Here is a 223542-nt window from a genome sequence, read left to right on the forward strand (position 1 = left end):
GCGGCCCGCCCGCAGGATCTCCCGGTAGTGCTCGACCGCCCCCTGGTCGCGCCGGCCGGGCGACGGCTCGATCCGGGCCCAGTCGAGCGACATCCGGTACTCGCCGAACCCCCAGTCGGCCAGGAGCCGGAAGTCGGAGGCGTACAGCTCGTCGAAGCCGTTCCCGCAGCCGCTTGCCCGCCTCCTCCCAGGCCCACCAGTTGTCCGCCGGTAGGCGCTGCTCCTGATCGGGTGCGGGCTGATGATCGAAAACGTATCACCGGCCCACGCGCCGCCCTTCCCGCTGGGGCGGGTTCAGGACTCGTCGGTCACGCCGCCCACGGAGGGCAGCGCCGCCGCCCTCCTCCTGCGGTACAGCACCGCCGCGCAGAGCGCGAGGAGGAGGACGGCCACACCGGACACCCCGAGGGCCGTCCGTTCGGCGAAGAGCCTGCCCAGCACTTCGAGCACGCCGATCCCCGCGGTCGCGTAGATCAGCGCCCAGGCCGCTCCGCCGACGAACAGGGCGGGCAGGTAGCGCGGCAGCGGCATGCGCATGCTGCCGGCGAGGAAGTTGGCGGCGGTCTGGAAGCCGACGGTCAGGAAGGAGACGGCCACCACGGGCGCGCCCCACCGCTGGATCGCCCGCTCGGCGCGCCGGAACCTCGCCGAGGAGGTCCGGGCGGCGAACCTGCCGCGGCGGACCCCGGCGCCGGCGAGCCATCCGACGGCGAAGGTCCCTCCGGCACGGAGCAGGACGATGGCGTACAGGGCCCCGGCCGTGAGCGCGATCCTATCCACGACGCCTCATCCCGGCTCCCGTTCCACTTCGCTTCACTTCGCTTCGTAAGGAAGGTAAGCCTAACCGAACGCGGATGCGGAGGTACAGGGCGCCCGTGTCCGGTGCCGCCGGGCCTACCCGGCCAGGACCGGGAGCGAGGCCAGGCCGCGCACGAGACGGGTGCGCCGCCACCGCAGCTCTTCGGCCGGTACCGCGAGGCGGACCCCGGGGAAGCGGGTCAGCACCGCGCGCAGGGCGATCTCGGCCTCCGCCAGGGCCAGGGGGGCGCCGACACAGCGGTGGATGCCGTGGCCGAAGGCGAGATGGGCCGCCGCGTCCCGGTCCGGGTCCAGGCGGTCCGGCGTCGGGAACCGGGCCGGGTCGCGGTTGGCCGCCCCCAGCGCGACCAGGACCGGGACCCCCGCCGGGATCGCGGTGCCGCCGAGGGTGACGGGCCGCGTGGTGAAGCGGAAGGTGGCGGTGCTCACCGGGGAGTCGAAGCGCAGCAGTTCGTCCAGGGCGGCGGGGATCCCGTCCGGGTCCTCCCGGAGGCGGGCCAGCGCGGCCGGGTTCCGCAGCAGGGCCAGGAGGGCGTTGCCGAGGGCGTTGGCGGTGGTCTCGTGCCCGGCCACGAGCAGCAGCACGGCCAGGGAGACCAGTTCCTCCTCGCTCAGCCGGTCCTGCCCGTCGCGGGCCGCGATCAGCCGGTCCAGGAGCGAGCCGCCGGGGGCCCGGCGTCTGGCGGCGATGAGGTCCGTCATGTAGCCGGCCAGCGCGTGCGAGGCCTCGTCGGCGGCCTCGGGCTCTCCGTCGCCGAACAGCCCCGCCGACCAGCTCCGGACCGCGGAGCGGTCGGCCTGCGGTACGCCGAGGAGCTCGCAGATCACGATGACCGGCAGCGGCACGGCCAGACCGGCCACGAAGTCGAACGGTTCGCCGGGGTTCCACCGTGCCAGGAGTTCGTCGGTGATCCGGGCGATGAAGGGACGCAGCTCCCTGACGGCCCCGGTGGTGAAGGCCCCCGTGACCAGCTTGCGCAGCCGGGTGTGCCCGGGCGGGTCGGTGGCCAGCATGGAGCGGGCCACGGCCGGGTGCAGGCGGCGCCGGGACTCCTTGCCCGCGAAGAAGGCCCCCGTGTCCTTGGAGAGCCGGGGGTCACCGAGGGCCTCCCGGGCCTCCGCGTAGCCGGTGACCAGGTAGGCCGGGCGCCCTGCGGAGCCGGCGGGGAGCAACCGCACCGGGCCGGCGCCCCTGGTGGCCTCGTACACCGCGTAGGGGTCCTGGGGCTGAGGCCCCGGGGTCACCGTCCCCGCCCCGCTTCGGCGTATCGGGGCCGCGGCTGCGGCCATGGCCCCGCCCTGTCGACGGTGCAGGACCCGACCCGGGCCACGGAGCACCGGAGGCGGCGGGCGGCCGCCGGCAGGACGGAGAAGTGGTGCGTGGACACGTGAGAGACCCCCGGCGACGAGCGGGCCGCACCGGCCCGCCCGAACTGTAGCCGCACCCGGCCCCGGCGCCGTGCACGGAGGGCCGTGGTACGAGCCGTCAGTTGTCCGCGAGGGCCAGTTTGATGCCGAAGCCGACGAGTACCGTGCCGGTGACGGCGTCGATGGCGCGGCGGACCGGGGCGCGGTCCAGCCGGCGGCGGACCAGTTGGGTGCCGAAGATCAGCGCGCTGAACCAGACGAGTCCCTCAAGGTCGTGGACGGCCGCCAGGACGACCCCCATGAGGAGGTGCGGGGCTCCGGCGGGGATGAACTGGGGCAGCATCGCCATGTAGAAGACGCCGTTCTTGGGGTTGAGCAGGCTGGTGCCCAGGCCGCGCGCCCAGGACCGGGCCCAGGTCTCCTCCGCGGCCGGCGGGCCGTCCGCCTCCGGCGCGTCCTGCGACGCGGGGCGGCGGCGCTCCGCGAGGGTGCGGCGGAGCATGCCGATGCCCAGCCAGGCCAGGTATGCGGCGCCGGCCACGCGCAGCGCGTCGTAGAGGAGGTGGGACGCCGTGAGCACCGCCGAGGCGCCGACCGCGGCGGCCATGCCCCACACGAGCACCCCGCACAGGATCCCCAGGGCCGTCGCGAAGGCTCGGCGCCGGCCCTGGGTGATGGCGGAGCGCAGCACCAGGGCGGTGTCCAGTCCCGGCATGATGGTCAGCATCCCCGCCACCACGGCGAAGGAGGCGAGAGCAGAGGAAACGGTCATGCGGCCATCCTGGTGCGACGGCCGCGATCACGTCCAACGCCTTCTGCTTCACCGCGCATCAGCGGGACTGGTGCCGGTGGCGCGACCGGGCCAGCTGATGCGGGTGGCGCACAGGGTGACCAGGAGGGCCGAGGCGGCGACCGCCGCCATGCCCCAGACCAGGTTGCCGGCGCTCGCGATGAAGCCGATCAGGGCCGGGCCGGCCAGCAGGCCGGTGGTTCCCATCGCGGCGACCAGGGCGAGGGCGTCCGGACCCTTGCGGGCGGCGGCCACGTACACGCACGGGGTCACCGCGGCCGCCCCGAGGCCGACGCAGGCGAAGCCGAGCAGGGTGGGCACGACGCCGCCCGCCGGCAGCGCGAGCGCCAGGCCGGTGCCCGCGAGGGCGCTGCCGGCCCGGACGACGCGGCCGTCGCCCCAGCGGCTGCGCAGGCCGTCCGCGAAGAGGCGGGCGGTCACCATCGTCACGGAGACGACGGCGATGCCCAGCGGCGCGACCTGCTCGGAGGCCCCGGCCACCGTGTCCAGGTAGAGCGCCGACCAGTCGTTCATGGCGCCCTCGGTCACGGTGGCGAAGGCCATCGCCGCTCCCATCCACAGGGCGGCGGCGGAGAACGCGGCCCGGGACCTGCCGCTCTTCTCCCCCTCGCCTCGGGACGCGGCCGGCAGCAGCCGGGGCCGGGCCCAGGCCAGTACCGCCAGCAGGAGCAGGCAGGCCAGTGCGAAGTGGACCGACAGGTCGGAGGTGAAGGCGGTGACGGCGGAGGCGAGGAGCGCCGCGCCGAGGCCGCCGCCGCTGAACGCGGCGTGCAGCCGTGCCATGGCCGTGCGGCCGTGGGCCTCCTCCAGGGCGGCTCCCTGCGCGTTCATGGCGACGTTGAGACAGCCCACCGCGACGCCGTCGCCGCACAGGACCACCAGGGCGGCCGGATAGTTCGGGGCCAGCGCCAGGGCGGGCAGGAGCAGCGCCAGGACGGTGGCCGACAGGAGCACCAGGCGCCGGGAGCCGAGCCGTGCCATCAGGGCGGTCACGAGCGGGAAGGAGGCCGCCGCGCTCGCACCGCAGGCCATGAGCAGCAGGCCGAGGCGCGCCTCGGACAGGTCCAGGCGCGCGGCGAGGGCGGGCAGCCTGGAGGCCCAGGTGGCGTACTGGAAGCCGAGGAGGGCGAACACCGCCGCGATGCCGAGCTGGGCGCGGTGGAAGGGGATGGGGTCAGCGGTGGCTGTCATGCGGGGCTCTCGGATTCTTCGCACCGTGGGGCCGGCCTTCCCGGATCGTCTTGGACATGTAGACGGCGCTGCCGCCGTAGTGCGGTGGTGGTGTGACCCCGTCCTGGGCGCGGTAGCCGAGGGCGGCCCAGAAGGTGTCCATGCCGGAGACGGCGACCAGGGAGACGCTCCGGTATCCCGCCGAGCGCGCGGCGCCCGAGAGGTGGTTCAGGAGGGTCCGGCCGTGTCCCCTGCCGCGGAGTTCCTCGGCGACGACGATGTCGTGCAGGTGCAGGTTGTGCGAGCGGTGGGCGGTGCGTTCGGGCCGCAGGAGGTCCGGGCAGCGGTTGGCGGGGTAGGGGAAGGCGAGGAGGTACCCGGCCAGGCCGCGTGCGTGGTGGAGGGCGAAGCAGGTGGACGGCGAGGCCTTGCCCCTCGATTCGAGGGCGGCCCGCCCTTCGGAGAGTCCCAGGGGCCCGTACACCGCCGCCTCCAGGGCGGCGACGGCGTCCCAGTCGGCGGCGGAGATGCCCCGTATCCGGATGCCGGTGCCCGTGCCGGTCTCGGGGTCCGCCGTCATCGCCGCTCCGTCCCGTGGAGCGGTGTGGTGCGGGCGGCGTCGACCAGGGCGGGCCAGTCGTCGACGAGGCGGGCGAAGTCCTCCATGTCGGTGCGCGCCCGCGCCAGGAGCTGCGGGGCCTGGCGGCGCAGGTGCTCGGCCGTCTGCGCGTAGGCGCCGCCCAGGGTGCGGTAGGAGCGGGTGAGGGTCTCCAGGCGGTGGACGTTCTCCGTGTCGTCGAGGGCGGTGCTCTCCCGGACCAGCTCGGACACCGCCTCCGTGCGCAGCCGTCCGCCGTCGTCCAGGAGGGAGGCGCCCTCCTTCGCCATGCGTGCGTGGAGGAAGCGGAAGTGGAGCATGGACAGCAGGAACTTGGCGTACCGGGTCTGGTAGGCCGTGAAGCCCGCCCCGGTCTTGCGCTCGTCGGTGTGGAAGTTGACGATGTGCCGGTTGTGCAGGACGCCGGGCAGGCCGGCGTGGTAGAGCAGGTGGAAGAGGAAGTAGTCGCTGCCGATGGTGTCGGTGGCCGGGGGCAGCGGGACCCGCTCGTGGACCTCGTGGTGGAAGGCGATGTTGCACATGTCGACCCGCATCGGGTCGACGGGCCCGAGCACCGTGTGGTCGCGGGTGAACGGTTCGGTGCCGGCGCCCTTGAACGACTCCTCCACCAGCCGGTCCCGTTCCTGTTCGGACCAGGCGGCGGGCGCCCACAGTCCGACGACCTCGCGGTGCACGTCCGGGGCCCGCAGCTGGAGGTCGGTGAGGTCGACGGACGGCACGCCCACGAAGGAGGCCCCGACCATGGCCACCGGCGTGCCGGCGTGCCCCGCCACGAGCGGGTCCGCCGTCACCTCGGAGACGGAGGCGGTCACCTCGGCCGCCTTCCGTCCCAGGAAGGCCAGTTCGTGGGCGATGGGGAAGACGGGCTCCCCGTCCAGCTCCTGGTAGCGGCTGTCGGAGTCCCGGCGGTGCACCGAACGGCAGCCGAGCGCCGCGGCGATGAGGAACGCGCGGTTGGTGCAGGCGCCGTAGGAGACCGCGGACGGCAGCATGAGGTCGAGGGTCCGCCCGGGCTCGGCGGGGCCGGCCCGGTCGATCACCGCGCGCAGGAAGGCCCGTTGCCCGTCCTCGTCCAGGTGGTGTGCGACGACGCCCGGTGCGCTTCCGGCCGCGTGGACGGCCCGGGCGTGCTGGGCGAACGAGGGCCGGTCGGCGGAGTCGAGGACCAGCAGGTGGACCTCGACCCCGAAGTGGCGGGCGGCGTAGGCGGCTTCGCGCCCCAGGGCCGCGATCGTGCCGGCGCAGGCCCGGTTCGTGGGGAGGGTCAGGCAGATCTTGTCCATGTCGTCTCTCCTGTTCACCGCGGCACCGCCGGGGTGTCGCCCCAGGACCGCAGGCCCAGCAGCCTGCTGCCGAGGTCGTCCAGCGCGGCCCGGCCGTAGCGCAGCGATTCGTGCCGGGTGGCGTCGCCGACCAGGGTCTTGTTCCAGTCGGGCGTGGTCAGCCGCCGCCAGGACTCGACGCGGGAGGCGCGCAGCCGGGTGTGCTCCTCGAGCGCGGGCATCATGGACAGGTACTGGACGGCCCTGACGCGGTCGGCGGAGGTGTTGGGGGCGACGCCGTGGGCCAGGTGCCCGTTGAAGATCAGCAGGTCGCCGGCGGCGAGTTCGGGCCGGATCACGGGGAACTCGGCGCGGTCGATCGCGGGCCTGATCGGATCGCGGTCGGCGGGCTGGGCCGCCCGCCACTGGTCGAACCGGCGGAACAGTTCCGGCGCGCACTGGAAGCCTCCGGTCAGCGGGTGCGTGTCGGTGAGCGCGATGATCCCCTGGACCCGCTGGGGCGGCACGCCGAGCGTGCTGTCCACGTCCCAGTGGAGGTCGATGTCGAAGCCCCGGTCGGTCGGTTCGATGAGGGCGCGGTCGCGGTTCCCCACGTTGGGCGGGTTGAGGTTGAGGCGGTCGAGGGTCACCCACAGCTCCTCGCAGTCCCAGACGTCGACGAACGCGTCGTAGACGCGGCGGGTCTGGCGGCTGTCCCAGATGAGCTGGTGGTGGTAGGCCTCCACGAATCCGTAGATGTGCAGGTGGCGGTCCAGTTCGGAACGGAACTCCCGCTCCGCGTACCAGCCTTCAGGCCGGGCGGGGTCCAGGCCCTGGAACTCCCAGGCGAAGTCCAGGAGACGCCCGGCGGCGTCGGCGGATATCGCGTTCCTGACGATGACGTAGCCGTCGCTCTGCCAGGCGGCGAAGTCCTGCTCGGACAGGACGCGTAGCGGGCGGGTCTTGCGCAGGTCCCGCAGCCGGACCGGCGAGAGGTAGGTCTCGCCGTCCGCGCTGAAGTAGGGGCGCTCCGAGGCGGCCCGGTAGAGGTGGCCGGGCCGTTCGGCGGGGACGGAGTGTTCGAGGGTGTCGGGGGTCGGCATACCGTGCTCCAGGCTCCGCACGGTTCCGGGGTGGGCCGACGGCCGCTCCCCCGGAGTCCCGTGTCGTGGTTCGGTCGCTTCTCGGGGGAAGGGTTCAGACGGCGCCGAGCAGCACCTCGGCCGCGGCGATGCCGCAGACCCGGGTGGCTCCGTGGGTGTTCAGGTGCACGGCCGCCGGGGCGGCCTCGGAGGGGACGCCCATCTCGACGACCACCGCGTCGGGGCGGCTGCGCACCAGGCCGTCCAGGGCCCGCTCCATCCAGGCGTGCCGGGCCGCGTCGCGCACGACGACGACCAGGGCGCGTCCCTCGGCGGGGGCCAGTGCCGCCCGGTCGAGGGCGCCCTGGTGTGCCAGGTCGGATTCCCCGAGGCGGACGGAGGTGGTGTCGGGGCGCAGGGCGCGCAGCGGGTCGGCCACGCCCCAGGGGGTGCCGCCGTCGATGGCGAGGTGGGTCGCGGGCGCGAGCTCCACGACATGGGGTGCGCCCCTCAGCGGCAGGGCGCCGCGGAGGTCCGGCCGGTGGTGCACCCGCACGGCCCGCCGGGCGGCCGCCAGGCCGGTGTCGGGGCCGGTGGCGCGCTCCGGTGCGCTCTGCGGGAGCCGGCTGGACCAGCGGGCGAACTCGGCGACGCGCCCGGAGGCCTCGGCCAGCCGTTCCTGCGGCAGTTCGCCGTCCCGCACGGCGCGGGCGAGGGCTTCGGCGAGGGCGACGGTGGTGGCCTCGTCGGCGCTCTCGCCGCCGACGCACACCGCGTCCGCGCCGGCGGCGACGGCCTTGACGGTCGCGCCGGTGATCCCGTACAGCTCGGAGACGGCGCCCATCTCGATGGCGTCGGTGATCACCAGGCCGGTGAAGCCGAGTTCCCCGCGCAGGAGGCCGCCGACGATCCGGGGGCTGAGGGTGGCCGGGAGCGTGTCGTCGTAGGCCGGGATGAGCATGTGGGCGGTCATGACGCTGCGCACGCCCGCTTCGACGGCCGCCCGGAACGGGGGCAGGGCGACGCGTGCGATGGTCTCGGCGTCGGCGTCGATGCGGGGCAGGCCGTGGTGGGAGTCGACGGTGGTGTCGCCGTGGCCGGGGAAGTGCTTGGCGCAGGCGGCGACTCCGGCGGACTGGAGGCCCTGGATCCAGGCGGCGGTGTGGCGGGCCACGGTCTCGGTGCGGGCGCCGAAGGAGCGGACGCCGATGACCGGGTTGAGCGGGTTGGAGTTGACGTCGGCGCTCGGGGCGTAGTTCAGGGAGACGCCGGCCGCGCGCAGTTCGCGTCCGAGGCCGTGGGCGACCTGGAAGGTGAGGTCGGGGTCGTCGACGGTGCCCAGGGCGAGGTTGCCGGGGCGGGAGGATCCGGTGTGCCGCTCCAGCCGGGTGACGTCGCCGGCCTCTTCGTCGACGGCGATGACGAGGTCCGGGTTCTCGGCGCGCAACTGTGTGGTGAGGGCGGCGAGTTGTTCGGGGTTCTGGATGTTGCGGCCGAACAGGACGACGGAGTTCAGTCCGTCGGCGATCCTGCGGAGCACCCAGTCGGGTGCGGTGGTGCCCACGAAGCCCGGCTGGAGCACGGAGTTGGCGAGGCGGGTCAGTTCGCGGTGGCGCTGGTCGGGCATGGGGGTCCTTGGAGGGAGGAAGGTGCGGAGGGGGCGGTGCGGGCAGGGGTTCGTGCGGGCAGGGGTGGCGGGGTGGGGGGGGGGCCGGGGGGGCGGGCCCGCCCCCCCCCCCCGGGGGGGGCGGGGGGGGGGGGGTGGGGGGGGGGGCCGGGGGGGGCGGCCCCCCCCCCCACCGCCGTGCGGGTCCGCCGGATGGGGGTTACGGGCGGGCGCCTTGCGGGGCCGGGGTGGCGGACGGGGCCCGGGCGGCGTTGAGGCGTTCTTCCAGCACGGTGTCGGCACGGCGGCCGGCCGCGCGGGGCGAGCCGCCCGTCAGTACGTCGGTGAGCAGGGTCTTGAGCGGGTTGGGCGCGGCCTCGACGGTGGGCCAGCGCGGGTCGACGGGGGTGGTGTGGCCACTCGCGGCGGCCCGTGCCTGGACCTGGACCCCGGGGTCGTCGATGGCCTGGGCGAGGGCGAGGCGGTTGGGGAGGACCCCGTTCGCGGTCGCCAGGCGCTGCTGGGCGGCGGGGCCGGTCAGCAGGGCGACCCAGTCGGCCGCGAGGCCGGGCTGGCGGGCCCGCCCGGCGACGGCCAGGTGGGATCCGCCGAGGAAGACGCCGCCGGGCCGGTCCGCCGAGGTGCCCGGGACGGGGAACATGCCGAGCTTGCCGCGCAGTTCGGGGTTGATGCGCTCGGCGTCGGCGAGCTCCCAGGGCAGCCCGACCATCTGGGCGACCTGCCCCTTGGCGAGCACCTCGTACTGGAAGGGGTGGGCTTCGTCCTGGTCCTTGGGGGCCTGGGAGAACGACTGGAGGGCGCGGTAGTACTCCAGGGCGTCGGCGGCGGGCCGCGTGCTCAGGCCGCCGCGCCAGCGTGTGCCGTCGTACCGTGCGATGCTGCCGCCGCGGTCGTGGAGGAATCCGGAGAGCACGTACCAGTTCTGGCCGGGGAGGTAGACGGGCTGGAAGCCGGGCTCGGTGCGGTGGGCCCGGGCGAGGGCCCGGGTGGTGCGCAGCCATTCCCGCTGGTCGCGCGGGGGCGTGAGGCCGGCGTCCGCGAAGAGGTCCTTGCGGTAGATCACCACGCGTGAGGCGGCGTACAGGGGCGCGCCGTACTGGCGGCCCTGCCAGTTCCCCGACTCGCGCAGGGAGGGGATCCATTCCGCCGCTCCGAGCCGGCCGGCCTGGTCGGAGAGGTCCTCCAGCAGTCCCTTGGCGGCGAAGTACGGGGTCGTGGTGGTTCCGGTCTCCACGACGTCCGGGGCCTCGTCGGAGTTCAGGGCCGCTTCCAGCCGTTCGTCGATGCCCGGCCATCCCTGCATCCGCACGTTCACGGTGACTCCCGGGTGGGCCTGCTCGAACTCGCCGGTGAGCCGCTCCAGTTCGGGCTGTGGAACGGAGCCCCACATCAGCCAGACGGTGAGTTCGCGAGCCGGTTCGGCGGGGGTGGCCGCGGCGTTCGCCGCCGCCGCCGGGCTCAGCAGGAGGAGGCAGGCGAGGAGGGCCGCGGCGTGTCGCAGACGTCGTGGCATGTCGTTCCTCTCTTGGGGGGTGTCAGTGGGAGACGGGGTGGACGTGGCCGTCGTAGGAGCCGGCGAGGAAGCGGCCCGACCGCGTGTCGTAGGTGAGGGAGGAGATGCCGGCGGTGGTCGGCCGCGTGGTGGTCCAGGTGCCGAGGGCCACGTCGTACACGGCGACCAGGCCGTGGTAGGAGCCGGTGGCGACGAACCGTCCGTCGGGGGTCGCGGCGACGGACTTGATCGAGTGGTCGTGCGGGGTGGTGACGACGGTGGGTTCGAAGCCGCGCCACAGCCGCAGCTTGTAGTCGCGGCTGACGCTGGCGAAGTCGCCGTCGGGCAGGGCCGCGCAGCCGTTGGCGATGCGGTCGTGGGCGCCGTCGAGGTGGTGCACTTCGGTGAGGGTCTCCACCGAGAACCAGGTGGCGCTGCCGTCGGCGCAGACGGAGAAGATCCGGTCGCCCGACACGGCGATGCCCTTGACGGCGTTGGCGTGCAGCCGCAGGGTCGTCTCGTGCCGGAGGGTGCCGTCGTCGGAGACGGAGAAGACGAGGCCCTCGCCCGTGTAGGCGCCGACGATCACGTGCGGGACGCCGTCGCGTGCGAAGGCGGCGCCGCAGTTGAGCGGCGAGCGGTGCTGGTGGAGGACCTCGCCGGTGAGGGCGTCGAAGACCTTGCCCATCTGGCCGCCGGTGACGACGCGGCCGCCGACGGGGGTGAGGAAGTTGCACAGGCTGCCGGTCTCGCCGTGCGGGGCGCCGTCCACCCACAGCACTCCGGCGTCGCCGATGGTCAGGGTGCGGCCCGCGTCGTCCACGAGCACGGCGTTGACGCACGGGGTGCCTTCGATGCCGTCGAGGTTCCACTCCTCGGCCGCGATGCGGTAGGTGGCGTAGGAGGAGCCGAAGGTGGCGAAGGCCAGGGTGTCGCTGTCGAGGAAGGCGCAGGAGCGCGGCCAGACCTCGGGCGGGAGGGAGGAGGTGGCCACGGGGGCGAGCGCGCCGGAGGTGTCCCATACGCGCAGGGTGCGGTCGTAGCTGAGGCTGACCAGCAGCTCCCGGCCGGCGTTGTAGACGAGCCGCTTGATGCCCGCCTCGTGGGCCGGGTGGGTGACGGTGGTGCCGTCGGCGATGACGATGATCTCGCCCTCGTCGTTGCCCGCGTAGATGGAGCCGGAGCGGGTGATGGCGACCGTGTCGGTCTCCACGCCGTCGAGGTCGATCTCGGCGAGCATGCCGCCGGTCTCCAGGGACCAGCGCTTGATGGTGCCGTCGTCGCTGGAGGAGACCAGCTCGTCGGTGCCGCCCACCCACTCCACGGATATGACGTCCGCCGTGTGGCCGGTGAAGGTGGCCCGGAGCGTGCCGGTGAAGTCGAACACGCGCACGTGGTGGTCGCGCGAGGCGGTGGCGATGAGCTCCTTGGTGGGGTGGAAGACGGACATCTCGACGTCGTCCTTGTGGTCGGCGAGCACGGCGGCCAGCCGCAGGTCGGGGACCGTCCACAGGCGGGCCGAGTAGTCGCTGGAGGAGCTGACCAGGTGGCGGCCGTCGGGGCTGAACGCCGTCTGGTTGCTCAGGTGGTCGTGGGTGGCGCGGGCGAGGGCCTGCTTGGAGGCGGCGTCCCAGAGGATCAGCTGGTTGTCGTAGCCGGCGGTGGCGACGTACCGGGTGCCGTGGGCGGCGACGCCGCTGATGGGGCCGTAGTGACGGATCACGTGAGTGTCTCCCTCGGGATGTCGTACGGAGTGCGGAAGCGGAAGCGGAAGCGGAAGCGGAAAGGGGTGCGTTCGATGTGTGTCAGGCGTCGGCGGGGGTGGCGCGCGGGCTGCCGAGCCGGTGGGGGGCCAGGCCGCCGGTGAACCGGTAGCCGAGGCCGCCCAGGGCCACGAGGCAGGCGAGCACCACCCACAGGAGGGCCGCCTGCCGTTCGACGAGCGCGCCGACGAGTGCGGGACCGGTCGTCGCGGACACCGTCCAGGTGAGGTTGAACAGGGACAGGAAGCGGCCGCGCGCCCCGGCCGGGGCGAGGGTCGCGGAGAGCGCCACGACCGCCGGGGTGGCGGTCATCTGCCCGCAGGTGAACAGCAGCACGGCGCCCAGTACGAGGGCGATCGAGACCGCTCCGCCGGTGAGCGGGAGCAGGGCGAGCAGCCCCACGGCGGCCAGGATCAGCACGGCCGCCCAGGAGATCACCCGGCTGCGGGCGACGGCGCCGAGCCGGGCCGTGAGGGTGGACTGCGCGGCGACGATGAGGAGGGCGTTGACGGTGAGGGCGGTGGACGGCAGCCAGGCGGGCAGGTCCCGCACCTTGACGAGGTAGACCGGGAGGATCAGGGTCGGGATCAGCCAGCCGAAGGCGAGCGCGGTCTGGGAGGCGAGGACGCAGAGCAGGATCCGGTCGGCGAAGACGGCCCGCCAGCCGGACCGGGCCGCGGCCGGGCCCGGCTCCGGTGCCCGGGAGGCGTCCGCCGCCGCTCCGGGAGCCGGCGTGGGCTCCTCGTCCGGCCGCGCCGGGCCGGCCTGCTCCGCAGGGCGGACGGGGCGTACGGGCTTCCAGAACAGCAGGGCGGTGACCACGCTGGTGGAGGCGTTGACGACGACGATCAGCACCGCCGCGCCGGACCAGCCGCCGGCCAGCAGCAGTCCGCCCACGACCCCGCCGACGGCCACGCTGGCGTTCTTGCCGGCCGCCGTGAAGGCGTACCACCGGTCGAGCTCGGCGCCCTCGGCCAGGTCGGCGACGAAGGCCGGCCAGGCGGCCCAGTACATGCGGTCCGCGCCCAGCACCACGAGCATGCTCGCCACGAGGGCGGGCAGCGAGTCGACCAGGAGGTAGCAGAGGTACCCCGTGGCGGCGAGCAGGTTGTTGGAGATCAGCGACACCCGGGGGCCCCACCGGTCGACGGCCATGCCCGCGATCGGGGTCAGCGGGATGGACAGCAGCGTGGCCACGCTGGTCCCCAGTCCGACCTGGGCCACCGTCAGGTCGGTGGTCATCAGGAAGAACAGGAAGGACAGCGGGGTGAACATGCCCGCGCCGAAGGTGTCCAGCGCCGTGGCGGCCACGATCCTGCCCTGGCCCGACAGATCGGGAACCCCCAGGGCGCGGCGCCACCGCGCGGGCGCGGCGGGTGCTTGGGGCGCCGGCCGGTTCACGCCGGTGCCGCCCCGGTCAGGACGATGCGGTGGCCGGCGTGCGCGACCTTGGCCTCGATGTAGCGGCGGTTGCCGGCGCCGAGGAACACCCCGGTGCTCACCGAGTCGTGCACCTCGATGCCGGAGGCGGCCAACTGGGCGGCCTTGTCGGGGTTGTTGCTGAGCAGGCGGATGCCGTGGACACCGAGCGCCCGGAGCATCTGCGCGGCGACGCGGTAGTCCCGCAGGTCGTCGGCGAAGCTCAGCCGGCGGTTCGCCTCGAAGGTGTCGAGCCCCTGGTCCTGGAGCACGTAGGCGTCCAGCTTGTTGTAGAGGCCGATGCCCCGCCCCTCCTGACGCAGGTACAGCAGGACGCCGCCTTCGGCCAGGCGGTCGGTGGCCTCGCGCAGTTGGGGACCGCAGTCGCAGCGGGCGGAGCCGAACACGTCGCCGGTGAGGCACTCCGAGTGCAGGCGCACCAGGGGGACGGGGGCGATCTCGTCGCCGAAGACGAGGGCGAGGTGTTCGCGGCCGTCGATCAGTCCGGAGAAGGTGACCATGCGGGCGGTGAGCGTGCGTCCGCTCGCCTCGATGGGAACGGGGACCTCCGCGCGGATCGCGCAGCGGGGGACTTCGGATTCAGGGCTCTCGTCTACGGGAAAGGCCGTGGCCATCGGTATTCAACACCCTTCGTGCGTTCGTGCTGTGTGGTTCCGTGGGGGTATGCGGCGTCGGGCGGGCCGCGTCCGGGCAGGCGGATGCCGCCGGGGGCTCGGTCCGGGGTCGGCGCGGGTCGGCGCGGTGGGAGCGGGTCGGGGTCGTCGGGGGCCGGGGCGGCGGGCTCGGGTCGGCCCGGTGGGTTCAGGTGGACAGGGCGAGTTGGGGATGGCGCCAGATGTGCCGGGCGGCGGGCAGTGCGGCCAGCCGCTCTCGCGGAAGGTCGGGTACCGGCCCGTGGGTGCGCCGGTCGTCCCGTCCGGCGGCGAAGGCCTCTTCGGCCAGGCCGGTCAGGCGTGTCACCCGCTGTTCGATCCACAGCCGGTGGTCGGGGTCGCCGGCCGAGCCGCCGAGGATCCAGCTGCGCAGGGCGACGCGGACCAGGGCGGGGGACGGCGGGTGTGCGGTGGGCGGGGTGTGCAGGCCGAGAAGGTGGCCGCCGTGCCAGATCTCCTCGCACAGCCACATCAGTGCGTCCGGGACGCGCAGGCCCGCCAGTGCGGCCCGGGCCTCCTGCCACCGCTTCCCGGCGCGCTCGGCGACGGGTGTGCCGCGCAGGTAGGCCTCGCGGGAGAGGAACAGCGGCTCGCCGTCCGCGCCGCCGGGGGCGGTGAGGACCACGTGGGCGTGGCCGTGCGGACGGTGGACGAGCACCGGCGGGGGCTGCGGCAGGGTGCCGGCGGAGCCGGGCCGTCCGGCCTCCGGGGCCGTGACGTCGTCGGCGAAGCAGGCCGAATGCCGGGGCCCGAAGCGGTCGTTGCCGATGATGCTGGCCGATCCGACGTGCTCCACCAGGTGCGGGACCGAGATCAGCACGCCGCGTCCGCGGGCGGCCAGCTCGCGGGCCAGCACCACGTCGTCGGGTTCGGGCTCGGCGCCCGCCTCGGGCACCGCCGACAGCAGCGCCGTCACGTCACGGCGGGGCAGCAGCAGCGCCAGGGTGGGGACCCACTCCCCCGGCACGGCGGGCACCCAGGAGGCGCCCTGGAGGGCGGCGGCCCGGGTCGCGGCGCCGTTCCACGAGTTCCAGTTGGCGTAGAAGGCGAGCGGGGTGTCCGGATGCTCCGAGACGGCCGCCTCCACGCGCCGCAGGAAGTCCCGGCACGGCTCGACGTCGTCCTGGAGCACCAGGTGGTGGGTGGCGCCGGGACGGATCCGGGACCAGGCCGCGCGGGCGGTGCGCAAGGTGGTGGGCGGGCCGTCCGGGTCGGGGTCGACCGCGACCACGGCCTGCCAGGGCCGCAGCGCCTCGGCGAGCCGGGCGGCCTCCGCCAGGCGCCGGGGATGGGCCATGACGGCGGCGCTGATCACGGGCGCGCACCCGGTGGTGGGGCTCAACGCGGCTTCCTTTCCCCGGAGTTCGCGGCGTCCGGCCCGGCGTCGGCCGTCTCCCGGACGCTGTGCCAGCCCCGGTCGCCGCGCGCCAGCTCCCAACCGGCGCGGTAGACGGCCAGGGCTCCGACGAGGTGCCAGGGCACGACCAGGGCCCAGGCCAGGCCGTCGACCCGGTCGCGGTACTCGGGACTGCGCCGGGCGCCCAGGACGCAGGCCGCGTCGGCCAGCACCACGACGGCCGCCGCCCTGCGCGCCCGGGGCGAGACGACCGCAGCGGCGAGGAGGGCCGGCAGTGCGGCCCTGGCCGCCATGCTGACCACCGTGACGGCGCCCAGCAGGCGCCCGCGCGGGGAGAGTTCGGGCCAGGCGACCGCCACGGCCCGCAGCTGCCCCCGGGCCCAGCGGGCGCGCTGGCGCAGGGCGGCGCCCGTGCGGTCGGTCGAGCTGACCCGCGACGGCCGGCGCAGGAAGCCGGTGGCGGCGCCCTCGCTCATCAGCTTCAGGGACCAGTGGTAGGACTCCTCGACGTCGTCCGAGCGGATCGGGCGCACCGTGTCCCAGGTGGCGCTCCACGCGTAGACGGAGCTGCCCGCGACGACGTGGACGCCGGCGGCCCGGGCCAGTCCGCGCACCGAGGCGTGCCACACGGTGTCCTCTGCGGTCTTCACGCGTGAGGTCAGCCGCGGGCCGGGCTCTCCGACCTCCTCGGCCTGGACCAGCGCGTAACCCTGTTCCAGGGCCCACACCGCTTCCGCGGGTTGGCCGGGGTCGGGTACGACGTCGGCGTCGACGACGGCCACGACCTCGCCGTCCGCGTGCGGGAAGGCGTGGTTGAGGGCGGCGCCCTTGGGGCTCATGCTCGGCAGGCGCAGGATCCGCCAGTCCAGGTCGGGGCGGCCCGCGGCGGCCCGGGCGGCCTCGGCGCGCTCCGCCTCCGGTGCGTGTTCGGGGCCGTCGGCGACGAGCCAGAGCACCTGGAGCAGTTCGGCCGGGTAGTCCAGTGCGGCCACCGCCCGCGCCGAGCGGGCGAACGTGGCCCCGGTCTCGCGGTGGAAGGGCATCAGGAGCGTGAGGCGGCGGGCGGGCTGCCAGCCCGGGGGCGGCGGGGCCGCCGCGTAGGGGCGTAGCGGCCAGGTGGGGACCAGGATGTCGGTCATCGGTACCTCGACACCGACAGCGGCGAGGGTAAACGTTTGCGCTCGTGCGTGGTGGACCGGTACAAGGTGAATCCTCCGTGAATGTCTGTCAGGTTCCCGCTGTAGGTTGGTCCGACGAGGCACCGGATCCGATCCGGTGGAGGTTCCGCGGAGGGCGGACGCGCAGGTCGATTCGGCCGTCGAAACCGGTGGGCTCCAAGATCGATGGCACGCATTGGACTGTACCAATGGCCCGACGTCTGGCCAACCCTGTTCTTCGGCCGTTGCATTCGCGGTACAGCCGCGGTGCGGTCGCGCTCTCCCCCGCCTCGAGGAGCCTTCGCATGCCCCGTCCCTACGTCCTGCTCTCGGCCGCCGTCTCCCTGGACGGCTGCCTCGACACCCCGCCCGGGCAGCCGCGGCTGCTGCTCTCCAACGAGGAGGACTTCGACCGCGTCGACTCCGTGCGCGCCTCCTGTGACGCCGTCCTCATCGGCGCCGGCACCCTGCGGGCCGACGACCCGCGGGTCCGGGTGGCCTCCGCCGGCCGGCGCGCGGCCCGGATCGGCGCGGGCCTGCCCGCGCACCCGGTGAAGGCCACCGTCACGCGCGGCGGCGACCTCGACCCGGACCGGCGGTTCTGGCACCACGGGGGCGCCAAGGTGGTCTACGCGGTGGGCCGCGCCGCCCGGGACCGGGCCGTGGCGGCCGTCGGCGCTCTGGCCACGGTCCACGAGGTAGCGCAGGACGACGTGTGGCCGCAGGTCCTCGAGCACCTGCACGGCCTCGGCGTGCGCCGGCTGATGGTCGAGGGCGGCGGCTCGGTCCACACCCAGTTCCTGCGGCAGGGGCTGGCGGACGAACTCCAGCTGGTCGTCGCCCCGGTCATCGTGGGCGGGGTGGACGCGCCCCGGATGTTCGGACCGGGCGGCTACCCGGGCGGCCCGGAGCACCGGCTGGCGCTCGTCGAGTCGCGGCGGATCGGTGACGTGACCCTGCTGCGCTACGCCACCCACCTCCGCCCGGGAACCGGCGCGCCGGCCACCGCCGCCGACGCGGCCTGGCTCGCGCAGGCCTGCGCGCTGGCGGCGCACTGCCCGCCCTCCACCACGGCCTTCTCCGTCGGGGCGGTCGTCGTCTCCGCCGACGGCCGCGAGCTCGCCCGGGGCCACTCCCGCGAAGGGGGCGACGCGCGCGTCCACGCCGAGCAGGCCGCGCTCGCCAAGGTGCCCGGCGATCCCGCCCTGGCCGGGGCCACCGTCTACAGCAGTCTGGAGCCCTGCGGGCACCGCGCCTCGTACCCGCACCCCTGCGCGGAGCTGATCGCCGCGGCCGGGATCCGGCGCGTGGTCACGGCCTGGCGGGAGCCCGACACCTTCGTACCGGGCGCGAACGGCACCGAGAGGCTGCGGGAGCGGGGCGTCACGGTGGTGGAGCTCCCCGAGTACGCGCGGGCGGGCCGCGCGCCCAACGCCCACCTGACGCCCGGGGAGTAGCGGGGGGGGCCGCCGGCCCGTGCGTACCGAGCCGTCACCGAAACCGGTGCCGGTCGTCCGGGACGAGGGCCGGCCCCGGCGAGGAGCGGGGCCGTGCCCGGCGAGCGCCCCCGAGGCCGCCGCCCGGGGGCGCGGGCCGGTGGCCGCCAGGGCCTGCCCCACCCTGATGCGCCGGGCAGGCCCTGGGAGCCGTCAGCCGTCGGCCGGGGTGACCGCCGGGGCGAAGCCGACGGGGTGGGACACCGCGTGAGGGCCGCGGACGCGGGTGCCGAAGACGACCACCTCGCAGCCCGGGGCGACCCGGCAGTCGACGGTGCGTCCGTCGACGGTGGTGAAGGACGCCGAGAGGGCGACCGTCTCGTCCAGCCGCCCCTGGTCGGTGGTGGCGGGCGGGCGGGACCGGGGGCGGCAGCCGGTGGCCTCGGTGGAGCCGGCCGCGCATTCCATGACCAGGGAGTGGTACTGCGGTTCGTACCCCCGCCCGGTGACGTGGACGGACTGGCCGTCCGCCAGCGCCTGGGACGGGTCCACCCGTACGGTGGGAGCCGCTTCGAGCGCCCCGTGGGGCCGGAAGCCCAGCGGGACGGTGGTGAGGACGGCGCCCGTGTTGTCCGTCAGGGCCAGCCGGCACGGGTGCGCCGCGGTGGCGGTGCGGCAGTCGAAGGTGCCCGCGCCGGTGGCGAGTTGCGCGTAGAGCTTCTTGGGCGACTTCTCCAGGGTGCCGTCCGGCAGCACGCGGAACTGCCGTCCGGTGTCCTCGTCACAGGCCCCCGCCACCGTGTCCGGGGCGCACAGCTCCACCCACACGTACGCCTTGGGCGGCCCGCCCTTGACGGAGAAGCCGACGATGTCCCCGTCCAGCAGCCCGCCGGTGCGCTCCACCACCAGCCGCGGGGCGGCGGGCCGTGCCTGCGCCGCCGCCCCGCCCGCGGCCGTTCCCGTCCCGGCCAGGGCCAGCACCAGGCCGGCCCTGCCGAGAACCCCCCATAACCCCATCGTGGATCCCTTCTGCTACGCCTGTCGGGTCGAGGGGATCCTCCTGCCGCCGGGACGCCCGCCACAAGGACGCGAACAGGCCGTCGCCCGGCGGCCCGGAGCGTCAGCCGCGGCGGCCTTCGCGGGCCAGGGCGGGCACGAAGCGGGCCGCGTCCAGGGTGCCGACGCCGGTGGCCATGTCGTAGCCGTTCACCGCCTGGTAGCCGGTGACGCCCTGGTAGCTGTTGTCCGTACCGTCGTTGACGTCGACGATGCCGGTGGAGCGGTCATACGCGGAGCGCCCGTACAGGCGGTACAGCGCCTCGTGGATGTCGCCCAGGCGCTCGCCCGCGGCCTGGTCGGCCAGGGCGACGATGCCGGCGAACAGGGGGCTGGACTCACTGGTGCCGCCGGAGACGTCCCAGCCGGTGCCCGCCGGGTCGTAGCTGGAGTACAGCCACGCTCCGCCGTCGACCGCGGCGGCCATGGAGATGTCCGGGGTGCCGCGGCGCCCGCCGACCACGTTCTTGACGCCGTTCTGGAAGGAGGGGCGGGTGAAGACGTGGGACTGGCCGCCGCCGCCCGCGCCGTAGTCGTTGTAGACGCTCTCGGGGGCGGTGCGCCGGCCCGTGTCGTCCAGGTGGAGCTGGGTTCCGCCGACGGAGGTGACCAGGGGGTCGGAGGAGGGCCAGGAGTTGACGCGCTCGTGGTAGTAGCCCGTGCCGTCGGCGGTGTTGTCGGTGGCGCCGCCGTCGCCGGAGGAGGCGAGGACGGTGACGTGGTTGCGGGCGGCGGCCTCGAAGGCGTAGCGCAGCTTCCGGATGCTGGAGAAGTCGCCCTGGTCGAAGCCGGGGAAGGTGTTCTCCGTGGCGCCGAAGCTCTGGGTGATCACGTCGCCGATGCCGTGGTCGATCAGGGCCTTCTCGGCGTCCATCATCTCCGGCAGTCCGGTGGTGCCCTCGGTCTCGGCGACCGCGGTCTCCACCAGGACGATCTTCGCGTCGGGGGCCACCGCGTGCGCCATCTCCACGTCGAGGGTGGTCTCCCCGGCCCAGCCCAGCATGTCGGCGTTCTTCGGGTCCCACGCGGGGACCTTGCCCCACTTGACCACCTGCACCCGGGTGCTGGGTATCCCGAACTGCCTGCTGTAGACGTCGAGGTCGTGCTGGACGGTGGGCGAGCCGAAGGAGTCCACGATGACGATCGTGCGGCCCTTGCCGGTGACGCCCGCCCGGTACAGCGGGTTGAGGTCGTAGGCCTCGCGGTACTGGAGCGGGGTGTAGCAGGCGATCTTCCACTTGGCCCGGCACTCCTCGACGGAGAGCGGGCTCCCCACGGCGCGGACCAGCTGGTGCCCGGCGACGGCCGGTCGGGCCGCGGTGCGCGGGACGGCCGTGCCGTGCCCGGCGGCGCCGGCGGTCCCTGCGGCGGTGACGGTCCCGGCGACCGGGGCGGCCGCCACGGCGGTGAGCGCGAGGCCGGCGGCGGCTGCCGTGGTGACCGCGAGGCGCGGCCACGTACGACGGACTGGATGCATGGGGACTCCCTTGGGGGGTGGCGCCGCCCGGGGGGCGGCTCCCGCGATCACACCCGCCAAGTCATGAGCGGAACAAGGCTGTTTGACGCTTGATATCGAACGCTTTACCTGAATGCGGCAGACGGCGCCGAGTCCCAAGACTGGACCAAGTCCCGCCCTGGATCGGCCGAGTTGAGGAGATGTCGCCCCATTCGCGCCGCACCGTGGTGTCCGCTCAGCGGACGCGCACCGGCGAAATCCGGACGGCTTTCGGCCAATACCTGACGTGTCCATGGCGATCATGGAGATCGCTGGCAACCTCTCCCCATCCCCAGCTGGAGTTGATCGACACGCTCCACCCGGCCGGCCCATCCGGCCGCCGGCTCTCCACCCCCCACCACTCCCAAGGAGTCCGCGTGAAATCCACGCACCGGCGGAACGCCACCGCCACCGGCGCTCTGCTCGCCGCCGCAGCCCTGCTCACCGTCGGGGTCCAGGCGGGAAGCGCCAGCGCGCAGCCCGGCGGTTCCGCGAACGCGGCCGCCGCCAAGGGCCAGCCCCGCAACCCGGGCGCGCTGCCCGCGCAGCTCACCCCGTCCCAGCGCGCCGAGCTCATCGCGAAGGCGCAGAGCACGACGGCCGCCACGGCCAAGGAACTGGGCCTGGGCGCCCAGGAGAAGCTCGTCGTCCGCGACGTGGTCAAGGACCAGGACGGTACCACCCACACCCGCTACGAGCGCACCTACGAGGGCCTTCCCGTCCTCGGCGGCGACCTGGTCGTCAACCGCACCTCGGCCGACCGCACGCAGAGCGTGAGCAAGGCGTCCGAGGCCCAGCTCCAGGGCGTCTCCACCGCCGCCCCGGCCGACGCCCCGGCCGCCGCCTCCGCCAAGGCCCTGGACGCCGCGAAGGCCGTCGGCTCCAAGGCCGACAAGGCCGACATCGCGCCCCGCAAGATCATATGGATGGCGAAGGGCGTGCCGACCCTGGCCTACGAGACCGTCATCGGCGGCCTCCAGGACGACGGCACCCCCAACCAGCTCCACGTCGTCACCGACGCCAAGACCGGCGAGAAGCTGCACCAGTGGCAGGGCATCGAGACCGGTGTCGGCAACACCCACTACAGCGGCCAGGTCACCCTCGGCTCGTCGCAGTCCGGCTCGAACTTCACGCTGAACGACACGGGCCGCGGCGGCCACAAGACGTACAACCTCAACCACGGCACCTCGGGCACGGGCTCGCTCTTCACCCAGTCCACCGACACGTGGGGCAACGGGGCCAACTCCAACGCCGCCACCGCGGGCGCCGACGCCGCCTACGGCGCCGGGGTCACCTGGGACTTCTACAAGAACGTCTTCGGCCGCTCCGGGATCCGCGGCGACGGCGTCGCCGCCTACTCCCGCGTCCACTACGGCAACGCGTACGTCAACGCGTTCTGGGACGACAGCTGCTTCTGCATGACCTACGGCGACGGCACCGCCAACAACGACCCGCTGACCTCGCTGGACGTCGCCGGCCACGAGATGTCGCACGGCGTCACCGCCGCCACCGCGGGCCTGGAGTACAGCAACGAGTCGGGCGGCCTGAACGAGGCCACCTCCGACATCATGGGCACGTCGGTCGAGTTCTACGCGAACAACCCGAGCGACCCGGGCGACTACCTCATCGGCGAGAAGATCGACATCAACGGCGACGGCACCCCGCTGCGCTACATGGACAAGCCCAGCAAGGACGGCGGGTCCGCCGACGCCTGGTACTCCGGCGTCGGCAACCTCGACGTCCACTACTCCTCGGGCCCGGCCAACCACTGGTTCTACCTGGCCTCCGAGGGCTCCGGCGCCAAGGTCGTCAACGGCGTGAGCTACAACTCGCCCACCTCCGACGGCCTGCCCGTCACCGGCATCGGCCGGGACAAGGCGCAGCTCATCTGGTACAAGGCGCTCACCACCAAGTTCAACTCCACCACGGACTACGCCGGTGCCCGCGCCGGCACGATCGCGGCGGCGACCGAGCTGTACGGCGCCGGCAGCGCCGAGGTCAACGCGGTGACCGACGCCTGGGCGGCCGTCAACGTCGGCGCCCGATCCGGCGGCACCCCGACCCCGGGCAAGGTCTTCGAGAGCACGACCCGCGTGGCCATCCCGGACTACCCGGGCCCGGCCGTCACCTCGTCGGTCGCCGTCACCGGGATCACCGGCAACGCCCCCAGCACCCTCAAGGTCGGTGTGAAGATCACCCACACCTACATCGGTGACCTGCAGATCGACCTCGTGGCCCCGAACGGGACCTCGTTCCGCCTGCAGAACTCCTCGTCGGACTCCACGGCGAACCTGGACAAGACGTACACGGTGAACGCCTCGGCCGTGGCGGCCAACGGCACCTGGAAGCTGAAGGTCCAGGACAAGGGCGCCGCCGACACCGGCACGATCACCGACTTCAAGCTCACCTTCTGACCCACTGCCGACCGGCCGTGAACGGAACACGGGTGCCCGGAGCCTTCGAGGCTCCGGGCACCCGTGCGTGCAGCGGTCCGGACCGGCGGGTCAGGAGCGCGGGGAGACCTGGACGATGGCCTCGATCTCCACGAGCTGCTCGGGGACGGACATCTCGCTGACCCCGACGATGGTGTCGGTCGTACGGTGGTTGCCCACGTACTCCTTGTGCAGCCGCGCGGCCGTGTCGAAGTTCTGGCGCAGGTCCTTGGTGAAGATCTTCATGCTGATGATCTGGCTGCGCGGGACCCGGTAGTGCGCGAGCACCTTGTCCAGGTTGGCGAACGCCGTGCGCACCTGCAGCTCGAAGTCGCCGGCGCCCACGAAGTTCCCGGCCGCGTCGTGGGAGACCTGCCCCGAGATGTAGACGGTGTCCCCGGCCCGGATGCCCTGCGAGTACCCGTAGGACTCCTCCCACGGCACCCCGAACCCGAAGTGGTCCCAGCCCCGGCGGGCCTGGTCCTGCGCGCTGGCACCCTGCGGTCCCGTGAAGGTGATCGTCGCGGCCACGATCGCGGCCGCCACGGCACCGATGCCGAACCTGCGCCCTGCCTTGGTCATTCCCTCTGTCCCCTCGTCCCGGTGGAGTCTGGAGCGACGACGCTGTCACGGCCCGGAGGAGAACCCCTCGTACGGGAATCGAGCGCGGCTGATCGTCGACGGTCAGCCGGACGGGGCGTCCTCGGGCTCCCAGCGCAGGAGGTCGCCCGGCTGGCATTCGAGGGCTTCGCAGAGGGCGGCGAGGGTGGCGAAGCGGACGGCCTTGGCGCGGCCGTTCTTCAGTACCGCCAGGTTGGCGGGGGTGATGCCCACGCGTTCGGCCAGCTCGCCCACGGACATCTTCCGCCGGGCCAGCATCACGTCGATGTCGACGCCGATCGGCATCAGATCACCTCGTCCAGCTCGGCCCGCATCTGATCCGCTTCGGCGTACCGGGCCACCGCCTGGGCGAGCAGCATCCGCAGGACGAGGACGATGAGCGCGACCCCCAGGATGGCCACGCCCACCCCGGCCATGATGACGGTGACGCCCGGGTCCTCCCGCTGGCCCGGTGCGTTGAGGGCCGTGACGGTGAACCACACGAGGGCGGCCGCCACGATCGCGCCGATCACCCCGTCGACGGAGCGGAAGGCGGCATGGGAGAACACGGTTCCGCGCCGCACCATGCTCACCAGCCGCCACACGCAGACCAGGGCGACCTGGGCGGCCACCATGCCCAGGATCGTGACCAGGCGCAGCGGGGTCAGCGGGAGCGACCCGTCCTCGGGGTCGGTGGCCAACGCCCACACCATCCCCGCCTGTACGCACACGGTGCCGGCGAGCACGAGCCCGAGCACGACGCGGAGCGCGCCCACGGTCAGCTTTCCCATGACGACTCATCCTTCCATCGATTCACGATGGGAATCTATCGAAATTCGATAGACGGGGCAAGGGGCCGCCACCAGGTTCAGTGGCCGCCCCGCGGGGGTTCGCAGCCGGTGCCGTCGGGGTAGCCGCCGAAGGCGTCCACCGTGGTGGACGCGCCGGTCAGCGTGCCCTCCACGCACCAGGGCGAGGCGCCGACGACGATGAGGAAGCCGACCGCGCCGGGCCCGTTCTGGTAGGTCCGCACCGCGGCCGGCGGGTAGCCGAGGCCGGTGAGCACGCTCTGGACGTGGGCCGGGGTGAAGCCGCCGCTCCGGCGCAGCGGTTCGAGGGCGTCCCTGACGCGCCCTCCGGCCGCGAGACCGTCGCAGCGGGCCTGGCCCTGCAGGCGCAGCGGGATCCGGAAGGCGTGGTTCTCGGCGTAGCGGTCGGGCGGCGTCGCGTCCGGCCCGGATCCGTCAGCCGCCGTCGGCGCGGAACTCTCGCCCGGGCAGGGGAAGTCCGCCGGCGCGCTCGGGGCCGCCACCGCCGTACCGGAGGGTGCGGGGCCCGAGGACGGGCCCGTACCGGCGGCCGCTCCCGCCCGCTGCGTCCCACACCCCGCCGCCAGCAGCAGCAGCACCGCGCACGGCAGCACCCAGAGCCCGGCCGCCCTCTTCCGATGAGTAGTCATCCCCCGATCCTGCCCTGCGCCCCCCTGGCCGTCACGACCCGCCCCGCCCGTCTGGCCGGGATACCTGGTGACGGGCCGTCCACCGTGCGGAGTTCGGCATCGTGCCCGACCGGCCCCCGGCGGGGCGGTGGCGTAACCGGGAGACGGCCGCGGCGTTGGGTCCCGTGTGACACTTGACGATCTCTACACCGACATCGTGGCCGAGGAAGTCGACGCGGACGCCGACGCCGGGCCCGAGCGGCTGCCGATGCTCACCTACCGCGAGGCGGTGCTCGCGCTCGCCGTGCTCGGCGCCGTGGCCGAGGGCGAGACCGGCGAGGAGGTGCGCACCACCGCTCGCGCCCTGGGCACCCGCCTCGGCATGCGCCTGCCCGCCGGCTGACCGGACGGGCGCGCCGCGGGCCGTCGGCCGCGAGCCCCTATGCTGCGGGAATGATCAAGCCCATCGAACTCGTCATATTCGACTGCGACGGCGTGCTGGTCGACAGCGAACGCATCGCCGCACGCGTGCAGATCGCCCTCGGAGCCGAGCTGGGCTGGCCGCTGACCGAGGAAGAGGTCGTGGACCGGTTCCTCGGCCGCACGCACGCCGCCATCGGGGAGCAGATCGCCGAGCGGCTCGGCCAGGACGTGGCCGCGGTCTGGTCGCGGCGGTTCGAGGAGCTGCACCGCGAGGCCGTCGACGCCGGGCTCGCCCCGGTCGACGGGCTGCCCGAGGCACTGGACGCACTGGACCTGCTCGCCCTGCCGTCGTGCGTCGCCTCCAGCGGCTCCCACGACAAGATGCGGCACACCCTCGGCCGGACCGGCCTGCACGCACGCTTCGCCGGGCGCATCTACAGCGCGAGCGAGGTCTCCCGCGGCAAGCCGGCCCCCGACCTGTTCCTGCACGCGGCCCGGAGCATGGGCGTGGATCCGGCGGCCTGTGTCGTGGTCGAGGACAGCCGGCCCGGAGTCGACGCCGCCCGGGCCGCCGGGATGCGCTCCCTCGGCTACGCCGGCGGTCTGACCCCCGCCGCGCGCCTGGCGGGCCCGGACACCACCGTCTTCCACGACATGCGCCGGCTGCCCGAGCTCATCGCCGCTCTGTAACCGGGCGTCAGTAGCCCTGCCAGGGCTGGGGCTGCGCCGGCAGCGGCTGCGGGGGCCGGGGAGCCGTTCCGGCGCCGCGCAGCAGGGCGTCGAAGCGGGCGTACAGGTCGCGGGCCCGGTCCGGCGGGGCGGCGTACGCGGTGACCGACCCGTCGGCGAGGCGGACCGTGACCACGTCGCCGCCCCGGGGATCGGCCTGGTACCAGACTCCGGAGAGGGCCGTGGCGGGCACCCAGCCGCGACCGGTCTCGGGGCCCGCGCCGCCCAGCCGGCGCCGCAGCGCCCGCCGGTAGCCCGGGAACAGCAGCCCCGGGAGCGTCAGCACGGCGAGCACCACGATCAGGGCGTCCACGACCACTCCGCTCGCCCACTGCACGAGCGCGATCAGGGCCCCGTAACAGAGCGCGACGAGGAACAGCACGATGCACGCCGTGAGGGCGGCCTGCGGCGCGTCGGCCTTGCGGAGCAGGCTGTAGACGCCGATCAGGGCGAGCAGCACCAGCGCGGTGACGCACCCGGCCCCCTCCCCGAGGAAGGTGTCGGCGACGGCGCCGGCCCGCCGGTCGGGAGTGACGGCGTAGCCGTGGTCGTGGAACCGGACGGTGCGCCGTCCGCCCGGTGTGGCGCTGACGCCCTTGATCTCGTACATGGTGATCACGCTAACCTCCGCGTCCCGGCCGACGGGGGCCGCCCCCGGCGCGGGGCGGCCTGCCGTTCCGCGTGAGAACGGGCACATTTTTGTCCTTTTTGACCCAGATGACTGGATCCTTGTCTGCGGCCGTACCCCTCGATCACCACCCGCGCCCCCCGAGGCCCCGGGCCCCCGCCGACAGGAGAGACATGCGACGCGCACACCGCCTGACCGACCACCGGCGGTTCGGACTGCCCGCCCTGGCGGGGGCCGCCGCACTCGGCCTCACCCTGCTGATCCCGGCCGGTCACGCCGCCGGCGCCGAGGTGCGGCCCGTGGCCGGGCAGGTGGGAACCGCGCAGGGCCGTCAGGTGGTGTCCTCGTTCACGGTGGACTTCCCCGCCGCCCCGTACCGGACCACGAACATCGGCCGGGCCGTCCAGCTGATCGACGGTTCGGTGGTCGCCCCGGGCCAGACCTGGAGCTTCAACGGGACGGTCGGCGAGCGCACCGCGGCCAACGGCTTCACCGACGGCGTCATGATCAACGACGGCCGCTACGTGAAGGCGCCGGGCGGCGGTGTCTCCAGTGTGGCGACGGCCGTCTACAACGCCGTGTTCTTCTCGGGCGCCCCCTTCGTGGAGCACGGGGCCCACTCCTTCTACATCGAGCGCTACCCGGAGGGCCGCGAGGCCACCGTCGCCTGGGGCACCCTCGACCTGCGCTGGAGGAACGACTCCGGCCACCCCCTGACCATCCGGGCCGCGTCCACCGACACCTCGGTGACCATCACCCTGGTCGGCACACCGCGGTACGACGCGATACGCGCCACCCAGGGCCCCCGCACGAACGTCGTCCCGCCCGCCAAGCGCGAGGCCACCGGCCCGGACTGCGAGGCGCAGACCCCGCTGGAGGGGTTCGACGTGGCCGTCGACCGCGTGTTCGTCCGGCAGGGCCGCGAGGTCAAGCGGGAGACGTTCCGCACCCACTACACCCCGCGTGACGAGGTCGTCTGCGCCGCCGCCCCCTCGCAGAGCCCGGCCCCGTCGGCCGGCACGACCTCGCCCGCGCCGCAGCCGTCCCGCTGACGCCCCCAGGTTTGGCCGAAACGCGGACTCCCTGGCGCCCGCCGCCCTGACCTAGCCTGCGGTCCGAGCCAGGACCGAAACCGGGGGGACGCACGTGACGCGGGAGACACAGGCGCACGGGCACGACAGGGCCGACCCAGACCTCGACGCGGTGCTCTGGGGGTGCTGCCGCGCCGGGGCCGGATGGTTCTGGATGGCCCGCCACACGGCGTGGGACGGCACCGTACGGCGAACCGCGCACGGCTGGCGCGAGACGTGGGACGACGCGACGCGGGACGGGGCGGCCGCGGCGCGGCACCTGGCGGCCGGAACCCGCGCCCAGGTGTTCCTGCGGCACCGGGCCGCCGAGTACGCCCTGCGGGTCCTGCTGGAGGAGAGCGGGGCCCTGGTCGCGCGCCGGTGACACCCCGCGGCGCGCACCACCCCGCCCCCGCACCACCGCCCGGTCAGGCGCCCGACGGGGCCCCGGCCCGGGCGATGACCTGGTCGAGCAGGGCCAGCAGGCAGTCGCGCGCGTCCGCGCGGGAGCGGGCGTCCAGCAGGAGCACCGGGGTGGCGGGGTCCCTCAGGTGCAGGGCGGCGGCGATCTCCTCGGCCGTGTAGGGCTGTTCGCCGTGGAAGCAGTTGGCCCCGACCACGAACGGCAGCCCCCGGCTCTCGAAGAAGTCGATCGCCGGGAAACCCCGGTCCAGCCGTCGGGTGTCGACGAGCACGAGGGCGCCCAGGGCCCCGCTGAGCAGGTCGTCCCACATGAACCAGAACCGTTCCTGGCCGGGCGTGCCGAACAGGTAGAGGACGACCCCGGCGTCGGTGAGCGTGATCCTGCCGAAGTCCATCGCGACGGTGGTGAGGGTCTTGGACTCGATGCCGTCGAGGTCGTCGACACCGACCCCGGCGCTCGTCAGCCGCTCCTCCGTGCGCAGCGGTTCGATCTCGGAGACCGCCTCGACCAGGGTGGTCTTGCCGACTCCGAACCCGCCGGCGATGAGGATCTTGACCGGGGACGCCTCCCGGGCTGCGGGGGCGGCGGGGGTGTCATATCCGGGCAAGGTTGTCCCTGATTTTCATGAGCAGGTGGACATTGGTGGTCTCGGCGCCCTCCAGGGGCGGCCGGTGGTCGATCAGCCCTCGGTCGGCGAGCTCGCCCAGCAGGAGCGTCATCGGGGTGAGGCGCATGTGCATGCGGGCGGCGATCTCCGCGACCGCCATCCCCGCGGGCGTCGCGCACAGGGCCAGGACGGCCCGCCACTCGGTGGACAGGCCCGGGTCCTCGTCGTCCGCGGGGACCGCCGCCACGATGGTGGTGTCCATCGTGAGGACGGTCTGCGGGGCGGCGGACGTGCGGCCGTCGGTGAGCGCGTACAGCCGGGTCCGGCGGGGGCTTCGGCGCTGCGGCTCGTCGGGCATTACGCGGTCGGCGCGGTGGTGCGCTCGGGGGTTCCCAGCCACTCGCCGAGCGCCTGGGCGGTCCGGACGGCCTCGCCGCCCAGCTCGCCGAGGCGCGCCTTGCGGGAGGTGACCACGATGAGCGTGCTGCCCTCCCCGCAGCCGACGACGCACAGGTAGCGGTCGTCCATCTCGACCAGCTGGCGGATGACCCGTCCGCCGTCGATCTCCCGGGATATCGCCTTCATGGTGGCGGCGATGCCGGAGGAGGCTGCCGCGATGCGCTCGGCCTGGTCCCGCTCCAGCAGGTAGGCGCTGAGTTTGATGCCGTCGTTGGACAGGAGCACGGCTCCCTGGATGCCGGCGATGCGGCTCAGGTTGTTGTCCAGGATGCCGTAGATCATGTCGCTGGATGTCGTCGTCATGGCTGGTCCGCTCCGAGCTCTGCTTCCACTTTCTTGGTCCCCTCTTCGTAGTCCGCCCAGGCGTCGGCCACCTCTTCGGGTGTCGCCGCGTCCGGGCCGGCTTGCGGCTCCGGGGCGCGGGGGCCGCGCAGTTGCCGGGTGAGATGGGTCTGCGGGACGCGCTCGGGCAGGGCCGGCCGCGGGTCGGCGGGGGCCTTGGCGGCGCGCGTGGGCAGCGCCGGGGCCGGCTGCGGCGGCAGCGCCGCGGGAGCGGCGGCCGGCGGGCCGCCGGGCAGGGCGCCGGGCCGCCTGGCCTCCGCCTCGGGCGCGCGGTCCCGTACGGGCAGGCGCACGGGGTCGGGCACGGGGGCGGGCCGGGGCGGCTGGGCGGGCCGTCGCCCGGGCTCCGTGTCCCCCTCGGCGGGCGCGAGCAGCGCGCCCGGCAGGATGACCACGGCCGCCGTCCCGCCGTAGACCGAGCGGCGCAGGGTGACGCGGGCCTGGAGCTGGTCGGCGAGGTGGCCCACCACGAACAGGCCCAGGCGGTGGGCGTTCTCGGCGAGGACGGAGTACGGCGGCGCCGAGTGCAGGCGCTCGTTCATGGCCGCGTACCCGGCGGGCGAGACGCGCGGTCCGCGGTCCTCGATCTCCACGGACAGTCCGTCCGCCACGAGTTCGGCGCGGACCACCACCTTGGAGCGGGGCGGTGAGAACCGGGTCGCGTTGTCGAGGAGTTCCGCCAGCAGGTGGCTGATCTGGCTGATGGCGTGCGGCTGCACGCTGGCCTCGTCCAGGGCCTGCCGTTCGATGCGGCGGAAGTCCTCGACCTCGGCGGCGGCCTCGCGCAGCAGGTCCGCGACGCGCATGGGGTCGGTGTGGGGGTCGGGGATCTCACCGCCGGCGAGGATGAGCAGGTTCTCGATCTGGCGCCGCATGCCCACCGTCAGCTGGTCGGAGCGCATCAGCTGGGCCAGCAGTGCCTCGTCGTGGCCGAAGGTGTCCTGGAGGTCCTCGGTCAGGCTCAGCTGGCGGCTGACGAGGTTTCCGGTGCGCGAGGCGATGCCCGAGGCGAACAGGCCGAAGCCGTGCCGCTCCGCCGCCAGTTGCCGGTGGCCGTCGACGGACGCCGCGACCACCCGGGCGAACGCGTCGGCGATCTGCCCGACCTCGTCCTGGCGGCCGCGCACGGCCGGCAGGGCGTCCTCGTCCACGGACTCGCCGCGCTGGAGGCGGGCCACCACGTCGGGCAGGGTCTGCTCGGCGATGGCGACGGTGCGGGTGTGCAGCCGGTTCAGGCGGCGCAGCACCGACCGCGTGGTGAGCACCACGACGGCGGAGACCAGCAGCAGGGCGCCGCCGCTGGCCGCGATCAGCCAGGAGACCTCGGCCTCCAGTTCGGCGGCCTTCGCCTCGGCGTCGTCGAACACGCTGCGGGCGCGGGCGGTGTTGAGGGCGGCGAGGTCCGGTGCGAACGCGTGGTAGGCGGCGGGCCAGTCGGCGACGTCGGCCGGCAGTTTCACGCCGGTGGCGGTGTCCTTGTGGTTGGCGACGACCGCGTTCTCGATGCGGAGCTTGGCCAGCCAGGCCTGCGAGGCGATGAGCTTGTCGTACGAGGCCCGTTCGGCCGGCGGCAGGTACGGCACGATCCAGGTGTCGTACAGGTACCGGTGGGTGCCGACGGCGTCGAGGAACTGGGAGAAGCCGGTGGCCGCGAGCTCGCGGGAGGGGCCGGCCAGGGCGAGGGCGGTGTCCTCGCGGGCGACCATCTCGGTGGCCGAGAACAGGGAGACGGCCGGGCGGCTCTCCTGGGCGAGGTCGGCGTCCAGCGAGTGGCTGAATTCGTCCTGGTAGGCGCGTATGATGTCGTCGATGACGCCGGTGTAGTAGCCGACCGCCTGCTCGGCGCTGCCGGTGTGGGCGTCCACGCGCTTGCGGTACGAGGCCAGCAGGTCGAGCCGTCCGCTCACGGTGTCCAGGCGTTCCCCGCCGGGGCCTTCGGGGCCGTGTTCCGAGCCCTGCGCGGGATCGCTGCCGGTGCCCGATGTGCGGCGGAACTCCGCGGCCGCCCGGTCGGTGTCGGCCCGTTTGTCGCGCAGGGCCTCGTCGGTGACGGGCGAGCCCGCCCACCGGGCCGCCGCCATCGCCCGCTCGGCCTGCAACTCGTTCATCAACTTGACCAGCGGTACCCCGATCCGCTCGCCGGCCTCCACGTCGGCGCGCAGGTGCTCCGACTGGGCCAGCAGGCGCTGGGCGGTGAGGGCGGTCTGGGTGCCCATCGCCACGGTGGGGACGACGGCCAGGCAGACCAGCAGCGTACGCAGGCGTACGGTGCGGCGGCGCCGGGCGGGCGGCGGGCTCGGCGGGCCTTCGGGTGCCATCGCAGACATCGGTCCTCGGGAGCGGCGGAGAGGGGCCGGGAGACGGGCATGGGGGAACTGCCGACACGGCCCTGTGGGGTGGGGATGCCGATCATATCCAGCCAGTCCGAATAAACGGAGACCCTACTTCCACACCGCTGCGGGGCGGCCCGCCGGTGGGTCAGCGCAGGGACTCCTTCGGGGGGCGCTCGCGGAGGGCTCCGTACCCGATGAAGTAGGCGGGGACGCGATTGAGCCAGCGCGATTCCGTGACCAGCTCCGTCATCCGCTGGGCGCGCCGGGGGTTGCCGAAGGCGGTCCGGCCCGCCAGCAGCGGTTCGACGACCTGGGCGTGGGCCAGGCGCTGGAGGCCCTGTGTCGCCACCGTGGTGGGCCAGCGGCGCAGTTGGACCCGGCGCACGTCGTGGAGGCCGACCGTGCCCGCGCGCAGCGGGCGCACCAGGTGGCGGGCCGCGGCCACGGCGTCCTGGACGGCCAGGTTGATGCCGATGCCGAAGACGGGCGACATCGCGTGGGCGGCGTCGCCGATGCACAGCAGCCCCGGCCGGTGCCAGCGGCGCAGCCGGTCGAGCCGGACGTCGAGGAGTTTGACCTCGTCCCAGGAGGTGACGGAGCCGGCCCGGTCCGCGAGCCACGGCGCGGCCTGGGTGAAGCGGGTCATGAAGCGTTCCAGCCCCTCGGCGCGGCGCTCGGCGTCCGTGCCCTTGGGGATGAGGGCGGCGCACTGCCAGTAGTCGCCCCGGTCGATGAGGGCGGTGAAGAAGCGGTCGCCGAGCCCGCCGACGAGCCCGCTGGGGTCGCTCTCGCGCCGCGGCAGGCGGAACCACCAGGCGTCCATGGGGCAGGCGAAGCCCTCCAGGCCGAGTTCCGGCAGGGCCCGGGCGAGCGAGCCGCGGCCGTCGCAGGCCACGGTGAGGGTGGCCCGCAGCTCGCCGGTGCGTCCGTCGGCGGTGCGGTAGCGCACGCCCGTGACCCGGCCGCGTTCCTTCAGGAACGAGGTCGCGCCGGTGTCCATGCGCAGCCGGAAGGTCGGTTCCTTGCCGGCTTCGTCGGCGAGGAGGTCGAGGAGGTCCCACTGGGGCACCATCGCGATGTAGTTGTACTCGCCGTGCAGGGCCGCGAGGTTCCCGACGGTCACGAGGGACCGGTCGGGGCCGATGGGCAGCTGCACGGAGGACACCCGGCGCTGCGGCAGCCGGGCGAAGCGTTCGGCCAGGCCGATGTCGTCGAGCAGCGAGAGGGTCGACGGGTGCACGGTGTCGCCGCGGAAGTCCCGCAGGAAGTCCCCGTGTTTCTCCAGGACCGTCACCTCGACCCCGGCCCGGGCCAGCAGCAGCCCGAGCACCATGCCGGCCGGCCCTCCCCCCACCACGCAGCACGTCGTGCGTTCCTGTTCCACGGCGGCACACCCCTCTCGGGAATCCGGGCACTCGCTTGCGGGCCGCCCGAGGTGACGACTCACAGGTAGGTGACTAGCATGGGCAGAGTACGGCCGCCACCGCGCAAACGGGTGATTCACCTGCGGTGATGAGAACGGCCGGGTGAAATGAGCGATCCAGCCCATGGGTCCGTGGCCCGATCGGCCACGTTGACGGCGGATGCGCCCCCGCACGTTTATCGGGTAAAGGCAGAAATTCCGTGCTGTTGGCGAAAGGAGGAGGAAACCGCTCCGCGCCGGCAACGGCGCAGTACGAGAAGGGTTCTGAAACCATGCAAGCACTGAGAGTGAAGCGGCTCTTCGCGGCCTCCGCGATCGGAGTCCTCCTGGCCGGCGGCGCCGCGCTCGGCGCGGCGGGCACGGCCTCCGCGGCAGCGCCCACCCACGCGGTCACCTACAGCAGCCACGGCGGCGGCTGGGACGACGACGGGTACGGCCACGGCCACGGCTGGTACGACGACGATGACGACTGGGGCGGAGGGTACGACGACTGCGGCTGAACGGCCGCGCGTCAGCGAGCTGTACGGGCTGCCGATCCCGGCGGTCCGTACAGCGACGCGTCCGCACGGGTGACGCTTTCCGTACGGTGGCGCGTCCGCAGGACGCCTGCGCTCGTCGCGGCCGGGGCGCCGGCGGGGAGGTGTGCGGGGCGGGGCCGCGCGGAGGGGGAAGCCGCGCGGCCCCGCCCAGGGGCGCGGGGCCGTCGGGCGGCAGGCGGCGCGGGGGCCGTAGCGGTCGTAGTAGTCCTGGAGCAGTCCGGACTCCTCCAGGACGGCGTCGGCCCAGGACCGGTCCAGCCCGGGCGGTGCGGGGCGGGTGGCGACCGCGCAGGCTCCGGTGAGCATGCCCGCGTAGACGAGGTCGGAGTGGAGGTTGCTGATGCTGTCCGTCTCGTGGAAGTTGACGGGTCGGCCGCCGGCCAGCACGGTGACGTCGACGCCGCCGGGCAGGACGTGGGTGCGTGAGCAGGGGCGGATGACGGGGTCCCCGTCGGCCAGGGCTTCGAGGGCGGGGAGGTCGAACTCGATGTCCCGGCTGCTGACGCTGGCCAGGTAGGCGGGGCGGGCGAGGGAGCGGAACTCCCGGGTGGACATGCTGGTGCGGCCGGTGACGCCGAAGACGAGCAGCGGCTGGTGGCGTTCCAGCAGGGCGGGCAGGTCCCGGTCGGTGACGTAGCCGCTCTCGTGGGCGTCGATGAGCTGGAGGATGTCGGCGTCGTGGACGGCGACCCGCATACGGCGCTGGGTGAGCAGGGCGGCGATGTGGGCGCCGACGTTGCCGTAGCCGACGACCAGGGCGGGCTGGCCCTCTATCTTCACGGCGGGCAGCAGGTCCAGGGCCGTGGTGACGGCCTTCTCGGCGATCCAGTACGACTCGATGCGCCCCTTCAGGCGGGACTGGGCCACGGAGAACACCGGGAAGGGCAGCTCCGCCTCGCGGCCCTGGAGCTTGTAGATCCCGGACATGGTCTGCTCCACCACCCCCGCCCACCGTCCCGCCCCGGCCGGTGCGCCCTCCCCGGCGCGGGCCCGGTCCAGCAGGGCGGGGGCGACGTAGCCGCCGTCGTCCAGGGCCAGGCAGCGCAGACCCCTGCGGCGGGCCCGTTCGGTGTGCTCGTGCACGGCGGCCGGGTCCCCGGCGTCGACGACGCGCACGCCCTGTTCGAGGAGGTGGCCGTGGACGCGGTGGCGCCACTGGTAGGCGTAGTCCTTGCGCAGGACCGTCATCGCGTCCAGCGGGGCGCCCAGTTCGGCGAGGCAGCCGACCAGGTGCACGAGGTCGGTGAGGAAGTGGCCGGTGACCAGGACCGCGAACCCTTCGAGGGGTCTGCCGGGGCGCAGGCGTTCGACGGCGGCGCTCATCAGCGGCAGCTCGCCCGCGACGCGCACCACCTCGTGCGCGGAGAGGGCCTGGCGGTGCCAGATCTCGGCCCAGTGCTCCAGCGAGGCCGGGGAGGGGGTCCTGCCGTGGCCCGAGAGGCGCAGGTTCAGCCGCAGCAGGGGGGATCCGGCGCCGTCGCGGCGCATCTCGGTGGAGACGTACATCGCCGCGTGCAGGCCGGGTTCGAGGCGGGCGGTGAGTTCCCCGCCGGCGTGGGTGAGGACGGCGTCGGGACCCGCGGCCTCGCACAGCCGCCGGGCGGCGCGGTACAGGAGGTGCGGGCCGTCCTCGGGGTCGCCGGCCACCTCGACCGCCGTCGCCGCGAAGGGCAGCGGGCCCTCGGCGGGCCACCCGGTGCGGTGGTCCGGGCGCGGGGCGGTCAGGGTATTCGATTCTCGGTCCACAGGAATTCCCATCCGTTCCACCCGCTCAATTCAATGAGTTTCCGACACGGAACTGAGATTACGGTCGTTCCGGAAATGTCCACCGCATTCCGGGTGGAACCCCTCTCGAATCCCCCTGGAACCACGGGGCGTCCGGGAGCGGGCGTCCGATACTCGAGCGACCTGGTCCCCACCCGAGGAGGAAACCGTGCCCACGGCACACGACTGGATCGACGCCCTCGCCCTGGAGCCGCACGTGGAGGGCGGCTATTTCCGTCGGACCTTCCAGGCGGACCACCGTCCCCCGATCGCCACCCCCGCGGGCGACCGGTTCACCCTGACGTCGATCCACTACCTGCTCACCCACTGGTCCCCGGTGGGGCACTGGCACCTGAACCGCTCCGACATCCTGCACTTCCACCACCACGGCGATCCGGTCACCTACCACCTGCTGCACCCGGACGGCCGGCACGAGAGCGCCGTGCTCGGCCAGGACCCGGGGCGGGGCGAGGTGCTCACGCTGGCCGTGCCGGGCGGTGTGTGGAAGGCCTCGCACCTCACCGCCGGCGACCACGGCCTGATCAGCGAGGCGGTGGCGCCGGGGTTCGACTTCGCCGACATGACGCTGGGGCGGCCGGACGAGCTGGCGGCGCTGTTCCCGCAGCACGCGGAGCTGGCGCGGCGCTACTGCCGGCCGGCCGGCGGGGCGGGCGGCGCGGGACCCATGGGGTGAGCTCGCGCACGGCGGGGGACAGTGGGGTGCACAGTCGTTTACCCTGGGGGTGAACAATCGTGCACCCCTCGGTGTCCCGCTCTCCCCCGGCCCGTCTGGAGCAGCATGCCCTCCGCGATACCCGCCTCCGGCCGCCCCGCCGCCCACGCCCGGCTCGTCGTCCCCGTCCTCGCCTTCTGCGGCATGGTCGTCGCCGTGATGCAGACCCTCGTGGTCCCGCTGCTGCCGCACGTGCCCGCGCTGACGGGCGCGAGCCCGGGGGCGGCCGGCTGGCTGGTGACCATCACCCTCCTCACCGGGGCGGTCTTCACCCCGGTCCTCGGGCGCGTCGGGGACATGTACGGCAAGCGGCGGGTCCTGCTGGCCTCGCTCGGCGTGCTGACCCTCGGCTCGGTGCTGTGCGCGGTCAGCTCCCAGATCGGGGTGCTGATCACCGGCCGGGCGCTGCAGGGCGCGGCCCTCGCCGTGATCCCGCTGGGCATCAGCATCATCCGCGACGAGCTGCCCGCCGAGCGGATCCTGCCCTCGATCGCCCTGATGAGCTCGACCCTCGGCATCGGGGCGGCGATCGGCCTGCCGGTGGCCGCGGTGGTCATGGAGAACTTCGACTGGCACACGATGTTCTGGGCCTCGGCCGCGCTCGGCCTGACCGACCTGTTCCTGGTGCTGCGGATCGTCCCGGAGTCCCCCGTGCGTTCCCCGGGCCGCTTCGATCTGTGGGGGACCCTCGGCCTGACCGGCTTCCTCGTCGGGCTGCTGCTGGCCATCACCCAGGGCGCCGACTGGGGCTGGGCCTCCGCGCGGACCCTGGGCCTGCTCGGCGCGTCCGTGGCCGTGGGCCTGCTGTGGGGCCGCTACGAGCTGCGCACCCGCTCCCCCATGGTGGACCTGCGGGTCTCGGCGCGGCCCGCCGTGCTGCTGACCAACGTGGCGGCCCTGCTGATCGGTTTCGCGTTCTACGCCAACTCCCTCGTCACCGGCCAGATGGTCCAGGAGCCCACCAGCACGGGGTACGGGCTCGGGGCGTCCCTCGTGGTCAGCGGCCTGTGCCTGCTGCCCGGCGGCCTGGCGATGGTCGCCCTGTCCCCCGTCTCCGCACGGATCTCCGCCGCGTACGGGCCGCGCACGGCCCTGGCGCTGGCCGCCGTCGTCATGGCCGTCGGCTACGTGGTCCGCTTCTACACCAGCCACAGCCTGTGGCTGATCGTCGCCGGCGCCACCGTCGTCTCCTCCGGCACGGCGATCGCGTACTCGGCGCTCCCCGCCCTGGTCATGCGGGCGGTGCCGGTGGGCGAGACGGCCGCGGCCAACGGCCTGAACACTCTGATGCGGTCCGTCGGACAGGCCTGCTGCAGCGCGGTGGTCGCCGCCGTGCTGGCCCATCTGACGTTCACGGCGGGCGGCCGCACCGCCCCGACCCTCCACGCGTACCTGCTGATCTTCCTGATCGCCGCCGGGGCGGCGCTCGCCGCGCTGGTCGCCACGCTCTTCCTGCCCTCGGACCGCCCGCGCGGCCGGGGCGCGCGGGGCGGTACCGTCTCGGTGTCAGCGTCCGTGACCGCCGCCCGGGAGAGCGCATGAGCACCACCGACGGATCCGCCACCGCCACCGCGACCGCCGCCGGCGCCGGGGGCGAGGCGGAGGGCGGCAGCGGGCGGGACGCCATCGTGCGGGCCGCGCGCCGGGCGTTCACGCTACGGCCGTACGCCGAGGTGACCATGCGCGGCATCGCCGCCGCCGCCGGGGTGAGCCCTTCGCTGATCGTGAAGCGGTTCGGCACCAAGGAGGCCCTGTTCAACACGGTCGCCGACTTCGGGGCGGCCGCCGACGCCCTGTTCGCCGCCCCCCTGCCGGAGCTCGGGCGCCACCTGGTCCTGACCATGGTCGACCTCCGCGAGCGCTTCGGCGGGGATCCGCTGCTGCGGGTGGTGTTCTCCCTCGGCATCGAGGACGAACGCACCCTGCTGCGGGCGCGTTTCCGCGAGCAGGTCACCGACCGGCTGGCCGGACGCCTGGCGGGGCCGGACGCGGCGCTGCGGGCCGAGCTGATCGCCGGCCAGCTGCTGGGGCTCGGCGCCACCCTGAGCCTGCACCGCCCGGACGGGGCGGGCGCGCACGCGAGCGCCGAGCGCCTGGCCGACCTGTACGCCCCGGGCCTCCAGCGCCTGGTCGACACCGCCTGACGCCCGGCGCCCACGGCCCCGCCCCGGACGGCCACGCCGGAAACCCCCACCGGAAGTCCCCCCGGACGGCCTCGGCGGGCCGTCCGGCGTGCGGTCTCTCAGGCCGCTTCGAAGCCGGTGACCAGGGCGCGCGGGAGGTACTCCGTGTCGGTCGCCGGCAGCCAGCCGTGCGTCCGGTAGGCGAGCGCGGCCAGGGCGAGCGGCAGCAGCGGCAGGAGGGTGCGCGGCCGGGTGACGGGGCCGGGCTGGGCGCTGTGGTGCAGCAGCAGCGCGGCCAGCTCGGCCTCGAAGGCCTCGCGGTCGCCCGCGGCCACGGCGCGCAGCACCCGCAGCCCCACGGCGTCGGGCCGCCCCAGGAGCCCCTCGGCGCTTTCCCCGCCCGCGCGGACGCGTATCCGCTCCAGTCCGGCGTCGATGGCGGCGAGCCTCGCCCGGTCGCTCGGGGGGTACGCGTCGTCCTCGTCCCCGGTGTCCCCGACGACCTGGGCCAGGAAGCCCTTGACCAGTTCCGTCGTGGGGTCGCCCGGGGCGTTCCCGTCCCACTCCTGGCGGGCGAAGTGGAAGGCCTCCCCGTGCGACGGGACGGTGTCGGCGAGGACCGCGAGGCAGAACGCGTCGTTCCACTCCCAGGCGCTGACCCCGTCCAGGGCGTCGCGCTCGCCGCCGGGCCGGTAGCTCATCCCGAAGTTCACGTGGTCGAGGAAGACGCTGAAGGAGTCGTACGTGTGGTAGGCGGCGTACGAGACCGCGCCGGCGGCGGCCGCGGCCGCGTCCTTCAGGTAGGCCTCGGCCTGCGGGGTGTCGAGGGCCGGCGTCCCGAGGGAGAGCGCCCCCAGGTGGTCGAGGAGGTCCTCGGCGAGCCGCTGCCACTCGTACGTGGCCATCGGGCCGCCCCGCGACATCGTGCGGACCTGTGCCCCGAACCGGTTGTCGAAATCCTCCAGGGCCGCCGCGACAGCCGCTCCGTCCACCTGATGACGCTCTATCCGCACCGCACCGCTCCTTGATCACCGACTGTCCCCCCAGCCTAGGGCCCGGGTCTGACAGCGGCGGACGGGCCGTCAGGTGCCGTGCGGCGGGGGCGGCAGCGGCGGGAGGGCCGGCTCGTCCAGCCAGGCGGCGCAGAGGCCGTCGGTCGGCCGGGACGCGTAGCGGGCGGCGTGGGCGGTGAAGGCGGCCGTGGTCACCACGCCGTGGCGGTGCTCGACGGCCCAGTCGCGCAGCATCCGGAAGAAGGCCTGGTCGCCCAGGGCGCAGCGGAGCGCGTGGACGGTCAGGCCGCCGCGCTCGTAGAGGCGGTCGTCGAACATCAGCTTGCGGCCCGGGTCGGACAGGCGCAGGTCCTGCGGCCGGGAGGCGAGGAGGCGGTGCGCGGCGGCGGCCCGTTCGTGGGCGGTGCGGCCGCCGGAGCGTTCCGACCAGAGCCATTCCGCGTACTTGGCGAAGCCCTCGTTGAGCCAGATGTGGCGCCAGTCGGCGATGGTCACGCTGTTGCCGAACCACTGGTGCGCGAGTTCGTGGGCGATGAGCCGCTCCGAACCCCGGGCGCCGTCCACGTGGTTGGCGCCGAAGGTGGACAGCCCCTGGGCCTCCACCGGGACGTCCAGTTCCTCGTCGGTGACGACCACCGTGTACTCGCCGAAGGGGTAGGGCCCGAACAGCTCCTCGAACAGCCGCATCATGGCGGGCTGGCGGGCGAAGTCGTGGCTGAAGCGCGGCAGCAGGTGCGCGGGGACGTGGGCGTGCTGGGGGACGGCGCCGGGCCCGGCGCCGTCCAGTGCCACGGTCCGGTACAGGCCGACGGACAGGCCCACCAGGTAGCTGGAGGTGGGCGCGGGCTGCTCGTACACCCAGGTGGTGGTGCTGGCCCCGGTGGTGCGCGTGAGCAGCCGGCCGCCGGCCGCGACGGTGTACGCGGAGGGCGTGTTGAGGGAGAGGTGGTAGGAGGCCTTGTCGGCGGGCCGGTCGTTGCACGGGTACCAGGAGGGCGCGCCGACCGGCTGGCTGGCGACCAGCGCGCCGTCGGCCAGCTCCTCCCAGCCGATGCCGCCCCAGGGGCTGCGCACCGGCTTGGGGTTGCCCGACCAGTGCACCTCGACGGTGAACGCGGCGCCGGCGGGCAGCGGCCGGGCGGGCCGGATCCGCAGCCGGCCCGCCCGGTGGGTGTGGTGCGGGGCGCGGCCGTCGAGCAGGACCCGTCCCAGCCGGAACCCGGCCGCCAGGTCGAGCTGGAACTCGGCCAGGGCGGCCGGGCCGGCGATGGCGTTGATCCGGGCCCGGCCGGTGAGCCGGTTGGGGCCGGGGCGGTAGTCCAGGGCGAGTTCGTAGCGGTGCGCGTGGTAGCGCGGGTCGCCGTTCCCGGGGAAGTACGGGTCCGGTGCCGGTGTCTGCTGGCCGCTCACTGCCCTGTCCGCTCCCTGTCCGTGCTCGTCCGGGGTGCCGCCGTGCCGTCCTGGCGCCGGCCGGGGAGGGCGGGTTCAGGAACGCCACGCCTCGATCGGGTTGCCCAGCCAGCGGGTGCCGTCGGGGACGGATTCCCCGGCCATCACGAGGGAGGCGGGGCCCACCGCGGCGCGGGCCCCGATCGTGCTCCCGGGCAGGACGATCCCGCCCGGGCCCAGGGTGGCGCCCTCGCGCAGCACCACAGTATCCGTCCGCAGGATCCGGTCGTGGAAGAGATGCGTCTGCAACACGCAGCCCCGGTTCACGCTGACGCCGTCGCCGAGGGACACCAGGTCCGTTTCGGGCAGCCAGTGGCTCTCGCACCACACCCCGCGTCCGATCCGGGCGCCGAGCCCGCGCAGCCACAGGGTCAGCAGCGGGGTGCCGGGCACGGATCCGGCCAGCCAGGGCACGGCCAGGACCTCGACGAAGGTGTCGGCGAGCTCGTTGCGCCAGACGAACGCGCTCCACAGCGGGTGCTGCCCCACCCGGTGGCGGCCCACCAGCAGCCACTTGGCGGCCACGGTGAGCACGCAGGCGGCCGCCCCGGCGGCGAGCAGGACCGCTCCCGACAGCAGCGCGGCGCCCCCGGCACCCAGCCGGGCGGCCAGGGCGCAGAGCGCCGCCCCGCTCAGCACGGCCAGCGCGGCCGAGCAGAACACCGGGACGATGCGGCAGAGTTCGACCAGGCCGCGCGCCCACAGCAGCCGCGCCGGCGGCTCGTAGGTGCGGCCGTGGTCGGCGGCCGCCGCGGAACGGGGCAGCCGGACCGGCGGCAGGCCCAGGTAGGAGCCGCCCTTCTTGGCCTTCTTGGGCGTGGCGGACAGCACCCCGACGAGGCCGTCGTCGGGCACCCTGCGGCCGGGCGCCGTCATGCCGGAGTTGCCGAGGAAGGCCCGGCGGCCGATCCGCGAGGGCCCGATCCGCACCCAGCCGCCGCCGAGTTCGCAGGGGGCGGTCAGGGTGTCGTCGGCGAGGAACGCGCCGTCGCCGACGGTGGTGAGGCTGGGCAGCCCGAGGACGGTGGAGACCTCCGCGCGGCGGCCGACGCGCATGCCGAGCAGCCGCAGCCACACGGGGGTGGCCAGTGCGGCGTACAGCGGAAAGAGCGTGTCCCGGGCCAGGTCCATCAGCTGGGTGACCGCCCAGGCCTGCCAGCCGGTCCGGCTGTGCGTGGGATGGTGGCCGCTGCGCAGCCCGAGGCTGAGCAGGCGTACGCAGACCAGCACGAGCAGGGCGTAGGCGAGCCCGTAGACGAGGGCCCCGGGCACCACGGCGAGCAGCGCCCCGCGCAGGGCCGGGCCCCGGCCCGCGCCGGCCGGCACGAACCGGCCCGCCACCAGCAGGGCGGGCACGGCGGCGGCCAGGGGCAGGGCCGTGAGGCCGACGCCCGTCGCCCCGTACATGGCCCGCCACCGCAGCGGGCGCGGCGGGCGCTGGCGGGGCCAGTCGTGCTTGGCCCGCCCGAGCTTCACGGCGGGGGCGCCGGCCCACCGCTGGCCGGTCGGGACCTGCCCGACGACGGCGGAACCGGGGGCCACCTCGGCCCGCTTGCCGACCCGCGCCCCGGGGAAGAGCAGGCTGCGGGTGCCGACGACCGCTCCGGCGCCGACCCGGACCGGGCCGATCACGAGCTGGTCGCCGTCCAGCCAGTGCCCGCGCAGGTCCACCTCCGCCTCGACGGCGCAGCCGCGGCCGAGCCTGAGCAGGCCCGTGACCGGGGGCAGGGAGTGCAGGTCCACCTCGGGCCCGACCCGGGCGCCGAGGGCCCGCGCGTAGCGTTCCAGCCAGGCCCCGGTGAGGGAGGTCGCCCCGGCGCACTCGGCGAGCCGCTCGGCGGTCCACAGCCTCAGGTGCACGCTCCCGCCCCGCGGGTGGCGTCCGGCCCGCACCCCGCGCAGCAGCAGGCGCGCCCCGCCGGCGGCGATCGCGAGGCGGCCGGGCGGGCTGAGCAGCGCTACCGCTCCGGCGGCGACGAGCCACCAGGAGGCGGTGGGCGCCCACGGGTAGGGGCCGAGCCGGTGCAGGACGTTGCCCAGGGCGAACAGCACCACCGTCCAGCGCAGGCCGGCCAGGGTGAACAGCGGGAGCAGCAGCAGCGACTGGACGATCCGGGTGCGGCGCGGGACCGGGGCGACGGTGCGGGGCGCCTCGTCCTCGCGTACCGATTTCTCCAGCCGCCGGGCCAGTTTGCGCAGCACGGGCTGCTGGTAGACGTCGAGGACGGCGGCGCCCGGGTAGCGGGTGCGCAGCAGGCCGGCGAGCCGGGCGGCGGCGAGGCTGCCGCCGCCGATGGCGAAGAAGTCGTCGTCGGCGCCGGTCACGGGCACGCCCAGGGCCTCGGCCCACTGTTCGGCGAGCCAGGCCTCCGTGCCGTGGAGTTCCCCGGCGGGAGCGGTGTCCGCGGCGCCGGGCAGCGGCCAGGGCAGGGCGTCGCGGTCCACCTTCCCGGAGGTACGGGTGGGCAGGGCGTCGACGGGGGCGAGCAACGGGACGAGCGCGGCGGGCAGTTCGGTGCGCAGCCGGGCGAGGGCCGCCGCGTGGTCCCAGCCGTCCTGGGTGACGAGGTAGCCGACGAGGAGCTGGTTGCCGCCGCGCGCGGTGCGGACGGCGGCGGCCGCGCCGGCGACCGCGGGCAGGGCCTGGAGCGCGGCGTCGACCTCGCCGAGTTCGATGCGGCGGCCGCCGAGCTTGACCTGTTCGTCGCCGCGCCCGAGGAAGACCAGCCCTTCCGGTTCCGCCCGCACGAGGTCGCCGCTGCGGTAGGCGCGCGGCCAGCCGAGGGAGGGCAGCGGCGCGTACTTCTCGGCGTCCTTGGCGGGGTCGAGGTAGCGGGCCAGTCCGACGCCGCCGATCACCAGCTCTCCGCTGCCGCCCATCGGCACCGGCTCACCGGCCCCGTCGACGACGGCGAGTTCCCAGCCGGCCAGCGGCAGGCCGATCCGCACCGGCTCCTCGTCGGTCAGGAGGCAGGCGCAGGCGACGACGGTGGCTTCGGTGGGCCCGTAGGTGTTCCAGACCTCGCGGCCTTCGGTGACCAGGCGCCGGCTCAGCTCGGGCGGGCAGGCCTCGCCGCCGAAGACCAGCAGCCGGACCTCGTCCAGGTGTTCCGGTTCCCAGAGGGCGGCCAGGGTGGGGACGGTGGAGACGGCGGTGATCTCCTGGTCCACCAGCCAGGGGCCGAGGTCGGCGCCGCCGCGGACCTGTGAGCGCGGGACGGGTACGAGGCAGGCACCGTGGCGCCAGGCCAGCCACATCTCCTCGCAGGAGGCGTCGAAGGCGACGGACAGGCCGGCCATCACCCGGTCGCCGGGGCCGAGCGGCTCGTCGGCGAGGAAGAGGGCGGCTTCGGCGTCGACGAAGGCGGCGGCGCTGCGGTGGGTGACGGCGACGCCCTTGGGCTTGCCGGTCGAGCCGGAGGTGAAGATGATCCACGCGTCGTCGCCGGGCGCGGGCGGGGCGTTGCGGACCCGCCCCTGCGCGCGGGGGCCGGTGACCTCGATGCCGGGGCCGGCGCCCAGGACGGCCCGGACCCCGGCCTCGGCGAAGACCAGCCGGGCCCGTTCGTCGGGGTCCTCGGCGTCGACGGGTACGTAGGCGGCTCCGGCCGCGAGGACCGCGAGGACGGACACGTACAGGTCGTTGGTCCCGGAGGGCACCCGTACGCCGACCCGGTCGCCGGGTCCGATACCGCAGGCGGCCAGGACCCGGCGCCGGCGCTCGACCTCGGCGGCCAGGGCCCGGTAGGTCAGCCGGGCGCTGCCGTCGTCGAGGGCGGGCTCGTCGGGGTGGGCGCGTACGGAGGCGGCGAACACGTCGATGAGGGTGCGGGGCGGGGCGGGCGGCCCGGCGGAGAAGCGGGCGGACTTGGCGGCCGCGCCCGCTTCCCGTGCCGTTTCCGGCTCCGTTTCCGTTTCCGCGTCCGGTTCCGCTTGCGCGTCCGGTTCCGTTCCCGGTTCCCGCGCTCCGTCCCGCTCCTCCCCGTCCTCGTCGAGCAGATCGAGTTCACCGTGCCCTGGTGTGATTGCCATCGGCCCTCGCGTCTCGTTCCGGAAGCGTCCGGAGCGCGGAGGCTCGCGTTCCGGCGCCGGACAGCCCATCAGCGTAGTGCGGCGACGGGGCGATTCCGGTCGAAGCGCCGGGTGTGGCCGGATCACACCGCCCTTCGGGTGGTGGCCGGACGTGTCGGCCGCCCGGCACCGGCGGCCGTTCGCGATGCTGGGCCGGGCGCGGCAGCAGGGCGACGGCCGGCCTCCCGCACGGCGACAAGGAGAACGGCATGCCGACGGACTCGGTCGGACGGTTCCTGACGGCCCTGGACCCCGGGCACCGGGAGGCCGTCGAGGCCAGGCCGCGCGAGGAGCAGGAGCGGCTCGCGGCGGCCTGGGAGGAGGAGCTGGGGGTGGACGACGAGCTCGACACCCTGGACGAGCTGTCCCCGCCCGCGGCCGAGGCGGAGGCGGCCCGGCGGGTCATGGAGCGCGAGTCCTGACTCCCCGGGCCGCGCCGCCACGGCGCCTTGGCCCTCAGCAGCCGAGGGTGACCTCGTGGACGACGGGCCTGGCCGCCCAGGGGAACGAGGCGACGCCGAAGGTGGCGCGCACGGTCGATCCGCAGGGGGCGGAGGCGGCCTCCCCGGGTATCGCGAGGGTCGAGGAGGTGAAGACGACCGGCGCTCGCCGGGTGACGGGGGCGCCGCCGCCGGCCACCTCGACGGACAGGGTCGTCAGCAGTTCCTTGGGAGCCGGGGCCGGGCTGCCGGGAGAGGGCGGGCCGGCGAGCGCGACCGTGCCGTAGAACTCGACGGTGGTGCCCGTGACTTCGGCGCACACCCGGGTGGAGAGGCCGGCCTGGAGGCCGGAGGGTCCGCAGGAGGTGACCGTCGTCGTCGGGGTCTCGGGGGTGTCGGCGAAGGCGGGGGCGGCCGTCAGGGCGGTGAGGCCGGCGGCGCCGGCGGCCAGGAGGGCTAAGCGGTTCATCGGAATCTCTCCAGGGGTGGTGGTCATGGGTCGCCGTCCGGGGGCGGCGTTCGGCTCACCGGACGGACGCGTCTTATGTCATGTGATATTTCACATGACATAAGAATGCAAGGTGATCACGAGTTGAACCGGACACACCCGTTCCATGACGACTCCTCCGTGCACCGTACGCTTCCGGCCAGTGCAAACGGATCGAACGGAGAACAAGGTGCGCAGGCCAGGGCGGGGATTGGGGATCACTGCACTCGTGCTGCTGATGGCCGGATTGCTGATGGTGGCGGGGGGTGCGCTGGTCCCCAGGCTGCTGTACCGGGCGGCGACGTACGCCGCATCGGCCATGGAACCGACGTACGCCAGGGGCGACCTGCTGCTGTTCCGCAAGGACCCGGGCGAGGTGCGGCGCGGGGACGTGGTGCTGGTGACGGTGGGCCCCGTGGACGGCGAAGAGGACCCCGGGGGGCCGGTGGTCGAGCGGGTCGTGGCCGTGGGCGGCGACACCATCGCGTACGAGCAGGGCGCGTCCCGCCTCACGCTCAACGGCCGACCCCTGGACGAGCCGTACGTGAAGGACGCCGACCCCACGGCGGGTACGGCGGGCCCGTTCTCGGTGACCGTCCCGCCGGGACGCGTCTTCCTGCTCGGCGACAACCGCGTCAACTCGGCTGATTCCCGCTACCGCCTGGGGACGCAGCCCGGCGGCACCGTCCCGGTCGGCCAGGTGCTCGGGGTGGCCCTCCCGGAGGAGGAGACCCTGCGGACCGGCGTCCTCTTCGGCTGGCTGATCATCGCCGGCGTGCTGGCCCTGCTGGCGTTCGTCGTCCTGGGCGTCCTGTGGCTGGTGGCCCGCCGACGGCGGCCGGCCGTGCAGGGGCCGGTCTGGGGGACGACGGCGGTGGAACCGCCCGGCCCGCCGCTGCGGTAAGCGGCGCCGGGCGCGTCCTGGCCGCCGTCAGGGCGTCATGGCGTCACGGGGTCCAGCCCGGGTCGCGGCCGCTGAGCCCGAGCGTGCGGGCCAGCAGCGGCGCCCCGTCCGGCACCGGCACGACGGGGCCGAAGACGCCCGCGCCGCCGCCGGCCTCCTGCGCGGCCGCCCACAGGAAGGCGTGGGAGGCGTGCAGCGCGGCGGCGTCCGGGGCGTAGTCCTGGCCGGTGGCCCGGGCCAGGTCCCAGCCGTGCACCACCAGCTCGTCCGCCGCCACCGCGGCGGCGACGGCGCCGGGCAGGTCCACACCGCCCGCGCGGGTGGTCCCGGTCCAGGCGGCCGGATCCTCCCAGGCCGCGGCCAGCTCGGCGAGGGCCCGCGGGATCCGCTCGCGCCAGTCGGCGGGCAGCCGGGGCGGGGCCGCGTCGGGGGGCGTGCCGGTCGTGGGGCCGAGTTCCTTGCGGGCGGCGTCGCGGAAGGCGACGGCCAGGCCCGCGAGATGGCCCAGCAGGTCGCCGACCGCGTACGCGGGGCAGGGCGTGGGCCCGGCGAGCACGTCGTCGGGTACGCCGGAGACGAGGCGGGCCACGAGGGCCGCCTGCGGTCCGAGGTCGAAAGCCGTCGTACTGCTGGTCACCGGGAGCTCCTTCCGTGGCGCACGGGTCTGCAGGGTAGACCGGCGGCGTGGCCGGAACTCATCGGACATGCCCGGGGCGGCTGCGCCCGGCCCTGGGAGGCGGCCACGCGCGGGGCGGCATAGGATGCGGGCCGGGCGGGCCGTAGCGCAGAGGTCGTCGCGCGCGGTCTCCAAAACCGCGAGGACGCCGGTTCGAATCCGGTCGGCTCCGCCCGCACTCCGCACTCCGCGCACCCCGCCTCCGTTCCCCCGCCAGGGCCCGGCTCATCCCGTCTGCGCCCCCGTCCGCGAGGGCAACGGCGCGCCGAGTTCCGCGAGTTCCGCCTCGGTCAGCTCCAGGCGGACGGCCCCGGCCGAGTCGGTGATCGAGGCCGGGCGGCTGGCGCCCGGAAGGGGGATCACCGCCGGGGAACGGGCGAGGAGCCAGGCCAGCGCGACCCGCTGGGGGCTGACCCCGTGTCCGGCGGCGACGCGGTGGAAGGCGGTACCGGCGGAGGCCGGGCCCGAGGGGCCGTCGAGGGAGCTGCGCGAGATGCCGCCGAGCGGGCTCCAGGGCAGAAACACCAGGCCGAGTTCGGTGCAGATCCGCAGCTGGGGCTCGCTGTCGCGGACGGCGGGCGAGTACTGGTTCTGCACCGAGACGAGGCCGTCGCCGAGGATCGCGTACGCCTCGCGGATCTGGCCGGTGGTGACGTTGGAGATGCCGGCGGCGCGGATCGTCCCGGCGTCGAGGAGCTCGCGCAGCGCGCCCACGGACTCCGCCCAGGGGACGTCCGGGTCGGGCTTGTGCAGCTGGTACAGGCCGATCGCGTCCAGGCCCAGCCGGCCGGCGGACGCCTGCGCGGCCCGTTTGAGGTGCTCCGGGGTGGCGGTGACGGTCCAGCTGCCGTCGCCGGGGCGGCCGCGGCCGCCCTTGGTGGCGATCAGGACGCCGGAGGTGTCGCCCCCGTACCGGGCCAGGGCGCGGGCGACCAGCCGTTCGTTGTGGCCCTCTTCGCCGGCGTGCCAGTGGTAGCTGTCGGCGGTGTCGATGAGCGTGACACCGGCGTCGAGGGCGGCGTGGACGGTGGCGACGGCCCGCCTCTCGTCCGGGCGGTGCTCGATCGACAGGGGCATGGCGCCCAGGCCGATGGCGCCGACGGTGGTGCCGGCGAGGGGGCGCTGCGGGTTCGTCATGGCGGTGGGTGTTCCTCAGGCGGTGGGGACGGCGGCTTCGGCGAGGGCGTCGGCGAGGGCTTCGGAGACGGCGCCCGGCAGCCAGTCGGCGGTGTGGGAGAAGGCGAAACCCAGTCCCTTCGCACGGGCGTTGCTCATGGCGTAGTGGCGCTCGAAGGAGAACGGGGACGCGGGCGCGGCGGCGGTGGTCGGCTGATAGCGGGGTTCGCGCCCGGTCTGCGCGGCGACGGCCGCGGTGAGGGCGTGGACGTCGAGCGGGCCGTCGGAGCAGGCGTTGAGGGGGCCGCCGAAGTCGGCCTCGGTGGCGGCCCAGTGCAGCAGCTCCGCCAGTTCCGCGAAGTGGATGAACACCGTCGGCAGGGGGCGGGCGTGTACGGCGACCGGTTCACCGGCGTTGACCCGGCGGGTGTAGTGGGCGAGGCGGCCGGTGAACTCCCGTGCTCCGCCGCCCAGTACGTGCGCGCTGCGTACGGAGGCGAACGTGAAACTGCCGGCGCCGGTACCGCCGGCGCGGGTGAGGACGGCCTCCGCCTGGCGCTTGCCCTCGGCGTAGTGGGACTCCAGGTACGCGGCGTCGTGCCAGGGCAGGCCGAGGTCCACCGTCCAGGTCGTCGGGTCGACGGTCTCCTCCGGCACCGGGGTGTCCGCCGGTACGGGCACCAGCGCGGCCGTCGCCGGGTCGTAGACCTCGATGGTGGAGGTCATCACGTACCGGCGGGTGCGGCCGGCGAAGACCCGGGCGGCGATCGCGGCCTGCACGGGCGTGTAGCAGACCTGGTCCACGACCACGTCGAAGGTGCGGGGGCCCAGGGCGGCGAGGAGGGCTGCCTCGTCGTCGCGGTCGACGACGAGGTGCTCGACTCCGGCGGGCGGGCGGCCGGAGCCGCGGTTGATCACCGTGACCTGGTGGCCGGCCGCCCGCAGCCGCTGGACCAGGAGCTTTCCGAAGTACCGGCTTCCGCCGATGACGCAGATCCTTTGCATGCCCTCACTCTGCCGATCCGTCGTGATCAGCAGAAGTGGCGGGTTGGTGGACGCGTGTTAAGCAGAACTGATGACCGGCGACCCACACGGACGGTCAGGCGCGCACGGGCGGTCAGGCGCGCACGGGCGGTCAGGCGCGCACGGCCTCCGGGACGCGGACCCTGCGGGCGTGGAGGACGTGGGCGCCCAGGGGCAGCGGGGTCCGGCCGTGCAGGCTCAGGCCCGCGTCGGCCAGCAGGCGGGCGTAGTGGTCCTCGCGGCGTTCGCGGCCTCCGGTGTTGCAGAGCATGTGCAGGTCCCAGGCGGTCGCCGCCGAGGGGGAACCGTCGGCGGGCAGCAGGCGTTCCACGATCAGCAGGTCGGCGTGGGCGGGCATCGCGCGGGCGCAGTGGCCGAGGATCTCCCGGCAGCGGTCGTCGTCCCAGTCGTGCAGGACCCGGGCCAGGACGTACACGTCGCCTCCGGCGGGGACGTCGGCGAAGTCGCCGGTGCGGTACGCGCAGCGCGCTCCGCAGCCCGCGGCGTCGAGCAGGCGGCGGGCCGTGGCGACGGCGTGCGGGCGTTCGAGGAGGACGCCGCGCAGGCCCGGGTGGGCGGTGAGGACTTGGCGGAGCAGTTCCCCGTTGCCTCCGGCGACGTCCACGACGGTGGCGGAGGCGGGCGCGTGGGCCGCCGCGGTGAGCACCGGGTGCGCGGGCAGCGGCTGGAACATGCGCGAACTCGCGGCCATCGAACGGTCGAAGAGGTCGGCGAGTTCGGGATCGCGGGCGAAGTGGTCGAAGTGGTTCTCGCCGTGGAGGTGGTCGAAGCCGGGCTGCCCGGTCCGTACGGCGTGGTCGAGTTCGCCGAAGGAACGGTAGAAGGGCCCGCCGTACATCAGGGCCAGAGGGCGCATGGACGCGGGCGCGTCCGCGCGCAGCAGGGCGCCGAGTGCGGTGAGGCGGAAACCTTCCTCCGGGCGGCCCCCGTGGCGCTCCCCGTGGCGGTCCTCGGGATGCCCCTCGGGGTGGTCCTCGCGGGTCACGGCGCCCAGCATCTCCAGGTAGCGCAGGAGGGTGGCGAGGCCGCGGGGGTGGGTGCCGGTCAGCCGGGCGAGGTCGGCGGCGGGGCGGGCGGTGCGGGTGTCCATGGCCTCGGGCAGACCCAGCCGGGCGAAGGAGGCGAGGGCTTGGGTGGTCCAGGCTCCGGTGAGCAGCTGAAGGAGCGTTTCGGCGGGCGGGCGTTCGGCCGACCCGGGGTGCGGGCGGCCCTCGGGGTGGTCCAGGTGGGCCGCGAGGGAGTCGCGGTGGTCGCCGTGGGCGTAGAGCTCCAGCCGCCGGTAGCCGCTGACCCCCTCGGCGGGGGTGGTGAAGTACAGGACGGTGCCGTTCTCGTGCGGGTTGTAGCCGCCTCCGTCGGGGCGGGCTCCGTGGCGGGCGAGGATGGCGCACAGGCCGCGCAGGACCAGCGGGTCGGGGTGGTCGACCTCGAAGCCGAGGTGTGCCTCGTGGCCGCCGGTCCGTTCGGCGGCGGCGACCGGCTCCAGGCGGGAGTGCGGGGGCACGGTCAGGGCGAAGACCTCCACCGCGCGGCGTTCACCGTCGGCTCCGCGCACCTGGGGGCGCAGGATCCGCACGTCGAGGTCGGCTGCGGCCAGGCGGTGGCGGCGGGCGAGGCGTTCACGGACGACGACGCTGGGGTGGGAGGGGCTGTCCGCCGTCAGACCGCAGTCCGTGAGGCGGGCCCGCAGGGTCGCCTCGTCCGGCGGGAAGACGAGGATCCCGGCATGGGCGAAGTGGCAGTGGCCGGCCAGCGCCCGCAGGTCCGGACCCTCGATGCCGGGCAGGAGGAGCGGGAGGAGGGAGGCGCTGTCGTGCTCGCGGACGAATGCCGCCGCGGCGCACAGGCGGGCCGTGTCGTCCCGCAGCACCGTTTCGTCGTGGAGCGTCATCGTCGTCATCGTGGGTGTGTCCTCAGGGGCTGGGGGAGTCAGATCAAGGCAGGGCGCATCGGGGCACGACCCATCGGGGCGAGGCATGCCGGAGCCGGGCGGAGCGGGGCAGGGCGAGACGGGGAGAGAGCGGCGGGGTCAGACGCCGACGTAGTTCTCGGCGAACCAGTCCTGGTGCACGCGTGAGGTGCGCAGCGAGGCGATACGGGAGCGGCGCAGACCGGCTTGGAAGAACGATCCGCCGCCACCCTCGGCTTCGGCGTCCGAGTGCAGCAGGCGGGTCATCCAGCCGGTGAACTCCTGCGCTCTCCAAATGTGTTCGAGGCAGCGGTCCGAGTAGGCGTCGAGTCCCGTGGTGTCGCCCCGGGTGAGGGCGTCCAGGAGTGCTCCGCCCAGGATCTCGGCTTCCAGGACGGCGAGGTTGGCGCCCTTCGCGGCGGCCGGGGCGAGCAGGCTCGCCGCGTCGCCCGCCAGGAAGAGCGAGCCGTGGCTCAGCGGCTCGATCACGTCGCAGGCCAGGTCGAAGAGGCCGCGTTCCAGCAGCGGGCCCCGGTGCAGGGGCCCGTGGTCGGCGGCGCCCATCCGCAGGTCGAGCTCGTCCCAGATCCGCTGCTCGGACCAGGCGTCGGCGGCAGCGCCGCGCCGCCACTGGAGGTAGTAGCGGGTCACCTGCGGGGTGCGGGCCATGTGTCCGGCGAACCCGCGGTCGTGGAGGGCGTAGCCGACGGCGTCGAGGCTCGGCGGGGCCTCGGCGAGGAGGCCGAGCCAGGTCACGCCGTGGTCGTGGTGGTGGCGGACGGTGCCCGGGGGCAGGGAGCGGCGGGCCGCGCCGTGTCGGCCGTCGCAGCCGGCGACGTAGCGGGCGGTCCACCGGGCGGGACGGCCGTCGGGGTCGCGGATGGTGACGGACGGCCGGGTGCCGTCGACGTCGTGCACGGCGAGCGCCTCGGTGTCGAAGCGGATGCGCCCGCCGCGGCGCAGGTAGTGCTCCAGGAGGTCGGTGACGAGGTTCTGCTGCGGGTAGACGTGGTGCGCGCCGCCGCTGCCGAGCGCACCGTAGTCGAGCCGGAACGGGCCTTCGGGGGTGCGGAACTCGCAGGTGCCGTGCCGGGCGCCGGAGCGGTGCAGGCCGTCGGCGAGGCCGTGGCGTTCCAGGATGCGGGCGGTGTTCGGGGCGAGGAACCCGGCGCGGGGCCGGGTTCGGACGTGGGAGCGCGAGGCCCGTTCCAGGATGAGGCAGTCGATCCCTGCGGTGAGCAGGAGGTTCCCGAGGACGAGCCCGGCCGGGCCGGCACCGAGCACGAGCACGTCGACTGGGGCGCGTAAGGCGCGCGGTGTCTGGCTTTGCGTCATAGCGGGTGAAGCATAAGCACGCGAAGATCCACGAACCTACGCCGTCCATCCCTTAGCGGGAATAGAGTGACAATCACCCCACCCGCGCCGGGCCCACGACAAGCGGGCCGACACCGCTCTCCCAGGCCACCCGGTAGCGCGCGCCGGGCGTGCGAACACAGGCACGCGCTCCCGCACACGCGCGGGCCTCCCAGGGGGCGGCCAGCCCGCCGGAGCCCCCTCGGGCGGCGCAGGTACCCTCCCCAGGCCGGCCCGGCACCGGAAGGCGTTTGCGAACCGCCCCCCGGCCGCAGGGGCTCCGGCGTAGGCCCGGGCTGCCGGATGAACTCCGCGCACGGCGCCCGGACCGCCGGGCAGGACGAGGAAGTGGCCGCACGCGCCGAGCCCGAGGCGTTCGTCCCTGACAGACGCCGCCACGGAGGCACCCGGGCGCAACCCCGGACCCCGAAGGCGCGCTCGCCGAAGCCGCACCAGGCCAGGCGGCTGCGCAACGGGCGGCGGCCCCGAAGCCCTGCGAGGTGGCGGTGGCCGCAGAGAGCGACGACGGGCGGCCACACCGAACCGGGCGGCATCGAGGACGCGGACGGCGCGGTTGCGGCCGCCGCCCCCCCCAACGAAAACAAGAGGAGCTCACCAAGTTCAGCCGACACAACCTCTCGTGACGGCCCCTCAGCCAGCTACATCCGGAATCCGGACGCCTACGACCTTCCCGGACGGCACCCGGAACACCGCGAGCCAACCACCCACCTCGCCCACCAGGCAGTCAACGATCAACAGCCCGCGGCCCCCCTCCGCCTCCACGCCGACGTCCGGACCGACACACGGAAGAAACGGGGCATTGGACAGCAGCTCCGTGGCGGCGAGCAGGAGGGTCTCGGCCCGATCGGGTGCGACCCGGCGACATGGGGCTGGACATGGAAACTCCCGAGCGGGACAGGCGACGCAGCGAGAAACAGCTGTCTCGTGTAACCCCAGTGCTCACAGATTCGAGCCATCTATTCGACTGGGGTTCACTCCGCCACCCAAGCCGTGTTACACGTGTAACAGCACTAAAACGACCCTTCGAATCCCCGCACCGCTCCCCCACACAAGGAGGGGAAATGACCCAAGCACCTCCCGGAACCCCTACCGGACGGCCCGCCGTCGACCTCGACCTCGCGACTTGGCCGCCGCCCGCCTTCCGCGCCCCGGTCCCGCCGAAGGCCGGACAGAACGGCACCCGCCACTTCGACGGCCTGACCTACGCGGCCACCCTCGGCTACCGCCCGTGCCTGCTCGACGTGCAGGTCCCCGCGGCCACCGCCCCGGTGCCGGCCGTCGTGTGGATCCACGGCGGCGGCTGGCTGGAGGGCGACCGCCGCTATCCGCCGCCGACCGTCTCGGCCGAGCTGCTGCACGGCACCGTCCTGGGTGCGGGGCTCGCACTGGTGAGCGTCGACTACCGGCACAGCCTGGAGGCACCGTTTCCCGCCCAGCTGCACGACGTGAAGGCCGCCATCCGCTACATCCGCCACCACGCCACCGAGCTCGGCATCGACCCTGAACGGATCGGCGTCATGGGCGAGTCGGCGGGCGGTCACCTCGCCGCCCTCGCCGGTCTCGTCCAGCCGGACGGCGGGAACGCGGCCGCCGCGCTGGAAGGCAGTGTGGGTGTCCAGGGCGAAGACAGCGGCGTGCGGGCCGCGGTCTGCTGGTACCCGGCCACGGACCTCGCCGCGCTGCTCGAGCAACCGATGCCGATGCCTCCCGCACCAGACGGCACCGCGTTCCCCGACCCGTTCGCCTCGCTGTTGGGCGGCAGCCGGGACCAGTGGCCGGAGCTCGCCCACACCGCCAGCCCGCTCACTTACGCCGGTGGCGCCACCCCGCCGCCGTTCCTCCTGCTCCACGGAACGCAAGACCACCTGCTGCCGTACCGCCAGAGCGAAACCCTCGCGGAGGCTCTCGAGCAGGCAGGCGGCGAGGTCACCCTGGTGCCGGTGGACGGCGCCGAACACATCTTCCTCGGCAGTCCCGACGTGACACCGCTCGTCACCGAGAGCGTCGCCTTCCTAGCCCGCCACCTGGCCGCCTGACCCGCCCGGCGCCCGCCCAGCGACGCACAACGGGCGCGGGGCCCCGCGTAACGATGCCCCGCGCCCAGCACACCCGCGAGCCACACCCCACGACCCCTCCCGCCGGGCGCTGGCTTCCAGATCCTGCTGACTGCCACAAGCTCGCCCACCCCGGGCACCCGGTGCTCCGGCCCTCAACGACCCGCGACTGTGGTGCAGGGGCGGCCCGCCAGGGGCCCGTACGCGGTGGCCACCACCGCACTCAACGGCCCTGATCCTGTGGCGGGCCTTCAGCTGCCTGATCGTCCGAAGCGCAGATTACACGTGTAGCCCTCGGCGGATAGGGCGGCCGTTCATGACGAACGGCGGTGCACGAGGACGGGCTGCACGCCCCGCACCTGCGGGGGTACACCGCGTTCCACCAGGTCGTGTAGCGCGTCGGCCACCTCGGCGGGAGTCGGAAGGTCAAGCCGTACGGAGGTCAGCGGGGGCTCCTGCAACGCCGACAGCACCAGGTCGTCACAACCGACGACCGCAACGTCCCCCGGTACGGCGACTCCGGCGGCGCGCAGGGCATGCATCAGCAGCGCGGCGTACTCGTCGTTGTAGGCGAACACCCCGTCCAAGCCGACTTCGCGCCAGTTCCCGGCGAGTTCGGCGGCGGACTCGTGGGTGAAGGACAGCTCCAGCGCGCTGACGGTGGCCGTGCTACGGGCGGCGACACCTTCGGCCCCGGCGAGCCGCGGCCTGGCGAAGGTGGCCAGCCCGCGCTCACGCGGCATGACCACACCGAGGCTGCGGCACCCCCGGGAGAGCAGGTGCATCGCCGCCATGGCGCCGATGCGTTCCTGATCGAGATCGATGATGTGGGCGCCCGTCACCTCTCGGGAGGCGAAGGCCATCACCCCACGGACGCCGGCGCGGCTCAGCACGTCCACCGCCTGGCCCGACAGCCCGTCTCCGTCCAGGGCGACGACCGCCGCGGGCCGGAGTTCGGCCCAGGCACGGGCGGCGCTCACCGGATCCGGGAACCGTCCGGCGTGCAGCACGAGGACGTAACCATGGCGCTCCAGCTCGCTCTCCAGGTCGTCGACCCAGGTGGCGACCAGTCGCCCTGCCGCCGAGACGGACGCCGGCATCAGCACGAGATTGCTACGGCCTGCGCGAAGCGAGCGCGCGGCGGCATGCGGCACATAGCCGAGCTGCTGGGCGGCCTCCAGGACCCGGGCGCGCGTGGTGTCGCTGACACGGTGGGCCTGGGTGTTGTTGAGGACGAAGGACACGGTCGCTCGCGACACCCCCGCCAAACGCGCGACGTCCGCGCTCGTGACGACAGCTGGCGCGGTCGGCTCCTGGCCCATGACGTTCCCTGCCCCACTCTCTCGCCTCGCACCCCGGCTCGCCAGGGCCCACTGACAGTTTCCTCCCAGGTTACACGCGTTACCCGAAGCGACCGGACGGATCGAGGAGCCCTTTCAGCCGCGCAGCGGCCTGGAACGTCCATACCGTTGGAGGCTGTCCAGCGGCCCAAAAAGGCGAACGCGCACCATGATCATGGCCTGGCAGGCGCGGGCCGGCCCCGAGCCGTCAGGAGCTCGGGGCCGGCCACGGGCCGCCGTGCCCTCGCGCGCGGCCTCTAGGAGGTTACACGTGTAATTGAGGTAGGGGGGTCTGATCGGGTGCAAAGTTTCGGTAGCGGTCGAAGGTGAAAGGGTGTTCGAGTCGGGCCGACTGCTGTTGCCTCCCTGGCGCCCGGGCCGGCCGCCGGCGGGGGGTCAGGCACAGGTGTCCGTATAGCCTCCGTCGTCGGGGGCGGGGCCCAGTTCGGCCCGGATGCGGACGAGTACCTCGTCCCCGCCGCGCGTGGGTCGGAGCGGCGCCGGGACGGTGGTGGAGAACAGGGCGGAGATCTGTTCGGCCGCTTCGACTGCCGCGGATTCCAGGCCCCGGATCTCGATGGTGATCTCATTCGCGTTCATGTCTCAGGGGAGCGGGCGGCGGCCCGGGTGGTTCCGTCCGCGGCCGCCGGTCACCCGAAGGGACGCGCCGTCGGGGGTTTTCACCCGGTCGGGCCCGGTCGTCGCGGGTCCGGTCCCGCGAATGGCGCAGGATCGGGGCACCGGGCGGGCCGGGAGGCGCGGGAATGTCTAGCGTCGCTGTCACACACATCGGTTCCCGAGGCTTGTGGAGACGACCATGTCCCGTAGAAGGCGGTGGGTGGCCGGCGCCTGCGCGAGTGTGGCCGTGGTCGGGCTGCTCGCCGGCGGAGGGGGCGCCCGCGAGAGCGGGGGTGGTGCTCCGGTGCCGCGGGGGGCGTCCGGGGGCGATGGGTCCGGGGTCGCGGTGGGTGCCTACCTCCACTACGACACGCCCGGCGTGGACCGGATGCAGGGGCTTTCGCGGTGGCTCGGGGGTGCGGAGGTGCGGGCCGGGCACACGTATCTGCCGGGTGACAGCTGGGAGAACATCGAGGGCGCGCCGGAGTCCCTGCGCAGTTGGGCGCGGTGGCGCGGTGAGCGGCGCGACCGGCTGTTCGTGCTGAACGTGCCCATGTTCGAGGGCAACGAGGCGGATGTGCCGGACGAGCGGGTGGCCGAGCTGCTCCGTTCGGGGGCGGAGGGCGAGTTCGACGAGCATTTCCGGCGGCTGGGCCGGCGTCTGGTGGGGCTGGGGTTGCCGGACACGGTGATCGTGCTGGGCTGGGAGATGAACGGCTTCAACTACACGCACCGGTGCCGGCCCGACCCCGAGAGCTGGAAGCGGTACTGGCGGCGGATCGTGGCCGCGATGCGGTCGGCGCACGGCCAGCGGTTCCGTTTCGACTTCGCGCCGAACCGCGGGCCGGACGCGATCGAGTGGACCAGGTGCTATCCGGGGGACGATGTGGTGGACATCGTCGGCATGGACTCCTACGACCAGCCTGCGGGTGATTCGTTCGACGAGATGGTGCGGCAGCCGTACGGGCTGCGGCAGCACGTGGAGTTCGCGAAGGCGCACCACAAGCGGATCTCGTACCCGGAGTGGGGGCTGTTCCGCAACGGTGACAACCCGGAGTACATGCGGCGGATGCTGGCGTGGATCGCCGATCACCGGCCGCTGTACCACAGCATCACGGACTACTGCCCGCACGGTGTGTGGCAGTGCGGTGAGAACCCGCGCTCGGCGCGGGTGTTCCGGGAGTTCCTGTCGCCCCGCCGGAAGGGGCACCCGGCTCCGCCCTTCGCCCCGTAGGGGCTCTGGGGGGCGGGGGGTGTAGGGCCTGGGGGCGGGGGGGCAGTGGGGGCGGGCTCACCTGGGGGGCCGTCCGGGGTGGTTCGGGGGCTTTTCTGCGCGTCGGCCGGGCCCTGTCCGGTGTGGGCGCCCGGGTGATTTTGCGGCCGGGGCGCCCGTCGGCGTGCTCGCGTTCGCGTACCGGTCCGGCGCGATGGTCGGACAAGGTGAAGGAATATCATCTCGGATTGCTTTGCCCAACCGAGATATTTCCCGCCGTGTCCGACACCTCACGCATGGACATTTCGTGCACAATTGGCCGTCGTCGGGAGCCGTAACGCAGTCACCGAGAACACTCGCCATCACGGTTTGTTCCTGTATCTGAATGCGGAGGTATCACGATTGCCGAAACCCCCGAAACGCCGGGAGAGCCATCGCTCTCCGGCCCTCTTCCTCGTCATGTCCGTGACCGCCGCCCTGTTCAGTCCGGCCGCCCCCGCGCAGGCCGCCTCCCTCTATGGCATAAAGGCCGTCGCCGTCGCCGCGTCCAAGAAGGGCGCCCCTTACGTCTACGGCGCCACCGGGCCCGCTGAATTCGACTGTTCGGGCCTCACTCTCTACGCCTTCCGCGTGGCCGGCCTGGTCCTTCCCCGCACGGCGGAGGCCCAGTACGAGAGCACCGACCACATCTCGCGCACCCAGCGCGCCCCAGGAGATCTGGTCTTCTTCCCCACCGGGGGAACCATGAGCCACGTCGGCATCTACGCGGGCCACGACGAGATCTGGCACGCTCCCCGACCCGGAACCCGCGTGCGGCTCGAACGCATCTGGACCGCCACCGCCCGCTACGGCCGGGCCAATTAAGGCGACCGGAAAGAGACTCGCGGAAAATCCCGAGATTCACGACCGTGCCGAAAGAATGAGCTGGTGCTGCGACGCTCCCGCCTTCTCGCACACCCTCCGGCCCGGACGTCGATTCCGCCTGCGCAAGTGCGTGAATAAACACGAGAAAGGGAGTGGGAATGAATGCTGCCCGAATGGAATTGCCGAGGGGGATCTACGAAAATGGCCCCGCCCCGCCGCCCTGCCGTCCGGCCGTCCCGTCGCCCTGTCGAACGGCCGTTTCCGCGCAGGAGTGTGCGGGCCGGCGGCGGGGTTTCACGAGTTCGCCGTGACACGCCGGTGGTCAGGTGAATGCGGGGCGGAAGGGCCGCGTAGGCGGTGTGATCCTGGTTCGACGTCCGTCATCGACTTTGGAGTGACATGCGTATTCGCACTGCGTTCGCCGCCACCGTGCTGGCTGCTGTCGGCATCCTCGGCGCCACGGGTTCCGCCGTCGCCGACGCCAACGCCAGTGGTGTCGCCATCGGCTCCCCGGGTGTCCTGTCCGGGAACGTCGTCCAGGTGCCGATCCACATCCCGATCAACGTGTGCGGCAACACGATCAACGTGATCGGCCTGCTCAACCCGGCGGCGGCCAACACCTGCATCAACGCCTGATCCACGCGGCCCCGCGGCCGCCCAGACGGCCCCGCCCGGCGAGCACCACGTCCGGTCGGGGCCGTCCCGTGCGTCCGGCACGTGCCCCGTGTCCGGCACGTCCGCCGCCCCCGGGGCGCTGTCGGTGCCGCTGGCTAGCCTGGACGGATGACCGAGATGGAGATCGTCGCCGAACAGGGCGAGTGGCGGGGCGGGTTCGAGGAGCGGCTGCTGGCCGGCTACCGGGGTGCGGGGTGCTCGGAGCGCCTGGCCCGGGCGCTGCTGGAACGGGCCGTGGAGGGCATCGAGGACTGGACGCTGGCCACGGACGGCACGGGGTGGGTCGCCGTCGGGGTGGCCGACGAGGGCGGGGTCCGCGTGGGGCGGATCCACGACCTGACGGTGCCGCGGGGCCGCGCGTGGGCCGAGCGGTGGTGTGCGGAGCAGGGGGCCGAGCGGGTGGTCGTCCGTCTCACGGGCGGACCGGGGGCCTTCGCCGACTATCCGGTACGGGGGCAGAACCGGATACGGGCCGTGGCCGAACGGCCGGAGCTGCCCGCGGGTCTGACGGTGCGGCGGCTGCGCGAGGACGAGTACCCCGGCTGGTACGCGCGCGAGGAGGCCGCGTACATCGCGGACATCGTCCGGGCCGGGGCGCTGACGCCGCGGCAGGCCAAGGAGAAGTCCGACCGGGACTTCGCCGAGCAGCTCCCGCAGGGCTACCTGACGCCGGGGCACGCGTTCTACGTGCTGGAGGCGGGCGGCGAGGCGGTCGGCAGCGGCTGGGTCAAGCACGGTTTCCTGCCGGGCGTCACCTTCGGTTTCTCCCTGGAGGTGCATGAGGAGCACCGTGGCAAAGGGTACGGCCGTGCGGCGATGGCGGTGGGCGAGTGGGCGGCGCGGCAGGGCGGTGACGAGGCGTTGATGTTCAACGTCTTCGGTGGCAACGAGGTCGCGATGGGCCTGTACGACAGCACCGGTTTCACCGTGCTGGAGGAGTTCCGCTCCATCGGCCTCTGACGCCGCCGGCGGCTGATGGAGCGGAACGGGGAGGGGTCCTGGCCCTATTCGGGGAGACCCCCGCTCCCGGGGGTGCCCGTGGGCCGGGCCATGAGGGAGTTGCGGTAGGAGTAGCCGAAGTAGATGACCAGGCCGACGAGGAACCAGACCACGAAGCGGATCCATGTCTCGACGCGCAGGTAGGTGATGAGCCAGATCGAGGCGATGACGCCGACGGCGGGCAGGACGGGCATCAGCGGGGTGCGGAAGGAGCGGGGCAGGTCGGGGCGCTTGTAGCGGAGCACGATGACCGAGGTGCACACGACGGCGAAGGCGAGCAGGATGCCGATGTTGGTGAGTTCGGCCGCCTCGCCGATCGGTACGAAGCCCGCGATGGCGGCCGAGGCCACGCCGACGATCCAGGTGACCCGGGTGGGGACGTGGCGGATGGGGTGGGTCTTGGCGAACCAGCGCGGCAGCAGTCCGTCGCGGCTCATCGAGAACCACACGCGGGTCACGCCGAGCATGAAGGTGAACATCACGGTGAGGATGCCGATGATGGCGCCGACGGCGATGATGTCGGCGACGACGGGCAGCCCGGCGGCTTTGAAGGCGGTGGAGAAGCCGCTTTCCGGGTCGATGTCGGTGTACTTCTGCATGCCCGTCAGGACCAGGCAGGCGAGGACGTACAGCACCATGGCGATGGCGAGGGAGTAGAGGATCGCCCGGGGCATGTGCCGTTGTGCGTCCTTGGATTCCTCCGCGGCGGTGCTCATCGCGTCGTAGCCGAAGACGGCGAAGAAGACGGTGGCCGCGCCGGTGAAGGCGCCGCCCACGCCGAAGGGGAAGAAGGGGCTGTAGTTGCCGGTCTTGATGTGGAAGAAGCCGACGACGATCACGAGCAGCACCACCAGCACCTTCAGGCCGACCACGATCGTCTCGAAGCGGGCCGCGTTCTTGATGCCGAGGGTGAGCAGGTAGGCCGTGAAGAGGCACAGGACGGCGGCGATGAGGTCGAAGCGGTGTCCTGGTCCGGTGCCCGGGGCTCCGAGCATCCAGGTGGGGAGGGAGGCGCCGGTCTCCTCCAGGAGGAAGTTGAAGTAGCCGGAGATGCCGATCGCGACGACGGCGACGATGGCCGTGTACTCCAGGAGCAGGTCCCAGCCGATGAACCAGCCGGCCAGTTCGCCGAGGACGGCGTACCCGTAGGTGTAGGCGGAGCCGGCTTTGGGGATCAGGCCGGCGAACTCGGCGTAGGAGAACGCGGCGGCGGCACTGGCGATGCCGGCGATGAGGAAGGAGACCAGTACGGCCGGGCCGGCGACGCCGTTGGCGACCGTTCCGGCGAGGGTGAAGATGCCCGCGCCGATGATGCCGCCGACGCCGATGGCGGTGAGCTGCCACAGGCCGAGGGTGCGGGTGAGGCGTTCGCTGGGGGCCCCTTCGGGCTCGTCGATGTGCTCGATCGGCTTGCGACGGAACGCGCCCCGCGTTGACCACACGGCGGTCATGTGCCTTCCTTTCCGCCGGGGATGACGAGCACACATCATCCCGAAACCGTCGCCGTTGCGGAACTAGGCGCTCCGGGCTGCCGCCCGCGCCTGTGGCCCGGGACGGCCGCCGCCCCCGGCCGCGCGGGCGGCCGGGGGCGGGACACGGAAGGGGGCGGGCACCTCAAAGGGGAGGCCTCAAGGGGGCGGGCACCTCAAGGGGCGGTAGGGGTCAGGCGTTCAGGACGCCGGTGCCCAGGAGGCCGAAGAGGAGCAGGCCGACGACGATGCGGTAGGCGACGAAGGCGTTGAAGGAGTGCTTGGCGACGAACTTCAGCAGCCAGGCGATGGAGGCGTAGGCGACGACGAAGGACACGACGGTGCCGACGACGAGCGGGAGGGTGTCCACGCCGGCCCCGAGGGCGTCCTTCAGCTCGTAGAGGCCCGCGCCGGTCAGGGCCGGGATGCCGAGGAAGAAGGACAGCCGGGTGGCGGCGACGCGCTCCAGGTCCAGCATCAGGCCGGTGGACATGGTGGCGCCGGAGCGGGAGAAGCCGGGGAAGAGGAGGGCGAGGATCTGCGAGGAGCCGACCAGCATGGCGTCCTTGAGGGAGGTGTCGTCCTCGCCGCGCTTGTGGCGGCCCATCTGGTCGGCCGCCCACATCAGGCCGCTGCCGACGATGAGTGAGCCGGCGACCACCCACAGAGAGGCCAGCGGCCCCTCGATGAGGGGTTTGGCGGCGAGGCCGACGACGACGATCGGTAGGGTGGCGTAGATGACCCACCAGGCGAACTTGTAGTCGTGGTGGTAGCGCTCCTCGCGGTTGGCCAGCCCGCGTCCCCAGGCGGTGACGATCCGCGCGATGTCCTTGGAGAAGTAGGTCAGGACGGCCGCGATGGCGCCGACCTGGATCACGGCGGTGAAGGCGACGACGGCCTTGTCGTCGACGGGGATGCCCATCAGCCCTTCGGTGATCTTGAGGTGGCCGGTGGAGGAGACCGGCAGGAACTCCGTCACCCCCTCCACGACGCCCAGGACTACGGCCTGACCCACACTGATCGCGCTCACGTGCCTTCACCTTCGGTTGGGTCCAACGGGGCATCGGGCATCCTGGCCGGACGCACGCGACGGACAGAGTAACTTCTATTCGCGAATAGAAGTTACTCTGGACCACGGAGAACGGACGGCGGAGAGCGGACGGCGGAGGCGAGGAGGCGACGTGGGCGCGCGCGAAGGTCTCGCGGGCCGGGGCGGCAGCGCACGGCGGGCGAACGGGGCCCTGGAGAACGAGGTCATCGCCGTCCTGCACGGCGCAGGCCGGGCCCTCACCCCGGGCGAGGTGGCCGGACGGCTCACCGCCGCCCCCGCCCACACGACGGTGGCCACCACCCTGGCCCGGCTGCACACGCGCGGCGTCCTGGAGCGCACCCCGCACGGGCGCAGCTACGCCTACGCGCCGGTCACCGACGAGCCCGGGCTGACCGCGCGGCAGATGCACCGGGTCATGGAGGGCGGCAGCGACCGCGCCTCGGTCCTGACCCGCTTCGTCGACGAGCTGTCGGACGACGACGAGGACCTGCTGCGCCGTCTGCTGGGTCCCGAGGGATAGGGAGCCGTCCTCCGCCATGCACCTGGCCGTCTACCTCCCGCTGCTCTTCCCCGCCCTGGCGGGGCTGAGCGCCGAACCGCTGGCCCGCCGCCTGGAGCCGCGGCTGGCGACCTGGCTGCTGACCGCGGCCGGGCTGCTGCTGGCCGCCTCCAGCACGCTGGTGCTGGGCCTGCTGGCCCTGGCCGGGCTGGTGCGCATTCCGCTGGTCGACGCCCTGAAGGGGTATTCGCCCGAGGTGATCGCCCGGCACGATCCCGCCGCGTGGCCCGCCGCGCTCGCCGGCGCCGTCCTGCTGGCCCTCGCCGTCCTGGCCGCCGTCAGGCTGGCCGCGCGGCGGGCGGGCGCGCTGTGGGCCGCCGCGCTGGAAGCCGCCTGCCTGCCCGGCCGCGGAGCGGTGGTCGTCACCGACGACCCCGGCGCCGACGCGTACGCGATGCCCGGCCTGCCCGGCCGGATCGTCATCTCCCACGGCATGCTCGACGCCCTCGACCCGGCCGGGCACGAGATCCTCCTCAGCCACGAGCGGGCCCACCTGCGCCACCACCACTACGCGTTCGTCTCCCTCACCCAGCTGGCCGCGGCCGCCAACCCGGTGCTGCGCCCCCTGGCCCGCGCCGTCGCCTACACGGTCGAGCGCTGGGCGGACGAACACGCCGCCCGGCACACCGGGGACCGCCGCGCCGTCGCCGAGACGGTCGCCCGGGCGGCGATCGCCGCCAAGCACGGCGGCGGCCGGCGGTTCAGTCCCGCCGCCGCCCTCGGTTTCCTCGGCCGCCGTCCCCGGCCCGGCATGGTCCCCCGCCGCGTCGCCGCGCTCCTGGCTCCCCCGCCGAGGAGCCGGCCCCTTCTCCTGGCCGCCGCCTGCGCGCTGCTGGCGGCCACCAGCCTGTGCGCGCTCGAAGCGGCGGAGGACCTGCACCGCTTCCTGGAGCTCGCGCACGTCCGCTGAGCGGGCGGACCGCCTACGGTGGCCCCATGAAGATCATCGACCTGGAGCCCGGGGACCCCCGGCTCGTCACCGACCTGCTGCCCGTCCTGCGCGAACTGCGGCCGCATCTGACACCCGCGCTCTTCGGGGAGGTCTACGCCGAGGGGCACCCCCAGGGGCTGCGGTTCAGCGCCGCGTACGACTCCGACGGCAGGTGCGTGGGGGCAGCCGGGTGGCGGATCGTCGCCGGCACGTGCGACATCCGCAAGCTGTACGTGGACGACCTCGTCACCGCCGGGGACAGCCGCTCCGCCGGCGTCGGGCGGGGCCTGCTCGCCTACCTCGAGGACCGTGCCCGCGAGGCCGGCTGCCGGCTGCTGGACCTCGACTCGGGCACCCAGCGCACGTCGGCGCACCGTTTCTACTTCCGGGAGCGCATGGGCGTCATGGCCTTCCACTTCGGCAAGGAGCTCGACGCGGGGCCGGCCTGAGGTCCGTGGCGGGTCAGTCCGGGGTGCCCGGGCGCAGGGTGACCGCGACGAAGCCGGTGTACGGCTCGTCGAGGGCGCCGTCGGGGAAGCGCCGCAGGAGGTGTTCCCGTTCCGCCGCGAGGAAGGCGTCGCGGCCGGCGGCGTCGAGGAGGATGAACGCCGAGTGGGTGGCCAGCTTGGCCAGGTGGGCGTCGACGGGGATCCGGCGCGACCAGCGCAGCTGCCGGGTGCGCCAGGCCGGGCCGGGCGGCAGGGTGCGGTCGGAGATGTAGCAGCCGTCGCCGAAGCGTTCGGCGACGCGTTCCTGCTGCTCGGCCACCCAGGGCACGGACGGGTCGGGGTCGTTCCACCAGAGCGCGAGGGCGCCGCCGGGCCTCAGGGCGCGCAGCGCCGCGGGTACGGCGCGTGCGGGGTCGGTCCAGTGCCAGGACTGGGCGTAGCCGACGAGGTCCATCGAGCCGTCCGCCAGCGGGAGGCGGTTGCCGTCGCCGCGGACCAGCGGCACGCCGGGCAGGTCGCGGCGGAACTGGGCGGCCGTGCCGGCGCCGGGCTCGACTCCGATGACCCGGGCCCCGCGCTCGTGCAGGGCGCGGGCGGCCAGTCCGGTCCCGGTGCCCACGTCGGCCACCCGGGCCCCGGCCAGCCGGAGCCCGGCCAGTTCCTCCAGCGCCTCGAAGACGGCCGCCGGGTACCGCGGCCGGTAGGCGGCGTAGGCGCGTGCGGCCCGGCCGAAGGCCAGGGCCCGTTCGGGGGCGGGGGCGGGGCCGGGGCCGGGGGTCTCGTGGGTCATGCACCGACTATGGCCCGGGGCGGCCCCGCGGAACAGGGCGCGCCCCGGGCCGCGGGGTCAGAACGCGAAGACGGCGTTGCCGTTCAGGGTCGCGGACATGGCGCAGCTGTTGGAGAAGGTGTGCTTCCAGGAGACGCGGCTGCCCTGCCAGACGCCGTCGGCGGTGACCGTCACGGGGGCGTAGAGCATGGGGCAGGCGCGGTTGGTGTCGGGGGCGGCGAGGAGGCGGTCGAGGGTGCCGCCGGTGGAGTTCAGGGCGGTACAGGCGGCCTTCGGGTCGGGGTGGGTGCCCTGCGCCGTCGGCATGCAGCTGAGGGTGGCGGCGCGCAGGACCGTGGCGCCGGCGACGTCGTCACCCTGGGAGACGGAGAAGACCAGGGCGGAGGGGGCGTACAGGCTGGTCGGCTTTGCCTCCGCCATGCCGGTGGCGCCGGCCAGGCACAGGAGGGCGGCGGCGGGGACAGCAGCGAAGCGGTAGCGCACGACAAGACTCACTTTCGATACGAAGGTTTAGCGCGGCATTTTCTTGCGTTGTCGCGCTCCGATGCGGCCGAGTCTGACCGATGTGAAGGCGCCCCGCATATCGATGACCTGTTTACGGACAAGCTGTTCGAATATCGGTGAACGAATGGTCGTTCGGGCAGCTCAGGCGGGGTGCGCTCGCTCCGTATCCGGACCGGAACAGGGGGTGATCAGCGCGGCGGCGGCCCGGGCCGGGCCGCTGACCTGGGCCTGCGCACCCCGCGTCCACCTGAACGTCATTCACCTTGTCCGGATTGATGCGGTTGCTGCCCCGCGGTCGTCCTCGGGACCCCAGCGGTCCTGCCTGAGCTGGACGGTCTGGGACGCGGCCGCCCCGAGGACGCCGAGCACGATCAGGAGCACGACCAGCGCCTTGGCCGGCGTGCCGAGGAGCAGGGGGCGGGTCGCGGAGGGCACGGCCGCCGGCGCGGGGGTGAGGGGCGGCCCGGCGGGCGGCCCGTCGCCGAAGAGGCGCTTGGGGTAGGCGGAGGTCAGCATCATCACGTACGCCTGGTAGCGCATGCGGAAGCGCACCACCGCGGCGACGGCGCCGAAGACGGGTACGGGCATGCGCCCCAGCACCAGGGTGATCAGCCAGAACACCCAGCAGACGGCTCCCAGGCCGTACTGCAGCAGGCTGGTCACGATGGCCGCCGGGATCATCAGGACGATGCGGAACAGCACGGCCAGCCGGTTGAGCTCGCCGGGGCGCAGTTCGATCCGTGCGGGGTGGTCCCGGCCGTCGAAGGAGAAGGGCGGGTAGTGGTCGACCAGCAGCGTCGCGCTCGCGGTCACCCGTGTCTCGTAGGCCAGGTAGCCGCCGAGGAAGCCCGCGACGCCGGCCGGGAGCCGGCCGGTGAACAGGGCGGCGAACCAGCCGACGACCGTCACGAAGAAGGCGGCGATGCCGAGGACGGCCGTGACGATGAACTGGGGCAGGAGCAGGAGGAAGCGCAGCAGGACCGTCCAGCGCCGCTGGCGGGCGGGCGGGGGGACGTCGAGTTCCGGGAGGTGCTCGGCCTCGGGGTGTCCGGCCTGGGGCGGGTGGGGGTTCCAGCCTGTGGTCATGGGGCGCTCCTGCCGTGGGTGGGCGCACGGGGCCCCGCCGGCTCCGGCCGGGGCCTGGGGGTGCGCGCGTACGCCCTGCCAGGGGTACCGCGCGCAGCCGTTCATTCCAAGGATCCGGGCTGTACGGGGACGCCCGTTGCCCTGAAGGGCCCTCCCCCGGGCCGTCCGCCCGGTACGCCGGAGCGCCGGCCCGCCGTCCCTCGACGGCGGTCCGGCGCTCCGGTACGTGGGCGCGGCGGGTGGCTCAGGCCGTGGCCGACTCCGCGGTGGCGGGAGCGGCCGGGGTGCCGGTCTCCGTCTCCGGCCGGGGGATGCGGTGCAGGCCCCGGCGGTCGTAGAAGGCGGTGACGGCGAAGCCGAAGGCCAGGGCGGCGGCGAGGGCGACGCCCAGGGAGGTCCAGGCCCGGGTCAGGCCCGCGTCGGCCTGGGCGCCGTAGTAGAGCAGGGAGCGCATGCCCTCGGTGATCTGGCGCAGCGGCTCGAACTCGGAGAGGCCGCGGAAGAAGCCCGGCAGTGCCTGGAGGGGGACGGTGGCGCCTGAGGAGGGGACGGCCATCGCGACGAAGACGACGGTGGCCAGCAGCATGCCGGGGGTGCCGAAGGCGGCGAAGAGGGCGAGGCTGCCGATGCCGACGACGGCGATGGTGGCGACCGAGTAGAGCCACAGGTGGCCCAGGTGGGAGGCGTCCATGTCGAGGATGCCGACGGTGGCGGCCTCGACGAGGGAGCCCATCACCAGGGACAGGCCCAGCATCAGCGTCATGCCGATGGCCAGGGTGCGGACGCGGCTGGTGTGCTGGACGGGCTCGCGCTTGCGGAAGGGTCCGAAGTCGGTGTGCAGGTAGCCGAGGGCGGTGTCGACCTGGGAGTTGACCAGGTTGGCGCCGAGCATGCCGCAGACGACCAGGACGAGGGCGTAGTAGAAGGCGCTCAGGCCCATGGCGCTGCGGGCGCCGAGCGGGTGGCCGTCGGCGACGGTGACGGTGACCGGGTCGGCGAGCTTGAGCTGGGCGGCCGGCGGCAGCTGGGCCTTCTGGGCGGCGGCCTGCTTGAGGAGTTCCTGGCCGATCTGGGCGGAGGCTGCGTGGGCGGCCTTCTGGGCGGCCTGGGAGGACATCGAGGAGCCGATGCTGCCGGCGGACTGGTTGGTCAGCACGCTCAGCGTCGGCGGGGCGGGCTGCTTGCCCTGGGGCGGCTGCGGGGCGCCGAGGGCGGTCACCGTGGCGCTGAAGTCCTGCGGGATGACCAGGGCGCCGAAGACCTTGCCGCTGCCGAGGCGCTTGTCGGCCTCCTCGCGGCTGACCACCTGCCAGTCGATGCTCTTGTCGTTCTCGGCGGCCTTGCGTATGCCGGCGACGACCTGCTCGCCCAGCGCGACGTGGCGGCCGCCCGCGTCGGCGCCGGCGTCGGCGTTGACCAGGGCCACGGGCAGGTCGCGCAGGTTGCCTCTGGGATTGACGTTGCCGCCCACGTAGAGCAGGGCGAACAGCATCGAGACCACTGCGGCGATGAGCCCCGTTCCGATCCACAGCTGGGGTCGGCGGAGCACGGAACGGGACGGGGGGTGGGGCATCGACTCTCCGGGATCTTCCGGTGCGGCTGCGGCGGGCTGCTTCGGCCGCGTTCCTCAACTGGATACTTCTGGTATCCAGCTACTGGATACTGGCAGTATCTTGTTGTGGTGTCCAATCGCCGCGATCGCCGGTGAGGGAAACCGGACCGGATGACCGGCAGGGAGGCCGTATGAAGATCTCGGAGCTCAGCCGGCGGACCGGCGTGCCGGTCGCCAGCATCAAGTACTTCCGGCGGCAGGGCCTGCTGCCCGCGGGCCGCGCCACCGCCGCGACGCTGGCCGAGTACGGGGAGGAGCACGCGGAGCGGCTGCGGCTGATCAAGGCGCTGACCACGCTCGGCGGGCTGTCCATCGCCGCCACCCGCGAGGTGCTCGGCGCGGTGGACCAGGCACACACCACCGAGGGCGCGCTCGGGGCGATCAGCTACGCCCTCCCGGTGCCGGTGGCCTCCTCCGCGGCCGGCGCGGACCAGGACGGGGACGCGCAGGCCGAGGAGGCGGCCGGGGCCGAGGTGGCCCAGCTGCTGGCGGCCCTCGACTGGCGGGCGCCCGCCGCCTCCCCGCACGTGCAGGGGCTGACGACGGCCCTGAAGGAACTGCGCAGGCTGGACGCCCAGTACGCGCCCGGCGAGCTGGCCGCCTACGCCCGGCTGGCGGAGTCGGTGGCCCGGCTGGACCTGGAACGGGCGGAGTGCCTGGACGACCCGGTGGCGCTGGCCGAGCGGGCGGTCATCGTCTTCGCGATCTGCGCCCCGGTCTTCGAGCTGCTGCGGCGCCTGGCCCAGGAGGACCAGGTGCGGCGGCGGATGGCGGACGAGGACGCCGCCGGGGCGCCGTCGGGGTGCGGGCCGCACTGAGGGAGGCGTGCGTGACCGGCGCGTACGGGTGCGGCGGTCAGGGTGGTCAGGGTGGGGGCGTTCAGGACCCGGTGCCGGGCTGTGGTGGGGCCGGGTGGGGGGTGAGGGCGGTCCAGGGGTGGAGTTTGAGCGGGTTGCGGACCGCCCAGATGTGGGTGATGCGGCCCTCCGTGAGCTGGAAGGCCGCCACCGTGACCGTGGCGCCGTCGCGTTGGGCCACCAGGCCGGGGCGGCCGTTGACCGTGCGTTCGAGCAGGGTGAGGCCGGGGGACAGGGCAGCGATGTGCGTCAGGTAGGCGGCGATGGCCGCGCCGCCCTCGACGGGTCGCCGGACGGCTCCGACCAGGCCGCCGCCGTCGGCGACCATCGTGGCCCCGGGATCCAGGAGACCGACCAGGGTCTCGATGTCGGACGACTGCCAGGCCTCCTTGAACTCGCGCAGGACGGACGCCTGCCGGGGGCCCGGGGTGGCCGGGGCGGAGGCCTTCGCGACGCGGCGGCGGGCCGATGCGGCGAGCTGGCGGCAGGCCGCCGGGGTACGGCCGACGATCCGGGCGATCTCCGGGAACGGGTAGCGGAAGACGTCGTGCAGGATGAACGCCACCCGCTCGGCCGGTGTCATCGCCTCCAGGACCACGAGGAAGGCCATGTGCACCGAATCGTCGAGGGTGACCCGGTCCGCCGGGTCCGCCGCCGGTCCCGGGCTCCCCGGCCACTCGGCGCGGTCGGGCAGCGGCTCGGGGATCCACTGGCCCACGTACCGTTCGCGGCGCACCCGCGCCGAGCCCAGCACGTCCAGGCAGACGCGGCTGACGACCGTCGTCAGCCAGGCGCCCGGGGACTCCACGGCCGCCCGCCGCGGCCCGGGCAGCGCGTACCAGCGGGCGTAGCCCTCCTGGACCGCGTCCTCCGCCTCGGTCAGTGAACCGAGCAGCCGGTAGGCGAGGTTGGTCAGGTGGCGCCGCTCACCGGCGATCACGCTCGGCTCCGGCTCGGACGGGCTGCTCATGGACGCGTCGGCTCCTCGGGGCTGGTCGTCTCGGTCCGCCGGCATCCCACGCCTCACACTTCGGGGCGCCGCGTCGTCGGATCAGCGAGACAGTACCGACCAGCGCCGTGAGGCAGACGAGGGGCCCTTCCATGACGACCATCGAGACCGCGGCCAACGGGCGGTCAGCCGCCTTCGTACGGGCGGCGACGGCCGTGCAGACCCTGGCGATCCTCTTCCAGGCCGTCACCGCCGGGCTGTTGCTGTCCACCTCCTACGGGGAGGTGCTGCACGGCGTCGGCGCGCGGGTGATGTACGGCGCGTCGATGCTGTACGTGCTGGCCGCGGTCCTGGCGTGGCGGCCGGGCGGCGGATCGCCCCGGCCCGTGCTGTACGCGTCCGGGTTCCTCGTGCTCGCCTCGGCGCAGGTGGTGCTGGGCATCGCGCACGTGCCCGCCGTCCACGTCCCCCTGGGGGTCCTGATGTTCGGGCTGAGCCTGCTGGACCTGGGGCGGGCCTTCAGCGCGGGAGGCGGAAGCCGTTGAAGAGGTCGTCCAGGCCCCGCAGGGCCAGGCGGGCCGGGGTCGCGCGGACGGCGAGGTCGCGGACCGCCGTCGCGACGGGGTTGCGGAGGGCGCCCAGGCGGCCGACGCGGCGCGCACGGACGCGGACGGCGTCGGTGCGGTGGAGGCGGGCCGCCGTGTACGCGGCGAGGGCGGCCCCGATCGGGTCGGGGGCGGCGCCGCTGCGGTCGGGGGCGGCCCCCGGCGGCCCGTCCCGGTGCTCGGGGTCGTCGCCGGGCGGGAGCAGGTGCGCGAGGACCGCCGCGTCCTCGATGGCCTGGCAGCCGCCCTGGCCCAGGGTGGGGGCCATGGCGTGGGCGGCGTCGCCGAGCCAGGCGATCCGGCCGTGGTGCAGGGCCGGGAGCGGGGCGGCCAGGTCGTGGAGGTCGTGCCGCAGGACATCGGCGGGGTCGAGCCGGCCGACGCGTTCCAGCAGGGCCGGGATGGGATCGTGCCAGGTCCCGAACCGGCGCAGGAGCTCCGCCCGCGGGTCGGCCGAGCGGGTTCCGGCGGCCAGGACGGCGGTGGCGTAGAGGTAGAACCGGCCGTCGGACGGCGGGGTCACCCCGAACCGCGCACCCCTGCCCCAGGTCTCGCTCGAAGTACGCACGGCGCAGCGGGCTGTGGATCCCGTCGGCGGCGACCACCAGGTCGGCGGGCAGGTCCGGCCCGGCCCCGGTGCGCACGACGGGCCGGGCGCCGGTGTGGTCCACGCCGGTCACGGCGGTGCCGTAGCGGACCGCGCCCGCCGGCAGCCCCGCCGCGAGGGCGGCGGTGAAGGCCGGGCGCGGGACGGCGATCGGGGGGACGCCGTAGCGGGACGCCAGGCAGGCCGTCGAGGTGCGGGTCAGCCACCGTCCTTGGCCGCTGCGCACGCCCATCCAGGCGGGCACCGCGCTGCCGGCGGCGCGGGCGGCGTCGACGCCGATGGCGTCCAGGGCGCGCAGGGCGTTGGGGGCGAGGCCGATGCCGGCTCCGGTCACCGGGGGCTCGGGGGCGCGTTCGCAGACGGTGACCTCCCAGCCGCGGTGGTGCAGGGCGAGGGCGGCGCTCAGGCCGCCGATGCCGGCCCCGGCCACCACCGCGTGTCGTTCCCTGAGCACCGCGAGGAGGCCCGCCCTGCCGGACCGGCTGCCGCCGGTCGTGCCGACGGTCCTGGTCCGCAGGACGGAGGTGCTGCGGCAGGGGGCCGCACCGTAGGACGGAAAAGGGGCGGGTATCCGCGCATACACCTGGTTCAGGGGGGAAAGCGGCGATAGAGAAGCTCTGTCCAGGAGGTGAGCACGCATGGCAGCGGGCAAGAAGGCGAAGAACATCGGCAAGGACGCCAAGGGCAAGGTCAAGGAGACCACCGGCAAGGCCCTCGGCAACGAGAGCCTCGAAGCCAAGGGGCGGGCCGAGCAGGCTGCGGCCGACGCGAAGCAGGCCGGCCAGAAGGCCAAGGACGCCCTGAAGCATTAGCCGGAGCCGATCCGGCAACCGGTCCACAGGGTGAGGCCGCCATCCTCGGGGATGGCGGCCTCACCCTGTGGAACAAGGGCCGAGGGCGCGGTCAGCGACGGCGTGCCCGGCGCGGGCGCCGTGGCTCCTCTTCCTCGTCCTCCTCGTCCTCATCTGCCTCATCGTCGGGCTCATCCGCCTCGTCCTCGTATTCCGGTTCTTCCTCGTCTTCCTCATCCGCCTCGTCCTCTTCCCCTGCCTCCGTCTCGTCCGGCGCCTCGTCTTCGTCGTACTCCTCGTCGTACTCCTCGCCCTCGCCGCCTTCCGCGTCCTCGCCGCCCTCCGCGTCCTCCGCCTCCTCCTGCTCGACGGCCTCCTCGTGCGTGGTCACGACCTCGCCGTCACGGATCTCGCCGCGCCATCCCTCGGGGTCCTCGTCGCCGGAGAGGGTCACGTGGCGCAGGAAGTGTTTCAGGTCCAGGCGCATCCGGCGGCCCTGGGCCCGCCAGAGGTTGCCGGTCCTCTCGAACAGGCCGGAGGGGTAGTACTCGACGACCAGCAGGATGCGGGTGAGGGAAGGCGCCAGTTCGTGGAAGCTGACGCATCCGCGCGTGGTCCCCTTGGGTCCGTCCGAGGTCCACACGATCCGGTCGTCCGGGACCTGCTCCTGGACCGTCGCCTTCCAACTGCGGGTGGAGGGGCCCACCTTGACCTTCCAGGCGGAGGTGGTGTCGTCGTCCTGGGAGACGCTGCGGACGCCCTTGGCGAAACCGCTGAAGTCCTCGAACCGGGTCCAGTGGTCATAGGCGGTGCGCAACGGGACTCCGATGTCGACGGACTCGGCGATGTGGGTCGGTTTGGAGCCACCCTTGCGGCTCTTGCCCTTCCCTCCCCCGCCCAGCAGCCCGCTGCCGACCTCCTTGGCCTTGTCGACGAGGTTGCCGACCGTGCCGCCCACGGCGGCTTTGAGGGGCGAGTCGCCCTGGAGCAGCCGGCCGCCGATGGCTCCGAGGGAGCCTCCGTTGTCCGCCACGTCGTAGAGCTGGTCGGTGACGTCGTCGATCTTGTCGGCGGCCTTGTCGGCGAGGTTCCCGGCCTGCGCCGTGAGGTAGTCGCCGAGTTCTCCGAGCAGGTGGTCCATGGGGGACGTCTTGCTCCCGGAGCGGGAGCGTTCCCACGGCCTGGCGGGGGTGCGCGTGGAGGTGACGGGGCCCTGGGCGCCCTACTCCTTCGCCGCCCCGCCGGCCCCGCCCTCGGGGCCGTGAACGCCATGGAGGACCTGAACGCAGTGAAGGGCATCGAGGGCGTGGAGGGCGCGCACGGCGTGGAGGGCGCGCACGCCGTGGACGGCGCGACCTCCGCCGGCCGTCGCGAGGCCGGGCTGCCCGGGCGGCAGGTGGCCCTCGTCGACCTCCTCGACCGGCTCCTGGCGGGCGGGGTCGTCATCGCGGGCGACCTCGTGCTGTCGATCGCCGACATCGACCTCGTACGGATCTCCCTGCGCGCCCTGGTCTGCTCCGTCGCCACCGCCGACTCCCCCCGGCCCCCGGACGGTGGGCACGATGACCGCTGACGCCCCCTCGCCCCGGCCTCCCGGCGCGCCCGCCGCGCCTGGCCCTCCCGGCCTGCGCGGGGTCGGTGACGCGATGGCCGAGGCCCTGCGCCTGCTGCCCGCCACCCCGGCCGAGACGGCCGGCCCGCACGCCCCCGGCGGACGGCTGCGCACCGGCCCCGACAGCGCGGCCGAGGACCTCGTCCGGCTCGTCCTGACCGTGGTGGAGCTGCTGCGCCAGCTCATCGAACGCCAGGCGCTGCGCCGCGTCGAGGCCGGCGGGCTCAGCGAGGCGCAGGAGGAGGAGCTCGGGGCCACCCTGCTGGCCCTCCACGACGCGATGGGCGAGCTGTGCGACCGGCACGGCTACCGCCTCGCCGACCTCAACCTGGACCTGGGGCCCCTCGGCCCGTTGCTGCCGCCCCCGGACTGACGTGTGGGGCGACGACCCCGCGGTTCCGGCAGCGCCGGGCGCACGGCCGGACTACGCTCCGCAGGATGGAGCGCGCAGAGATACTCAAGCGGGTGATCGGGATCCTCACCGAGGCCCAGGACGTCCGCCGGGCCGTGGAGAGCGGGCCGGACGACGAGGACGCCGGTCCGCAGGAGGCGCCCGGCGTGGCCACGCTGCTGCTGAACGAGATGCTGCCGTCGATCCGGGTCCCCGCCGATGCCACGCCCCAGCAGGTCGCGTCCCTGGTCGCCGAGGCCCTGGGCCCGGCGCTGCACACGATGGTGTCCGGGTTCAGCCTGGCGTTCACCAGCCTGGCGATCGCGCACGACAGCGGGCGTACGGACGTGTCCTCCATCGAGGTGCTGCAGGAACTCGCCCTGGAGGTCGAGGCGGGTACGTACGACGAGGGTGCGTAGGACCGCGTAGGGAAGAGTTGGATCCAGTCGCCCTCGCCGTCCGCCGCCTCACCTACCGCGGCCCTCTCATGCTCAGCGGGCGGGGGCCGCCAGGGTTCGTGGAGCACCCTCGGCACCGCGTCGGCGTGACCGGCGCCGGGTGCCGTGGTGACGGCCGCGCACGGGGAGGCCGGCGGGCTCGGGTCGGGTTTGCCGGCGAGGTCCCGGGTGAAGACGCGGGGTGGGTGCCCGGCGGTGGGTGCCGGGACGGTTCGGAGGTGAGCGCTGTGGTTCGGCAGGCGCGGGAACCGACCGCGAGCGGCGCGCGCTACGACGCCCGGCCCTACGTCCCGGACACCGGTGACCTCGCCGAGCTGGGCCGCGCGGCGGCCTCCTGCCGCGGCTGCCCGCTGCACGCGGCCGCGACGCAGACCGTGTTCGGCGCGGGCCCGCGCCGGGCCCGCCTGGTCCTGGTGGGCGAACAGCCCGGGGACCGCGAGGACCGGGAGGGGGAGCCGTTCGTCGGTCCCGCCGGCACGCTGCTGCGCCGGGCCCTGGCCGAGGCCGGTCTCGACGAGTCCGCCGTCTACTTCACCAATGCGGTGAAGCACTTCAAGTTCACCGTGCCGGAGGGGGGCAAGCGGCGGATCCACAAGGCTCCGGACCTGCGCGAGATGACGGCCTGCCGGCCGTGGCTGGTGGCGGAGCTGGCGGCCGTGCGGCCCCGGCTCGTGGTGGCGCTGGGGGCGACGGCGGGGCGGATGCTGCTGGGCGGACCGCTCCGGGTCGGTGACCACCGCGGCCTGCTGGAGGCGCTGCCCGTGGAGGAGGGCGCGGACGGCGGGCCGGGCCTGCCCGAGGCCCGGGTGCTGGTGACGGTGCACCCGTCGGCGGTGCTGCGCGCACGCGACCGGGACGGGGCGTACCGGGGGCTGGTGGCCGACCTGGAGGTGGCGGCCCGCGCCCTCGCGGACTGAGCCCCCGCCTGCGGCCGGCCGCCCGCGTGCCGGGACCCAGCGGGCGGCGGCCCGCGGCCCGGGGCGGGACGGGGGCACGTCCGCCGAGCGAAGGCCGGCCCGGGCTCACGCGTGTGGCGTGCGGCCGGGGTCCGGGTTCAGGGGCGTTCGGCGGCCTCGGTGACGGTGAAGGGGGTGCCGGCCCAGTCGCTCAGGGTCACCCGGCGCTCGGTGGCCGAGGTGGTGACGGGGCAGGCGATCGCGCCGCCGCCCCGGACGGCCCGGTCGGCGGCCTCGTCCAGGTCGGGGACGGCGAAGTGGACCTCCCAACGCGGCCGGGCCCGGGGGTCGGGGGCGGCCTCGACGGCGCCGGCGTCGATCCTGGCCACGGTGCGGTTGTGGCGGCGGACCACCACGTGGTCCTGCTCGTAGGCGACGTCGAGGGCGCCGGGCAGCTCGGCGGCCCAGCCGAGGACCTCGCCGTAGAAGACGGCGGCGGCGAACGCGTCGCGCGCCTTCAGCTCGACCCATACGGGGCCGTCGCGCTCCGGCCACCGCTCGGGGCCGACCTCGCCCTCCCAGAACCCGAAGACCGCGCCGTCCCGGTCGGCGGCGAGCGCGGCCCGTCCGGTGGCGAAGGCCAGCGGGCCGACGGCGGTGGTGGCGCCGCGCTCGCGGATGCGGGACGCCGTCTCGTCGGCATCGGCGACGGCGAAGTACGGGGTCCAGGCCATGGGCACGCCCAGGCGGGGCACGACGGCGGCGATCCCGGCCACCGGGACGCCGTCGGCGCAGGCCACCCGGAACTCCTCCCCGAGCCGGCTGCGGCGGAACCGCCAGCCCAGGACGTCCCCGTAGAACGCCTCGGCCGCGTCGAGGTCGTGGGTGGCCAGGCTCACGCAGACCGGCGCCCCGAACACCTCACCACTGGACCTGGACATCGCGCCGCCTCCCTTCCTGCCGGTCCTCCCGGTCGTCCCGGTCGTCGTCTACCCCGGACCTCCACCGTCCACCGTCGGCGCGGATTCGGCTCGTTTGCGCCGGTCGGATGGGGGCAGCCGCTCCGGCGAACGGGCCCGGTCCGACGTGCCCGGGCAAGGGAAGGAGACCCCCATGACACGGAATAACGCGGCGGGCGAGGGGGACCGGCCTCCGGACGGTCCGGCTCCCGGAGCGAAGACCCCGGACCTCCCGGTGCCGGCCCCCGGGGAGACGGAACGCGATCGGGCCGAGCGGGCCGCGGACGCCGAGCGGTCGGAAGGCGGAGGCGGGCCCGAGGGCGGGGCCGGGCAGGAACCTGCTGACGGCGCCGAGGGCGGCGCCGGGGCCACTCCCCCGCCGGTCGAGCCCCCGGACTGAGGACCCCGGACACGGGCCCCACCCGCACGCCCGTACACCCGTACGCCCGGCATGGAAGGGCATGCCGGGGGCAGGCGCGCAGGGACCCGAACAAGACGATCCTACGAACGGAAGGACGCCGAGCCATGGGACACGGCGGCGATGTGGTGGCGGAACTGACGACGGACCACGACGAGGTCAAGGACTACTTCCGGCGGCTGGGCCGGACCACTTCGGCGGAGGAACGGCGCAACCTCGCCGACCTCCTCACGATCGAACTGGTACGCCACTCGGTCGCCGAGGAGCAGTACCTGTACCCGGCGGTGCGCGAACACCTCCAGGACGGCGACCTGATCGCGGACAAGGAGATCGCCGACCACGGGCGGGCGGAGCGGATGATGAAGCAGCTCCAGGAGGAGGACGCGGCCGGGACCCGGTTCACCGCGGTGCTGCGGGAACTGGAGACGGACGTCCTGGCCCACATCCACGACGAGGAGCAGAACCTCTTCCCGGCGCTGCGGCACGCCTGCGGCCAGGAGGTCCTGGACGAGCTGGGCGTCAAGGTTCGCCGCGCCAAGAAGACGGCCCCGACCCGTCCGCATCCGGGCTCTCCGTCCACGCCGCCGGCGAACAAGCTGCTGGGGCCGGGGCTGGGGCTGGTCGACCGGGCCCGTGACCTGCTCAGCGGGCGCGGCAAGGACGACCGGGCGGCCTGAGCCGTGAAGGTCGTCGTCACCGGGGCCACCGGCAACGCCGGCACCAGTGTGGTGTGCCGCCTGGCCGCCGATCCGCACGTGACGGAAGTCCTGGGGCTGGCCCGGCGGGTGCCCCGGTGGCGGCAGCCGGGCGTCCGGTGGGCCGCGGCCGACGTCGACCCGGGCGGCACCCCCCTGGGCCCGCTGTTCGCGGGCGCGGGGGCGGTCGTCCACCTGGCGTGGAAGTTCCAGCCGACGCACGATCCGGTGGAGACCTGGCGGACGAACGTGCTGGGCTCGCTGCGGGTCTTCGAGGAGGCCGCGGCGGCGGGGGTGCCGGCCCTGGTGTACGCCTCGTCGGTGGGCGCGTACGCGCCGGGGCCGCCGTACGACCGTCCGGTGGACGAGTCCTGGCCCACCCACGGCTGGCCCGCGGCCGCCTACACCCGTGAGAAGGCCTACCTGGAGCGGTGTCTGGACGGGTTCGAGGCCGCGCATCCGGACATGCGGGTGGTGCGGATGCGGCCCGCGTTCCTCTTCAAGGAGGTCTCGGCGTCCGAGCAGCGGCGGATCTTCGCCGGTCCGCTGCTGCCGGGGCGGCTGGTGCGGCCCGGTCTGCTGCCGGTCCTGCCCGACCTGCCGGGTCTGCGGTTCCAGGCGCTGCACACCGACGACGCGGCGCAGGCGTACGCCGCCGCGGTACGGCTGCCGGTGCGCGGGGCGTTCAACCTGGCGGCGGAGCCCGTGCTGGACGTGGCCGCGCTGGCCCGGCTGCTGGAGAGCCGGGTGGTGCGGCTGCCGCTGGGGCCGGCGCGGGCGGCGCTGTCGGCGGCCTGGCGGCTGCACCTGGTGCCGGCTCCGCCCGGGCTGCTGGACGCCCTGCTGCGGCTGCCGCTGCTGAGCTCGGCGCGGGCGCGCCGGGACCTGGGGTGGGAGCCGCGCTATACGGCGGGGGAAGCCATGACGGCCTTCCTGCGGGGGCTGCGCGAGGGGGCCGGGCTGCCGACCCCGCCGCTGGTCGGGGACCGCGCCCCGCGCGCGGCTGGGGCGGAGCGCCGGGCCGGCTGACTCATCCCGCGGTCTCGGGCCGGCCCCCTCCCCCGTTCCCCGTCGTCCGCGGGGCCTTCCTCGCCAGGGGGCTGGAGTCGAGGGAGCGCAGCAGTTCCGGCGGGCCGGGGTAGACGGTCACCGGGCCCGCGGCGGTGAGTTCGGCCTCGGAGATGCCGCCGGTGAGGAGGCCGATGCAGGGGACGCCGGCGCGGGCGGCGGCCTGGACGTCCCAGACGGTGTCGCCGACGAAGACGGCGTCGGCGGGTTCGGCTTCGCTGAGGGCGAGGGCCTGGTGGACCAGGTCGGGGGCGGGTTTGGAACGGTCGACGTCGTCCGCGGAGGTGGCTCCGTGGATCACCTCGTCCACGTCGAGGGCGGCGCGGATGGCGGCGACCTCGTCGGCGGAGGCGGAGCTCGCCAGGACGATGCGCAGCCCGCGCGCGGCGATGGCGCGCAGCAGGTCGGCGGCCCGGTCCAGGACGGGGAGGGAGTCGAACCAGGCGGCGTAGAGGGCGTGGTGGGCGTCCCTCAGCCGCTGGTCCTCGCGGTGGTCGTGGGCGCTGCCCAGGAGGTGTTCCAGGATCCGGTCGCCGCCAATGCCGATGGCCCGGTGGATGCGGGCCATCGGGATGTCGTGGCCGTTCTGGTGCAGGGCCTGCCACCAGGTCAGGGAGTGCAGGTAATTCGTGTCGACGAGGGTGCCGTCGAGGTCGAAGAGGGCCGCGCGCGGCCGGTGGTCGGTACTGGTGGTCATGGTGGGCCCGGTCCTTTGCGCTCTTGTGCGCGCGGCTGTGCCGCCGTCGTTGTGGGCGGCCGCCGGCGCGCGAACGTCGTCCGCGCGCCTTCCCCGGGGCCCGTCGGCCAAACGGCGTGGCGGGGCGGGCTCGGGGGCCGCGTTTCGGGGGTGTGGGCCCGGGCAGGCGCAGCCAGAGGCCGGCCGGCCCGGCGCATCCGCACCGCCGCTGAGGGAGTCATCGTGGAGGCCGTCGTCTACCAGGGCACGTTCGACGTCGCCGTGCGGGACGTGCCGGCCCTCCGGCCTTCTGCTCCCGCCCGGCACCGAGCACGGGCGGGACTTCGCCCTCCTGCGGCCCCAGGCGGGCTGAGCCCCCGGCACGGCGCGTCCCCGCCGCCCCCGTGGACCGGCAACGGCAACGAGCAGGAGGGAACAGGACGATGAAGGTAGCCGACTACGTGTTGCAGCGCCTGCGGGAGTGGGGTGTCGAGCACGTCTTCGCCTATCCCGGTGACGGGATCAACGGGCTGCTCGCCGCCTGGGGGCGGGCGAAGGACGTGCCCCGGTTCATCCAGGCCCGGCACGAGGAGATGGCCGCCTTCGAGGCCGTCGGCTACGCGAAGTTCTCCGGCCGGACCGGGGTCTGCGCGGCGACGTCCGGTCCCGGGGCGATCCACCTGCTCAACGGGCTGTACGACGCGAAACTCGACCACGTTCCGGTGGTGGCGATCGTCGGGCAGACCGACCGCAGCGCGATGGGCGGCTCGTACCAGCAGGAGGTGGACCTGCTGTCCCTCTACAAGGACGTGGCCTCCGAGTACTGCCAGATGGTCACGGTCCCCGCGCAGCTGCCGAACGTGCTGGACCGGGCCCTGCGCATCGCCGCGACCCGCCGCACCGTGACGGCCGTGATCATCCCGGCCGACGTGCAGGAGCTCGACCACGTGCCGCCGGCCCACGAGTTCAAGCAGGTCCCCTCCAGTCTGGGGGTGTCCCGGTACGCGCCCGTTCCGGCCGACGAGGAGCTGCGGCGGGCCGCGCAGATCCTCAACTCCGGTGAGAGGCCGGCCATTCTGGTCGGGCAGGGGGCCCGGCACGCCCGTGCGGAGGTCGAGCAGGTCGCCGAACTCCTGGGCGCCGGAGTGGCCAAGGCCCTCCTCGGCAAGGACGTGCTGCCCGACACGCTGCCGTACGTCACCGGTTCGATCGGGCTGCTGGGGACGCGCCCCTCGTACGAGATGATGCGGGACTGCGACACCCTGCTCGTGGTGGGTTCCAGCTTCCCCTACACGCAGTTCCTGCCGGAGTTCGGGCAGGCTCGGGCGGTGCAGATCGACATCGAGCCGACGATGGTCGGGCTGCGCTACCCGTTCGAGCTCAACATCGTGGGCGACGCCGCCGAGACGCTGCGTCGGCTGCTGCCGCTGCTGGAACCGCACCGGGACGGGTCCTGGCGCGACGGCATCGAGGCGGGGACCGAGCGCTGGTGGGAGGTGATGGAGCGGCGGGCCGCCGTGCCCGCGCACCCCGTCAACCCCGAGTACGTGGCCCACCAGTTGGACGGGCTGCTGCCCGAGAACGCGATCGTCACGGCGGATTCCGGTTCGGCGGCCAACTGGTACGCCCGGCACCTGCGGATGCGTGACGGCATGCGCGGTTCGCTCTCGGGCACCCTGGCGACGATGGGGCCAGGGGTCCCGTACCTGATCGGGGCGAAGTTCGCGCACCCCGACCGGCCCGGCGTCGCGCTCGTCGGTGACGGCGCGATGCAGATGAACGGGATGGCGGAGCTGATCACGGCCGCGAAGTACTACCACGAGTGGTCGGACCCGCGGCTGGTGGTGGCGGTGCTGAACAACCAGGACCTCAACCAGGTGACCTGGGAGATGCGCGCCATGCAGGGCGCCCCGCAGTTCGAGGAATCGCAGGCCATCCCGGACGTCCGGTACGCCGACGTGGCCGCCCTGTTCGGACTCGGCGGGGTGCGGGTGGAGCGGCCCGAGGACGTGGGGCCGGCCTGGCGCCAGGCCCTGGGGGCGGACCGGCCGTTCGTCATCGACTTCCGGACGGACCCGGCGGTGCCGCCGATCCCGCCGCACGCCACGTGGGAGCAGATCAAGGACTCCGCGTCGGCGCTGCTGCACGGGGACAGCGACCGCGGCAACGTGGTGCGCCAGGGGCTGAAGGCGAAGGTCCAGGACTTCCTGCCCGGCGGGGCGGACTGATGGCGGCCGGCCCCGCCCCGGTGGACCTGGCCGGACTGGAGGGGGCGCTGCGGGCCGAGGTGGAGGGGGAGGTCCGCTTCGACGCGGGCAGCCGTGGCGCGTACTCCACCGACGGCTCCAACTACCGACAGGTGCCGCTCGGGGTGGTCGTGCCCCGGACGGTGGAGGCGGGCGCGCGGGCGGTGGCCGTCTGCGCGCGTTTCTCCGCGCCCGTCCTGTCGCGGGGCGGCGGGACGAGCCTGGGCGGGCAGTGCACGAACACGGCCGTGGTGATCGACTGGACGAAGTACTGCAACCGGCTGGTCTCGGTGGATCCGGCGGCGCGCTCCTGCGTGGTGGAGCCGGGCATCGCCCTGGACGAACTCAACCGGCAACTGGAGCCGTACGGGCTGAAGTTCGGCCCGAAGCCGGCCACGCACAGCCACTGCACGCTGGGCGGGATGATCGGCAACAACAGCTGCGGGGCCTCGGCGCAGGCGTACGGCAAGACCGTCGACAACGTGCGCCGCCTGGAGGTCCTCAGCTACGGCGGGGACCGGTTCTGGGCCGGTCCCACGGACCCGGACGAGTACGAGCGGATCGTCGCGGCGGGCGGTGGCCGGGCCCGCCTCCACCGGGGGCTCAAGGACATCGCCGCCCGCCACCTCGCCGAGATCCGCCGCGGCTACCCCAAGATCCCCCGGCGGGTGTCGGGCTACAACCTGGACTCCCTGCTGCCGGAGAACGGCTTCGACGTGGCCCGGGCCCTGGTGGGCAGCGAGGGCACGCTGGTGACGGTGCTGCGGGCGGAGCTCGCCCTGGTCGAGGTCCCGGCGGCCGAGGCCCTGCTGGTGCTGGGCTACGAGGACGTGTACGCGGCGGCGGACGCCGTTCCCGGCCTGCTGGAGCACTGCCGGCCGGCCCAACTGGAGGCCGTCGACGGGCGGATGGCGCAGCTGATGCGGGAGGAGGGGGTCCACCTGCACTCCCTGGAGCTGCTGCCCGAGGGCGAGGCGTGGCTCCTCGCCCAGTTCACCGGGGACGACCAGGAGGAGGCGGACCGGCAGGCGTACGAGCTGCTGCGGGCCATCGGGCGGGGCGAGGACGACGCGTCGGTGGCGTTCTCCGACGACCCGCCGCGGGAGCAGGAGTTCCTGAAGGCCCGCGAGGCCGGGCTGGGGGTGACCGCGCGGCCGCCGGACGGGTCGGAGACCTGGGAGGGCTGGGAGGACTCCGCGGTGCCCCCGGAGCGGCTGGGCGACTACCTGCGCGACCTGGAGCGGCTGTACCGGCGGTACGGCTACCAGCAGGCCTCCCTGTACGGGCACTTCGGGCAGGGCTGTGTGCACACCCGGATCCCGTTCGGGCTGCGCGACGCCCAGGGTGTGGCGGCGTTCCGGGCGTTCCTGGAGGACGCGGCGGACCTGGTGTCCTCGTACGGGGGTTCGCTGTCGGGCGAGCACGGCGACGGGCAGGCGCGCGGCGAGCTGCTCCCCCGTATGTTCGGTACGGCCCTGGTGGGGGCGATGGGCGAGGTCAAGGCGCTGTTCGACCCGGGGAACCGGATGAATCCCGGCAAGGTGGTCGAGCCGCACCCGGTGGACGCGGATCTGCGGCTGGGGCCGGGATGGCGGCCGCGGCCGGAGCGCCGGACGTTCTTCGCGTACTCGCGGGACGGCCACGACTTCAAGCAGGCCGTGCAGCGGTGCGTGGGCATCGGCAACTGCCGTACGCACGAGGGCGGGGTGATGTGCCCCTCGTACCGGGCCACCCTGGAGGAGGAGCACTCCACCCGGGGCCGGGCGCGGCTGCTGTTCGAGATGCTGGACGGGCACGGGGACTCCCCCGTCACCGGCGGCTGGCGCTCCCCCGAGGTGCGGGACGCGCTCGACCTGTGCCTGTCGTGCAAGGGCTGCAAGTCGGACTGTCCGGTGGGGGTGGACATGGCCACGTACAAGGCCGAGTTCCTCGCCCAGCACTACCGGTGGCGGCCGAGGCCGCCCGCGCACTACTCGCTGGGCTGGCTCCCGTTGTGGGCGCGGCTGGCGCGCACCGCTCCGGGGGTGGCGAACGCCGCGCTGCGGGCGCCGGTGCTGGGGCGGGTGGGGAAGCTGGCGGCGGGCGTGGATCCGCGGCGGGCGGCTCCGCCGTTCGCGTCCGTGACCTTCCAGGAGGCGTGGCGGCGCTCGCGCCGTCCCGAGCCCCGGCCGGACGACCCGCGCACGGTGCTGTTGTGGCCGGACACGTTCACCAACCACTTCCATCCGCACATCGCCGGCGCGGCGGTGCGGGTCCTGGAGGACGCCGGGTTCCGGGTGGCGGTGCCGGCGGCGGCGGTGTGCTGCGGGCTGACCTGGGTGTCCACGGGGCAGCTGGGCATCGCGCGCCGGGTGCTGGAGCGGACCGTGCGCACGCTGCGCCCGTGGCTGGAGGCGGGTACGCCGGTCGTCGCGCTGGAGCCGTCCTGCGCGGCCGTGCTGCGCTCCGACGCGACCGAGCTGCTGGCCGGGGACGAGGACGCGCGGCGGCTGGCCGCGCAGACGCGGACGTTCGCCGAGCAGGGCGTCCTGCCCGCCGTCCGCGCCACCGCGGCCGACGCCTTCGTGCTGGCGGACGGGTTCAGCTGCCGGACGCAGATCGAGCAGGCGGGCACGGGCCGCCGGGCCCTGCACCTGGCGGAGGCCCTGGCCCTCGCCCTGGACGGCGGCGCGCCGTCCGACGGGGGCCACCCTGAGCGGGCGGCTCCGAGCGCCGTGCGCGGGGGCGCGCGGCGGCGCCGCCGGGAGGCGGGGGCCGGGGCGTAGGGCGCCGCCGGGTGCCCGGGGAGGATGGCGGTGCCGCCTCAGCGGTGGGCGGTCCGGTGGTGGCGCAGGGCCGCCACCACGAGGGTCGCCGCCGTGGCCGCGCCGCCGGTCCACAGCAGGCGCGGGCGGCGGGCCACCCAGGCCTCGGGGGAATGCGGGTGGGCGCGGTCGTCGAAGGTGCCGTGGGCGCCGAAGTCCCGGCCGCCGTCGCCGTCGAGGGGGTTCCACAGGTTGTGCGGGCGCGGTCCGCGGTCGGGTTCGGAGGTCTGCTGGGAAGAGAACCCGGTGCGGGCGAGGTAGCGGTCCAGCAGGCCCGGGACCAGCCGGTTGGCGATGATGGTGGCCAGGGCCCGGCCGCCCACGCAGTACACGCGCCGGCGGGGGTGGTCGGCCGCGTGGACGATGGCCCGGGCGGCGACCTCCGGCTGGTAGATCGGCGGTACGGGCTGCGGGCGGTGCGGCAGCCGCGACAGTCCCCAGGCGAACTGCGGGGTGTTGACGGCCGGCAGCTGGACCACGGTCACCTTCACCCGGCTGCGGCGGTGCATCAGCTCGGTGCGGACGGCGGAGGTGAAGCCCCGGACGGCGTGCTTGGCGCCGCAGTAGGCCGACTGGAGCGGGACGGAGCGTTCAGCGAGGACGGAACCGACCTGGACGATCGTGCCGGCGTCGCGGGGCAGCATCCGGTCCAGCGCCGCCCGCGTGCCGTGGACGTACCCGAGGTAGGTGACCTCGGTGACCCGGCGGAACTCCTCGGGCCGGATCTCCTCGAAGGGGGCGAAGACGGTGGTGAAGGCGGCGTTGACCCAGACGTCGACGGGCCCGAAGACGGCTTCCACCCGGTCGGCGGCCGCCGCGACCTGCGCGGCGTCGGAGACGTCGGCGGGCAGCACCAGGGGGGTGCCGCCGGCCTGCGCCACCTCGTTCGCCGCCGCTTCGAGTCCGGCGCGGCCGCGGGCGATCAGCGCCACCCGGGCGCCGCGCGCGGCGAACTCCCGGGCTGTGGCGCGGCCGACTCCGGCGCTGGCCCCGGTGACGACCACGGTCTGGCGGTGGGGGTGGCGGGAGTGGCGGGGGTGCTCACTGCGGGTCGTTTCCATGGCTTCGGGCTCCCTGTGGGCCGCCGTCGGGCGGCGTGCGGTGAGCGGCGGGGCGCCGGGCGGTGTGCGCCGGGCGGCGTCGACTCGTTTCTCGTCGTTTCCCGTCATTCCTCGTCACTTCTCGTCGGTGTGCCGCTCGCGTGCCCACAGGGGCAGCGCGAACCAGCACAGCAGGTACCAGGCCACCACCCCGCCGACGAGGCACGGGACGAGCGGCCCGTGGGTCACCACCCGCAGGACGAGGAAAAGGGCGGAGGTGAAGGTGACGAGCAGCAGCACGATGCCGGCGAAGGTCAGACGCGAGGCCCAGACCACCGCTTCGGGTTTGATGCGGCGGCCCGAGACGATGCGGTGGAAGGACACGGGCCCGATGAGCGCGCCCGCGGCCAGCGAGCCGGCCACGACCGTGGCGACGTAGACCGCCTTGTCGGTCGCCGAGATCCCCTGGAAGTGGGGGGTGAAGGCGACCGTGAGCAGGAAGCCGAAGAGGATCTGCACGCCCGTCTGGGCGACCCTGATCTCCTGCAGCAGCTCCTGCCACTGCCGGTCGGCCCGTTCTTCCTTGCTTTCGTGCCGGCCTCGGTCGGCCGGTTCACCGCCGTCCGGCCGCGCGGCAGTCCGCTGCTCGGTCCGCTGCTCCTTCATGTTCTGCCGGTTCCTCCCGTTCGGCGTGGTCCTGGTCCTTTGCGCGCCTACCCGCCCGGCCCGTCGGCACACGCGCCGGTGGGAGGACTGCGGGCGGGCGGTGGGGGTAGGCGCGCGGTACGCCCCTGTCTGAGGAGGGCTCGGATGCGTGCGCGGAAGGACGGCGGGGACACGCCGGTGCAGCGGATCGGAGTCGGTGCGTACACCGTGCCGACCGATGCCCCGGAGGGGGACGGCACCCTGGCCTGGGACTCCACGACCGCGGTGGTGGTGGAGGCCGACGCGGGCGGGGTGCGCGGGTTGGGGTGGACGTACGCTCCGGCGGCGGCCGCGGAGGTGGTGCGGGAGCTGCTGGCGGGGGTGGTCGAGGGGGGTGACGCCTTCGGGGTGCCCGGGTTACACGAGTTGATGTGCCGGGCGGTGCGCAACGCGGGGCGGCCCGGGATCGCCTCGTGCGCGATCTCGGCGGTGGACATCGCCCTGTGGGACCTCAAGGCCCGCCTGCTGGGGCTGCCGCTGTCCGACCTGCTGGGGGTGGTGTGCGCGGAGGTGCCGGTGTACGGCAGCGGCGGGTTCACCACGGCGCCGGACGAGCGGCTGCGGGCGCAGCTGGAGAGCTGGGTCCACGGCCTGCACATCCCGCGTGTGAAGATCAAGATCGGGCAGGACCGGGGGCGGGCCGTCGGCCGCGACCTCTCGCGGGTGGCGCTGGCCCGGGAGGTGATCGGGCCCGAGGCCGAGCTGTACGTGGACGCCAACGGCGCCTACGCGCGGGGGCAGGCGCTGCGGGTGGGCCGTGAGCTTTCCGCGTACGGGGTGAGCTGGTTCGAGGAGCCGGTCTCCTCGGACGACCTGGCGGGGCTGCGGCTGCTGCGCGACCGCCTGGACTGCGACGTGGCGGCCGGGGAGTACGGCTACGACCTGCCGTATTTCGCGCGGATGACGGCGGCCGGGGCGGTGGACTGCCTGCAGGCGGACGCCACCCGCTGCGGCGGGATCACCGAGTGGCTGCGGGTGGCCGCGCTCGCCCGGGCGCAGGGGCTGGCGCTGTCGGCGCACTGCGCCCCGCACGTCCACGCCCATCCGGCGGCGGCCGTCCCGGACTTCCGGCACATCGAGTGGTTCCACGACCACGCCCGGCTGGAGCCGCTGCTGTTCGAGGGCGAGGGGTTGCTGGACCCGTCCGGGGGCTCGGTGCGGCCGGGGGCGTCGGGGGCGCCGGGGCTCGGGCTGGCGCTGCGCCGGGCCGGGGTGGAGCGGTACCGGGTGCTGTGAGCCGCGGGCCCGTCGGACGGAGCGGCCCCTGGTTGGGGCCGCTCCGTCCGGGTAGCCGCCGGTACAGCGGAAGGGGGTGAGCGCCACGGATCGGCGTCGCACCGGACCACGCCCCGGACTGCGGCACGTGCCGCGGCCGTTGCGGGACTACGCGCTGCTGGCCGACGGGGAGCGGGGGGCGCTGACCGGGCCGGACGGCGACGTGGTGTGGCTGTGCGTGCCCGGCTGGGACGATCCCGCGGTGTTCAGCGAACTGATCGGGGGCGCGGGCGCGTTCACCGTGCGGCCGGAGTGCTCCTGGAACGTGTCGGGCGGGGCGTATGACGAGGGCTCGCTGATCTGGACCGCCCGCTGGACGATGCCGGACGCGGTGGTGGAGTGCCGGGAGGCCCTGGCGGCCCCGGCCGAGCCGCACCGGGTGGTGCTGCTGCGCCGGATCCGGGCCGTGGCGGGGGCCGCGCGGATGACCGTCCGGCTGGCGGTGCGCGGGGAGTACGGGAGTGCGCCCGCGCCGGTGCTGCGACGGGCCGGGGAGGGGCTGTGGGAGGGGGCGCGCGGGTCGCTGCGGGTGCGGTTGCGGGGTCCGGACGGGGCGTGGGTGGCGCCGGACGGGGAGTGGGGCGCGCTCGTGGACGTGGCGCCGGGCGGCGTCCACGACCTGGTGCTGGAGGTGGGCGAGGGGCCGCTGGGCGAGCCGGTCGACGCGGAGTCGGCGTGGCGGCGCACCGAGGGGTTCTGGGCCGGCGCCGTGCCGTCGTGCTCCGGGCTGACGGCGGCCCGGGACGTGCGCCAGGCGTACGCGGTCCTCACCGGCCTGACCAGTCCGCGGTCCGGTGCGATGGTGGCGGCGGCGACCACCTCGCTGCCGGAACGGGCGGAGGGGGACCGGGACTACGACTACCGCTACGCCTGGCTGCGCGACCAGTGCTACGCGGGGCAGGCGGTGTTCGCGCACGGCCCGCACCCGCTGGCGGACGCGGCGGTGCGCGTGGTCACCGAGCGGGTGCTCGCGGACGGGCCCGGGCTGCGGCCGGCGTACCGGACCGACGGCTCGCGGGTGCCGGCCGAGCGGCGGCTTCCGCTGTGCGGCTACCCGGGGGCGACGGACCGGATCGGCAACCACGCCGGGGAGCAGTTCCAGCTCGACACCTTCGGCGAGGTGCTGCAACTGCTCGCGGCGGCGGCCCGCGACGGCCGTCTGCCGGGGGACGGGGTCCGGGCGGCGGTGGTGGCGGGGAAGGCCCTGGAGGAGTTCTGGGACCGGCCGGACGCGGGCCTGTGGGAGCTGGAGCCGGCCTGGTGGACCCATTCGCGGCTGGCCGCGGTCACCGGGCTGCGCGCGGCCGCGCGGGAGATCGGCGGGGCGGAGGCGGACCGGTGGAACGCGCTGGCGGAGACGGTCCTGCGGGAGACGCGGCGCCGCTGCCTGCACTCGTCGGGCCGCTGGCAGCGGTCCGCCACGGACACCGGCCCCGACGCGGCGCTGCTGCGGCCGCTGGCCTCGCCGTACTGGCCGGGCCCGCGGCCGGTCGCGGTGGCCACCCGGGAGGCGGTGGCGCGGGAGCTGGCGGTGGACGGGTTCGTGTACCGGTTCCGGCAGGGCGACGGGCCGCTGGGCGAGCTGGAGGGCGCGTTCCTGCTGGGCGGCTTCCAGATGGCCTCGACCTGCCTGGCGCACGGCCGGACGGCGGAGGCGGGCCGCTGGTTCGAGCGGACCCGCGCGGCCGCGGGGCGGGCCGGGCTGTTCGCCGAGGAGTACGACGTGCGCGGCCGGCAGCTGCGGGGCAACCTGCCGCAGGCGTTCGTGCACGCCCTGCTGCTGGAGAGCGCGGTACGGCTGGACGGCGCGGCGGGCTGAGCCGGCGCCTGCGGACCGGGAGCCGGGGCGGCAGAGGGGCTCGGGAGCCCGGGGACGTTACACGTGTATGGCTGAATGTGACAGAAGCTGGTCATTGCGGCCATCAGGCAGCAGCGGAATGATCGGGGCATGCTCCCACCCCACAAGATCGTCATCGTCGCCTTCCCTGGCGCCGAACTGCTCGACGTCACCGGCCCGGCCGAGGTGTTCTCCGTCGCCACGCGTGTCGCCGGCCCCGGGCGGCCCGGCTACACCGTCCGGGTGGCCACGGCCGGCGGAGGGCCGGTGGCGACCTCCAGCGGGCTGCGGGTCATGGCCGACCTGGCGCTGGAGGAGGTGGACGGGGACGTGGACACCCTGCTCGTGTCAGGGGCGGTGGAGGTCGGGGGGAGCGGCGTGGAGCCCGTGCTCGACGGGGCGGTCGTCGACTGGTTGCGGGAGGCCGCGCCCCGGGCCGGACGGGTGGGGTCGGTCTGCGCGGGCGCGCACCTGCTGGCCGCGGCCGGCCTGTTGGACGGGCTGCCCGCCACGACCCACTGGCTCACGGCCGCCCGGCTGGCCGCCGACCACCCGCGCGTCGCCGTCGACCCGGACCCCCTGTTCATCCGGGCCGGACGGCTGTGGACCTGCGCGGGGATCACCTCGGGGATGGACATGGCCCTCGCGATGGTCACCGAGGACCACGGTCCCGAACTCGCCCTAGCGACCGCCCGGATGATGGTCATGTACGTCAAACGCGCGGGCGGTCAAAGCCAGTTCAGCGTGCCGCTCGCGGTGGCGGACGCGCCCGGCGGGGACCGGATCGACGAGCTGCGGGTCTGGATCGGCGAGCACCTGACCGAGGACCTGTCCGCGGAGGCACTGGCCGCGCGACTGCACCTCAGCGTGCGCCACTTCTCCCGCCTCTTCCGCCGCCGGACCGCCACCACGGCCGCCGTGTACGTCGAGTCCGCGCGGGTCGAGGCCGCGCGCAGGCTGCTCCAGGACAGTGAGCACGGCCTGCCGGAGGTGGCCGCGCTGAGCGGGCTCGGCTCGGTGGAGAGCCTCCACCGCTCCTTCCGGCGCCGTCTGGGCACCACCCCGGCGGAATACCGCCGCCGCTTCCGCTGACGCCCGTCATCCCCGTTTCGTTCGCTCTCGCCCTCATCCCGTATGGAGAACGCATCGTGTCCACCGCCACCCGTGTCGTCCCGATCCCGGTCCTCGGCCGGCACAACATCAACGCCTACCTGCTGCTGGGCCGTCGGCCCGTGGTCATCGACGCCGGCACCCCCGGCAGCGGCCGGAAGATCCACGACGCGATCGCCGCGCACGGGGTGGACCCGGCCGACCTGTCGCTCATCGTCCTCACCCACGGGCACATCGACCACTTCGGCTCCGCGGCCGAACTGAGCCGACTGACCGGCGCACCCGTCGCCGGTCACGTGGCGGACCTGGGGCCGTTCCGCACCGGCCGGGTCCGTGAACCGTACCTGCCCACGGGCCCGATGGGCCGCCTGATGGCCCGTAACGCGAAGCTGCACGCGCGGGCCGAACCGGTCGAGCCGGAGGTGCTGTTGCGGGGCGAGACGGACCTGTCCGAGTTCGGGATCGAGGCCCGTGTCATGCCGACTCCGGGACACACCGCCGGATCGGTCTCGGTGCTCACCGGGCGGGGCGACCTCGTCGCGGGCGACCTGATCGCCGGCTCCTTCATGGGGCTCGTCCCGGGCAGACCGGCCAACCCCCCTTTCCACGACGACCCCGTGGGCAACCTCGCCAGCCTGAGGCGGATGCTCGACCTGGGGCCGGCCCGGCTCCATGTCGGCCACGGCGGTCCGTTGGAGCCCGGCCGGGTGCGCCAATGGGCCGCCCGGGAGGAGCGGCGCCTCGCCCGGCGCCGGGCCGCCGGCCGGCTCCTGGCCCGGGGCGCGGAGGACTGACGACACCTCTATGACATCTGTCATCCCGCACGGGTGATCGCGGGCCCTGCCGGCCGCCCCCTCCCCCTGACGAGAATGAGGTCACCGCAACGACCACGGGGGACCGAAATGAACATCCTGAAGAAGACGGACACGAAGACGGCGACAGCGACGGCGACGGCCGGCGGACCGGGCGCGGAGGGCGACGCCGGGAACCTGGCTCCGGCCGACTACCGGCTGCCGGTCTGGTTCTTCGGTTTCGAAGGCGTCCTCGCGGCGGCCTTCGACATCATCAAGGCCTTCCCCTCGGCGTGGCCGGTCCTCTTGGGGCTGCTGGTCGTCAACATCGCCGTCTCGCTGACCATGATGCGCCCGCGCCTGAAGCTGGCGAAGGCGCTGTGGCGGGGCAAGGAGACGCGCAGGGTCGCGATCGCCCTCGTCGTCCTGCGGGTCGGCAGCCACTTCGCCCTCAACGCGCTCGGGTTCGCGGTCACTTCGACCTTCGGTCACGCCGTTTTCGCCGTGGTCATGGCAACGGTCACGATCGGCCTGCTGGCCTACTCGCAGGAGACGGCCATCCGCGCCCTCACCCGCACTCCGGCCGGCCGCTGACCCCGCCCGCGCTACACGGGCGCCCCGGGGCGCCCCTCCGAGGTCCACAGGACGCGGAAGCGGCCGGGGTTGAGGGGATCCCGATCGGCCACCTGGACCGGCGGCCACGCCCACTGCCGCACGCCGATGCCCGGCACGCGGGAGAACCGGATCTCGCCCCGGGTCCCTTCGACCGCCACCCCCGCCCAGGGGTCGTCCCGCCGGGGGGAGCGCAGCACTTCGGCGAGGACGGTGAGCGTGTCGTAGCCCTCGAAGGCCACGAAGGAGGGCGCCTCGCCCAACCGGGTGCGCAGGGCCGTCTCCACCCGGGCGCCCAGGGGTCCGAGGCGTTCGGGCAGGTAGCGCAGGAACGGGACGGCCGCGCCGTCCTCGCCCAGCAGCGCCGCCCACTCGGTGAACTCCGGCTGTCCGGCGGGCGCGCCGATCAGGATCCCGCCGAGCCGGGGGTCGCGGCGGACGGCCCTGACGACCGGCACCGCCGGATCCGGGTGGCCCACCAGGAGGAGGAGGGCGGTCGCGCGTTGTGCGAGGAGTTCCTCGCATACGGCCTCCGGGGTGAGCGTGCTCATGTCGAGCTCGGACAGGGTCGCGCCGCGCGGGGTGAGGTGTTCGCGCAGGATGCGGGTGCCGGCGGCCCAGTAGACGCTCGGTTCGGCCGCGACGGCGATCCGGGCGTGACCGGCGCCGAGGAGGAAGTCGGCGTAGGTCCGCCAGCCGTGGGACTGGGCCGGGGCCAGGCGGGCCACGGCGTCGGCCGGGTGTTCGGTGAGCGCGTCGATGACCGCGGAGGAACAGAGGAACGGCAGGTCGAGGGCGGCGGCGCGGGCGGCCGCGGCGCGGGCGGACACGCTGTGGTACTCCCCCGCCAAGGCCGCCACGCCCAGTTCCGCGAGTTCGTCCACGGCCGCCGCCGCGCGTCGCGGGTCGGCGGCCGTGTCGCGGACGACCAGTTCCAGTGGCCGTCCGGCGATTCCGCCGGCCTCGTTGACCTCGTCGGCGGCCAGTCGGAGCCCGGCGACCAGGTGCCGGCCCGCTTCGGTCCAGCCGGGGCGGGTCAGCGGGGCGAGGGCGCCGATCCGGACGGGCGCCACGTCAACTCCCCCTGGTTGCCGCGCCTCTGGGTGGTTACTCGTGTTACTGCGTCCCGCTTCTCCCATGCGGTCATTGCATCCCCGGCCCCTGTCCCCCGGCAAGCGAATATCCGGGCCCCGGGTCGCCCGGGCCGGGATGCCCCCCGGGGCGGCCCTTGCCGTGTCGGCATGGATCACAACGAGCGGGCCGTACACGCCTCGTCGTTCGGGGCCGCGGCCGTCGCCCACGCCGAACACCGACCCGACTACGCGCGGGCCGCCGTGGCCTGGGCACTGGAAGCCGCCCCGGCCCGCGGCTGCTGGACCTGGGCGCCGGGACCGGCAAGCTGACCGGCACCCTGCTCGCCTCGGGCGCCGAGGCCGTCGCGGTCGAGCCGGATCCGGCGATGCTCGCCGAACTGCGGCGCGGCCTGCGGGGTGTCCGCGCCCTCGCGGGGAGCGCGGAGGCGATCCCGCTGCCGGACGGTTCGGTGGACGCGGTGCTCGCCGGCAACGCCATGCACTGGTTCGACATGTCCGTCGCGGGCCCCGGTGGATGGGATCGCGCAGGTGAGCGACAGCGCCGCGACCGGCCCGCGCGACACCCTGGCGAGTTGGCGCGCCGTGACCGCGGAGACGCACCGTCCGCGCAGCGGCGCCCACCGGTTCGGCTCGCCGGAGCAGTCCGCGTTCCCGCACGGGCAGCGCCGCACCGCCGACTCCCTCGTGGCGACGCTCGCGACGCGCGCGGGGATGCTCGTCATGCCGGAGGAGGAACGGGAGACCGCCCTCGGCCGGATCCGCGGCTACCTCGCCGGCCGCCCCGAGACCGCGGACGGCGAGTTCACGCTGCCGATGCTGACCGGCGTCCTGCGCGTCGGCGGTTCTGAGGGACGGACGGACGGCCCGGCGCTACGGCTGCCTGGGCACGGCCGCCGGGGCCCGCTGGGTCGGGATGGCGCCGTCACGGTCGTTCTGGAGGGCGAGGAGCTCGCGGAACAGGCCTGGCGACGTGGCCAGTTGACCGTACGTACCCTCCTGGACTACCCGGCCGCGGTCGAGGACGACGATGCGGTCGGCCACGGCCACGTTGGTGAGGCGGTGCGTGACCAGGACGACGGCGCGGTCCCGGGCGGCCTGCCGCAGGTGGGCGAAGATGCGGTGCTCGGCGCGCGGGTCGAGGGCCGAGGTGGGCTCGTCCAGGACGAGGAGGCCGGCGGGGCGGTAGAAGGCGCGGGCCAGGGCGATGCGCTGCCACTGGCCGCCCGAGAGGTCGGTGCCGCCGAGCCATTCGCGGGCCAGGAGGGTGCCGAGGCCGGAACGGAGTTCGGCCACGACCTCGTCGGCGCCGGTGGCCCGGCAGGCCTCCCAGACACCGGCATCGTCACCGCCCCCGCTACCGCCCGCAGCACGACCGTCGCCACCGCCACCACCTCGACCGTCGCCGCGGGCGTCGCCGCCCACCGGCTGGCCGAGGGTGATGTTGTCGCGGGCGGTCAGGGGCCAGCAGGCGTAGCGCTGCGGGACCATGGCGACCTGCTTCCACGCGGCGTGCGGGTCGAGGGCGGTGGTGGGGTGGCCGTCCCAGGTGACCGTGCCGGCGGTGGGCAGGTGGAGCCGGGTGAGGAGGTTGGACAGGGTGGTCTTGCCGGAGCCGTTCTCGCCGACCAGGGCGACGATCTCGCCGCGGCGGACGCGGAAGTCGACGCCGTCGAGGGCGTTGCGCTCGCTGCCCTCGTACCGGTAGACGAGCTTCTCGGCGCGGACCTCGGCGGGGGCGCCGGGGACGATCTCGCCCGCCTTGAGCCGGTAGCCGCCGGTCTCCTCCAGGAACCGTGACCAGTCGTCCATGTACATGCCGGTGCGGAAGATGACGGCGGACATCCGGACGACGCCCTGGACGGAGCCGGTGACCGTGCGCAGGGCGAGGACGGCGGTGCCGGCCGCCGCCACCGACAGGTGGCCGGTGGCCAGGAGGGCGACGAGCACGCCCCAGACGAGTGCGGAGGCCGCGCCGCCGCCGAGGGCGCCGAGGAAGGCCATGCGGGCGCCGTCGGTGACGGCCCGCCGGTGGACCTCGGTGACGCGCCCGGTGATGCGCCGGTAGGTGCCGAGGAGGAACGGGGCCATCGTCCCGGCGCGGATCTGGTCGGCGGCGTGGCTGTCGGACAGGTGCCAGCGCAGGACGCCGAGCATGCGGCTGTGTCCCGTCATCCGCACGCCGGCGGTGTAGGTGACGCGGGCGCTGTGGATCTGGGCGATGCCCTGCGGGATGCCGGCGAGGACGAGGAAGGGGATGAGGACGGGGTGGAGGGCGCCGAGGACGAAGGCGCCGGCGAGGAGGGAGGCGAGGGCGGCGATCAGTTCCTGGCCCTCTTCGATGATGTCCTTGGCGACGACGGCGCCGCGTTCGGCGTTGTCCCAGCGGTCCTTGAACCCGGGGCTGTCGTAGGCGGCGAGCTCGGAGGTGGTCGCCGCGTCCAGCAGCATCAGCTCGCACTCCTGCTGCATCAGGGGTGCGAGCCGGGAGGAGAGCCAGGTCACGGCGATGTACAGGCCGGCGCGCAGTCCCGCCGCGGCGGCGAGGACCGCGACCGAGGGCCAGGCGTCCCACAGCCGGTCGGTGATGTCCCCGGAGGAGATGAGGGCGGTGATGGTCGAGGTGGTGGCGAGCAGGCCGGTGGCGGCGGCGACGCCGGAGACCGCCTGGCAGGCCATCAGGACCACGACCGAACGGCGGTCGACGCGCCAGGCGACGTTCAGCGAGCGCTTGAGGAGGTGCGGGAGCCTTCGTGCCATGTGACGTAGCGTGATGAGCTTGGTCGCCTCCCATCTGCTGTCCCGCTCGAACGCGAAGGCGAGTTCTTCCTGGACCCGTTCCTGTCCGTCGCTGTCGTTGCTGGTCACCGGCTGCGCCTCCGAGGGTGCGGGAAGCGCCAAGTCTTCGCCATGATCGGGGTGTCGGGAAGCCCTGGGCGGGACCGGTCACCCGAAGGTGTCCCGGGGCGGCCGCCGCGCTCAGGGCGCGGTGTCCCCTCCCCCGCTCTCCTGCCGGAGGTCGATCGCGGGCCGCCGCATGAACCGCTGCCAGCCTTCGGCGGCGCGGGCGCGCAGGGCGCGGCCCGGAGCCGCGGGGTCGGGCTCCTGCGTCTCGACGGTGCGTCCGCTGGCACCGGGCTTGCGGCGGGGCAGTGAGGGGGTGGTGGACATGCTCCTTGCTCCTCTCGGACGGGGACGCGGCGGGTCGGGGGCCGGGGCCGTGGTCCCGCCGCGGGGGGTGCACGTCCGGGGCGGCTGGGGCTGGGCGGCTCCGGGGTGCGGTGACCACCTTGGCGGCCGGAGGGGCGATCGATCAATGGGCGCGTCGTTGCGGTTTGGGCACGAGGTCACGGCCGGGGCCGGCCGTGCGCGCCGGCGTCCGCGCCGGCGTCCGCGCCGGCGGCGGGAGCGTACCGCGGCAGGGCGATGTCCCCGGCCTTGGCGAACTGCGCGCCGAGCACGGCGCGCATGGGCCACCGGGTCATCGACCGCATCGAGAGGTCGCGCAGCCGGATGCCGAGGCGCCGCGACGGCGCGTACCCGGCGGCCCCGCCGGGCGGAAGTTCCTGCGCGCGGGTCACGTACGGGCGCATGACCGCGTCGTAGCGCCGCAGCGCGCGGGTGTGGTCTCCCCCGGCGGCGGCAAGTTCGCTGGCCAGGACGTACGCGCCGACCAGGGCGAGACTGGTCCCGAGACCGGTCAGCGGGGTGGCGCAGTAGCCGGCGTCGCCGAGCAGCACCACACGGCCGCGCGACCAGCTGTCGAGGCGGACCTGGCCCATGGAGTCGAGGAAGAAGTCCGGGGCGGTGCGCAGGGCCCGCAGCAGGCGCGGGGCTTCCCAGCCGACGTGGGCGAAGCGGCGGGCGACGAGTTCCCGCTGGGCGGCGAGGTCACGCCGGTCGTAGGCGAGCGGGGGCGAGCGGAAGCTGAAGCCGGCCTTGATCTCGCCGGGGAGCCGGCCGGGCCGCGCGGAGGCGACCAGGCCGCCGGGAGCGTTGTGCATCAGGTACCAGCCGTCGAGGTCCAGGTCGTGGTCGGTGGCGGTGAACCAGGAGGTGTAGAGGCCGAGCGGGCGGACGAAGTCCCGTTCGGGGCCGAAGGCGAGCGTGCGCACCACGGAGTGCGGGCCGTCCGCGCCGACGACGAGCGCGAAGCGGCGGGGTGCGGCCTTCTCGAAGGTGACGGCGACCGGGCCGCCGCCGTCCGGGCCGGCGCCGGGGGCCTGTTCGATGCCGGTGATGGTGTCGTCGAAGAGGTATTCGGTGTCGGGCAGGGTGGCCTCGTGGAGGAGGCGGGCGAGGTCGCCGCGCAGGATCTCGACGTCGGAGACGATCCCTTCGCCGCCGAAGGCATCGGCGGGCAGCCGGGCGGTGGTCCGGCCGGAGGAGTCGACGAGGGCGAAGCCCCGCTGGTCGACGGCGTGCGCCCGGACCCGTTCCATCAGGCCCATCCGTTCGATCACGGTACGGCCCGCCCCGCGCAGGTCCACCGTCTGCCCGCCCGGCCGGGGCGCGGGCGCCCGCTCCACGACGGTGACCTCGAAGCCCGCCGTGCGTAGCCAGTACGCCAGCGCCGGTCCGGCGATGCCGGCTCCGCTGATGAGGATCTCGTTGTTCGCCATGCTGCGAATGTACGCCGTACGCACAGAGCCTACAACCATCAGATCCCAACGAGACAAGACCTGTAGACACCGACCGCACTAGTGCGGTGACCTCTCGGGGATGGCTGCGTACGGTCCTTCGCGCTGGGGGGGCGCCTAAGATGGCAGACACCAGGTGCACTAGTGCGGAGGGGGTATGCGGTGGGCGAACGCGCGGTACCGCGCTACAGCCGGATCGTCGCGGAGCTGCGGCGGCGGATCGAGACGGGGGAACTGGCGGCGGGCGCGCGCGTCCCGTCCACCCGTGAGATCACCCGGCAGTGGGGCGTCGCCATGGCGACCGCGAGCAAGGTGCTGGCGGAGCTGCGCCGCGAGGGGCTGGTCCGGGCCGTCCCGGGCGTCGGTACGGTCGTGGCGGCCCCGGCGCGCCCGGCGCGCACCGCCCGGCCGGCTCCCGCCGCACGCCCCGCCGGCGCGCCCGAGGGTCCGGGGGCGCTCACCCTCGGGCGGATCGTCGACGCCGCCGTCGCGGTCGCCGACGCGGAGGGGCTGGCCGCGGTCTCGATGCGCCGGGTGGCCGCCGACCTGGGGGTGGCCACCATGTCGCTGTACCGGCACGTCGCCGACAAAGAGGACCTGCTCACCCGGATGATGGACGGCGTCATGGGGCGGCACCCGCTGCCCGCCGATCCCCCGCCGGACTGGCGGGAGGCGGTCGAGCTGGCGGCCCACCGCCTCTGGGACCTCTTCCGCCGCCACCCGTGGCTGGCCCCGGCCCTGTCGATGACCCGCCCCCAGCTCATCGCCTCGGCGCTGCCGTACACGGAGTGGATGCTGGCCGCCCTCCTCAGGCACGGCCTGGACCTGCAGTCCGCCTTCACCGCGCACCTGACGCTGCTGAACTACGCGCGCGGCATCGCCGTCAACCTGGAGGCCGAGCGGGAGGCGGAGGCCGACAGCGGCCTGGACAGCGAGGAGTGGATGGACCACCAGGAGCCGGACCTCCTGGCGGTCCTGGGCACGGGCCGCTTCCCGGCCCTCGACCACCTGGCGCAGACCGGCTACGACCTGGACCTGGACGCCCTCTTCGAATTCGGCCTCCAACGCCTCCTCGACGGCCTGGCGGCCCTGCCCGACCCGGGTCCGGACCGAGAGGGTTGATCCCGCCGGACGGGGGACACCGTGGTGGCGGTGAGGGGTGGGGCGGTGGGGGGTGGTGAGGATCGGGGGTATGGGCGTTGTCGTGCCGGTCGTCTTCGCGTTGTTCGCGGCGTTCAGCAACGCCCTCGCGACGGTCCTCCAGCGGCGGGCCTCGCTCACCGTGCCGCAGAGCGGGGGCTTCCGGTTCGGGTTGGTCCTCGACCTGGTGCGGCGGCCGTTGTGGCTCGGGGGGATCCTGGCGGTGATCGCGGCCGGGGTGGGGCAGGCCGTGGCGTTGGCCACGGGCGCGCTGTCGCTCGTGCAGCCCCTGTTCGTGCTGGAGCTGCCGCTCGCCCTGCTGATCGCCTCCCTGATGGCGCGGAGCCGGCTGCCGGGGGCGGTGTGGCTCGCCGTGGCGGCGGTGGTGGCCGGGCTGGGGGTGGTGCTCGTGGCCGCCTCGCCGGCGGGCAACCGTACGCACGTGCCGCTCGACCGGTGGGTGCTGACGCTGCCGGCGTGCGCGGGGGCGGTGGCGGCGCTGGCCGTGGCGGGGCTGCGGCGGCCGCCCGGGCGGATGCGGGCGGGGTGCCTGGGCGCGGCCACCGCCATCTGTTACGCGCTGACCGCCGCCCTGATGAAGTCGGCCGTGCACGTCCTGGGCGCGGGCGGGGTCGGGGCGTTCGTGACGGCCTGGGAGACGTACGCCTTCGCCGCCGCCGGGATCTGCGCCGTCCTGCTCCTGGAACACGCGATGCAGGGCGGCCCGCTCGTCGCCTCCCAGCCGGCGCTGACGCTGGGCGACGCCGGGGTCAGCATCGCCCTGGGGGTACTGCTCTACGAGGAGCACCTGCGCACGCACTGGTGGCTGCTCCCCCAACTGCTCGGCCTGGCCCTGATCTGCGCCGGGGTGCTGGCCCTGGCCAGGTCGGGAGGGGAAGAGGGGGCGGAGGCGACGTAGGCGGGGGGCGGGTGTCACAGGGCGACGAGGATGACCGCTGCCGCCTTCGCGTCACGGACGAGGGTGCTCCACTTGCCGTCGGCCGCCAGGGCGGGGCGCGGGGGCACGACGGTGTTCCCGGAGCCGGGCATTCTCGAGGCCGCGAACACGCCGGGGGCCACGCGGACGGCGCCCGCTTCCATGGCGGCGGCGAGGAGGGAGACGCGGTGGATCCGGGTGGTCCGGCTGGTCTGGGTGGTTTGGAGGGTCTGGGTGGTTTGGAGGGTCTGGGGGCTGCGGGTGATGTGGGGGGCGGTCTGGCTCATGGGGGGCTCCTGCCGGGTGGTGACGGGTGCCGTGGGGGTCGGCCTCCTGTCCTCCATTGGGCCGCGATCCGGGTGTCCCGTCACGTCCCTGCAGTTCGGGGCTTGACGGCCGTCCGGGTGACGTGCGGGGGGGGTGGCGGGTGGCCAGCTGGGCGCAGCCGCCGGAGTCCGGCCGAGGCCGGCAGCCGCGGCGAACGGAGCGCGCTGTGGGACTCCACTGCGGCGGCGCGTGGGGGCTGGGTGCGCCGCGCTGCTGCCGGCGGTGTTCGGGGCGGCTCCCGGTCCCCCGCCGTCCCTCTCGTCGTCTGGGCCGGGGGACGCGGGGCGGCTGCCCCTGCGGATCACGGAGATCGTAGGCAAGCCCGGGTACCGGCATGCCCAGTGGGGCTGCTGCGGACCGGGCCGGATGGCGGACCGGTGGTCCGCGCCGTGTTCCCGGACCAGTTCTTCATCCCGGATCCACACGGACCACCGGAACGACAACCTCGTGGGCGGCCGCAGGTCGTCCCGTACGAGGTGACGTCGACGGTGAGGACGGTGGCGGCGGGCGAGCCCACGGCGGTGACCGTGACGGCCGCGGCACCGTCGCCGCCGGCTCCGCCCCACGGCCGCCGCTACGGGGGCCAACCGGGCCGGGCGGCTGCCGCGCGGCCACGAAGGGGACCTGCGGGTGGCGTCGTACACCTGACTCTTTCGTGAGTAGTACGCCAGGCTGATCCTCCAGGTCAGCCGCAACCTGGGCGCCAGCTTGGGCATCTGCCTGATGGTCGTCGTCACCGGCAGCCGGCGGTGCGGCCCTGCGGGCGCCCTCTCCAGCGGCAGCGGCCTCGCCCTCGTCGGCGCCGCCCTGCGGGAGGCACCCGAAGGGGCCCGGGCTCGGGCGGTCAGGCGGTCAGGCGGTCAGGCGGTCACCTTGGAGAGGAACGCGGCGAGGTTGGCCACGGTGCGTTCGATCTTCTCCTCCAGTTCGAGCGTCTCGTGGAGCCGCGCGCCCGCGCCCGCCTCCTTCATCCCGCGCACGTACAGCGAGCAGGCGAGGTCGTCGCACATGTACACGCCGACCGAGTTGCCCTGCTGCCCGGCCTTGCCGGCCTTCGGGGCCACCATCAGGGACACGCCGCCGTCGTGGCCGGTCATGCAGATCCTGCACATGCTGCGCCGCGTCTGCCCGGCGGCCGCCACGGGGCGGCGCAGGGCGAGGGCGCTGACCCGGCCCGCGGTCTCGGTGACCAGGTAGGCGCGGCCCGGGGACTGGGGGTCGCGCCAGCCGAGGTAGTCCAAGTGCTCCCAGGGGCGGTCGGCGAGGTCGTGCGGGACGGCCAGGCGCTTGGCCTCGCCCTTGGTGCAGTTGACGAAGGCCGCGCGGATCTCTTGTTCGGTCAGTGGCTTCATGCGGAGCACGCTAATTTGCCTAATAGTTTTAGGCAAACGCATAATCAGCGTAGGCGGCCGGTGGGTGGTCCACCGGCCGGGCGGGAACGGTGAGGACGGCCATGGGGCGCATCGGGTTGACCACGGACCGCCTGGTGCGGGCCGGGGCGGAGCTCGCAGACGAGGTCGGCTTCGAGCACGTGACCCCCTCGGCGCTCGCCCGGCGGTTCGACGTCAAGGTCGCGAGCCTCTACTCCCACGTGCGCGGCTCCCGCGACCTCAAGGCGCGGATCGCCCTGCTCGCCCTGGAGGAGCTCGCCGGGCGCGCCGCCTCCGCTCTCGCCGGCCGCGCGGGCAAGGACGCCCTGACCGCCCTGGCGGACGTCTACCGCGACTACGCCCGTGAACACCCCGGCCGCTACGACGCGTCCCGGTTCCGCCTCACCGCCGAGGAGGCCGCCGCGAGCGCCGGCCAGCGCCACTCGGAGATGATGCGGGCGGTCCTGCGGGGCTACGACCTGGCGGTCCCGGACCAGACGCACGCCGTCCGGCTCCTGGGCAGCGTCATCCACGGCTACGTGAGCCTGGAGCTGGCCGGCGGCTTCAGCCACAGCACCCCCGACTCCCAGGAGAGCTGGTCATGGACCCTCGACGCCCTCGACACCCTGCTGCGCACCCGGGCGGCGAGGTGACCTCCCCCGCCACGGCGCCCCAGACCGCCGCGCCCCAGACCGCCGCGCCCCTGGCCGCCGCGCCCGTCACCGCGGACCTCCTGCGCGGGGCCCTCGACACCGAGGACACCGGCCGCGGCCTGCTGCCGCACCGGCTGCCCGCCCGGGCCCGGGCCCAGAACACCGACGGGCAGCTGGCCATGGCCGAGTCCCAGCCCTCCGGGGTACGGCTGGCCCTGCGCACCGCGGCGACCGTCGTCGAACTGGACGTCCTGCCCGTCAAACGGGTCTACGCGGGCGCCCCGCCGCGGCCCGACGGGGTCTACGAGCTCCTCGTCGACGGCCGCCCTGCCGGGCGGGCGACCGCGGCGGGCGGGGACACCCTCACCGTCTACCTCGCGACGGGCGGCCTCGAACACCGCAGGGGCCGGCCCGCCACGCTCCGCTTCGCCGGCCTGCCGGCCCGGATGAAGGACGTGGAGATCTGGCTGCCGCACGACGAGACGACCGAGCTCGTCGCCCTGCGCGCCGACGCCCCCGTCTCCCCCGCGCCCGCCCGCGGCCGCAGGGTGTGGGCGCACCACGGCAGTTCGATCAGCCAGGGCTCCGGCGCCACGGCCCCCACCGGCACCTGGCCGGCGCTCGCCGCCGCCCTCGGCGGGGTGGAGCTGGTCAACCTGGGCCTGGGCGGCAGCGCGCTGCTCGACCCGTTCACGGCCCGCGCCCTGCGCGACACCCCGGCCGACCTGATCAGCCTCAAGCTGGGCATCAACCTGGTCAACACCGACCTGATGCGGCTGCGCGCCTTCACCCCGGCCGTCCACGGTTTCCTCGACACCGTCCGCGAGGGCCACCCGGAGACCCCGCTGCTGGTGGTCTCGCCGCTGCTGTGCCCCATGCACGAGGACACCCCCGGTCCGACGGCCCTCGACATGGCCGCGCTCGGGGCGGGGCGGCTGCGCTTCCGGGCGACGGGCGATCCCGCCGAGCGCGCCGCCGGGAAGCTGACGCTCACCGTCATCCGCGAGGAGCTGGCGCGGATCGTGGCGCAGCGGTCGGCCGAGGACCCGCACCTGTACCACCTCGACGGCCGCGCGCTCTACGGGGAGGCCGACGCCGCCGAGCTGCCGCTGCCCGACGCCCTGCACCCGGACGCGGCCACCCACCGCCGGATCGGCGAGCGCTTCGCCGCCCTCGCCTTCGGGGAGGGGGGCTTCTTCGGCGGTTCCGGGCCGGCCGCGCCCGGCGGGAGGCCGGGCGGCGTCCGGAGGCGCTGAGCGCGCCGGGTGGTCAGCGGCGGCAGGTGTAGTGGGTCAGCCGGGAGCGGGCCTCCTTCTCGGAGATGCCGAGTGCGGTCCCGATGGACTCCCAGGACAGGTCGTCGGCCTCGGCGATGTAGGAGGCGTCACGGGCCACGCTCCGGGTGATGCGCTCCAGCGCCGCCACGGCCTTGAGGGCGGCCACCGGGGCCTGTCCGGCCAGGTTGTTGAGCCGGTCCTCGACGCGTTCGAGGAGGTCGGCCAGTTCGGCGGGGAGCGGCACGGTGCGGGCCTCGACCTCGCCGAGGTGGCGTTCCCAGTCGTCGCGCGGCCCTTCGATCACCTGCTCGTAGAGGCCCGACGGTGCCTCGGCGCCGGGGTCGATCGGATAGTGCGCGGCGCCGCGCCAGCCGCAGGCGCAGGCGGCGCGGGCGGCGGCGGCCCGGGGCCGGTCCGGGAGGCCGCTGTAGGCCCACCACTCCCGTGTCTGGCGCAGGCCCGATCCCGCGCCCGGGTCCAGGGGGACCGGGCCCGGCTCGGTGCCGTCCGCCAGGAGCGCACCGGCCCAGCCTTCGTGCGAGGCCCCGAACTCCTCCGCCGTCCACCCCATGCCCACTCCCCGTCAGCCGTCCCGCGCGGCCGCGCCGCCGGGGCGGCGGCCGCGTGCTCTCGCCCCACCCTGCCCACATCCGCGAGGGGCCAAGCGGCGTCCGCGGGCCGGTTCGCGGCGCGCGGGGCGCGCGCCGCGAACCGTGCGCCCCGGTCAGCGGGTGCGCGGCACGTGCTGGGTGACGCAGTGGACCCCGCCGCCGCCCCAGGCGAGGATCCGGGCGGGTGTGCCGACGACCTCCCGGCCGGGGAAGAGGGGGCGGAGCCGGTCGAGGGCCGCGGTGTCGGCGGCCGCCTCCCCGGACAGGGGGACGATCACCTGGCCGGCGGTCTGGTAGTAGTTGGTGTAGCTGAAGGTCTCCACCAGCAGGCCGTTCTGGCGGAAGTGCGGCTGCTGTTCCATCTCCACCAGGTCGAAGGGGCGCCCGCAGGCGTCGGTGGCGGCTTGCAGGACCGCCTTGTTGGCGGCCATCCGGGCGTGGTTGGGGCTGGTGGTGTCGGGCTGGGCGTGCAGCAGGATCCGGGCGGGGCCGAGGTAGGCGGCGACGAGGTCGACGTGCCCGTTGGTGATGGTGTCGCCGGCGAGTCCGTAGGGGAGCCAGATGAGCTTGGTGGCTCCGTAGGCGGCGAGCAGGGTGGCCTCGATCTGCGCCCGGGTCATCGTGGGGTTGCGGTTGGGGTTGAGCAGGCATTCCTCCGTGGTGACGAGGGTGCCCTGGCCGTCGGTGATGACGGAGCCGCCTTCCAGGACCATCGGGACGTCGCGGCGCTCCACGCCCAGTTGTGCGCAGACGCCGACCGGCAGGAGGTCGTCCTTGTCGTAGGGGTACTTGCCGCCCCAGCCGTTGAAGGCGAAGTCGAGTCCGATCCGGCGGGACTTGGCCGCGTCGAGGGCGAAGATCGGGCCGGTGTCGCGGGTCCAGCAGTCGTTGACGGGGTATTCGACGACGGTGACGGTGGGGCCGCACTGTGCGCGGGCCTCGTCGGTGCGTCCGGGGCCTGCGAACATCAGGACCGGCTCGGTGCGGGCGATGGCGCGGGCGATGCCGGCGATCTCGGCCTGGACCTCGGGCAGCAGGGAGCCCCAGCCGTCGGTGCGGTCCCAGGGCCAGGACATGACGCAGCAGGAGTGGTCCTCCCACTCGGCGGGCGCCGTGTACTTCTGCGCCGAAGCGGTGGTCGTGTCGGCGGCCAGGGCGCGGCCGCCGAGCAGGGTGGCGGCGGTGGCGGTGAGCGCGGCGGCTCCGAAGCCCCTGCGGGACATCGGCGCACGCATGTATGGCAGGTCCATGACATACCTCCTGGAGGGTGTGGGCGGGGTTGGGGTGGGGTGGTGCGGTGTGCGGTCCGGGGGCCGGCGCGGCGGGCGGGCGGCCCCCGGAGGGGTGGTCAGGAGAGCCCGGCCGCCGGTTCGGCGGAGCGGTCCGCGTCCGGCTCCGCGTCCGGGCGGGCCGCCTGGGGCTCCAGGGCGCGGAGCTTCTCCTGGGGGCGCCGGACCAGCAGGTAGAGCAGTCCGGCCGTGAGGACCACGCCGGTGCCCAGCAGTCCGGCCCAGATCTGGTACCAGGGGGCGCCGGGCGGGGCCAGGATCGCCCGCGGCCAGCAGACGTCGGCCACCTCGAAGGCCGTCCAGAGCACCGCGAGCACGTTCAGGAAGGTGCCCTTGCGGCCCAGCCGGATGTGGCCGGACGGCACCCAGGTGCCGCGCAGCCGGGCGATGAGCGCGGCCAGCGAGACCAGGAAGAACGGCAGGAAGGTGGCGGCCGTGCCGAAGGCGATCAGGCTGCCGATGGCGGTGGCGTTCAGGCCCAGGAGCAGGGCGGAGCAGCTGACGGCGGTGGAGGCCACCAGTCCGCCGATGGGCGCCCGGCGCCGGTTGACCCGGCGGACCCGGGCGGAGAAGGGGAAGACGCCGTCGCGGGCGAGGGAGTAGACGCCTCGGGCCGCTCCGCCCTGGGAGGCCATGGCGCAGGCGAGGAAGCCGATGAGCACGACGAGGACGAAGGGCTTGTCGGACCAGGAGCCGAAGGAGGTGACCACGGCGGTGGTCACCGGGTCGAGGTCCCGGCCGGCCACGACGGCCGCCGGGTCGGGGTGGGCCAGGGCCACCGCCATGGCGTTGAGGATCACCACGGTGCCGACGCTCAGCAGGGCCCACCACATGGCGCGCGGTACCTGCCGCCCGGCGTCCTTGGTCTCCTCGGCCGTCGAGACGCAGGCGTCGAAGCCGATGAAGCCCCAGCCCGCGACCGCCAGGACGGCGAGGAAGGCCGAGACCGTGGAGCCGCCCGACAGTTGCTCGGCGCCGAGGGTCTCGGTGAAGAGGGAGAAGCCGTGCTTGCGGAAGAACAGCAGCAGGCTGAAGCCCACCAGCACCGAGGCCACGGCTTCGGCGGCGATGCCCAGGGAGACGAAGAGGCTGAGGATCCTGATGCCGAAGGCGTTGACCAGCATGCAGCCCAGCAGGATGGCGGCGGCCACCGCGACCATCGCCGCGGGCGTGGGCGTGACCCCGGCGAGGGCGAAGACCCAGGGGGCGGCCAGGTAGGCGACGGTGGTGTTGCCGAACATGACGGCGAACTGCCACACCCAGCCGCTCATCCAGCCGAACGAGGGCCCGAGCAGCCGGCGCCCCCACTGGTAGGGGCCGCCGGCGAGCGGCCATTGGGAGGCCAGTTCGGAGTAGACGTTGACCACCAGGCACTGGCCGAGCAGGACGACCGGCAGCGCCCACACCCAGGCCGGGCCGGCGATGGTCGTCCCGACCATCGAGACGGCGTAGAGGGCGACCACGGGCGAGACCACGGCGAAGCCCATGGCGATGTTGCCCAGGACGCCGAGACTGCGGCGCAGCTCCTGCTCGTAGCCGAGGGCGCTCAGCCGGGCGGCGTCGCCGTCCTGCGGGGTGGCGGTGGCGGGTCTGCCGCCGGTGGAGGGTTCTGGCACGTGACACCTCGGAGGGCAGGGGGAGCCGCCCGGGGCCCCGGCGCGCTCCCCGAACTTAAATCTAACCTTGTTAGGTAACGGGGTTGCGGGGACGTTAACGCGCCCTCGGCCCCTTGGGAAGACCTGCCGACGGGTAACCTGGCGCCGGAAGAGGGGGAGTGCCGCCGTGGGCCGACCGAGCCAGCCGCTGCTGAGCCGCGCGATCATCGCGCGCGCCGCACTGGAACTGCTCGACGAGGAGGGCGCGGACGCCCTCAAGATGCGGTCGCTGGCCGGCCGGCTCGGGGTGCGGGGAGCTTCGCTCTACCACCATGTCGCGTCGAAGGAGGACCTGCTCGACGCGGCGTCGGAGCTGCTGAACGAGGAGATCGACCTCGGCCCGCTCCAGGACCCCGAGTGGCGCCGGGGCATCGCCGAGTACGCCCGCGGGTACCGCCGGGTGTACCTGCGGCACCCCCACATGATCGCGCTGGTCGCGCGCCGCCGGGTCGAGGCCGACCGCGCGCTCCTCGGCTACGACGCGCTGCTGGGCGCGCTCGTCCGGGCGGGCTGCACGCCGGCGGGGGCGGCCGAGGCCGCGGCGGCCCTGGACTACCTGGTCCTCGGCTCCGCCCTGGAGACCTTCACGGCGGGCTTCACCCGCGCCCCGGCCGACTACCGCCCCGGGTATCCGGCCCTCGCCGACTCCCTCGAAGCGACCGGCTCCGGCCCCGGCGGCCTGGACGGCCTGGACGACCGCGGCTTCGAGCTGGGCCTGCGCCTCGTCCTGGACGGCCTGGCCGCCCAGTTGGCGGACGCGGGCTGACGGGGGCGGGACACGCGGGCGCCGCGGCCCCGGGCCGCGGCGGTCGACGCCTCCCCCTGCCGCCGTCGCCGTCACGGCGTGCGGCCGGGCTCAGGCGGGCCGGACCGTGCGGGGGCCCGCGCAGGTGACGCCGTACGCGCCTACCCGCGCGCGCAGCTCGCGGTCCGCGGTGACGACCGTGCAGGGCCGGTCGGCGTGGGCGGCGGCGAGTTCCACGATGAGGTCGTCCCCGCTGCCGGACGCGGACTCCACGCGCACGCCGGGTACGGACTCGACCCCGCGGGCGGCTCCCTCGACGACGAGGATGACCTCCTCACCGGCGTCGCGCGCCGCGAGCCGGTCCCGCAGCCGCTCGGCCGCCCCCTTCCGGTCGCGCCACCACCCGTCGGGCACCGACCCGACCACGTTGGCGGCGTCGACGATCAGTACCGGCGTCTCTTGCTCGATCACGGTCGGTGATTCTGCCACGCCGCCGCCCTGGAACCGACGGTCCAGTGGTGCGGGGGTCCGGGGGTCAGAGCCAGGAAACGGTCAGGGAGAAGGACGTGCCCGCCGCGGCTCCCGTGGAGTCGGTCGCGGTGGCGGTGATCCGGGTGGTGCCGACGCTCCAGGGTTTGCCGGTGACCCGGCCCGAGGCGGGGTCGAGCACCAGGCCCCAGGGGAGGGCGGTCGTGGCGTAGCGGACGGGGGGCGTGCCGCCGGTGGTGGTGAGCTGGATGGCGCAGGGCTGGTTGAACTTGCAGGTCTGCGGGCCGGGGTCGGGGAAGCCGAGGGGGCCGGGGGTGGGGGTGGGGGTCGGCGTGGGGGTGGGGGTCGAGGTGCAGGCGGGGGTGGCTTCCGGGGGGAGGGGGACCTGCCAGATCTGGGGGTCGTTCTCCGAGCCGACCAGGAGGTGGGCGCAGTCCGCGTAAGTGATCGTCTCGCCCTGGGCCTGGGACGGGAGGGGGACGTCCGCGAGCTTGGTGCCCGCCGTGTCGTAGACGGTGGCCGTGTTGGCGCCCAGGGGGCCGCCGCTGCGCAGGGCGTACGAGGCGCCGGTCGGGGAGAAGGCGCCGTCGGTGGCGAACGCCGGGGCGGGGCCCACCGGGGTGAGGGTGTTGACCTGGCCGGTGAGCGGCGGGAGCGGGGCCTGGTACAGGCGGCCGGGGGCGCCGATGAGCTTGCTGGCGATGTGGATCCGGCCGGTGGCCGGGTCGGCGAGGAGGGACTCCGCGTCGTGCCGGCCGTCGGCGTAGGCGAAGCGGTAGGTGGTGGGGGTGACGGTGGCGTTCGTGAGCTGTTCGGGTTCCGGGAAGCTGTGGACCGTGATCTCCGAGCGGCCGGCGAAGTTGTCGCCGATGTCTCCCACGAGGACGGCCGGACCGCCGGTGACGGCGTCCTTGGCGAGGGTCAGGCCTTCCCAGTCGGTGTTGGTGACGCCGGCGAGCGTGAAGGTGGCCTTGAGGGTGCCGGTGGGGCCGGTGCAGTCGATCGCGAAGACCTGGTTGGTGTTGCCGCTGTCGTTGACGGCGTAGAAGACGCCCGGGTGCCGGCGGCTCGTCGCGAGCCCGCTGAACTCGGTCAGGCCCGGGGGGAGGGTGCACTTCTTCTCGGCCGCCGCGGTACCGGCGGCCGGTGCGGGGGTCTGGGCGGGCGCCGCGGCGGCGTCCGCGCCGGCCGCCCAGGCCAGGGCGGGCAGGAGCGTGGCGAGGGCCGCGGTCGCGAGGGCGGCCGCCCGCGGGGGTGTCAGGAGTCGGGGCATGCGGACCATGGGAGTGGGGGACGGCGGACATCGCCAGGGGCCGGCGCCGCCCGTTCGAGCATCGTTCAATGCCGGGCGGGCATGGCGCCGTCCGGCATGCCCGGCGCGCCCGTTCAACGCGCCGGTTCGCGGACCGGGGCCTTGCGGCCGGCGTGCGCGATGAAGGCGCGGGCCGTGCGGCTCAGCGGGCGGCGGGGGTGGGCGATGCCCACCGGACGCAGCAGGGGCGGGGAGAAGGAGCGGATCTCCGCCCGGGTGCCGAAGGCCCGCGCGACGACGTCCCGGTACCAGATGAGGGAGCCGCGCCCGTCCGTCACCCCCGTGACCCAGGCGAGCCGTTCGTCGACCTCCAGGGAGGGAACGGGCCGCACGCCCATGCAGCTGAACATGGCCTCCATCTCGGTGCGGCGGCCCGTCCCCGGGGTCGGCAGCACCATGGGGAGGCCGTCGAGCATGCGCAGGGGCACCGGGTCGGGCAGGCGGGTGCCGATCGGGGAGATCAGGACCACCTCGCGTTCCTGGATGAAGTGCGAGGTCAGCTCGGTGTCCACCGGCAGGTCCACGAGCGCCAACTCGGCGCGCCCCTGGTTGAGTTCCTGGACCAGAGCCTCCCTGCTGTCGTGCTGCCGCACCTTGACCTCGGCACCGGGCCGTCCGGTGGTGAAGGCCGTGACGAGGTCGGTGGCGAGGTCCAGGGCGAGCGTGGGGGTGGTGACCAGGGTGAGGGCGGCCTGCGGCCCGCGGCCCTGGGGGCTCCCGATGTCGTCGATGGCCTCCACCGCGTTGAGCACGGTGCGGGCCAGCCGGACGACCCGGGCCCCCTCCGGCGTGAGGTCCACCCCCCTTCCCCGCCGGGCCAGCAGTTCGACGCCGAGGTCGCGTTCCATGGCCTGAACGGCTCTTGACAGGGCGGACTGGGCGACGAAGACGGAGGCGGCCGCGCCCGTGATGGACCGGCAGTCGGCGACGGCGACGAGGTAGCGGAGTTGCGCGAGGGTGGGGGTCATGAGCGGACGGTAACGGCGTCAGCATGCCGCCGTAAGGGCCACCGGATGAACAACTGCACGATTTCCGGAGCCCGTTCATACCGGATGGGCGGCGACGCATGCCGGTGCGGCATGAGCCGGTGGCGCCACCGTGCGCCCGCGCGTGCTCCGGCGTACGAACCCCCGGCGGCCGATGCCGCTGGTCAGACGGAGAGGACCGCCGGGCGGCCGGCACCGACGGGCCGCACGAGGACCCCTGAGTGCTCCGGGGGCGCGAAGCGGGGTATTCCGCATGGCTGTTGACAGTGCGCGACGCCGCTCGCACGATGCATCGCGGCGCCGGGAGCTTTGACCCTCGTTCAATCCGGTTCACATCCGTGCTCCCGCCGCCCGTGTGTGCTCCCCGCGGCCCCCGTGATCCCAGCCGCCGCCTCACCGCGCCACCGCACGCCTCACCGCACGTCTCACCCCGCTCTCCCCCGTTCTTCCGCCCTGTATTGCGCCATGTCACACAGCACTGGAAGAGGAGCGTCCGTGACCCCTCCCCCGCAGTCCGCCGCCATCCGGGATCTGGTCGTCGTGGCCAGCCCGTTCGAGGAGCCGCATGCCCGGGTCGTGAGCGCCGCCGCGCGTGCCGGTGCGCTGGGGCTGCTCGACCTCGGCCGGGACCCGGACGCCGCGCGACAGGCCTTCGACGAGCTGGCGCGGTGGCTCGGCCGCGGTGCCGGTGCGAGCGGTGGCGGTGGCGGTGGTCTTGTCGGCAGCGGTGGCAGTGGCAGCGGCCGGTACGGCGTGCGGGTGCCCGCGGGCTGCCCGATCGGGCCGGACGGGCTGCCGCCCCAGGTGGACACCGTACTGCTGGCCGACCCGGCCCGGCACACCCCGGACCAGGTGGCCGCCTGGGCCCGGGCGGCGGGGCGGCCCCGGATCTGGGCCGAGGTCACCAGCCCGCAGGAGGCGGCCGCCGCGGTGGCCGCAGGAGCGGAGGCGCTCGTCGCCAGGGGGCACGAGGCCGGCGGCCGGGTCGGCGGGACCACCTCCTTCGTACTCCTGCAGCAGCTGCTCGGGGACTCCGGGCCCGGGGTGCCCGTGCGGGTCTGCGGGGGGATCGGGCCGCACACCGCGGCCGCCGCGGTGGCGGGCGGCGCCGCCGGAGTGCTGCTCGACGCACAACTCGCCCTGACGGCCGAGGTGGAGGAGGCGTTACCCGCCGAAGTGGCGGCGGTGCTCCGGGCCATGGACGGGTCCGAGACCCGACTGGCCGACGGGCACCGTGTGTTCACGCGGCCCGACCTGTCCCCGCCAGAGGGACCCGTACCCGCTCTGCTCGGCGCCCGCTCCCTGCGGGCGCAGCTGCTGCCGGTCGGGCAGGACGGGGCCTCGGCGGCCCGGCTGGCCGCCCGCCACCGGACCACCGGCGGGGTGGTCCAGGCCGTACGGGCGGCCGTCACCGGGCACCTTGAGGCCGCCGTACGGGCCCGGCCGCTGGAGCGTCCGTACCCCGTGGCGCAGGGTCCGATGACCCGGGTGAGCGATCAGGCGGCCTTCGCCGAGGCCGTCGCCGCCGCGGGCGGGCTGCCGTACCTGGCGCTCGCGGTGATGGAGGGCCCCGACGTGCGCGCCCTGCTGGCCGGGACCGCCGCACGGCTGGGGGACCGCCCCTGGGGCGTCGGCCTGCTCGGCTTCGCCCCGGAGGCGTTGCGGCGGGAGCAGCTCGCGGCGGTGGCCGCCGCCCGCCCCCCGTACGCGATCATCGCGGGCGGTACCCCGGCGCAGGCGGCGCCCCTGGAGGCGGCCGGAATCCGGACCCACCTCCACGTGCCGTCGCCGGGGCTGCTGGAGCGGTATCTCGCCGAGGGGGCGCGGCGGTTCGTCTTCGAGGGGCTGGAGTGCGGCGGGCACGTGGGGCCGCGGGCCTCGTTCCCGCTGTGGGAGGAGCAGATCGAACTCCTGCTGTCCTGCCCCGAACCACGGGAACTGGACGTGCTGTTCGCGGGCGGCATCCACGACGAGCGCTCCGCCGCCATGGCGGTCGCGGCCGCGGCGCCGCTGGCCGCGCGGGGCGCGAGGGTCGGCGTTCTGATGGGCACCGCCTACCTGTTCACCCGCGAGGCCGTGGACTGCGGGGCGGTGCTGCCCGTCTTCCAGCGGACGGCGGTGGAGTGCGCGGAGACCGTCCTGCTGCACACCGCCCCCGGCCACGCCACCCGCTGCGCCCCGACCCCGTACACCGGCGCCTTCGAGGCCGTGCGGCAACGGCTCACGGCCGACGGCACCGAACCGCGCACGGTGTGGGAGGAGCTCGAACGACTCAACCTGGGCCGCCTGCGCCTCGCGGCGAAGGGCCTCCGGCGGCGGACCGGGGAGCCGGGCGGCGCGGGGCCCGAGGAGGCCCGGCCCGAGAGCGCAGGGGCCGAGGACGCCCGGCCCGAAAGCGCAGGGGCCGAGGACGCCCGGCCCGAGAGCGCCGGGTCCGGATCGGCGGGCGTCGCGGGGCCTGGGGGCATCGGCGGAGCGGAGGGTGCGGGGGCGGAGGCAGGCGCTGGGCCGGGAGGCGCCAGGCCGGGCAGCGGCTCCGGCCGGCTTCCCGTGGCCGGCCCGGGCGGCGGGGCCCTCCCGGCCGGCGTGACGGGCCCTGCCGGGGCGGACCGTCGGCTGGAGGCCGTGGACGAGGAACAGCAGTACGCCGAGGGGCTGTTCATGCTGGGGCAGGCCGCCGCACTGCGGTCCGCCACCACCACCGTCGCGGAGCTGCACGCCCAGGTGACCGAGGGCGCGACGCGCTTCCTGGAGCGGCGGGCCCGGGAGCTCCTCGGCCCGCAGGAGCGGGAGGCGGCCGGGGCCGCCGCCGGGCCGTTGGAGGTCGCGATCGTCGGCATGGCCTGCGCCTACCCCGGCTCCCCCGACCTCGCCGCCTACTGGGCGCGGATCCTGGACGGCACGGACGCCGTCACCGAGGTGCCGGCCGAGCGCTGGGACCCGGCCCTCTACTACGATCCCGACCCCGCGCGGGCGGGCGAGCGCACCCCTTCGCGGTGGGGCGGCTTCCTCGGCCCGGTGCCCTTCGACGCCCTCGCGCACGGCATCCCGCCCGCCTCCCTGGCCGGGATCGAACCCGTCCAGCTGCTGGCCCTGGAGATCTCCGCGCGGGCCCTCGCCGACGCCGGCTACGACAAGGCACGGGAGTTCGACCGCTCCCGAACGGCGGTGGTCTTCGGCGCGGAGGCCGGTACCGAGCTGGCGGGCGCGTACGGGCTGCGCGCCCTGCTGCCGTCCTACCTGGGCGCGGTCCCCGCCGGGCTGGACGGGCAGCTCCCCCGCCTCACCGAGGACTCCTTCCCCGGCGTCCTCGCCAACGTCATCGCGGGCCGCGTCGCCAACCGGCTCGACCTGGGCGGCGCCAACTGCACGGTCGACGCGGCCTGCGCGTCCTCACTGGCCGCCCTGGACCTCGCCTGCCGCCAACTGCGCGACGGTGACGCCGACATGGTGCTGTGCGGCGGCGCCGACCTGCACAACGGCATCAACGACTACCTGATGTTCTCCTCGGTCCGCGCCCTCTCCCCCGGAGGCCGCTGCCGGCCCTTCGACACCGCGGCCGACGGGATCGCACTCGGCGAGGGGGTCGGCGTCCTCGTGCTCAAGCGCCTCGCGGACGCCGAGCGGGCCGGCGACCGGGTGTACGCCGTGGTCAAGGCCGTCGGCTCGGCCAGCGACGGGCGCTCGCTCGGCCTGACGGCGCCCCGGCCGGAAGGGCAGCGCCGGGCGCTGGAACGGGCCTACGCGCGGGCCGGGATCAGTCCGGGGGAGGTGGGGCTGGTGGAGGCGCACGGAACTGGCACGGTCGTCGGCGACAGTACCGAACTGACGGTCCTCACCGAGCTGTTCACCGAGGCCGGGGCCGCGCCCGGCTCGTGCGCGCTGGGCTCGGTGAAGTCGCAGATCGGGCACACCAAGTGCGCGGCCGGGCTGGCCGGGCTGATCAAGGCGGCGCGGGCGGTCCACGCGGGCGTACGGCCGCCCACGCTGCACGTCGAGGCACCGAACCCGGCCTGGCGGGAGGCGGACAGCCCCTTCTTCTTCGACGCGCAGGCCCGGCCGTGGGCGGTGCCCGCGGGGAGGCGGATCGCCGGGGTGAGCGCCTTCGGTTTCGGCGGCACCAACTACCACGCGGTGCTGGCCGGTTACGAGGGCGCGCCGGAACCGGCGCACGGGCTGGAGGAGTGGCCGGCCGAGCTGTTCTGCTTCCGGGGCGAGGACCGGCGGGCGGCGGGCCGGGTGATGGCGCGGCTCGCCGCCCGGCTGGAGGAGAACGACGCGGCCGGACGGCCGTGGGCCCTGCGGGACCTCGCGGCGGAGGCGGCCGCCTCGGGCACGGGCCCGGTCCGGGTCGCGGTCGTAGCCGGGGACCTGACGGAGCTCGCCGCCCGGCTGGAGCGGGCCCGGGCCTTCGCTCCGGGCGCGGGGGTCCACGTGCGGGAGGAGGGGGCGGCGGCGGAGGCTGCGGAGCCGGGCGGGGTGGCCTTCCTCTTCCCCGGGCAGGGCAGCCAACGCCCGGGGATGCTAGGTGAGTTGTTTACGGCCTTCCCGGCGTTGCGCGGGCTGCTGGACGAGGCTCCGGCGGACGTCGTCCGGGCGGTGTTCCCACCGGCGTCCTTCGGCGCCGAGGGGCGGGCGGCGCGGCGTGCGGCGGTCACCGACACCCGGGTGGCCCAGCCGGCCCTGGGCCTGGCGGGGGCCGCCGCGCACCTGCTGCTCGGCCGGCTCGGCGTGCGGCCGGACGCCGTGGCGGGGCACTCGTACGGGGAGCTGACCGCGCTGTGGGCGGCCGGGGTGTACGGCATGCCGGAGCTGCTGCGGCTGAGCGTGCGCCGGGCGGAGGCGATCCTGGCGGCCGCCGGAGCGGATCCGGGGACGATGGCGGCGGTGTCGGCGGCCCCGGAGGAGGTGCGGGGGATCGCGGAGCGGGCCGGGTGCGTGGTCGCGAACCACAACGCGCCCCGCCAGTGCGTGGTTTCTGGCCCGGCGGCGGCGGTGGAGCGGGTGGTCTCCGCGCTGCGGGAGGCCGGGCTGTCGGCGCAGCCGATCCCGGTGGCCTGCGCCTTCCACAGCGAGGTGGTGGCGGGGGCCGCCGGGGCGCTCGCCGCCGAGCTGGCCGGTACGGAGCTGGGCGGGGCCGTGGTGCCGGTGTGGTCGAACACCACGGCCGCGCCGTACCCGGCCGACGCCGACGGCGTACGGGCCCTGCTGGCGCGGCAGGTGGCGGAGCCGGTCCGGTTCGTGGAGCAGGTGGAGGCCATGTACGCGGCCGGGGTGCGGACGTTCGTGGAGGCGGGCCCGGGGCGGGTCCTCTGCGGGCTGGTCGGCCGGATCCTCGAGGGCCGGCCGCACACGGTGGTCCCGCTGGACGTGCCGGGTGAGCACGGCCTGGTGCGGCTGGTGACGGCCCTGGCGGAACTCGTGGCGGCGGGTGTACCGGTGGACCCGGAGGCCCTGTTCCGGGGCCGGACCCGGCGGCTGCCGGAGCGTGCGCCGAACCGGCCGGGCTGGCTGGTCGACGGCCACCTGGTCCGCACCGCCGCCGGCGCTCCCGTCCCCGGCGGCCTGCACCCGGCCCGCCGACTCCCGCTGCCGACGCCGGTTCCCGCGACGGCGCCCGGCGGGCCGTCCCCGCACCCGCCCGGACCCTGGACGGCACCCGGCGGCACGGCGACCCGCCCGGCCGAACCCTGGACCGCGCCGGGCGGGACAGCGGCGTACCCGTCCAATCCTTGGACCGTGCCTGACGGTTCGACGGACCACCCGGCCCCACCCTGGGCCACACCCGGCGGAACAGCATCCCACCCATCCGCCCCTTGGACCGCGCCCGGCGGCACGACGGACCATCCGGCCCCACCTTGGGCCACGCCGGGTGGGACAACAGCCCACCCCTCCGACCCCTGGGCCACACCCGGCGGCACGACGGACCGCCCGGCCGATCCTTCGAACACACCTGGCGGGACGATGGACCACCCGACCCAGCCCCGGCCCACACCCGGCGGGGAAGCAGCCCACCCCTCCGACCCCTGGAACACACCCGGCGGCACAACGGACCGCCCGGCCGAACCCTGGACCACACCCGGCGTCACGGCGCGCCGCCCGGCCGAACCCTGGACCACGCCTGGCGGGCCGGTGCCCCACCCATCCGCTCCTTGGACCACGCCCGGCGGCACGACGGACCACCCGACCCAACCCTGGACCACACCCGGCGGGACAGCAGCCCACCCCTCCAACCCCTGGGCCACGCCCGGCCGGACGGCGGCCCACCCAGCCGAGTCCGGGATGACGCCGGACGGGGCGGCGGCCTACCCGGCCGGTCCTTGGACGGCCCCGCCCGGGGCGGACTCGGCCGGCCACTGGACGACCGTGAACGGGTCGGGTGTTCCGGTGGCCGACCGCCGGGCGGCCGCGGAGGGGGTGGAGGGCCACTCCCCCGACCCGCGAACACCCCTGCCCGCGACGGGTGTTCCGGCCATGGGTGAACGGATGGCGCCGCACGGGGTGACGGGGTACCCGCCCGACTTCGGGAAAGCGCTGAACGGGGCCGCGCTCCTGTTCGCCGGCTCCCCCAGCGCGCCGGCCTGGGCGGAGCCCCAGCCGCCCGGGGTCCGGGACGCCCCCGCGTGGGCGGCGGTCGACCCTTCCGGACTCCCGACGGCTCCGCACTGGGCTGGTGGGCCGTCGGCCGGCCCCCGGGACGCGGCCGTACTGGAGTACCTGCGCGGGGCCCGCGAACTGATCGCCGCGCAGCGGGAGGTGCTGGTGGGGTACCTGGGGGCGGGGGCCTTCCCTGCCGGGCAGGCCGGTGCGGCCTGGAGGGGTGAACCGCCGGTGGCCGCGTCCGGTACGGCCCGTGCGCCGTCGGCGGCGGACCAAACCGCCTGGGCGCAGGCCGCTTCCGCGGCGGCACCGCCGGACGCCGGGGGCATGCGGATGCCCGTGCCCGTCACGGAGGCCGGCGCCCAGGCGGCGGCCGGGCCGTGGGCGGCAGCGGCGGAGCCCGCCGCGGGGTGGGGTCCGGACGGGGGTACCCCGACCGGCCCCCTGCCCTGGACGCCACCGGCGGGCTCGGGCACCGGCTGGATCCCCGTGCCCGCAGTGGAAGCCGGGGCCTGGTCGGCGGTCGCGGACCCCGCCGTCGGCTGGACGCCGACGGGCCCGGGGGACGGGTGGACGCCCGCGGCCGGCGCCGGTGGTGCCGCGGCGCCCGCACCTTGGGCGGCGCCGGCGGCCTCCGCCGACGGGGCCGGACCGGACCTGCCGCCCGGAGGGGCGGGCTCCGGCGGCGCGGGACCTCGTACGGCCGAGGAGGTCATGGAGGTGGTGCTGGAGATCGTCCAGACGCGGACCGGCTATCCCCCGGACATGCTCGACCCCGGGCTGGACCTGGAGGCGGACCTGTCCATCGACTCCATCAAGCGGGTCGAGATCATCGGCGCCCTCGCCGACCGCATCGGTCTCCCCCGGGACACCGGAGGGTCCGAGGGGACGGCGGTCGAGGCGCTGTCCAGGATCAAGACCTTGCGCGGAATCGTGGACTGGGTCGTCGCCCACGCGGGCGGCACGGAACCCGGCCGCTCACCGGAGCCGGGCGCAGCCGCCTTCCCGCTCCCCACCCCGACCCCGACCCCGACCCCGTCGCCGGACCCGTGGTACGCCCCGGCCGCAGACCCCGGCCCCGGTCCCGGCCCCGCCGGGACCGCCCCGCCCCCGGACGGGACACAGCCTCCGGCCCCCGCCGGAGTGAGCGTCGCCGGCACGGATTCACCCACAGCCGGGGATTCCGCCGGAGGTACGGCGGCCGTCCCGGCCCAGGCCCCCGCAGCGGGTCAGGGCGCGGCCGCCTGGGACGGCGGTCCCCCGGGCGGCGCCGTGAGGCCCGGTCCGGTGCGGGGGGTCGAGGGTGTCCCGGACCCTGGGGTTCGACGCGGTCCGGGGGCGGTCGTGCGGCTTCGGGTGGATCTCGTTCCCGTGGAGGCGGCCGACGGGGATCCCGGGCGGCTGCGCGGGCTGCGCGTCGGGGTCGTCGGGGACGGGCAGGGCGTGGCCGATGCCCTCGCCGGGGTGCTGCGGGAGCACGGGGCCGAGGCGGGGGTGCTCGGGGCCGCAGAGGGCGGGTGGGACGGGATCGTCGACCTGTCCGGGCTGCGCGGCGGCACGGAGCCTGTGCTGCCCGGGGCCTTCGCCGGGCTGCGGCGGGCCCTGGTCGGCGGCGCCGGGCGGCTGGTGCTCGCCGGTGTGCCCGGTGCGGCCGGGGCCGGCCTGCACGGGTTCGCCCGCAGCGCCGCCCTGGAGTTCCCCGGCACGCTGGTCCGTGCCGTGGAGGTCCACCCCAAGGAGGAGCCCGGGCGGATCGCCGCCCACCTGCTCGCGGAACTCGGCGGCGTGCCCGGCGACGGCGGGCCCGTCTCCGTCGGGTACGCCCTCGACGGGACCCGGTTCGTCCGCCGCCCGGTGCCCGCTCCGCTGTACGCGGCCGGTGAGCCCGCGGCGCCCCTCGGCCCGGACTCGGTGGTGCTGCTCACCGGCGGGGCCCGCGGCATCACCGCCCGGACCGCCCTGGCGCTGGCCCGGGCCACCGGGTGCCACGTCGAGCTGCTCGGCCGCACCCCCCAACCCCCGCCCGTACCCGAGGAGTTCGGGCAGGCCCGGGACCGGGTGGCGCTGCGTGCCGCGCTGATCGCCTCGGGGCTGCGGACCCCCGCCGAGATCGAGGCGGCGGCCTCGCGGATCCTCGCCGAGCGGGAGGTGCGCGCCACCCTGGCCGCCCTCGCCGGTGTGGCGGCGTCGGTCCGCTACCACCGCGCCGACGTCACGGACGAGGACGCGGTACGGGCCGTCGTGGCGGACGTACGGGCCCGGCACGGACGCCTCGACGGGCTGGTGCACGGCGCGGGCCTGCTGCGGGACGGGCTGCTGCGCGACAAGCGGCCGGAGGACTTCGCGGGGGTGTTCGCCGCCAAGGTGGCCGGCGCCCGGCACCTGGCCGCAGCGGCCGCCGACCACGGGGACGGCCCCGCGCCCCGGTTCCTGGCCCTGTTCGGCAGCGTCGCCGGGGTGTACGGCAACCGCGGGCAGAGCGACTACGGCGCCGCCAACGACGCCCTGGACTGCCTCGCGCACACCTGGGCGCGGTCCTTCCCGGGCCGGGTGCTGGCCGTGGACTGGGGTCCGTGGGCGGCGGAGTCGGGCGGCATGGTGACGCCCGAGCTGGCGCGCGCGTACGCCGGGCGCGGGATCCCGCTCATCGATCCGGACGCCGGGACCGCCGCGTTCCTCGCCGAACTCGCCCACGGGAGCGACGTACAGGTGGTCCTGATGGCGGCGGCACCGGTTCCGGCGGCGGGGGGCGGCGATGAGTGAGCGGCGGCGGCCCGGCCCGCGGCCGTCCGACGCGGCGATCGTCGGGATGGGCGCGGTGTTCCCGGGTGCCGGAGACCTGGCCGCGTACCGGCGCAACCTGTTCTCCGGCGCGGACTGCGTCGGAGACGTGCCGCCGGAGCGGTGGGACCCGCAGGTGTACTACGAGCCGGAGGGTCCGGGCGCGGGGCGGCCGGTGGCCGGTGACCGGTTCTACTGCCGGCGCGGCGGGTTCGTGGACGGCCTTGCACGGTTCGACCCGACCCGGTTCGGGATCATGCCGGCCGCCGTGGAGGGGGCGGAGCCGGACCAGCTGCTGGCCCTGCACGCGACGGCCGAGGCGATCGCGGACGCGGGCGGTGAGGTGCGACTGCCCGCCGACCGCTCCCGCATCGGTGTGGTGCTGGGGCGCGGCGGGTTCATGGGCGTGGCCACCGCACGGCTGGACCAACGGGTGCGTACGGCACACCAGTTGGCTCAGACGCTGCGTGAGCTGGCGCCGGAGCTCGGGGAGCGGCGGATCGCGGAGGTGCGGTCGGCGTTCCAGGCGGCGCTGGGTCCGGAGCGGCCCGACGCGTCGATCGGCCTGGTGCCGAGCTTCACCGCCGCGCGGACCGCGAACCGGCTGGACTTCCGCGGTCCCGCCTACACGCTGGACGCGGCCTGCGCCTCCTCGCTGCTGGCCGTGGACCAGGCGGTGGGTCTGCTGGCGGCCGGGCGCTGCGACGTGGTGGTCGCGGGCGCGGTGCACCACTGCCACATCGCCACCCTGTGGAGCGTGTTCACGCAGCTGCGGGCGCTGAGCCCCAGCGAGCGGATCCGCCCGTTCGACCGGCGGGCGGACGGGACGCTGCTGTCCGAGGGGACCGGGGTGGTGCTGCTGAAGCGGCTGGCGGACGCGCGGCGGGACGGCGACCGGGTCTACGCCGTGGTCCGCGGGACGGGGGTGGACGGGGACGGCCGGGCGGCGAGCCTGATGAGCCCGCTGGTCGCGGGTCAGGTGAGGGCGCTGGAACGGGCCTGGCGGGAGGCCGGGCTGGATCCGCGGGAGCCGGGCGCGCTGGGGCTGCTGGAGGCCCACGGCACGGGTACCCCGGTGGGCGACACGGCCGAACTGGACACGCTGACCCGGGTGTTCGGGCCGCGCGGGCGGGGTGAGGGGCCGGGTATCGGTCTCGGGTCGGTCAAGTCGATGCTCGGGCACACCATGCAGGCGTCCGGCATGGCGGGGCTGATCAAGGCGGCGCTGGCGGTGCACGAGGGGGTGCTGCCGCCGACGCTGCACCTGGAGGACCCGCACCCGGACCTGGCCCGGACCCGGATGCGGCCGGTGACGGCCGCCGAGCCGTGGGAGCGGGGGGCCGGGCCGCGCCGGGCCGGGGTCAACGCCTTCGGTTTCGGCGGGATCAACGCGCACGTGGTGCTGGAGGAGGTGCCGGCCGCCGGCCGCCCGGTGGCGTTGCCGGTGCGCAGGTTCCTGCCCCCGGCGGGACCGGCCGCACCGGTGGGGACTCCGGGCGCGCCCGGCGACGTGCTGCTGCTGGCGGCGGACGATCCGGCCGGGCTGGCGGCCCTGCTGGCGGCGGACGCTCCGGTGTCCGGCGGGGAGGGGCCCTGCCGGCTCACGGTGCTCGGGCCGACTCCGCAGCGGCTCGCGCTGGCCGCGAAGGCGGTGGCGCGCGGGCGGGCCTGGCGGGGGCGCGGGGACGTGTGGTTCGCCCCGGAGCCGCTGGGCGGGCGCACCGCGTTCCTGTTCCCCGGCCTGGAGCCGGAGTTCGCCCCGGTGGTGGACGACGTGGCGGAGCTCCTCGCCCTGCCCCGGCCTCGGCTCGGGCGGGGTGACGGGCTGGTGGAGCGGGCCCTGGACGCCCTCGCGACGGGCCGCTTCTTCGCCCGGGTGCTGCCGGAGCTCGGCATCGGGGCCGATGTGCTGGCCGGACACAGCCTCGGGGAGTGGGCGGCGATGGTCGCCGCCGGCCTCTACCCGCAGGAGGCGGCGGACGCCTTCCTCGACTCGCTGCGGCCGGGCTCGCTGAAGGTGCCGGACCTGGTGTACGCGGCGCTGGGCTGCGGTGCGGGGCGGGCGCGCGCGGCGCTGCACGGCCTGGACCGGGTGGTGGTCAGCCACGACAACTGCCCGCACCAGTCGGTGGTCTGCGGTGAGCCGGACCAAGTGGCGGCGGTGGTCGCGCGGTTGCGGGGGGAGGGGGTGCTGGGCCAGGAACTGCCGTTCCGTTCGGGGTTCCACACGCCGATGTGGGAGCCCTACCTCGGGCAGGTCCGCGCCGCCTTCGCCCGGCTGCCGCTGCGGCCGGGCGGGGTGCCGGTCTGGTCGGCCACGACCTGCGCGCCGTTCCCGTCCGGGGAGGCGGAGGTGCGGGAGCTGGTGGTGCGCCATCTCCTGGAGCCGGTCCGCTTCCGCGAGTTGACGTTGCGGCTGTACGAGGAGGAGGGCGTGCGCAGCTTCGTCACGCTGGGGCCGGGCAGCCTGCCGGGGTTCGTCGAGGACACGCTGCGCGACCGCCCCCACGTCTCGGTGGCCGCCTCCTCGCCCCGCCTGACGGGACGCGCGTCCCTGAACCGTCTCTGTGCGGCCCTCTGGGCGGAGGGCCGCTCCCCCGACTGGGCCCGCCTGGCGGTCTCGTCCTCGCAGGCCGCGCCGGGGTGCGGGCCGTCCCGGGGCGGGCCGGGAGGGCCGGCCGCCCCGGCAACACGGTCGCCGGCGCACACCGCGCCCGCGCCCGGGCCCGGCCCGGGCTCCCCGGCGAGCGCGGGCGACACCGGGCCGGCCGTGCGGGCCGGCGCCCCAGGGCGCGCCGTGCCCCTGGACCTCGGATCACCGCTGGTCCGCCTGGGCGATGCAGCCCGGACCGCCCTCGGTGGCCTGCTGACCGCGCCGACGGCGGGCCCGGCCGGCCCGGCGGCCCGGGCGGCCGCGCGGGGCGTTCCGGCCGGGCCCCGGCCGGTCCCGTCCTCGCCCGTTCCCGCGCCCGCCGGGATCCCTCCCGTGCCCGGCACGGGAACGGGCGGGCGGCCGCCGGGATCGGGCCCCGCCCCGGCAGCCGGCGCCGCACCAGCACAGCCCCGCAGTGCCGGACGGGTACTGGGCAGGCTCGGCCTGCGGGTCTCGCTCGCCTCGCTGCCCTACGTGCGCGACCACTGCGTGTACCTCCAGCCCGACGGCTGGCCCGAGGACTCCGACCGGTTCCCGGTCGTGCCCATGACCACGATGCTGGAGCTGGCGGCCGACGCCGCCCGCCGGTACGCCCCCCGCGGCCTCGTCGTCACCGGGTTCGACGACGTACGGGCCCTGCGCTGGCTGCCCGTCGAGCCGGCCCTGGACGTCGTGGCCGAGGTCCGCGACGAGGGGCCCGGGCGGCTCCGGGTGGCGATCGGGGAGTACGCCTCCGTCGTCGTCCTCTTCGGCGCGCGGTACGAGCGGCCGCCCGCCCCCGACACCACGCCCCTGCGCGACCCGGGGCCCGCTCCGGTCGGCGCGGCGGCGCTCTACCGTGACCGGTGGATGTTCCACGGTCCGCGCTTCGCCGCCGTGCACGAGGTGCGCACGGTGGCCGCGGACGGCATCGAGGGGATCATACGGGCGCTGCCCGACCCGGGTGCCCTCCTCGACGCCGCCGGCCAGCTGTTCGGGCACTGGATGCAGCTGCGGCTGCCGGTGGACCGGCTGGTTTTCCCGGCCACCGTCGACCGGATCCGCTTCCACGGGGCGCCCCCGGCCCCCGGGGAACTCCTGCGGGTCACCGCCCGGGTCCGCGGGGTGCGGGAGGTCTCCGTGCGCGGGGACCTCGAACTCGTCCGGGCCGACGGCGGGGTGTGGGCCCGGATCGAGGGGTGGACGTACCGCAGGTTCGGCGCCGACGAACGGGTCTGGCCGATGAAGTTCACCCCCGAGGTGTGCGGCATCGGCGAGCCCCAGCCGGGCGGTTGGTGCCTGGCCCGGCGGCGCTGGAGCGATCCCGCCTCACAGGAACTGGTGATGCGCCGCTACCTGGGCGCGGCCGAACGGGAGGCGTACGGGCGGCTGTCGCCGCGGGCCCGGGCGCCCTGGCTGCTGGGGCGGATCGCGGCCAAGGACGCCCTGCGGCAGGTGCTGTGGGACGGGGGCGCCGGGCCGGTGTTCCCGGTGGAGGTGCCCGTGGGCAACGATTCCGCGGGCCGTCCGCTGGCGTTGGGCCCGCTCACCCGGGGGCTCGGGCTGACGATCGCGCACAAGGACCGGGTCGCGGTCGCCCTCGCCGGGCCCGGGCCGGCGCCGGGGATCGACGTGGAGGCGGTGACCGCGGACCCGGACGCGCTGGTCCGGATCGCGCTGGGTCCGGGTGAACTCCCGCTGGCCGAGGCCCTGGCCGCCGCCCGGGGCACGGGGCTGCCCGCCGCGCTCACCGCCCTGTGGTGCGCCAAGGAGGCCGCCGCCAAGGCGGAGGGGCGCGGGCTGGGCGGCCGGCCGCGGGACTGGCGGGTCCGCGCGGACCCGGACGGCGGCCCGGACGGGGGCGGACTGCTGGTGCGCTCCCCCGACGGGCACCCGTACCCGGTCCGCACCACCCTGCTGTCCGCCACCCCGCCCCCCACCGTCCCGCCCGGCGCCGCCGCTCTCACCACCGCGCCGCCCGACCACGTCGTCGCCTGGACCGCCCACGGCCGGGCGACCGGCGTCCCCTTCGACCTCAGGGAGACACACCATGGCATCTGACGTCCTCGCCGAGATCACCGGCATGCTGGTGGAGATCGTCGGCGACGAGTACCTCCTCGCGGACGAGGTGACGATGAAGACGACCTTCAACGAGGACCTCGCCCTGGAGAGCGTCGAGTTCGTCGCCCTGGCCGAGGCGCTGCACCACCGCTACGGGGCGGAGGTGGACCTGATGGGCTTCCTGGCGGAGAAGGACATGGAGGCGATCCTGGCGATGTCCGTGGGTGAACTCGTCACCCACATCGGGCGGATCACCCACCGCTCGCTCGCCCGCACCGCGTCCGCTCCCCCATCCGGCCCCACGTCGCCGACCGGCCCCGCATCCTCGTCCGGCCCGGCGTCGTCCTCGTCCGGCCCCGCGTCCTCTCCCGTCGCGGCCGGCTGAGCCCGCCGTGTCCTTCGTCCGCGCGGGCTCCCTGCGCTTCCACGTGCAACAGCTGCCGGCCGCCGCGCCGGCCGGCCCCGACGAGCCGCTGGTGGTGTTCCTCCACGGGCTCGTCGTCGACAACCTGTCCTCCTTCTACTGCCCCCTGGCCCTGCCGGCCGCCCGGGCCGGGCACGAGGTGCTCCTGTACGACCTGCGCGGCCACGGCCTGACCGACCGCCCGGCCTCCGGCTACGACGGACGCACCGCCGTACGCGACCTCCTCGGGCTGCTCGGCGCGCTCGGTCTCGGACGGCGCCCGCTCCACCTGGTCGGCAACAGCTACGGCGGCACCCTCGCCCTCCACGCCGCCCTCGCCCGGCCCGACCTCGTCACGGGGCTCACCCTCCTCGAACCCCCGCTCAGCGGGCCCTGGGTGGAGAACATGCTGGACACCCTGTCCGCCGCCGCCCTCAGCCTGGAGGACAGCCCCGTGCCGCAGGAGCTGCTCGGGCTGCGGCTGCGCAAGGCCGCCCGGCTCACGGCCATCGCCGAGGAGCTCCTCAACCGCACCTCGCTGATCGACGACATCGCCCGCAGCCGCACCTTCACCCCGGCGGACTACGCCCGGCTGCGCTGCCCGGTCCTGGTCGTCTGCGGGGAGCACTCCGAACTGGTGCCGGGGGCGAGGGAGTTGGTGCGCAGCGCGGCGCGCTCCGAGCTGCGGATCCTGCCGGGGCTGGGGCACGACGTGCTCAAGGAGAGCAGCGGGGTGCTCCGGGGTGCCGTACTGGCCCATCTCGGCGCGACGGCGGCCCGGCGGCCGCGGGCGGGGGCTCTGGCGCCATGAGGGTGCTGTTCACCGTGCCGCCGCTGGCGGGGCACGTCAATCCGACCGTCGCCGTCGGGGCCGAACTGGCCTCCCGGGGCCACGAGGTGGCGTGGACGGGGCCCGCGTCGGCGCTGGCCCGGCTGCTGCCCGCCCGGGCCCGGATCCTGCCGGCCGGGGAGGAGACCCCGGCCGGCGGAGACGCGGCGGGCGGTTACGCGGCGCTGCACGAGCGGTGGCGCGATCTGCGCGGGGTCGGGGCGCTGCGGTTCCTGTGGGAGGAGGCGCTGGTGCCGCTGGCCCGGGCGATGCTGCCGGGGGTGGAACGGGCCGCCGCCGGGTTCGCGCCGGACGTGATGGTCTGCGACCAGCAGGCCCTGGCGGGGCCGCTCGTGGCGCGGCGGCTCGGGATCCCGTGGGCGACCTCGGCGACCACGTCGGCCGAGCTCACCCGTCCCTTCGCCGGTTTCCCCAAGGTCGGGGAGTGGGTGGACGAGCGGATCGCGGTACTGCTGGCCGAGTCCGGTGACCCCGGAGGGGGTTGGGACCCGCGCTTCTCCGACCGCCTGGTGCTGGTCTTCTCGACGCCCGGACTCGTGGGCGCCGAGGAGGACTTCGCGGATCACTACGCCTTCGTCGGGCCGGCCTTCGGGGCCCGCCCGGCCGTTCCCGGGTTCCCCTGGCAGCGGCTGGACCCGGACCGGCTGCGGGTACTGGTGTCGCTGGGCACGCTCAACCAGGAGGCCGGCGCCCGGTTCTACCGGGCCGTGCTGGGCGCGGCCGGACACCTCGCGGCGCGGGTGCAGCTGGTGCTGGCGGCCCCGGCCGCGCTGGTGGGGGACGTCCCCGGGCACGTGATCCTCCAGGAGCGGGTCCCCCAGCTGGAGTTGCTGCCGCACCTGGACGCGGTGGTCTGCCACGGCGGCCACAACACCGTCTGCGAGGCGCTCGCGTTCGGGCTGCCGCTGGTGGTGGCGCCGATCCGGGACGACCAGCCGATCGTGGCCCGGCAGGTCGCCCTCGCGGGGGCCGGGGTCCGGCTGCGGTTCGCCCGGACCGGGGCCGCGGAACTGCGGGACGCGCTCACGGCCGTGCTGGACCGTCCCGGCCCGCGCCGGGCCGCCCGGCGGATCCAGGCCTCCTTCTCCGCGGCGGGCGGAGCCGCCGCCGCGGCCGACCGGTTGGAGAAGCTGACATGACGAGTGCCCCGCTCCCCCGGGTCCGCTGGACCTCGGCGCTCGTGCTGGCCGCGCTCGGCGCGGGTACCGTCCGGGCCGGGCGGCGGCTGCGGGCGGTCCCGGTCCTGCCCGCCGCCCCGCCGGACGCGGCCGGGCTGCCCCGGGCCGCCGGGTGGCGGCTGCTCACTGCGCCCGGGGTGGAGCCGGACGCGGCCACCTTCCTGGCCGCCCGCGCGTACGCGGACCGGGAGGGGCTGCGGGTGCTGGACCTGCTGCCCGCCGACCTCGACACCGAACGGGTCCTGGGGCTGCTGCGCCTGGTGGATCCCGCGGGGTACCGGCAGGACCGCCTCGGGGAAGGGCGTGGCGCCGGGTTCGCGGTGCTGGTCGCCGAGGAGGTGCTGGCCCGGGCCGGGGTGGAGCCGGGCGGGCCGCGGCCGGAGCCCGCGGAACTGATGGCGCTGGTCCGGCGTTTGAAGGAGTACGCGGCGGGGGCCACCGGACTGGCCGTCGCCCCGGACCTGAGCCGCGGCCGGACGGCCGGCCCGCCCGGGTCCGGCGCCGTGGCGGCCCGGGCGCGCGTGGCCGAGCTGCGGGCGCAAGGGCTGCCGCCCGGGGTGGTGTCCGCCGCCCAGCTGGCCGGGCTGGCACTGCTCGCCGGGGTCGCCGTGCGCCAGGGCCGGTGGGGCGCGGCGGCGGCCGGGCTGTACTGGCTCCAGCCCTGCCTCGCGCTGGGCGGACCCGGCTCCCCCCTGCGCCCCGCCGACCTGGCCCGGGCCACCGCCGCCCGGCCGGTGCGCTCGCTGCGCGGCGCCGTGCGTACGGGGCTCGCGGCGGCCGGGCAGGCGGGGACGGAGGGACCGGACACCGCCGCGGTGGCGGCCTCCTACCGGGCAGGCCTGGCCGGCGGGACGGACCGGTTCTTCGAACCGCGCCGGTCCGACTGCCCCTGGTGCGGCTCGGAGCGGCTCGCGGTCCGCGTCCGGGTGCCGGACCTGCTCCAGGGCAAGCCCGGCCGGTTCACGCTGGAGCGGTGCGGTGACTGCGGGCACGTGTTCCAGAACCCGCGGCTGACGCCGGAGGGGCTGGAGTTCTACTACCGGGACTTCTACGACGGGCGCGGCGGCGAGGGGGCCGGCCGGGTCTTCGGGCGGCTCGGCGGCGCGTACCAGCAGCGGGCCGAGATGCTCCTCCCGTACGCCGATCCCGCGTCCTGGCTGGACGTCGGCACCGGGCACGGGCACTTCTGCAACGCGGCCCGGTCGGTGTGGCCCCGGACCCGGTTCGACGGGCTCGACATGGGGGGCGGGGTGCTGGAGGCGGAGCGGCGCGGCTGGGTGGAGGCCGGGTTCCGGGGCCAGTTCCCGGAGTACGCGGAGAAGCTGGCCGGCCGGTACGAGGTCGTCAGCATGTACCACTACCTGGAGCACACGCGTGATCCGCTCGCCGAACTGGACGCGGCGGCCACCGCCTTGACGCCGGGGGGCTTCCTGGCGATCGAGCTGCCCGACCCGCAGTCGCGGATGGCGGGGCTGCTGGGCCCGGCCTGGCTGCCCTGGTTCCAGCCGCAGCACCAGCACCTGATCCCGGCCGCGAACCTGCGGGAGGCGCTTGCCGACCGGGGGTTCACGGTGGTCGCGGAGGAGCACGGCCGCGCCCACCAGGGCAACGACTTCTTCGGCGCGGTGGCCCTGACCGCGACCCGGCTGGGCCCGGATCCGGACCGGCCCTGGGGTCCCCCGGCCACCGCCGGCGCCCGGGTCCGCGCGGGGGCCGTCCGCGTGGCGGCCGTACCGTGCTTCGCCGCCGCGGCGGTCCTGGACACCCTCCGCACGGCGGCGGCCCGGGCCACGGACGGCGGGAACGCCTACCGCATGCTGGCCCGCAAGGACACCCGATGACGCCCCCGGGCCGACGCCCCGCCGCCGGAGCCCGCACCGGCCCGGCCACACCCGCGGCCGCTCCGGCCACCCGGCCCTCCGCCACCGGCCCGACCGGCTCCGGGGCACCGGCCGCGCCCGGCGCCCCCGCCGAGGGCGGCGCCCCTGCCCTCCGAGCGGCCCCGACCGGTTCCGCCGTCCCGCCCCGCCTCCCGCACCCGGCCCGCCGGAGCGGCCCGGCCCACCCCGCCGAACCGGCCGCCGACGCCACCCCGGACGCCCCCCTCCGCCCCGCCGACGCCCCCGCCGACGCCCCCGCCGACGCCTCCGCCGGGGCGGGCCCGGGCCCGGGGTCGGGCCCGGGCCCGGGGTCGGGGTCGGGGTCGGGGTCGGGGTCGGGGTCGGGGTCCGGGCCTGCCGCCCGGCCGGGCTCCGGCGGGGACCTCGCCCGGCGGGCCGGGGCCGATCCGCTGTTCCGGCTCGTCGCCCATGCCCTCGAAGCGGCGCACGGGCGGCCGCCCGCCGCCGTCTGGAGTGCGCCGCACGCCTTCCACCTGGGCTCTCCCGGGCTCGTCGCGGCGGCCGGCTGGCCGGTGGCCGCCGCGGCGGCCGCGCGCGACGACGGGATGGTGCGGCTCAGCTCGCTGGGCCACCCCGCCGACAGCTGCGACCTGCCGCTGACCCTCTCGGGGCCGGCGCCCGCCGCCCCCGCCTGGGCCGTCCGCCCGTACACGGTGCTGCGCGCGCTGGCCCGGGCCGGCCACGGCCTCGGCGGGACCGACCTGCACGTGCAGGGTTCCCTCACGGACGCCGCCGGGCTGGCCACGGCCGAACCGGCCGACTGCGCGGTGGCGCTCGCGGTGGCCGACGTGCACGCGCCGCCCGGGACGGAGCCCGACCGGGCCCGGCTGGCCCGGCTGCTGGCGGCGGCGCTCCCGGACGGGGACGACGCCCTGCGCCGGGCCGTGCTGTTCGGGCTGCCCGGCAGGGCGCTGCTGCTCGGTACCGGGGAACGGCCCCACCGGTACAGCTCCTTCGACCCGCCCGCTTCGGACGCGCGGCTCGTGCTCGTGGCCGTGCGCGGGGAGCCGGCCGAGCGGGCGGCGGAGCTGGCCCGGGCCGTGGAACTGGCCCGCCGGGCGGGGGCCCTGAGCGCCTGGCCGCCCGGGCCCGGGCCGGGGCGGAGCGCGCTGGTGCTGCTGCCCGCCTCCCGGCCGGCGGCGGTACGGGCGGCGGTCACCGAGGACTTCCGCGCCCGGGACCGGCCCGTTCCGCGCTTCCTGAACATCGCCGTGGCCGGGGCGGCCCGGCGCGAGGACTGACGACACCGGCAAAGGCACCAAACGACACCGACACCGACACCGACACCGACACCGAGCCCCAGGAGGAATCCCCATGCCCACTCATTCGCCCCGCGCCGGACACCGGCCCCGCCGGCGGTCCGCCGTCACGGCCGCCGCCGGGACCCTGGGCGCGCTCGGCCTGCTGGGCGCCCTCACGGTCGCCACCTCGCAGGCGGCCGACAGCAGACCCGCCCAGGCGGCGACGGCGGCCGCGCTCCCGGCGTACGACCACGTGGTGGTCGCCGTGTTCGAGAACAAGCAGTACGGAGAGGTCATCGGCAGCGCGAGCGCCCCCTACATCAACCAACTGGCCTCCGGCGGCGCGAGCCTGACCGGGATGAAGGCCCTGACCCACCCCAGCCAACCCAACTACTTCAACCTCTACTCGGGCGCCACCCAGGGCATCACCGGGGACGGCTGCTACACCCCGCAGTCCATGACCGCGCCGAACCTGGGCCAGGAGGTGATCGCGGCCGGAAAGACCTTCGCGACGTACAACGAGGACCTCCCCGCCGAAGGTTCCACCGCCTGTACGAGCGGCCAGTACGCGCAGAAGCACAACCCGTGGTTCGCCTTCAAGAACGTGCCGCTGAACACCGGCAAGACCTGGGCCCAGTTCCCGCGTGACGACTTCTCCTCGCTGCCCGGCCTGTCGTTCGTGATCCCCAACCTCTGCAACGACATGCACTCCTGCGCGGTCGGCACCGGGGACACCTGGACCAAGAACAACCTCGACGCGTACGCGCAGTGGGCGAAGTCCCACAACAGCCTGCTGGTGCTGACCTGGGACGAGGACAACTACCTGGGCTCGAACCAGATCGCCACGGTCTTCTACGGGGCGAACGTCAAGACGGGCACGTACTCCACGGCCTACAGCCACCACCACCTGCTGCGCACCCTGGAGGACCTCTTCGGCACGGCGACGCACGCGGGCAACGCGGCGGGCGTCCAGCCGATCACGGAGGTCTTCACCGGCTCCCCGACCCCCACTCCCACCCCGACGCCGACCCCCACTCCCACCCCGACCCCCACGCCCACACCCACCCCGACCCCCACCCCGGGCGGTCTGCAGCTCGCCAACCCCGGCCCGCAGACCTGCAGGTTCAACCAGTCCTGCACCGTCCAGCTCAACTCCACCGGCGGCAAGGCCCCGGTCCGCTACGCGGCCACCGGCCTGCCCTTCGGCCTCGCCGTCGACGCGGGCACCGGGCGGATCACCGGGAAGCCGTGGGCCACCGGAACCGCGCAGGTCACCGCGACCGCCACGGACTCCGCCGGCACCACCGTCACCGCCGCCTTCCCCCTGACCGTCAACTGGTTCTGACGGCCCCCGACACGGTACGAAGTCCCATGTGAAACATCAGACCCACAGCACGACCGTCCGCGTGTTCATCGCCCTCGCCCCGCCCGACGACGCGAAGGAGGAGCTGGAGCGGGAGCTGCTGCCCGCCTACGAGGCGTACCCGCGCCTGCGGTGGAACCGGATCGAGGACTGGCACATCACCCTGGCCTTCCTCGGCGAGCTCCCGGTCGCGTCCGTCCCCCGCCTGCGCGAGCCCCTCGCGGACCTCGCGGCGATACGCCGGCCCCTGCGGCTGGCGCTGCGCGGCGGGGGGCACTTCGACGGGCGGGTGCTGTGGACCGGGATCGACGGGGACCTCGACGGGCTGCACCTGCTGGCCTCCGAGGTCCGCTCCCTCGTCAAGGAGTGCGGCATCCCCTACGAGGGCCGGCCGCTGCGCCCCCACCTGACGCTGGCCCGCGCCCGCCGCGGCGACACCGCCGGCGTCCCGGAGGCCGCCGCCGGGCTCACCGGCTTCCGCGGCCGCCCCTGGCACACCGCCCGACTGCACCTGGTGGGCAGCAACACCGGGCGCGGCCCGGGCCCGATCCACTACCGCGACATCGTCTCCTGGGCCTTCGGCGGCGGCGACTGAGCGGCCGCCCGGGGGACAGGGCCGTCAGAGCGGACGGCCCTGCGGTGGCCGCCGGGGCGCGCGCGGGCCGCGCAGCGGCAGGGTCCGGCTGAAGGCTGGGGCGGGTGGTGTTCGCGCTCTCCGGCGCGCAGCTCCCCCGGCGACCGGCCGCGGGCTACGGCGCGTTCGTGAACGACCTGCGGTAGGAGCGGGGCGGGATACCCCGGCGGCGGACGAACTGTTCGCGCAGGACGGCCGCGCTGCCGTAGCCGACCCGCCGGGCGACCTCCTCGACGGGCAGGTCGGTGGTCTCCAGGAGTTCTTCGGCGCTGCTGAGCCGCAGGCCGCGCAGCCAGGCGTGCGGGGTCGTGCCGGTGGCGGCGGCGAAACGGCGGGCGAAGGAGCGCTTGCTCATCAGCGCGCGCCGGGCCAGCTCCTCGACGGGGAGCGGTTCGTGGAGGTGGGCGCGAGCCCAGGCGAGCACCTCGGAGAGCCGTTCGTCCTGGCAGTTCGCCGGTACGGGCGCGGCCAGGTACTGGGCCTGGCCGCCGTCGCGGTGGGAGGGCAGCACCATGTCCCGGGCGACGGCGTTGGCCGTGGCGGCGCCGTGCTCCCGGCGGATCAGGTGCACGCAGAGGTCGAATCCGGCGGCGGCTCCAGCGCCGGTGGCGATGGTGCCCTCGTCGATGTAGAGGGAGTCGGGTTCGACGGTGACGTCGGGGTGGCGCTCGGCGAGCAGGCCGGTGAACCGCCAGTGGGTGGTGGCCCGGCGGCCGTCGAGGAGTCCGGCGGCGGCGAGGGCGAAGGTGCCGACGCAGTGGGCGGCGACGAGCGCGCCGCGCCGGTGCGCGGCGGCCAGGGCTTCGAGGACGGGCGGCGCCGGGGGCGTCCGGAATCCGGTCCAGGGCAGGGCGATGACGAGGTCCGCCGCCGCGAGCCGGTCGAGGCCGTGCGTGAGGGAGAGGGGCACTCCGAGATCGGTGGGCACGGCGCCGGGCCGGTCGGAGCAGAGGGCGAAGTCGAACGCGGGCATGCCCTGCCCCCTCGGTCCGAACACCTCGGTGACGATGCCGACGGCGAGCATGCCGACGCCGGGCGGGGCGTAGGCGGCGACGGTGAGGAAGGGCTGCTGCACGGAGGCAGTCTGCCAGGTGTGGCACGAATCCTGCGATCGGTGTCGTCCCTGCCACTCGTGGCGCCCCGGGCCCGGCGCAAAGAATGGGGTCATGACCGAGGCACTGATCGAAACGAAGAACGAAGCCCCCCACGACGCACGGACCGGCGTCCGGGCCGACGCACCGGCCGGCCGCAGCGCCGTCTACGCGGTCCTGAACACCGGTTACGTCGGCTCCACCGGCCCCGGCGTGGCCGCCACCGTCTCCTACGTCGGTGACGGCGACCGGCACGTGATCTTCGATCCGGGCATGGTGGCGAGCCCGGGCCACATCCTGGATCCGCTGGCCGAACTGGGCCTCGGCGCCGACGACATCACCGACGTGGTGCTGAGCCACCACCACCCGGACAACATCATGAACGCGGGTCTGTTCCCCCGGGCCAGGATCCACGACCACAAGGCGGAGTACCTGGGCCACACGTGGACCGCCCGCGACGCCGAGGGTCACGAACTCACCCCCTCGCTGCGCCTGATCCACACCCCCGGCCACAGCCTGGAGGACATCACCCTGCTGGCGGGCACGGCTTCCGGTGTGGTGGCCTTCGCCGGGGACCTGTGGTGGCACGCCCAGGGCCCGGCGGACGACCCGGTCGCCCCGGACCGTGAGGCGCTGCGCGCCGCCCGCCTGCGCGTCATGGCCGCGGCGGACCTGATCGTCCCGGGCCACGGCGCCCCGTTCGAGCCGGGCGACGGCGTTCCGCTGTAGGCCGTGGCGCGTGCCGGCCGGCGCCGCCCGGTCGGCCGTGTGTCGGTCGCGGGGCGCGGCGGCGGGGTACGGCACGGTGGGCTGCGGTGGGTGGCCGTCCCGGTCGGCGGCCCCGGGCGTAGGCGGGAGAGGTCCCATGACCGACCACGGCGGCTTCCCGAGCAGTCGTCGCACCCTGCTGCTGGCGGTGGGATCGGCCTCCGTCGCCGCGCTCGCCGGCTGCGCCCGCCCGGCTGCCGCACCGGCGGCGGGGACGGCGCCCGGGTGCGTTCTGGCCGTCACGGCGGGGGCGGGGCCGAACTACTCGGGGCGGGGCCGGGCCCGTTCGGACGTCACGGACGGGCGTGCGGGCCTGCCCCTGCGGCTGGAGCTGACGGTGGTGCGGGCCTCGGCGGGGTGCCGTCCGCTCGCCGGGGCCGCGGTGGACATCTGGCAGGCCGATGCCGCCGGGGTCTACTCGGAGGGGCGGGAGGGCTTCCTGCGCGGGGTCCAGACGACCGACGCCTCCGGGCGGTGCGTGTTCCGCACGATCGTGCCCGGCTGGTACGCGGGGCTGGCCCCGCACATCCACTTCAAGGTGCGGCCCGACGCGCACACCGAGACGACCTCGCAGTTCTTCCTCCCCGAGGACTTCCTGCGGACGGTCTACGCCCGGCAGCCGTACGCCCGCCGCAAGGCGCCGCGCAGCCCCAACGCGCACGACGACCGCTTCCGGGCGGCGGGCGGGACCATGACGCTGGCGCCGGTGGCCGAGGGCGGCGGGTACCGGGCCGCCTACACCGTCGGAATCGCCTGACCGGCGGGGGCCACCCGGCCCCACCCACCGCTTTTGAAGTTTCAACCTTCTTGCGGCGTAGGCGAGTTGGCCGGAAGCCGAGATGACCGCACGGGTCCGATCATGTCATGATCAACCCTCACGTTACTTCTCGGTAACGCGTTCAATTCCCCCCATTTACCGAATGGTTCTTCCTACGTGCGCACGTTCGCCCAACGCCTCCTGCTCCCCGGTCTGACCACGCTGGCGCTCACCACCGCCGGCTGCGCCTCCCCGGCGCACACCGGTTCCGCCGGCCCGGGGGCCACCCCCGGCGCCCCGGCCGCAGGCGGCTCCCAGCAGCTCGAAGTGGCCGCCGCGCCCCAGGGTTCGGCCGACCCGACGCCGCTGGCCCGCACCGCGACCGGCGAGGGCCGGCCGGAGAAGTCCGCGCTGCGGGTCGCCTCCTACGACAAGGACAGCCGGCGGGCCGTCATAGCCGCGGCCCCGGCCCCCAAGCCCTCCAAGGGCGGCCAGAACTCCCCCTCCGACGGCTCCCCCGCCCCCGCCAAGCCGGTGGCGGTCGGCGACGTCATCGCCAGCGCCCCGGCGCCCGGGGCCCCCGACGGGCTCCTCGCCAAGGTTACGGAGGTCGTCGGGAAGACCGACCGCGGCACCGAGGTGAAGACCGCCCCCACGACGCTGTCCGCCGCCCTCGGCGAGGCCAAGGCCGACGGCAAGGTCAAGGTCGACCCCTCCGCCATGGTCGTCGAACCCCTGATGAAGGGGGTCACCTTCTCCTGGGCCAAGGGCGACGGCGCCCGCTTCGGCGCCGAGGGCGGCAAGCTGCCCCTGGGCAGCCTCCGGCTCGACGTGAACGCCGCCGTCGACACCGCCAAGGACGCCCCCGCGTCGGCCGGCGCCTCGGTGTCCGGCTTCGTCCAGCTCGCCCCGCAGGTGGAGTTCTCGTACACCGGCACGAAGATCGGCTCCGCCCCCAGCGCGGCCTTCCTCGGCATGAGCGGCGACTGGTCCTCGCAGTGGTCGCTCAAGGGCCGCGCGGCGGCGAGCACCGGCGCGCCGCAGCGCATCCCGTTCGCCAAACTGCACAGCGCCCCGGTCATCCAGGTGGGCCCGGTGCCGGTCGTGGTCGACCTCGACCTGACGGCGTACATCCAGGTGGAGGCCGACGGCCAGGTCACCCTCGACGTCCGGCAGGACGTCGAGGGCGACTTCCGCGTCGGCGGCAGCTACGCCACGGGCAAGGGCTGGACCCCGGTCAGCACCTCGGCCGTCCACAGCACCCCGGTGAAGGCCACCGTCGCCGCCTCGGGCCGGGTCAAGGCCGCCCTGGGCGCCGAGGCCTCCGTCGGCCTGTACGGCGCCGTCGGCGTCGGCGCGGACTTCGCCCCGTACCTGCGCGGCGAGGCCGACGTGAAGGCGTCCGCGTCCACGGACGGCAAGGCCTCGGCGAGCGGCGCCTGGGCCCTGTACGGCGGCATCGACCTGAACGGCCAACTCCACCTCCAGCTCTCCCTGTTCGGCACGCCCCTCTTGGAACGCCGCATCCCCCTGGGCGCCCTCCACCGCGAATGGCCCCTCGCGAGCGGCGCCGCCGGCCACTGACACGGTCCTCCCCACCGGCGGGGGAAGGCTCCCCCGGCAGCCTTCCCCCGCCGCGTCACGCCCCCGTGCTTGACCAACGGCCGCTACGTGCCGGTAACTTGAGGGTCGTCCAGAGGTCCGACGGAAGGGGAGGCCGTGGCCGACCACGACCTGACCGGGTTCGCGAAGAGCACGTTCACCCACGACGGCGTCACCCGCAGGGTGCTGCGCCGGGGCACCGGCCCGGCGGTGATCGTCATCGCCGAGATCCCCGGGATCACCCCCAAGGTGCTCGAGTTCGCCGCCCGCGTGGCCGACGCCGGCTGCACGGCCGTGCTCCCGGTGCTGTTCGGGACGCCCGGGCGGGACGCGAGCCCCTCGACCGCGGGCTGGGCCGGCGCCGCCCGCGCCCTGGCCCCGGCCATGGGGCAGGTGTGCGTCAGCCGGGAGTTCACGGTCCTGGCCACGGGCCGCAGTTCGCGCGTGGTGGACTGGCTGCGCGCGCTGGCCGCCGCCGAGCACGAGCGCTGCGGCGGTCCCGGGGTCGGGGCCGTCGGCATGTGCCTGACCGGCGGTTTCGCACTCGCCATGGCCACCGACGAGCGGATGCTCGCCCCCGTGCTGTCCCAGCCGTCCCTCCCGCTGCCCTGGACGCCGGGCCGCGCCGGCTCGATCGACATCAGCCCGCGGGACCTGGCCGTCGTCCGCGGGCGCTGCGAGCGCGAGGGGCTCCAGGTGCTGGGGCTGCGGTTCAAGAGCGACCGGCTGGTGCCCGCGGAGCGGTTCGCGTTCCTGCGCCGGGCGCTCGGCGACGCGTTCGTGGCCGTCGAGCTGGAGGACGACGCGGCCAACCCCGAGAGCCCGCTGCCCCCGCACTCCGTCCTCACGGAGCACCTCGTCGACGAGCCCGGGCAGCCGACACGGCAGGCACTGGACACCGTACTGGACCTGTTCCGCGAGAAGCTCCTGGGCACGGCGTCCGGCGAAAGGCCCGGGAAGGGGTCCGTCACCGCCGTATGAGGTAGGTCAGTACACGAGCTTGTAGGTGAAGTCCTTGTTGTGCACGGGCTCTGGCGCGGTGTCCGTGTACAGCAGCCGGACCACGGTGAACCGCTGGACACCGGGGTGCGTCGGCCAGGGCCGGGGCTTGCTCAGGGTGACCCGCACCGGGTAGGGGCGGAACGTGCCCTGCACGCAGTCAGGACGGCAGTCGTTCACCATGTCGGTGCCGGTGGCGGTCGCCGTGCTCGCGCCCCAGGTGTCCCAGCGCAGCCCGACGAGGCGGTTGTTGCCGTCACCGCAGGCCAGGATGTACTCCTCGGGCCGCACCTGGGCCGCGGAGAAGCAGTCCACGACCACCACCGGGTACGGGTCCGCGGGGGCCTGCGCCGCCGCGGGCGCGGACACCGCCGCCAGGGCGGCCGCCGCGCACAGCAGCCCGGCCCTGCGCCCACGCGCCCGGGCCGGGCGGCCGCGCCGCCCGTCTCCTGAAGCGTCCACGAGCCCCTCCTCGGCTGTCGGCTCCGCCACACGTCCAGCTTTGCCCATCCGGGCGGCCCGCGCACCCGCTGGGCGCGGGCCGGTCACCGCACGCCGTCACTGCTGGCAGCGTCCGAAGGTCACCACGTACGTACCGGCTCCGCTCGCCCCGGCTCCGGCCCGGTCGGCCGATCCCGCCTGGGCCCAGCTGCCGTACTCGGTCAGCGAGCCGTCCAGGATGATCTTGCGGTGGCCCGGGCTGTTCATCCACCACGTGACGGCGGCCTTGGGGGTGCCCGACGTGCCCCAGCCGGTGTACGCGATCTCGGCGACGGCCCAGGAGCGGGGGTTCGGACAGTAGCCGGCCGCCTTGATCCGGCTCTGCGGGGTGGAGCCGGTCTGCGGGTTGGTGTGCGCGTCCTGCCCGGGCCCCCACCACTTCAGCTGCACGGCCGCGGCCGTGTGCTGCTGGGCCGCCGCCGTCAGGGACGGGTTGCCGGTCAGGGGCTGCAGTCCGCGCTGCGTGCGCTCGGCGTTGATCAGGCACGCGACGGCGAGCCGCGCGGCCTCGGCGCCGCCGCCCGGGGAACGGGCGGACGCGGCGGGGTCGCAGTACGCGGCCGACGCGGGCGCGGCCGTCACCGGTACGAGCGTGACGGCGAGGCACCCGGCCGTCGCCAGGCTCAGGGCGATCCGGGTCGGTGAAGCGAGTCTTCTTCTCACGGGGTCCCACCTCCTGCGAACACGAGGGGCCCCAGCGCTGTGGCTTCCCGTCCCAGCCTGCCACGGGGCTCCGCTGATCGCCACGCGGCTCCCCCACCGAGGCGGGCCTGCCGGGGCACAGGGGTGAAGACGTATCCATCATGACAGGTCAGAGGCGGTTTTCGTAGGACCCAAAGCACAGCCCGTTGCCCTTGTTTGGGAGTGTCTGCGCCTTTGAGAATCTCCCTCATGAATCCCACGGCGCACATCGATCACCATGCTGTCCTGCGAGCCCGCGTGTCCCTCCTCGGCTCCGGAACCCTCCCCCTGCGAGAGGAGGTCGCCGCCTACCGGGTGCTGGTGCAGGTGAGCCCGCTGGCCTATCTGCCGCGGCTGGCCGGGGCGTTGTACGAGTACAGCCGGTTGGAGTTCGCCCACCTGCCGGAGACGGCCCTGGCCCTGCGGGCCGAGGCGGTGGCGGCCGCACGCCGGATGCACGCGCTGGAACACGGGCGGGAGCGGCTGCTGTTCGCCGCGTTGGTGGGCTACCGGTGGCAGCTGGAGCTCATGGACCGGCCGGAGGAACTCGCCGCGGTGGACGCGGAGATCGGCCGCCTCCCGTACCCGCTGCCGCAGAGCCTGCCGGGCACGCGCTGGGACGCGCTGTTTTCTTAGCGGAACGTTAGATCTGCGTGCCGGGCCTTGTCCGGGTGCGGTGGCGGATCCAGTCTGGGCACTCCCCCGCATCCGGGGGTGCCACCCCTGCCCATCAGGGACTTCCCTCTGGAGCCGCCATGTCCTCGCCCTCCGTCACGCTCGGTCCGCCGCCGCCCGCGGAGGAGCGCCGCAGGCGCCGGCTCGCGCTGGTCGGCGGGTCCCTGGGGAACCTGGTGGAGTGGTACGACTGGTTCGTCTACGCCAGTTTCGCCATCTACTTCGCCGACTCCTTCTTCCCCGGGGACAACCCGACCACGCAGCTGATGAACACGGCCGGCATCTTCGCGGTCGGGTTCCTGATGCGTCCGGTCGGCGGCTGGATCCTCGGGCGGGCCGCCGACCGTCACGGGCGCAAGAGCGCGCTCACGCTGACCGTCACCATGATGTCGGTGGCCGCCCTGCTGATCGCCGTCGCCCCGACCTACGGCCAGGCCGGCTACTTCGGGGCCGTCGTGCTGCTGCTGGCCCGGCTGCTCCAGGGGTTGAGCATCGGCGGGGAGTACGCCGCCAGCGCCACCTACCTGACGGAGGCCTCGGCCCGCGACCGGCGCGGGCTGGGGTCCTCCTTCCAGTACGTGTCCATGACGTGCGGTCAACTCCTCGGCCTGGGAATCCTGATCACGATGCAGCACACCCTGACCAAGGAGCAGCTGGGCAGCTGGGGCTGGCGGATCCCGTTCGTCGTCGGGGCGGTGTTCGCGCTCGTGGTGTTCTGGCTGCGGCGCCGCCTGCAGGAGACCGACGCGTTCACGGAGGACGGCGGCGCGCACGACGACAGTGCGCGCGGCTCGCTCAAGGCCCTGTGGGAGCACCGGCGGCAGGCCGGGCTGGTCATGGCGCTCACCCTCGGCGGCACCGTCGCCTACTACACCTACACCACCTACCTCACCAAGTACCTGGTCGGCAGCGCGGGCATGGCCAAGAACACGGCCACGCTGGTGAGTTTCACCGCCCTCGCCCTCTTCGCGGTGCTCCAGCCCTTCGCCGGGATGCTCTCCGACCGGATCGGCCGCCGGCCCCTGCTGATCACCTTCGCGGTGGGCTGCACGGTCGGCACCTACCCGATCATGACGGCGCTCGGTTCGGCGTCCTCGTACTGGTCCGCCCTCGGCCTGTCCCTGCTGGCCCTGGTGATCGTCACCGGCTACACCTCGATCAACGCGGCGGTCAAGGCCGAGCTGTTCCCCACCCGGGTGCGGGCGCTGGGCGTGGCCCTGCCGTACGCGATCGCCAACGCCCTGTTCGGCGGCACCGCCGAGTACGTGGCGCTGTGGTTCAAGAACGGCGGCCACGAGAAGATGTTCTTCTGGTACGTGTCCGGTTGCGCCCTCGTCTCGCTCGTGACCTACGTGCTGATGCCCGACACCCGTGACGCGGCGCTCAGCCGCGCCGAGGAGGAGGCACGGGCAGGGGCGCAGGCGGCGCCGGCCGGTACGGGGGCGGCGCGGTAGGCTGCCGGCCGGTGCGGGGGTACGGGACGCGGGGAGGTGGCGGTGCACGCGTTGCTGGTGGAGGACGACGACCGCATGGCCCGGGCCCTGGGCACCGCCCTCGCCCGGCGGGGGCACACCGTGCGCCGGGTCAGCCGGGCGCTGGACGCCCTGCGGTACGTCCACGAGGCCGGGTTCGTCCTGCTCGACCTGGGCCTGCCCGACCTCGACGGGCTGGAACTGCTGCGGCGGCTGCGCACCGTCTGTGACGCGCCGCTGATCGTGGTGACCGCGCGCTGCGAGGAGCGGGACGTGGTCCAGGCGCTGCGGGCGGGCGCCGACGACTACGTGGTCAAGCCGTTCCGGATGGCGGAGCTGATCGCCCGCATCGACACCGTACGCCGCCGGACAGGCGCCCATGGGGAGCCGCCGGGCGGCTCCCCGGCCGGCGCCGGCGGCCGGACCGTGCGCGCCGGGGACGTGGAGGTCGACCCGGCCGGCCGGACCGTCACCGTGGCCGGGAGCGAAGTCCGGTTGACCCGCCGGGAGTTCGACGTGCTGGCGCTGCTGGCCGGCCGCCCGGACGAGGTGTGCTCCCGGGAGGAGATCCTGGACCGGATCTGGGGTGACGCCTTCCTCGCGGCCTCCCGCTCCCTGGACGTGCACGTGGCGGGCATCCGCGCCAAGACGGGCCGTCCGGGCCTGGTGCGCACGGTGCGCGGGTTCGGTTACCGGCTCGGCGCGGACCCGGCCGGGCGCGGGGAGCGGGACGCGGCCCGGTGAGGCGCAGGCTGCTCGTGGTGCTGATGGTGCTGATGGGTGTGGCCGCGCTGCTGCTGTGCGTGCCCCTGGCCGAGGCCTACGCCCGGGGGCGGACCGAGCACCTGCTGCTCCAGCGGCGTTCGGAGGCCGTCCGGTTCGCCGACCTCGCCGACCGGGCGGGCAGCGCGGCCGACCGGGCGGAGCTGTCCGCCGAGATCGGCCGGTACGCGCAGCTGTACGGGGCGTCGGTGACGGTGGTCGACGCGGCGGGGGCGACGGTGGCGCGGGCCTCCGGCGCGGGGCCGGCCGGGGGCACCGCGCCGGAGGCGGCCTCGGAGCCCCGGCGGCGGGCCCTCACCGGGCGGTCCACCGACCGGCTGCCGACGGTCCGCCCCTGGGGTCCGGACCGGGTGGTGCTGGCCGAGCCGGTGGGGCGGGACGAACGGGTCAGCGGGGCGGTGCTGATGGCCGTGCCCACCGCGGCGGCCCGCCGGGACGTGACCCTGCGCTGGTCGCTGATCGCCGCCGGGGCGGTCGCCGCGTTCGCCGCGGCGGCCCTGGTCGCGGCGGGGATCACCCGCTGGCTGCTGCGCCCGGTCCTCGACCTGGACCGGGCGGTGGCAGGGCTGGCGGCCGGAAGCCTGCGCGCCCGGGCGGTCTCCGACACCGGCCCGCCGGAACTGCGGCGGCTGCGGCGGCACTTCAACGGCATGGCGGAGGCCGTCGCCGACTCCCTGGGCCGTCAGCGGGCGTTCGTCGCCGACGCCTCCCACCAGCTGCGCAACCCGCTGGCCACGCTGGTGCTCCAGCTGGAGAACGTGGAACCGCACATCGCCCCCGGGCCGGGTCTGGCCGAGCACGCCCGGGCCCTGGACGAGGCGGAGCGGCTGGAGGAGCTGCTGGACGGGCTGCTGGCGCTGGCGCGGCTCGAGTCCGGGACGGCGCGGCCCGTTGACCAGGACCTGGCGGGGGCGGTGCGGGGGCGGGTGGAGGCCTGGGAGCCGGTCTTCCGGGCCGCGGGCCTGGTGCTGGCGGCCGGGGGCCTGCCGCGGGAGCTGCGCGTACGGGCCCTGCCGGACGCGGCGGGGCGGATCCTGGACGCGCTGCTGGACAACGCGGTGAAGTTCGTGCCGCCCGGCGGCCGGGTGGAGGTCGCCGTCTCGGGCTCGCCGGGCGGGGAGGCCCTCGTACGGGTCGCCGACGACGGGCCGGGGGTGCCGGCCGGGCGGCGGGAGCTGCTGCTGGGGCGGTTCGCCCGCGCGCCCGAGCACCAGAACCTGCCCGGCAGCGGGCTGGGGCTGGCCATCGCCGAGGAGATCGCCCGGCTGAGCGGGGGCGGGCTGGAGGTCCGCGGGAACGAAACACGCGGCCTGGTCTTCGCGTTCCGGCTGCCGTGCCCCGCAGGCGGCTCGACGGACACGGGGCGGCGCCGGTCGTGCACCGGGAACGGTCAGCCGTACGCCGAGCGGTAGTAGGAGACCGCGCCCGGGTGGAGCGGCACCGCGCCGGTGGAGATCGCGAAGCGGGGCTCCAGCCGTACGCCCGCCGTCACCTCGCGCAGCAGTTCGCGCCAGCGGTCGAAGAGCACCCGGAGCAGGTCGCCCGCGGCGGACGCGGCGACGTCCTCGCGCGCGAGGAGGTAGTTGCCGACGCCGACCGTGCCGACGGGGGCGGTGAGTCCGTAGGCCCCGGCGGGCAGGGTGACCGCCGTGTAGACGGGGCCGTACCGGTCGCGCAGGGCTGCCGCGTAGCCGTCCAACGGGAGGAAGCGCAGGGGCAGTTCGCGGGCCAGGCCGGTCAGGGCCGGGGTGGGGACACCGCCGGACCAGAACACGGCGTCGACGGTGCCCGCGCGCAGCGCCGCCGCCGACTCGGCGAGGCCCAGCTGCCGTTCGTCCGCCGGTGACGGGCCCGCGGTCAGCCCGGCGGCGCTCAGCAGGCGGCCGGCCAGGACCTGGACCCCCGACCCGGCGGCGCCGGCCGCGAGCGGGCGTCCGGCGAGGTCCGTCACGGAACGGGCCGGGCCCGCGGCCGGGACGAGGAGGTGGGTGTAGTTGACGTAGACGCGGGCCAGTGCGGTCACCGGGGCCGGGCGGGCGAAGGGCGCGCTCCCCAGGACGGCGTCCTCGGCCACGTCGGCCATGGACAGGGCGAGGTCGACGGAGCCCTCGTCCAGCCGGCGCAGGTTGTCCACGCTGGCGGCGGTGGCGACGGGCACGATCCGCAGCCGGCTCCCGCTGTCGGCGAGGGCCCGGGCGAGGGCCTGCCCGAAGGCGTTGTACGGGCCCCCGGCGGCCCGGTGGCCAGCCGGAGCCGGGACGCGGGGCCGGAGTTCCCGGCGCATCCGGCCAGGGCCGCCGCGAGCGCGCCGAGGCCGGCACCGATCAGGTGCCGGCGTCGGGTCCGCGCGCTGCTCACGGCGGCAGCCTAGGCGGTGCCCCGGGGGCCGGGCCAGGGCCGGGGCAGGGCCGGGTCAGGGCCCGGTCAGGCGCCGAGGTCGTCCGCGGTGGGGACGACGACGCCGAACATGTCGGTGATCGTCGTCAGGGCGGCGCTCTGGAGGACCGCGGCGGGCAGGACGCCGCCGTCGGGGGTGGCGAGGGCGCGGGTGGCGGTGGCCTCGGCGACGACGGTGGGCCGGTAGCCGAGGTTGAAGGCCTGCTGCGCGGTGAAGGTGATGCACATGTGCGTCATGAACCCGGCGAGGACGAGGTCCTTGCCGCTGCCTGCGGCGAAGCCGAGGCCGGCCAGGGTCTTTTCCAGCTCGGTGGCGTGGAAGGCGTTGGGGAAGTTCTTGACGACGACGGGTTCGCCGTCGGCCGGGGCCACCTCCTCGCCGAGGGCGCCGATGTGCTCGCGGACGTCGTACGGGCTGCCCTCGCCGCCGTCGTGGACGACGTGGACGACGGGGGTTCCGGCGGCGCGGGCCCGCTCCAGCAGGCGGGCGCCGGCCGCGACGGCCTCCTCGGCGCCCTCCAGGGCCATCACGCCGGTGCGGTAGGTGTTCTGGAAGTCGATCATGATCAGGACGGACTCGGCCAGCCGGGCCGGCCGGTTCTCCAGCCCGCTCAGGTCGCGCAGGGTCGTGGACGGGGTCGTGGTGCTCACAGGGTGCCTCTCATCGGTTCGCATCGGTTCTCATCGGTTCTCATGGGCTCTTGTGGGGATACGGGTCGGCGGGAGCGGGCAGGGCGGAGCGCTCCGCCCGGCGTGCGTCCGCCGGGGGAAATCAGGGGAGTCCGGGTGTCCGGGTGTCGCGGGCCGTCAGGCCGACTGGGTGCGGAAGCGGCGCCGGTAGGCCGCCGGGGTGGTGGCGAGCTGGCGCCGGAAGGCCCGGTGCAGGGTCTCCGCGGAGCCGAGTCCGGAGCCGGCCGCCACCTGGTCGAGCGGGCAGTCGGTGGTCTCCAGCAGGCGCCGCGCCAGTTCGACGCGGACCGCTTCGACGTACGCGGCGGGGCTGGTGCCCGTCTCCTGTTTGAAGACGCGGGCGAAGTGCCGTTCGCTCAGGCACATCCGGGCCGCCAGGGCCGGCGCCGACAGGTCGGCGTCGGGGTGTTCGGCGATCCACAGCCGCAGCTCGTCGATCTCCCGCCGCCCGGCGGCCGGGCGGCTGAGCGGCACCGAGAACTGGCTCTGGCCGCCCTGCCGCTTGAGGTACATCACCAGCTGCCGGGCCACGGCGAGCGCGGTCTGCTCGCCCAGGTCCTCGGCGACCAGGGCCAGCGCGAGGTCCAGGCAGGCGCTGATCCCGGCCCCGGTCCACAGCCGGCCGCGGTCGGTCCGGACGAAGATGGGGTCCGGGTCGACCGTGACCCCGGGGTGTTCGGCGGCGAGCTGGGCGGCCGTCGACCAGTGGGTGGTGGCCGTGCGCCCGTCGAGCAGGCCGGCCGCGGCCAGCAGATGGGCTCCGACGCACACGGAGGCGACGCGCCGGGCGTGGGGGGCGGTCTCCCGTACCCAGGCGACGACCTCCTCGTCGAGCCGGGCCACCGGCCCGCCCTCGGCCATGTCGACCGCGCCCGGCACGAGGAGGGTGTCCACCTCGGCGCCGACGTCGGCGAAGGCCACGTCGGTCAGCAGCCGCACGCCGGCCGACGTGCGCACCGCGCCGGCGGCGGACCCGGCGAGGCGGACCTCGTACCCGGCCCGGCCCGCGGTCTCGCGGTTGGCGAGCGCGAAGACCTCTGCGGGGCCGGTGACGTCGAGGAGGTCGACGTCGGGGAAGACCGCGATGACGACACGGTGTGCGGTGGGCATGCGCCCATCCTCCCCGCGGCCGCCGCATGGCCGCAATGACGCTTCCCCGTCACATTCGGACACAGATCCGAAGGGGGGTCCCGGCGCCCGGCGCGGGCCCCGACCGGCGATCGGGTGACGTTGCGCCACCCGATCGGGCCCACCGCCGTTACCGGGACGACCTCCCCGTCCGGGCCGGGTCCTCCGCCAGACAAGGAACCTTTCGCGCATGCTGAAGAAGATGATGGTCACCGCCGTAGCCACCGCCGCCGCGATCGGTGCGGGCGCTGCCGCTGCCGCCCCGGCCATGGCCATCGGCAACGACAACGGGATCAACACCGTCAACGGCAACGGAGCCGCCCAGATCTACGGCAACCAGAAGACCGAGGGTGACATGAGCCCGCAGGCCGCTCTGATCCAGGGCTCCGCGAACAAGCCCTGCATCGGCCTGCCCGTCAAGGTGAACGCCCAGTCGCTGGTGGCGATCCTGGCCAACGTGGGCGTCCAGGACGTCAACGTCCTGTCCAACCCGCAGAACCAGCAGTGCACCGAGGACTCCACCCAGGCGAAGGGCGACGAGTCCCTGTCGCACATCCTGTCCAACATCCCGGTCCTCTCCGGCAACGCGTCCGCCGGCAGCTGAACGGCACAGGCCCCCCACCCCGCGTCCTTCCGGGGTGGGGGGCCTCTTCGTGCCGTCAGCGGGACCGGCCGGCGGCTACCACATCACCGGCAGGCGCTCGGGGAGGCGCTTCATGAAGCCGGTGCGCCACACCAGCTGCTCGACGGGGACGGCCAGCCGCAGCCGGGGCATCGCCGCGAGGACGGCGCGCAGGCCGATCTCGGCGTGCTTCTTGCCGAGGGCCGTGGCGGGGCAGTAGTGGGAGCCGCCGCCGAAGGAGAAGTGGGCCGAGGAGTTGGCCCGCGTGAAGTCGAGGCGGTGCGGGTCCGGGAAGACGGCGGGGTCGAAGTTGGCGCCCTCGGGCAGGACGAGGACCAGCTCGCCCTTCTTCACCTCGACGTCGCCGAGGGTCATGTCCTCCATGGCGAGCCGGGGCAGGCCGTCCCCGATGGACAGGTTGATGCGCAGCAGCTCGTCCACGGCCTGCGGCATCAGCTCCGGGTGGTCGGCGAGGTGGTCGGCCTCCTCCGGGTGGGTGAGCAGGGTGACCAGCGCCATGGCGAGGAAGCCGGCGGTGGAGATGACGCCCGCGCCGAACAGGGTGACGCCGACGGTCGCGAACATCTCGTCGCTGACGTGCTCGTAGCCCTCGGTGCCGCGCAGCTTGGCGAGGTCGCCGATCAGGCCCTCCTCGGTGTCGTCGAGGCGGGCGGTCATGTACGCGATGTCACGGTCCCAGTTCAGCCGGGCCGCGGGGATCTCGCGGGGGCTGTTCATGAACGCGATCGGCAGCGACTCGGAGAGCAGCGGGGCCGCGTCCTGCGGTATGCCGAGGATCTTGCAGTGCATCGCCTCCGAGAAGGGGTCGGTGAACATGGACCGGATGTCGACGGGGGCGCCGTGCTTGAGCATGCGCTCGACCAGCTCGGCGGCGTGTCCCTCCATCCACTCCTGGAGGCCGGGCGCCTTGGGGTTGATCGCCTTCATCACGGCCTTGCGCAGACCGGCTCCGGTGATGTTGCCCATGTTGTTGACGACCTCGGGCGGGATCGTCAGCGCGTACTGGCGGGGCACCCCCGGGTCGGAGGTGTTCTTGAGGCTGAACCGGTCGTCCTCGAGGACCTGCTTGACGAGCTCGTACGAGGAGACCAGCCAGGCCTCGGCGCCGGCGATGGTGCGCACCTTCACCACCGGGGCGAGTTCGCCGATCTGGGCGGGCAGGTGGGTGCCGTCCCACGTGAACGGGAAGTCGAGGATCGGCTCCGCGTGGGTGGTCACAGCTGGTCTCCTTCGGGGGCGGGGGTGACGACGGCGTGGCCCTGGTTGCGGGAGGCCCGCAGTCCGGCGCCGCGCGAGTAGAGCAGGTCCGCCATGGGCAGCGCCTGGTGGTAGCAGTTCAGCGACGAGGGGACGCCGAGGATCGCGGGGGTGTCGAGGAACAGGGGCGCCTCGGCGCACACGTAGTCCAGGCACACCTTCCGCTGCTGCTCGGTGGCCGGCTGGCCGCCGAGCACCTTGGAGGAGAGGAAGATGTCCACGAGCTCGTTCGCGGTCTGGGCGAACGCCGGATCGGTGCCGAGCCGTTCCAGCAGGTCCGCGTGCATGCGGTCGTAGGCGGGAATGCCCTGGAGCGAGGACATGGGCCTCCCGCGCAGGCGGGTTCCCGATGGGTCGATGTCGGCCACCGCGTTGGTGACCTTGGCGCGAACACCGCGGAGGTTCTTGACCGTTTTACGACGGGCCTCGTCCTCCGGATAGCCCATCGCCACATACATTTCGGCCACGTGCAGGTCCGTGTAGATGAGGTCGGCCTGTCGGAAGTTGTCGAGGGCCCATTCGGCGAGCGCGTGCACGCGCTGGGCGGAGAAGTAGGAGTTGCCGGGTGAGATTCCGATGACGGCGTGGTCGCCCTCGCCCGCGATGACCTGGCAGTGCGGGGTGTAGGGGTCAACGCGGAAGGCGCTGGTCCGGATTGCTGTAGTCATGGGAGTGGTCACGTCCCTGTCGCCGCGATTCCCCGATCGGACCCCGTGTCCCGGGTGCGGCGGCGACGTTCAGAACCTATCCGCAAAGCGCGGCTCCGGTTGGATTACCGCACAGTTCGTCTCGGCTTCTGGACTCAGATGTTGCCCCAGTCAACAGGCGGGAGCTGCGAGGTCGTTGATCTGCCCTGCAAAGGTGGCGATCAGGCGGTTCACTGGCTCAATGCCGCCTTTCCCCTACAAGATCGCCGGATGGGACACATGTTCCGGTTGGCCGGAAGCGGAGGCCGAAAAGCCGCCCTGCACGCGGGGACGCGCCGCGGAGGGCGGTGCCATGTATGTCCAGGTCATGTCACGGATCCGCCACAGCGGCGCGCCCGCGCAACCCCGGCGGGGGTCCGGCGCGTATCCCTGGACGCGAGTGCCGGCGCGGGACCGGTCGTGAGAACAACGGGAGCACCCCATGCAGTACGCAGCAGGCCTTCGGCGCACCGCGGCGGCACTGGCGGCGGCCTCGGCGGCCACCGCCCTGATGACGGGCTGCGGCCCTGCCGGGGACCCGGGCGCGGCCGGCGTGCCCTCCGCCCCGCCCGCGGCCTCGGGACCGGCCCGGGCGACGCCGGCCGGCAGCGGCACGAGCGACACCGGGGGTGCGGGCGGGACCGGCGGCTCGGGGGCCTCCGGGGGCTCCTCGTCCACCGGCGGGGGCACGGGCGGCGGGGGCAGCGCGAAGCCGACGGCCTCGGCGCCGGGTTCGGGCGGCAAGGCGAAGGCCTGCACCGGCGACGACCTCCTGGTCTCCCCCGCCCACCTGGCCGACGTCCGCCCGCCCGGTACCGGGACGGGTGCGGTGGTCGTCTCGGTGAGCAGTCACTCGACCTGCACCCTGAACGGCTTCCCGCAGGTGGCGGGCGCGGGCAACGGCGCTCCCGACAAGAACCTCCCGCTGGCCACCACCAACAGCGGTACGGCCGCTCCCGTGACGCTCACCCCGGGGGCCCGCGCCTGGACCAAGCTGACCTTCGTCAACGTCCAGGGCGAGGCGGACGGCTACTGCGTGTCCGGCTCCACGCCCGTCGTGTTCCCCACGCTCGTCCTGCGCGTCCCGGGCGCGGGCGCGCACCAGATCGCCATGGACGACGGGCAGTTCGCCGAGTGCGACAACAAGGTGACCGTCACCGCCTTCTCGCTGACCAAGCCCTCCTGACCGGGCCCTGCCGGGCCGGCCGGCGGCCCGTGGTGCGGGTCAGGAGATCCCGTACCACTGGCTGCCCCAGCCGGTGTTGATCGTCCCGGTGGACTGCTCGGCGAGGTTGAGGGCGGGCGGCAGCGAGGTCTGGCCGGTCAGGACGGTGCTGTAGCGCAGGGCCGGGGGTGCCAGGCCCGCGTTGACGGAGATGCCGGCGCCGGTGGCCTTCAGGGTGAGGGCGTTGGTGGCCCAGTTCCCGTTCAGCAGCAGGGCGATGAAGTAGGTCCCGGGGCCCGCGGTGAACGGCTTGGTCAGGGGCAGCGGCTTGGCCACCGCGTCGATCATCAGCTGGGGCGAGATGTCGGCGGTGGACGCCACGAGCTTGCCGGTGGCGTCGTACACGCCGAGGTAGCAGTTGGAGAGCTGGGCGTTCGGGTCGATGCCGGCCAGGCCCAGCCAGATGTTCGACCAGGTGATCCGCTCGCGCAGGCCGACCCGCACCAGGGTGATCCGGCCCCCGACCCCGGCCGCCGACTGGGCGGTGACGTGCCCGGCGTCGCCCGGGTCTCCCGTCCAGGCCAGCAGGTTCTGGTCCTGGGGGCGGGGGCCCTCGTACCCGGAGCCGCCGCCCTGCACGGGCGCGGGCGCGGCCGCCGGGGTGCTCGCGGCCGCGTGCTCGCCGCCGTCCGAGGAGCTGCACCCGGACAGGGCGAGGAGCGCCGCGAGGGTGGCGGCGAGGCCGGCGGTGGTGGTTCGGGTGCGCATGGTCCCCCCATGTGGTGCGGATGTGCCGGGGCCATCGTCACATGTGCCCCCGGGGGCGGCCCCGGGGGGAGGGTTCCGGCCTGTCCGCGGGCGGAGTTGGCCCGGGAACCGGTCGCCGGGGAGGCCGCGCGGGCCGATACTGCACGGGGCGCAGGGCCCATGGCCGGGGAGGGGTGCCGATGGGGTGGAACGCACGCGGGGTCACGGCGTTGGCGGCGCTGGGGGTGCTGGCGGCCGGGGTCCTCGTACCCGCCGCGCCGGCCGGGGCGGCGCCGCGCTGCGGGTCCTCGGGGGCGGGCGGGCCGGTGCAGGTGGCGCACGTCCCGGACTGGACCGAGTCCATCGCGGTGGACCGGCGCGGGCGGATGTTCGCCACCGCGTACTTCAGCGGCCGCGTCTACCGCATCGACGCGCCGGGCGCCGCTCCCGTCGCGCTCACGGGGGACGTCGGCGCCAACGGCGGGATCGTCGTGCGCGAGGACGGCAAGCTGCTCGTGGGCACGGGCAACGACCTCGCGCACTCGCTGACCGGCGACCTGCTGCCGGTCTCGAAGCTGCTGGAGGTGGACCCGGAGACCGGTGCCGTCGGCGTGTACGCCTCGGGGCTCGGCGGGATCGACGGGGTGGCCCTGGCCTCCGACGGAACGGTGTACACGACGACCCTGGGCGGTACGGCCATCGGACGGGTCACCCCGGACCGGCGGGTGGATCCCGCGTGGGCGCGGGTGCCGCAGCCCAACGGGATCGCGGTGTCCCCGGACGGGACGGAGGTGTACGTCGTCCAGACCACCCTCGCACCCGGGGTGTACCGCATCCCCGTCGGGGACCCGGGGCATCCGAGGCGCTGGGTCTCGACCACGGGCACGGACACGGTGGGCGTGCCGGACGGCCTCACCCTCGACGGCCGCGGCCGGCCGGTGATCGCCACCCACGCGGCGGGCGAGGTCTGGCGGGTCGAGGACGGCGCGCTGTGCGCCGTCGCGTCCTCCCCGGAGCTGCGGCTGTCGACGCAGCTCGTGTACGGCCGCGGCGCGCAGGGCTTCTCGACGGGCCGGCTGTACCGCGCGGGGGTCGACGGCCGCGTCTACGAGGTGCCGGGCGGGGCGCAATAGCAGCGGACGGTCACGACCTGCTCCGGACTCCACCGCTGTTCGACGGTGCCGAGCAGCTCCCAGCCCAGCCGTTCGTACAGGGCCGTCGCCGCCGTGTCGGAGGCGAGGACGTCGAGCACCGGATGCAGGCCGCGCAGGCGTGCCTCGCGCACGGCCCGGGCCATCAGCAGGGCGCCGATCCCGTGGCCGCGCGCCGCCGGGGCGACGAACAGGCGGCTGATCACCGCGGGCGTGTCGCTGCCGGCACCCTCACGGGTGCTCCACAGGCCCGGTGCGGCGTCGCCGGCGTCGCTCCGGGCCAGGGCGACGTGGCCGACGACGCGGCCGTCCAGTTCCGCCACCCAGGCGGAGGCGAGCGTCGGCTGCGCCAGCCAGTCGGCCGGGTGGGCCGGCCAGTTGACCGGATAGCCGTCACGCGCGTGGACCCCGGCGAGTACCCCGACACACGCGTCGAGGTCGCGATCGGTCCTCGGCCGGACGTGACGGTCCGGGCTGCCCGCGGGCGGGATTGCGCTGTGGGTCTCCATCGCGGCAGGGAAACACGGCCGACGGCCGGTGGCCAGCGGTTTTCCAGGCGCTAGAGGTCGTCCCAGGCCATCGAGCTCATCCGCCAGCCCTGGGGGGTGCGGACGAACTGGGTGGTCTTGCGGCCCTCGCCCTCGAACCACTCTCCGTCGAGGCGGCCGGACTTGCGGTACTCGCTGAAGCGGTGGGCGATCGAGCCGAAGATCTCTGTGCGTTCGGCCACCTCCCATTCCGAGAACTCCGTCAGCGTCCCGTCGGTGAGGATCCGGCGCCGGGGTTCGATGAAGGAGTCCAGGTCGTGGACGACGGGATCGCCGCCCAGGTTCTTGATGATCATCCCCTGGGGGATGAACACCCTCCGCACGGCGTCGACGTCCGGCGTGCCGCCGCCGGTGTTGGTGAACGCGCCGAGGAAGGCGCCCATCAGCTCGTCGAGTTCGCGCTTCACGTCGGACTTCGCCTCGGACACGGAGGTCCCTCCCCTGGGTCGTACGCCGGTGTACCCGCAGGATCGTATGGCCCCCCGGCCCGCTCCAGAAGATCCGTACGGCGGGTGCGGGTCCGTCCGTGCGCGTACAGTCCGGGTTGTCCAGCACCTCTCGACGGCCGGGCCGACGGCCGGACAGGAGAAGTCCCGTGACCGCAGACGCCGTTCCCGCGCCGTTCTCCCGGCAGCCGTCCGCGCCGGGCCGGGGTTCCGGGCCGGTGCCCGTGCCCGAACTGGACGCGAAGGACGTCGAGTCGTGGCGCGCCGGTGAGGGGGAGCTGATCGAGCTGCTGGCGCGGGCGCGCGAGCGGCTCGGCGGGGTGGCCGCCGTCCGGCTGGGGCCGCGGCCCACCGTGCTGGTCACCGCGCCGGAGGCGGTGCGGCACGTGCTCGCGCTCCACCCCGACCGGTACGTCAAGCGCTCCCACCGGGCCCGTCTGCTGGTCGGGGACGGGCTGCTCGCCGCCACGGGCGAGGCGTGGAAGCGGCAGCGGCGGCTGCTCCAGTCGCAGTTCACCGGGACGGGGATGCGCCGCTACGAGCAGCGGATCGCCGGGGCGGCCCGGACGGCGGCCGCCCGGTGGGCCGGGTACGCGCGCACCGGGGAGGTCTTCGACGTCGGCGAGGAGATGCGCCGCTTCGCCCTGGACACCATCTGGCGCTCCCTCACCGGCCACGCCCTGGACCCGGCCACCGCCCGCGAGCTGGCCTCCCTCGCGGCCGTGGTGGCGGCGCTGCCGACCCTGCCGGCCGATGCCGTGGAGGCGCGGGACTCGGTGGCCGCGGACCTGGCCCGGATCGACGCGGTGGCCCGGGAGGCGGTGGCCGCCGCCCGGCGCGGGGAAGCGGGGCCCGACGGCCCGGGGCTGCTCCAGGTGCTGGTCGGGGACGGCGGGGGGCACCCCGGGTACACCGACACGCTGGTGCGCGACGAGCTGGTGACGCTGCTGGTCGCCGGGCACGAGACCACCGCCACCACCCTCACCTGGCTGTACCTGCTGCTCGACCGGTACCCGCGGGCCCGCGAGGAGGCGCTGGCCGCCGGGGCGCCGGGTTCACCGGAGCGCGGCGAGGCGGTGCAGGCGCTGGTCGGCGAGACGCTGCGGCTGTACCCGTCGGCCTGGATCCTGCCCCGGTACGCGGCGGAGGCCGACACCGTGGCCGGGTACGCGGTGGAGGCGGACAGCGACGTACTGGTCTGCCCGTACCTGACGCACCGTGACCCGGCGCTGTGGCCGGACCCCGAGCGCTTCGATCCGCGGCGCTTCACGGCGCCGGGCGCCCGTCCCTCCGTAACGGGCTCCTACCTGCCCTTCGGGCTGGGGCCCCGGGCCTGCCTGGGCACGCGGTTCGCGCTGCGGGAGTCGACGGTGCTGCTGGAGCACCTGCTGCCGCTGCCCGCCCCGGTCTTCTCCTCGGTCCCGGGCGGGGCCGTGTACGGCCTCACGGTCCGCCCGGACGGCCCGGCCCCGGCTACGCTCACCCCGGCCGGGGCGTCCTAGCGCCGCGGGTCCACCGGTGTGAGGACCCCGAGGCGGTCCTCGACGGCCTGGGCGGCGGCCAGGCAGAGGTCCTCGCGGAAGGCGCGGCCGATGATCTGCACCCCGGCGGGGAGGCCGTCGCGCAGGCCGGTGGGGACCGCCACGGCGGGCACGCCGGCGAAGCTGGTCGCCGTGCACAGCCGCATGCCCGAGGCCACCCGGTCGCGGCCCGCCCGGTCGCGCGACTCCAGCCCCGGCTCGACCGGCGGCTCCGTGAACGAGGGGCCGAGGACCAGCGGGTGGGCGTCGAGGAACTCGGCCCAGGAGCGCCGGATGCCGAGCCAGGTGCCCGTCAGCTTCACCAGTTCGGCCGCCGTGGCGGGCGGGGTGCGTTCCATCGCGGCCTGGATGTAGCGGTCCCCGCCCTCCCCCAGCAGGGTGCGGACCGCCGGCCAGGCCGGGGCGAACTCGGTGCAGGTGATGCGTTCGTAGGCGTCGAGGGTCTCCTCCAGCCTTGGCACGTCCGGGACTTCGCACAGCTCGTACCCGGCGTCGGCGAGCGCGGCGGCCGCGTCGGCGACGGCGGCGCGGACGGAGGGGTGGATCCCGCGGCCGCCGGGGTCCGCGACCACGGCGACCTTCACCGGTCCGGGCAGCGGGGGCCCGTAGGCGGGTACGGGGACGGCCCTCGGGTCGCGGGGATCGGTGCCGGCCAGTGCCTCGTAGGCCAGGCGGAGGTCGGCCACGCTGCGGGCGAACGGGCCGTCGGTGACGAGGGCCTGGGAGGCCGGGCCGGGGTCCTCGGGGCCGAGCACGCGGTGGTCGGCGGGGAAGCGGCCGGGGGTGGGCTTCAGCCCGGCGACCCCGCAGAACTGGGCGGGGACGCGGATGGAGCCGCCGGAGTCGTTGCCGAGTCCGAGGGCGGCCATGCCGGTGGCCACGGCCACCGCGTCGCCGCCGCTGCTGCCGCCGGGGGTGCGGGAGGGGTCCCACGGGTTGGCGGTGTCGCCGAACAGCTCGCTGCGGGTGTGCATCCCGGCGAGGACCAGGGTGGGCATGTTGGCGTGGCCGATGGGGATGGCCCCGGCGGCGCGCAGCCGGGCCACGGGCGGGGCGTCGGCCCGGGCCACCAGGTCGCGGAAGCGGGGGACGCCGAAGGTGGTCGGCACGCCTTCGACGGGGGTGGTCTCCTTCACCGTGAAGGGGACGCCGGCGAGGGGGCCGAGCTCCTCGCCGGCGGCGCGCCGGCGGTCGGTCAGCGCCGCGGCCGCGCGGGCCCGTTCCGCCATCAGCTGGGTGACGGCGTTCACCGTCGGGTTGACCTCGGCGATGCGCTCCAGGTGGCTCTCGACCAGTTCGGCGGCGGACACCTCGCCGTCGCGCACGGCTTGGGCCTGCGCGGCGGCCGTCCTGCGCCACAGGGCTCGCGGCATGGCTCGTCCCTCTCCCTCCGTCGTTTTTCCGATGCGCTTGCATCGGATACGTCGGAACCCTATACGGGAACCGATGCACCTGCATCGAATAAGCTGCGGGACACCGGAGGCGGCGAGGGAGGCGAGGGCACGTGCCCAGGCAGGTGGACCACGAGGAGCGGCGCCGGCTGATCGCCGGGGCGGTGTGCGGGCTCGCGGACGAGAGCGGGCTGGAGGGCGTGACCCTGCGCGACGTCGCGGGGCGGGCCGGGGTGTCGATGGGGGCCGTGCAGCGGTGCTTCCGCACCCGGGACGAGATGCTCCTGTTCACCCTGGGGCACATCGGCGAGCGGATCGGCGAACGGGTGCGGGCCCGCCTCGTGCGGAGCCCGGCCCAGTCGGCCGCCTCCGCGCTGGGCCACGCGGCCACGGAGGTGGCCCTGCTGCGCGAGGAGCACCGCGCGGAGGCCAGGGTCTGGCTCGCGTTCGTCGCGCAGGCGGCGGTCAGCGCGCCGCTGGCCGAGACGCTGAGGACGAACTACGCGTCCCTGGAGGCGGTGTTCACCCGACTCTTCGCGGAAGCCGCCGGGGACCCGGCATCCGTCCCCCCGGAGCCGGGCCGAGAACCCCGAGAGCCCCACCCGGACCCCCGCCGGGAGGCCCGCACCCTGCTCGCCCTCGCGGACGGCCTCACCACGCACGTCCTCGTCGGCCACCTCACCGCCGCCCAGGCCCAGGAGGTGCTCCACGGGCACCTGGCCCGGCTCTGGGGCCAGGGGGGCGGCGGCGGAGCCGGTGGAGGGGTGCCGGCCGGGCTGTGAAAGAGTGCCTGGGGCATCCATCCGATCAGGCCAGAAGGGCTCCCAGCATGAACACAGCCGACCAGCTCGACCACCGGGCGGCCGTGGCGGCGGAGGCCGCCCGGTTCGCGGACCTGGTCCGGGGCGCCGACATGACGGCCCCCGTACCCACCTGTCCCGGCTGGGACCTGACCGATCTGACGCGGCACGCCGGAAGCGTGCACCGGTGGTTCTCCGTACTGCTGCGCCGGCGGATCCAGGCGCCGCCGACCAGCCGTGACGTGGACCTGCGGCTGCCGGAGCGGGCGGACGGGTACGCCGACTGGCTGGCGGAGGGCGCCTCCGAGGCGGCCGAGGTGTTCGCCGGCACCGATCCGGACGCGCCCATGTGGGTGTGGGGCGCCGACGGCCACGCCCGCTTCTGGGTGCGCCGGATGGCCTTCGAGACCCTGGTCCACCGGGTCGACGCGGAGCGGGCGCTGGGGCTGTCCTCGGCCGTCGACCGCGCGCTCGCCCACGACGGCGTGGACGAGTTCCTCGTCAACCTGCCCTACGCGGCGCTCTTCGCGCCGAAGGTGGCCCATCTGCGCGGGGCGGACCGGACCATCCTCTTCGAGTGCACCGACACGGACGGCTCGTGGCCGGTCCGGCTGCGTCCCGACGGCTTCGGCGTGGTCGCGGACGGCGCCCCCGCCGACGCGCCGGTCCCGGCCGACGCCGTGGTCCGCGCCCCGGCGGCCGACCTGCTCCTGCTGCTCTACGGCCGCCTGGACCGCTCGGCGGCGACGGTGGAGACCGGCGGGGACGCGGAGCTGCTGGACCTCTGGTTCGCCAACTCGGAGTTCTGAGCGCCCCCGGAGGGCCGGACACGCGGTGCGGATCCCCACCGGATGTGTCAGCGTGGGTGAGGACACGTCCCGCGAGGGGCGGGCAGGCCTGACGTGCTTCTCGTCGCCGCGCTCCGCGGCCTCGGGCTGAAGGGATCCTCTCGTGGCGCCTCCCGGTGATCCGCCGTCCCCCGGCCTCTCGGCCGAGGTCGCTCCCGCGCGGGGCGGGCCGCCCGGGGAGAGCCCGACGCACACCTGGGCGGTGGGCCTGCTGATGGCGGCGGCCCCCTGTTCGATACGCGAGGCGAAACAGATCCTGCTGGCGGCGGCCGAGCTGGCCCGCGTCACTGCGGTCGAGGTGGCGGCGGCGATGGTCGCCGGGACCCTCGGCATGCCGATGCCCGTACGGATCGAACGGGCCCTGCGCCGGGCCCTGGAGGCGGCCCGCACCCCGCACCCCCCGGGCGCGGTCCAGACGGTGGGGATCCGGCCGAGCCGGCTGCGCACCGAGGAGGTCCTGTCCCGGCTGCGCGGCTGCCAGGCCCGCCTGGCGGCCGCCCCCACGGACCCGGGCACCCTCCGGGCGATGGACGACGTCGCCTACACGCTGTGCGTCCTGATGGGCCGCCCCAGCACGCACCAGGCGGTCCTGGCGGCGGAAGAGCACCTGTCGGCCGCCGCCGAGTAGCGCCTCCCCGGGGGCCCCGCCGGCCGGGGCCCCACATGGCGGGTCACCAGCGGACGGGCAGCCGCTTCACGCCGCGGATCAGCATGCCGGGGATCCAGGGCAGTTCCGCGTCGTCCGCGTCGCCGGAGAGCTCCGGGAAGCGCTCCAGCAGCGAACGCAGGGCGATACGGCCCTCAAGGCGGGCCAGCGGGGCGCCGAGGCAGTAGTGCAGCCCGTGCCCGAAGGCGATGTGGCCGCGGGCGTCACGGCGGATGTCGAAACGGTCGGGCTCCTCGAAGCGGGCCGGGTCACGGTCCGCGTCGGCCATGGCGATCAGGACGACGGAGTTCTTCGGGAGGACCACGCCGCCCATCTCCACGTCCTCCAGGACGAGGCGCTCGGTGCAGGTTTCGACCGGGCCGTCGTAGCGGAGCATCTCCTCGATCGCGCCGTCGAGGAGGCCGAGGTCCGCGCGCAGGTCGGCGAGCTGGTCCGGGTGGGCGAACAGGGCGCGCATCCCGTTGCCGATCATGTTGACGGTGGTCTCGTGGCCGGCGATGAGCAGCAGGACGCACATGCCGATCAGCTCGGCCGGGGAGAGACGGTCGCCGCCCTCGTCGACGGCGTGGATCATGGCGCTGAGCAGGTCCTCGCCGGGCTCGGCGCGCTTGGCGTCGATGAGACCCGTCAAGTAGCGCGGCATCGCCTCGTAGGCGGCGGCCTGCGCCTCCACGCTGGTGCGGGCGGTCATCTCGTTCGACCAGTTCCGGAAGGACTCACGGTCCAGTTCGGGTACGCCGAGCAGCTCGCAGATGACGGTCATGGGCAGCGGGAAGGCGAAGTCGTCCACCAGGTCCGCCCGGCGCTCCGCCTTCGCCTCCATGGCGTCGAGCAGTTCGTCGGTGATCTGCTGGACGCGCGGGGCCAGCGCCTCGATGCGGCGCGGCGTGAACTCGCGGGCCACCAGGCGGCGCAGTCGGGTGTGGTCCGGCGGGTCGGACATCAGCATGTGCGCGAGGGACGGGTCGTCCTGCTCGGTGCTGATGATCTGGCCGATGTCCCCGGAACGCCGCCAGTCGCGGCTCAGCCGCGGGTCGGTGAACGCCGCACGGGCGGCCTCGTGGCCGACGACCAGCCAGACCTGCTCGCCGTCCGGCGTGCGGACGCGGTGGACGGGGCCGCGCTCGCGCAGCTGCGCGTAGACCGGGTACGGGTCGCGGACGAAGTCCGGGCTCAGTTCCAGCAGATCGACCATTTCGGGCGCGGACGCCATTCATTCCCCCTGGATATGCGTATTGCCGGCACGGTGACACGCCGAAGCGTGTGTACTCCACAGTAGTCATGGATGTGACGGCATGGCGGACCGGGCCCTCCCCCACCGCCGGGTCAACGGTGGGGAAGCGCCTCGGGGGATGGCCGTTGCGCTGTGTCAGCAGCCGAAGTTGACGCGCCGGAAGGTGGCGTAGTGGTCGGCGGTGTAGTAGTCCTCGCTGTACTGCCGGCCGGTGACGATCCGTCGGGCCCCGCGCGTCGGCGAGCCGGGGGTGATCACCGTGTACTCGTGGTAGTAGCCGGTGGTCTGGGCCGGCAGGACGTGCTCGCGGTTCTGGAAGACGATGCCGTCCTGGGAGTACGGGAACGGGCCGCCCTGGTCGATGAGTTCGAGAGTGTCGTACGCCTCGTCGGGCAGGGCGGAGTAGCAGACGCTGCCGACCGAGGCGACGGCGGCGGGCACGGGGGCGGGGGCGGCCGCGGCGGCCTGGCCGGTGAACAGGGTGGCGGCGACGGCGGCCGCGGCGGCCAGGGCCGCGAAGCGTGGGGGAATCCTCATGCACCCCACACAACGCGCGTAGAGCCGGGCCCGTCAACGTCAACTCAGCGCTGTTCCACGGCTGTTCACCGAGGTGGCACCGGGTGCGACAGGAACTCCCCCGCCCTTAAGGCCCCGTTCCCCTGAGCGGACCGTTCCGCTTGGTCCGGGGCCCTGCGGCCGGTCAGGAGCCGGTGCCGTGGTCCTCGGGGAGGCCCGTGCCGCCCAGGCGGGTGAGCAGGGCGGCCAGGTCCGCGAGGTCGGCGGCGGCCCATTCCGGTGCCGCGAAGACGTCGGCGGCCACCTGCTCGGCCGCCTTCAGGGCGTCGGCCAGCCGCTCGCGTCCGGCGTCGGTGAGGGCCGCGTAGGCCACGCGGGCGTCACGGGCGTCGGCCTCCCGCTCCACCAGGCCGATCCGCTCCAGGGGCGCCAGCCCGCGGGTCACGCCCGAGGCCGTGAGCCCGAGGGCCCCGGCGAGGTCCACCCGCCGCATCCGGCCCCCCTCGGCCCGCCCCAGGTGCAGCAGCACCAGGAAGTCGGCCAGGCTGACCCCGAACAGGGACCCCAGCCGGGAGTCGAACCGCCGCACGAGGGCGGTCTGGGCTTTCACCAGGCGCAGGGACACATCCAGCGCATCACTCATTGCTACCTCCTTGACTCCTCAAGCATAAGGAGAAGAAGCTTGAGGAGTCAAGGAGACGTGCAGGAACCCTGCCGGGTTCAGAGACGGCCGGGAGGACCCCCGTCCCCACCGCCCGGGGAGAGCTGGGCGACGACCTCGGCGAGTTCCTCGCAGGCCTCCTCGATCTTGAGCCGGACGTTGTTCTGCTCGGCGACGAGGGCCGCGAGGAGGAGCCCGGTCAGCGCGGCCACCCCGTTGAGGGCCTGGAGGTTGACCATGGTCTCCAGCAGGCTCTGGCCCGCGAAGGGTCCCGCGTGGTCGGTCGCCGCCCAGATCGCCAGGACGGAGATGATGAGGGCGCAGGGCGCCGCCCCGGCCAGCTGGAAGCGCACGGCCGCCCAGATGAGCAGCGGGAAGACCAGGAACAGCAGGGACAGGGTGGTGTGCGTGGCGAGCACCGTGGCGGCGGCGGTGGCCGCCGTCAGGGCCGCAGCCTCGGCCACCCGCAGGGGATCGCGGGGCAGCGGCGCCCAGTGCGGGGCGAGCAGCAGCGGGGTCACCAGCAGCACCCCCATCGTGTCCCCCGCCCACCACGCCGACCAGGTGGGCCAGAAGTTGCCCGCCGGGAGGTTGCCGGTGAGCACCAGCGTCCAGGTCCCGGCGGTGGCGCTGATCAGCATCGGCAGCAGCCCGCCCAGGAAGACCAGGGCCAGCCCGTCGCGGAGCCGGTCCAGTTCGGGGCGGAACCCGGCCGCGCGCAGGAGCAGCAGGGCGCACAGCGGGGCCAGGGCGTTGCCCGCCACGATGCCCAGGTCGGAGGTGCGGAACGCGGAGATCTGCTCGATGGCCAGGTACGTGCCGAGCGCGAACCCCGGCCAGACCCGCGGGCCGAACCGGAGCAGGGCCGCCAGGGCGATCCCGGTGGGGGGCCACAGCGGGGTGACGACGGCGCCCCCGACGACCACCTGGCGCAGCAGTCCCAGCCGGCCGGTCGCGTAGTAGGCGGCGGCCACGGCGAGGACCAGCAGGAGCGTTCCGCACGTACGTCGCCATTGCAGGGTGCGCACCACAGCATCAGACAACAGCCCGGGCGGCCGGTCCGGGCGTGACACGCCCGTCAGGCGCCCGCGGCGCGTCCGTCCGGGGCGGCCGTCGGGCCGTCGTGGCTGAGGACGAGGACCGCCGCGTCGTCGGCGTGGCCGGTGGAGTCGGCCACCTTCATCACCTCGGCGGCCAGCTCGCCCGGGTCGCCGCCCGCGCCCTCCCGGACGATCCGCGACACCCGCTCCAGACCCGCCTCGATGGGGAACGACGGCCCCTCCACCACGCCGTCGGTCAGCAGGACGATGGACCCGGCGGCCGTCAGCCTGCGCCGGGTGACGGCGTACCCCGCGCCCGGGACCAGGCCCAGCGGCGGCCCTCCGGCGTCCTCGGCGATGCCGTGGCGGCCGTCGACGGTGGCCCAGACGACGGGGACGTGGCCGGCCCGGGCTCCCTGGAGCTCGCCGGTGCGCGGGTCGAAGCGCAGCAGGCTGCAGGTGGCGAACAGTTCGCAGTCCATGGACAGCAGGACGTCGTTGGCCCGGCCCAGCACCTCCCCCGGGTCGCGGACCACGGCCGACACGGCGCGCAGGCAGACCCGGACCTGCCCCATGAAGGCGGCGGCCGCCACGTCGTGCCCCTGGACGTCGCCGATGGAGAAGGCGAGGGCGCCCTCGGGCAACCGGAAGCCGTCGTACCAGTCGCCGCCGATGTCGAGCCCGTGCTGGGCGGGCGCGTAGCGGGCCGCGGTCCGCAGCCCCGGCAGGACGGGGAGGGAGGCGGGCAGCATCTCGCGCTGGAGGGCCTCGGCCAGCTCGACCCGCGCGTGGTGCAGCTGGGCGCCCTCCCGCGCCTGGGCGGTGAGCCGCCCCAGCATGGTCAGCAGATCGGCGCTGGCCGGCCGAGGGGGCCGCCGGCGCGGGGTCACGGACCACTCCGGGGTATGTCCATCTGCCTCTCTGCTCCCGCTGTGCGAAAGACCCAGGCACATCATATTTCGGCTCGCTCCCGGGCGCGCGGGACGGCACCACCCCGGATCCGGCCGGAGTCCGTCCCCGCACCCGGACCTCTCAGGCCCGGCACGCGGGATGCCGTGCCCGGCACCTCGTACGAATGGACAACGACTTTCGGCCGCACGCGCGGTGACGGGACATCAGGCGGCCGCGGCGCGCTGGGTAGGCTCGTGATCGCCCCGGCCGACCTCCGGGGGCCCGGGAAACCGCACCCACCGAGCCGAGGAGCAACGTGCCCCTGTCCGCGAACCGCCGCCCCCGCAACCGCCGTCTGGCCGTGAGCGCCGCCCTGCTGGCCGTGGTCGCCGGGGTGGCGCCCGCGACCGCCGCCCAGGCGGCGGCCGCCCCCTCCGCCGAGGCCCCGCGCACCGCGGGTCCCGCGCTTCCGGCGCCGGACATGGAGGCCGTCGACCAGGCGCTGCGCAACACCCTGGCCGCCGGCGCCCCGGGCGCGCTGGCCCGGATCACCGAGGGCGGCCGCGCGCTGAGCGCGACGGAGGGCGTGAGCGACAAGGCCACCGGCGCCGCCATGGACACCCGGGCCCGCTTCCGCATCGGCAGCGTCACCAAGACGTTCTCGACCGTCGTGCTGCTCCAGCTGGTCCACGAGAAGAAGATCGAGCTGGACGTCCCGGTCAACCACTACCTCCCGGGGCTGCTGCCCGACGACCGGATCACGGTGCGCCACCTGCTGACCCACCGCAGCGGCCTGTCGGACTACACGAACGCCATGTTCGACAAGACCGTCCCCGGCTTCGAGGCCGTCCGCAACAAGGTGTTCACCTACCAGGAGCTGGTGGGCCTCTCGCTGGCCGAGCCCAGGACGGGCGAGCCGGGGGCCGCCTACCAGTACTCGAACACCAACTTCGTCGTCGTCGGCATGCTCATCGAGAAGGCGACGGGCCGCCCGGTGGCCAAGGAGTACGAGCGCCGCATCATCAAGCCGCTGAAGCTGCGCGACACCTCGTACGTGCACCCCGACGTCCGGATCGCCGGGTCGCACACGCACGGCTACCTCACCCCGGACGAGGCCGGCGCCCCGCTGGTCGACTCGACCGAGCAGACCGTGTCCTGGGCCCAGTCGGCCGGTGCGATGATCTCCAGCCCGGCGGACCTCAGCACGTTCATGTCCGCGCTGGTCGGCGGGAAGCTGGTGGCGCCGAAGCTGCTGGACCAGATGCTGACGATGACCCCGACCGACGCCGCGAACACCCGCTTCTACGGGCTGGGCCTGCGCCGTTACGACCTGTCCTGCGGCACCTCGGTGTACGGACACACGGGTACCGTCCAGGGCTTCTACACCTACGCGTTCACCACGCGCGACGGCAGGCGCAGCATGACGGCGATGGCGAACACCTCGAACCGGGGCGTCGCCAACACGGCCCTCGGCGCGACCCTGGAGGGGGCGTTCTGCGGCAAGAAGCCCGCGCCGGCCGCGAAGGCCCGGGGCTTCGCCTCCGCCCCGGCCGACGTGGACCTGCCGGAGCGCCACGCCCGCTGACGCCTTCCTCCTGAGGCCCGTCGCCTACGGCCTGTCCGGCCCTGATCCGCCGGACGGGCCCGGGGGCCCGGCGGGGGCGGGCCGCCGGCGGTACGACCGGTGGACGAGGAGGGCGCCGGCCACCCAGGCGGTGGCCAGGAGCCAGCCGCCGAGCACGTCGGAGGGCCAGTGCACGCCGAGGTAGACGCGGCTCAGGCCCACCGCCGCCCCCCACAGGACGGTCAGCGCGGCCACGGCGGTCCCGGCCGGGCCCAGGGATCCGTGCAGGGCGAGCGCCGCGAGCAGCAGTCCCGCGGCCAGGGCGCCGGTCGTGGCGTGGCCGGAGGGGAAGGACAGGTCCGTGGCACGGGTGGCCCAGTCGGCGGCGGGAGGCCGCGGCCGGGCAATGAGCTCCATCAGCGCGCGCCGTACGCCCTGCCCCAGGGCCAGGCAGAGCGCGAGCCCGGCCGCGGCCGCGATCCGCTCCCTGGTGGTCCGGCCGGCGTACAGGCCCGCGAGGACGACCAGGGCGTACGGCCAGACCCCGGTGCCGGTGGCGGTGACGGCCCGGGCCACGTCCAGGGCGGCGGGCGGCCGGTGGGCCAGGGACCAGGCGTGCGGGCCGGTGTCGAAGGGCAGCGGCCCGGACGCCGCGAGGATCACCCACAGTGTGAGCAGCGCGAACGCGGCCGAGGCGGCGAGGGCCGTCCAGGCGGCCGGGGTGAGGCCCCCGCGGGCGGCCGGGGGCCGTCCGCCGGGGGCGGGGCCGTCCATGGGCGCCGCCTCTCGGATTCCTGGCGGGGGCACGACGGGCCGCTACCCTCCGGCCCCGTCGTACGTGGTTCCACCGCACTGTAGCGAGCGGGGCGCGGGTGACGGCCGTGACCTGCGGGGCGAACGGGCGGTGATCGCCCGTCAGAGGGTGACCCAGTAGCGGCGCTTGGGGCCGACCAGGGTGTCCCGGACGTCCTCCAGGACGCCGCCGGCCCCCTCGATGGTGCGCTGCGAGGGCTCGTTGCCGGGGTCGCAGGTCAGCAGGACCCGGTCCATGCCCATCACCCGGGCCTCGTGGAGGACCTGGTCCAGTGCCCAGCCGGCCAGGCCGCGGCGGCGCGCCGACGGGCGGACGCTGTAGCCGATGTGGCCGCCGGCGTCGAGGAGGAAGGCGTTGAGGTGGTGCCGCAGGTCGATGGCGCCCAGGTAGGTGTCGCCCTCGGTGATCCACCAGTGGGTGGCGTGGACGCGGCCCTGTTCGACCGCCGTCGTGCGGTCGGACCGGCGGCGCAGGCGTCCGGTCCAGGCGGCGAACCCCTCGGCGCTCTCGACGTCGTCGTCGGCGTCCAGTCCGGCGCCGTCCATGTGGGCGTCGGCGCCCCATTCCGCCTGGGCGTCGAGCCAGGAGGAGTGCAGGCGGGCGGAGGGGGTGATCAGCTCGGGCATACCCCGACCGTAACAGTCCCGTCACCGGAGTCTTCAGCCTCGCGTGCCCCTCCCCGCCGGCTGCTCCCCCACCGGCTCCGGCCGCCCCCGGGCGACACGGCCGCCGAGCCATCGGATACTTTGCCCACCGTTTACACGAAGGCACCGAATCGCCCGCACGGCCCCAGGAGCTCCCGCATGCGCCACCCCATACGCCGCCCCGCAGGGACGGCCGTCCTGGCCGCCGCCGCGCTGCTGGCGGTCCCCGCCCTGGCGGCCTGCGACAGCGGGGCGAAGGCCCCGGCGGCGAGGAAGCCCTCGGCCTCCGCGGACACCCCCGCCGCGCCGGCCGCGCTGCCGGCCGCCCTGACGGGACAGAAGCCGGCCTGGGCCCCCTGCCCGGCGCCCTCGGCGGCGCAGGGCGGCGGCAAGGCCCCGGGCGGGAACTGGGAGTGCGCGTCGATGAAGGCGCCCCTGGACTACGCCAAGCCCGAGGGCGAGACCCTGGACGTGGCGCTGATCCGCAAGAAGGCCACCGACACGGACAAGCGCCTGGGCTCCCTGGTCTACAACTTCGGCGGCCCCGGCGCCTCGGGCGTCAAGACCCTCCCGCACGCGGCGGACGACTACGAGAAGCTCGGCGCCGTCTACGACCTGGTCAGCTTCGACCCGCGCGGCGTGGGCGGCACCGCCCCGGTCGCCTGTCTGGACGACAAGGCCCTGGACGAGGGGCCCGCCCCCTCCGAGGACCCGCTCGCCCCCGTGCGCACCTACACCCAGGCCTGCCGGCGCAACTCGGCCAAGCTCCTCCCCCACGTCGGCACGGCCGACACCGCGCGGGACATGGACCTGATGCGCCAGGTGCTCGGCGACGCCAAGCTGAACTACTTCGGCATCTCCTACGGCACCCAGCTGGGCGGCGTCTACGCCCACCTGTTCCCGAAGAACGTCGGCCGGACCGTGTTCGACGCCGTGGTCGACCCCACCTCGGACGAGCTCCAGGCGGGCCTGGGCCAGGCCAAGGGGTTCCAGCTGGCGCTGGAGCACGCGATGGCGTTCTGCCGGGACAAGTACGCGGCCGCGTGCCCCACCGGCGGCAGCGACGAAGAGGGCGACCGCCGGATCGGCGACCTGCTGAAGAAGCTGGAGAAGGAGCCCGCCCCCACCAGGAGCGGACGCAGGCTCAGCGCCGACCAGGCGCTCACCGGCATCGCCGCCAGCCTCTACGACAAGCAGACCTGGGACTACCTCGTCCAGAGCCTGGCCGAGCTGCGGCTGCGCGGTACCGGCAACAACCTGCTCGCCATCGCCGACGCCTACGGCGGGCGCGGCGCGGACGGCCGGTACTCCAACACCGACGCCGCCCACACCGCGATCGGCTGCGCCGACACCAGCCGCCGCTACACGGTGGAGGAGATGCGGGCCCAGGAGCCCGCCTTCCGCTCGGCCTCCCCGGTCTTCGGGCCGTTCATGGCCAAGGGCCTGCTCGCCTGCACCGACTGGCCCGTGCGCGGCACGTCCGACAAGCCCCAGGTGGCCGCCGAGGGCGCGGCGCCGATCCTCGTCATCGGCAACACCGGCGACCCGGCCACCCCCGTCGAGGGCGCGAAGCGGATGGCCGACGGCCTCGGCCGGGGCGTCGGCGTCAGCCTGACGGTGAAGGGCGAGGGGCACGGGGTCTACGGCACCGACGCCTGCGCCACCAAGGCGGTGGACACGTTCCTCGTCGACGGCACCGCCCCGGCGGACGGGACCGTCTGCCCCTGAGTTCCGCTTTGCCCCCGGTTCCGGCCTTTGCCCCGGCACCCGTACCGACCTGTGTTCGGGTGCCGGGATTCCGCCACCTACACTTGTGCCGCCCGGCCGCCGGTGCCGGCTTCAGGGGAGCGACGTCCTAGTGAGCAGCACCAGCAGTGAAGCGCCGATCTACGACCGGCTCGTACGCGAGCGCGGCGATGTCCCGGGGCAGGTCCGCCGCGAGGCGGAGGAGATCCTGCACCACCTCGCCCAGGTGATGGCGGGGCGGCCCCCGTCGGGCGGGCTGCCGGGCTGGCGCACCCACTAGGAGGCCTGCGCGCCTGGCGGTTCCCGCCATGGGCGGCGGCCCGAGTGTGGGGGTGGCGCACATCGGCAGACGGCGGCGGGGGCCCCTACCGTTCGGAGCATGACGAGCGGATCTTCCAGCATCACGTCCGGCGCCGCCGTGTCCGGCCCGGCGGGCCGGGTGGCCCTGGTGACCGGCGGCGGCAGCGGCATCGGACGCGCCTGCGCCGTGGCGCTGGCCGACGCCGGGGCCTTCGTGCACGTCGTGGACGTGGACGGGGAGGCGGCGCAGGCCGTGGCCGCGCGGATCGGCGGGGCCGCCCATGCGGCCGACCTCGCCGACCCCGCCGCCATCGAGGGCCTCCCGGCCGCCGTGGACATCCTGGTCAACAGCGCGGGACTGCAACACGTCGCCGCGATCGAGGAGTTCCCGCCGGAGCGGTTCGAGCTGATCCAGCGGGTGATGGTGCACGCCCCCTTCCTGCTGCTGCGCCGGGTGCTGCCGCACATGTACGGGCGCGGCTGGGGCCGGGTGGTGAACATCTCCAGCGTGCACGGGCTGCGGGCCAGCGCCTTCAAGTCCGGTTACGTGGCGGCCAAGCACGCGCTGGAGGGGCTGAGCAAGGTCACCGCCCTGGAGGGCGCCCCGCACGGCGTGACGAGCAACTGCGTCAACCCCGGCTACGTCCGCACCCCGCTGGTGGAGCGGCAGATCGCCGCCCAGGCCGAGGCGCACGGCATCCCCGCCGAGCGGGTCGTCGAGGAGGTGCTGCTGCGCGGCTCGGCCATCAAGCGGCTGATCGAGCCCGAGGAGGTGGCGGCGGTCGCGGTGTGGCTGTGCGGCCCGCACACCGGGCACGTCACCGGCGCCTCGCTGCCGATGGACGGCGGCTGGACCGCCGCCTGACGCCCCCGGGGGGAGTGTCGTAAAGCCAGGCGAAGGCCGGCTCGGGGAAATCCGGTGGAATTACTGCTTCTTGAAGGAACGGATCTGATAGGTGCCCATCAGGTTTCCGCCCGCACCGCCGGGGGTGGATCCGACACGGGCGTTGTAATTGGTCTGGGTGTAGTACTGGACCCGGTTGTTCTTTCCGTTCCAGACGGAGCGGACATTGATTCCGCGCTGGATGAAGCCGCAGTTGTCGGCCGTGTTCGCCCGCTGGGCGTCGGACCATTCACAGCGTTCCCCGCCGCCGTTCCAGTCACTGTAGATGCAGAAGTTCCCGGAGTTGCAGGTGTAGGCCGCGGCCTGGCTCCCGGCGGCCGACGCGTACGGTGCGGCGGCGAGGGAGAGGGCGAGGGTGAGACCGGCGGCGGCCAGCGAACTCATTCGGCGCATGACAGAGGTGCCCCTTTTGCGATCACGGCCGGGGGATCTCCCCGGCAAATGGACAGGGACGAACGGCGGAACTCGGCCGGGGCCCGGACACCGGACCGGCGGCCCCGCCCGGATTCAGCATGGAGTGCCCACGGCAGCGGCACGAGCCCCTTTCACGTCAGCCGGTGGTGGAATTCCGGAAGGCGCGGGCTTTGCGCGCGGGCCGCCCGGGGGGATGCTGGGAACGGGGACCGGGCACCGTGAGGAGGCAGGCCATGACACACGCCGAGGAGTGGAGGGTGGACCTCTACCTCGTGGAGGAGGACGGGACGACCAGGGCCCGCGCCGTGCTCGACAACGGGACGACCACGATCACCGGCAGCGGCCGGGCCCGGTGCAACCCGCAGGACGTGGACGTCCCCGCGATCGGCGAGGAGCTGGCGGCGGGCCGGGCGATGCGCGACCTGTCCGCCCGGCTGATGCGCGCCGCCGACCGGGACCTGGCGGCGGTGGGCGCCGTGCCCGCCCCGCCGCGCACCGGGTACGGCTGGCCGGACGACGCCCGCCCGGGAAGGTAGCCGGGCGGGCCGGGGCCGTCAGCAGATGCGGGGCAGCTGCTCCCCCAGGGGCAGGTCCACCACGCGGGTGCCGCCCAGGCCGGTGCGCGCTACGACCAGGCCCGGGTGGGCCTCGACGGCCTCGCCGATCACCGCCGCGTCCCGGCCCAGCGGGTGGGCGCGCATGGCGTCGAGGACGGCTTCGGCGTGCTCGCGGGGGACGAAGGCGACCAGCTTGCCCTCGTTGGCGACGTAGAGCGGGTCGAGCCCGAGGATGGCGCAGGCGTTGGCCACCGCCTCCGGGACCGGTACCCGTCCCTCGTGCAGCACGACGCCGGCGCCGGAGGCGGCCGCGATCTCGTTCAGGGCGGCCGCGAGGCCGCCGCGGGTGGGGTCGCGCAGGACGTGCAGGTCGGGGGTGACGGCGAGCATCGTACGGACCAGGCCGCCCAGGGCCGCGCAGTCGCTCTCGATGTCGACGCCGAACTCCAGCCCTTCCCGGACGCTCATGATCGCGACCCCGTGCAGGCCGATCCCGCCGCTGACGATCACCACGTCGCCGGGTACGACGCGTTGCGGGCGCAGGTCGACCCCGTCGGGGATCAGCCCGATCCCGGCGGTGTTGACGTACAGGCCGTCCCCGTGGCCCATCTCGACGACCTTGGTGTCGCCGGTGGCCACCTCCACTCCGGCGGCCCGCGCGGCGGCGCCCATGTCCTGGGCGACCCGGGCGAGGGTGGCCGTCTCCAGGCCCTCCTCGAGGATGAACCCGCAGGAGAGGTAGGCGGCCTCCGCACCGCACATGGCGAGGTCGTTGACCGTGCCGTTGACGGCCAGGTCGCCGATGCTGCCGCCCGGGAAGAACAGCGGGCGCACCACGTAGGAGTCGGTGGAGAAGGCCAGGCGCAGCCCGCCCAGGCGCACGGCGGCGGAGTCGCCGAGCTGGGCGAGGGCCTCGCCGCCGAAGGCGGGGGCGAACAGGTGCTGGACGAGCTCGGCCGACAGGGCCCCGCCGCCACCGTGGCCCATCACCACGCGGGGCCGGTCGCGCAGGGGGGCCGGACAGGTCCAGCCCGTGATGTCGAGGGCGGTCTCAGGCAACGGGGCTCGCCTCCAGCGGGGCGGTCGGGGCGGCGGGCCGGGCCGGGGTGCCGGGCTGCGCCGGGGTGGTGGCGGGCCGCGCGGCCTCGGGCCGCAGTTCCAGGCGCCGGTAGAGGTAGTACGCGGCGCACGCGCCCTCGCTGGAGACCATGGTGGCGCCGAGCGGGTTGCGCGGGGTGCACAGGGTGCCGAAGGCCTCGCACTCGTGCGGCTTGATCAGCCCCTGGAGCACCTCGCCGCTGCGGCAGGCGGCCGGCTCGCGGGTGGTGATGCCGGTGACGGAGAAGCGGTGTTCGGCGTCGTAGGCGCGGAACCGGTCGGAGAGCCGCCAGCCGCTGTCGGGGATGGTCCCGATGCCGCGCCAGGCCCGGTCGGTGACCTCGAAGACGTCGGCGAGCATGGCGAGCGCGGCCGGGTTGCCCTCGGGGCGGACGGCGCGCGGGTAGGCGTTCTCGACGGTGTGCTCGCCGCGTTCCAGCTGCCGTACGGCGCGGCGTACGCCTTCGAGGATGTCCAGCGGTTCGAAGCCGGTGACGACGATGGGGACGCGGTGGCGGTCGGCCAGGTCCGGGTACTCGGCGGTGCCCATGACGCTGCACACGTGCCCGGCGGCGAGGAAGCCCTGGACCCGGCAGCTGGGCGAGCTCATGATCGCCTCGATGGCCGGGGGGACCCGGACGTGGGAGACGAGCAGGCTGAAGTTGGTGATGCCGAGCTTCCTGGCCTGGTACACCGTCATGGCGTTGGGCGGGGCGGTGGTCTCGAAGCCGATTCCGAAGAAGACGACCTCGCGGTCAGGGTTCTGCCGGGCGATCCTGAGCGCGTCGAGGGGCGAGTAGACGACCCGTACGTCGCCGCCCTCGCCGCGCACCTGGAAGAGGTCGCGGCCGGTTCCGGGGACGCGGAGCATGTCCCCGAAGGAGCAGAAGACCACCCCGGGCCGGGAGGCGATCTCCAGGGCCTTGTCGATGACCTCCAGCGGGGTGACGCACACCGGGCAGCCGGGGCCGTGGATCAGCTCGACCTCGTCGGGCAGGAGCTGGTCGATGCCGTGCCGGATGATGGTGTGGGTCTGCCCGCCGCAGACCTCCATCAGCGCCCAGGGGCGGGTGACGGTGGCACGGATGTCGTCGAGGAGCCTGCGGGCGAGGCCGGGGTCCTGGAATTCCTCGATGTACTTCACTGCCGCACTTCCTTCTCGTCTCCGAACCGGGCCGCCTGCTCCCAGGGGTCGCCGAACTCCTCCTGGAGCATGCCGAGTTCGGCGAACAGGTCGAGGGTCTTGCGGGCCGATTCCTCGTCGAGCCGCTGCAGGGCGAAGCCCACGTGCACGATGGCGTACTCGCCCACCCGGAGGTCCGGGAGGTACTCCAGGCACACCTCCTTCTGCACGCCGCCGAAGTCGACGGTGGCCATGCGGGTGCCGTCCCTCTCCCCGATCTCAAGCACTCTGCCGGGAACCGCCAGGCACATGGGCCTCTCCTTGTGGTGGGTGTCGCGTGGCGGCGGCCGCCGCCACCATGAGCTGGCCGAGCGCCAGGCCCCCGTCGTTCGGCGGTACCCGGTGCTGGCGCAGGACGGTGAACCCCCGTGCGCGCAGCATCCGGGCGCAGGCGGAGGACAGGAGGGTGTTGCAGAAGACCCCGCCGGTCAGGGCGACGGTGTCCAGGCCGTGTGCGGCGCGGGCGAGCAGGCAGAGGTCGGCGACCAGGGCGGCGACGGCCGCGTGGAAGCGGGCGGCGATCAGCGGACGGGGGGTGCCCGCCCGTACGTCGGCGACCGCGGCGGACAGGACGGGCGCCGGGTCGGCGGTCACCGGGGCCGTCGTGCCCGGCGGCGGGAGGCGCAGGCCGAAGGCGTAGGCGCGGCGGTCGGGTGGTGCCTGGAGTGCGGCGGCCTCCAGTTCGACGGCGGCCTGGGCCTCGTGGCCGGCGTGCTGGCGGATCCCGGCGAGGGAGGAGACGGCGTCGAAGAGGCGGCCCATGCTGGAGGTGGGCGCGCAGTTCAGGCCGCGTGCCAACTGGGTTTCCAGTACGCGGAGTTCGTCCGGCGGGCAGGCGGCGGTGCAGGGCAGGTCCGGGGTCCGGGCGAGGCCGGCGGCGCGCAGGTGGGACAGGGCCATCCGGTAGGGGCGGCGCACGGCCGCGTCGCCGCCGGGCAGCGGGACGTAGGCGAGGTGGGCGAAACGGGTGTAGCCGGCGTAGTCCGCGAGGAGGACCTCCCCGCCCCAGACGGCGCCGTCGTCCCCGTAGCCGGTGCCGTCGAAGGCGACGCCGATGACCCGTTCGGCGCCGTCGTGGCCGTGTTCGGCCAGGGCGGAAGCGATGTGCGCGTGGTGGTGCTGGACGGGGACCAGCGGGCGGCCCGCCGCGTGGTCGCGGGTCCAGCGGCCGGAGCGGTAGCCGGGGTGCCGGTCGGCGGCGAGCAGGGCGGGGGTGACGCCGGTGAGGGCGGACAGCTGGCGCTGGGCGTGGGCGAAGGTGTCCTGGGTGGCCAGGTCGTCCATGTCGCCGATGTGGGCGGACAGCCAGGCGCGGCGGCCCTCGCCGAGGCAGAGGGCGTTCTTCAGGTCGCCGCCGGCGGCGAGGGTGGCGGGGACCGGGAAGGGCAGGGTGAGGGGCAGGGGGGCGTAGCCGCGCGAGCGCCGCAGGAGCAGGGCTTCGCCGTCGCAGATCCGGACGACGGAGTCGTCGCAGGGGACGTGGATCGGGCGGTCGTGGGTGAGCCAGGCGTCGGCGAGGTGGGCGAGGCGTTCCAGGGCTTCGTCGTCGTCGGTGACGATGGGTTCGCCGGAGAGGTTGCCGCTGGTCATGACGAGCAGCCGGGGCCCCGGCGGGTCGCCGGGCAGGCCGAGCAGCAGGTGGTGGACGGGGGTGTAGGGGAGCATCACGCCGAGGTCGGGGCTGCCGGGGGCGACGGCGTCGGCCAGCTCCGGGGCGGTGGCGGCCCGGCGGCGGAGCAGGACGATGGGGCGGACGGCTCCGGTCAGCAGCTCCCGTTCGCCGGGGCCGAGTTCGGCCAGGCGCTCGATGTCGGCGGGGTCGCGGGCCATCAGGGCGAAGGGCTTGTCCCCGCGTTCCTTGCGGCGGCGCAGCGCGGCCACGGCTTCGGCGTTGCCGGCGTCGCAGGCGAGGTGGTAGCCGCCGAGGCCCTTCACGGCGAGGACGGCGCCTTCGGCCAGCAGTCGGCGGGCTCCGGCGACGGGATCCGCGGTGGCCGTGGCGCGGGGCGGGCGGCCGGTGAGCAGCCGCAGCCGGGGGCCGCAGGCCGGGCAGGCGACGGGCTGGGCGTGGAAGCGGCGGTCGGCCGGGTCGGTGTACTCGCGGGCGCAGTCGGGGCACATCGGGAAGCGGGCCATGGTGGTGTGGGCCCGGTCGTAGGGCAGCCCGGTGACGATGGTGAAGCGGGGTCCGCAGTGGGTGCAGGTGATGAAGGGGTGGCGGTGGCGGCGGTCGGCGGGGTCCGCGAGTTCGGCGAGGCAGTCGGCGCAGGTGGCGGTGTCCGGGGAGACGAGGGTGCGGGGCGGGCCGCCGGTGCGGGAGGCGATGATGGTGAAGCCGGCGCCGCCGGTGGCCGGGACGGGGCGGTGGTCGACGGTGTCGACGACCGCCAGGGGCGGGGCGTCGGCGGCGAGGCGGTCGCAGAACGCCGCCACCGCCGAGCGGGGGCCCTCGACCTCGGCGACCACGCCCTCGGGGGTGTTGGTGACGTGGCCGGCCAGGCCGAGGGTGGTGGCGCGGGTGTACACGTACGGGCGGAACCCGACGCCCTGGACGACGCCGCGGACGGTGACGCGGCGCCGTTCGGCGGCCTCCATCAGTGGAGCCCGGCCGTGCCCGCGGGGGCGGTGTCCGGGTGGACCGGGGGCGGGGGGCCCGCGGGGTCGTCCCCGGCACGGCCCGGGACCGCTTCCAGGGGCCCGGCCGGTGCGGGACCGTGCTGGTGGGTGTGGTCGTGGGTGTGGTCGGGGCCGTGGGTGTGGGCCTGGCGGGACATCACCGGGGTGTGGGCGCGGGTGCCCCCCGCGATGGCCAGGGCGTGGTCCAGGAGGAGGCCCATGCCCTCCTGCGAGCGGGCGGAGGTGCGCAGGATCCGCACGCCCGGGTTGACCCGCAGGACGTTCGCGCGGAAGGCGGCCTCGTCGAAGCCGACGGCCTTCGCGATGTCGGTCTTGGTGATGACCACCAGCTGGGCCGGCCCGAAGGCGGTCGGGTACTTCAGGGGCTTGTCCTCCCCCTCGGTCACGGAGGCCAGCACCACGCGCAGGGACTCGCCCAGGTCGTAGGAGGCCGGGCAGACCAGGTTGCCGACGTTCTCCACGAACAGGAGGCGGGTGTCCTCGGGGAGCCAGCCGTCGAGGTAGCGGCCCAGCATGTGGGCTTCGAGGTGGCACAGGCCGTCGGTGAGGACCTGCTGGACGGGGACGCCCGAACGCGCCAGCCGTGTCGCGTCGTTCTCGGTCGCCAGGTCGGCGGTGAGGGCCGCCACGGACACGCCGCGTTCCCGGGCCAGCGTCAACTCCCGTTCCAGCAGCTCCGTCTTCCCGCTCCCGGGGCTGGAGAGCAGGTTGACCACGGTCGTTCCGCGGGCGGTGAGTTCGGCGCGCAGGGCCTGCGCGGCCCCGTCGTTCTTGGCGAGCACCGCTCGTCGCAGGTCGGCCTCTCGGCACACGGTCAGGCCTCCTCGGGGATCGGTTCGAGGGCGTCGTCCCAGACCACGCGCAGGATCCGCAGTTCGCGTCCGGAGAGGAGCTCGACGGCGGTGGCCTTGGCGCAGCGGGGGCAGGTCAGGTCGGGGGGCATGCCGACGGCCCACTCCCCCGCGCACGTCGCGCAGCGGGCGCGGGCGGGCACGCGGTGGGTGAGGAGTTCGGCGCCTTCGAGGGGGGTGGCGGCGCAGGCCAGTTCGAAGGAGAAGGCCAGGGCGTCGGGGACCACACCGGCCAGTTCCCCGATCTCCAGCTCCACCCGGCGCACGGAGCGTGCCGCTCCGGCGGGGGCCGCCTCCGCCACCTGGTCCACGACGGCCATGGCGATCGACATCTCGTGCATCGGACTCCGTCCTGCCGGGCCCCATTACAGCGGCGGGAGGCAGGGGTACGGGGCGGGCGCGCCGACGCGCCGCCCGCCCCGTACCCCGTTCGGACGCGCCGTGTCACATGCGGCGGATCCGCAGGTAGCGCTTGATGTCGGGGAAGGTCTGGGTGAGTACGGCGGCCGCGGCCAGGGCCACGGCCGCGCAGAAGACGGCCTTCTTCATGGGGTTCTCCTCAGTTCGCACCGGTTGCTTGTCCCCGGCCCGGGCTCCGTCTCCCGGGCCGGCAGGAGGTCCAGGAGCATCCGAACGGCCTCCGGTACCGCGGCGGCGACGGGGCCGCTCAGTCCGATGCCCTCCTCCAGCCGGGCCGGTTCGCAGCCGACGACGTAGGTGCGCCGGGGCGGGGTGGAACCGGTCCCGGCGCACAGGGTGCCGAGCAGGCCGAGGACCGCGTCGGGGGACATGTGGTGGCCGTCGAGGACGGGGCCGCCGCCGCCCGTGGGGGCGGAGCCGGGTGCCTCGATCAGGTACAGGGTGCCCGGTTCGCCGCCGCGTTCGGTGGCGTCGACCAGGACGAGGGTGTCGTAGCCGTCCAGGAGTTGGTAGGCCAGGTGGACCCCGCGCACGCCGAAGTCGACCACCTCCACTTGGTCGGGCAGGGCGTGCGCGGACAGGGCGCGCACGGTCTCGACGCCGAAGCCGTCGTCGCCGAGGAAGACGTTGCCGATGCCGGCGATCAGGACCCGGCCGCTCACGGCTCCTCCGTCGCGGTCACCTCGTCGGGCTGGAAGTACAGGAAGCGGCCCTGCTCGCGACGGATGTCGGCGCCGGGGTCGCCTTCCACGGTCACGGCCAGGTGCACTCCCCCGTCGACGTCGTGCAGGACCTCCTCCACGCGTGCGGTGCGTCCCTGGAGGAAGAGGTCCTGGGCGTCGGTGCGCCGCAGGCCGGGGCGGAGGGTCACGCGGCTGCCGGGGCCGACGGGGGTGCCGTCGACCAGGACCCGGTCGGGCGCCGGCTGCGCGGGGGCGCTGCCGGCCGGGTCCCACCAGGGGGTGTCGGGGGTGAACAGGGCGTCCGGCGCCGGCTCCTGGGGCGCCGCGGCCGCCCCGGTGCCGGCGCGCAGGGAGCGGACCGCTCCGTGGAGCCGTTCCAGCACCTCGGGCGGCAGGGTCTCGGCCAGGTCGACGACGGCCGCGGCGCGCGGGTCGGTGCCCCGGGCCTCGCGCTTCTCCTCGTCGGTGAGGGCGGCGGTTCGCAGGGCGAGGATCTCGTCGATCTCGGTGGCGTCGTACATCGCCCCGGCGCTCTCGGGGGCGATGGCGGGATGGTCCTCCAGGATGATCGGGGAGGACAGGACCACGTCGGCGCGGCCGTCCTCGCCGGCCAGGACCGGCCAGGTGTGCAGGTTCGCGCAGCCGGCGACGGCGGAGCGGGCCCATTCGGGCGGGTCCGTCATGGAGAGGAAGGAGCCCGGGGTGAGGCCGAGCAGCAGGTGGGCGGCGACCAGCGAGCGGGGCAGGGCCTCCTCGCGGGCGGTCCCGGGGCCGTCGGGGGTCCAGGGGCTGGTGTTCTCGACGACGGCGGTGAGCTTCAGGACCCGGTAGGGGCCTTCGAGTTCCTCGGCGTGCAGGCGGACGACGCCCTCGGCCTCCTCGGTGCGCCGAACCAGGCGGCCGACGGTCCGGCCGTGGTCGTCGAGGACCGGTTCGATGTCCTCGCGGGCGGGGCGACTGAAGGGGAGGACGATCTCCTTCTCCGTCAGTTCGGGTACTGCCACGCGCAGTTCGACCCGTTCCTCGGTGCCCTCGTCCCAGGGGACGAGGACCCGGTCGGGCAGGTGGAGTGCGGCGGTGTCGGTGAACGTGCCGTCGGCGTGGGCCTCTTGCACGGTCCGGCGCTGGGCGTGCAGGAAGCGCAGTTCGAGGGAGAGGGTGGCGGCGCCGCGCGGTTCCATCAGGACCTCGGTGCGCTGGAGGCTGTGTTCGCCCTGGGCGGGGGCCCAGGCGGGCGGCACGAGGACGCCGAACTGCCAGCGCATCCGGTTCTTGGCGGCGGAGGCCCGGTAGGGGTAGAGGACGTAGCCCTCGAAGAGGACGGCGTCGGCGACCCGGCGGGCGGTCTCGAAGCGGCGGCCGGAGAGGTGGGCGGTGGCGGTGGGGGCCGTCGTGGTCATGGGGCGGCCCTCTCGGTGACGCGGGGTGCGGGGGTGCCCGGCAGCGGGAGCGGCGGCGGGGCGGGTTCGGCGGCGGCCAGCAGGGCGCGCAGGGTGGTCTCCCAGGAGGCGAGGGCGTGGCGGGAGCGGTAGGCGAGCAGTTCGGCCATGGTGTCGCGGGGCAGCCGCAGCCATCCGCAGCCGGGGAAGTGCTGTTCGACCATCTCCTGCCAGACGGCGACGGGCATCCGGCAGACGGCCTCGCGGTCCCAGGGGACGGGTTCGACGCGGAAGCCGCCGGCTCCGGTGAAGGCGGTGCCGGAGAAGAGCAGCAGCAGGGGGACCTCGCCGTCCTGGAGGGCGTTGAAGTAGCGGGTGGAGGCGATGTCCATGTCGTAGGTGCAGGGGATGACGAGGTCGGTCTCGGTCTCCCCGGTGAAGCCGGGCACCAGCAGGCCGACCTGGGCGAACTGCACGGGCCGCAGGGTGCTCCCCCAGCGGGAGCGGTCGCCGAACAGGTCGGCGAGGGCGTCGGCCTCCTCGGGGCCGTAGCCGCGCCGGGCCGGTTCGATGCGGATCTGGCAGCGCAGGGCGAGGGCGTGGACCCGGGTCTCGGGGGTCGCCGCGGTGACGCGCAGCCGCAGGACGAGGGTGGGGCCGGCGGCGTAGGGGTCGGCGCGGACGCCGGTGCAGGTGAAGGTGAGGTCGGTCATGCGGGGCCGGCCTCCGTGAGGATCCGGGCGCGGGACTCGACGTGGGCGAAGAGGGTGTCGAGGGCGGCGCGGGCCTCGGCGCCGCCGTCGAAGCCGCGCCACAGCAGCCGCATCCGGCCGACGAGTTCGTAGCAGAGGTCGATGGGGACCAGGTGGCAGGTGGTGCGGCCGGGGGTGTGGTGCAGCAGGAGGGCCTCCACGTCGGGTTCGAGGAGTCCCGCGAGCCTTCCGGCGCCGAGGACGGACTGCCAGGTGTCGGGGTCGAGTTCGCTCTCGGTGGCTCCGGCCGGGCTCGGGTAGAGGGCGACGAGGCGGCCGAGGGCGGCGTTGTGGAAGAGGAAGGCCACGCCGACGGGGATCCGCAGCCGTTCCCAGGCCGCGTCGTCCAACGCGTGCGCGGGATCGGCGAGATAGCGGTCGGGGACGGCCCGGTAGCGGCCGGTGCGGGTGCCCGGCCGGTCGAAGAGGAGGGAGCAGGCGGTGCAGGCGCACACCAGGGTCCGCTGCTCGGTCTCCACCAGGTGGCGGTGGCCGTCGGGAGGTACGGGTGTCCCGCACAGTCCGCAGCTCTCGGGACGGGGCGGGCGGGGGCCGGTGAAGCGGTGCAGCCCCCCGGGGCGGGGGCCCGTCACGGCACCCGGGCCGGGGTCTGCGGGCGGGTGCCGATCTGGAGCAGGGGCGGCGCGGGTGCGGCCGTCTCGATGTCGACGCCGGTGACTTCGGGGGCGAAGCAGGCGAGGGCGTCCTCCAGGGCGGCGCGGCCGGCGTCGCCGCCGCCTGAGCCGCAGCCGCAGCCCGAGGCCTCGGCGGGGGCGGTGCGCAGCCGCAGGATCCCGGTGGCGGGGTCGAAGCCGAGGACCTCGGCGGGGGCGCCGGCGGAGCGCAGGGCCCGTCCGACGCGGGTGTGGACGTCCTCGGGGTGCAGGTCGTGCAGGGTGAGCAGGCTCGCCACGAGGTCGTCGTCGAGCAGCGGGGCCAGTGACCCGGCGTCGAGCCGTTCGGTGATGCGGGCGAGGCCGGCCCCGTAGAACTCCATGAGGACGCGGACGAGTTCCTCGGCGGACGCGCAGGCGGCGCGGTCTCCGGAGGCGGCCAGCCGGTCGAGGACCTCCTCGACGCGGGCGCCCGCCTGCCGGGCGTCGGCGGCGGCGCTCATCCGCCGAGTCCGCTCAGGCCGGTGGGGACGTGCAGGGTCTTCACGGTCTTGCCGCCGCCGACGTACATGTGGACACCGCAGGGCAGACAGGGGTCGAAGCTGCGCACGGCGCGCATGATGTCGATGCCCTTGAAGTTCTCCGGGGTGTTCTCCTCGAAGATCGGGGTGTTCTGCACGGCGTCCTCGTAGGGGCCGGGGGTGCCGAAGGTGTCGCGGGTGCTGGCGTTCCACGGGGTGGGCGGGTACGGGTGGTAGTTGGCGATCTTGCCGTCGCGGATCACCATGTGGTGGGAGAGGACGCCGCGGACGGCCTCGGTGAAGCCGCAGCCGATGGACTGGTCGGGGACCTCGAACTTCTCCCAGGTCTGGGTGCGTCCGGCGCGGACCTCGGCCAGGCCCTGTTCGGCGCAGTGCAGGGCGATGCCGGCGGCGTAGGCCTGGAAGTAGGTGCGGGCGCGGTTGCGTTCCAGCGCGTTGGACCACTTCGGGATCTTCCACTCGAAGGTGGTCTCCGGCTTGGTCATGGTGCGCGGCAGCGTGATGACCACGCTGTGGCCGGTGGCCTTGACGTAGCCGACGTCGACGAGCCCGGACAGGGCGGTGGACCACAGGCGGGCGATGGGGCCGCCGCCGGTGTCGAGCGCCAGGTGGTCCTTGCCGTCGAACCAGCGGGGGGACATCACCCAGCTGTACTTGTCGTCGAAGTTGCGCTTCTGCGGGGCGGGGATGGTGTGCTGGTTCCAGGGGTGGCGGGGGTCGACGGGGTTGCCGAGCGGGTCGTGGGTGACGAACTGCTCGCGGCCCTCCCAGTCGTCGTAGTAGGAGCTGCCGAGCAGGATGCGGATGCCGAGGTTGATCTCGGTGAGGTCGTTGGTGACCAGTTTGCCGTCGACGACGACGCCCGGGGTGACGAACATCTTCCGTCCCCAGTCGGTCATGTTGGCGTACGTGAAGTCGCAGTACTCGGGGTCGTTGAGGGCGCCCCAGCAGCCCAGCAGCACGCGCCGGCGGCCGACCTCCTCGTAGCCGGGGAGGGCCTCGTAGAAGAAGTCGAACAGGTCGTCGTGGAGCGGGACGACCCGCTTCATGAACTCGCAGTACCGCATGAGGCGGCTCATGTAGTCGGTGAACAGCTGGACGGAGGCGATGGTGCCGACGCCGCCCGGGTAGAGGGTGGAGGGGTGCACGTGGCGGCCCTCCATCAGGCAGAACATCTCGCGGGTGTAGCGGCTGACCTGGAGGGCCTCGCGGTAGAACTCGCCCTCGATGGGGTTGAGGGAGCGCATGATGTCGGCGATGGTGCGGTAGCCGTGGTCGCCGGCGTGCGGGGCCTCGGTGCGCTCGGCGAGTTCGAGGACGCCGGGGTTGGTCTCGCGGACCATCTTCTCGCAGTAGTCGACCCCGACCAGGTTCTCCTGGAAGATGTTGTGGTCGAACATGTACTCCGCCGACTCGCCGAGGTTGATGATCCACTCGGCGAGGTGCGGCGGCTTGACCCCGTAGGCCATGTTCTGCGCGTAGACGGAGCAGGTGGCGTGGTTGTCCCCGCAGATGCCGCAGATGCGGCTGGTGATGAAGTGCGCGTCGCGGGGGTCCTTGCCGCGCATGAAGACGCTGTAGCCGCGGAAGACCGACGAGGTGCTGTAGCACTCGGCGACGCGCTTCTGCTTGAAGTCGATCTTCGTGTGGATGCCGAGGCTGCCCACGATCCGGGTGATCGGATCCCAGGCCATCTCGACCAGGCCGCTGCCGTCGCCGGCCGCGTTCGTCTTCGGTGCCATCGTCTGTGCCGTGACCCTTCGTTCGCTACGGGGTGGGGTGGGATCGGTCGGGAGGAGGGGTGCCGGTCACCAGGGCGGCCGGTAGCCGGTGGTGAGCTTGCGGCCGGTGTGGCGCCACTTGGGTTCCTGGTCGACGGTGTGCAGGGTGACCGCGCGCAGGCGCCGGACCACGGCCCCGTAGGCTCCGCTGGCCTTCGAGGACACGTGGGAGCCGGGGGGCGCGTCCATGAACGGCATGAACTTGTCGGGGAAGCCCGGCATGGTGCAGGCGATGCAGATGCCGCCGACGTTGGGGCAGCCGCCGACGCCGTTGATCCAGCCGCGCTTGGGGACGTTGCACTTGACGACGGGGCCCCAGCAGCCGAGCTTGACCAGGCACTGCGGGGAGTCGTAGGTGTGGGCGAACTGGCCCTGCTCGTAGAAGCCGGCGCGGTCGCAGCCCTCGTGGACGGTCTGTCCGAACAGCCAGGTCGGGCGGAGCTTGTCGTCCAGCGGGATCATCGGGGCCGACCCGGCCGCCTGGTACAGCAGGTAGGTCAGGGTCTCGGAGAAGTTGTCGGGCTGGATGGGGCAGCCGGGCACGCAGACGATCGGGATGCCGGCCTTGGAGGTCCAGTCCCAGCCGAGGTAGTCGGGCACGCCCATGGCGCCGGTGGGGTTGCCCTCCATGGCGTGGATGCCACCGTACGTGGCGCAGGTGCCGATGGCGACCACGGCCAGCGCCTTGGGGGCGAGCCGGTCGATCCACTCGCTGGTGGTGATCGGCTGGCCGGTGCGGGGGTCGTCGCCGAAGCCGCACCAGTAGCCCTCGGGTTTGATCGACTCGTTGGGGATGGAGCCCTCGACGACGAGCACGAACGGGTCGATCTCGCCGCGCTCGCCCTTGAAGAACCATTCGACGAAGGTGTCCGCGCCGCCGACGGGGCCGCACTCGAAGTCGATCAGGGGCCAGTGCACGGCCACCTTGGGCAGGCCCGGCAGGGCGCCCGTGACGATCTCCTCGATGCTCGGCTGCATCGCCGCGGTGAGGGAGACCGAATCGCCGTCACAGCTCAGGCCGGCGTTGATCCAGAGGATGTGGATCGTCGGGTCCTCGGCCGGGTCCGACGTTGCTGCATCCATGCGGGGCCTCCTCGGGAGGGGATGCGGGGGGAGGGTGGGGAGGGGCGGGCGGACCGCACCTCTTCCTTGCTAGCAGGGGCCGGCCGGGGACGCGCTGTCCTGTACGGCCGGTCCAGTGACGCGGCCGCCGGCCGGGCGGGCGGCGCCGGGTGCGGGGGCGGTGCGGCGCGTGAGGTGGGGCGGCGTCTGCCGGGCGGGCTCCTTGCGGACGAAGGCCCGGCGCAGCGCGTGGTAGGGGGCGTGCGGGTCGTCGAAGGTGCGCTTCATCCGGTCCAGCTCGGCCTGCCGGTAGGAGGCCAGCGGGCGCCGGGCCTCGTCCTGCTCCCGGCGGGCCTTCTTGGCGGCGATCCGGGCTGAGGTGGCGGGCAGGGCGGCCAGGCGGGCCGCGAGGCGGGCCGTCTCCTCGGCGAAGGCCTCCGGCGGGCAGGCGAGGGTGCGGTCGGACAGTCCCAGGGCCAGGGCCGCGTCGGCGCTCAGCGGCAGGGCGTCCTCGGTGAGCCGGGCGGCGGTGGCGCCGCCCACGCGGGCCGGCAGGGTGTACGTCCAGTACTCGGAGCCGTACAGGCCCATCAGGCGGTAGTGCGGGCTGAGGACCGCGCCCGAGCGGCACCAGACCTCGTCGGCGGCGAGGGCGAACATGGCCCCGCCCGCGGCGGCGTTCCCGCCGAGGGCGGCGACGACCAGCCGGTCGGTGGTGGTCAGGACCGCCTCGACCAGGTCGTCCATGGCGTTGATGTTGGCCCAGGACTCCGCGGCCGGGTCGGCGGCGGCCTCGATCACGCCCAGGTGGATGCCGTTGGAGAAGAAGTCGCGGCCGCCACCGAGGACGAGGACCGAGGTGGGGCGGGAGAGGGCGCTCCGGTAGGCCTCCAGCAGGCGGCGGCAGCGGTCGGTGTCCATGGCCCCGGAGGGGAAGGAGAACGACAGGAAGCCGGTCTGCCCCTCCTCCCGGTAGCGGATGTCGGACCAGGTGGAGCGGCCGGGCTCGGGGTGCGGGGGCGCGGGGTGTTCACGCAGCGGGGGCAGCCGGTCGCCCAGGGCGAGCACGGCGGGCAGGCGCGGGGCGGGGGGTTCGCCGGGGGCGTGGGCGGCCCGTAGCTCCGGGATCCACACGGCGCCGTCGGCCGTGGCCCGGCAGACCGCCCCGGCGCGGGTGGCCAGCAGTTCCCCGGGGCGGCCGCGCAGCCGGTCCTCCGGGTGGCCGCCGTGCAGGTACCAGCGCGCGCCGAGCAGTTCGTCGCGTACGCCGGGACGGGAGTCGGCGGCGCGCAGCACCCGCAGGACGCGCTCGGTGCCGTCGGCCTCCCAGTCGATGCGGCGGTCCTCCTGGCGCAGGGCGGGGCGGGCGGCGGCGTGGTGCTGGGGCCGCGGGAGGTACGTTCCGGAGGCGAAGCGCTCCACGGCGAGCAGGACGGCCTCCAGGGCCGCGTCGGCGATCTCCCCGCGGTAGAGGTCGCTCTTGCCGACCGGCGGGACGGTGCATTCGGCGGTGGCCCAGACGGGGCCGGCGTCCATCTCGGCCTCGGCCTGCAGGACGGTCACCCCCCAGCGGGTGCGGCCCTCCTGCACGGCCCAGTCGAGGGAGGCGGGGCCGCGGTCGCCGACCGGGCCCGGGTGGACGATCAGGCAGGGGTGGGCGGACCAGACCTCTTCGGGGATCGCGGTGCGCAGCATCGGCGCGAGGACGAGGTCGGGGGCGTGGCGGCGTACGGCCTCGGCGAGGGGGCGGTCCGGGAGGGCGAGTTCCACGGCCACGCTGTGGCCGTGGTCGCGCAGCTCGGCGTGGACCCGTTGGGTGAGGCTGTTGAACGCGCTCGCGAGGAGCAGGACGTGCACGTGGTCTCCCGCGGCGGTCCGGGGCCCGGGGCACGGTGGCGCCGCCCGGCCCGATCGGCAGGTCGTGACCGGTTCATGACCGGCCGCCTGCGATCGTGACGCGGTCGGCCGGGGGCGATGGCGCAGGCGGGCGGCGGTGTCACCCGAAAGCGGCCCGGCCGGGGGCCAGTCGGCCCCGGGGCGGTGTCAGAGCCGGTCCTCCATGCCGATGGCGTCCTCCAGGTCCTGGTGGGCCTCGCTCCAGTCGCCCTCCTGCTGTTGCAGCAGGGCGGCGGCGATGGCGTCCAGCTTGCGCTGGATGGCGTGCTCGGCCCGGCGTTCGGAGTTCTTCAGCAGGGCCAGCAGCAGGAGGGACAGGGCGCCCATGGCGTCGCCGGCCAGGTGCTGCCACTCCACCGGCAGCCGGGCGATGTGGACGGCGGCGAAGCCGGCGACCAGGGTGACGCAGAGCAGCAGGAAGGCTGCGGAGCTCGTGAAGTTCGAGGCCAGTTCGGCCAGGGTTTCGAAGCGGCCGCGGCGGCCGCCGCCGGTCTTCTTCGCGGGGTGCTCGAAGGTCATGCCCGGCGCCTGCCCGCCGGCCGGTCCGGCAATCCCGGGCCCGGGCGGGGCGCGCTCAGCCGTCGCGCCGGCACCAGCGGCGGACGAGGAGGAACAGTCCGGCCAGGGTGGCCGCGTACGCGAAGGTGAAGGCGGCGATCAGGGCGGGCTCGGAGGTGGCGACGGCCAGGGGCAGCAGGGCCAGGGCGACGCCGGCCAGGGCGCAGACCGTGCCGCCCAGGACGCCGTGGCGGCCGCCGGGCGGCCGGCCGGCGGCCGGGTCGGGTTCCTGGGCGAAGAGTCGGGTCCCGAACGTCATGGCCCGCTCGAAGCGCGGGTCGGTGCGCAGGGCGCGTTCGATCGCGCTCAGGGCCCTCCTCTCCCGGTGCGAGAGTCCGCTGCCGTCCATCACGGCCTCCTGCGCGTCGGCGGCCGGCTCACACCGGCTCGCGGGCCTGTGGCCGGGCGTCTGCCCCGCCGCCGCACCACCCATGCGCCGCCCGGCACGGCCGGGGGTGTCGGGGGGCGGGGCCGGAGCCGGCTCAGCGGTAGTGGGCCGCCGATTCCGCGAAGGGGACCGCCTGGGCGGGGACGGAGGCCAGGAGGGCGACCCAGGAGCCGTCCGTGAACTCCAGGTCCATCCGGCCCCGCTGGAGCACGCCCGTCGGCCTGGCCCGGACGGCGGCGACGGCCGAGCGGGGTGCCTCCCAGTACTCCTTCATCACGGGAGTCGACTGCCACAGGTGCGAGACGTCGGTGAGGCCGAACCAGCGCCGGTCGGTGACGGCGAGGATCCCGGTGACCGAACCACGCGCTCCGGCCCGGCTGATGAGGAAGTGCCCCGCGGTGCTCTGCCAGCCGCCCTCCATGCTCTTGCCGTGCGTCAGCCGGGTGCCGAGCTGGTCCACGGCGTCCGGCAGCCCGTCCACGGCGGCGGCCGCGGCGGCGGGCCGCGAGCGCCGGGGGTCGATCACCCGGTTCCGCACCAGCTGCGCGAGCGGCTTGGGCAGCTTCGCCTCGATCCGCCGGTGGAGGGAGGAGGGGTCGGCCGGGGGGAGCAGGTCCTCGGGCGGGGTGGGTACGCCCGGTCCGAGCTCGTACGCGCACACGGCGACGAGGTGCTCCCCCGCCCGCACGAAGGGTCGGACCTGTTCGCGCCTGTCCTCGTTCAACGGGCGTGCTCCTGTCGTGCTCAAGGCCGGGGGTGACCGGCGCGGTGCCGCCGGGATGGTCGTGCCCGGCGTTCCGGATTCTCCCTTATGGGCCACCCCGGATGATCATCGGGGGGCCTCGCACGGGATACCCGGAAGGGGTACCGGCGGTAAGCCCTTGCGGGGGCGCGCGGGCGGCGCACGGCGGGCCCCGCCCGGGCCGCGTCAGAGGGGTTCGGAGTCCAGGAGGAAGGCCGTCGGGTCCGCTCCCACGCCCTCGCCGGAGCCGGGCGGCGCCAGCTCCGCCCAGATGACCTTGCCCTCGGGGGTGTACCGGGTGCCCCAGTGCTCGCTGAGCTGCGCCACGAGGAACAGGCCGCGTCCGCCCTCGTCGGTGGTGGCGGCGTACCGCAGGTGCGGGGCGGTGCTGCTGCCGTCCCAGACCTCGCAGGTCAGCCCGTGGTCGTGGAGCAGCCGGACCCGTACCGGGGCGCTGCCGTGGCGCAGCGCGTTGGTGACCAGCTCGCTCAGGATCAGCTCGGTGGCGAAGCCGAGCTCGGACAGGCCCCAGTCCTCCAGGGTGCGGGCCGCGGCGCCCCGGATCTCGCCGACCGCGCTCGCCTCGAAGGGCACGTCCCACTGGGCGACCCGGTCCGCGCCGAGGGTCCGGGTCCGGGCGACGAGGAGGGCCACGTCGTCGGCCGGGCGGGCCGGCAGCAGCAGGTCGAGGATGTTCCGGCAGGTCTCGCGCGGGTCCCCGTCGGAACCGCTGAGCGCGGTGCGCAGCAGTTCCAGCCCCTCGCCGATGTCCCGGCCGCGCTCCTCGATCAGCCCGTCCGTGTACAGGACGAGCCGGCTGCCCTCCGCCAGGTCCAGTTCCGCCGTCTCGAAGGGCATGCCGCCGAGCCCGAGCGGGGGCCCGGCCGGCAGGTCCACGATCTCGGTGGTGCCGTCGGGGGCGGCCACCAGGGGCGGGAGGTGTCCGGCCCGGGCCAGCGCGCAGCGCCGGGAGACCGGGTCGTAGACGGCGTACAGGCAGGTCGCGCCGAGGACGGAGCCGGTCGCGTCGCCGCCCTCGTCGTCGTGGTCGATGCGCTGGACCAGGTCGTCCAGGCGGGCGAGGATCTCGTCGGGGGCGAGGTCGAGCGAGGAGAAGTTGTGGACGGCGGTGCGCAGCCGTCCCATGGTGGCGGCGGCGTGCAGGCCGTGTCCGACGACGTCCCCGACGACCAGCGCGACCCGGCAGCCCGGCAGCGGGATCACGTCGAACCAGTCGCCGCCCACCCCGGACTGCGCGGGCAGGTAGAAGTGCGCCACGTCGACGGCGTTCTGCTCGGGCAGGGCGCGCGGCAGCAGGCTGCGCTGGAGGGTGACGGCGAGGGCGTGCTCGCGGGTGTAGCGGCGGGCGTTGTCCATGCTGACGGCGGCCCGGGCGACGAGCTCCACGGCCAGCGAGAGGTCGTCCTCGTCGAAGGGCTCGGGCTTGCTCGCCCGCCAGAAGTTGACCACGCCGAGGACCACGCCCCGGGCGATGAGCGGGGCCGCGATCAGCGAGTGGATGCCGTAGTCGATGATGGCGCGGGTGCGTACCGGGTCCTGGGCGAGCCAGCCGGGCTCGGCGGACAGGTCGGGCACCAGCTCGGCCTCGCCGGTGCCGTAGCCGCGCGCCTGGGGGGTGGAGGGCAGGAAGTCGATCAGCAGGCCGCGGGGGTAGAGGGGGTGGTCGGTGCGGATGCCGCTGACCGCGGTGCGCCGCATGTCGGCACCGGGCCCGGGCTCGTCCCCGTCGAGGACCGGTTCGGCCAGGTCGACGGTGGCGAAGTCGGCGAAGCGGGGTACGGCGACGGCGGCGAGTTCCTCGGCGGTGCGGACCACGTCGAGGGTGGTGCCGATGTCACCGCCCGCGTCGTAGAGCAGCTTCAGGCGGCGGCGGGCCGTGTCGGCGCGGCTGGTCAGGACCCGCATCTCGGTGGAGTCGCGGATGGTGACCGCGGTGCCGCCGTCGGCGCGGCCGCGGGGGTGGGTGCGCCGCTGGTTGACGACGAGCAGCCGCTCGCCGGTCTCCACCACCTCGTCGGTGGCCACCCGGCCGGAGAGCAGTAGGTCCGCCATCCGGTGGTCCAGGCCCGGTACGTCCCCGATGTGGCGGCCGTCGGCGTCCTCGGGCAGGCCGAGGAGCCGTTTTGCCTCGTCGTTGGCGAGCAGCAGCCGCCCGTCCCCGTCGATGATCAGCACCCCTTCGCGGACGGCGTGGAGCACCGCGTCGTGGTGTTCGTACATCCGGGTCATCTCCAGCGGGCCCAGCCCGTGGGTCTGCCGGTTGAGCCGTCTGCTGATCAGGGCCGTGCCGGCGGTGGCCAGGGCCAGGGTGGCGGCGATGGACAGCAGGATGACGGGGAACTGGCGGTTGACGACCCCGGTGACGTTCTTGACGGTGAGGCCCGCGGCCACCAGTCCCACGACCTTGCCGTCGGGTGCGGTGACGGGCACCACCGCCTGGATCTCCTTGCCGAGGGGGCCGTCCACGCTCTCGGTGTAGGTCTGCCCGGCGAGGGAGGGCTCGATGGTGCCGACGAACCGTTTGCCGATCCGGTCCGGCTTGGGGTGGGTGTAGCGGATGCCGTGGGTGTCCATGACCACGATGAAGTCGACCCCGGCGTCCTTGCGGGTCCGCTCGGCGAGGGGCTGCAGGACGGCCGTCGGGTCGGGGGACTTCAGCGCCGCCTGGAGGCCCAGGGAGTGCGCGAACGTCTGCGCGACGGCCACCGACCGGTTGCGGGCCTCGCGGTCGACGTCGTGCCGCGACTGGAGGACCAGCGCCAGCAGCGCACCGGCCGCGAGCAACACCACGATCGCCACCTGGAGGACGAATACCTGTCTGGCGACGCTTCTGGATCGGCTGCCTAGAGGTGACCGCACCGACGTGCCCGGCACGGGTGGCGAGAAGGGGTCACGCCCCCAGTTGTAGCACTTCCGGGCGCCCTCGGCGCCCGGCGCGGCGGCGCGCCGGGCGTGGTGTCGCCCCGGGGGCCGGTCCGGTCAGGCGGGAGCGGCGGCCGAACGGCAGTCGGGATGGCCCCAGCGGGTGCCCAGCTTGGCGATCTTCTCGCCCGCCGCGTACTGCTGTCCGCAGGGGCAGGTTCCGCGGAACTTCGCGGTGATGGTGCGCCCGCCGCCGGAGGAGGAGGACGCGGAGCGGGTGGCGGCGCCGCCGGTGGCCGTGCGGCGGGCCGGGGCCGTGCGTGCGGGGGCGGTGCGGCCGGGGGCCGGTACGGGGACGGCGGTGGCGCCGTGGGCGGTGCCGGCGGGTTCCTGGCTGACGGCGGCGTCGCTGGCGGCCTGGTCGGCGATGGCGTTGAGGTGGTCGCCGTCCTCCTGGTGGGCGGGGACGTAGCGGAATTCCACGTCCCGGTCGGCCAGCAGGGCGTCGATGCTCTCGACGAGCTCGCGGTTGGCGACGGGCTTGCCCGCGGCGGTCTTCCAGCCGTTGCGCTTCCAGTTCGGCAGCCACTGGGTGACGGCCTTCATCGCGTACTGGGAGTCCATCCGGACCTGGAGCGCGGTACCGGGCTCCACGGCCTCCAGCAGGCGCTGGAGGGCGGTGAGCTCGCCGACGTTGTTGGTGGCCCGCCCCAGCGGGCCGGCCTCCCAGCGCTCGGGCCGGCCCTCGGCGTCCGCGATGACCCACGCCCATCCGGCCGGGCCGGGGTTTCCCTTGGCCGCCCCGTCACAGGCGGCGATGATGCGATCAGACATCCTCCGATCTTGCCCTATCCCGGGAGCCCCGACGGCCACGCGGCCCGATCACGGCACGGGCTGGCGGGCGGCGGGCTCCGCGACCGGGCCGCGGCCCGCCCTGCCGACCAGGCCCGCGGCCGTGACGACGAAGGCCAGGGCCTGCACGAGGCCCGCTCCGGCGAAGAGGGCGGCCGGGGCGAAGGCGGCGGCCACCCAGCCGCCGAGCAGGGCGGCCGGGAGGATCGCGGCGAAGGAGACGGCCCGGTTGACGGCGACCACCCGGCCCATGAACTCGGCGTCCACCACCTTCTGCCGGTACGTGAACCAGCCCACCACGATCAGCGAGGTCGCCGCGCCCGCCACCGCCCAGGCCGGGGCCAGCAGCCGGACGTCGGCGGTGAGGGCCGGGGCGAGCAGGGAGGCGGCCAGCGCGCCCATCCCGACGGTCAGCAGCCGGCCCTCGCTGTACCGCGCCAGGAGCCGGGGCACGACGGCCGCTCCCGCCACCGCTCCGGCGCCCTGTGCGGCGACGACCAGGCCGAGGACGAAGCTGGACTGGCCGGTCGCCTCGGTGACCACGTACACCAGGTTCGCCTCGACGGCGTGCACGGCGAAGTTGGTCAGGATCAGCAGGATGGTCCCGGACCGGAGCACCGGTTCGGCGAACAGCAGCCGGAACCCGGTCAGCAGGTCCGGGCCCATGCCGCGCAGCGCCTCGCGCAGCGGGGCGGTGGCCGCCGTCGCCGGCGCGGCGGCGGTGAGCAGGATGAGCACGGCGGACAGGGCGAAGGAGACGGCGTTGACCCCGCTGGCCGCCGCCGGCCCGAGGAAGGCGACCACGCTGATGCCCGCGATCGGTCCGAGCATGTTCAGCAGGCTCTCCGACCCCTGGACCCACGCGTTCATCACCGCCCGCCGCTCCTCGGGCACCCGTTCCATCAGGAAGCCCTGGAAGGCCGGGAAGTACAGCGGGCGCATGCAGGCCAGGACGAACGCGGCCGCGTACACCGCGGACACCGGCGGGCTGTCCAGCAGGCACAGCAGGCCGATGCCCGCGACGACCACGGCCGAGGCCAGGTCGCAGCCGGTCATCAGGCGGCGCCGGTCCACCCGGTCCGCGACCACCCCGCTGAACAGGCCGACCAGGACGTACGGGACGAACTCCAGCGCGTAGGTGAAGGCGGCCAGGAAGGCCGAGTCGGTCAGCTGGAGCACCAGCATCGGCATCGCGAAGCGGAACACCCAGTCCCCGCAGGTGGAGACGATGTACGCGGCGCGCAGCAGGATCTCGTCGCGGCGCTCAGACACGGGGGCCGTCCAGCGGCAGCAGCGGATCGTCCACGACGGCCTCCAGCAGGGAGACGAGCCGGTCCAGCAGGCCGGTGACGAACCCGGCGGGCAACCGGTCGGCCTGGTAGTAGGCGGTCAGCGCCAGCTCGTCCCCGCCCGCCTCGCCGACGAGCATCAGCTCGCTGCGCGGGCGGAACCCCTCGTCGGACAGCGGGAACGGGGTGGTCGCGGCCGGTGCCAGGTCCAGGCCCGCCCCGTGGAGCCGGGCGTAGAGCATGTTGAGGACCACGCCGATGGGGGCGTCCGGGTCGGCGTACTCGTCCGGGTTGAAGGTCTTGACCAGCTCGGCGAAGGGGACGGCGGAGTTCTCCTGGGCGTCGAGGCTGTCCCCGCGCACCCGGCGCAGCGCGGCCCGGAAGGTGCCGGCGCCCGCCAGGTCGCTGCGGACGACGAGGAGCTCGGCGAGCGGGGCCACCAGGTTCTCGCGGCCCTCCGTCTCCCGGTTGTAGACGTTGACGGCCACGGCCTGTTCGTCGCGCCCGGTGGCCTCGCGCAGCGCGACGTCCAGGGCGCACAGCACCAGCATGAACAGCGTGACCCGCTCGCGGGCCGCGAACTTCCTGATGTCGTCGACCAGGCCCTGCGGCAGCCGGCGCGCCTCGTAGCCGCCCTCCGGGGCGGCGCCGGGCTCCCGTTTGGGGACCTCCAGCCTCGGTATGGCGCCGGAGCCGGCCAGGCGCTCGCGCCAGAACGACATCATCCGCTCGCCTTCGGGGCCGGCCAGCAGGCCGTTCTGCTCGCGGACGTGGTCCCGGTAGGTGTACGAGACCTCGGGGAGCGCGGGCTCCCGTCCCGCGGCCAGGGCGGTGTAGAGGGCGGAGAGCTCCTCGGTCAGGACGCCGCGGGCCCAGCCGTCCACCACCAGGTGGTCGAAGACGAGGACGACGAAGTGGTCCTCGTCCTCGACGCGCACCACGCTGACCCGCAGGCGTTCGTCCCGCTCCGCCGGCAGCGGCCGGTCCGCCTCGGCCCGGACCCGGGCGACCGCCGCCGCCTCGTCCCCGGCGGCGTCGTGGAAGACGGCGCGCAGGGTGACGGCGGGGTGGACGGTCTGCCGGTCGGGCCCCTCGAAGCGGGTGCGCAGGGCCTCGTGGCGCTGCGCAAGCCGGGCCAGCGCCTCGTCGAGCACGGGCAGCCGCAGAGGGCCGCGGACCCGGTAGGCCTGGGAGATCGTGCGGACGGAGGGCACGCCCAGGGCGCGGCTGCGCTCGTCCATCAGCAGCCGGCCCTCCTGATAGCTCAGGGTCGGCAGGGAGTGTGGTGCGGACATCTGCTCGGGCTCCTAGGCGGGGGTGCGGTCGGTGTCGGCGCGCTCGGCGACCAGGTCGGCGAACTCGCCGAACTCGGGGTACTCCAGGACCTCGCGCATGGTGACCTTGACGCCGAGGGCGGCCTCCAGCCGGGCGACCATCTGGGTGGCCAGCAGGGAGTGGCCGCCGAGGAGGAAGAAGTCGGACTCCTCGTCGATGGCGGTGCCGAGGACCTCGGACCAGATCCGGGCGACGGTCTCCCGTACGGACGACGTGCTCATCGGGGCTCGCATTCTCCGGCGCGCAGCCGGTTTCGGTCGGTCTTCCCGTTGGCGGTCAGCGGGAAGCTGTCGATGACGACGTAGCGGGCGGGGACCAGGTAGCCGGGCAGGACGGCGCGCAGGCCCGCGCGGACGGCCTTGGCCAGGGCCCGGTCGTCGCCCTCGATGTAGGCGGCGAGCCGCTTCCCCCCGAGGGGGTCGGTCTCCACCAGGACGCAGGCCCCGCGGACTCCGGGCTGGGCCAGGACGGCCTGTTCGATCTCGCCGGGTTCGACCCGGTGGCCGTTGATCTTGACCTGGCCGTCCTCGCGGCCGAGGAACTCCAGCGCCCCGTCGGGCCGGAACCGGGCGAGGTCGCCGGTGCGGTAGCAGCGGACGCCGCGCAGCCGGCCGGTGGCGGGCACCGGGAAGGCGCGGGCGGTCAGCTCGGGCCGGTCGAGGTAGCCGGCGGCCAGGCCCTCGCCGGCCGCCCACAGTTCGCCGGGGACTCCGGGCGGGACGGGGTGGCCGCCGGGGTCGACCACGTAGACGCGGGTGCCGCGCACGGGGGTGCCGATGGGCACGGTGGCCGCTCCGGGCGGGGGAGGTTCGGTGACCGGCCCGCAGCAGGTGAAGGTGGTGTTCTCGGTGGGTCCGTAGCCGTTGACCACCGTCAGGCCGGGGTGGCGGGTGAGGACGGCGGAGACGTGGTGGGGGGAGACGACGTCGCCGCCGGTGAACAGCCTGCGCACCCCGGCGAAGGCGTCCGGGCGGTGTTCGGCCAGCTGGTGGAAGAGTCCGGCGGTGAGCCACAGGGCCGTGACGCCGCGGCCGGTGATCAGGTCGGCCAGCTCCGTGAGGGTGAGCGGGCCGGGCGGGGCGATCTCCAGGCGGGCGCCGCGGGCGAGGGTGCACCACACCTCCAGCAGGGCCGCGTCGAAGGTGGCGGGCGCCAGGTGCAGGACGGTGTCGCCAGGGCCGAAGTCGATGCGGGCGTCGTGGGCGAGGCGGGCGATGCCCCGGTGGGTGAGCCGTACGCCCTTGGGCCGGCCGGTGGAGCCGGAGGTGTACATCACCGTGGCGGTCTCGGGTGCCGGCGGCAGCGGGGGTGCGGCGGCGGGGGCGATGCCGCGCACGGAGAGGGCCGCGCCCAGCGGCGGTCGCGGGCCGTCGCCGTCGCCGTCGCCGTCGCCGTCGGTCAGGGTGAGGGCGACGCCGGGTCCTTCCAGCATCAGGCGCAGCCGCTCGGGCGGGTAGTTCGGGTCCAGCGGCACGGCCGTGGCCCCGGCCAGCGCCACGGCGACGGTCGCGGCGACGGCCTCCGGGCCCCGTTCGAACAGCAGGCCGACGGCGTCGCCGGGGCGCACCCCCCGCGCGCCGAGTTCCCGGGCGATGCCGCCGGCGTACTCCAGCAGTTCGCGGTAGGTCAGGGTGGTGCCCGGGGCCGCGAGGGCGACCGCGTCGGGCTGCCGGCGCGCCTGGTCGGCGAACATCCGGTACGCGGGGTCCGCGACCGGTTCGGCGTCCTCGCCGGCCCAGGCCGACAGCAGCTTCCAGTCGGCCCCGTCGGTGAGGTCCAGGTCGCCGAGGGGGCGGTCGGGCTCGGCGAGCGCGGCGGCGGTGAACCGGTCCGCCCGCTCGGCGAGGACCGCGGCGATGTCCTCGGGGACCCCGTCGAGGGCGTACCGCGCCGACCCGTCGGGGAGGCGGACGGCGGACGGGCCCTCGGCCGGGGCCCGGAGCAGGCCCGCGGAGAGGGTCCCGTCCGGGGTGCGGCACAGCCGGGCCGCGAACGCGGCGCAGGCGGCGCCCAGGAGCCGCTCGGCGGTCATGCCGGCCGGTCCGGCGAGCGCCCCGGCCGCCGCGACGGTGTCCGCGTCCAGCCGTACCACCCGGGCGTTCCCGGTCACGCTCGACGGCATGTCCAGCCCCTTCCCCTACGATCTTGAAAAATGCTGATATCCGACCGAGGGAGCAGTCCTTGACCACCCTGATCGTCTTCGACATCGACGGCACGCTGCTGCGCAGCGTCGCCCCCCACCAGGCCGCGTTCGCGGCCGCACTGCGGGACTGCGGGCTCACGGACGTCGACTCGGCGTGGGGCGGCTACACCCACCACACGGACTCGTGGATCTTCGGCGAGGTCTTCCGGCGCAACACCGGCCGGCTCCCCGACGAGGCGGAGCGCGGGCGGTTCGCCGGTCTGCTGCACGAGCACTTCCTGGCCGCCACCGCCCGCGAGGGCCTGGAGGAGATACCGGGCGCCGGATCCTTCCTGCGGGCCCTCGCCGCCGACGACGCGTACGCGGTGGCCTTCGCCACCGGCGGGCTGCGCGAGGTCACGGCGGCCAAGCTGGCCCCCCTGGAGGCGGGCGCGGCCGGGCCGGTGTCCACCGCGAGCGAGCACACCTTCCGCGGGCACCTGGTGCGCGAGGCCGTGCACCAGGCCGTCGAGCGGGCCGGGGGCGGCTTCGAGCGGGTGGTGTGCGTGGGCGACGGGCCGTGGGACGTACGGGCCGCGGTGGCCACGGGCAGCGAGTTCATCGGCATCGGCCCGGCCACGACGCCGTTCGGCGACTGGTTCCCGCGCACCCATCTGTTCGGCTCGTTCGACGAGGTCGACCCGGCGGCCGACTTCAGCCTGGTGCCGCCGCCCGGCCGGGTGCCCGCCGAGCCGGGCGGCGACCGGGTGTTCTCCGCCCGCCCGGCGGACTGCCCCTGCTGGAACTGACCGCACGCTCACGCCCCGGCCCGCTGTTCCACGATCCGGCACAGCTGCTCGAAGCGGCCCGCGCCGGTGAGGCTCGCGGCGGGCAGGCGGACGCCGAACTCCGCCTCGACCGCGAGCACGATCTGCAGCTGGGCCAGGGAGTCCCAGCCGGGCGTGAGCCCGACCCCGCCGCCGCGCACGTCGGCGGCGGGCCCGAGCACCGTCCGTGCGGCGGCCTCGACCCGGTCGGCGACCCCGCCCGGTGCGGCGTCCCCGCCGGGCCCGGGGGCGGTCCGCGGCGCACCCGCCGGTGCGGCCGCGGCGGCGCGGGGGGCCGGCGGCGCCTCCTCGCGGACCCCGTCGAGGGCGAAGCGGACGGTGCCGTCCGGGGTGAGCCACACCCGCCGTGCGGGGGCGCCGGTGTCGGCGGCCTCGGCGGCGACCATGTCGGCGACCTCCTCCGGCAGCAGCCCGAGGCCGGACGGGCGGACCCCGGCCGAGTAGCGGCCCTGGACGTAGCCGGGCTCCACGACGACGGAGCGGATGCCGTGGGCGCCGTGGTGGCGGTCGATGCCGTGCAGCACGCTCTCGGCGGCGGCCTTGCCCGCGACGTAGTCCGACCAGCCGCGCGGGTGGGAGCGGACGGCCTCCGACCCGATCAGGACGAAGCAGCCGTGCTGGCGCAGCAGCATGCCGTCGAGGACGGCGTCGGCCAGGTCGCGCAGGGCCGCGTAGCCGACGTCGAGGTGCTCACGGTAGCCGGCCGTGAGCGGCGCGGCCGCCGCGTGCACGACGAGGGCCGGCTCCAGGGCGGCGATCTTCGCGGCGGCGGCCTCGCGGGCGGCGGGGTCCGCGAGGTCGGCGGTCACGGAGTGGACGGTGGCCCCGGCGCGCTCGCACGCCGCGGCGAGCTCCCCGGCGCCGCCGCGGTGGACCAGCGCGAGGTCCCAGCCGCGGGCCGCCAGGGCCCGGGCGACGGCGGAGCCGATGTCCCCGGCCGCGCCGGTGACCACGGCGGTGCGGGGCGCGCCGGCCGGGACCAGCCGGCCGCCGGTGGTCTCGTCGGGGCGCGGGCGCGGGGCGCGCACGGTGGTGCGGACCTCGCCGTCGAGGACGACCTCGCGGTCCTGGTAGGCCAGCACCCGGCAGGTGAAGACGCCGGTGGCGGGGCTCACCGACAGCACGCGCAGGGAGTAGTGGACGGGCCGGTCGAAGGCGACCGCGCGCACGGGCCGGAACGCGGTGCCGAGGATGACGGCTCCGGGGCCGGGCAGCACCATGCCGATGAGCGCGGAGACGGGGCCCAGCGTCATCATCAGCGGGACGATGGGGGTCTCGAACTCGGTCTCGGCGGCGTGTGCGGCGTCGTGGTGGATGGGGTTGTGGTCGCCGGTGACGGCGGCGAAGGCCTCGAACTCGGCGGCCGTGAAGGTGTGGCTGCTGTGGGCGCTGTCGCCCGGTGTGACGTCATGCACGGTGGTTCTCCGCCTCGGTGTGGTCGGCGACGTCCAGCCACGCGGGGGCGTGGTGCTCGCCGGTCAGGTCCAGTCGCCAGGTGCCTTCGGCCGCGCCCGGGCCGAAGCCCGCGTCCGCGAAGACGCCGCGGCAGGGCGCGTTGCGCTCGGTCGGGACGACCAGCCCGTGCAGGCGGGTGCGTCCCGCGGCGGCGAGGGAGGACGCCAGCCAGCGCAGCGCGCCGGCCTCGACGCCCCGGCCCAGCACGCGGCAGGAGAGCAGGTAGCCGTCGACCGTGGTCTCGCCGCCGTCGTGGGTGAGCACCAGCAGGCCCAGGTCCTCGCGGGCGCTGAAGCGGTCGGCGACGCCCAGGACGAGGACGTCCGAGTCGGGCGCGGCGGCCAGCCGGCGCAGTTCGGCGCGGGTGTGGCGGCGGGTGGTGGTGTTGAACTGGTTGGTCTTGGCGCACAGTTGCTCGGCGCGGGCCGTGTTGCCCTCGGTCAGGGGGCTGATGTGCAGGGTGGTGCCGAGCGAGGCGTAGAAGTCCTCGATCCGCTCGAAGCCGGCGCGCCGGCGCTCGACCTGGGCGCGGGCGCGGTACTGCTCGGTGCGGCGCCGGTCGGCCTCGGTCACGTTGAAGACGGTGGTGTGCGGGTCGTCGAGGAGGGCGTCGGCGTACCCGGCGGGGTCCTCGGGCAGCTCCGGGACGATCACCTGGGGCAGGAACTCCCGTACGCGGGCCCGCTCGACGGGGTTGTCGTCGAGGAACAGCACGTTGGCCAGGCCCACGTTGAGGCGGGCGGCGATGTCGGCGATGGCCTCGGCCTTGGGGCGCCAGCTGATCTCGGTGGCGACGAAGTCCTCCTCGCGCAGCACCATTCCGGAGTGCTCGCGGATCGCGCGCAGGGCGAGGTCCTCGTCGTTCTTGCTGCTGACGGCGAGGGCCACGCCCTGGTCGCGCAGGGTCTTGAGGGCGTGCTGGAGCCGGGCGTGGGCGTTGCCGGGGTGGTCGGTGCCGACCTGGATGCCGTCGATGCCGTCCTCGCCGACGACGCCGTGCCACAGGGTGTTGTCGAGGTCGGTGACGATGACGCGGGCGGTGCGGCCGGTGACGGAGAGGGTGAGCCCCCAGAACCTGCGGGCCAGCGCCCGGCTCAGGGCCGCCCCGTGGGGGACCCGGCCGACCAGCCACAGCCGCTGGTCGACGAGGGGCCCGCCGCCGGCGCGGGCGACGACCTCGGGTAGGTCGACGACATGGACGTGGTCGTGTCCGTCGAGGGCCTCGCGCAGCAGCCGGTCGGCCTCGCGCCACAGGGGGCCGGTGTCGGCGGCGGAGGGCTGGAGGGGGGCGAAGGAGACCACGAAGACGGGCCGGTCGGTGGTGGCGGCGTAGGCGCCGACCAGGCCGGTGTAGTGCTCCACGGCCCCGGCGAGCCGTTCGCCGTCGCCCGGGACGAGGGCGTCGGTGGAGAGGACGTCCTCCAGCCGGTCGGTGAAGAAGGAGGCGTGCGGGGCGAAGCGGCGCAGGGCGGAGCCCGGATCGTGGACCTCGCGGGCGAGGGTGCCGTACTCCGGCACGTGGAGGGCGTGCGGGGCGCGGCCGAGGATCCGCCGGCCCTCGGCGGTCATCTGCGCGGCGAGGACCTCCAGGTTTCGGGTGCCGAGCAGGGCCAGCCGCACGGGCTCCGCGGCCAGCTGGCGGGCCCGGTGCTCGATCACCCGGGGTTCGCGGAGCAGGACGTACGGGTCGGCCCCGATCAGCTCCCCGCAGACCCGGGCGAGGTCGGTGACGGAGACCGCCTCCACGGCGGCGTCCCACAGCGGGGTGCGCGCGAGCAGGCCGTCCGCGCGCAGCCGGTCGAAGACCGGGGCGAAGTCCAGGACGGAGTCCAGGGCGGTGTCGCGGACGATCATCTCCAGGTCCAGGGGCACCGGGCCGGAGCCGAAGTCCGCGGTGCCGCTCACCGTCATCGGGTGGCGGTAGGGGACCTTCTCCAGTTCCTCGTAGCGGTGGACCTGGGTGCAGGAGTTCCAGTCGGCGCCGAGGGTGGCGATGCGCGCGGCGTGGCGTTCGAAGACCTCGAAGACGGTGCCGGCGCCGAAGGCCGTGTCGGAGGGGCAGGCGGCCAGTTCGCCGGCGAGGGGACCGGCCACCGCGAACGAGTACACCGGGTGGGGGGTCCGGCGCACCTCGGGCAGGTCCAGGAACCACTGCACGAGCACGCCCGTGTTCGGGGCGGAGGTGCGGTGGTGGTACTCCTTGGTGCGGCAGAACTCGAAGGTGACGGCCGGCAGGGCCACCGTGACGCCCTCGGCGACCAGGGCCCGCAGGGCGGCGAGGAGGTCGCCGCGCAGCCCTTCGGCGGGGGTGCGGAAGGCGAACAGCGAGGAGTGCAGCACCAGCAGGCGGTCGTCGGGGCCGAGGACGGACTTGAGCGCGGCCAGGAGCTCGTCGCGGCGGGAGGCGTGGCCGGGAGCCCGGCCGGGGGCGTGGCGCATCAGGAGGCTCCAGTGGCCAGCGGGTACGGCTCGCCGACCAGCACCTCGGCGAGGGCCTCGGCCAGGCGCTTGTTCTCCTGCGGGGCGCGGCAGGCCACCCGCAGGTAACGGTCGCCGTCGGGCATGGACTTGCCGCCGCAGTCCTTGACGAGGATGCCGTGTTCGGCGAAGGTGCGGCGGACCACCTCGTGGGCGGAGGCGCCTGCGGGCAGGCGCAGCATCACGTAGTTGGCGTCCGGCGGGTAGACGGTGACGCCGGGCAGCTCGCCGAGGAGGCCGGCGAGTTCGTCGCGGTCGCTGCGGACCCGGTCGCAGCTGGCGGCGAAGGCGTCCCGGTAGCGGGGCAGCAGGCGCAGGAAGGACTCGGCGAAGCCGTTGACGTTCCAGATGGGCAGGGCGGCGCGGACGTCGGCGACGAACTCGGTGTCGGCCGACAGCAGGTAGCCCAGCCGCAGTCCGCCGATGCCGTACACCTTGCTCATGCTCTTGACCACGGTCAGGCCGGGCAGTTCGGCGAGGTCGGGCTCCAGGCTGTGCCCGGGTGCGCAGAAGTCCACGAAGGACTCGTCCACGACGAGCCGGATCCCGTCGTCGGCCAGCAGCCGGGCGAGGGTGACGAGGTCGGCGCGCGGGACCGCCATCGAGGTGGGGTTGTTGGGCGAGGTGATGATCACGGAGCGCACGCCGGCCTGCCGTGCCTCGTCGGCGACCCGCCGCGGGTCCATGGTGAAGGCGGGGGCGGGCAGGTGGATGCGGTGGACGTCCACCTCGTCGAACACGGCCTCGTACTCGTTGAACCCGGGGACGACGAGCGCGGTCCGCCCGGCCAGACGGCCGAGGATCTTGATGAGTTCGGAGGCGCCGTTGGCGACGACGAGGCGTTCGGCGGGCTGGCCTATGGCGGCGCCGAGCAGCCGCTGGAGCGCGCCGTGGCCCACGGGGTAGTGGACGAGGGCGTCGCGGAAGTCCCGGGCCAGCTCGTCCACCAGGGGCGCCGGGGGGAAGTACAGGTTGTAGAGGAGGCGGTGGTCGACCAGGTCGTAGCGCCAGTAGCCGCCGTGCAGGTTCTCCAGGAGGGTGAGCCGGTCCTCGGAGTCCGCGAAGAGGTATTCGGCGGCGGCGTGGTCGGTGAGGTCGTCCACCTCGTACCAGCGCAGGTGTGCGCAGTCGACGGCGTGGAGCGGGAAGCGCCCGGCGCTGACGGTGTCGGCCAGGACCAGTTCGTAGTAGGCGCCGTGACCCCCGTCGGCGATGAGGGCCTCCAGGGCGGGGACGAACTCCTCGCGCAGGTAACGGGCGCGCAGCAGGTGCACGTTGGCGGTCTTGTAGGTGCCGGCCAGGTCGATCTCGGGGCCCTGTTGGGCGGGCAGCAGCATCGCCGAGACGGTGCCGGCCGCGTCGAGGGTGACGACGGTGCCGTTCATGCCGGGCCGGTGCGGGGCCACGGCGGTGGCGACCTCCGCGTCGGCGGCGGCCAGGGCGAGGGGCAGTTCGGCGTCGAAGACCACGTCCCCCTCGACGAGGTAGACGTCGCGGTCGAGCTGTTCGCGGGCCAGCCACAGGGAGTAGGCGTTGTTGGTGGTGCGGTAGGCGTCGGATTCCACGTACGTCACGGCCATTCCGGCGTGCGTCTCGCCGACGGCCGCGCGCACCTCGTCCGCGCGGTAGCCGACGACGAGGACCGTCTCGCGGACCCCGGCGGCGGCCAGGTGGTCGAGGGTGCGCAGCAGGATGGGCCGGCCGGCCACCGGGAGCAGCGGCTTGGCGTGGTGGAGTCCGAGGCGTCGGCCGAGCCCTGCGGCCAGGACGACGGCCTTGGTAGGCCTGTTCATGAGTGGGTCTCCCCCGTGGTCGCTTCGTGCAGCAGGTCGTCGAGGACGATTTCGCCGATGTCGTGCTGGTAGAGCCAGACGCCGTCCGCCCGGCGCGTGTAGCTCGGTTCGCCGCCGATGTCGGCGGAGGGGGCCAGCCCCGCGCCCAGCCCGTAGGCGAGGAGCCGGGGGTGGGCGGTGCCGTGGACGTCGACGAGGTGGCCGCGGTCCGTCACCACCGTGCCGGTGGGGCCGGTGGCGGGGGCGAGCGCCGTGCCGTCGGCGTGGGCCAGGGGCGGCAGGTCGGCCTCGAAGCCGTTGGCCATGACGACGACGTCGGCTTCGGCGAGGGCCTTGTGGGCGGCCTCGGTGTCCCGCGGGTCCCCGGCACGCAGCAGCCGTACCGGTGCCGGGGAGGCGCCGGCGAGGCCGAGGGCGGCCCGGGCCAGTTCGTGGGCGCGGCCGCGCAGGCCCCCGTAGCGGTTGACGCGGCCGTTGAGGGGACAGACGTCGAGGACCGGATCGAAGGCGTAGCCGTCGGCTCGGGCGGCTTCGGCCCCGTCGTAGAAGAGGCGCAGGCCGGTGCGGTGGAGGACGGTGATCTCGTCCGTCCCTGCGGCCAGCAGCAGGTCGACCGCGGACCAGGCGCTGTGCGATCCGCCGACCACGACGGCCTTGCCGCGGGCGGCGGGCGGGGTGTGGCGGGCGTCGATCAGCGACGAGGAGTGGCAGACCTTGTCCCGGTGGGGCGCGAGGTCCAGGCCGGGTACCACCTCGGCGTCCGCGTAGCCGCCGAGCGGGCGGCCGCCGGTGGCCAGGACCGCACGGCGTGCGGTGAGTTCGAGGCCGGCGCCGGTGGTGACGCTCACCCCGTCGGCGGTGAGCCGGACGGCCTCGGCCCGGTCGGTGAACACGGCGCAGCGCGGGTGGGCCTCCAGCAGGCCCGTCACGACGGCGCCGAGCCGGGTGAGGAAGGGCGCGACCACCGACAGCGGCGGGTGCGCGTCGGCGTGCTCCCTCAGCAGCCGGGTCTCGGGCAGGTCGCGGAGGGCGGCGAAGGGCCCGTCGGCGGGGAGGCCGTCGAGGCCCTCCAGGAAGGGGCCGCCGAGGGAGTTGGCGCCGATGCGGTAGTGCGCGAGGCCCCCGGGGCCCACGGGTCCGGGTTCGACCAGCGCGACGCCCCGGTCGAGCAGCGCGTCGAGGCGGCCGGAGCGAGCGGCGGCGATGATCGGGCCGAGCGCTGCGGGTCCTCCACCACAGAACACCAGGCCGAAGTACTGGTCGGCAGACGGCAAGAGAGATTCCCCCAAGAACGTGGTCAACAGGTCCCGCCGCATAACCGTCCGTGCGAAACGACGAGTTGGGCCGGGATTTTCTGGACTGATCGCCGAATAAACCAAACACGGGGTGAACAGGTTGTCAAGACCAATTGTCGAGGGCTTCCCCAATGGTCATACACCGTGCCCCCACGGGCCGTTGACAATCCTGTGCTTGAATGTGCCACTCGACGAAAGGGAGCGTGCGGTGGCCAAGGTCAGCATCTGTGTGCCGGTGTACAACCGGCCCGTGGAAGTGGAGCGCGCGATACGCAGCGCCCTCGACCAGACGTATAGCGATATTGAAGTGGTCGTGGTCGACAATGCGAGCACGGATGACACCTGGGACGTCATCAGGAAATTGGCCGATTCCGATGCCCGGGTGCGCGCGTACCGCAATGACGAACTGCTGCCGCGGGTCGCGAACTGGCGGCGTGCACTCGAATTGAGCGAGGGGAAATACGTCAAGCTGCTGTTCTCCGACGACTGGATATCGCCGGAGGCGGTCGCCCGCTCGGTGGAGGTCCTCGACCGGGATCCGGCCGTCGGCTTCGTGTTCACGGCGATGACGTGGCACTACGAGCGGCCGAAGACCTTCTACCGGCGGCGCGAGGGCCGGATGTCCTCGCTGGAGTTCCTGGTGCGCTCGGCGACGGTCGAGGACCAGGTGCCGGTCAGCGCCTCCTGCACGCTGATGCGCCGGACCGACCTGCTGGAGGTCTTCCAGGACGAGCTGCCGAGCAACCTGCCCTTCGAGTTCACCCACGGCCTCGGCCTGGACGGCACCCTGCTGTGGCGGGTCGCCGACCGCTACCCGCGCCTGCACCACCTCTCCGCCGACCTGGCCCACTCCGCCGACCCGCACGCGGGCGAGCCGAACACGCGCATGCAGATCGGCGCGGAGCGGCACGAGATGATGTGGTGGGCCTACCGCAACGCCTTCGCCCAGACCCTGCTGGTCTCGCGGCGGCCCGCGCACCAGCTGCGCGCCCTGCGGACGGCCCTGCTGGTGTCCTGCGTACCGCTGCGGCCGACCGCGGTGGCCCTGCGCAACCTGCGGCTCTTCCGGCTGATGTTCCCGCGGAACTGGTGGGACCTCGCGCCGCTGGCGACGCCGGTACGGGGGCTCGTGGCACGGCGGCTGCGGGAGCCCCTGGACCCGACGATCCCGCTGTAGCGGAGCTGGGGTCAGGCGTAGTCCAGCCGGATGGCCGCGCCGATGGCCCCGACGGCGGCGCGCAGCCGGTCGTGGTCGGCGGCGGTGCCGTGGACGGTGCCCAGGTGGCCCTCCGTGCCGGCGCGCCAGTGCGGGGTGCGGCCGGCGCCGGGGTCGGCCTTGACCTGCCACACCTCCTCCATGGCGGCCACCTCGTCGAGCCCCCGGATCCCCGCGAGGGCGGCCCCGGCGTCGGCGGGAGGCGTCAGGAAGTAGACGAACTCCACTGCGGGGAAGTCCAGTTCCGGCACCTCCAGCGGCAGTCCCAGGGCGGCGCGCAGCGCGGCCCGCAGCAGGTCGAAGCGGGTGGAGCGGCGCAGCAGGGGGCCGACGTAGCCGCCCATGCGGCCGTTGACCTCGATCAGGCGGGGGCCGTCGGGGGTCAGCTTGATCTCCACGTGGGTGACCCCGTCGGTGACGTCGAGGGCGCGCAGCGCCGCCCCGGTCAGGGCGAGCACCTGCTCGGCCAGCGGCCCGGGCAGCGCGGCGGGCTGGAACATGCCCGTCTCCCGGAAGGGTTCGGCCAGCGGCAGCTTCCCCGTCACGCAGACGTGGCGGACGGCGCCGCCGGAGCTGACCGACTCCACGGACACGTAGTCCCCGAACCCCGGTCCGGCGGCGTCGGGGTCCCCCTCCAGGTACTCCTCCAGGACGAGTTCCGCCCCGCCGCCGGCCAGGAACTCCTCCGCCACCGCCACGGCCCGCTCGGCGCTGTCGACCCGGCAGGTGTCCACGCTGCCCGCCCCGGAGCGGGGTTTGACGACCGCGGGCAGCCCGACCTCGGCGAGCGCCGCCGGCACCTCCGCCGCGGTCCGCACCGCGACGCAGCGCGTCGACTGCACCCCGGCCTCGCGCAGCCGGGTCCGCTGCCGCTCCTTGTCGACCAGGACGGCGGCCACGTGCGGTGGGTGGAAGGTCAGCCCGCAGTCCTCGGCCAGCTCGGCCGTGGCGGCGAGCCGGTACTCGCTGAAGGTGGTGATGCCGTCGGGGCGCAGCTCGCGGAGGGCCGCGCGGCGCCGCTCCGGCGAGAGACCGGTGACGTCCAGCACCCGGGCGACCTCGGCGAGCCGGGCGGCGGCGCCGCCCGAGCCGGGGAGGTCCTCGTCGCAGACGAACACCACGGAGCACAGCTTGCGGGCGGAGGCGAGGATCTCCACGGAACCGGCCGACCCGCGGTCGAATACCACGGCGAGAAGAGGCAGTGTGCGCATCCGGCCACGCTAGGCAGCGGTCCTGGGCGCGTCCTTGAGCGCTCGTCGAGGCGCTGCCGACCGGGTGTCCACCGCCGGGCCCGGACGGGGTGCGGCGGCCCGCCGGTAAGGGGGCCGGACGGCAGGGCCGACGGGGCGAACATGATCACCCGGAGGCGGTACATGATCACTGACGGTGCTCCACACGGCGGGAAAGTGTGAAGAGATGACCGCGTTGATCCGGTCCTCGGGCCGTGAGCGCGCCGTGTGAAGGGTGATCGATGCCGAGCGTCTCCATGGGTCCCGCGGGCCGTACGCATGTGCGGGGCCTTCTGACCGTGTGCGCGGGTACGGCCTGCCTGCTGCTCTCCGTCACCCCGCCGGCGGCGGCGGCCGTGCCCGGGGTGCCTGGGGTGCCACCGTCGGCGGCCTCCGGCGCGCCGGCTCCCGACGCGGCCGCGCGGCCGTCCGCACCCGTGGGGGCCCGCGCGGAAGGGGCCGCCCAGGCGCCCGGCGCGGCGGAGCGCGACGCTGCCCCACCCGGCCGGGCGACCGCCGGGAACGGGGCGGCCACGGCCGGGGCCGGCGCGGCAGCCGTCGAGGCCGGGGCGGGAGCCGTCGGGCGCGGCGCGGGAGCTGTCGAGGCCGGGGCCGTAGCCGTCGGGGGCGGCGCGGGAGCCGTCGAGGCCGGGGCGGATCTGGAGGTGGCCGCTGCACTGCGGGCCGTCGCCGGGGCACCGGTGCGCAAAACGGTCCGGGAGACCTTCGAGTACGCCGTCACCGTGACCAACCACGGCCCGTCCGCCGCCCGGCAGGTGGTCGTCACCGACCGGTTGCCCGCCGCGCTGGAGTTCGTCTCCTCCCGGGACGGGTGCGCGCCCGAGGGCCGTGACGTGCGGTGCGGGCCACTCGCCCTGCTGCCGGTGGGACGCTCGCACACCTGGGTGCTCACGGTCCGGCTGGCGGCCTCGTACGAGGGCGACGGCTCGGACATCGTGAACGAGGCCCAGGTCGGCGCGGAGACCGCCGACCCCGACGCCGGGAACAACACCACCTCGCTGACCGGTCTGAAGATCCCGCCCAACGCGCGGACGGCCGACCTCGCCCTGACCAAGACGGCCCTGCTGGAGCGCGGCCGGACCTGGGTCCGGCCCGGGGAGAAGTTCACGTACCGGATCACCGTGCGCAACCAGGGCCCCGCCACCGCCCGCCAGCTACGGGTCACCGACCTGCTGCCCGCCCCGCTGGTCCTGCTCTCCTCCCCCGACGACTGCGAGCCCGCGCCGGACGGCGGGCGGCGCGTGGTGTGCCCGGCGGTGGACCGGCTGGCCGCCGGGGAGAGCGCGGAGTTCCGGTTCACCGTGCGGGTGGCGGACGGCGACGACCGGGCCAACCCGCCGCGGCGGGACTGCGCCCCGCTCGACAACATCGCCCGCGTCACCTCGGCGAGCTTCGACCCCGACCTCTCCGACAACGCCAACCGGCCGGGGACGACCGCCCCGGGCGGCGGGCCCCTGTGCCTGCGCCGCGACGGCGGAGGCGGGCACGACGGCGGGCACGGGGACGGACACGACGGGCACCACGACGGCGGCCACCACGGCGAGGACTGCCCCCGCGACCACGAGCACGACCACGAGCACGGCCAGGACCAGGGCCGCGACGACGGCCAAGGACGGCCGGACGACGACCACCACCACGGCCGCGGGGACCTCGCCGACTCCGGTTCCCCGGCCTCCGGCGCCCTGATGTGGGCCGCCGGCGGGCTCGTGGCCGCCGGGGCGGTGCTGCGCACGGCCGCCGCCGCCCGCCGGGGCCGCCGTACGGGAACCTCCCCGTGAACTGGGCGCGCCGGGCGGCCGTGGCCCTGATCTGCGCCGCCGGGCTCGTGCTGCCCGCCCCGCCGGCCGCCGCGGACCCGGCCCCCGGGCGCGCCGCACCCCGGGCCGTGTCCTTCCCGGTCTACGAGCCCTTCGACAGCTCCGCCAACTCGGGCACCGCCACCGGCAACGCCTCCTACCCGGACCCCGGCTGGCTCCGCCTCACCTCGAACGGCAACAGCCAGGCCGGGACCTGGAAGATGAAGGACTCCTTCTCCTCCGCCCTCGGCATCGTCGCCGAGTTCACCTACGCCACCTACGGCGGCACCGCCTTCGAGGGCAAGCGGGGCGACGGCCTGTCCTTCTACCTGACCGACGGATCGGCGGCGGACGGGACGGGCGCGAGCGGCGGCTCCCTCGGCTACGCCTGCGCGCTTTCCGGCAGCGGCTGCGGGAGCCGGGCCGGTGTCCCGGGCGCCTACCTCGGCATCGGCATCGACGAGTTCGGGAACTTCTCCTCGGGCAACGGCGGCCCCGGCGCCCAGCCGAACCGGATCGTGGTGCGCGGCGGCGGCAACGGCACGACCGGCTACCGGTACGGCACGGCCGCCGACCCGCCCGGTTCCACGGTGGAGACCGGAAGCCGGGCCAAGAACCGCACCGTACGCGTCTCGCTGCTGCCCAGCGGTACGAAGATGCTCCTGTCGGTGTGGTCCGACAGCGGCCCCGGCACCGACATGGCCCGGCTGATCACCGACTTCGACGTGACCGGCATCTCCGGCCAGCCCGCACTCCCCTCCACCCTCAAGGTGGGCTTCTCCGCCGGGACCGGCGGGGCGACCAACTACCACGAGATCAACGAGCTGAGGATCAACGTCCCGGTCGACCTGTCCGTCAGGAAGACGGTGAACACCACGAGCGTCCCGGCCGCGGCCAGGCCCGTCACCTACACGGTGACGGTCTCCAACAGCGCGGCCAACGACGTCACCGGCGCCGCCGTCCGCGACACCGTCCCCGGCCTGACCGACGTGGCCTGGACCTGCCGCGCGGAGACCGGCAGCGCCTGCGGGCGGGCGTCCGGCAGCGGCAACGTCCTCGACACCACGGCCGACCTCAAACGCGGCGGCACCGTCACCTACACGATCACCGGCGCCGCTCCGGCCCAGCCCGCCACCCTGGCGAACACCGCGACCGTCACCGCGCCCGCCGACCGCACCGACACCAACCCCGCCGACAACACGGCCGCCGCCGAGACCGTCACCGTCACCGCGCGCGCCGACGTGTCCGTGGCCAAGGAGGGGCTGGGGACGGGGCCGGTCGCCCCCGGCGAGGAGTTCGACTACCGGATCACCGCCCGCAACCTGGGCCCTTCCGACACCACCGCCGTCACGATCGACGACACCCTGCCCTCGCCCCTGGCCTTCGTCTCCTCCCCCGACGGCTGCACCGCGAACGGCCGGGTGCTGTCCTGTCCGGTCCGGGCGGCCCTCGCCGCCGGCGCGCGCACCTCGTGGACCTTCCGGGTCCGGCTGGCGCCCGGCTACCAGGGCGACGGCGGCGACCTCGGCAACACGGCCACCGTCCGGCACGCCCTGCCCGACCCCCAGTCCGTGAACGACACCAGCCTGCCGGCCGGGCCGCCGGGCGGGACCGCCGCCGCCCGGGCCGACCTGTCGACGCTGAAGTCTCCCACCGGCAGGACCCGGGTCGCGCCCGGGGAGACCTTCGCCTACCGGGTGACGGTGCGCAACGCGGGCCCCTCCACGGCCCGCCGGGTCAGGATCACCGACCCGCTGCCGCCCTCCCTGGCCCTCGTCTCCCCCGCCGACGGCTGCACGGCCGCCGGCGCGACCCTGAGTTGCGGCCCGCAGCCGGAACTGGCGCCGGGCGAGAGCGTGTCGTGGACCTTCACCGTCCGCCTCGACCCCGCCTACGAGGGCGACGGCACGGCGCTCACCAACACCGCCACCGCCTCGTCCGACACCGCCGACCCCGTACCGGGCAACGACAGCGGCACGGCCGGCCCGCCGGGCGGCGCCGTCCGCCCGGCCACGGCGGACGTGGAGCTGGCGAAACAGGCGACGGCGGGCTGACCCGGAGCCCCGCCCCGCCCTGCCCTGCCCCCACCCCCGATTTCCGTACACCCCTGTACGGCCGACTCCCCACGAACGGAAAGATGCGATGACGACCACCCCCGGCCGGCGGCCCGCCGCGTGGGCCCTGGCCGCGCTGATCTGCGCGGCACCCCTGTGGACCGCCCCGCCCGCCGTGGCCGCAGCGGTCCCCGCCGGCCGGTACGCCGCCTCCCCCGGGGGTGCGAACATCGAGGTGACGGCGCGCACCGTCCGGGCCCCCGGCGAGATCATCACGTACACCCTCACCGCCACCAACCACGGCCCCTCGGTGGCCCGGAACGTGACGGCGCGGGACCACCTCCCGGGCGGGATCACCTTCGTGGGCTCCTCCGACGGCTGCACCGCCGCCGCGCAGACCGTCACCTGCGGCCCCGAGCCGCAGCTCGGGGTGGGCCAGCGCAAGAGCTGGACCTTCCAGGCCCGGCTCAGCGCCTCCTACCAGGGCGACGGCTCCGACCTCGGCAACAGCGCGACCGGCAGCTCGGACGCCACCGACCCGACGCCCGACAACAACACCCCCAAGCCGGTCATCCCGCCGGGGCCGTTCGACCCGGTGTCGGACCTGGCCACCGTGAAGACCCCGCTGGGTTCCGGGCCGACGGTACCCGGCCAGGAGTTCGAGTACGAGGTCCGCACCTCCAACAAGGGCCCCTCCGACGCGCGCAACGTCACGGTCACCGACACCCTCCCGGACGGGCTGGCGTTCGTCTCCTCCGCCGACCCGTGCTCCGCCTCCGGGCGCAACGTCACCTGCGGCCCGCTGGCCCGGCTGGTGCCGGGGGCCGAGGTGGTGTGGACGTTCAAGGTGAAGCTGGACCCGGCCTACTCCGGTGACGGCAGCGACCTGCGCAACACCGCGACCTCCTCCTCCGCCTCGAAGGACCCCGAGCCCGCCGACAACACCTCCCGGCCCGTGCTGCCGCCCGGCGGGGTGACCGAGCCGCAGGCCGACGTGTGGACCTCCAAGCGGCCGGCCACCGACACGCCCATCGCCCCCGGGCAGACCTTCGCGTACGTGGTCACCGCCACCAACGACGGCCCCTCCCGGGCCCTGAACACCACGGTCACCGACCGACTGCCCGCCCAGCTGGCCTTCGTCTCCTCCCCCGACGGCTGCCGGGCCGACAACGGCACCGTCACCTGCGCCCCGGTGGCCGTACTGGAGCCGGCGGCGTCCAAGACCTGGCGGTTCACCGTCCGGCTGGACAGCACCTACACCGGAGACGGCTCCGACATCCGCAACACGGCGACGGCCACCTCCACCACCGAGGACCCGCGCCCGGACAACAACACGAGCAGCCCGGCGGGCCTGCCCGGCAGCCGGGTCAACAAGCCGACCGCCGACCTGGCGGTGACCAAGGAGGCCCTGGGCGGCAAGTCCCCGATCCCGGGCGAGGTATTCGACTACCGCATCCGCGTCACCAACAACGGCCCCTCGGCCGACGCCTTCAACGTCAAGCTCACCGACAGCCTGCCCGAGGGCCTGTCCTACGTGAACTCCTCGCCGGCCGGCTGCGAGGTCTCCGGCCACGTGGTCTCCTGCCGGCGCGCCACCCCGCTGAAGGTCGGCGAGACCGTCGAGTACCTGCTGACGGTCAAGGTGGACCCCGCCTACAACGGCGACGGCAGCGACCTGAAGAACACCGCGCGGGTGACGGCCGACAACATCGACCCGGCGAGCGAGAACGACTCCAACACCGCCACTGTGCCCGGCGGCAGCGTGGCCGCCCCGGCCGCGGACCTCGCCATCACCAAGAAGGCGGTCCAGAGGGACCCGATCGCCCCGGGCGAGACCTTCGACTACGCCATCACCGTGGTCAACAACGGTCCCTCGCAGGCCGAGCAGGTCACCGTCACCGACACCCTGCCGACGGAACTGGGCTTCGTCTCCGGAGACCCCGGCTGCTCGTCCGGGCGCACGGTCACCTGCGGCCCGCTGCCCAAGCTGGCCCCGGGCGCCTCGGTGACCTGGGTGATCAAGGTCAAGGTGGACGCGAACTACACCGGCGACGGCACGGACATCCGCAACACCGCCTCCGTCTCGGCGCTGACCCGCGACCCGAAGACGGACAACAACACCAGTGCCCCGGCGGGTCCGCCGGGCGGCCGGGTCAAGCACCCGACCGCCGACCTGGAGGTGGGCAAGACCACGCCTTGACGCCCGGACGCGGGAGGGGCGCGGCCGCCCGCGCCCCGTGCCCCGCGGCCCGGTGGGACGGGGCGCGGCGGGCGGCCATATCCTGGCCCCCGTTCGCCCCGCGCACTCCCCCGACAGACAGGCGAGGACGTGTACACGACCGTCACCGAGCTCGCGGACGGCCGCGAACTCGTCTACTACGACAGTTCCCCCGGCCCGGACCGCAGCGCCCCGGACCGGCGCCCGCCGGACCGCGTGGAGAGCAGCCCGGAGCTGCGCCGGGACCCGGCCACCGGCGACTGGGTCACCATCGCCGCGCACCGGCAGACCCGCACCTACCATCCTCCCGCCGACGCCTGCCCGCTGTGCCCCTCACGGGACGGGCGGCAGAGCGAGATCCCGGCCGCCGACTACGAGGTGGCCGTCTTCGAGAACCGTTTCCCCTCCCTGTCCGGCGCCGCCGGGCGCTGCGAGGTGGTGTGCTTCACCCCCGAGCACGAGGCGGCCTTCGCCGGTCTCACCCCCGCACGGGCCCGGCTGGTGCTGGACGCCTGGACCGACCGCACCGCAGCGCTCTCCGCCCGCCCCGGGGTGGCGCAGGTGTACTGCTTCGAGAACCGCGGCGCGGAGATCGGCGTCACGCTGCCCCATCCGCACGGCCAGATCTACGCCTTCTCCACGCCCACCCCGCGCACCGCGAAGCACCTCGCGGCGGCGGCCGCGCACCGGGCCGCGACCGGGCGGAACCTCTTCGAGGACCTCCTCGCCGAGGCCCGCGCCGCCACCGAGCGGGTGGTGCTGGCCGGGGAGCACTGGACGGCGTTCGTCCCGTACGCCGCCCGCTGGCCCTACGAGGTCCACCTGTACCCGCACCGCCGGGTGGCCGACCTGCGCGGGCTCGCGGAGGCGGAGCGGGCCGAGTTCCCCGGACTGTACCTGGACCTGCTGCGCCGCTTCGACCGGCTCTTCGGGGCGGCGGCCGGGCCCACCCCGTACATCTCCGCCTGGCACCAGGCCCCGCTGCGCGGCGGGGAGGAACTCGCCCTGCACCTGGAACTGTTCACGATCCGGCGGACCGCCGACAAGCTCAAGTACCTGGCGGGGACCGAGTCGGGGATGGACGCGTTCATGAACGACGTGGCCCCGGAGACGGCGGCGCTGCGGCTGCGGGAGGCCGGGTGAACGCGCGGGTGCGCGAGGAGTTCGCGCGGATCCACGGTCCGGCTCCCGAGGGGGTCTGGGCGGCGCCGGGCCGGGTCAACCTGATCGGCGAACACACCGACTACAACGACGGCTTCGCCCTGCCCATGGCGCTGCCGCAGACCGCCGTGCTGGCCGTGCGCCGGCGCGCCGACGGGTTGCTGCGGCTGCACAGCGCCCAGGGCGACGGGCGGATCACCGAGCTGCGGGTCGCGGACCTCGCCCCGGGCACGGTCTCCGGCTGGGCCCGCTACCCGGCCGGGGTGGTGTGGGCGCTGCGCGAGCGGGGCCTGCCGGCCGGGGGTGCGGACCTGCACCTGGACAGCACGGTGCCGACGGGGGCCGGGCTGTCCTCGTCGGCCGCGCTGGAGTGCGTGGTGGCCGTCGCGTACGAGGAGCTGTACGGGCTGGGGCTGGAGCGGCCGGAGCTGGCGCGGGTGGCCCAGTACGCGGAGAACGCCTTCGCCGGGGTGCCGTGCGGGGTGATGGACCAGATGGCCTCGGTGTGCTGCGCCGAGGGCGGTGCCCTGCACCTGGACAGCCGGAGCCTGGAGGTGCGGCAGGTGCCGTTCGACCTCGCCGGGCACGGGCTGCGGCTGCTGGTGCTCGACACGCGCGTCAAGCACGACCTGGCGGACGGGGCGTACGCGGCCCTGCGGGCCGGCTGCGAACGCGCGGCGCGGCTGCTGGGGCTGCCCGCGCTGCGCGACCTCGGGGAGGCGGAGCTGCCCGGCGCGCTGGGGCGGCTGCCGGCCGGGCTGGCGCCGCTGGTCCGGCACGTGGTCACGGAGAACGCGCGGGTGGGCCGGGCGGTGGAGCGGCTGGAGACCGGCGAACCCGAGGCGCTGGGACCTGTTTTGACGGAAGGTCACGCTTCGCTGAGGGACGACTACGGGGTCTCCTGCCCGGAGACGGACCTGGCGGTGGAGTCGGCCGTGGCGGCGGGCGCGCTGGGGGCCCGGATGACCGGGGGCGGCTTCGGCGGCTCGGTGATCGCCCTGGTCCGCGCCGAGGGCGCCACGGCCGTCGCCGCGGCCGTGACGGAGGCCTTCGCGAGGGCCGGTTTCGGGCCCCCGGCGGTGCTGGAGGCCGTGCCGTCGGCGGGGGCGCGCCGGATCGGCTGAGCCGGGGGGCCGGGCGGGGACTGTCGTTCTCTCGACCGGCCCGACGGCGGTTCGGCTGAGAGGGGGGCCCGGGCGGGGCCGGCCGTCCTCATTTCCCCCGGCCCGACGGCGGTTCGGCTGAGCCGAGGTCGGGCAGCCGGCCGGAGCTGGTCAACGGGTGGTCCGCCCGCGAGAATGCCGCCATGACCGAACCCGCTGCCGCCACCCCCGCCGTCCGTGTCGAGCGGGACGGGCCCGTCACCACGGTGGTGCTGTCGCGGCCCGCGGCCCGCAATGCCGTGGACGGGCCGACGGCCCGGCAACTGGCCGACGCCTTCCGGGCGTTCGAGGCGGACGGGGAGGCCTCCGTCGCGGTGCTGTGGGGCGAGGGCGGGACCTTCTGCGCGGGCGCCGACCTCAAGGCCGTCGGCACCGGGCGCGGCAATCGGGTGGAGCCGGAGGGGGACGGGCCGATGGGGCCGACCCGGCTGCGGCTGACCAAGCCGGTGATCGCGGCCGTCTCCGGCCATGCCGTGGCCGGAGGGCTGGAGCTGGCCCTGTGGTGCGATCTGCGGGTGGTCGAGGAGGACGCGGTCTTCGGGGTGTTCTGCCGCCGCTGGGGGGTGCCGCTCATCGACGGCGGTACGGTCCGGCTGCCGCGCCTGATCGGCGAGAGCCGGGCCATGGACCTGATCCTGACCGGCCGGCCGGTCCCGGCCGCCGAGGCCCACGCGATCGGGCTGGCCAACCGCCTCGTCCCGCGGGGGCGGGCCCGGGCGGCGGCGGAGGAGCTCGCGCGGGAGATCGCCGGATTCCCGCAGCTGTGCCTGCGCCACGACCGGCTCTCCGTCCGGGAGCAGCACGGGCTGCCCGAGCCCGAGGCCCTGGCCAACGAGCTGCGGCACGGGACGGTGCCCCTGGCGGCGGGCGAGACCCTCGCGGGCGCCGCCCGCTTCGCGTCGGGGGCCGGGCGGCACGGCTCCTTCACGGGCTGACCGGCCGCCGCGCCCCGACCCGGCCCCGCGCCCGCCCCGGAGCGGGCGCGGGCGATCGCACCTACGATGGGCAGGAGCCGGCGCGGGCGGGCCTCGTGCGCCGGTCGGCTCGAGCGCGCAGGGCGGAGGAGCATGGCACAGGCCGGCGATGCGGCGCGGACCGTCATCCTCACCGTGGACGACGATCCGGGGGTGTCCCGCGCCATCGCCCGTGACCTGCGGCTTCGCTACGGCGGCGCGTACCGGATCGTGCGGGCCGAGTCCGGGGAGTCGGCCCTGGAGGCGTTGCGCGAGCTGAAGCTGCGGGGCGACCTGGTCGCCGTGATCCTCGCCGACTACCGGATGCCGCAGATGAACGGCGTGGAGTTCCTGGAGCAGGCGCTCGGCGTGTACCCGGGGGCGCGGCGGGTGCTGCTGACCGCGTACGCCGACACGCACGCGGCCATCGACGCGATCAACGTCGTCGACCTCGACCACTACCTGCTCAAGCCCTGGGACCCGCCGGAGGAGAAGCTCTACCCCGTCCTGGACGATCTCCTCTCCGCCTGGCGCTCCAGCGACTACCGGCCGGTGCCGGCCACCAAGGTGGTCGGGCACCGCTGGTCGGCGCGCTCCTCCGAGGTGCGGGAGTTCCTGGCCCGCAACCAGGTGCCCTACCGGTGGTACGCCTCCGACGAGCCCGAGGGGCGGCGGCTGCTGGAGGCGGCCGGGGCCGACGGGCTGCGGCTGCCGCTGGTGGTCACCGCCGAGGGGACGGCGCTGGTCGAGCCGGAGGTGCCGGAGCTGGCCGCGCACGTGGGCCTCGCGACCACCCCGGCGGCCGCGTTCTACGACCTCGTCGTCATCGGCGGCGGCCCGGCCGGGCTGGGCTCGGCGGTGTACGGGGCGTCGGAGGGGCTGCGCACCGTACTGGTGGAACGGTCGGCGACCGGCGGGCAGGCCGGGCAGAGCTCCCGCATCGAGAACTACCTGGGCTTCCCGGACGGGGTCTCGGGCGCCCAGCTCACCGAGCGGGCCCGCCGCCAGGCCACCCGGTTCGGCGCGGAGATCCTCACGGCGCGCGAGGTGACGGGGCTGGAGGTGAACGGCCCGGCGCGCGTGGTGCGGTTCTCCGACGGCTCGTCGGTCGCCGCGCACAGCGTCATCCTGGCGACGGGGGTGTCGTACCGGCAGCTGGCGGCGCCGGGCTGCGAGGACCTGACCGGGCGCGGGGTGTTCTACGGCTCCTCCCTGACCGAGGCGGCCTCCTGCGAGGGGCAGGACGTGTACGTGGTCGGCGGGGCCAACTCGGCGGGGCAGGCGGCGGTGTACCTGGCGCGGGGCGCGAAGTCGGTGACCCTGCTGGTGCGCGGGGAGTCGCTGGCGGCGTCGATGTCGTACTACCTGATCCAGCAGATCGAGGAGGCGCCGAACATCGCGGTACGGCCGCGGACGGTCGTGGAGGCGGCGCGGGGCGAGGGCCACCTGGAGCGGCTGGTGCTGCGGGACGCCCTGACAGGGGCGACGGAACTCGTGGACGCGCAGTGGATGTTCGTGTTCATCGGCGCGGCCCCGCTGACCGACTGGTTGGACGGCACGGTGCTGCGCGACGAGCACGGGTTCATCCTGGCCGGGCCGGACCTGACGCCCGACGGGCGCCCGCCGGCCGAGTGGGAGCTGGACCGGCCGCCGTACCACCTGGAGACCAACATCCCCGGGGTGTTCGTGGCGGGCGACGCGCGGGCCCGGTCCGCGAAGCGGGTCGCGTCCGCGGTGGGAGAGGGAGCCATGGCCGTCATGCTGGTGCACCGGTACCTGGAGCAGTCGTGAGCGGGCGGGAGGTGTCCTGCGACCCGCGGGAGATCGCCTCGCTGTTCCTGTTCGAGAAGCTGTCGCCGGAGCAGCTGGGGAGGCTGTGCCGCGAGGGGCGGGTGGAGCGCTTCGAAGCCGGGCCGGTGTACACCGAGGGCGAGCCGGCCACCTGCTTCTACGTGATGCTCGAGGGCACCGTCGTGCTGTACCGGAGGGTCGGCGCGGACGACGTGGAGGTGAGCCGGACCTCGCAGCGGGGGGTGTACGCGGGGGCCATGCAGGCGTACCTGGGCGACCGGGTCCCGCAGAAGTACGTCAACTCGATGCGGGTGACGGAGCCGACGCGGTTCTTCGTTCTGTCGGCACAGTCGTTCGCGGACATCATGCAGGAGTGGTTCCCGATGGCGGCGCACCTGCTGGAGGGCCTGTTCTTCGGCGCGAAGGACACCCAGCGGGCCATCGGGCAGCGGGAACGCCTGCTGGCGCTGGGCTCGTTGTCGGCCGGACTGACGCACGAGCTCAACAACCCGGCCGCGGCGGCCGTCCGGGCCACCGCGGCGCTGCGCGAGCGGGTGGGGAAGATGCGGCACAAGCTGGCGGTCATCGCGCGGGGGCCGTACTCGCGCGAGGCCCTCGCCGAACTGATCGAGATCCAGGAGCGGACGGCGGAACGGGTCGCCAAGGCGCCGGTGCTGAGCCCGCTGGAGGCGGCCGACCGGGAGGACGAGCTCTCCGACTGGCTGGAGGACCACGGCATCCCGGAGGGCTGGCGGATCGCGCCGGCGTTCGTCCAGGCCGGACTGGACACGGACTGGCTGGAACAGGTCGCGGCGACGGTGGCCGAGGACATCCTGCCCGGGGCGGTCGGCTGGCTCAACTACACGGTGGAGACCGAGTTGTTGATGGACGAGATCGACGACTCCACCAGCCGGATCTCCCATCTGGTGGACGCGGCGAAGCAGTACGCCCAGCTGGACCGGGCCCCGCACCGCGACGCCGACGTGCACGAACTCCTCGACAGCACCCTGCTGATGCTCTCCGGCAAGATCGGGCCCGGGGTGCGGGTGGTCAAGGAGTACGACCGCGGTCTGCCCGCGGTGCCGGCCTACCCGGCGGAGCTGAACCAGGTGTGGACCAACCTGATCGACAACGCGGTGTCCGCCATCGGGAGCGGCGGCGGCGAGGGCACCCTGACGGTCCGCACGGCGCGGGAGGGCGACCGGCTGCTGGTGGAGTTCCGCGACACCGGTCCGGGGGTGCCCCCGGAGATCCGCGACCGCATCTTCGACCCCTTCTTCACCACGAAACCGGTCGGCGAGGGGACGGGACTCGGGTTGGACATCTCCTGGCGGATCGTGGTCGACAAGCACCACGGCAGCCTGGAGGTCGAGTCCGTCCCGGGAGACACCCGCTTCCGGGTCCTGCTGCCCCTCACCGCACCCGAAGGGGACACCGGCCCCGCCCCCACCCCCACGGAGGACCTCCCATGAACGAGATCGACGGCATCGACCCGGGCGTCCCGCCCAGCGGCACGGGCTGCGCGGACTGCGACGCGGTGGGCGGCTGGTGGTTCCACCTGCGGCGCTGCGCCCAGTGCGGCCACGTCGGCTGCTGCGACTCCTCCCCCGCCCAGCACGCCACCGCCCACTGGAAGTCCGCCGGGCACCCCCTGGTGCAGAGCTTCGAACCGGGCGAGGACTGGTTCTGGAACTACGCCACGGACAGCCTGTACGAGTCCGGCCCCGACCTCGCCCCACCGGCTGCCCACCCCGCCGGCCAACCGGCCCCCGGCCCGGCGGACCGCGTCCCGGCGGACTGGACGGAACACCTCCACCGCTAGCCGTGGGACGGTCTAGAGGGCGGAGGTGTTCAGCAGCCGGTTGGGGGTGCCCGGCGGGACGGCGGTGAGGACGTCCCGGTCGGCCTGCCCGATGAGCCAGCTGCGGACCTGGGCCGGGGTGGCGGCGGGGTGCGCCGAGAGGTAGAGGGCCACGGCGCCGGTCACGTGCGGGGTGGCCCAGGAGGTGGCGGCGGAGTCACTGGTGACGGTGCCACCGCCCGCGGCCGCCGAGGTGATCTTGTCCCCGGGGGCGTACAGGTCCACGCAGGAGCCGTGTCCGGAGCCGAAGCTCTCGGTGTCCTGCCAGTGGCGGTCCCCGGCGGTGGAGGCGGCCACCACGATGGCCCCGTGGGCGCCGGCCGGGGAGTGTCCGCAGGCGTCGTCGTTGAAGTTGCCCGCCGCGACGACGGCCGGGATCCCGGACTCGACGAGGTGCTGCACCGCCGCGTTCAGGGCCGGCGAGGCGGTCTGGAGGTTCAGTGACATGTTGACCACCGCCGGGCGGTGGGCGTGGGCGGTCACCCACTGGACGGCCTTGACGATGGAGTCCTCCGGCGCCTCCGGGGCCTTCTTGCCCGCACCGCCGCTGCTTCCGCCCTCCTCGCAGGCGATGGCCTGGACGCGGACGAGCTGGGCCTTGGGGGCCACCCCGTAGGTGCGGCCGCCGATGATGCCCGCCACGAACGTGCCGTGCCCGAGTCCGCTGCTGTCGGCGCAGTCCCCGGTGTCGGGGGCGCCGACGAAGTCGGCTCCGGCGGCGGCGTGGCCCGCGAACTCGGCGTGCCCCAGGTCCAGTCCGGTGTCGAGCACGTAGACGTGGACTCCGCTGCCGTCCGCGCCCGCCGCGTAGCGGCCGTCGAGGGGGCCGGTGCGCTGGTCGAGCCGGTCCAGGTTCCACGGGACGCCCGTGCGCGCGAAGGGGGCGGCGCCGGCGCGGCCCGAGGGCGCGGGGCTTCCCGGGGTGCCGCCCGAGGCGCCCGCGGGGCCGCCGGACGGGGGGCGGGCGGACGGGGAGGCCTGCGCGGCACCGGATCCGGCAGCGGACGGGAGGGGTCCGCCGGGGCCCGGGTCCCCGGACGGGTCGCAGGCCGTGAGGCCCAGGGCCAGCGCCAGCGCCACCGCGGCGGCCTGCACCACCGCGCCGGACGTGCGTCTCGTGTTCCGCCCCATCACCTGGTCCCCCGTCCCCTTCGGCAGCCTCGGCGGCTGCCCGTCGTCAAGGTCCCAGACGTCCCGGACGGGCCTGCGGTTGCGGCCGGAGCCGAGGTGCGGCCGCGACACCGGTCCGGCGGCCCGGGCGGGCGGGCGGGCGGCCGGACCGGGCCCCGGCTCACACGGCCGGTGTCACGGCCCGCTCCAGGACGGCCCCGGTGTCCACGCCGGTCGGCAGGGTCCCGTACGCCCCGCCGTGCTCCCCGCCCAGCCGGGACGCGCAGAAGGCGTCGGCGACCGCCGCCGGTGCGTGCCGCACGAGGAGCGAGGCCTGGAGGGCCAGGGCCATGGTCTCGGTCAGCTGCCGGGCCCGGTACTCGGCCTCGGCGGGGTCGGCGAGCTGCTTGTGCAGCCCGGCCACGGCGGCGTCCAGGTGCCGGTCGGCCCCGGCCGCCAGGCCCACCTCCGCGAAGAAGGCCTCGATGGTCTCGGGCCGGCGGGCCATCGCGCGCAGCGCGTCCAGGGCGGCGACGTTGCCCGAGCCCTCCCAGATGGACGACAGTGGGGCCTCGCGGTACAGCCGCGGCATGCCCGAGTCCTCCACGTAGCCGTTGCCGCCGAAGCATTCGAGGGCTTCGGCGGCGTGGGCGGGAGCGCGCTTGCACACCCAGTACTTGGTGACCGCCAGGCCCAGCCGGCGCAGCAGCTCCTCGTCCGCGTTCCCGCGCGCCACCCGGTCGCTCGCCCCGGCCAGGCGCATGGCGACGGCCGTCGCGGCCTCGGACTCCAGTGCCAGGTCGGCCAGGACGTTGCGCATCAGGGGCTGGTCGATCAGCGCCTTGCCGAACGCCCGCCGGTGGGTGGCGTGGTGGACGGCCCGGACCAGGCCGAGCCGCATGCCGGAGGCCCCGCCCAGGACGCAGTCGAGCCGGGTCATGTTGACCATCTCGATGATGGTCGCCACCCCCCGGCCCTCCTCCCCCACCAGCCAGCCGAACGCGTCGTCGTACTCGATCTCGGAGGAGGCGTTGGAGCGGTTGCCGAGCTTGTCCTTGAGGCGCTGGAGGTGCAGCCGGTTGCGGGTGCCGTCGGGCAGGACGCGGGGCAGCAGGAAGCAGGACAGTCCCCCGGGGGCCTGCGCCAGGGTCAGGAACACGTCCGACATGGGCGCCGAGGTGAACCACTTGTGGCCGGTCAGCCGGTACGTGCCGTCCCCGGCCGGGACGGCGGTGGTGGTGTTGGCGCGGACGTCCGAGCCGCCCTGCTTCTCGGTCATCGACATGCCGGCGATCAGTCCGCGCTTGGTGTCGGGCCGGCGCAGCCCGAAGTCGTAGGTGCGGGAGGCGAGCAGCGGCTCCAGCCACGCGGCGAGGGCGGGGGCGGCGCGCAGCGCCGGGACGGCGGCGTAGGTCATGGAGACCGGGCAGGTGTGGCCGGCCTCGACCTGGCTCCAGACGATGAACTTGGCGGCGCGGGCGACGTGCGCGCCCGGTTCCGGCTGAGTCCAGGGGGCGGCGTGCAGTCCGTGTGAGACGGCGGTGTCCATCAGCCGGTGCCAGTACGGGTGGAACTCGACCTCGTCGACGCGGTGCCCGTAGCGGTCGTGGGTGTGCAGGACCGGCTCGTTCTCGTTGGCCAGCCGGCCCCATTCGGCGGCCTGCTCGGATCCGGCGAGGACGCCGAGGCGGTGGAGTTCGGGCGCGGCCCAGCCGGCGCCCTCGCGGACGAGGGCCTCCAGCAGGGCCGGGTCGGCCGCGGCGTCGTAACCGTGGTGCGGCGGGACCTGGTTGGTGACCTCATGCGTCGGCGGCATCGTGTCCTCCAAGGGCGCGCAGGGTGAAGGTGATCAGGGCGGGGATGACCTCGCCGGGGGCCGCGTCGCCGTCGGCGAGGGGGCCGACGAGCGCCTCGGCGATGGCGCCGACCAGTGCGGCGGCGGTCAGCTCGGGCGGTTGCGGCGGCAGTTCACCGGTGGCGGTGCCCGCGGCGATCTGCCGGGCGAAGACGTCGCGGAACGCCCGCCGGAAGACGAGGCGTTCGGTGTCGACGGCCGGGTCGGCCGGCTCCGCGAGCAGGGCGAAGGCCCGCCGGGGGGCCTGCAGCGCCCGCGAGGCGAAGGTCTCGACGGCCCAGGCCACCCGCTCGGCGGCGGTCCCGGGACGTTCCGCGGCGGCGGTGACCGCCGCCACCTCCCGGGCCACCAGGGTGCGGAAGAGGGCGGCGGCGAGCTCGGACTTGCCGGAGAACACCTGGTAGACGCTTCCGGTGGAGATGCCGGCCTCGGCCGCGATGGCGGCGACGGAGCAGCCGGCGTACCCCTGCCTGGACAGCAGACGGACGGCGGCGTCCAGCACCCGGTCGCGACGGGCGTCGAGCCGGGCCTGCACGGCGGGTGGGCGGCGGTAGGGCATGGGAAGGATTGAACCAGTGATTCACTGCTTCACACCACCCCGGGCCGGTCAGGCGCAGGTGACCGTCACCTGGCCGGTGCCGCCGTTGCCGGTGAACCCGATGGTGAACCGGCCGTTCGGGGGCTGCTGTTCGGTCCGGCCGCCGAGCGTGACGACCTGCGAGGCGTCGGCGGCGAGGGACCCGCCGGAGGGGCTGGCGGTGACCCCGGAGGGGAGCTGCCCGAGCGACCAGGTCAGTTTCCCGCCGCCGCTGTTGCGGACGAGCAGGGTGGCGGGCCATTCGCCGTTCGCGCAGAACTCCCTGACGCCGGTGGGGCGCAGCGCCAGCACCGGTTCGGCCGCCGGAGGGGGCGCACTCGACTGCTTCGGCGGCGCCGGCGGTGTCGAACGGCCCGGCGAGGGGCTGCCGTCGCTGCGGGCGGGCGGGCCGGAGGCGGCCCGGGTCGGCGGGGCCGGGGCCTGCGCGGCCGGGGCGCTCGGGCTGGTGGCGGGTGCCGGGGCGGCCGCGCCGGAGGAGGCGGAAGGGGCGCCGCCGGACGCGTCGGCCGGGCCTGCGGCGGTGGGCGTGGCGGCTGACTGGGGCTGGAGGGTGGCCGGGTCGTGGCCCAGTTGGCGGCCCGCGAAGAACCCGCCGAGGGCCAGCACCATGACGCCGCCGATGACCAGCATCATGGTCTTCGTCTTTTTCTTGGCCCGCTTCCGACGCGCCTTCGAGTCCGGGTGCCCGGTCCGCCCGCCCTGCACGATGATGCCCCCGCGGACCGAGCGGGGGTCGTCCTGCTTGGGGCCGATCGCCCGCGGGTCGTCCTGCTTCGGACCGATCGCCCGCGGGTCCGACGCCGTGCGGCCGCCCTGGACGATGATGCCCTGGTCGCCGGGGGTCGGGTCGGTGAAGCCTCCACCGGTGTGCGGGGTGGTCCCGTGCGACGGGACCGACGCGTCGTTCTCCGGACGGGGCACGTCCGGTCCACCTCTGCCGTCGCTCATGGCGATGTCCCCCCTGGGGTCGGCCTGCTCCTTGCCAGACAGTTTTCGGCCAGGGAGCCGCGGGGTCCATCCCCGCGACGTGACGGCGACGTCCCGATCCCGTACCGGAACGCACCGTCACGGCGGCGTGGGCGCGGACCGGTTCACTCGCGGGGCGACAGTTCGGCCATGGCGCTCCAGCCCTGGCCGGGGACCTCCACGTGGATGATCTCCGGGGTGGTGGCGATGGCCCCGGCGAGCGTCTCCATCCCGGCCTTGAAGTGCTCCGACGCCACGTGCGCGGCGCCGGCCTCGGCGTCGGTGAACGCCTCCAGCAGGGTGTACTTGTTCGGGTCGTCCACGCTGCGGGACCAGTCGTAGAAGAGGTTGCCCGGCTCGGACCGGGTGGCGCGGGTGAAGTCGTCGACGAGGGTGAGCCAGTTGTCGCTGTGCTCGGGGCGGACGTCGAACCTGACGGCGATGAAGATCATGCGGTCAGCCTGGCACGCCGGACGGGCCCCGCGCACGTCCGCCGCCCGCCATTCCGGCAGGGCCGGAATCCGGGCCGGGCGGCGGTGCGCGGGACCCTCAGCGGATCCGGCCCGCCGCCGCCTCCGCGAGGGCGGCGCGGATGCCTTCCGGGCGGCGGCGGAACTCCTGCGTGGGGACCGACACCGACAGCGCGTGCACGGTGTCCCGTTCCTCCCCGGCCGGCGGCAGGGCGACCGCCAGGCAGGTCCACGCCGGGTCCGCCTCGCCCACCGACACCGCGAAGCCCGCCGCGCGGACCCGCAGCAGCTCCGCCTCCATGGCGTCGGCGCTCGTGATGGTCGCCGCGGTCAGCCGGGCCATCCCGTGTTCGTCGAGGTAGCGCCGGCGCGCCCGCGGGGTCAGCCGGGACAGCAGGGCCTTGCCGTGGGCGGTGGCGTGGGCGCGGGTCTCCCGGCCGGGCGCGAACGGGTTCGCGGTGTCCGTGACGGGGGCGGTGGTGTCCA

At 74.9% G+C, this 223542-nt stretch carries 201 protein-coding genes, 1 tRNA gene and 4 pseudogenes (2 of these 206 only partly in view); 86 read left to right on the top strand and 120 right to left on the bottom strand.

Translation table 11 applies throughout. The annotated features are described in order from the left end of the window. From ACFY0O_RS02290 to ACFY0O_RS02360, 15 genes and pseudogenes are all read right to left on the bottom strand, one after another. Positions 1-246 (bottom strand): annotated as a pseudogene (locus ACFY0O_RS02290) (family 1 glycosylhydrolase) (its annotated part extends 390 nt beyond the left edge of the window); the annotation flags it as partial. Positions 247-294: 48 nt separating this feature from the next. Beyond that, the gene (locus ACFY0O_RS02295) at positions 295-780 is read right to left on the bottom strand and encodes a DedA family protein (RefSeq protein WP_388941682.1); all 486 of its coding nucleotides are present in this window, start codon (positions 778-780) and stop codon (positions 295-297) included. A 114-nt stretch (positions 781-894) separates the two neighbouring features. Then, a complete protein-coding gene (locus tag ACFY0O_RS02300; RefSeq protein ID WP_388941685.1) occupies positions 895-2064 on the bottom strand; it encodes a cytochrome P450 in 1170 nt (389 codons plus the stop codon). 241 nt (positions 2065-2305) lie between these two features. Next, positions 2306-2959, bottom strand: coding sequence for a LysE family translocator (locus ACFY0O_RS02305; RefSeq protein ID WP_388941687.1), 654 nt, complete (start codon positions 2957-2959; stop codon positions 2306-2308). Positions 2960-3007: 48 nt separating this feature from the next. Beyond that, entirely contained in the window at positions 3008-4189 is a 1182-nt protein-coding gene (locus ACFY0O_RS02310) for an MFS transporter (protein WP_388941690.1), read from the bottom strand. Beyond that, complete coding sequence (locus ACFY0O_RS02315; protein WP_388941693.1) at positions 4173-4748, bottom strand: GNAT family N-acetyltransferase; 576 nt, start codon at positions 4746-4748, stop codon at positions 4173-4175. Before ACFY0O_RS02315 ends, ACFY0O_RS02310 begins: the two co-directional genes overlap by 17 nt. After that, positions 4745-6070, bottom strand: a complete 1326-nt coding sequence (locus ACFY0O_RS02320; protein WP_388941696.1) for a DUF6271 family protein — start codon at positions 6068-6070, stop codon at positions 4745-4747. Before ACFY0O_RS02320 ends, ACFY0O_RS02315 begins: the two co-directional genes overlap by 4 nt. Before the next feature lie 14 nt (positions 6071-6084). Then, positions 6085-7152: a phytanoyl-CoA dioxygenase family protein gene (locus tag ACFY0O_RS02325; protein WP_388941699.1), complete on the bottom strand. Its 1068-nt coding sequence runs from the start codon at positions 7150-7152 to the stop codon at positions 6085-6087. A 94-nt stretch (positions 7153-7246) separates the two neighbouring features. After that, complete coding sequence (locus ACFY0O_RS02330) at positions 7247-8758, bottom strand: glycoside hydrolase family 3 protein (protein ID WP_388941702.1); 1512 nt, start codon at positions 8756-8758, stop codon at positions 7247-7249. A gap of 199 nt (positions 8759-8957) precedes the next feature. Next, on the bottom strand, positions 8958-10271 hold the full coding sequence (locus ACFY0O_RS02335; RefSeq protein ID WP_388941705.1) for an extracellular solute-binding protein: 1314 nt from the start codon (positions 10269-10271) through the stop codon (positions 8958-8960). Between the two features lie 22 nt (positions 10272-10293). Beyond that, on the bottom strand, positions 10294-11973 hold the full coding sequence (locus tag ACFY0O_RS02340; RefSeq protein WP_388941707.1) for a WD40 repeat domain-containing protein: 1680 nt from the start codon (positions 11971-11973) through the stop codon (positions 10294-10296). 82 nt (positions 11974-12055) lie between these two features. Further along, on the bottom strand, positions 12056-13324 hold the full coding sequence (locus ACFY0O_RS02345) for an MFS transporter (protein WP_388941710.1): 1269 nt from the start codon (positions 13322-13324) through the stop codon (positions 12056-12058). Between the two features lie 86 nt (positions 13325-13410). Next, the gene (ribA, locus tag ACFY0O_RS02350; protein ID WP_388941713.1) at positions 13411-14067 is read right to left on the bottom strand and encodes a GTP cyclohydrolase II; all 657 of its coding nucleotides are present in this window, start codon (positions 14065-14067) and stop codon (positions 13411-13413) included. Positions 14068-14254: 187 nt separating this feature from the next. Beyond that, positions 14255-15448, bottom strand: a complete 1194-nt coding sequence (locus ACFY0O_RS02355) for a hypothetical protein (protein ID WP_388941716.1) — start codon at positions 15446-15448, stop codon at positions 14255-14257. Further along, positions 15445-16602 carry a glycosyltransferase family 2 protein gene (locus tag ACFY0O_RS02360; protein ID WP_388941719.1) on the bottom strand — a complete coding sequence of 386 codons (1158 nt, stop codon included), beginning with the start codon at positions 16600-16602 and terminating at the stop codon, positions 15445-15447. Before ACFY0O_RS02360 ends, ACFY0O_RS02355 begins: the two co-directional genes overlap by 4 nt. Before the next feature lie 323 nt (positions 16603-16925). Between ACFY0O_RS02360 and ACFY0O_RS02365 the strand changes: the two genes are divergently transcribed. Then, positions 16926-18077, top strand: a complete 1152-nt coding sequence (locus ACFY0O_RS02365) for a dihydrofolate reductase family protein (RefSeq protein ID WP_388941721.1) — start codon at positions 16926-16928, stop codon at positions 18075-18077. A gap of 192 nt (positions 18078-18269) precedes the next feature. Here the strand turns inward: ACFY0O_RS02365 and ACFY0O_RS02370 are convergent, their stop codons facing one another. Next, positions 18270-19073 carry a neocarzinostatin apoprotein domain-containing protein gene (locus ACFY0O_RS02370; RefSeq protein WP_388941724.1) on the bottom strand — a complete coding sequence of 268 codons (804 nt, stop codon included), beginning with the start codon at positions 19071-19073 and terminating at the stop codon, positions 18270-18272. Between the two features lie 103 nt (positions 19074-19176). Beyond that, entirely contained in the window at positions 19177-20589 is a 1413-nt protein-coding gene (locus ACFY0O_RS02375) for a S8 family serine peptidase (protein ID WP_388941727.1), read from the bottom strand. Positions 20590-20984: 395 nt separating this feature from the next. Here ACFY0O_RS02375 and ACFY0O_RS02380 point away from each other — a divergent pair, with 395 nt between their 5' ends. After that, positions 20985-23021 carry a M4 family metallopeptidase gene (locus ACFY0O_RS02380; protein ID WP_388941730.1) on the top strand — a complete coding sequence of 679 codons (2037 nt, stop codon included), beginning with the start codon at positions 20985-20987 and terminating at the stop codon, positions 23019-23021. 90 nt (positions 23022-23111) lie between these two features. On the opposite strand, the gene ACFY0O_RS02385 is transcribed toward ACFY0O_RS02380, so the two are convergent. From ACFY0O_RS02385 to ACFY0O_RS02400, 4 genes are all read right to left on the bottom strand, one after another. After that, the gene (locus tag ACFY0O_RS02385; RefSeq protein WP_388941733.1) at positions 23112-23621 is read right to left on the bottom strand and encodes a RidA family protein; all 510 of its coding nucleotides are present in this window, start codon (positions 23619-23621) and stop codon (positions 23112-23114) included. 102 nt (positions 23622-23723) lie between these two features. After that, positions 23724-23945, bottom strand: a complete 222-nt coding sequence (locus tag ACFY0O_RS02390; RefSeq protein WP_388941736.1) for a helix-turn-helix domain-containing protein — start codon at positions 23943-23945, stop codon at positions 23724-23726. Continuing rightward, a complete protein-coding gene (locus tag ACFY0O_RS02395; protein ID WP_388941739.1) occupies positions 23945-24430 on the bottom strand; it encodes a DUF2975 domain-containing protein in 486 nt (161 codons plus the stop codon). Before ACFY0O_RS02395 ends, ACFY0O_RS02390 begins: the two co-directional genes overlap by 1 nt. A gap of 77 nt (positions 24431-24507) precedes the next feature. Further along, entirely contained in the window at positions 24508-25098 is a 591-nt protein-coding gene (locus ACFY0O_RS02400) for a hypothetical protein (protein WP_388941741.1), read from the bottom strand. Positions 25099-25264: 166 nt separating this feature from the next. On the opposite strand from ACFY0O_RS02400, the gene ACFY0O_RS02405 reads away from it, so the two are divergent. Together ACFY0O_RS02405 and ACFY0O_RS02410 are read left to right on the top strand one after the other, a co-directional pair. Next, positions 25265-25480: a hypothetical protein gene (locus tag ACFY0O_RS02405; RefSeq protein ID WP_079423401.1), complete on the top strand. Its 216-nt coding sequence runs from the start codon at positions 25265-25267 to the stop codon at positions 25478-25480. Positions 25481-25530: 50 nt separating this feature from the next. Continuing rightward, positions 25531-26190 carry an HAD family hydrolase gene (locus tag ACFY0O_RS02410; protein WP_388941744.1) on the top strand — a complete coding sequence of 220 codons (660 nt, stop codon included), beginning with the start codon at positions 25531-25533 and terminating at the stop codon, positions 26188-26190. A 7-nt stretch (positions 26191-26197) separates the two neighbouring features. On the opposite strand, the gene ACFY0O_RS02415 is transcribed toward ACFY0O_RS02410, so the two are convergent. Beyond that, the gene (locus ACFY0O_RS02415) at positions 26198-26848 is read right to left on the bottom strand and encodes a hypothetical protein (protein ID WP_388941747.1); all 651 of its coding nucleotides are present in this window, start codon (positions 26846-26848) and stop codon (positions 26198-26200) included. A 311-nt stretch (positions 26849-27159) separates the two neighbouring features. Here ACFY0O_RS02415 and ACFY0O_RS02420 point away from each other — a divergent pair. Further along, positions 27160-27909: pseudogene (locus ACFY0O_RS02420) on the top strand (VanW family protein); the annotation flags it as partial. Between the two features lie 94 nt (positions 27910-28003). Beyond that, positions 28004-28312 (top strand): hypothetical protein, encoded by a 309-nt coding sequence (locus ACFY0O_RS02425; RefSeq protein WP_388941749.1) that lies wholly within the window; start codon positions 28004-28006, stop codon positions 28310-28312. 43 nt (positions 28313-28355) lie between these two features. Here ACFY0O_RS02425 and ACFY0O_RS02430 read toward each other — a convergent pair whose 3' ends face one another. The 6 genes from ACFY0O_RS02430 to ACFY0O_RS02455 all read right to left on the bottom strand — a co-directional run bounded on the left by ACFY0O_RS02430 (position 28356) and on the right by ACFY0O_RS02455 (position 35800). After that, positions 28356-28958: an ATP/GTP-binding protein gene (locus tag ACFY0O_RS02430; protein WP_388941752.1), complete on the bottom strand. Its 603-nt coding sequence runs from the start codon at positions 28956-28958 to the stop codon at positions 28356-28358. Continuing rightward, positions 28945-29316 (bottom strand): DUF742 domain-containing protein, encoded by a 372-nt coding sequence (locus tag ACFY0O_RS02435; RefSeq protein WP_388941755.1) that lies wholly within the window; start codon positions 29314-29316, stop codon positions 28945-28947. The genes ACFY0O_RS02430 and ACFY0O_RS02435 overlap by 14 nt, the downstream gene beginning before the upstream one ends. Next, positions 29316-29720, bottom strand: a complete 405-nt coding sequence (locus tag ACFY0O_RS02440; protein WP_358895265.1) for a roadblock/LC7 domain-containing protein — start codon at positions 29718-29720, stop codon at positions 29316-29318. The genes ACFY0O_RS02435 and ACFY0O_RS02440 overlap by 1 nt, the downstream gene beginning before the upstream one ends. Continuing rightward, on the bottom strand, positions 29717-32086 hold the full coding sequence (locus tag ACFY0O_RS02445; protein WP_388941758.1) for a nitrate- and nitrite sensing domain-containing protein: 2370 nt from the start codon (positions 32084-32086) through the stop codon (positions 29717-29719). Before ACFY0O_RS02445 ends, ACFY0O_RS02440 begins: the two co-directional genes overlap by 4 nt. A 151-nt stretch (positions 32087-32237) precedes the next feature. Then, complete coding sequence (locus ACFY0O_RS02450) at positions 32238-33425, bottom strand: FAD-dependent oxidoreductase (RefSeq protein ID WP_388942244.1); 1188 nt, start codon at positions 33423-33425, stop codon at positions 32238-32240. A 266-nt stretch (positions 33426-33691) separates the two neighbouring features. Further along, positions 33692-35800 (bottom strand): hypothetical protein, encoded by a 2109-nt coding sequence (locus ACFY0O_RS02455; protein ID WP_388941761.1) that lies wholly within the window; start codon positions 35798-35800, stop codon positions 33692-33694. Between the two features lie 187 nt (positions 35801-35987). On the opposite strand from ACFY0O_RS02455, the gene ACFY0O_RS02460 reads away from it, so the two are divergent. The 3 genes from ACFY0O_RS02460 (at position 35988) to ACFY0O_RS02470 (ending at position 38695) form a co-directional block, all read left to right on the top strand. Further along, positions 35988-36512, top strand: a complete 525-nt coding sequence (locus ACFY0O_RS02460) for a cupin domain-containing protein (protein WP_388941763.1) — start codon at positions 35988-35990, stop codon at positions 36510-36512. 105 nt (positions 36513-36617) lie between these two features. Further along, positions 36618-38093, top strand: a complete 1476-nt coding sequence (locus tag ACFY0O_RS02465; protein WP_388941766.1) for an MFS transporter — start codon at positions 36618-36620, stop codon at positions 38091-38093. After that, on the top strand, positions 38090-38695 hold the full coding sequence (locus tag ACFY0O_RS02470) for a TetR family transcriptional regulator (RefSeq protein ID WP_388941769.1): 606 nt from the start codon (positions 38090-38092) through the stop codon (positions 38693-38695). Before ACFY0O_RS02465 ends, ACFY0O_RS02470 begins: the two co-directional genes overlap by 4 nt. 98 nt (positions 38696-38793) lie before the next feature. Here the strand turns inward: ACFY0O_RS02470 and ACFY0O_RS02475 are convergent, their stop codons facing one another. From ACFY0O_RS02475 to ACFY0O_RS02485, 3 genes are all read right to left on the bottom strand, one after another. Then, entirely contained in the window at positions 38794-39666 is an 873-nt protein-coding gene (locus ACFY0O_RS02475; protein WP_388941772.1) for an Imm49 family immunity protein, read from the bottom strand. A 90-nt stretch (positions 39667-39756) separates the two neighbouring features. Further along, the gene (locus ACFY0O_RS02480) at positions 39757-41097 is read right to left on the bottom strand and encodes a M1 family metallopeptidase (protein WP_388941774.1); all 1341 of its coding nucleotides are present in this window, start codon (positions 41095-41097) and stop codon (positions 39757-39759) included. A 75-nt stretch (positions 41098-41172) separates the two neighbouring features. After that, on the bottom strand, positions 41173-45168 hold the full coding sequence (locus tag ACFY0O_RS02485; protein WP_388941777.1) for a Pls/PosA family non-ribosomal peptide synthetase: 3996 nt from the start codon (positions 45166-45168) through the stop codon (positions 41173-41175). Positions 45169-45416: 248 nt separating this feature from the next. Between ACFY0O_RS02485 and ACFY0O_RS02490 the strand changes: the two genes are divergently transcribed. Beyond that, positions 45417-45629 carry a hypothetical protein gene (locus tag ACFY0O_RS02490; protein ID WP_358895252.1) on the top strand — a complete coding sequence of 71 codons (213 nt, stop codon included), beginning with the start codon at positions 45417-45419 and terminating at the stop codon, positions 45627-45629. Positions 45630-45663: 34 nt separating this feature from the next. Here ACFY0O_RS02490 and ACFY0O_RS02495 read toward each other — a convergent pair whose 3' ends face one another. Continuing rightward, positions 45664-46116, bottom strand: coding sequence for a hypothetical protein (locus ACFY0O_RS02495; RefSeq protein WP_388941780.1), 453 nt, complete (start codon positions 46114-46116; stop codon positions 45664-45666). Positions 46117-46345: 229 nt separating this feature from the next. On the opposite strand from ACFY0O_RS02495, the gene lepB reads away from it, so the two are divergent. Further along, complete coding sequence (lepB, locus tag ACFY0O_RS02500) at positions 46346-47038, top strand: signal peptidase I (RefSeq protein WP_388941783.1); 693 nt, start codon at positions 46346-46348, stop codon at positions 47036-47038. Positions 47039-47081: 43 nt separating this feature from the next. Here the strand turns inward: lepB and ACFY0O_RS02505 are convergent, their stop codons facing one another. Next, positions 47082-47675, bottom strand: coding sequence for a TIGR03086 family metal-binding protein (locus tag ACFY0O_RS02505; RefSeq protein WP_388941786.1), 594 nt, complete (start codon positions 47673-47675; stop codon positions 47082-47084). Between the two features lie 137 nt (positions 47676-47812). Between ACFY0O_RS02505 and ACFY0O_RS02510 the strand changes: the two genes are divergently transcribed. Then, positions 47813-47886: transfer RNA gene (locus tag ACFY0O_RS02510), tRNA-Trp, on the top strand. Positions 47887-47939: 53 nt separating this feature from the next. Here ACFY0O_RS02510 and ACFY0O_RS02515 read toward each other — a convergent pair. The 4 genes from ACFY0O_RS02515 to ACFY0O_RS02530 form a co-directional block, all read right to left on the bottom strand. Continuing rightward, positions 47940-48851: an aldo/keto reductase gene (locus ACFY0O_RS02515; RefSeq protein WP_388941787.1), complete on the bottom strand. Its 912-nt coding sequence runs from the start codon at positions 48849-48851 to the stop codon at positions 47940-47942. Positions 48852-48866: 15 nt separating this feature from the next. Further along, on the bottom strand, positions 48867-49835 hold the full coding sequence (locus ACFY0O_RS02520; RefSeq protein ID WP_388941788.1) for an NAD-dependent epimerase/dehydratase family protein: 969 nt from the start codon (positions 49833-49835) through the stop codon (positions 48867-48869). Between the two features lie 130 nt (positions 49836-49965). Further along, positions 49966-51774 (bottom strand): methyltransferase, encoded by a 1809-nt coding sequence (locus ACFY0O_RS02525; RefSeq protein ID WP_388941790.1) that lies wholly within the window; start codon positions 51772-51774, stop codon positions 49966-49968. A gap of 129 nt (positions 51775-51903) precedes the next feature. Beyond that, positions 51904-53118, bottom strand: coding sequence for a 4-hydroxybenzoate 3-monooxygenase (locus ACFY0O_RS02530; protein ID WP_388941792.1), 1215 nt, complete (start codon positions 53116-53118; stop codon positions 51904-51906). 1100 nt (positions 53119-54218) lie between these two features. On the opposite strand from ACFY0O_RS02530, the gene ACFY0O_RS02535 reads away from it, so the two are divergent. Then, positions 54219-55193, top strand: a complete 975-nt coding sequence (locus ACFY0O_RS02535; RefSeq protein WP_388941793.1) for an alpha/beta hydrolase fold domain-containing protein — start codon at positions 54219-54221, stop codon at positions 55191-55193. A 332-nt stretch (positions 55194-55525) separates the two neighbouring features. Here ACFY0O_RS02535 and ACFY0O_RS02540 read toward each other — a convergent pair whose 3' ends face one another. Next, a complete protein-coding gene (locus ACFY0O_RS02540) occupies positions 55526-56533 on the bottom strand; it encodes a LacI family DNA-binding transcriptional regulator (RefSeq protein WP_388941796.1) in 1008 nt (335 codons plus the stop codon). 414 nt (positions 56534-56947) lie between these two features. Continuing rightward, positions 56948-57151, bottom strand: coding sequence for a hypothetical protein (locus ACFY0O_RS02545; protein ID WP_388941799.1), 204 nt, complete (start codon positions 57149-57151; stop codon positions 56948-56950). A 217-nt stretch (positions 57152-57368) separates the two neighbouring features. Between ACFY0O_RS02545 and ACFY0O_RS02550 the strand changes: the two genes are divergently transcribed. The 4 genes from ACFY0O_RS02550 (at position 57369) to ACFY0O_RS02565 (ending at position 60881) form a co-directional block, all read left to right on the top strand. Then, entirely contained in the window at positions 57369-58403 is a 1035-nt protein-coding gene (locus ACFY0O_RS02550; protein WP_388941801.1) for a glycoside hydrolase family 26 protein, read from the top strand. Between the two features lie 438 nt (positions 58404-58841). After that, positions 58842-59246 (top strand): C40 family peptidase, encoded by a 405-nt coding sequence (locus tag ACFY0O_RS02555; protein WP_388941804.1) that lies wholly within the window; start codon positions 58842-58844, stop codon positions 59244-59246. A gap of 399 nt (positions 59247-59645) precedes the next feature. After that, positions 59646-59882, top strand: a complete 237-nt coding sequence (locus tag ACFY0O_RS02560; RefSeq protein ID WP_388941806.1) for a chaplin — start codon at positions 59646-59648, stop codon at positions 59880-59882. Positions 59883-60029: 147 nt separating this feature from the next. Beyond that, positions 60030-60881, top strand: coding sequence for a GNAT family N-acetyltransferase (locus ACFY0O_RS02565; RefSeq protein ID WP_388941809.1), 852 nt, complete (start codon positions 60030-60032; stop codon positions 60879-60881). Positions 60882-60925: 44 nt separating this feature from the next. Here the strand turns inward: ACFY0O_RS02565 and ACFY0O_RS02570 are convergent, their stop codons facing one another. Both ACFY0O_RS02570 and ACFY0O_RS02575 read right to left on the bottom strand, forming a co-directional pair. Beyond that, positions 60926-62371 carry an amino acid permease gene (locus tag ACFY0O_RS02570; RefSeq protein WP_388941812.1) on the bottom strand — a complete coding sequence of 482 codons (1446 nt, stop codon included), beginning with the start codon at positions 62369-62371 and terminating at the stop codon, positions 60926-60928. 211 nt (positions 62372-62582) lie between these two features. After that, positions 62583-63419, bottom strand: coding sequence for an undecaprenyl-diphosphate phosphatase (locus ACFY0O_RS02575; protein ID WP_388941815.1), 837 nt, complete (start codon positions 63417-63419; stop codon positions 62583-62585). 151 nt (positions 63420-63570) lie between these two features. Here ACFY0O_RS02575 and ACFY0O_RS02580 point away from each other — a divergent pair, with 151 nt between their 5' ends. From ACFY0O_RS02580 to ACFY0O_RS02590, 3 genes are read left to right on the top strand one after another with little or no spacing between them, the layout of a single operon-like run. Further along, positions 63571-63960, top strand: coding sequence for a BlaI/MecI/CopY family transcriptional regulator (locus ACFY0O_RS02580; RefSeq protein ID WP_358895234.1), 390 nt, complete (start codon positions 63571-63573; stop codon positions 63958-63960). A gap of 16 nt (positions 63961-63976) precedes the next feature. Next, positions 63977-64909: a M56 family metallopeptidase gene (locus ACFY0O_RS02585; protein ID WP_388941816.1), complete on the top strand. Its 933-nt coding sequence runs from the start codon at positions 63977-63979 to the stop codon at positions 64907-64909. Positions 64910-64935: 26 nt separating this feature from the next. Then, on the top strand, positions 64936-65379 hold the full coding sequence (locus ACFY0O_RS02590) for a GNAT family N-acetyltransferase (protein WP_388941819.1): 444 nt from the start codon (positions 64936-64938) through the stop codon (positions 65377-65379). 13 nt (positions 65380-65392) lie between these two features. Here the strand turns inward: ACFY0O_RS02590 and ACFY0O_RS02595 are convergent, their stop codons facing one another. The 4 genes from ACFY0O_RS02595 to ACFY0O_RS02610 form a co-directional block, all read right to left on the bottom strand. Further along, a complete protein-coding gene (locus ACFY0O_RS02595) occupies positions 65393-66169 on the bottom strand; it encodes a class I SAM-dependent methyltransferase (protein ID WP_388941821.1) in 777 nt (258 codons plus the stop codon). Positions 66170-66226: 57 nt separating this feature from the next. Further along, positions 66227-66589 carry a subtilase-type protease inhibitor gene (locus tag ACFY0O_RS02600; protein WP_388942247.1) on the bottom strand — a complete coding sequence of 121 codons (363 nt, stop codon included), beginning with the start codon at positions 66587-66589 and terminating at the stop codon, positions 66227-66229. Positions 66590-66931: 342 nt separating this feature from the next. After that, positions 66932-67759, bottom strand: coding sequence for a DUF4389 domain-containing protein (locus ACFY0O_RS02605; RefSeq protein ID WP_388941824.1), 828 nt, complete (start codon positions 67757-67759; stop codon positions 66932-66934). A 244-nt stretch (positions 67760-68003) separates the two neighbouring features. Next, on the bottom strand, positions 68004-69332 hold the full coding sequence (locus ACFY0O_RS02610; protein ID WP_388941826.1) for a YhgE/Pip domain-containing protein: 1329 nt from the start codon (positions 69330-69332) through the stop codon (positions 68004-68006). Between the two features lie 170 nt (positions 69333-69502). Between ACFY0O_RS02610 and ACFY0O_RS02615 the strand changes: the two genes are divergently transcribed. After that, a complete protein-coding gene (locus tag ACFY0O_RS02615) occupies positions 69503-70189 on the top strand; it encodes a MerR family transcriptional regulator (RefSeq protein WP_388941829.1) in 687 nt (228 codons plus the stop codon). Positions 70190-70250: 61 nt separating this feature from the next. On the opposite strand, the gene sigJ is transcribed toward ACFY0O_RS02615, so the two are convergent. After that, positions 70251-71198, bottom strand: a complete 948-nt coding sequence (gene sigJ / locus ACFY0O_RS02620) for an RNA polymerase sigma factor SigJ (RefSeq protein WP_388941830.1) — start codon at positions 71196-71198, stop codon at positions 70251-70253. A gap of 131 nt (positions 71199-71329) precedes the next feature. On the opposite strand from sigJ, the gene ACFY0O_RS02625 reads away from it, so the two are divergent. Continuing rightward, entirely contained in the window at positions 71330-71722 is a 393-nt protein-coding gene (locus ACFY0O_RS02625) for a hypothetical protein (protein ID WP_388941833.1), read from the top strand. On the opposite strand, the gene ACFY0O_RS02630 is transcribed toward ACFY0O_RS02625, so the two are convergent. After that, positions 71697-72350: an FAD-dependent monooxygenase gene (locus tag ACFY0O_RS02630; RefSeq protein WP_388941836.1), complete on the bottom strand. Its 654-nt coding sequence runs from the start codon at positions 72348-72350 to the stop codon at positions 71697-71699. The two genes, ACFY0O_RS02625 and ACFY0O_RS02630, sit on opposite strands and share 26 nt — an antisense overlap. 55 nt (positions 72351-72405) lie before the next feature. After that, positions 72406-73056: pseudogene (locus ACFY0O_RS02635) on the bottom strand (FAD-dependent oxidoreductase); the annotation flags it as partial. Between ACFY0O_RS02635 and ACFY0O_RS02640 the strand changes: the two are divergent. Continuing rightward, entirely contained in the window at positions 73028-73201 is a 174-nt protein-coding gene (locus tag ACFY0O_RS02640) for a CsbD family protein (protein ID WP_358895224.1), read from the top strand. The pseudogene ACFY0O_RS02635 and the gene ACFY0O_RS02640 overlap by 29 nt on opposite strands. A gap of 91 nt (positions 73202-73292) precedes the next feature. Here ACFY0O_RS02640 and ACFY0O_RS02645 read toward each other — a convergent pair whose 3' ends face one another. Beyond that, positions 73293-74321, bottom strand: a complete 1029-nt coding sequence (locus tag ACFY0O_RS02645) for an SRPBCC family protein (protein WP_388941839.1) — start codon at positions 74319-74321, stop codon at positions 73293-73295. On the opposite strand from ACFY0O_RS02645, the gene ACFY0O_RS02650 reads away from it, so the two are divergent. The 5 genes from ACFY0O_RS02650 (at position 74320) to ACFY0O_RS02670 (ending at position 76558) form a co-directional block, all read left to right on the top strand. Then, the gene (locus ACFY0O_RS02650; protein WP_388941842.1) at positions 74320-74445 is read left to right on the top strand and encodes a hypothetical protein; all 126 of its coding nucleotides are present in this window, start codon (positions 74320-74322) and stop codon (positions 74443-74445) included. The genes ACFY0O_RS02645 and ACFY0O_RS02650 overlap by 2 nt on opposite strands. Before the next feature lie 5 nt (positions 74446-74450). Next, positions 74451-74753 (top strand): gas vesicle protein, encoded by a 303-nt coding sequence (locus ACFY0O_RS02655; protein WP_388942250.1) that lies wholly within the window; start codon positions 74451-74453, stop codon positions 74751-74753. Then, positions 74743-75165: a gas vesicle protein K gene (locus ACFY0O_RS02660; RefSeq protein ID WP_388941844.1), complete on the top strand. Its 423-nt coding sequence runs from the start codon at positions 74743-74745 to the stop codon at positions 75163-75165. The genes ACFY0O_RS02655 and ACFY0O_RS02660 overlap by 11 nt, the downstream gene beginning before the upstream one ends. A gap of 65 nt (positions 75166-75230) precedes the next feature. Continuing rightward, positions 75231-75602 (top strand): hypothetical protein, encoded by a 372-nt coding sequence (locus ACFY0O_RS02665; protein WP_388941847.1) that lies wholly within the window; start codon positions 75231-75233, stop codon positions 75600-75602. A gap of 257 nt (positions 75603-75859) precedes the next feature. After that, positions 75860-76558: a UdgX family uracil-DNA binding protein gene (locus tag ACFY0O_RS02670; RefSeq protein ID WP_388941850.1), complete on the top strand. Its 699-nt coding sequence runs from the start codon at positions 75860-75862 to the stop codon at positions 76556-76558. Positions 76559-76695: 137 nt separating this feature from the next. Here the strand turns inward: ACFY0O_RS02670 and ACFY0O_RS02675 are convergent, their stop codons facing one another. Continuing rightward, positions 76696-77478, bottom strand: coding sequence for a VOC family protein (locus tag ACFY0O_RS02675; RefSeq protein WP_388941853.1), 783 nt, complete (start codon positions 77476-77478; stop codon positions 76696-76698). 172 nt (positions 77479-77650) lie between these two features. Here ACFY0O_RS02675 and ACFY0O_RS02680 point away from each other — a divergent pair, with 172 nt between their 5' ends. The 3 genes from ACFY0O_RS02680 (at position 77651) to ACFY0O_RS02690 (ending at position 79638) form a co-directional block, all read left to right on the top strand. Next, a complete protein-coding gene (locus ACFY0O_RS02680; RefSeq protein WP_388941854.1) occupies positions 77651-77896 on the top strand; it encodes a hypothetical protein in 246 nt (81 codons plus the stop codon). A gap of 125 nt (positions 77897-78021) precedes the next feature. After that, positions 78022-78591 (top strand): hemerythrin domain-containing protein, encoded by a 570-nt coding sequence (locus tag ACFY0O_RS02685; RefSeq protein WP_388941857.1) that lies wholly within the window; start codon positions 78022-78024, stop codon positions 78589-78591. 3 nt (positions 78592-78594) lie between these two features. Beyond that, on the top strand, positions 78595-79638 hold the full coding sequence (locus tag ACFY0O_RS02690; protein ID WP_388941860.1) for an NAD-dependent epimerase/dehydratase family protein: 1044 nt from the start codon (positions 78595-78597) through the stop codon (positions 79636-79638). Position 79639: 1 nt separating this feature from the next. Here ACFY0O_RS02690 and ACFY0O_RS02695 read toward each other — a convergent pair whose 3' ends face one another. After that, positions 79640-80374 carry an HAD family hydrolase gene (locus ACFY0O_RS02695; RefSeq protein ID WP_388941863.1) on the bottom strand — a complete coding sequence of 245 codons (735 nt, stop codon included), beginning with the start codon at positions 80372-80374 and terminating at the stop codon, positions 79640-79642. A gap of 422 nt (positions 80375-80796) precedes the next feature. Here ACFY0O_RS02695 and ACFY0O_RS02700 point away from each other — a divergent pair, with 422 nt between their 5' ends. Beyond that, complete coding sequence (locus ACFY0O_RS02700; RefSeq protein WP_388941866.1) at positions 80797-82581, top strand: thiamine pyrophosphate-requiring protein; 1785 nt, start codon at positions 80797-80799, stop codon at positions 82579-82581. After that, positions 82581-85364: an FAD-binding and (Fe-S)-binding domain-containing protein gene (locus tag ACFY0O_RS02705; protein WP_388941869.1), complete on the top strand. Its 2784-nt coding sequence runs from the start codon at positions 82581-82583 to the stop codon at positions 85362-85364. The genes ACFY0O_RS02700 and ACFY0O_RS02705 overlap by 1 nt, the downstream gene beginning before the upstream one ends. 38 nt (positions 85365-85402) lie before the next feature. Here the strand turns inward: ACFY0O_RS02705 and ACFY0O_RS02710 are convergent, their stop codons facing one another. Next, a complete protein-coding gene (locus ACFY0O_RS02710; RefSeq protein WP_388941872.1) occupies positions 85403-86464 on the bottom strand; it encodes an SDR family oxidoreductase in 1062 nt (353 codons plus the stop codon). Between the two features lie 114 nt (positions 86465-86578). Beyond that, positions 86579-87109: a DUF6328 family protein gene (locus tag ACFY0O_RS02715; RefSeq protein WP_388941874.1), complete on the bottom strand. Its 531-nt coding sequence runs from the start codon at positions 87107-87109 to the stop codon at positions 86579-86581. Positions 87110-87253: 144 nt separating this feature from the next. On the opposite strand from ACFY0O_RS02715, the gene ACFY0O_RS02720 reads away from it, so the two are divergent. The 5 genes from ACFY0O_RS02720 (at position 87254) to ACFY0O_RS02740 (ending at position 92755) form a co-directional block, all read left to right on the top strand. After that, a complete protein-coding gene (locus ACFY0O_RS02720) occupies positions 87254-88384 on the top strand; it encodes an enolase C-terminal domain-like protein (RefSeq protein WP_388941877.1) in 1131 nt (376 codons plus the stop codon). Between the two features lie 127 nt (positions 88385-88511). Further along, the gene (locus ACFY0O_RS02725) at positions 88512-90242 is read left to right on the top strand and encodes a glycoside hydrolase family 15 protein (RefSeq protein WP_388941879.1); all 1731 of its coding nucleotides are present in this window, start codon (positions 88512-88514) and stop codon (positions 90240-90242) included. Positions 90243-90371: 129 nt separating this feature from the next. Next, positions 90372-91352 carry a GlxA family transcriptional regulator gene (locus ACFY0O_RS02730; RefSeq protein WP_388941882.1) on the top strand — a complete coding sequence of 327 codons (981 nt, stop codon included), beginning with the start codon at positions 90372-90374 and terminating at the stop codon, positions 91350-91352. A 56-nt stretch (positions 91353-91408) separates the two neighbouring features. Beyond that, positions 91409-92164, top strand: coding sequence for an MBL fold metallo-hydrolase (locus ACFY0O_RS02735; RefSeq protein ID WP_388941885.1), 756 nt, complete (start codon positions 91409-91411; stop codon positions 92162-92164). A gap of 108 nt (positions 92165-92272) precedes the next feature. Continuing rightward, positions 92273-92755, top strand: coding sequence for a hypothetical protein (locus tag ACFY0O_RS02740; protein ID WP_388941888.1), 483 nt, complete (start codon positions 92273-92275; stop codon positions 92753-92755). A gap of 11 nt (positions 92756-92766) precedes the next feature. Here the strand turns inward: ACFY0O_RS02740 and ACFY0O_RS02745 are convergent, their stop codons facing one another. Continuing rightward, the gene (locus tag ACFY0O_RS02745; RefSeq protein WP_388941891.1) at positions 92767-93948 is read right to left on the bottom strand and encodes an ABC transporter substrate-binding protein; all 1182 of its coding nucleotides are present in this window, start codon (positions 93946-93948) and stop codon (positions 92767-92769) included. Positions 93949-94014: 66 nt separating this feature from the next. Between ACFY0O_RS02745 and ACFY0O_RS02750 the strand changes: the two genes are divergently transcribed. Together ACFY0O_RS02750 and ACFY0O_RS02755 are read left to right on the top strand one after the other, a co-directional pair. Continuing rightward, positions 94015-94176: a hypothetical protein gene (locus tag ACFY0O_RS02750; protein ID WP_388942284.1), complete on the top strand. Its 162-nt coding sequence runs from the start codon at positions 94015-94017 to the stop codon at positions 94174-94176. An 8-nt stretch (positions 94177-94184) separates the two neighbouring features. Next, positions 94185-94715 carry a methyltransferase domain-containing protein gene (locus tag ACFY0O_RS02755; RefSeq protein WP_388942253.1) on the top strand — a complete coding sequence of 177 codons (531 nt, stop codon included), beginning with the start codon at positions 94185-94187 and terminating at the stop codon, positions 94713-94715. Positions 94716-94737: 22 nt separating this feature from the next. Here ACFY0O_RS02755 and ACFY0O_RS02760 read toward each other — a convergent pair whose 3' ends face one another. The 3 genes from ACFY0O_RS02760 to ACFY0O_RS02770 all read right to left on the bottom strand — a co-directional run bounded on the left by ACFY0O_RS02760 (position 94738) and on the right by ACFY0O_RS02770 (position 98486). Continuing rightward, a complete protein-coding gene (locus ACFY0O_RS02760) occupies positions 94738-96732 on the bottom strand; it encodes an ATP-binding cassette domain-containing protein (RefSeq protein WP_388941894.1) in 1995 nt (664 codons plus the stop codon). Positions 96733-96843: 111 nt separating this feature from the next. After that, positions 96844-97035 carry a hypothetical protein gene (locus tag ACFY0O_RS02765; protein WP_388941897.1) on the bottom strand — a complete coding sequence of 64 codons (192 nt, stop codon included), beginning with the start codon at positions 97033-97035 and terminating at the stop codon, positions 96844-96846. Positions 97036-97211: 176 nt separating this feature from the next. Further along, positions 97212-98486, bottom strand: coding sequence for an FAD-dependent monooxygenase (locus ACFY0O_RS02770; protein ID WP_388941899.1), 1275 nt, complete (start codon positions 98484-98486; stop codon positions 97212-97214). A gap of 180 nt (positions 98487-98666) precedes the next feature. On the opposite strand from ACFY0O_RS02770, the gene ACFY0O_RS02775 reads away from it, so the two are divergent. Next, positions 98667-99626 (top strand): TetR/AcrR family transcriptional regulator C-terminal domain-containing protein, encoded by a 960-nt coding sequence (locus ACFY0O_RS02775; protein ID WP_388941901.1) that lies wholly within the window; start codon positions 98667-98669, stop codon positions 99624-99626. Between the two features lie 70 nt (positions 99627-99696). Beyond that, entirely contained in the window at positions 99697-100563 is an 867-nt protein-coding gene (locus ACFY0O_RS02780) for a DMT family transporter (RefSeq protein WP_388941904.1), read from the top strand. 14 nt (positions 100564-100577) lie between these two features. Here the strand turns inward: ACFY0O_RS02780 and ACFY0O_RS02785 are convergent, their stop codons facing one another. Then, positions 100578-100868 carry a hypothetical protein gene (locus ACFY0O_RS02785; protein ID WP_388941906.1) on the bottom strand — a complete coding sequence of 97 codons (291 nt, stop codon included), beginning with the start codon at positions 100866-100868 and terminating at the stop codon, positions 100578-100580. 900 nt (positions 100869-101768) lie between these two features. Further along, positions 101769-102260: an FBP domain-containing protein gene (locus ACFY0O_RS02790; RefSeq protein ID WP_388941909.1), complete on the bottom strand. Its 492-nt coding sequence runs from the start codon at positions 102258-102260 to the stop codon at positions 101769-101771. A 101-nt stretch (positions 102261-102361) separates the two neighbouring features. Here ACFY0O_RS02790 and ACFY0O_RS02795 point away from each other — a divergent pair, with 101 nt between their 5' ends. Next, entirely contained in the window at positions 102362-102931 is a 570-nt protein-coding gene (locus ACFY0O_RS02795) for a TetR/AcrR family transcriptional regulator (protein ID WP_388941912.1), read from the top strand. Next, positions 102880-104187 carry a GDSL-type esterase/lipase family protein gene (locus ACFY0O_RS02800; RefSeq protein ID WP_388941914.1) on the top strand — a complete coding sequence of 436 codons (1308 nt, stop codon included), beginning with the start codon at positions 102880-102882 and terminating at the stop codon, positions 104185-104187. The genes ACFY0O_RS02795 and ACFY0O_RS02800 overlap by 52 nt, the downstream gene beginning before the upstream one ends. Before the next feature lie 13 nt (positions 104188-104200). Here ACFY0O_RS02800 and ACFY0O_RS02805 read toward each other — a convergent pair whose 3' ends face one another. From ACFY0O_RS02805 to ACFY0O_RS02815, 3 genes are all read right to left on the bottom strand, one after another. Beyond that, the gene (locus tag ACFY0O_RS02805) at positions 104201-104779 is read right to left on the bottom strand and encodes a hypothetical protein (protein WP_358895839.1); all 579 of its coding nucleotides are present in this window, start codon (positions 104777-104779) and stop codon (positions 104201-104203) included. Between the two features lie 153 nt (positions 104780-104932). Further along, complete coding sequence (locus ACFY0O_RS02810) at positions 104933-106069, bottom strand: agmatine/peptidylarginine deiminase (RefSeq protein WP_388941916.1); 1137 nt, start codon at positions 106067-106069, stop codon at positions 104933-104935. A gap of 98 nt (positions 106070-106167) precedes the next feature. After that, positions 106168-107724: an APC family permease gene (locus ACFY0O_RS02815; protein WP_388941919.1), complete on the bottom strand. Its 1557-nt coding sequence runs from the start codon at positions 107722-107724 to the stop codon at positions 106168-106170. Between the two features lie 166 nt (positions 107725-107890). Here ACFY0O_RS02815 and ACFY0O_RS02820 point away from each other — a divergent pair, with 166 nt between their 5' ends. Continuing rightward, the gene (locus tag ACFY0O_RS02820; protein WP_388941922.1) at positions 107891-108529 is read left to right on the top strand and encodes a TetR/AcrR family transcriptional regulator; all 639 of its coding nucleotides are present in this window, start codon (positions 107891-107893) and stop codon (positions 108527-108529) included. A 90-nt stretch (positions 108530-108619) separates the two neighbouring features. Here ACFY0O_RS02820 and ACFY0O_RS02825 read toward each other — a convergent pair whose 3' ends face one another. From ACFY0O_RS02825 to ACFY0O_RS02835, 3 genes are all read right to left on the bottom strand, one after another. Continuing rightward, on the bottom strand, positions 108620-108976 hold the full coding sequence (locus tag ACFY0O_RS02825) for an NTP pyrophosphohydrolase (protein WP_388942255.1): 357 nt from the start codon (positions 108974-108976) through the stop codon (positions 108620-108622). Between the two features lie 67 nt (positions 108977-109043). Continuing rightward, entirely contained in the window at positions 109044-110270 is a 1227-nt protein-coding gene (locus ACFY0O_RS02830) for an Ig domain-containing protein (RefSeq protein ID WP_388941925.1), read from the bottom strand. A 113-nt stretch (positions 110271-110383) separates the two neighbouring features. Continuing rightward, a complete protein-coding gene (locus ACFY0O_RS02835; protein WP_388941928.1) occupies positions 110384-111277 on the bottom strand; it encodes a LysR family transcriptional regulator in 894 nt (297 codons plus the stop codon). A 513-nt stretch (positions 111278-111790) separates the two neighbouring features. Here ACFY0O_RS02835 and ACFY0O_RS02840 point away from each other — a divergent pair. The 10 genes and pseudogenes from ACFY0O_RS02840 (at position 111791) to thpR (ending at position 132900) form a co-directional block, all read left to right on the top strand. Continuing rightward, on the top strand, positions 111791-120658 hold the full coding sequence (locus ACFY0O_RS02840; protein WP_388941930.1) for an SDR family NAD(P)-dependent oxidoreductase: 8868 nt from the start codon (positions 111791-111793) through the stop codon (positions 120656-120658). A 46-nt stretch (positions 120659-120704) separates the two neighbouring features. Then, positions 120705-122096: pseudogene (locus tag ACFY0O_RS02845) on the top strand (polyketide synthase); the annotation flags it as partial. Positions 122097-122120: 24 nt separating this feature from the next. Continuing rightward, on the top strand, positions 122121-125369 hold the full coding sequence (locus ACFY0O_RS02850; protein ID WP_388942258.1) for an acyltransferase domain-containing protein: 3249 nt from the start codon (positions 122121-122123) through the stop codon (positions 125367-125369). Continuing rightward, on the top strand, positions 125359-125754 hold the full coding sequence (locus tag ACFY0O_RS02855; protein WP_388941932.1) for an acyl carrier protein: 396 nt from the start codon (positions 125359-125361) through the stop codon (positions 125752-125754). The genes ACFY0O_RS02850 and ACFY0O_RS02855 overlap by 11 nt, the downstream gene beginning before the upstream one ends. 7 nt (positions 125755-125761) lie before the next feature. Beyond that, positions 125762-126583 (top strand): alpha/beta fold hydrolase, encoded by an 822-nt coding sequence (locus ACFY0O_RS02860; protein ID WP_388941935.1) that lies wholly within the window; start codon positions 125762-125764, stop codon positions 126581-126583. Then, entirely contained in the window at positions 126580-127761 is a 1182-nt protein-coding gene (locus ACFY0O_RS02865; protein WP_388941938.1) for a glycosyltransferase, read from the top strand. Before ACFY0O_RS02860 ends, ACFY0O_RS02865 begins: the two co-directional genes overlap by 4 nt. Then, the gene (locus tag ACFY0O_RS02870; protein ID WP_388941941.1) at positions 127758-129641 is read left to right on the top strand and encodes a methyltransferase domain-containing protein; all 1884 of its coding nucleotides are present in this window, start codon (positions 127758-127760) and stop codon (positions 129639-129641) included. Before ACFY0O_RS02865 ends, ACFY0O_RS02870 begins: the two co-directional genes overlap by 4 nt. After that, positions 129638-130942 (top strand): hypothetical protein, encoded by a 1305-nt coding sequence (locus ACFY0O_RS02875; protein WP_388941944.1) that lies wholly within the window; start codon positions 129638-129640, stop codon positions 130940-130942. The genes ACFY0O_RS02870 and ACFY0O_RS02875 overlap by 4 nt, the downstream gene beginning before the upstream one ends. Positions 130943-131015: 73 nt before the next feature. Beyond that, complete coding sequence (locus tag ACFY0O_RS02880) at positions 131016-132287, top strand: alkaline phosphatase family protein (RefSeq protein ID WP_388941947.1); 1272 nt, start codon at positions 131016-131018, stop codon at positions 132285-132287. Between the two features lie 28 nt (positions 132288-132315). Further along, positions 132316-132900, top strand: coding sequence for an RNA 2',3'-cyclic phosphodiesterase (gene thpR, locus ACFY0O_RS02885; protein WP_388941950.1), 585 nt, complete (start codon positions 132316-132318; stop codon positions 132898-132900). 154 nt (positions 132901-133054) lie between these two features. On the opposite strand, the gene ACFY0O_RS02890 is transcribed toward thpR, so the two are convergent. After that, entirely contained in the window at positions 133055-133963 is a 909-nt protein-coding gene (locus ACFY0O_RS02890; protein WP_388942261.1) for a GlxA family transcriptional regulator, read from the bottom strand. 142 nt (positions 133964-134105) lie between these two features. On the opposite strand from ACFY0O_RS02890, the gene ACFY0O_RS02895 reads away from it, so the two are divergent. The 4 genes from ACFY0O_RS02895 to ACFY0O_RS02910 all read left to right on the top strand — a co-directional run bounded on the left by ACFY0O_RS02895 (position 134106) and on the right by ACFY0O_RS02910 (position 138138). Beyond that, positions 134106-134759 carry an MBL fold metallo-hydrolase gene (locus ACFY0O_RS02895; protein ID WP_388941953.1) on the top strand — a complete coding sequence of 218 codons (654 nt, stop codon included), beginning with the start codon at positions 134106-134108 and terminating at the stop codon, positions 134757-134759. Between the two features lie 136 nt (positions 134760-134895). Then, positions 134896-135555, top strand: a complete 660-nt coding sequence (locus ACFY0O_RS02900) for an intradiol ring-cleavage dioxygenase (RefSeq protein WP_388941955.1) — start codon at positions 134896-134898, stop codon at positions 135553-135555. A gap of 177 nt (positions 135556-135732) precedes the next feature. Next, positions 135733-137139 carry a hypothetical protein gene (locus ACFY0O_RS02905; RefSeq protein ID WP_388941957.1) on the top strand — a complete coding sequence of 469 codons (1407 nt, stop codon included), beginning with the start codon at positions 135733-135735 and terminating at the stop codon, positions 137137-137139. A 135-nt stretch (positions 137140-137274) separates the two neighbouring features. Then, positions 137275-138138, top strand: a complete 864-nt coding sequence (locus tag ACFY0O_RS02910; RefSeq protein ID WP_388941960.1) for a dienelactone hydrolase family protein — start codon at positions 137275-137277, stop codon at positions 138136-138138. 6 nt (positions 138139-138144) lie between these two features. Here ACFY0O_RS02910 and ACFY0O_RS02915 read toward each other — a convergent pair whose 3' ends face one another. Together ACFY0O_RS02915 and ACFY0O_RS02920 are read right to left on the bottom strand one after the other, a co-directional pair. Further along, complete coding sequence (locus tag ACFY0O_RS02915; protein WP_388941963.1) at positions 138145-138618, bottom strand: hypothetical protein; 474 nt, start codon at positions 138616-138618, stop codon at positions 138145-138147. A 96-nt stretch (positions 138619-138714) separates the two neighbouring features. Next, positions 138715-139320 carry a CAP domain-containing protein gene (locus ACFY0O_RS02920; protein ID WP_388941966.1) on the bottom strand — a complete coding sequence of 202 codons (606 nt, stop codon included), beginning with the start codon at positions 139318-139320 and terminating at the stop codon, positions 138715-138717. 228 nt (positions 139321-139548) lie between these two features. Between ACFY0O_RS02920 and ACFY0O_RS02925 the strand changes: the two genes are divergently transcribed. From ACFY0O_RS02925 to ACFY0O_RS02940, 4 genes are all read left to right on the top strand, one after another. Continuing rightward, complete coding sequence (locus tag ACFY0O_RS02925) at positions 139549-139974, top strand: hypothetical protein (protein ID WP_388941969.1); 426 nt, start codon at positions 139549-139551, stop codon at positions 139972-139974. Between the two features lie 119 nt (positions 139975-140093). Then, entirely contained in the window at positions 140094-141467 is a 1374-nt protein-coding gene (locus ACFY0O_RS02930; RefSeq protein ID WP_388941972.1) for an MFS transporter, read from the top strand. Positions 141468-141509: 42 nt separating this feature from the next. Then, on the top strand, positions 141510-142229 hold the full coding sequence (locus ACFY0O_RS02935) for a response regulator transcription factor (protein WP_388941975.1): 720 nt from the start codon (positions 141510-141512) through the stop codon (positions 142227-142229). After that, positions 142226-143680, top strand: coding sequence for an ATP-binding protein (locus tag ACFY0O_RS02940; protein ID WP_388941979.1), 1455 nt, complete (start codon positions 142226-142228; stop codon positions 143678-143680). Before ACFY0O_RS02935 ends, ACFY0O_RS02940 begins: the two co-directional genes overlap by 4 nt. Here the strand turns inward: ACFY0O_RS02940 and ACFY0O_RS02945 are convergent. From ACFY0O_RS02945 to ACFY0O_RS02955, 3 genes are all read right to left on the bottom strand, one after another. After that, positions 143659-144552 carry a TAXI family TRAP transporter solute-binding subunit gene (locus ACFY0O_RS02945; protein WP_388941982.1) on the bottom strand — a complete coding sequence of 298 codons (894 nt, stop codon included), beginning with the start codon at positions 144550-144552 and terminating at the stop codon, positions 143659-143661. The genes ACFY0O_RS02940 and ACFY0O_RS02945 overlap by 22 nt on opposite strands. 140 nt (positions 144553-144692) lie before the next feature. Continuing rightward, the gene (locus tag ACFY0O_RS02950) at positions 144693-145316 is read right to left on the bottom strand and encodes a cysteine hydrolase family protein (RefSeq protein ID WP_358895865.1); all 624 of its coding nucleotides are present in this window, start codon (positions 145314-145316) and stop codon (positions 144693-144695) included. Positions 145317-145472: 156 nt separating this feature from the next. Continuing rightward, a complete protein-coding gene (locus ACFY0O_RS02955) occupies positions 145473-146465 on the bottom strand; it encodes a GlxA family transcriptional regulator (protein WP_388941985.1) in 993 nt (330 codons plus the stop codon). A gap of 208 nt (positions 146466-146673) precedes the next feature. Here ACFY0O_RS02955 and ACFY0O_RS02960 point away from each other — a divergent pair, with 208 nt between their 5' ends. Next, positions 146674-147087 carry a rodlin gene (locus tag ACFY0O_RS02960; RefSeq protein WP_388941986.1) on the top strand — a complete coding sequence of 138 codons (414 nt, stop codon included), beginning with the start codon at positions 146674-146676 and terminating at the stop codon, positions 147085-147087. 75 nt (positions 147088-147162) lie between these two features. Here ACFY0O_RS02960 and ACFY0O_RS02965 read toward each other — a convergent pair whose 3' ends face one another. Both ACFY0O_RS02965 and ACFY0O_RS02970 read right to left on the bottom strand, forming a co-directional pair. After that, positions 147163-148344 carry a cytochrome P450 gene (locus tag ACFY0O_RS02965; RefSeq protein WP_388941989.1) on the bottom strand — a complete coding sequence of 394 codons (1182 nt, stop codon included), beginning with the start codon at positions 148342-148344 and terminating at the stop codon, positions 147163-147165. Continuing rightward, a complete protein-coding gene (locus ACFY0O_RS02970; protein ID WP_388941991.1) occupies positions 148341-149051 on the bottom strand; it encodes a tRNA-dependent cyclodipeptide synthase in 711 nt (236 codons plus the stop codon). Before ACFY0O_RS02970 ends, ACFY0O_RS02965 begins: the two co-directional genes overlap by 4 nt. Positions 149052-149511: 460 nt before the next feature. On the opposite strand from ACFY0O_RS02970, the gene ACFY0O_RS02975 reads away from it, so the two are divergent. Continuing rightward, on the top strand, positions 149512-150255 hold the full coding sequence (locus ACFY0O_RS02975; protein WP_388941994.1) for a DUF4232 domain-containing protein: 744 nt from the start codon (positions 149512-149514) through the stop codon (positions 150253-150255). Between the two features lie 39 nt (positions 150256-150294). Here the strand turns inward: ACFY0O_RS02975 and ACFY0O_RS02980 are convergent, their stop codons facing one another. Continuing rightward, a complete protein-coding gene (locus ACFY0O_RS02980) occupies positions 150295-151002 on the bottom strand; it encodes a hypothetical protein (protein WP_388941996.1) in 708 nt (235 codons plus the stop codon). 179 nt (positions 151003-151181) lie between these two features. On the opposite strand from ACFY0O_RS02980, the gene ACFY0O_RS02985 reads away from it, so the two are divergent. Next, positions 151182-152114 (top strand): SMP-30/gluconolactonase/LRE family protein, encoded by a 933-nt coding sequence (locus tag ACFY0O_RS02985; RefSeq protein WP_388941998.1) that lies wholly within the window; start codon positions 151182-151184, stop codon positions 152112-152114. Here the strand turns inward: ACFY0O_RS02985 and ACFY0O_RS02990 are convergent. Together ACFY0O_RS02990 and ACFY0O_RS02995 are read right to left on the bottom strand one after the other, a co-directional pair. Further along, entirely contained in the window at positions 152087-152641 is a 555-nt protein-coding gene (locus tag ACFY0O_RS02990; protein WP_388942001.1) for a GNAT family N-acetyltransferase, read from the bottom strand. The two genes, ACFY0O_RS02985 and ACFY0O_RS02990, sit on opposite strands and share 28 nt — an antisense overlap. Before the next feature lie 50 nt (positions 152642-152691). Next, positions 152692-153063, bottom strand: a complete 372-nt coding sequence (locus ACFY0O_RS02995; protein ID WP_388942264.1) for a DUF4440 domain-containing protein — start codon at positions 153061-153063, stop codon at positions 152692-152694. Between the two features lie 212 nt (positions 153064-153275). Here ACFY0O_RS02995 and ACFY0O_RS03000 point away from each other — a divergent pair, with 212 nt between their 5' ends. Continuing rightward, the gene (locus ACFY0O_RS03000) at positions 153276-154628 is read left to right on the top strand and encodes a cytochrome P450 (RefSeq protein ID WP_388942003.1); all 1353 of its coding nucleotides are present in this window, start codon (positions 153276-153278) and stop codon (positions 154626-154628) included. On the opposite strand, the gene ACFY0O_RS03005 is transcribed toward ACFY0O_RS03000, so the two are convergent. After that, the gene (locus tag ACFY0O_RS03005) at positions 154625-156040 is read right to left on the bottom strand and encodes an amidase (RefSeq protein ID WP_388942006.1); all 1416 of its coding nucleotides are present in this window, start codon (positions 156038-156040) and stop codon (positions 154625-154627) included. The genes ACFY0O_RS03000 and ACFY0O_RS03005 overlap by 4 nt on opposite strands. 131 nt (positions 156041-156171) lie before the next feature. Here ACFY0O_RS03005 and ACFY0O_RS03010 point away from each other — a divergent pair, with 131 nt between their 5' ends. The 3 genes from ACFY0O_RS03010 to ACFY0O_RS03020 all read left to right on the top strand — a co-directional run bounded on the left by ACFY0O_RS03010 (position 156172) and on the right by ACFY0O_RS03020 (position 158334). Next, positions 156172-156840 carry a TetR/AcrR family transcriptional regulator gene (locus ACFY0O_RS03010; RefSeq protein ID WP_388942008.1) on the top strand — a complete coding sequence of 223 codons (669 nt, stop codon included), beginning with the start codon at positions 156172-156174 and terminating at the stop codon, positions 156838-156840. A gap of 47 nt (positions 156841-156887) precedes the next feature. Beyond that, complete coding sequence (locus ACFY0O_RS03015) at positions 156888-157667, top strand: maleylpyruvate isomerase family mycothiol-dependent enzyme (RefSeq protein WP_388942010.1); 780 nt, start codon at positions 156888-156890, stop codon at positions 157665-157667. A gap of 142 nt (positions 157668-157809) precedes the next feature. Further along, positions 157810-158334: a DUF5133 domain-containing protein gene (locus ACFY0O_RS03020; protein ID WP_388942013.1), complete on the top strand. Its 525-nt coding sequence runs from the start codon at positions 157810-157812 to the stop codon at positions 158332-158334. A gap of 43 nt (positions 158335-158377) precedes the next feature. Here ACFY0O_RS03020 and ACFY0O_RS03025 read toward each other — a convergent pair whose 3' ends face one another. From ACFY0O_RS03025 to ACFY0O_RS03045, 5 genes are all read right to left on the bottom strand, one after another. Next, positions 158378-159586: a cytochrome P450 gene (locus ACFY0O_RS03025; protein WP_388942015.1), complete on the bottom strand. Its 1209-nt coding sequence runs from the start codon at positions 159584-159586 to the stop codon at positions 158378-158380. A gap of 156 nt (positions 159587-159742) precedes the next feature. Further along, complete coding sequence (locus ACFY0O_RS03030) at positions 159743-160144, bottom strand: ribonuclease domain-containing protein (RefSeq protein WP_388942018.1); 402 nt, start codon at positions 160142-160144, stop codon at positions 159743-159745. A 163-nt stretch (positions 160145-160307) separates the two neighbouring features. Beyond that, on the bottom strand, positions 160308-160766 hold the full coding sequence (locus ACFY0O_RS03035) for a MarR family winged helix-turn-helix transcriptional regulator (RefSeq protein WP_388942021.1): 459 nt from the start codon (positions 160764-160766) through the stop codon (positions 160308-160310). Between the two features lie 77 nt (positions 160767-160843). Then, the gene (locus tag ACFY0O_RS03040; protein WP_388942024.1) at positions 160844-161815 is read right to left on the bottom strand and encodes an MASE1 domain-containing protein; all 972 of its coding nucleotides are present in this window, start codon (positions 161813-161815) and stop codon (positions 160844-160846) included. Between the two features lie 47 nt (positions 161816-161862). Next, positions 161863-162663 (bottom strand): PP2C family protein-serine/threonine phosphatase, encoded by an 801-nt coding sequence (locus ACFY0O_RS03045; protein ID WP_388942267.1) that lies wholly within the window; start codon positions 162661-162663, stop codon positions 161863-161865. Between the two features lie 368 nt (positions 162664-163031). Here ACFY0O_RS03045 and ACFY0O_RS03050 point away from each other — a divergent pair, with 368 nt between their 5' ends. Beyond that, positions 163032-164300 carry a serine hydrolase domain-containing protein gene (locus tag ACFY0O_RS03050; RefSeq protein ID WP_388942026.1) on the top strand — a complete coding sequence of 423 codons (1269 nt, stop codon included), beginning with the start codon at positions 163032-163034 and terminating at the stop codon, positions 164298-164300. Between the two features lie 24 nt (positions 164301-164324). Here ACFY0O_RS03050 and ACFY0O_RS03055 read toward each other — a convergent pair whose 3' ends face one another. Both ACFY0O_RS03055 and ACFY0O_RS03060 read right to left on the bottom strand, forming a co-directional pair. After that, positions 164325-165053, bottom strand: coding sequence for a phosphatase PAP2 family protein (locus ACFY0O_RS03055; RefSeq protein WP_388942028.1), 729 nt, complete (start codon positions 165051-165053; stop codon positions 164325-164327). 141 nt (positions 165054-165194) lie between these two features. Next, positions 165195-165719, bottom strand: coding sequence for a GNAT family N-acetyltransferase (locus tag ACFY0O_RS03060; protein ID WP_388942030.1), 525 nt, complete (start codon positions 165717-165719; stop codon positions 165195-165197). A gap of 177 nt (positions 165720-165896) precedes the next feature. Here ACFY0O_RS03060 and ACFY0O_RS03065 point away from each other — a divergent pair, with 177 nt between their 5' ends. The 3 genes from ACFY0O_RS03065 (at position 165897) to ACFY0O_RS03075 (ending at position 168648) form a co-directional block, all read left to right on the top strand. Continuing rightward, on the top strand, positions 165897-167465 hold the full coding sequence (locus ACFY0O_RS03065) for an alpha/beta hydrolase (protein WP_388942031.1): 1569 nt from the start codon (positions 165897-165899) through the stop codon (positions 167463-167465). Positions 167466-167595: 130 nt separating this feature from the next. Continuing rightward, a complete protein-coding gene (locus ACFY0O_RS03070; protein ID WP_358895325.1) occupies positions 167596-167763 on the top strand; it encodes a hypothetical protein in 168 nt (55 codons plus the stop codon). Positions 167764-167862: 99 nt separating this feature from the next. After that, a complete protein-coding gene (locus tag ACFY0O_RS03075; protein ID WP_388942033.1) occupies positions 167863-168648 on the top strand; it encodes a 3-hydroxybutyrate dehydrogenase in 786 nt (261 codons plus the stop codon). Between the two features lie 60 nt (positions 168649-168708). Here ACFY0O_RS03075 and ACFY0O_RS03080 read toward each other — a convergent pair whose 3' ends face one another. Next, on the bottom strand, positions 168709-169080 hold the full coding sequence (locus tag ACFY0O_RS03080; RefSeq protein WP_388942036.1) for a peptidase inhibitor family I36 protein: 372 nt from the start codon (positions 169078-169080) through the stop codon (positions 168709-168711). A gap of 254 nt (positions 169081-169334) precedes the next feature. Here ACFY0O_RS03080 and ACFY0O_RS03085 point away from each other — a divergent pair, with 254 nt between their 5' ends. Further along, positions 169335-169637: a DUF1876 domain-containing protein gene (locus tag ACFY0O_RS03085; RefSeq protein ID WP_358895328.1), complete on the top strand. Its 303-nt coding sequence runs from the start codon at positions 169335-169337 to the stop codon at positions 169635-169637. An 18-nt stretch (positions 169638-169655) separates the two neighbouring features. Here ACFY0O_RS03085 and hypE read toward each other — a convergent pair whose 3' ends face one another. The 24 genes from hypE to ACFY0O_RS03205 all read right to left on the bottom strand — a co-directional run bounded on the left by hypE (position 169656) and on the right by ACFY0O_RS03205 (position 194725). Further along, entirely contained in the window at positions 169656-170717 is a 1062-nt protein-coding gene (gene hypE / locus ACFY0O_RS03090) for a hydrogenase expression/formation protein HypE (RefSeq protein WP_388942039.1), read from the bottom strand. After that, entirely contained in the window at positions 170710-171900 is a 1191-nt protein-coding gene (gene hypD / locus ACFY0O_RS03095) for a hydrogenase formation protein HypD (RefSeq protein WP_388942042.1), read from the bottom strand. Before hypD ends, hypE begins: the two co-directional genes overlap by 8 nt. Continuing rightward, positions 171897-172190, bottom strand: a complete 294-nt coding sequence (locus tag ACFY0O_RS03100) for a HypC/HybG/HupF family hydrogenase formation chaperone (RefSeq protein ID WP_388942045.1) — start codon at positions 172188-172190, stop codon at positions 171897-171899. The genes hypD and ACFY0O_RS03100 overlap by 4 nt, the downstream gene beginning before the upstream one ends. Beyond that, entirely contained in the window at positions 172159-174534 is a 2376-nt protein-coding gene (gene hypF, locus ACFY0O_RS03105) for a carbamoyltransferase HypF (RefSeq protein WP_388942048.1), read from the bottom strand. The genes ACFY0O_RS03100 and hypF overlap by 32 nt, the downstream gene beginning before the upstream one ends. Beyond that, positions 174534-175388, bottom strand: a complete 855-nt coding sequence (gene hypB, locus ACFY0O_RS03110; RefSeq protein ID WP_388942050.1) for a hydrogenase nickel incorporation protein HypB — start codon at positions 175386-175388, stop codon at positions 174534-174536. Before hypB ends, hypF begins: the two co-directional genes overlap by 1 nt. 2 nt (positions 175389-175390) lie before the next feature. After that, positions 175391-175768: a hydrogenase maturation nickel metallochaperone HypA gene (locus ACFY0O_RS03115; RefSeq protein ID WP_358895334.1), complete on the bottom strand. Its 378-nt coding sequence runs from the start codon at positions 175766-175768 to the stop codon at positions 175391-175393. 103 nt (positions 175769-175871) lie between these two features. After that, the gene (locus tag ACFY0O_RS03120) at positions 175872-175976 is read right to left on the bottom strand and encodes a DUF6893 family small protein (RefSeq protein ID WP_388942053.1); all 105 of its coding nucleotides are present in this window, start codon (positions 175974-175976) and stop codon (positions 175872-175874) included. After that, positions 175973-176509 carry a hydrogenase maturation protease gene (locus ACFY0O_RS03125; RefSeq protein ID WP_388942056.1) on the bottom strand — a complete coding sequence of 179 codons (537 nt, stop codon included), beginning with the start codon at positions 176507-176509 and terminating at the stop codon, positions 175973-175975. Before ACFY0O_RS03125 ends, ACFY0O_RS03120 begins: the two co-directional genes overlap by 4 nt. Further along, positions 176506-177930 (bottom strand): hypothetical protein, encoded by a 1425-nt coding sequence (locus tag ACFY0O_RS03130; protein WP_388942058.1) that lies wholly within the window; start codon positions 177928-177930, stop codon positions 176506-176508. Before ACFY0O_RS03130 ends, ACFY0O_RS03125 begins: the two co-directional genes overlap by 4 nt. Continuing rightward, positions 177927-178622 carry a DUF6084 family protein gene (locus ACFY0O_RS03135; RefSeq protein ID WP_358895337.1) on the bottom strand — a complete coding sequence of 232 codons (696 nt, stop codon included), beginning with the start codon at positions 178620-178622 and terminating at the stop codon, positions 177927-177929. Before ACFY0O_RS03135 ends, ACFY0O_RS03130 begins: the two co-directional genes overlap by 4 nt. Beyond that, complete coding sequence (locus tag ACFY0O_RS03140) at positions 178619-179254, bottom strand: DUF5947 family protein (RefSeq protein WP_388942061.1); 636 nt, start codon at positions 179252-179254, stop codon at positions 178619-178621. The genes ACFY0O_RS03135 and ACFY0O_RS03140 overlap by 4 nt, the downstream gene beginning before the upstream one ends. Further along, positions 179251-179778: a hypothetical protein gene (locus ACFY0O_RS03145; RefSeq protein ID WP_388942063.1), complete on the bottom strand. Its 528-nt coding sequence runs from the start codon at positions 179776-179778 to the stop codon at positions 179251-179253. Before ACFY0O_RS03145 ends, ACFY0O_RS03140 begins: the two co-directional genes overlap by 4 nt. After that, complete coding sequence (locus ACFY0O_RS03150) at positions 179775-181559, bottom strand: nickel-dependent hydrogenase large subunit (protein WP_388942065.1); 1785 nt, start codon at positions 181557-181559, stop codon at positions 179775-179777. Before ACFY0O_RS03150 ends, ACFY0O_RS03145 begins: the two co-directional genes overlap by 4 nt. A gap of 66 nt (positions 181560-181625) precedes the next feature. Further along, the gene (locus ACFY0O_RS03155; RefSeq protein ID WP_388942068.1) at positions 181626-182681 is read right to left on the bottom strand and encodes a hydrogenase expression protein HypE; all 1056 of its coding nucleotides are present in this window, start codon (positions 182679-182681) and stop codon (positions 181626-181628) included. Positions 182682-182750: 69 nt separating this feature from the next. Then, positions 182751-184517, bottom strand: a complete 1767-nt coding sequence (locus ACFY0O_RS03160) for a hydrogenase maturation protein (protein WP_388942070.1) — start codon at positions 184515-184517, stop codon at positions 182751-182753. A 186-nt stretch (positions 184518-184703) separates the two neighbouring features. Continuing rightward, a complete protein-coding gene (locus tag ACFY0O_RS03165) occupies positions 184704-185075 on the bottom strand; it encodes a hypothetical protein (protein WP_388942073.1) in 372 nt (123 codons plus the stop codon). Positions 185076-185130: 55 nt separating this feature from the next. Further along, positions 185131-185463, bottom strand: coding sequence for a DUF3040 domain-containing protein (locus ACFY0O_RS03170; protein ID WP_388942074.1), 333 nt, complete (start codon positions 185461-185463; stop codon positions 185131-185133). Positions 185464-185596: 133 nt separating this feature from the next. After that, positions 185597-186226, bottom strand: a complete 630-nt coding sequence (locus ACFY0O_RS03175; RefSeq protein ID WP_388942077.1) for a hypothetical protein — start codon at positions 186224-186226, stop codon at positions 185597-185599. 204 nt (positions 186227-186430) lie between these two features. Then, on the bottom strand, positions 186431-189124 hold the full coding sequence (locus ACFY0O_RS03180; RefSeq protein WP_388942080.1) for a SpoIIE family protein phosphatase: 2694 nt from the start codon (positions 189122-189124) through the stop codon (positions 186431-186433). A 120-nt stretch (positions 189125-189244) separates the two neighbouring features. Continuing rightward, positions 189245-189961 carry a ribonuclease H gene (locus ACFY0O_RS03185; RefSeq protein ID WP_388942083.1) on the bottom strand — a complete coding sequence of 239 codons (717 nt, stop codon included), beginning with the start codon at positions 189959-189961 and terminating at the stop codon, positions 189245-189247. Positions 189962-190009: 48 nt separating this feature from the next. Continuing rightward, complete coding sequence (locus ACFY0O_RS03190) at positions 190010-191251, bottom strand: MFS transporter (protein ID WP_388942085.1); 1242 nt, start codon at positions 191249-191251, stop codon at positions 190010-190012. Further along, positions 191244-192563, bottom strand: a complete 1320-nt coding sequence (locus ACFY0O_RS03195; protein ID WP_388942088.1) for a condensation domain-containing protein — start codon at positions 192561-192563, stop codon at positions 191244-191246. The genes ACFY0O_RS03190 and ACFY0O_RS03195 overlap by 8 nt, the downstream gene beginning before the upstream one ends. Before the next feature lie 12 nt (positions 192564-192575). Continuing rightward, positions 192576-192824, bottom strand: a complete 249-nt coding sequence (locus ACFY0O_RS03200; RefSeq protein WP_358895349.1) for a phosphopantetheine-binding protein — start codon at positions 192822-192824, stop codon at positions 192576-192578. Further along, on the bottom strand, positions 192821-194725 hold the full coding sequence (locus ACFY0O_RS03205; RefSeq protein ID WP_388942092.1) for an amino acid adenylation domain-containing protein: 1905 nt from the start codon (positions 194723-194725) through the stop codon (positions 192821-192823). Before ACFY0O_RS03205 ends, ACFY0O_RS03200 begins: the two co-directional genes overlap by 4 nt. A gap of 59 nt (positions 194726-194784) precedes the next feature. On the opposite strand from ACFY0O_RS03205, the gene ACFY0O_RS03210 reads away from it, so the two are divergent. After that, positions 194785-195534 carry an HAD family hydrolase gene (locus tag ACFY0O_RS03210; RefSeq protein ID WP_388942095.1) on the top strand — a complete coding sequence of 250 codons (750 nt, stop codon included), beginning with the start codon at positions 194785-194787 and terminating at the stop codon, positions 195532-195534. A gap of 8 nt (positions 195535-195542) precedes the next feature. Here the strand turns inward: ACFY0O_RS03210 and ACFY0O_RS03215 are convergent, their stop codons facing one another. The 4 genes from ACFY0O_RS03215 to ACFY0O_RS03230 are packed head-to-tail and all read right to left on the bottom strand — an operon-like array spanning position 195543 to position 202573. Beyond that, the gene (locus tag ACFY0O_RS03215) at positions 195543-196988 is read right to left on the bottom strand and encodes an SDR family NAD(P)-dependent oxidoreductase (protein ID WP_388942098.1); all 1446 of its coding nucleotides are present in this window, start codon (positions 196986-196988) and stop codon (positions 195543-195545) included. Further along, on the bottom strand, positions 196981-199467 hold the full coding sequence (locus ACFY0O_RS03220) for an HAD-IIIC family phosphatase (protein WP_388942100.1): 2487 nt from the start codon (positions 199465-199467) through the stop codon (positions 196981-196983). The genes ACFY0O_RS03215 and ACFY0O_RS03220 overlap by 8 nt, the downstream gene beginning before the upstream one ends. After that, positions 199467-201299, bottom strand: a complete 1833-nt coding sequence (locus tag ACFY0O_RS03225; protein WP_388942102.1) for an aminotransferase class I/II-fold pyridoxal phosphate-dependent enzyme — start codon at positions 201297-201299, stop codon at positions 199467-199469. The genes ACFY0O_RS03220 and ACFY0O_RS03225 overlap by 1 nt, the downstream gene beginning before the upstream one ends. Beyond that, complete coding sequence (locus ACFY0O_RS03230) at positions 201296-202573, bottom strand: FAD-dependent oxidoreductase (protein WP_388942104.1); 1278 nt, start codon at positions 202571-202573, stop codon at positions 201296-201298. Before ACFY0O_RS03230 ends, ACFY0O_RS03225 begins: the two co-directional genes overlap by 4 nt. Positions 202574-202802: 229 nt before the next feature. On the opposite strand from ACFY0O_RS03230, the gene ACFY0O_RS03235 reads away from it, so the two are divergent. Further along, a complete protein-coding gene (locus ACFY0O_RS03235; RefSeq protein WP_358895356.1) occupies positions 202803-203771 on the top strand; it encodes a glycosyltransferase family 2 protein in 969 nt (322 codons plus the stop codon). Between the two features lie 11 nt (positions 203772-203782). On the opposite strand, the gene ACFY0O_RS03240 is transcribed toward ACFY0O_RS03235, so the two are convergent. Next, positions 203783-205021 (bottom strand): acetyl-CoA carboxylase biotin carboxylase subunit family protein, encoded by a 1239-nt coding sequence (locus ACFY0O_RS03240; protein ID WP_388942107.1) that lies wholly within the window; start codon positions 205019-205021, stop codon positions 203783-203785. Between the two features lie 260 nt (positions 205022-205281). On the opposite strand from ACFY0O_RS03240, the gene ACFY0O_RS03245 reads away from it, so the two are divergent. The 9 genes from ACFY0O_RS03245 to ACFY0O_RS03285 all read left to right on the top strand — a co-directional run bounded on the left by ACFY0O_RS03245 (position 205282) and on the right by ACFY0O_RS03285 (position 218018). After that, the gene (locus ACFY0O_RS03245) at positions 205282-206838 is read left to right on the top strand and encodes a DUF11 domain-containing protein (protein WP_388942110.1); all 1557 of its coding nucleotides are present in this window, start codon (positions 205282-205284) and stop codon (positions 206836-206838) included. After that, the gene (locus ACFY0O_RS03250) at positions 206835-208910 is read left to right on the top strand and encodes a hypothetical protein (RefSeq protein ID WP_388942113.1); all 2076 of its coding nucleotides are present in this window, start codon (positions 206835-206837) and stop codon (positions 208908-208910) included. The genes ACFY0O_RS03245 and ACFY0O_RS03250 overlap by 4 nt, the downstream gene beginning before the upstream one ends. 88 nt (positions 208911-208998) lie before the next feature. Beyond that, positions 208999-211110, top strand: coding sequence for a DUF11 domain-containing protein (locus tag ACFY0O_RS03255; RefSeq protein WP_388942116.1), 2112 nt, complete (start codon positions 208999-209001; stop codon positions 211108-211110). A 129-nt stretch (positions 211111-211239) separates the two neighbouring features. After that, complete coding sequence (gene galT, locus ACFY0O_RS03260; RefSeq protein ID WP_388942119.1) at positions 211240-212271, top strand: galactose-1-phosphate uridylyltransferase; 1032 nt, start codon at positions 211240-211242, stop codon at positions 212269-212271. Then, positions 212268-213413 carry a galactokinase gene (gene galK, locus ACFY0O_RS03265; RefSeq protein WP_388942122.1) on the top strand — a complete coding sequence of 382 codons (1146 nt, stop codon included), beginning with the start codon at positions 212268-212270 and terminating at the stop codon, positions 213411-213413. Before galT ends, galK begins: the two co-directional genes overlap by 4 nt. A gap of 182 nt (positions 213414-213595) precedes the next feature. Next, a complete protein-coding gene (locus tag ACFY0O_RS03270; RefSeq protein ID WP_388942125.1) occupies positions 213596-214387 on the top strand; it encodes a crotonase/enoyl-CoA hydratase family protein in 792 nt (263 codons plus the stop codon). 132 nt (positions 214388-214519) lie between these two features. Further along, complete coding sequence (locus ACFY0O_RS03275) at positions 214520-216196, top strand: FAD-dependent oxidoreductase (RefSeq protein WP_388942128.1); 1677 nt, start codon at positions 214520-214522, stop codon at positions 216194-216196. Then, positions 216193-217668, top strand: coding sequence for an ATP-binding protein (locus ACFY0O_RS03280; protein ID WP_388942129.1), 1476 nt, complete (start codon positions 216193-216195; stop codon positions 217666-217668). The genes ACFY0O_RS03275 and ACFY0O_RS03280 overlap by 4 nt, the downstream gene beginning before the upstream one ends. Further along, positions 217665-218018, top strand: coding sequence for a UBP-type zinc finger domain-containing protein (locus tag ACFY0O_RS03285; RefSeq protein WP_388942132.1), 354 nt, complete (start codon positions 217665-217667; stop codon positions 218016-218018). Before ACFY0O_RS03280 ends, ACFY0O_RS03285 begins: the two co-directional genes overlap by 4 nt. 12 nt (positions 218019-218030) lie before the next feature. Here the strand turns inward: ACFY0O_RS03285 and ACFY0O_RS03290 are convergent, their stop codons facing one another. The 6 genes from ACFY0O_RS03290 to ACFY0O_RS03315 form a co-directional block, all read right to left on the bottom strand. Further along, positions 218031-219188 carry a S8 family peptidase gene (locus tag ACFY0O_RS03290; protein ID WP_388942135.1) on the bottom strand — a complete coding sequence of 386 codons (1158 nt, stop codon included), beginning with the start codon at positions 219186-219188 and terminating at the stop codon, positions 218031-218033. Positions 219189-219348: 160 nt separating this feature from the next. Beyond that, the gene (locus ACFY0O_RS03295; RefSeq protein WP_388942137.1) at positions 219349-220983 is read right to left on the bottom strand and encodes an isovaleryl-CoA dehydrogenase; all 1635 of its coding nucleotides are present in this window, start codon (positions 220981-220983) and stop codon (positions 219349-219351) included. Beyond that, entirely contained in the window at positions 220967-221581 is a 615-nt protein-coding gene (locus ACFY0O_RS03300; protein ID WP_388942140.1) for a TetR/AcrR family transcriptional regulator, read from the bottom strand. Before ACFY0O_RS03300 ends, ACFY0O_RS03295 begins: the two co-directional genes overlap by 17 nt. A gap of 48 nt (positions 221582-221629) precedes the next feature. Next, positions 221630-222568, bottom strand: coding sequence for a hypothetical protein (locus tag ACFY0O_RS03305; protein WP_388942143.1), 939 nt, complete (start codon positions 222566-222568; stop codon positions 221630-221632). 143 nt (positions 222569-222711) lie between these two features. Further along, on the bottom strand, positions 222712-223038 hold the full coding sequence (locus tag ACFY0O_RS03310; RefSeq protein WP_388942146.1) for a putative quinol monooxygenase: 327 nt from the start codon (positions 223036-223038) through the stop codon (positions 222712-222714). Positions 223039-223135: 97 nt separating this feature from the next. Next, a protein-coding gene (locus ACFY0O_RS03315) for an IclR family transcriptional regulator (protein ID WP_388942149.1) crosses the window boundary here: on the bottom strand, positions 223136-223542 show its 3' portion. Its footprint extends 337 nt past the window's final position; the window shows 407 of its 744 coding nt (coding positions 338-744); its start codon lies beyond the right edge, outside the window; it ends in the stop codon at positions 223136-223138.

The organism is Streptomyces sp. NPDC001594, assembly GCF_042893675.1.
GTDB lineage: Bacteria > Actinomycetota > Actinomycetes > Streptomycetales > Streptomycetaceae > Streptomyces.

Excerpts from the sequence above, each read along its gene's own strand:
- ribA (WP_388941713.1), bottom strand. The coding sequence starts at position 14,067 with ATGGCCACGGCCTTTCCCGTAGACGAGAGCCCTGAATCCGAAGTCCCC.
- ACFY0O_RS02975 (WP_388941994.1), top strand. The coding sequence starts at position 149,512 with ATGCAGTACGCAGCAGGCCTTCGGCGCACCGCGGCGGCACTGGCGGCG.
- ACFY0O_RS03300 (WP_388942140.1), bottom strand. The coding sequence starts at position 221,581 with ATGCCCTACCGCCGCCCACCCGCCGTGCAGGCCCGGCTCGACGCCCGT.
- ACFY0O_RS03005 (WP_388942006.1), bottom strand. The coding sequence starts at position 156,040 with ATGCCGCGAGCCCTGTGGCGCAGGACGGCCGCCGCGCAGGCCCAAGCC.
- ACFY0O_RS02450 (WP_388942244.1), bottom strand. The coding sequence starts at position 33,425 with ATGGTGCTCGGGCTGCTGCTGGCCCGGGCCGGGGTCGAGGTGACGGTC.
- ACFY0O_RS03120 (WP_388942053.1), bottom strand. The coding sequence starts at position 175,976 with ATGAAGAAGGCCGTCTTCTGCGCGGCCGTGGCCCTGGCCGCGGCCGCC.
- ACFY0O_RS02930 (WP_388941972.1), top strand. The coding sequence starts at position 140,094 with ATGTCCTCGCCCTCCGTCACGCTCGGTCCGCCGCCGCCCGCGGAGGAG.
- ACFY0O_RS02485 (WP_388941777.1), bottom strand. The coding sequence starts at position 45,168 with ATGGCAATCACACCAGGGCACGGTGAACTCGATCTGCTCGACGAGGAC.
- ACFY0O_RS03145 (WP_388942063.1), bottom strand. The coding sequence starts at position 179,778 with ATGAGCGCCGCCGCCGACGCCCGGCAGGCGGGCGCCCGCGTCGAGGAG.
- ACFY0O_RS02365 (WP_388941721.1), top strand. The coding sequence starts at position 16,926 with ATGCCCCGTCCCTACGTCCTGCTCTCGGCCGCCGTCTCCCTGGACGGC.
- ACFY0O_RS02715 (WP_388941874.1), bottom strand. The coding sequence starts at position 87,109 with ATGAAGGAGCAGCGGACCGAGCAGCGGACTGCCGCGCGGCCGGACGGC.
- ACFY0O_RS02410 (WP_388941744.1), top strand. The coding sequence starts at position 25,531 with ATGATCAAGCCCATCGAACTCGTCATATTCGACTGCGACGGCGTGCTG.
- ACFY0O_RS03165 (WP_388942073.1), bottom strand. The coding sequence starts at position 185,075 with ATGACCTTCGAGCACCCCGCGAAGAAGACCGGCGGCGGCCGCCGCGGC.
- ACFY0O_RS03195 (WP_388942088.1), bottom strand. The coding sequence starts at position 192,563 with ATGTCCGCACCACACTCCCTGCCGACCCTGAGCTATCAGGAGGGCCGG.
- ACFY0O_RS02750 (WP_388942284.1), top strand. The coding sequence starts at position 94,015 with ATGGATCACAACGAGCGGGCCGTACACGCCTCGTCGTTCGGGGCCGCG.
- ACFY0O_RS02870 (WP_388941941.1), top strand. The coding sequence starts at position 127,758 with ATGACGAGTGCCCCGCTCCCCCGGGTCCGCTGGACCTCGGCGCTCGTG.
- ACFY0O_RS02855 (WP_388941932.1), top strand. The coding sequence starts at position 125,359 with ATGGCATCTGACGTCCTCGCCGAGATCACCGGCATGCTGGTGGAGATC.
- ACFY0O_RS02890 (WP_388942261.1), bottom strand. The coding sequence starts at position 133,963 with ATGCTCGCCGTCGGCATCGTCACCGAGGTGTTCGGACCGAGGGGGCAG.
- ACFY0O_RS02310 (WP_388941690.1), bottom strand. The coding sequence starts at position 4,189 with ATGACAGCCACCGCTGACCCCATCCCCTTCCACCGCGCCCAGCTCGGC.
- ACFY0O_RS02900 (WP_388941955.1), top strand. The coding sequence starts at position 134,896 with ATGACCGACCACGGCGGCTTCCCGAGCAGTCGTCGCACCCTGCTGCTG.
- ACFY0O_RS02360 (WP_388941719.1), bottom strand. The coding sequence starts at position 16,602 with ATGACCGACATCCTGGTCCCCACCTGGCCGCTACGCCCCTACGCGGCG.
- ACFY0O_RS02610 (WP_388941826.1), bottom strand. The coding sequence starts at position 69,332 with ATGCCCCACCCCCCGTCCCGTTCCGTGCTCCGCCGACCCCAGCTGTGG.
- ACFY0O_RS03065 (WP_388942031.1), top strand. The coding sequence starts at position 165,897 with ATGCGCCACCCCATACGCCGCCCCGCAGGGACGGCCGTCCTGGCCGCC.
- ACFY0O_RS02535 (WP_388941793.1), top strand. The coding sequence starts at position 54,219 with ATGACCCAAGCACCTCCCGGAACCCCTACCGGACGGCCCGCCGTCGAC.
- ACFY0O_RS02835 (WP_388941928.1), bottom strand. The coding sequence starts at position 111,277 with ATGACCCCCACCCTCGCGCAACTCCGCTACCTCGTCGCCGTCGCCGAC.
- ACFY0O_RS03225 (WP_388942102.1), bottom strand. The coding sequence starts at position 201,299 with ATGAACAGGCCTACCAAGGCCGTCGTCCTGGCCGCAGGGCTCGGCCGA.
- ACFY0O_RS02605 (WP_388941824.1), bottom strand. The coding sequence starts at position 67,759 with ATGACCACAGGCTGGAACCCCCACCCGCCCCAGGCCGGACACCCCGAG.
- ACFY0O_RS02335 (WP_388941705.1), bottom strand. The coding sequence starts at position 10,271 with ATGCCACGACGTCTGCGACACGCCGCGGCCCTCCTCGCCTGCCTCCTC.
- ACFY0O_RS02555 (WP_388941804.1), top strand. The coding sequence starts at position 58,842 with ATGTCCGTGACCGCCGCCCTGTTCAGTCCGGCCGCCCCCGCGCAGGCC.
- ACFY0O_RS02720 (WP_388941877.1), top strand. The coding sequence starts at position 87,254 with ATGCGTGCGCGGAAGGACGGCGGGGACACGCCGGTGCAGCGGATCGGA.
- ACFY0O_RS02925 (WP_388941969.1), top strand. The coding sequence starts at position 139,549 with ATGAATCCCACGGCGCACATCGATCACCATGCTGTCCTGCGAGCCCGC.
- ACFY0O_RS02645 (WP_388941839.1), bottom strand. The coding sequence starts at position 74,321 with ATGGACCACCTGCTCGGAGAACTCGGCGACTACCTCACGGCGCAGGCC.
- ACFY0O_RS02695 (WP_388941863.1), bottom strand. The coding sequence starts at position 80,374 with ATGACCACCAGTACCGACCACCGGCCGCGCGCGGCCCTCTTCGACCTC.
- hypF (WP_388942048.1), bottom strand. The coding sequence starts at position 174,534 with ATGGAGGCCGCCGAACGGCGCCGCGTCACCGTCCGCGGCGTCGTCCAG.
- ACFY0O_RS03200 (WP_358895349.1), bottom strand. The coding sequence starts at position 192,824 with ATGAGCACGTCGTCCGTACGGGAGACCGTCGCCCGGATCTGGTCCGAG.
- ACFY0O_RS02990 (WP_388942001.1), bottom strand. The coding sequence starts at position 152,641 with ATGGAGACCCACAGCGCAATCCCGCCCGCGGGCAGCCCGGACCGTCAC.
- ACFY0O_RS03055 (WP_388942028.1), bottom strand. The coding sequence starts at position 165,053 with ATGGACGGCCCCGCCCCCGGCGGACGGCCCCCGGCCGCCCGCGGGGGC.
- ACFY0O_RS02465 (WP_388941766.1), top strand. The coding sequence starts at position 36,618 with ATGCCCTCCGCGATACCCGCCTCCGGCCGCCCCGCCGCCCACGCCCGG.
- ACFY0O_RS02565 (WP_388941809.1), top strand. The coding sequence starts at position 60,030 with ATGACCGAGATGGAGATCGTCGCCGAACAGGGCGAGTGGCGGGGCGGG.
- ACFY0O_RS02995 (WP_388942264.1), bottom strand. The coding sequence starts at position 153,063 with ATGGGCGCCTTCCTCGGCGCGTTCACCAACACCGGCGGCGGCACGCCG.
- ACFY0O_RS02625 (WP_388941833.1), top strand. The coding sequence starts at position 71,330 with ATGACGACCATCGAGACCGCGGCCAACGGGCGGTCAGCCGCCTTCGTA.
- ACFY0O_RS02435 (WP_388941755.1), bottom strand. The coding sequence starts at position 29,316 with ATGCCCGACGAGCCGCAGCGCCGAAGCCCCCGCCGGACCCGGCTGTAC.
- ACFY0O_RS03220 (WP_388942100.1), bottom strand. The coding sequence starts at position 199,467 with ATGCGCCACGCCCCCGGCCGGGCTCCCGGCCACGCCTCCCGCCGCGAC.
- ACFY0O_RS03035 (WP_388942021.1), bottom strand. The coding sequence starts at position 160,766 with ATGAGTGATGCGCTGGATGTGTCCCTGCGCCTGGTGAAAGCCCAGACC.
- ACFY0O_RS02370 (WP_388941724.1), bottom strand. The coding sequence starts at position 19,073 with ATGGGGTTATGGGGGGTTCTCGGCAGGGCCGGCCTGGTGCTGGCCCTG.
- ACFY0O_RS02385 (WP_388941733.1), bottom strand. The coding sequence starts at position 23,621 with ATGACCAAGGCAGGGCGCAGGTTCGGCATCGGTGCCGTGGCGGCCGCG.
- ACFY0O_RS02615 (WP_388941829.1), top strand. The coding sequence starts at position 69,503 with ATGAAGATCTCGGAGCTCAGCCGGCGGACCGGCGTGCCGGTCGCCAGC.
- ACFY0O_RS02495 (WP_388941780.1), bottom strand. The coding sequence starts at position 46,116 with ATGAACCGCTTAGCCCTCCTGGCCGCCGGCGCCGCCGGCCTCACCGCC.
- ACFY0O_RS02600 (WP_388942247.1), bottom strand. The coding sequence starts at position 66,589 with ATGGCGGAGGCAAAGCCGACCAGCCTGTACGCCCCCTCCGCCCTGGTC.
- ACFY0O_RS03130 (WP_388942058.1), bottom strand. The coding sequence starts at position 177,930 with ATGACCACGACGGCCCCCACCGCCACCGCCCACCTCTCCGGCCGCCGC.
- ACFY0O_RS02590 (WP_388941819.1), top strand. The coding sequence starts at position 64,936 with ATGAAGATCATCGACCTGGAGCCCGGGGACCCCCGGCTCGTCACCGAC.
- ACFY0O_RS02700 (WP_388941866.1), top strand. The coding sequence starts at position 80,797 with ATGAAGGTAGCCGACTACGTGTTGCAGCGCCTGCGGGAGTGGGGTGTC.
- ACFY0O_RS02800 (WP_388941914.1), top strand. The coding sequence starts at position 102,880 with ATGGACCCTCGACGCCCTCGACACCCTGCTGCGCACCCGGGCGGCGAG.
- ACFY0O_RS03015 (WP_388942010.1), top strand. The coding sequence starts at position 156,888 with ATGAACACAGCCGACCAGCTCGACCACCGGGCGGCCGTGGCGGCGGAG.
- ACFY0O_RS02895 (WP_388941953.1), top strand. The coding sequence starts at position 134,106 with ATGACCGAGGCACTGATCGAAACGAAGAACGAAGCCCCCCACGACGCA.
- ACFY0O_RS03290 (WP_388942135.1), bottom strand. The coding sequence starts at position 219,188 with ATGGGGCGGAACACGAGACGCACGTCCGGCGCGGTGGTGCAGGCCGCC.
- ACFY0O_RS02790 (WP_388941909.1), bottom strand. The coding sequence starts at position 102,260 with ATGAAGCCACTGACCGAACAAGAGATCCGCGCGGCCTTCGTCAACTGC.
- ACFY0O_RS03075 (WP_388942033.1), top strand. The coding sequence starts at position 167,863 with ATGACGAGCGGATCTTCCAGCATCACGTCCGGCGCCGCCGTGTCCGGC.
- ACFY0O_RS03045 (WP_388942267.1), bottom strand. The coding sequence starts at position 162,663 with ATGCTGGGGCGGCTCACCGCCCAGGCGCGGGAGGGCGCCCAGCTGCAC.
- ACFY0O_RS03115 (WP_358895334.1), bottom strand. The coding sequence starts at position 175,768 with ATGCACGAGATGTCGATCGCCATGGCCGTCGTGGACCAGGTGGCGGAG.
- ACFY0O_RS02585 (WP_388941816.1), top strand. The coding sequence starts at position 63,977 with ATGCACCTGGCCGTCTACCTCCCGCTGCTCTTCCCCGCCCTGGCGGGG.
- ACFY0O_RS02705 (WP_388941869.1), top strand. The coding sequence starts at position 82,581 with ATGGCGGCCGGCCCCGCCCCGGTGGACCTGGCCGGACTGGAGGGGGCG.
- ACFY0O_RS02515 (WP_388941787.1), bottom strand. The coding sequence starts at position 48,851 with ATGACGAACCCGCAGCGCCCCCTCGCCGGCACCACCGTCGGCGCCATC.
- ACFY0O_RS02785 (WP_388941906.1), bottom strand. The coding sequence starts at position 100,868 with ATGAGCCAGACCGCCCCCCACATCACCCGCAGCCCCCAGACCCTCCAA.
- ACFY0O_RS02680 (WP_388941854.1), top strand. The coding sequence starts at position 77,651 with ATGACACGGAATAACGCGGCGGGCGAGGGGGACCGGCCTCCGGACGGT.
- ACFY0O_RS02440 (WP_358895265.1), bottom strand. The coding sequence starts at position 29,720 with ATGACGACGACATCCAGCGACATGATCTACGGCATCCTGGACAACAAC.
- ACFY0O_RS03255 (WP_388942116.1), top strand. The coding sequence starts at position 208,999 with ATGACGACCACCCCCGGCCGGCGGCCCGCCGCGTGGGCCCTGGCCGCG.
- ACFY0O_RS02540 (WP_388941796.1), bottom strand. The coding sequence starts at position 56,533 with ATGGGCCAGGAGCCGACCGCGCCAGCTGTCGTCACGAGCGCGGACGTC.
- ACFY0O_RS02445 (WP_388941758.1), bottom strand. The coding sequence starts at position 32,086 with ATGTCTGCGATGGCACCCGAAGGCCCGCCGAGCCCGCCGCCCGCCCGG.
- ACFY0O_RS03245 (WP_388942110.1), top strand. The coding sequence starts at position 205,282 with ATGCCGAGCGTCTCCATGGGTCCCGCGGGCCGTACGCATGTGCGGGGC.
- ACFY0O_RS03185 (WP_388942083.1), bottom strand. The coding sequence starts at position 189,961 with ATGTCTGATCGCATCATCGCCGCCTGTGACGGGGCGGCCAAGGGAAAC.
- ACFY0O_RS03305 (WP_388942143.1), bottom strand. The coding sequence starts at position 222,568 with ATGAGCGACGGCAGAGGTGGACCGGACGTGCCCCGTCCGGAGAACGAC.
- ACFY0O_RS02865 (WP_388941938.1), top strand. The coding sequence starts at position 126,580 with ATGAGGGTGCTGTTCACCGTGCCGCCGCTGGCGGGGCACGTCAATCCG.
- ACFY0O_RS03135 (WP_358895337.1), bottom strand. The coding sequence starts at position 178,622 with ATGACCGACCTCACCTTCACCTGCACCGGCGTCCGCGCCGACCCCTAC.
- ACFY0O_RS02810 (WP_388941916.1), bottom strand. The coding sequence starts at position 106,069 with ATGGACCTGCCATACATGCGTGCGCCGATGTCCCGCAGGGGCTTCGGA.
- ACFY0O_RS03285 (WP_388942132.1), top strand. The coding sequence starts at position 217,665 with ATGAACGAGATCGACGGCATCGACCCGGGCGTCCCGCCCAGCGGCACG.
- ACFY0O_RS02765 (WP_388941897.1), bottom strand. The coding sequence starts at position 97,035 with ATGTCCACCACCCCCTCACTGCCCCGCCGCAAGCCCGGTGCCAGCGGA.
- ACFY0O_RS02470 (WP_388941769.1), top strand. The coding sequence starts at position 38,090 with ATGAGCACCACCGACGGATCCGCCACCGCCACCGCGACCGCCGCCGGC.
- ACFY0O_RS02985 (WP_388941998.1), top strand. The coding sequence starts at position 151,182 with ATGGGGTGGAACGCACGCGGGGTCACGGCGTTGGCGGCGCTGGGGGTG.
- ACFY0O_RS02660 (WP_388941844.1), top strand. The coding sequence starts at position 74,743 with ATGACCGCTGACGCCCCCTCGCCCCGGCCTCCCGGCGCGCCCGCCGCG.
- ACFY0O_RS02780 (WP_388941904.1), top strand. The coding sequence starts at position 99,697 with ATGGGCGTTGTCGTGCCGGTCGTCTTCGCGTTGTTCGCGGCGTTCAGC.
- ACFY0O_RS02655 (WP_388942250.1), top strand. The coding sequence starts at position 74,451 with ATGGAGGACCTGAACGCAGTGAAGGGCATCGAGGGCGTGGAGGGCGCG.
- ACFY0O_RS02650 (WP_388941842.1), top strand. The coding sequence starts at position 74,320 with ATGGGGGACGTCTTGCTCCCGGAGCGGGAGCGTTCCCACGGCCTGGCG.
- ACFY0O_RS02330 (WP_388941702.1), bottom strand. The coding sequence starts at position 8,758 with ATGCCCGACCAGCGCCACCGCGAACTGACCCGCCTCGCCAACTCCGTG.
- ACFY0O_RS02570 (WP_388941812.1), bottom strand. The coding sequence starts at position 62,371 with ATGACCGCCGTGTGGTCAACGCGGGGCGCGTTCCGTCGCAAGCCGATC.
- ACFY0O_RS02795 (WP_388941912.1), top strand. The coding sequence starts at position 102,362 with ATGGGGCGCATCGGGTTGACCACGGACCGCCTGGTGCGGGCCGGGGCG.
- ACFY0O_RS02390 (WP_388941736.1), bottom strand. The coding sequence starts at position 23,945 with ATGCCGATCGGCGTCGACATCGACGTGATGCTGGCCCGGCGGAAGATG.
- ACFY0O_RS02770 (WP_388941899.1), bottom strand. The coding sequence starts at position 98,486 with ATGGCGAACAACGAGATCCTCATCAGCGGAGCCGGCATCGCCGGACCG.
- ACFY0O_RS03025 (WP_388942015.1), bottom strand. The coding sequence starts at position 159,586 with ATGGCGTCCGCGCCCGAAATGGTCGATCTGCTGGAACTGAGCCCGGAC.
- ACFY0O_RS02830 (WP_388941925.1), bottom strand. The coding sequence starts at position 110,270 with ATGCCCCGACTCCTGACACCCCCGCGGGCGGCCGCCCTCGCGACCGCG.
- ACFY0O_RS02320 (WP_388941696.1), bottom strand. The coding sequence starts at position 6,070 with ATGGACAAGATCTGCCTGACCCTCCCCACGAACCGGGCCTGCGCCGGC.
- ACFY0O_RS02315 (WP_388941693.1), bottom strand. The coding sequence starts at position 4,748 with ATGACGGCGGACCCCGAGACCGGCACGGGCACCGGCATCCGGATACGG.
- ACFY0O_RS02805 (WP_358895839.1), bottom strand. The coding sequence starts at position 104,779 with ATGGGGTGGACGGCGGAGGAGTTCGGGGCCTCGCACGAAGGCTGGGCC.
- sigJ (WP_388941830.1), bottom strand. The coding sequence starts at position 71,198 with ATGAGCAGCCCGTCCGAGCCGGAGCCGAGCGTGATCGCCGGTGAGCGG.
- ACFY0O_RS02740 (WP_388941888.1), top strand. The coding sequence starts at position 92,273 with ATGAACATCCTGAAGAAGACGGACACGAAGACGGCGACAGCGACGGCG.
- ACFY0O_RS03155 (WP_388942068.1), bottom strand. The coding sequence starts at position 182,681 with ATGGATGCAGCAACGTCGGACCCGGCCGAGGACCCGACGATCCACATC.
- ACFY0O_RS03085 (WP_358895328.1), top strand. The coding sequence starts at position 169,335 with ATGACACACGCCGAGGAGTGGAGGGTGGACCTCTACCTCGTGGAGGAG.
- ACFY0O_RS02665 (WP_388941847.1), top strand. The coding sequence starts at position 75,231 with ATGGAGCGCGCAGAGATACTCAAGCGGGTGATCGGGATCCTCACCGAG.
- ACFY0O_RS02400 (WP_388941741.1), bottom strand. The coding sequence starts at position 25,098 with ATGACTACTCATCGGAAGAGGGCGGCCGGGCTCTGGGTGCTGCCGTGC.
- ACFY0O_RS03100 (WP_388942045.1), bottom strand. The coding sequence starts at position 172,190 with ATGTGCCTGGCGGTTCCCGGCAGAGTGCTTGAGATCGGGGAGAGGGAC.
- ACFY0O_RS02880 (WP_388941947.1), top strand. The coding sequence starts at position 131,016 with ATGCCCACTCATTCGCCCCGCGCCGGACACCGGCCCCGCCGGCGGTCC.
- ACFY0O_RS03205 (WP_388942092.1), bottom strand. The coding sequence starts at position 194,725 with ATGCCGTCGAGCGTGACCGGGAACGCCCGGGTGGTACGGCTGGACGCG.
- ACFY0O_RS03240 (WP_388942107.1), bottom strand. The coding sequence starts at position 205,021 with ATGCGCACACTGCCTCTTCTCGCCGTGGTATTCGACCGCGGGTCGGCC.
- ACFY0O_RS02325 (WP_388941699.1), bottom strand. The coding sequence starts at position 7,152 with ATGCCGACCCCCGACACCCTCGAACACTCCGTCCCCGCCGAACGGCCC.
- ACFY0O_RS02640 (WP_358895224.1), top strand. The coding sequence starts at position 73,028 with ATGGCAGCGGGCAAGAAGGCGAAGAACATCGGCAAGGACGCCAAGGGC.
- ACFY0O_RS02530 (WP_388941792.1), bottom strand. The coding sequence starts at position 53,118 with ATGACGCAAAGCCAGACACCGCGCGCCTTACGCGCCCCAGTCGACGTG.
- ACFY0O_RS03060 (WP_388942030.1), bottom strand. The coding sequence starts at position 165,719 with ATGCCCGAGCTGATCACCCCCTCCGCCCGCCTGCACTCCTCCTGGCTC.
- ACFY0O_RS02560 (WP_388941806.1), top strand. The coding sequence starts at position 59,646 with ATGCGTATTCGCACTGCGTTCGCCGCCACCGTGCTGGCTGCTGTCGGC.
- ACFY0O_RS03030 (WP_388942018.1), bottom strand. The coding sequence starts at position 160,144 with ATGAGGATTCCCCCACGCTTCGCGGCCCTGGCCGCCGCGGCCGCCGTC.
- ACFY0O_RS02375 (WP_388941727.1), bottom strand. The coding sequence starts at position 20,589 with ATGCATCCAGTCCGTCGTACGTGGCCGCGCCTCGCGGTCACCACGGCA.
- ACFY0O_RS02395 (WP_388941739.1), bottom strand. The coding sequence starts at position 24,430 with ATGGGAAAGCTGACCGTGGGCGCGCTCCGCGTCGTGCTCGGGCTCGTG.
- ACFY0O_RS02305 (WP_388941687.1), bottom strand. The coding sequence starts at position 2,959 with ATGACCGTTTCCTCTGCTCTCGCCTCCTTCGCCGTGGTGGCGGGGATG.
- ACFY0O_RS02730 (WP_388941882.1), top strand. The coding sequence starts at position 90,372 with ATGCTCCCACCCCACAAGATCGTCATCGTCGCCTTCCCTGGCGCCGAA.
- ACFY0O_RS02490 (WP_358895252.1), top strand. The coding sequence starts at position 45,417 with ATGCCGACGGACTCGGTCGGACGGTTCCTGACGGCCCTGGACCCCGGG.
- ACFY0O_RS02960 (WP_388941986.1), top strand. The coding sequence starts at position 146,674 with ATGCTGAAGAAGATGATGGTCACCGCCGTAGCCACCGCCGCCGCGATC.
- ACFY0O_RS02970 (WP_388941991.1), bottom strand. The coding sequence starts at position 149,051 with ATGACTACAGCAATCCGGACCAGCGCCTTCCGCGTTGACCCCTACACC.
- ACFY0O_RS02525 (WP_388941790.1), bottom strand. The coding sequence starts at position 51,774 with ATGACGACGATGACGCTCCACGACGAAACGGTGCTGCGGGACGACACG.
- ACFY0O_RS02550 (WP_388941801.1), top strand. The coding sequence starts at position 57,369 with ATGTCCCGTAGAAGGCGGTGGGTGGCCGGCGCCTGCGCGAGTGTGGCC.
- ACFY0O_RS02875 (WP_388941944.1), top strand. The coding sequence starts at position 129,638 with ATGACGCCCCCGGGCCGACGCCCCGCCGCCGGAGCCCGCACCGGCCCG.
- ACFY0O_RS03275 (WP_388942128.1), top strand. The coding sequence starts at position 214,520 with ATGGCACAGGCCGGCGATGCGGCGCGGACCGTCATCCTCACCGTGGAC.
- ACFY0O_RS03080 (WP_388942036.1), bottom strand. The coding sequence starts at position 169,080 with ATGCGCCGAATGAGTTCGCTGGCCGCCGCCGGTCTCACCCTCGCCCTC.
- ACFY0O_RS02955 (WP_388941985.1), bottom strand. The coding sequence starts at position 146,465 with ATGCCCACCGCACACCGTGTCGTCATCGCGGTCTTCCCCGACGTCGAC.
- ACFY0O_RS02545 (WP_388941799.1), bottom strand. The coding sequence starts at position 57,151 with ATGAACGCGAATGAGATCACCATCGAGATCCGGGGCCTGGAATCCGCG.
- ACFY0O_RS02980 (WP_388941996.1), bottom strand. The coding sequence starts at position 151,002 with ATGCGCACCCGAACCACCACCGCCGGCCTCGCCGCCACCCTCGCGGCG.
- ACFY0O_RS02710 (WP_388941872.1), bottom strand. The coding sequence starts at position 86,464 with ATGGAAACGACCCGCAGTGAGCACCCCCGCCACTCCCGCCACCCCCAC.
- ACFY0O_RS02685 (WP_388941857.1), top strand. The coding sequence starts at position 78,022 with ATGGGACACGGCGGCGATGTGGTGGCGGAACTGACGACGGACCACGAC.
- ACFY0O_RS02520 (WP_388941788.1), bottom strand. The coding sequence starts at position 49,835 with ATGCAAAGGATCTGCGTCATCGGCGGAAGCCGGTACTTCGGAAAGCTC.
- ACFY0O_RS03270 (WP_388942125.1), top strand. The coding sequence starts at position 213,596 with ATGACCGAACCCGCTGCCGCCACCCCCGCCGTCCGTGTCGAGCGGGAC.
- ACFY0O_RS03150 (WP_388942065.1), bottom strand. The coding sequence starts at position 181,559 with ATGGCACCGAAGACGAACGCGGCCGGCGACGGCAGCGGCCTGGTCGAG.
- ACFY0O_RS02675 (WP_388941853.1), bottom strand. The coding sequence starts at position 77,478 with ATGTCCAGGTCCAGTGGTGAGGTGTTCGGGGCGCCGGTCTGCGTGAGC.
- ACFY0O_RS02595 (WP_388941821.1), bottom strand. The coding sequence starts at position 66,169 with ATGACCCACGAGACCCCCGGCCCCGGCCCCGCCCCCGCCCCCGAACGG.
- ACFY0O_RS03310 (WP_388942146.1), bottom strand. The coding sequence starts at position 223,038 with ATGATCTTCATCGCCGTCAGGTTCGACGTCCGCCCCGAGCACAGCGAC.
- ACFY0O_RS03170 (WP_388942074.1), bottom strand. The coding sequence starts at position 185,463 with ATGGACGGCAGCGGACTCTCGCACCGGGAGAGGAGGGCCCTGAGCGCG.
- ACFY0O_RS03295 (WP_388942137.1), bottom strand. The coding sequence starts at position 220,983 with ATGCCGCCGACGCATGAGGTCACCAACCAGGTCCCGCCGCACCACGGT.
- ACFY0O_RS02945 (WP_388941982.1), bottom strand. The coding sequence starts at position 144,552 with ATGCGCCGGGAACTCCGGCCCCGCGTCCCGGCTCCGGCTGGCCACCGG.